The organism is Geovibrio thiophilus, from assembly GCF_004087915.1.
GTDB lineage: Bacteria > Chrysiogenota > Deferribacteres > Deferribacterales > Geovibrionaceae > Geovibrio > Geovibrio thiophilus.
On sequence record NZ_CP035108.1, the window covers coordinates 2760977 to 2991662 of the forward strand.

The window sequence follows — 230686 nt, forward strand, 5'->3', positions numbered from 1 at the left end:
CACCCTTTCAAGAAGCTCGGCAACATTGCCCGACTGTTCCCCTGTTGCCGCCGCGGCTTCAAAAAGCTCGGTGAATCCGCCCACTCTTTTAACAGCGTCCGAGAACCTGTCTCCGGAGCGAACTTTATCGGCGACTGCGTCAACCTTTGAGGTGAACGCTCTGTTCCATGAAACCTTTGCGGCATTATCCAGAGCCTCGGTAAGAGGCAGACCCTCGCTTACCTGAAACGCCACAACGTGGGCGAAACGTGCGATGAGAACATGGTTTATAAACTGTATTTCCAGAAGTCTGGAATCTATTTTCATTCTGAATTTAACATTGTTGCGGTAGTACCAGCGAACGCCGACCGCGGCGGCGAGTACGAGTATAAATATAAAAATACCATAGGACTGAAGCACGGACGAGATTGCGATAAGCGTCTTTGTGCTCGTCGGAATATCTGAACCGGCGGCTGAGAAGATCCCCTCAAGCTTAGGCACGACATAACTGAGCAGGAAGCCCACGACGCCCATACCCATGATCAGAACTGCCATAGGGTACATAAGCGCACTGGTGAGCTTGCCTTTGACCTTCTTTTTCTCCTCCTCAAAACGGGCTATATCCATGAGTACTTCGGGCAGTCTGCCTACCTCTTCCGCCGTTTTGATCAGGTTTACGTACATCTCCTCGAAGGTGTACGGGTATTTGCCCAGCGCCTCGGAGAATCTTTTACCCTCTGAGATTGTTCCCGCGACATCCATCATGATGTTGCGCATCCGTCCCCTTGCGGAAGAACCGGACATTACCTTAAGGGCATGGACAAGAGCTATGCCGCTTTTAAGCAGCAGAGAAAGCTGAAAAAATATATCCGGCACGGCGTTTTTTCCGCTGAAAAGCTGAAATGAAGTCAGAAAACTCTTTTTATCCCGCATGGAGCGTATGTCGGACACGAGTATCCCGTCCGCCATGAGTCTTGACACGGCGGAGTTCTTAGTGTCCCCGTCCAGAACGCCTTTGACTTTTTTTCCGCTTTTATTTACGCCGGTGTATGTGAAGGTTGGCATTAATCAATCCTTGTGACCGCAATAAGCTCCCACGGGGTGGTAGTTCCTTCCTTAACAAGATCGTAACCATAGTCAAACATGCGCTGGTAGCCGTGTTTTTTTGCTTCCTTCATCAGTTCTGTGGAGGAGGCGCGGTCGTTTATCATTTTGCGGAGCGGATCATTTATCGTCATAATCTCGAATATGCCTGTACGCCCTTTATAGCCTGTGTTGAAGCACTGGTCGCAGCCCTTGCCCATATAATGCTTCGGCAGCGTGAAGCCTTCGGCGGCGAAATAGTTCTTCACATAATCATCAGACTGCACTTCTGTTTTGCAGTGAGGACATATCTTACGCACAAGCCTCTGCCCCATAGTGCAGAGGAGCGATGATGAAATGAGGAAGGGCTCAACATTCATATCAACAAGCCTCGCAACCGCAGTGGGCGCATCGTTTGTATGGAGTGTGGAGAGCACAAGGTGACCTGTGAGCGACGCCTGAACTGCCGCCTGAGCGGTTTCCTCATCTCTGATCTCGCCCACGAGTATTATGTCCGGATCCTGACGGAGGAAGGAGCGGATGGCATTGGCAAAGGTGATATTCACCGCGGGGTTTACCTGAACCTGTGTTATCTTCTCCATCTGGTATTCCACAGGATCTTCTATGGTGACTATATTTGTATCGTCTGAAATGAGTTCAAGGAGCGATGCGTAAAGGGTTGTGGTCTTACCGGAGCCTGTGGGACCGGTTACGAGAATAATTCCGTTGGGACGCTTGAGCGCAGCCCTGTAAATATCAAGATTATGCCCGTTCATGCCTACTTTTTCGAGTGTAGCCATGTTTTTTGAGCGTTCAAGAATACGGAGAACTGCCTTCTCGCCTGTGACGGAAGGGACTGTGGAAACGCGCACGTCAATGGTGCGGTTGCCTATCTTCATATTTATCCTGCCGTCCTGCGGTTTTCTTGTTTCCGCCACATCAAGTGATGATATAACCTTGATACGCGCTATGACGGAATCCTGCATCTTCTTGGGAAACTGGCGGATGGTGCTGAGTTTGCCGTCCACCCTGAAACGCACCGCAAAGGCGTTGTCCTTGCCTTCAAAGTGAATATCGCTGGCTCCGTTTTTAACAGCCTGAATCATCAGCTGGTTCACCAGCTTGATGATCGGAGCGTCATCGTAGGAAGCTGAGAGAATATTCCCTTCGCCGTCCTCAAAGACCTCTTCACTGCTGCCGTATTCATCCCCGCTGACGTCTCCGCCGAGGGTTTCAAGGATTTCAAAGATCTTCTCCTTTTCGGAGGACACAAGGTGAGCATTCACACCTATGTGAAATGCAAGGAAGCGGGCTTTGGCAAGCCCAATGCTTCCGCTGTATAAAACAGACACTTCATCTTCGCCGCCCGCAACGGGCACGAAGTCGCTTCTGTCCGGAAATTTAAGGTAATGCTCAAGCACCTTCTCGTAGGCTGTCATTTAAAGCTCTTTTCAATTGTTTTATTCGTTTCGTTCTTAAAGTCTACCGATTCCTGCCTTTTCTTTTCCGAAAGCTCTTCCGCCTCATCCTGATTGCTTATGATCTGCACGTTAATAAACACCATCAGGTTTGTTTTTTCATAGGATTTGCTTGTGTTTTTAAACAGCCACCCGATAAGCGGAATCTTTGAGAGACCGGGTACAGCGGAACGATCCTCGGAGGAATCGTCCTTCATAAGTCCGCTGATAACAACCATTGAACCGTTTTTCAGCTTAACCTTGGTTTTGGTGTTGCGTGTAAGCGTGATCGGCTGAGAGGAATCGAATGTACTTGAACTGACCTTTTTGACTTCCTGTTCGATCGAAAGGGTCACATAATCGTTTGCGGATATATGGGGCTGAATTTTCAGCTTAACACCCACGTCACGGTAGTCATATGACTGAACGGGGTTGTTGTTTGAATCATATTTTGTGCTTGTGAGGAACGGTCTGTTCTCTCCGGCGAATACCTCAGCCTCTTCGTTGTCAAGAGTCAGTATCTGCGGATTCGAGAGTATGTTTACTCCGGAAGCGGATTTTATTGCGTTAACAAGAAGACTCAGTGATGGAAACTTAACACCGTCATACTCTATTATATCGCCGAGGATACCAAGGCTGAACCCGCTTGCCATTGACGGAATAGTACCGTCACTTAATACGGCACTCTGGAAGCTGCTCAGTCCGCCATTATCGTTTGTGAAGCCAATAGTGCCGACACCGCTGCTCCCGCCTGCCGCTGTCTGCCATTCAACACCAAACTGGTTGCCGCTGTCCAGAGTGGTTTCGATGATCAGCGCTTCCACGTAAACCTGTCTTCTGGGTATGTCGAGTTTTTCTATAAGTCCTTCAACATTTTGATAAAGCTCCTGATCACCCACGACGATGATTGAGTTTGTGGCTTTGTCCGCAGCAACCTGAGACTTGACCACAGCCTGAGTCTTGGGGTCTGTGACGGCTGAGAGGAGCTTGTTCATCACCTTCTCCACATCTTCAGCGTTGGAGTTGTTGAGATAAAAAACTCTCGGCTGGCTTTGGGCGGAGGAGGCTGAACTGTCCACTTGATCTATTATGTAGTTTATCCTTTCAAAGTCGCCTTCTTTGGCGGCTATTACAAGCACGTTTGAGTAATCATCGGCGACTATCACCGGATCAGCCGCTGTCATGAAGTTTTTCTGGAGTTCGGCATAAAGCTTGGATACTATTTTCTCCACGTTGGAGGCGAGTCCGTTTTTGATGATTATGCTTTTGACTGTATATCCCGCCGCCTCTTTCTCAAGGGTGTCGAGAATGCTCATTATCTTCTGCACACGGTCTGCCGAATCACGGATGACAATTGCGTTCATGCCAACCAGTATATCCGAGTTGCCGCTTCTGGAACTGAGGTTTTTAAGCACTGAAACAAGCATGCGCACGTTGAAGTTTTTCGGGGAAACAACGGTGGTGAGAAAACCGTTCTCTTTTCCTGTCATGCTGTCCACATAGTTATCGCCGTAGAACTTCACATCGCCGCTTTTTACGATCTGGATGTAGCGCTGTTTATCAACAGCGGTAAGTCCGTTCAGCTCAAGGGTGGCGTAAAAAATGTCCATAACGTCCTTGGAGTTCATCTTCATTCCGGTCTGAACCGTTACCTGACCCCTGAGGTCATTTTCGTCGTAAACGAAGTTTTTCCCGGTAAACTCTGCGGTGAATTTAACAAAATCCTTCATGGACATGTTGTTGAAGTTCACATCGTACTGAGCGTACGAATTAACGGAGATTAATAATAAAACTATAACTATAAAACGCTTCATCTCACACCTAATTTATTTCCACGAATATTGTTTTCTTCTGTCCGGCTCTTTCCAGATCCAGAGTGACGGCTGAAACATTTTCAACCGAACTCAGCATACTGAAAAGAACTTCGGGGCTTTTCAGCTCCTCCCCGTTTATACGCATAATAGCATCGCCGTTTTTCAGACCGAGATTGCGCAGAACGGAGTCTTTAGTCATACGGGAGAGACGGAAGCCGACTATCTGACCGTCTTTCTCGTAAGGGCGCATAAGCACCGATTTTATTATGTTGTTAATATCACCGAGGTTGCTGACGAAATCAGCGCGGGTCATGCTTACTTTCTCTGTGGGAGTCATATCGCCCGGCTCGGGCTCATCACCTGAGGATTCATCCCCCGAAGGAGCGGGAGCGGACTGGGCGGACTGAAGAACGGAGCCTGCGCTGTAGAGCTCAAGCTTGGTTCTTCCTGTCGCGGTGAGCACCGTGCCGCTCACCTTATCAAGGTGCTCAAGCTTCACACCGGAAAAGGTTTCACCCACTGCGAGCAGAACCTTCTCGCCGTCCAGATCAAAAAAAGCGTAGGACTTATGTCCGTGACCCAAAAGTATACCGATAAGTTTTATATTTCTTGGCGGGGGAGCGGTGACTGTCTCGCCGTTTTCCGTGACGAAAGTCTCGGAGGAGCCGGCAGAGGCGGTTTTAAGGGAGAAGATGTTCTTCTCCGTGATTACGGAGATGTCCGCAGTCTTAACTGCCGCGGATTTTTTGCCGCCGAGCTTGATTCCCTCCATTACGGTCGGAGTGTGACTGTATGAGATATACCCCGTAACGAGCCATGCAAAGGAAAAAGCCGCAAGAACCGGATAAATAAACCATGGAATCTTTATAGTATTCATGAGAATAGAAATAGCATGAATAAACGAAAAATCAAATTAAAATAAGGGACAAACCCTTTAATATTTACACAATCATCACATTGAGATTGTAAAAGGCGTGGCACAGCACGCAGGGCAGGACTGAGCGGTATTCCGAGTACAGACACCCGAATACGACGGACGGAAAAAACACCAGAAAAGCGTGCAGAGACTCACCGCCCCAAAGATGAAAAACGGCGAAAACGACGGAAACGGCAATATTTGCGGAGGAAACGGCATAAAGTGACGGCAGTTTAAGCCTCTCCAGCCACTCCTGCATCACGCCCCTGAAAAACAGCTCCTCCGCCACGGGAGCCAGCAGCAGGTACCGCAGAACCTTTGAGGAATCAAAAACAAAGCTGCCGCCGAGAAAGAGAATTCTCGCCCCGAAATAGGCGGCTCCGAGAGAAAAAGCGGTGAGCAGTATAATATTTTTCCTTTCCATTTTGATCAAATACCACGGAGGGAAGAAAAAAACAAACCTTTACCCTTCTGAAATGTCCTTTGTCTGTGGGACATAAATGCTGATTTCAGAATTGCGTACATTAACTGTTGTGTCATGAGGGCATGTTGTCCTATAATTCCCCAAAATTTATTTACGGAGCAGATAAGATGAACAGCAAAGGTTTCACTATTATCGAAGTGCTGGTGGTTATAGTTATCCTCGGACTTCTTGCGACTTTCATGGTGCCGAAGATTATGGGCAAGCCTGACGAAGCGAGAGTTGCCAAGGCGAAGAACGATATACTCGCCATTGAATCCGCTCTTAAGATGTACAAACTCGACAGCGGCTACTACCCCACCACAGAGCAGGGGCTTGAATCCCTGATCAAGGCGCCCGAAATTGAGCCTATCCCCAAAAACTACCGCAAGGGCGGCTATCTGGACACCTCCAAAAAGCCTCTTGATCCTTGGGATCATGACTTCATTTACAGAAGCCCCGGTGAGGACGACAGAGACTACGAAATAATCTCCCTCGGCGCGGACGGCGTGGAAGGCGGAGAAGAATTCAACACAGATATAAAGAGCTATGAAATAAGATAATGTCTGCCAGAGGGTTTACTCTTGTAGAGATCATTATTGTTCTTCTGATCATCGGCATAGGCTTTATGACCGTGGTTCCGGTCATGGTGGAGAAAACCACCGGAGAGCCGGAAGAGACAGCCTTTTTGAACGATCTGCTCAGGAAAACCGCAGATGAAGCGGCTGAACTGAGCAGAGCGCTCCCCATCAGAGGCGTCAAGGGCTCCGATACTCTGTTTCTGCATGACGGTGAAACGGTAAAAATTCCCGGAATCTCCGGAGTGTTATCCGCTGAGATCAATGATGAGGAACAGTCGGGACTTGATTACGTAATCATGGTTTATCCCAAAGGCATCTGCGATTATTTCCTTTTAAAAGTATCAGACACGGAAACCATCGAATCAATCCCCCTTCTGCTTCAGACGAGGCTGAAATGAGAAAAGGCTTTACGCTCCTTGAACTCCTTATCGCTATGGTGGTTCTCTCCATAGGCATGATGGGGATTTTCACCCTTGTGAGACAGTCTCTTGACATGAACGATTACGCCAAGCGGAAGCTTGATCTCCTCGGCAGAGGATACGAAAGAGTCATTCTCACTCTTGCGGAAGGCACAACACTGGAAGATATAATCACCGACAACGGTACAACATATACCTACAAGCTGGAAAAGCAGGATACGGGGCTTCAGGGCATTAAAGAATGCGAGCTGCGGATAACTGACGGCACAGCGGAGATGGCTTTATTTTATTATGAAAGATAACAAAGGCTTCACACTTGCGGAATTACTGATAGCCGTGGCACTGGCGGGAATCGTTCTTACCGGGGCATACTCGGTTTTCAACACTATAATCACCGCCCGGGATGTTTCAGTTAAGGCCGGAGACGCTGTAACGGTGAACGCAAAGCTGGCATCGCTTCTTTCCGCCGATTTCAGGCAGGCGGTAAGGAACACCGCAGAGATTGAATCACTGAGCGATCGTGTGGCGCTGAAGCTTGTCACTCATAACTCTCTTTACTTTCAGGGGGCAATGCCCGTTGAAGTGCTTTATTATATAGAAGATAAGTATCTGATAAGGGAGGAAAGCCTGCCCCTTATGGATTTTGAGCAGAAAATGCCGATCCTGCCGGATGCGGACAACCTCACTGTGCTTTTTTACGAAGCTGGCGAATACCACGACAGAACAATTCTCGGAACCAACATGATAAAGCTCAGGCTTGACACCTCCGGCATCAAGGTTGAGGCTGTAGCGGGAAGCTACCACCAGAACGGAATGTTCAACTCATTGGGGATAGGCGAATGAACAATAGGGGGAGCGTTCTTGTTTTTGTGCTTATCTTCGTTGCCTTCACCCTCGGCATAGTCACGTTCATGCACCGGCGCTCCGGCAATTCCCTAGCGGACAGCGCTGAGCTTCAGTTTGAGTACCAGTCTTCAATATACGCAATGTCCGCCATTGAAGCGATCAGGGAAGTCCTTGAGGATGACGACAACAACTACGACTATGACGGCGAATCATGGGCGCTGATTCCTCCTTTTCCCGTCCCTATGGGGTTCATCTCCATAACAGTAACCCCCACAAACGGACGCATACCGCTGAACATGATGGAGGGTGACAACAAATCCGAAGCCTATGTCACCGGATGCAGAAATACGCTGAAGGAGCTTGAGCTTGAGGAGTCGATCTGCTCCATTATGAAAGACTGGATAGACACTGACAGCGAAATTTCAGACCTTGGTGAGGAAAACATAGACTACTTCACCGACGGCAAAACCTACTCCACAAAAAACGGCAAGATGGAAACCCTCAAGGAGCTGAGCTTCATAAATGAAGCCAAAGATCATTTTGATGTCCTTGCCTCTCACTTCACCAATCAGGGTGACGGCAAGCTGAACCTCAACTTCATAACCAAGGAAGCTCTCATCGGGCTTGTGCCGGGCATTGCGCCCTACGCCGACAGCATTATAGAATACAGGGCGAACAACACTTATAAAGATGTGTCCAATATGATGAACGCCGCGAGCATTCCGCAGGATATTTACAACTCTTCACTGGACTATCTCTCGGTAAAAAGTTCTTTATTTTATGTAAAGACTGAAGTAAGTTTGAATGACAAGTCCCGTTTCTACCATGTTCTTCTGGAGAGAAACGGTTCACGCACCTCAGTAGTGAAATATATTGAAGGGAATGATGGCATCTTCTTCTGACAGAAATTTATTGATTAAAAACAGCAGGCTTTACAACATCGAAAACGGGCGGGCGGATTTTCCGGCAAGCACCGAACAGACAGGATCATTCAACCTGTTTCTGGATGATTCGATGTTTTTTTATCTGTCCATGGATCTCCCGTCCTCCAACAGAAAAAAAGCCAGAGGCTTCATAAGCAACTACCTGAGCACCCTGTTTCCCGAATACATGACGGAAAACTTCGGTTTCGTTCTCCACGGCGGTTCGGCGCTTATCTATCTGCCCGCGCAGGAGTTCGCTTCGTTTGTGAAAGAGAATCTGTCTCTCCTGAAAAAAGCTTCAAAGATAACCACACCGTTCATAGAAATGTTCGTGAGAGAAGCCTCGTTCGATTACACCGACGGCAGCAAATGCTACTCAGTCTCCGGCGGTGAGATACATCAGCTTTTTGACGAACCGGACGACGCCTGCACTGCGGAAAGGATTCTGAACAAGGTTATCCCCCCTAAAATGTCCATAAACATCAAAGGAGTTGAGAAGGAATCCTTTATACCTTCCTCATTTAAGCTTCCGGCAATAGTCCTTGCCGCCTGTTACCTTGTTTTTATCGGCGGGGAGTACCTCCGGCTGAAAGGATACGCTTCAGCCCTCAAGCTCAGGGAAAACAAGCTTCAGGAGCTTTACACCCTCGCAGGCGTAAACGGCACGGGCGACCCCTACGGAACCCTTCTTTTTAAGGCCAGAGGCGGCAAAGAAACAACACAGGGCGTAAGCATACTCACCGTTTTTGAAACCATGAGCAAAGCAGCAGACAAAAATAAAATAAAACTCGAAGACCTTACAGTCAGAGACACCACAATAAACTGTACAGGAACCGCCGCGGACTTTCAGGCTGTGGAGGAGTTCAAACAGAAGCTTCAGGAAGCCGGAGCCCAGAGGGCTAACATAGAGGACACAGACAAACAGGGCGAAATAATCAAATTCTCCGTGAGGTTCAGCTTATGAACATAAAACTGGATCAGGCGCAGAAAGAGAAGGCTCTTATTTGGTTCGTGGCGCTCTTTGCAGTATTTTTCCTTTTCTACTGGACACATATGTTTTTTGCTTCCAGAGAAAACTCATACCTCCAGAGGCAGAAGTCGTACACAGAGCAGATCGGCAAGACAGCCGAACTCATATCCGAAATATCCAGCGGAGCCAACTCCACCAAAAGAGTGGAATCGGGGCTTCTCTCCTTTATACAGAACACAGCCGCCAGAGCAGGCATAGCAGGTCGTATTCTGGATCTTAAGCCTGTTTCAAACGCATCCGGCGCGGAAGTAGTGTCACTGCGTATTCAGGCGCTTAACCTGAACGAGCTGAACTCATTCCTCGGTCTTGTAGAGGGCTACCAGAACCTGACAATTAAAAACTTCTCCCTAAAGAAAAGGTTTGACGATCCCACTCTGGCAGACATTAATCTGGAGCTTGTGAAAAACAGATGATCAGAAACATTTTAATAAACGCGGCAATTTTTATCGGGTGCACAGTTATTTTCCTTCTAATGTTCTTCCCTTACGGGAAGGTGCTTGAGTTCTACGCAGAAAAAGCCGCAGCAAAAGCTAACGTCACACTCTCCATCGGCACAACGGACGCCGGTCCATTCGGAGCGGAGCTTACATCCATAAAAATAAGCGAGTTCACCGCAGATAAGCTTGAACTCGGCTATACTCCGCTTTCCGCTGTAACACACGCAGTATCGGCTAAAATCAGCTCCGAGATAGTCACAGGCGAAGCCAGCCACAAGGGAGGGGAACTGAAGCTAAAGGCTCTCATAGAATTGGATAAGATCCCGCAAATCACTGAAATCGGGCTCGGCGGCGAGGTCGCCTTGGATGTTGAAGTGACAGATGGAAAGGGAAAAGGAAAAATATCCGCACCCAAACTCACGATCCCTTCCGAACTTGGACCGATAACATTCAATGACATCACCGGAGATCTTCTCATAGAAAAACAGATGATAGGCGTCAGCAACCTGACCTCTCAGGGAGCCGCAAAAATTAACCTAAACGGCAACATAAGAATAAATCAGGTTAACGCGGGTAAAAGTGTTATCGCGCTCACAGGAACTGCCGGAGTGGCAGGGATGAACAAAAGAATCACCATTACAGGAACTGTTCTCGAACCCAGAATATCCGTCAACTAATCAGAGTTTCCCGCCGGAACAGTCTGCGGCTCCGGCTCAGCGGTCTCATCCTCCGTTTTTGGCATAAAGAAATAATACACGCCGCCTTTGCGCTCTCTTTTCAGCATCACATGCGTATCCGACGAATTAACCTCCTCAGCGAAATCAAAGAGTACGCTGCCGTCATTGTCAAAGATTTTGCCGTGCCTGAGCTCTTTTGCGGCACAGCCGTCAGGAAAGTCGGTCATTTCAAGAGTGACACTGTTTTCCATGCAGTATTTTCTGCCGTCAAAATCCATATAGCACACTCTTTTGCCAAGGGAGCAGAACTGCGGTTCTGCACGGTTGATGAAAATCTCCTTGTTGAAGGAATCCTCAGAGGAGAGGGCTGTAAGGGCGCTGTCCGCAAGGTGCAGCGTGAAGCCGTCGGCGATTGCCGCTTTTTCGGAATGGAAACCGGAATATAAGCCCGCTCTCACAAATTTACCGCCGCAGTACGCGTCCGCCCTGCCGGACACCCTGACGCAGTCTGACATATTGTCCGCCGGAAAATCCAGTATCTCGGGCGCACCGCCCTTGTTAACTTCCTGATAGTTTATGCTGTAGAATCTGTCACGCCCGTAGCCGTTCAGCCTGCCGCCTTCAATATAAGGAGAGGTAAAATCCACCGGCAGAGGGCTCAAGCCCGTAAAGCGCCTCTGCGCGAAATCAAGGGTCACCAGCTTTTCATCAAGGATAAAAACAGCATAGCCGTCATCCAGAAAAACCTCCTGAATATCCTCCTTAAGCTGACCGGAGATTACCTCCTCTGTGGAATCTATACGATACACTCTGAAGGATTTTCCCTCCGCAAAGGCAAAATACGGCGGATAGAAGGCAGGCTTGCCCGGTTTATTGTTCGTGCCGGTCACCTCGGCGCATGAGGAGAGGCTGAATATACTTATGCCTTTGTCATTCTCAGCGAGCAGAAAGCCGCCCTTGAGCCTTATGGATGTGAAGTTATCCGACAGAAACGACGGACATTCGGAGGAGGATATATTGATTGAGTCATCGGTAAGAACGGCGAGAATTCCGTCCTCGTAGACAAAGTCTCTTACAGACTGGGAGATTACCCTAGATGTTTTTTTTTATCAAAGCCCACAAGCGCACCGAGAAGCAGTCCGCTTTCGGGCATTGCAGCCTCAAACTCCGAAGTGCTGTCGGATGCGTGAAGCTCAGCCTTAAGCTCCTGAAGGTAGCTGCTGCCTGTGAAAAGATTTTTCTGTGTAACAACCGCCTGCTGAACAGGTGCGGCGGTGGTGCAGGAGATAATAAAGACGAGAGAGGGGATAACAAGTTTTAGGAATCTGATTATCCAGCCCGAGCAGCTTAACTTTGAAAATACTTCTGTTTCCAGTGCCTTACGTTCATCAAAAGTGAGTTCGCAGTCTCTTCTTTCCACTTAAATTCCCCCGGACGCCCTTTAAAGCCGTCAGAAGCCGAGGTATTTCACCTCTTCCTCAAGCTGCACGCCCGTTTCTTTTAAAACAATTAACTTAACTTCTTCAATCAGGTTCTTAATATCAGAACCGGTAGCGCCGCCTGCATTAACAATAAAATTGGCGTGCTTTACGGAAACCATAGCCCCGCCGATGCGTTTTCCCTTTAAACCGCACCGTTCTATGAGCTCTCCGGCATAGTGACCTTCAGGTCGTTTGAAAACCGAACCGCAGGAGGGATATTCCAAAGGCTGCTTAAGCGCCCTTTTACGGAGAATCTCCTTTCTGATACGTTCGCTTTCAGCCCTGTCCCCTTCCTCAAAGAGGAATGTTCCACCGAGAACGATGTTTCCTTCCACCGCCAAAGTTTTGCGGTAGGAGAAACCGGCGTCAGCACCCTTCACCGTGAAAACCGAACCGTCCGCACTGAGGAGCTCAATCTCGTCAGTTAACATTCCGATCTCGGTTCCGAATGCACCTGCGTTCATTGCGAGCGCACCGCCCAAAGTGCCGGGGATGCCGCTCATGTTCTCGGCTCCGGTCATGTAAGATCTTATCGTATAAACGATCATTGAGTCAAGAAGAACTCCGGCACCTGCATAAATTTTCTTATGTTTTCTCAAAATGTGCCGATTAAGATTACTGAGAACTATTACCGTATGATCCAGAATTTGATCTGAGATCAACAGGTTACAGCCGCCGCCCATTATAAAATGTTCAATGGAGTTTTTTTCCGCCCAAGCAAGACATTCAACTAATTCTTCAGTTGTGGACGGTTCGGCGAAAAATCTTGCCGTTCCTCCGGTGCGGTAGCTTGTGTAATTTTTAAGTGATACGTTTTCACGGATTCTCATTTACTGATCTTCGTTCCTTCAAGAGCATCCTTGCAGAGACATTTTCTGTTCACTGTGTATGAATCGGGCAGAGCGCTGACGATCGCCTTGATCCGCTCTGTCGCAGCCTTCATGGTTTCCACCACTTCCACCGTGGTTAACTTGGTATCGCCTGTTCCCGCAGCATGGTTGGTTATCACGCTCACATTGGCGTAACAGATCTCTTTTTCCCTCGCAAGCGGAGCCTCGGGAAACAGTGTCATCCCTACGGTGTCCGCGCCTATGGAAGCGAAGTATCTGATCTCCGCCGATGTTTCAAGTCTAGGTCCGTTGGTGCAGATGTACACCCCGCTGTCCTTCACCTCAACCCCCGCTCTCTCGGCGCTCTCTAGGAGAAGCGCCCGAAGCTCAGGGCAGAAAGGTTCTGTGAAATCTATATGATGAATAAGCCCACCGTCATAAAAAGTGTGCGCACGTCCTGAGGTGTGGTCTATGGCGTTTGATGAAATAACTATATCCCCGGGCTTCACACCCCTTATGCCGCCGACTGCGGTAAAAGATATAATACGCTCAACGCCCAGCTTCTCAAAGCCTGCTATATTTGCCCTGTAGTTCACACTGTGCGGCGGAATGCCGTGGCTGCGCCCGTGTCTGTTGAGAAAATAGAAATCAACGCCTTTGCAGCTGAAATGCCTGTACGCATCGGAAGGAGCGCCCCATTCAGTGACCACGGACTCCTCGCCCATGAACTCAAATCCGTCTATGTCGTAAAGTCCGCTGCCGCCTATTATACCGAGTTTCATAATATACCTTTTTCATTATAGTTCCTGTCTGAGACAGGCTTCCTGAGCAGAGTTTTTTATGATTAAATTCTTCTCGGGGTACTTTTTTAACTGAAAAAAAGCTCCCCGAACCCTTCAAAAAACCGAGTCGGTATACCCTGTCGGATTCGGATACACGCTCGCGCCTTGCAGAGCAAGGCTTCGCTTCGCACGGCGCATCCCCGTCCTTGGGGGATGGTCAGCTCTTTCTGTTCTGATAATCCGAATCCGCACATCCTGTCGGATTCGGATACACGCTCGCGCCTTGCAGAGCAAGGCTTCGCTTCGCACGGCGCATCCCCGTCCTTGGGGGATGGTCAGCTCTTTTCTATTCTGATAATCCTGTCGCAGGAGTTTGCGATGGCGTCTTCGTGGGTGACGATGAGGATTGTCACACCTTCATCCCGCATGAGGCGGATCATATCCAGAACCTCATCGCTGTTTTTCTTATCAAGGCTGCCTGTGGGTTCATCAGCGAGAAGGATCTTCGGGCTGTTCATCATAGCCCTTGCGATTGCCGTTCTCTGCTGTTCGCCACCGGAGAGTTCAGCGGGAAAGTGTGTTGTTCTGCTTTCCAGCCCAACCTTGGTGAGCAGTTCCTTAGCCCTCTTCGCAGCAGCGTCTATGTTCACTCCGCCTATGAGAGCGGGCATCATAACGTTTTCCAAAGCGGTAAAATCTTCCAGCAGGTAATGAAACTGGAACACAAAACCCACATCCTTATTCCTGAACTGGTCAACGGCTTTCCCCTTGAGCTTAAGAATGTCCTCACCCTGAAACATTACAGAACCTGAGTCCGGCTTATCCAGACCGCCGATAATGTGCAGCAGGGTTGATTTGCCCGCACCGGAAGGACCGACTATGGCGAGCATTTCGCCTTTTTCCACATTCATGCTGAAGCCGCTGAGGACGTTCAGCCTGTAGTCGCCCTTGAGAAAGCTTTTGTTGAGATCTATTATTTCAAGCAGACTCATCAGTCACGCCTCAATGCTTCTATGGGGTCGAGCTTCGCCGACTGTCTGGCGGGGAACAGCCCCGCAGCATATGTGATAACCAGTGCGCAGACTGTCACGACTATGAACACTGACGGCTCTATCTTCACGGGGATTCTGTCCATGAAATACACATCCTCCGGCAGGCTTATAAGCTTGTAGTTTTTCAGCACGAAGCAGGCGGTGTATCCTATAACATTGCCAAGTGCGGTTCCCACGAAGCCCACCACGAGCCCCTGACGAATGAAGATCCGGTATATGCTTTTTTCCGGTGCGCCCATTGCCCTGAGTATGGCTATATCACGTTTTTTATCCTTGACCGACACGGTGATCATGCTCACCACATTGAACGAAGCGACTATGATTATCAGCGTCAGGATTATAAACATCGCAATTTTTTCCAGCTTGAGGGCGGAGAAGAGATTGGAGTTCATGCTTATCCAGTCCCGTGACCAGTAAGGAAAGCCCAGCTCATCCTCTATCTTTTTGGCAAGGGGGATAGCGTTTGCGAAGCTGTCCGCCTTCACGCTGAAACCGGAGACGACATCATCCATCCCGAAGAATTCCTGTGCGGCTTCAAGGGATATGTAGCCGAGGGACGAGTTGTATTCATACATTCCCATGTCGAACCAGCCGGCGACCTCAAAGTGCTTCATCTTCGGAACCATGCCGAAGGGACCCTTCCGCCCGAAGGGGGAGACCATAACCACGTCATCCCCTGCGCTGACCGCCAGCGAGTGAGCAAGCTCCTTGCCGAGAACGATCTTAGGTTTCTCGCCCTTGTCCGCTATGTCCATGAACTCGCCGTCTTTCATGAACTTCTCAATCGAAGTGACGCCGAGTTCTTTTTCAGGGATAACTCCTCTGATAATAACACCGCTGACGTTGTTCTGGCTTGTAACCAGAACCTGACTGAGGACAAACGGCGAGACTCCCGCCACCTTGTCCATAATGCGGATTTTAGCGTCCGCAAGCTGCCAGTCGCTTATGGGCGCAGCATCCAGACGGTTTACTATTATGTGGGCGTTTGCCCCGAGGATCTTGTTCTGCAAATTGTCGGAGAAGCCGATCATTACGTTGAGAACGATAATGAGTGTCGCCACCCCCACCATTATACCTATTACAGAAATGGTGGAGATAAACGAAAATATGCGGTTTTTCCTGCGGGAGCGCAGATAGCGTGTCGCTATCAGATTCTCCGTTTTCATATTATTCCCATTCTATTGTCGCAGGCGGCTTGGAGCTTATGTCATAGACAACACGGTTTATGCCCCTTACCTCGTTTATTATGCGGTTTGAGATTTTGCCGAGCACATCATAGGGTATGTGCGCCCAGTCTGCCGTCATGCCGTCGGAGCTGTAAACGGCTCTGATGGCGCAGGCGTTTTCATATGTCCTGCCGTCGCCCATTACGCCCACCGTATTTACGGGGAGCAGAACGGCGAACGCCTGCCAGATTGTATTGTAAAGGTTGGCGTTGTGAAGCTCCTCTATGAAGATAGCGTCCGCCTGACGGAGAACATCGCATCTCTTCTTGGTGATCTCGCCCAGAACCCTTACACCCAGCCCGGGACCGGGGAAAGGGTGACGCCCGACCATTACCTCGGGCAGACCGAGCTTACGTCCCACATCCCTGACCTCATCCTTGAAGAGCTCACGGAGAGGCTCAACAAGCTGAAACTTCATGTCCTCCGGCAGACCGCCCACATTGTGGTGTGATTTGATGGTGGCGGAGGGTCCTTTGAAGGAGACGGATTCTATAACATCCGGATAAAGCGTACCCTGAGCGAGAAAGTCGAAGTCGCCTATTTTTCTCGCCTCTTCCTCAAAAATACGGATGAAGAGGTTGCCGATTGTCTTTCTTTTCTTCTCAGGATCGGTAACGCCCGCAAGAGCGGTGAGAAAGCGTTCCTCAGCGTCAGCCACAACGAGATTTATTTTATAGTGTTCCCTGAATGTTTTTTCCACATACTCGCGTTCGTTCAGCCTGAGGAGCCCGTTGTCGACGAACACGCAGACGAGATTGTCGCCTATGGCTTCATGGAGAAGCACTGCGACGACTGAGGAATCCACACCGCCGGAAAGCCCGCAGAGAACCTTTCTGCCGCCGACCTTCTCACGGACACGCTCAATCTCTGCCTGTATGAAGTTTTCCGTAGTCCAGATCTGTCTGCACCCGCAGATTCCCACAACGAAGTTTTCAAGAATAGCCTTGCCCTGCTCAGTGTGGGTGACTTCGGGGTGAAACTGGATTGCGTATATCTCACGGCTGTGATGCTTCATCGCGGCGGCGGGAGCATTGTCCGTTTTTGCCACTATGTCAAAGTGTTCGGGCATTTTCTCAAGCCTGTCGCCGTGGCTCATCCATACGGTGAGCGTCCCGTTTCCTTCAAGCCCTTTGAAAAGTCCGCACGAGGATTCATAGCTGAGAACCGCCCTGCCGTATTCCCTGTGGTTTGAGGGAGCGACAACTCCGCCGAAATGCTGTCCGGCAAGCTGCATTCCGTAGCAGATGCCCAGAACGGGAAGCCCCATCTCAAAAACACGCTCGTCAACTCTGGGCGCGTCCTCTTCATAAACGCTGGAAGGGCCGCCGGAAAGGATTATGCCTTTCGCCTCGAAGGCCTTTATCTTCTCAAAATCAGCGTTGCAGGGGAAAATTTCGCAGTAAACATGAGCCTCACGCACCCTGCGTGCGATAAGCTGCGTATATTGTGAGCCGAAGTCTAGTATCAGTACCTTTTCCGAGTGAATGTCCATCGGTTACAAAACTCCTTTTATAATATTCAGTGAGTTTAAGTGCTTAGCTGCACAACGGAGCGTCATCCTGAACACAGTTAAGAATCTCCGCTGCTCCGGGATTCTTCGGCTTTGCCTCAGAATGACGTATCGCAGCTTATATCACGGATTCACCCAGTAGTTGGGCGCTTCCTTAGTTAGCTGACTGTCAATCACAAACCGGACATCCTGTCGGTTTGTGATACACGCTCGCGGGCGGATAAACCGCCCTTCGCTGCGCACAGCGAGCTCCTGTCATGGGAGCCTTACCTTACGGATTCACCCAGTAGTTGGGCGCTTCCTTAGTTAGCTGACTGTCAATCACAAACCGGACATCCTGTCGGTTTGTGATACACGCTCGCGGGCGGATAAACCGCCCTTCGCTGCGCACGGCGAGCTCCCGTCATGGGAGCCTTACCTTACGGATTCACCCAGTAGTTGGGCGCTTCCTTAGTTAGCTGACTGTCAATCACAAACCGGACATCCTGTCGGTTTGTGATACACGCTCGCGGGCGGATAAACCGCCCTTCGCTGCGCACGGCGAGCTCCCGTCATGGGAGCCTTACCTTACGGATTCACCCAGTAGTTGGGCGCTTCCTTAGTTAGCTGACTGTCAATCACAAACCGGACATCCTGTCGGTTTGTGATACACGCTCGCGGGCGGATAAACCGCCCTTCGCTGCGCACGGCGGGCTCCCGTCATGGGAGCCTTACCTTACGGATTCACCCAGTAGTTGGGCGCTTCCTTAGTTATCATGACGTCGTGAACGTGGCTTTCACGCAAGCCTGCGCCGGTGATCCTCACGAATCTGGCTTTATTGTGCATATCCTCGATGGTTTTGCAGCCTGCGTAGCCCATGCCGGAGCGTATGCCGCCGGTGAGCTGATAGACTGTTTCATTGAGTTCACCTTTATAGTGCACACGTCCTTCGATCCCTTCGGGAACGAATTTCTTCTCACTTTCCGTGCCTTCCTGAAAATAGCGATCCTTGCTGCCCGCCTTCATAGCGCCCACCGAGCCCATGCCTCTGTAGACCTTAAAGCTTCTGCCCTGATAGAGTTCTATGTCACCGGGCGATTCCTTGGTTCCTGCGAACAGGGAGCCTATCATAACCGTTGAGGCTCCGGCGGCGAGAGCTTTCACTATATCGCCCGAATATTTTATACCGCCATCGGCTATGATCGGAATACCGAGTTCTTTTGCCTTGGCGGCGCATGTCATTATCGCTGTTATCTGCGGAACGCCCACGCCCGCAACAACTCTTGTTGTGCAGATTGAACCGGGACCTATGCCAACCTTAACGCAGTCCGCGCCGCAGTTATAGAGAGCTTCCACCGCTTCGGGTGTCGCAACGTTTCCGGCTATAAGCTGAACATGGGTATAGGTCGATTTTACCCATTGCACCATATCCAGAACCATCTGGGAGTGTCCGTGCGCGGTATCCACCACTATCACATCCGCTTTTGCTTCCACAAGGGCGGATACTCTCTCCCTGCTGTCGCCTGCCACGCCCACCGCTGCGCCAACAAGCAGCCTGCCCATATCATCTTTGGCGGCGTTGGGGTATTTGAGCTTTTTGTTGATGTCCTTGATCGTTATCAGTCCTTTAAGCTGGTACTGATCGTTCACCACGAGAAGCTTCTCGATCCTGTGTTCCTGAAGAATATCCTTGGCAGATTCAAGGTTAGCGTCTTTCTCAAGCACAGTAACCAGATTCTTACCTGTCATATACTCTGTGACTTTAGCGCTGAGGTTTTTCACAAAACGCAGGTCTCTGTTGGTAAGAATACCCACCAGCCTGCCGCCCGCCGTTACGGGTACGCCGCTTATTTTGTACTTGGACATAATGGCAAGCGCGTCCTCAACCGTCTTATCCGGCGAAATTGTTATGGGGTCAACTATCATTCCGCTTTCGGAACGTTTAACCTTGTCTACCTCATCCGCCTGCATTTCGATTGTCATATTCTTATGGATGAAGCCTATTCCGCCTTCCTGAGCCATAGCTATAGCCAGCTTTGCCTCGGTAACAGTGTCCATCGCCGCACTTACCAGCGGGATGTTGAGGGAAATTTTGTTTGTAAGCTTTGAAGTTGTGTCTATGTCCTTGGGAAGAACCTCGCTGTGCGCGGGGATCACAAGCACATCATCAAACGTCAGAGCTTCCATCGCGATTTTATCGCCGTACATCTATTCACCGCCTGCTTTTATGTTTTGTTTGTCAATTACTGTACTCTTCCTGAAAACCAAATCGGCTCCGCTCCGCAGGATGCTGGTGCGTCAACACTGAGTCAGTAGCCCCAGTCACGGCTGTAGCGGAAGTCCCGCCCGATTGTTCTCTGGCTGACCTTCGCTATAACGGGAATTTTGCGCTTAAATTGGTATCTCATTATTCTTTCAGATATTTTCTGCACAAAATCCTCATCGAAGCCCATTTTAAGGAGCTCGGGTTTTCTGCGTCTGTTGTCTACCATTTCGTAAAGCAGTCTGTCCACATCTTTGTATGTGAAGCCCAGTTCCCCTTCGTCGGTCTGATCCGGCCAGAGGTCTGCGGTGGGCTGCTTTTTTATAACCTTATCGGGAATGCCGAGATATTCCGACAGCTCCCATACCTGAGTCTTGTAAAGATCCCCTATGGGGTTTATGGCGCTGGCAAGATCGCCGTACCACGTGCCGTAGCCGAGGAGAAGCTCCGTTTTATTGCTTGTGCCGAGAACTATTCCGCCGTGCTTTGCCGAGCGGTCAAAAATTGTGACCATGCGCATGCGGGCGAGAACATTTCCTATGCGGAGCTTGCTCATGTCCTTTTCACTTTCGATAAACGGCTCCGCAAACGGGGTTATGTCGGCTATTTCGAGATTGATCCCAAGAGCGTCAGCCACGAGTTCGGCATCCGCCATGCTTTCCCGGCTGGAAAGTTTGTAGGGCAGACCAACCCCGAACACCCTGCCCCTGCCCAGAGCCTCAACGGCTATAGCCGCTGAAAGCGCCGAATCTATACCGCCGGAGAGACCGAGAACAACGCTTTTCAGTCCTATTTTCTCTGTCTCCTCTTTTACGAATGTGGTTAATATCTGCTTTGTGAGTTTAAGATCAAGCTTCATTTTCAGTCTCCTTTGAGATAGTCAAGGAGTATGTGGGATTTTTCATCACGATAAAAGGGTGAGTGTATTCTGGCGAGGCGTATATCCTCCTGTTCCAGTTCAACTATTCCCATGGTTTCCTCAAACTGGGGGAGTCTCGCCTTTCTGGAGCCGAGTGCGGAGTAAGCCTCAGAGCCGCCCCAAAAGGCAACTCCGTCCTCAACTCCCACACGGTTCACATAAACGAGGTTCACGGTGAGCAGGCTGGCTGTATATTTGTTTGATGTCTGCCATATGGAGGCTGCCTCCAGTCCGTCACCCACAACACCTCTAGCGGGACTGTTGGATGGGATGAAGACTGTCTGCACGCCCATGCGGCTGAGTATATATATTGAGCTTGTGTGGAGAGCATCCTCACAGATAAGTATTCCGCACCTGCCTATGGCTGTTTCAAACACGGAGAACTCTTTGCCTGCTGCGAAGTATCTTGCCTCCTCAAACATGGTGTAATCGGGAAGATATACTTTTTTGTGGAGGTGAACCAGTCTGCCCTTTTCGGCATATGCGCTCACATTATAGAAGAGGTTGTCCTCACCTTCAAAAACGAAGCCGAAAACAATTGATATATCCTTGGAGAGAGCGACGATTTTTTTAATCATCCTGTCGTCTGTTTTCATTGCTACATCGCTGACATAGTCCAGAAGATAATACCCCGTGAGCGAAAGCTCAGGAAACACAATAACATCGCATTTTTCCGCAACGGCTTTTTCTATGTACTCCTCGTGGAGCTTAAGGTTTTTCGCCGTATCACCCAGAAAGGGCTTTATCTGCGCCAGACAGACCCGCATCTATTCACCGTCCCTCACGTATGTTCCGCTTTTCCCGCCTGATTTTCTCACAAGCCTGATGTCGCTGACCACCATGCCCTTGTCCACAGCCTTGCACATATCATAGATCGTAAGCGCCGCAACCGAAACCCCGGTGAGGGCTTCCATCTCGATGCCTGTCTTTCCGGTGAGCTTGGCGGTAACTTCTATTTGGATTTCACTTTTTTCGGTATCGGGGTAGAAATAAACATCGGCAGCCGTCACATTCAGCGGGTGGCACATAGGAATAAGATCTCCTGTTTTCTTGACCGCCATTATTCCCGCCACACGGGCAACCTCAAAAACATTGCCCTTTTCCATTCTGCTTTCCAGAATGAGCTTCAGGGTTTCGGGCTTCATGGTGATGCGCCCTTTCGCCGTGGCTTCCCTTACAGTGTCCGTCTTGGCGGTTACGTCCACCATACGGCTTCTTCCTTCCTCGTCAAAGTGGGTAAAAGACATTTTCTATACCTCTAATGGGGATATTTCTTAAAAAATTCGTCAACGGGTCTGCTTGAAACTATGTAATCCCATATTCTGCCGTTTCCGCTGCGGATGTCGTGGAGATCAGTCTCGGTTCTCTCGACTGTATACTCCGCACTGTCTTCATAGTCCACAACTTTGCCGTTTTCAAACACGGGAATGCGGAAAACAATCTTATATGAATCAGCGTCATACAGCAGCATCTTCATCATAACTATCTCGATGAATTTAACCATGGTTTCGCTTAAAGGGTTTTCCCTCATTGACGGAACCGGCTTGCCGCTGCCGTCCACCGCGCAGTAAAGAACATTCACAATCGCAGTGCCGTCCTTCTTCCGTCCCTCAAGAATCTTAAGGTTAGGAACTATGCTCTGCCTTCTGGAAAAAATGGATTCCTTGATCATCTGGTTGAACTGGGCTGCCATGTTCATGATGTCCACCATGAACTTCTTCTCTATATCGCTCTTTGTGATGTGTTCATCCTTGAGCTCATAGCGGAACTCCACCAGCTCCGCACGCACATATGCTTCCCTGCGGTTGTAGAGACGCACCTTGTACCAGTTTCCCTTTTTGGAAAGCACGATTATCTTGCTTCCTTTGGGAAGTTTGGTAATGGCAGGACTGTTGGTGTCGGGTCTCTCCCGTGCCATGACTCCTTCTCCGGCGATGTGTCCCAGCGCCTCAAGAATACCGTCGCGCTCGCTTATATGCACGGGCTCAGCCGCATAGGCATGGGCTGAGCAGAGCGCCAGAAAAAGAGCAAGGGCAAGAGCCCTAAACATTAAACCTGAAGTAGATAATATCGCCGTCCTGAACAATATACTCCTTTCCTTCCAGCCTCATTTTGCCGAGTTCCTTGGCTTTTGCCATGGAGCCTGCGGTTTCAAAATCGCTGTATGAGGTAACTTCCGCGCGAATAAACCCACGCTCTATATCAGAATGGATTTTCCCTGCTGCCTTCTGCGCAGTGGTTCCTCCGGTTACTGTCCACGCACGGACTTCCTTCTCGCCCGCGGTAAAAAAGGTCAAAAGGTCAAGGAGCTTGTAGCCCTGCGCTATCATGGACTGCAAGCCGGAACGGTCAAGCCCCATGCTGGCAAGAAACTCCTTCGCCTCTTCCTCGTCAAGCTCCGCTATCTCGGATTCTATGGAACCGCAAATTTTAACGACAACAGCGTTTTCCTTCGCCGCTATCTCGCGCACCTTTTTGACATGATCATTATCCTCCGCCAATACAGCTTCGTCAACATTAGCGACATACATTACTGGCTTGGAGGTAATGAGAGGGTATTCTTTCAGTGATTCGGTAAGCTCTTCAAATCCTTCCACACTTCTGATCATTCTGCCTTTCTGGACTTCGGCAAGGAGCGCTTCAAGGGCTTCCGCTTTCCTCTTTGTTTCCTTGTCCCCGCCCTTTGCCGCTTTTTTGTTTCTGTCAACGGCACGCTCTATGAGCTCCATATCGCTCAACAGCAGCTCGGTGTTGATAATTTCAATATCCCGCACCGGATCAACGCCGCCTTCGACATGAACAACGTTCGGATCGTCAAAACAGCGCACAACATGCGCCACTGCGTCCACCTGACGGATATGAGTAAGGAACTTGTTGCCGAGACCCTCGCCCTGACTTGCGCCTTTGACGAGACCTGCTATATCTATAAACTCGATGGTGGTTGCCACTGTGGACTGCGGCTTTATCTTTTCCACCAGAAAATCCATTCTCTCATCAGGAACGGGAACTATCCCTCTGTTGGGGTCAATGGTGCAGAAAGGATAGTTTGCGCTTTCCGCTCCTGCTTTAGTGAGTGCGTTGAATATAGTGGACTTGCCGACGTTGGGGAGCCCGACTATTCCGCAGTTGAAACCCATAATAACCTCATATAATCTGCTTGCTTAAAGAACAATTATATTGCTACAAGTTTGAAAAAAAAGCAAAGAAGAGTTTAGGAACAGGTACGTTCCTTATAAAAAAAGGGCAGACTCATGCGAGTCTGCCCTTCCTGATTCTGTTTCAGTCCGCTTATCAGCCCAGAAGAAGGGGTGCGATGATAAGAGAAACGATACTCATAAGTTTTACAAGGATGTTCATAGCGGGACCGCTTGTATCTTTGAAAGGGTCGCCCACTGTATCACCCACGACTGCGGCTTTGTGCTGGTCGGAACCTTTACCCGCACTGCCCCACTCGCCTTTTTCGATAGCTTTTTTAGCGTTGTCCCACGCGCCGCCAGCGTTAGACATAAGCAGAGCAAGAAGAACGCCTGTAACCGTAGCGCCCGCAAGCATACCGCCGAGAGCCTCTTTACCGAGAAGAAAACCCACAACAACGGGAGCGAGAACCGCAACCACGCCGGGGAGAATCATTTCTTTAAGAGCCGCAGCAGTTGATATGTCAACGCATGTTTTGGGGTCGGGTTTCACGCCTTCCCTGCCTTCAAGAAGACCGGGTATTTCTCTGAACTGACGGCGGATTTCATCAACCATCTGTCCGGCTGCCTTGCCCACGGAGGTCATTGTCATAGCCGCAACAAGGAAAGGCAGGAAGCCGCCGATGAAGAGACCGATAACAACTATGGGCTTGGTAATGTCTATGCTTGAGATCCCTGCACTGCTTGCATATGCGGCGAAAAGCGCGAGAGCAGTAAGAGCGGCGGAGCCGATGGCGAAGCCTTTGCCCACTGCCGCGGTGGTGTTGCCGATGGCGTCAAGACTGTCTGTGATTTTTCTCACTTCGGGTCCGAGCTCAGCCATTTCGGAAATACCGCCGGCATTATCGGCGATAGGTCCGTAAGCGTCAACTGTCATAGTAACACCCACTGTAGCAAGCATGCCCACAGCGGCGATACCTATTCCGTAAAGACCCGCTGTTGCGTTTGCGACGAAAATCGCAACGCAGATGAGGATTACGGGGATAACAACAGATTCAAGACCAATGGCAAAACCGTTGATGATGTTTGTTGCCGCGCCTGTTTCAGAAGCCTTGACTATCCTTTTAACAGGAGCTGCGGCTGTATAGTATTCAGTAACAAGACCAATCACGATGCCCGCAAGGGTACCTGCGAGAAGCGCCCAGAACACGCCTGCCTTGATTCCGTACATAGCGATTACAAAGTAAGCTGCTATGAGGAAGAGACCGGCGCCCACGAAGGTTGAATATCTCAGTGCTGACGCGGGAGGAGTGTTTTTGAGGAGCTTCATTGAGAAGACGCCCACAAGGGAAGCGAGAAGACCGATTATAGCAAGACCTATGGGAAGCGCCATCATGTTCATTTTAAACATGTCAAATGCCATTCCGGGCTGGCTTACCTGAAGTATGAGCTCGGGAGAAGCAGTTGCGGCGATGGCGATAGTCGCAATTATGGAACCAACATAAGACTCAAAAATATCCGCGCCCATACCAGCGATGTCGCCCACGTTGTCGCCCACGTTATCTGCGATAACGCCGGGGTTTCTGTGGTCGTCTTCGGGAATGTTGGCTTCAACTTTGCCCACAAGGTCGGCTCCCACGTCTGCCGCTTTTGTATAAATACCGCCGCCCACACGTGCGAAAAGAGCTATTGAGGAAGCGCCCATTGCGAAGCCGTTGATATATTTTGCTGTTTCGGGGTCACCGAAGAAAATGAACAGAACGCCCACGCCTATGAGACCAAGGCTCGCAACAGAGAGTCCCATGACCGCTCCGCCGTTATAGGAAACAGAGAGGGCTGCTGCCATTCCGCCGCTTCTTGCGGCTTCACTTGTTCTTACATTGGCACGTGTTGCTGATTTCATTCCGAAAAAGCCTGCGGCAACGGAGCAAACAGCGCCTCCCAAGAATGCAACAGCGGTGTAGATTCCAAGACTGGATGAGAACAGCATAAGTATAAAAACTATTGCGACAAAGAAAGAAAGAACTTTGTATTCTCTGCCAAGAAACGCCATGGCTCCGTCATGGATCATGTCTGAAATTTCTTTCATTTTCTCATTGCCGGCGGATTTGCTCTTAACAGAGTTGTAAATCACGTACGCGACAATAAGACCCACCACACCCAGAACAGGAGCGAGGTACATCATCATTGACATTTGGTCCTCCTTATTAATTAAATATGTTTAACGGGGGAACAAGTTAATATATTCTCCCTGTTCAAAACCTGCGTTGTCTTAATTAGTATATAAATCCGCACATCCTGTCGGATTTATACACACGCTCGCGGGCGGGTAACCCGCCCTTCGCTTCGCACGGCGCATTCCCATCCATGGAAATGTGTTGCATAACACACTGCCGTGTCAATTAAATATGTTTTCGGCGTGAGCCGATTAACGGCTGTCACCGCTTAAACTTCCGCTGAGTTTCAGTAGTATATAAATCCGCACATCCTGTCGGATTTATACACACGCTCGCGGGCGGGTAACCCGCCCTTCGCTTCGCACGGCGCATTCCCATCCATGGGAATGTGTTGCATAACACACTGCCGTGTCAATTAAATATGTTTTCGGCGTGAGCCGATTAACGGCTGTCTAATCATGATAGTTCGCTGAAACATACTTCCTGTAGTTGCCGCTCACTCGCAGCATGCGAAGCAAAGCTTCTTGCTGCTCTCGCTCGTTTGCGCTCCTCGCATTCGCTGTGGTGCGCACTCCGCGGGTACATCCATGTACCTTAGTCATGATAGTTCGCTGAAACCTACTTCCTGTGGTTTCAACTCCCTCCTTTCTTAAAGGAGGGCGGGGGAGGATTTGAAGCAGGCTAAATCTGCTAAGTCTTATCCTGCCCGTTTTCTCCGTCAAAGACCGACTTGTTGTTATATGTATTCATAGCTGATTTCAGCCCGTTTCTTATGAGTGCTTCCGCTGCGTCAGTGCCCAGTTCAATAAACTTTTCCAGATCAGCGTCGTTCTCGAACTTTCCGAGAACATGCCCCACAGTTCCGCCGCTTCTGCTCTTGCCTATGCCCATTTTCAGCCTGACAAACTTATCTGTGCCTATCAGCTCTGTTACCGACCTTATCCCGTTATGACCGCCGCTTGAGCCGTCCTTTCGGAATTTGATCCTTCCGAACTCCATATCAAGATCATCCTGAATAACTATAAGGTTTTCAGGCTCTATCTTATAAAAGCTCATGAACGGCGCAACGGACTGACCGCTGAGATTCATATAAGTCATGGGTTTGAGGATAAAATGCTTTTCGTCCGTGCGAAATTCGCCCCAGAGCCCCTTAAACCCGTCCTTAAAAGCAGTGCCGAAGCGTCCCGCAAGCCTGTCCGCCACCATAAAGCCCAGATTATGTCTGGTCTTTGCGTACTGCGTGCCCGGGTTGCCGAGACCGACTATGAGCAGATTATTCATGCCCCATTTCAAACAGTGAGCTTATGCTCTCTTTATGCTGGATTCTGTTGATAGCTTTAGCAAATATCCCCGCAACACTGAGAACGACTATTTTGGAATTCTGCTTTTCCTTAACCAGTTCAACAGTATCGGAGATGATCACTTTGTCAAGCACGCTGTTTGTAATCCTCTCCATAGCGGGACCGGAGAGGACTCCGTGAGCTGCGGAGGCTATAACAGATTTCGCTCCGTGCTTCATGACTGCGCCGGCGGCCTGAGTAAGCGTTCCCGCTGTATCTATCATATCATCAATTATTATTACATTTTTGCCTTCAACAGTGCCTATAACGTGCATAGCTTCGGCGGCGTTGGGGGCGCTTCTTCTTTTGTCGATGATCGCAAGAGACGTGCCGAGAAGCTTAGCGTATATTCTCGCTCTCGCCACGCCGCCCGCATCAGGCGAGACAACAACATAGTCCTCACCTTTCATTCCGTTGTCTATCATGTATTTCACTATAACGGGAGATGAGTAGAGGTTGTCCACCGGTATGTCGAAAAACCCCTGAATCTGTCCGGCATGGAGATTCATTGTCATAACTCTGTTTATGCCTGAAGTCTCAATGAGATTAGCGACGAGTTTAGCGGTAATCGGCACTCGGGGTTCTGAGGTTCTGTCCTGACGCGCGTAGCCGAAATAGGGGATAACCGCCGTTATGGTTCCGGCAGATGCCCTTTTGAGTGCATCTGTCATTATCATAAGTTCCATAAGGTGTTTATCTGTGGGTGAGCTGGTCGGCTGAATAACGAAAACGTCTCTTCCTCTGACGCTCTCATTGATTTTTACTCTTATCTCTCCGTCACTGAAAGTGCCTACCGTGGCATCCCCCAGCCTAACGCCGAGTTCCGTGGCTATGCCCTGTGCCAGTGTTCTGTTCGCATTGCCCGAAAACAGAAGAAAATTCATCAGCCTGCTCCTTTTATCCTTGATTTGAATACCGTGTAACCGGCAAATTTTTCTCTGATTATATCACAGGCGGACTCAAGCTGTTCATCTGTTCTGTAGATACCGAAAACAGTGGAGCCGCTGCCGCTCATGAGGGCGCCGTCAGCGCCGGAATCAAGCAGCGCTGTTTTAAGTGTCTGCAAAACAGGGTGCTTTGCGAAAACAGCAGCCTCAAGCCCGTTTTCAAGCATGGCTGTAAGCTCCGCATAGCCCGCGACGATGGGCATTCTAGACAGATCCGCTTTTGACGTCAACTTCAAATTTCCGCACCGGAATATTTCGCCGGTCGGAACATGGATACCCGGATTAACCAGCAAAATAGGCGCTGAAGGGAGCTCCGTCTCGCTGACTATAATCTCGCCCCGCCCTTCGGCGTAGCACGGTCTGTCATGGAGGAAATATACAGTATCCGAGCCGACAGAACCCAGAATATCCGCCATATCCTTATAAGACAGCCCCATATGGGACATACTGTTCACAGTCTTCAGGAAACAGGCTGCGTTGGAGCTTCCGCCCCCCAGTCCGCCCCCTGCGGGAATCTTTTTATTCAGTATTATTCTGTATTCGTTCCTGATGCCGTACCGTTCTGTGAGAATGTTTTTTACTCTGATTATCAGGTTTGAGGAATCAGCCGGAATATCAGGCATATTGCAGATAAGCTCTGTTCTGTCAGCTTCTTCAATCTCTATGGTATCATGCAGTTCTGTCTGAGCGAAAAGGGTCTGGAGATCATGATAACCGTCAGCTCTTTTACCGTTAATATGCAAAAAAATGTTTATCTTGGCGTAACTTCGGGCAATTATCACCGCTGGAGCCCTATCTCAAGCTTTTTTGTACCCTGTGTAAGCTTTATGGACGATACGCCTTCCGTGCTGTATCCGTACTCATAGATCACTTCGTCAAATTTTATCCGTTTTATCAGCATGTCGCTCCCTGCCTCAATCTCGGCGTAGGGTTTGCGGAAAAGGTATCCGTTTTCCGTGAGCGTCATATCATACGATTCATCAGGTAAAGCGTAGGGGAATCTGAGTCCCAGAATCAGTCCGTCCAGCCCCCTGTTTTTCATGAAGAGGCTGATCTTCTCGCTGCTGTCTATCCCTTTTTCGTAGGCTTTAACATCACCGTATCTATAGGTTATATCGTAGATAACCCTCGAAAAAGCGCCGAGAATTTTCATATCGAACTCGTCCGTGCATTTCTTATCCAGCAGCGCCCTGAAGCGGACATCCTCTTCCCTGTCCTGATAAATAACGGAAATACGCCCTTTGTACGCACATGTCTGTTTGTTTTTAAAGCTGATTTCACTGAGAACGGTATTTTTGTCTGTGAGCAGAAAAGGGCGCTTCGGAGCGCAGGACACCCCGAACGCAATTATAAGAACAACAGCGAAAAATAACCTGATTGCGGGACTTAAAAAGAGTCTTCTATTTACCTTTGAGAATATCATCAACCGATTTGTTAATCTCCAGCCTTTCAAGAATAGCCTTCATATGGTCACGGATCTCTTTTTCATCGGGAACTTTACGGAGAGCTCTGATCTGGTAGCCGTAAGCCTCCTCATATTTTTCAAATCTGTAGAGAACCCATGCCATGCTGTCCAGATAGGCGGGATTTTCGGGGTCTTTCGCCAGAGCGCTTTCAATAAGTGTGTAGGCTTCATCAAGCTTGATGCTCAGATCGGCGTAGGTGTAGCCGAGAAAATTCATCAGTGACGGATTCCCCGGATTAAGCTCCAGAGCGTCTTTCAGCACCTCGAAGCATTCATCGTACTTCTTCTGCTTCTCAAGCACCATTGCGAAATCGATCACGAGCTCAACGGAGGAAGGGTTTTCCTCATAGCCTTTTCTCAGAACTTCATAAGCCTTGGAGAGTGTGCCTTTTTCTTTATAGAGCGCGCCTGTGATGCGGTAGTAGTCCACATCCCTCAGGTCTGCGGGGATTTTTGTAATGACTTTTATGCCCTCATCATACTTTTTGTCTTTGAGGCTTATGAAGCCGATGCGCTTCCTCGCCTCCACATAGTCGGGACGTATTGTTATAGCCTTGCGGTAGTTTTTCTCCGCCTCGGCGAATTTGTTTTCCATTTCATGGATAACACCCATGGAGTAGAAAACCTGAACATCGTTCGGGGCAAGCTCCGCCACCTGCCGGAAGTAGGAAAGAGCGTTTTTATAATCGTCCGTGGCGTAGTATATTCCTGCTATCTGCCTGAGAACATAGATCTTTTCTCTCCCCTCAACCTTGGGCAGAATCCGCTTGAAGATCTCAAGCGCCTTTGTGCTGTTGTCGGCACGTTTATAGATTTCCGCAAGTTTAAGGTCGGAGAGCACAAAATCAGGGCGTTTCTCTGAAAGGATCGAAAGATACTTAACAGCTCTTTCGTAATCATCTCTCTCTATAAATATCTCGGCAAGCCTTGCAGCCGCTCCGAGATCTTCGTCAAGCTCATATGCCTTCATGTAGTCATGCTCGGCTTCTGTCAGCATGCCTTTATTTCTGAACAGGTTGCCCCTCTCAACAAGAACCCTTGCGGAAGGCTCGCTTAGTATAATTTCGTCAAGAACCGTCATCAGCTTTTCTTCGTCACCGAGAATTTTATAAATATCCGCCATGAGATACAGGTATTTTACGTCTCTGGCTGATTTCAGGGCATCGGCGGCGAATATCTCCGCCAGACCGGAGTCCCTGTAGTGAAAAAGATAAAGCTGAGCCATGGAGAAGTTGAGCTCCGGATCTTCAGGGAAAACTCCGAGTCCCTCACTAAGTCTGTGCTTGGCTGTTTCGTACATCTGGAGTTTGATGTAGAGTTCGGAAAGCTTCTGGTAGATGTAGGGATCGTTTGCGGATTTCTTTATTGTCTCAAGAAGCGATGTGGCAGTGTCAAGATCGCCGTCATCCGCCGCGTAGAGGGCTTCGATATAAGCAGAGTCCACCTCTGCCTGTTCAAGGGCGGAGGCGGACTGATTTACGAATGTTACTGTCAGTAAGAGAGCCAGCGGAATGAGAAAAAATCTCATCCGAAGTACTTCTCTATGAATGCGGTGGTTATGTCGCCCTTGATGAAAGCGTGATGCTCAAGTATGCGTTCATGCAGGGGGATTGTGCTCTTTATACCGTCTATGACGTACTCGTCCAGAGCCCTTCTCATCCTTGCTATTGCCATTTCCCTTGTTTTACCGAAGGTTATGAGCTTCGCTATCATGGAATCGTAATAAGGGAGGACTGTGTAGCCCTGATAGCAGTTTGAATCCACCCTCACACCGAAGCCGCCGGGGACAATGTAGCCTTCGATCTTGCCCGGGCATGGGCGGAAGGTTTCGGGGTCTTCGGCGTTTATTCTGCACTCTATGGCGTGTCCGATGATTTTTATGTCTTCCTGCTTGATAGTGAGAGGTTCACCCGCTGCGATCCTCAGCTGGAGAACAACAAGGTCATAGCCTGTTATCATCTCCGTTACGGGATGCTCAACCTGAATCCTCGTATTCATCTCCATGAAGTAGAAATTTTCCTTGTCATCCACGAGATACTCTATGGTTCCGGCGTTTTCATAGCCGAGAGACTCAATGGCGGCAACGGATATTTCACCCATCTTATTCCTTGTGGCTTCGCTGATCGCGGAGCTGGGCGCTTCTTCCAGAAGTTTCTGGTGGCGTCTCTGTATGGAGCATTCACGCTCAAAGAAGTGGAGACCTTTCCCTTTGCCGTCACCGAAGACCTGAATCTCGATGTGACGGGGGTTTTCTATGAATTTTTCTATGTAGATTTCGTCCGAGCCGAAAGCATTGAGGCTTTCGGAGCGTGCAAGCTGGAAGCTGTTGAGGAAGCTCATTTCATTGAGCGCAACCCTCATACCCTTTCCGCCGCCGCCCGCTGATGCCTTGATCATCACGGGGAAGCCTATCTCTTTTGCTATTTTAAGCGCCTCATCAGCGGATGCCACTGCACCGTCGCTGCCGGGAACTGTGGGCACGCCGAAGTTTTTCATGACGTCTTTGGCGCGTGACTTGTTGCCCATGAGGTCGATATGTTCCGCCTTGGGACCGATGAATTTGAATCCGCACTCTTCGCAGATTTTGGCGAAGCTGGCATTTTCCGCCATGAAGCCGTAGCCCGGGTGAATTGCGTCCACATTGGCTATTTCGGCGGCGGCGATGATGCTTTTTATGTCGAGATAGCTTTTTGCCGACTGATACGGTCCTATGCAGACTGCCTCATCAGCAAAAGCGACGTGCAGAGATTCCTTGTCCGCCTCGGAGTAAACGGCAACAGTCTTGATGCCCAGCTCCTTGCAGGCGCGCAGAACCCTCAGCGCGATTTCACCTCTGTTAGCTACTAAAACCTTTTCAAACATTCATATCCCCTAGAGAGGCTCTGCGATGAAAATTACTTCGCCGTATTCTACAGGTTTAGCGTTCTGACCGACTTTGCGCACTATTTTGCAGTCGAACTCCGCCTCAATTTCGTTCATGATCTTCATGGCTTCCACTATGCAGAGCGTCTGACCCTTTTTAACAGTGTCGCCTTCTTTGACAAAGGATTCCGCTCCGGGTGACGGAGCCTCGTAGAATGTGCCCACTATGGGTGTTTTTATTTCAACCTGATTGCCTTTAAGACCGGAGTCCTTCACTTCCGCAGTTGGTGCGGCAGCGGGCAGCGCCGCAGGTGCAGCGGGTGCCTGTGCGTATGCGGCGGCGGGAGCTGCGGCGAATACAGGTGCATCGTCCTTTTTAGAGATGTAGATTCTCTCCCCGTTTTCTGTTTCGTATTCAAATTCTTTAATTTCCGACTTGTCGATGAAGCGTATCAGTTCCCTGATGTCTTTAAGTTCCAAAGTCTTCCTCCTATCTGGCAGACCTTACCCTTTCCATGTAAGTGCCTGTCCTTGTATCGATTTTAAGAACATCCCCTTCGTTAATAAAAAGAGGAACCTGAACCACGCCGCCAGTGGATACGGTGGCGGGCTTGGAACCGCCGCTCACAGTATCGCCCTTGAGACCGGGGTCAGTCTGTGCGACGGGAAGTTCCACGAAGTTGGGGAGCTGCACTCCTGTGGGTTTCTGATTGAAAAGGAGCACGTAAACATTAAGGTTTTCGGGCATAAAATCCGCAAGCTCACCCACATCGGTTTCAGGGATGTAAACCTGCTCGTATGTTTCGTTATCCATAAAGACGTACGAGTCACCGTCTTTATAGAGGTACTGCATCTCTTTTTCCTCGAAGTCCGGCTGTTTGATTTTTTCGTCAGACTTGTAGGTTCTTTCTATAACGTTGCCCGAGAGAAGGCTTTTTATCTTGGTGCGGACGTTGGCTCCGCCTCTGCCCATCTTTATATGAAGATATTCGACGATGGAGTAAGGTTCACCGTCAACTTCTATTTTTGCGCCTTTTTTAAACTGGTTCGGGGTTATCATCGGACCTCACCTCTGATGGATTTTATAAACGTAGTCTTCTAGCACAGCGGTAAGATTTACACAACTGTTTTCACTTACAGCCACGGTGTCCTCAAGCCTTACACCGAAGCGTCCGGGCAGGTAAATACCCGGTTCCACGGTGAGCACCATCCCCTGAACAAGGACTGTCTCGTCACGGAAGTTAAACGAAGGAGCCTCGTGCACATCTATTCCGACCCCGTGCCCCAGACCGTGGTTGAAGAACACGCCGTAACCCTTTTTCTCGATGAAGTCCCGCGCCGCCTTGTCCACATCCGAGCAGACCGCGCCCGGGCGTATGACGGCTTTCGCCGCGTCCATGGCACCCCTGACTATATCCGCTATCTCAAGGACAAACGGATCGCTGCCGTCATAGACCACCCTTGTTATATCGCTGCAATAATGAAACTTGCATCCGTAATCCACAGTGACGGGATCACCTGCGCTTATCACACGCATATCGGCGTTTCCGTGCGGCAGAGCGCTTCTTTCTCCGGAGGCTATGATCGTCTCGAAGCTTCTGTCCTTGGCGCCTCTTTTGCGCATGTTATACTCAAGGACAGCCGCCCATTCCGTTTCGGTCATGCCGTAGCGCCACTGCCCGAGACTTTCCTTAAACGCTTCACCCGCAACCCTGAAAGAGTGACTGATTAGCTCGATCTCCTCCTTGTCCTTGACACTGCGCATGAGGCTCACAAGGTCTTTGGAATCGATCAGGAGTTCTTCTGCGCTGTCTTCCATCATGCAGTACAGGTTGAGCGGACACTTTGGACTCACGGTTAGCTGTCCCGCCTGCTTCGCAAGTTCGCACAGAGAGGTTCCGTAGGTTTTGACTATGACCGTTTTTATGTCACGGCTGATTTCTGTTTTTATCTGCTCGGCATATCTGCCGTCAGTGAAGAAAACTGTTTTTTCAGAGGATGCAAACAGATAGGCAGTGCTCCCCGTGAAGCCGGAGAGGTAAAAAATATCAGCAGGATCGGTAAGCAGAAGGTTGTTCACGCCAGACTGCTTCATCAGCCCGAGAAGGCGCTCTATGCGTTTCATTTGGGCTCCGACATGAAAAACTCAAGGGCAAGCGCATAGGACATCCAGCCGAACCCTGCGATAACTCCTCTTGCTATGTCGCTGAGATATGATTTATGCCTGAAATCCTCTCTGGCGTATACATTGGAGAGGTGCACCTCAACAAACGGAACTTTCACCGCAAGGAGTGCGTCCCTTATGGCTATGCTTGTATGGGTATAGGCTCCGGCGTTTATTATTATGCCGTCAAACCCGGAGGACAGCTGAATCCGGTCAGTTATGGCGCCCTCATGGTTGGACTGGAAAAACTCCAGTTCCGCCCGTCCGTCGGCTCTTTCAATGAGCTTGGTGTTTATATCCGTCAGAGTGAGGGTTCCGTAGTGGGCGCTCTCTCTTCTGCCCAGCATGTTAAGATTCGGTCCGTTAATTATGAGCAGCTTCATTTTTCCTCCTTCGAGGTTTGCTTTCTTTTCCTCGCTTTATTCAGTACACAGGCAAGAGTGTTTTCCAGTGTTTCCACCTGCGCCTCAATGAGCATTCTCTTTGCTTCCGCCAGCTTTTCCTGCGGGGAGAGCTGCTTTGGCTCAGGCTTAACAGGTTCAGGCTCCTGTGCGGGCAAAGATAGGGGTTCGTCCGGCGTAGTCTCCGGCTCGGGCTCCTGCGCGGGTTGGGGAATTTCCTCTGCCACAGTTTCAGGCACGGATTCGGGCTCAGGCTCTTCTTCCGCTTCCTCCGGTTCAGCCTCAATAACGGGCTCTTCAGCATACACAGACTCTTCAGCCTGCACAGGTTCAGCTTCAGCGGCGGGTTCTTCCTCCGGAAATGCTTCCGGTTCGTCATCGGTAAGAAAATACTCCTCTGACTCGCTGTCCTCTATTATATCCCTTTTATTGTCATAAATTATTTCATCGCCGTAAGATGATGAGCCGAATGATGAAAGAGCGTCCCCTATCATAGACATGATCGCATCGTCCTCGGCTTTTGTTATCTCCGCGGCAAAATCGTCAAGCTCTATGGGCGCGTCAATGTCGGCGGTCTTTTTGTCCGCCTGCTTTTCAGCGGTAAAATCAGAGAGAATATCCTCTTCGTCAAGACGCACTACATCGCCCTGAACCTCTTTGCCCCTTATCTCCTCATCCACGCTGGCGAGAAGATTTTCTCTGATTTCCTCTTCAAAATCCTCCTTGCCGAAGTCATCCATATCGAACCCGTCTTCATCCTCGGTATTCCTCTCGGAGATCTCCTGCAAGGTCTTTTCTATTTCATTCTCTTCCAGTTCCTTGTCTTCATAAGTATCATGTGAAAGCTCGTCCTTCACCTCATCTGCAAGCTCTTTCGCCATATGCTCCACAAGCTCGCTGTCCCTGTCGGGGAGATCTATATCATCTGCCGCCTCAAAACCTTTTTCAAGGAGGTTTTCAAGCTCAATTATATCATCGCCGAGTTTTCTGTCCTCCGGCGAAATCTTATAGGACTTGCGGTAATACTCCAGAGCACGGGCGATGTCTTCTTCCGCGCGGTAAATATCGCCCATGAGCTTATTGGCTTTGTAGTTGAAGCGGTTGACCAGTATCACCTGTTTCAGGAGTCCTTTGGCGTCCTCAACCTTTCCTTTGCCCATGTAAGCCTGAGCCATGACGGTTTTTGCCCCCAGAAGCTCCGGAAAATGCTCCAGCCCGTGGGCGCAGTAATAGATAACATCATCATATTTATTGAGTTTCAGGAGCGCAACCGAAAGAGGCATAAAAAGCTTTGAAGCCGGATCATCCTCCAGCTTGCGTGAGAAATACTCTATGTCATTAAGATATTTGGAACGGTTTATCTCGTCCATATCAGCCGAAGAAATCCTTTATAAGCCCGGGTTTTATTCCGCTTATCCATTCGCCCTTGCCGATTTCGGGCGCAAAAACGATTGTCAGCCCTTTTTTATCCGCCTTTTTGTCTGCGGACAGGGCAGAAAAAAATACATCCGTATCTTTTATTTTATATTCCTTTTCAAAACCGTACGCGTCAAGAACTTCTCCCAGACGGTTCACGGACTCCTCTGAGCAGTAGCCCTGCCTGAGTCCGAACAGATTTTCCAGATACATGCCCGCGGCCACGGCGAAACCGTGCTTAACGGCGAAGCCCGAATCCGTTTCAATGGCATGACCGAAGGTATGCCCGAAGTTCAGGAGCTTGCGCACTCCCTGCTCCTTCTCATCCTCCTTAACCACTTCCGCCTTCATGCGGCAGCACTCGGAGATTATCTCAAGAAGCACATCCGCCTTTCTCTCAAGCACGGCATCCCTTTTTTCCAGAAGCATATCGAAGAAAACCGCGCTGAAAAGTGCGCCATATTTTATCACCTCGGCAAGCCCGTTAAGGTATTCCTCGTCATCAAGGGTTCGGAGAAAGTCTGTATCAATATAAACCGCCTGCGGCTGATGGAAGGCGCCTACATTGTTCTTGGAGGAGAGGAAATTGATCCCTGTCTTCCCGCCGACGGATGAGTCAACCATGGAGAGAAGCGTGGTGGGAACCTGAACATAATCTATCCCGCGCATATAAGACGCTGCGGCGAATCCGCCCAGATCCCCTGTTATGCCGCCGCCGACGGCTATCAGCTTTCCGTCTCTCCGGCATCCGTTATCGTGGAGAAACTCAAGCACCTTTATGAATGATTCCATGCTTTTGCTTTTTTCAGAAGTTTCAAGGACGAAGGTCTTCCGTCCCTGAAAAAGTTCCTCATAAAATGCGTAAACCGCGGAGTCCGCCAGAAAGAACCCGTCATCACAGCGGGTGAGCATCTCTTCTATAAAATCCGCAGACAGATGAATGTCGTATGATTCATCAATCCGCTTCTCCAGCTCGACACGAATCCTACGCATTTTCCACAAACCTTATTATCTCTTCCGCCGCGTCCTCGGGGCTGAGTTCAGTGGTTTCCACTATACAGTCGGTATTTATGTAAAAAGGCGCTCTGTCGTAAATAAGCTGCTTTATCTCATCCAAAGGGTTTGCCACCTGAAGAAGAGGTCTGCCCTTATCGTCCTTTATTCTATCGAAAATCTGCTCCGGCGAAGCCATCAGAGTGATGAGGCTGCCCGCAGAGCGCATAAGCTCCATGTTTCCTCTGGTGACTACAATGCCGCCTCCGGTGGACACCACAAGGTTTTTTCTCTCCGTAATCTCTTTCAGGACATCAGTCTCCATACCGCGGAAGGCGTCCTCGTCCATCTCGTCAAATATCTGAGATATTGTCATCCCTGATTTTTCCTCCACCATGGCGTCCGTATCGCAGAACTCCATGCCGAGCTTCTGTGCAACAAGCCTGCCCACGGTGCTTTTCCCCGTTCCCATGAAACCGATTAAGTATATGTTTTTACGCATTTTAACCTCTTCAGCACAACTCCGTTATTGGAACTGTTCATCTTCATTACTTTATATCATTTTACAACTTTTAGCTATATTCGACTTATCTGACGCATTCCTCCGGCAGGTTATCATCCGCCAGAGCCTCGGTGTAGCCCCTTTTGTAGGAGCATTTATCCGTTATCAGCCTGCCGTCCGCAGAGGAGACCTTATAAAACCCCACGCCTTCAGGTACATGAAAATTAACATCATGCTCCGGTTCAAAAAGCTTTTTCTGAACAGCGGCAGCAAGAGGCGCAGCCTTTGTTCCCCCTGTTCCCTTCTCTCCCATGCTTCTGTTTGTATCATAACCGACCCAGACAACGGCGACATACGGCGGAAACACCGCCGCCACCCATGCGTCACGGTATTCATCCGTGGTTCCGGTCTTGGCGGCTGTCCCTTTCATCAGCCCCTTGCCTTTGGCGGTGCCAATTCGGGGCACATCCTGCATAATGTAAAGCGTCTGAAACGCCGCCTTCTCATCCAAAACCCTTGTCTGCTCCGCTCCGGGATTTATCACCCGACCGTCAGGGAACTTCACTTTTTCGATGAGCCCCCTTTCACGGTAGACTCCGTAATCCGCCAGTGTTCCGTAAACCTGCGCAAGATTAGCCGGAGTCACTGCGAATATGCCCAGCGGCATTGCGAGATACGGACGGACATCCGCCTTCATCCCCATGTTCACAGCGTTTTCAGCGACCCTGTTAAGTCCTGTTTTCACCGCAAGCTGAATCGTGGCGTTGTTCAGTGAATAGACAAGCCCTTTGCGCACGGGGATATTACCCATATAAAATTCTTCAAAGTTTCTCGGCGAGTAGCTGCCCCGCCCGAGTTTATATACATGCCTTCGGTCATTAACGAAATCCGTCGGTTTTGCCCCGCTGTCAAAGGCGGATGCGTATACTATAGGCTTGAAGGTTGAGCCTGTCTGCCTGCGGCTGTAGTAAGCCCTCTTTAGGCTTTTGCCTTCCCTCGCTCCCGTCATGGCGACTATGCCGCCTTTCTCCACGTCAAGCAGAACAAAGGCGGACTGCAGTCCGTTCTCCTGAGTTTTCATGTATTCGGCAACAGTACTGCGGAGCATTTCGGTTTTCTCCGCGTCAAAATACGTATGAACCTCGCAGGGTTCCCCCGCTTCCACACCGAGCGCCTTAAGCTCCTCCGCCACAGCTCTGAGATACTCTATCTCCTGCGGTTCCGGATCCTTCGCCATATTCAGGATGAGCCTGTAGTCTCTGGCGTGAAGGTATTCCTCCCGCTCAAGTATCCCCCGCTGATAAAGAAAATGCAGATATATATTCGCCCTTCTTTCCGTAGCGGCGAAATTTTCGATAGGGTCATACAGGCTGTAATCCTTAAGCATGGTGAAGAGAAAGGCTTTTTCCTTCTGGTTTGCCCTGTGAATGCTGCGGTTGAAGAATGTCTGAGAGGCTGCTTTGATTCCGTAAGTGTCGTCACCTATGACTATATTATCGGCATAGGCGGCGTAAAGGGCGGGAAATCCGGCGGATTTCAGCAGCCTGTCCGCAGTGAGGTAGCGCAGAAGCCTCAGCCTCACGCCTGTCACAGGTGTGCCCTCCAGAAGTCTGTCCGCATAGAGATTCACTATGCGGCTTTTCACCGCTTCCGTTTCAATTCCCATGAAATCCATGAAGAAGAGGTCTATCTCCTCCTTCGGAAGCGGGTATCCGTCCACCTCAAGGTCAAGCACACGGAACCAGTCTCTGAAAAGCTCCGTTTCCTCCGGAGTGAAGGGCTCGCTGCGCAGGAAGGTTCTCTGCTCAAGGAGATTTCCGGCGGAGTCATACACAGTGAACGATTTTCCATGCCTGCTCTGATTGGGAAAAGGGAAATCACGCGGAAGATAATGATCAAAAAACATCATCTCTCCCCTGTAAAAGTTAAGGACTCCGTACCAGAGTATGGCAACAAGGACAATCAGCCCGCCGAAAAACCTTAACAGTCTCACAAAAACTCACCTTTAATAAAGCGGCTATTTTTCCGCCAGATATTTTCTCAAAAGCTCCAGAGCACGGAACCTGTGGCTTATTCTGTTTTTTTCCTCCGGCGCGTACTCCGCCAGAGTCCGTCCGTCCGGCATTACAAGAAGAGGGTCATAGCCGAAGCCGTTCCCTCCCCTTTCCGTTCTGCCCAGCACGCCCTCGCATTCGCCCCTGAAAATCTTCTCCGTCACACCGTCCTTGGAAAGCGCAATGGCGCAGACGAATCTTGCCGCACGGTCGGCATCGGCTGTTTTTTCCGTATTTTTAAGCAGAAGAGCGTTGTTCTCCGCGTCCGCGGCACCGACACCGGCATAGCGCGCGGAGTATATGCCCGGCTCACCGCCAAGCGCATCCACGCACAGACCGGAATCATCGGCAATGACATAGCCTTCTATCAGAGCGGAAAGAGCGTCCGCCTTAATCGCCGCGTTTTCCTCGAATGTTGTTCCGGTCTCTTCCACGTCGAAATCATTTTCCGTAAATTCATAGGCTGAGTGCACATCAACATTCAGCCCGCTTAAAATCTCTTTTATTTCCTTAAGCTTGTGGGCATTCTTGGTGGCTACGCAGAGTCTCACAGCTCAATCACCTTCTTCTGCGCCGCAAACAGGGCATTAAGTCCGTGAAATCCGAGATCAAGAAGTTCATTCAGCTTATCCCGCCCGAAGGCAAGCTTCTCCGCAGCACCCTGAATCTCCACTATTTTGCCGTCAGCACCGGCAACAAGGTTCAGGTCAACCTCTGCGCCGGAATCCTCATCATAGTCAAGGTCAAGCATAGGCACGCCGTCTATTATCCCCACGCTCACCGCGGCCACAGCCTGAATAACGGGGTTATCAGCCAGAACGCCCTGCGCCAGCATCTTGTTAACCGCAAGCTGAAGCGCAACAAATCCGCCTGTTATGGAAGCCGTTCTCGTGCCGCCGTCCGCCTGAATAACATCGCAGTCTATTATTATCGTATTTTCGCCGAGCTTAGACATATCAACAGATGCCCTCAGCGCCCTGCCCAGAAGACGGGAAATCTCCTGAGAACGCCCGTCCACCTTGCCCTTCCTCGCCTCACGCTGGTTGCGTGTATGTGTGGAGGCGGGCAGCATGCCGTACTCACCTGTGACCCAGCCTGTGCCTGAACCCTTCAGAAAAGGCGGCACACCCTCACTGAAGGACGCTGTGCATATCACCTTGGTGTCGCCGAACTCTATCAGAACGGAACCCGCCGGATGCTTTATGTAATCTCCGGCTATCCTTATCTCTCTCATACTGTCGTTTGATCTGTTATGTCTGCGCATATGTCTCCTGCTGATTTTGCGGAGCAGTTTAAAATTTTTGAAGGGTTTCAGGGAAATCTTTTTATAAAAAGTTTCTCTGGTTTCTTGAGGAAACCCTTTTTTAATGGGAAAAAAGGGTTTCCTTAAACTCCTTCCCAAAAAACCAAACCTGCTAACACAAAAGAAAATTTTACTCCGTCACCACAAATGCCTTGGGGTATCGGGAGGTCATTTTTGATTTCTGGGCTTCCGCCGCTTCTCTGCTTTCAAATCCGCCGATTTTTACACGGAAGTAGGTTGTGCCTCTCACACTGGCACGTTCCACCTTTCCGTTGCCGAATGTGTTCGCCAGCGCGTCCGCCTGCTCCTTATCGGTGAAAGAGGCTATCTGCACGGCAAAGAGCGCTTTCACTGTTCCTGCGTATGCCATATTGGGCGCATCCGGCGCGAAGTCGTCAGCGCTTTTTTCTCCGGCAGGTGCAAGGAGCCTGATTTTGACTTTTCCTAGCCCTTTGTCTTTTATGCCTATTTCATTAGCCGCCTTTTTTGAAAGGTCGATTATTCTTCCTTCCACATGGGGACCTCTGTCGTTTACTCTTACCGTAACTTTGCGTCCGTCGGAGAGGTTTTCCACCTCAACCATGCTGCCCATGGGCAGGTTTTTGTGGGCTGCGGTCATGGCGTACATGTTGTATGTTTCACCGTTAGAGGTATCCCGTCCGTGGTCGGGACCGCCGTACCAGCTTGCGATGCCTTCCTGCTCGAAGGTTTCCACATATTTCAGCCTGTGGTAGGTCTCACCGCGAACAACATACGGCTTATCATAAACTGCGCCTGTCATTTTCGTATCAGGGGGTATCCGGTGATCCTTCTCAACAGACTCATCGGCAGAAGGAGTTCCGGGCTCTTCCGCGGGTGCCGCGAACACTGTGTCGGGAAACCTCAGTGCCGGGGGCTCCTCAACCGGTTCGGGCGTTTTCTTTTGCGCCTCTGGCAGAACCGGAGAATCCACAAACGGCTTTATGTCGTCATCAGGCATATTAAGCGAAGCCGAAGGCGGCTCCGGCTGCACTGTTGCGCAGGATACGCATGTGAGAATAAGGAAAACACCAAGACTCTTTCTAAGCCCCATACTAAATCCCCCGAGATACAAATTTCCGGATTTTATACTACCCTGCACGAACTCATTTTGTACAGGGAAGTTTGCACATTAATAATTATGACTGTTTAAGGAAAAGGAAGTTTAGAGAAGAAACGGAAAAGGGCAGCCGGTTTTGCTGCCCTCAGAACGGTGTTCACTCTTTCGCGTGTTTCAGCAGCGTATCGATGAAATGCTTCATAAGCTTCTTGTTAGTGCGTTTTTTGCTGTAAACCACATAGATCTCTTTTTCAACGACAAGATCCGTGATGGGTATGGCTTTTATTCCGCCGCCGCACTCATCCTCGGAGAGCGCCATCTGGCTCATGAAGGCTATACCGAGCTGACGTTTGACAGCGTGCTTGATGGAGTATGTGGAGCTGAGCATGGCGACAGCGTCAAGGGATTCAAAATCGTACCCCTTCTGCTTGAAGGCGTGCTCCACTGCGGCTCTGGTGCCGGAGCCCATCTCTCTTATTATGAAGCTCTCCTGAAGTATCTCCTCAAGGAAGACGCTGGCACGGTCAAAGAATTTATGGTTTTTGTGGACTACGAGAACAATCTTGTCTCTCAGGAGCACCTTGTACTCAAGATCTTTTTTGGGGATCTTCCTCGCCACGATAGCAAGGTCGAGTATGCCGTCGGACAGCCTCTGAACAACGTTCTGAGTGCCGTTTATGTCAAGAGTGAAGAAGGTTTTGGGATACTCCTCCTTAAATTTCCTGATGACTTCGGGAAGTATGAACTCCGCGGGGACGGTACTGTAGCCGATATGCAGATGCCCGCTGATTTCGTTGAGAAATTCTTTTATCGCTTCCTGAGAGCGCTCACGCAGATCGAGAATATCCACGGCATAGGGATAGAAAACCTGTCCTGCCTCGGTGAGGATAACCTCTTTGGAGAGCCTGTCAAAAAGCTTTACTCCAAGCTGTTCTTCAAGGGTGCTTATGTGCGTTGAGATTGTCGGCTGGCTGAGAAGAAGCTTTTCAGCCGCACGGGAAAAGGATTTGTATTTCGCTACATAGACGAATGCTTCTATCTGTTTAAAATCCATGGGGAACTCCTTGAAGCGGTAGTGCTGATAAGTATATTATCAGCACTATATAGATAAAATCAATAGTTCTTTTGAGTTTTATGTCATTTTAACAACAAATTCTTTACATTCAGCGTCCGTTAACCACAAAAGCCCGCATAAAAGGCACGGCGTTGAAAATTTCGGTAAAACGTGAGCTATCAACATTGCCGATAACAAACATCTGTACCAGATTTGATCTGAACGCTTTATCGTCAAGAATCATGAAATCCGTAAAACCTGATTCCCACCTACTCTCTACAAGATGCACGCCCTGAGAGTACGGAAATTTCCGCGAATTGAACACCTTTCCGTTGACTGTGACAGTGTGGCTCTTCAGGGGAAGAGCGTCGTTCACTAGCCCTGTGGTGAGGTTTATCCTGTCCTCACCGCAGATTATCACATCCCCTTCCTTCTGGGTGCAGCGCATATTGACCACGGCGAAGGGGGTATATTTGCCGGTTTCAAAATCCCATGTCCCCAGCTGGCTTATGGCGCCGATTTTATAGAGCATGTCCTTTGTGAAAAGCACGACATGCTTATCATCCTCAACAGGCAGGCTGTTGTTTGCCGCAGCGGCAGAAATATCCTGCGGGGTTTTGCCCTCGGAAAGCATCCTGTCTATGCCTGTTTTGCCTTCGGCAGCGAGAAAGGCAAGGGTGTTGTAGAGCTCTTCCTGATTATCGGAGGAAAGGGATTTCGCGATATAATACGTCTTGGGTGTTCTCTGCGTCATGCCGTCGTGGAAAGTGGTGAACCCCGCATACTCGTAAGCAAGCCCGTAATCCCACCATGAATAGATTACGGCGTCTGACGGAGCAGCCTTTTTAAGCTCTTTTATCTGTTTATAGATGCCCACCTCTATGGATGGTGAGGGATTGAAATCGAAGGATGATTTGTAGGTGAGGAGCATAAACGCCGCTGTGACACATACAAGCGCGGCGGTTTTTATCTGCTCCCTTACCCTGATCCTGTCCTCAACGGCTTTGCCCAGCAGAAATATCGCATAGCCTATGCCTATGCCCGCAAAAGGAGCCAGAAACATTCCGAATCTGTTTGAGCTTTTGAAAACCAAAAGACCTAAGACAAAAACAGGAGCCAGAGGAAGCATCTTCCTGAAATTGAATATTCCGCATATCACAAAAAAGGCAAGTCCGGCTATTGAAAGAAGCTTAACCGGAGTGAGAGTCACAAGAACCCTGCCGATCTCCGTTCTTTTCGCCTCGGTTATTGTGGCGTACACATCGGGAAAGCCGGCTACAATGCTCCCCGTAGGGGTTATATAAACCTTAATGAAGTCAAAAATATGGTGAATGCCGGAATATATGTGCAGAGGGTTGGCAAAGAGAACAAACAGCAGAACGGCAACGGCGGCATTCCTGATATTCACCCTTGAAACCAGCAGTGAAAGCACGAATACGCCCAGATACGCCAGTGTTATCCCCGGATGCTCATACCACCAGTGGAACAGCCACATCGAAAGCCCCGCAAGGGCGGAGTGAACAAAAAGCCTTCCGGAGCTCTTGCCTTCGACGGCAAGGAGAATGAACAGAGATGAAAGGAAAGGGAAAAACAGATTCATCGAATCCGTATCCACTCTGCCTATAGATGAGCGCACCAGATACGTAATACCCAGAGAACCGGCGATTCCGCCCGCAATCCCCGCCGGTATTATTCCAGTGAAATAAAAGTACATGCCCAGCGGAATTATGAAGAGAGACGCCAGAAACGGAAGAAGATAAACCGCCGTGCGGTAAGTATTTCCGTCTGAAAAAACGGAAAGCTTCGCGATAAGCCAGCTAAGCATGGGGATTTTCTCATGCTTGGGCTTAACGTCAGGATAAAACATCAAACGATCGTCATCCGACGGGTAGTAGCTTCCCTTCTTGTATTCATCCGCGTACCGCAGCCACTTGTACGAATCAAGGGTGGTCATCTGCGGCATTTTATCCACAAAGTAATATTCCCTGTGCTCACGCCATCTCTCAAGCTGGATATAGCGCAGCCCCGCCGAAACAACAAACACAAGGGCAAGAGCTATGGCAGTTATTCCCAGCCCTTTTGCCGCGCCGCCCTTAAAAAAATCAATATCAATTTTCATTTCTGCAATAATACCTTTCTATAAATTCAAGGAGAAGCCTTATCCCGAAGCCGGAGGCATGCTTTCCGAAGACCGGATGCTCCTCCTCAAGATAAGCGGGTCCCGCAATGTCGAGATGTATCCACGGCCAGTTGTCCACAAACTCCCGCAGGAAAAGCGCCGCGATAGTCGAGCCAGCTTCCGTTCTCTGTCTGGCTATGTTTCTTAAGTCCGCTATGTCGCTCTTTATCCTCTTTTCATAGGTTTTAAGCAGCGGAAGCTCCCATATGTCCTCACCCACATCGCCGGAGAGGTCGCTTATGTTTTTGGCGAGAAACTTCCTGTTGCTGAAAAGTCCGGCGCAGTGGCTTCCCAGAGCCACAACACACGCTCCGGTGAGAGTGGCTACATCCACAATTACTTCAGGATCGGTCTGCGTGGCGGTATAAAGCGCGTCCGCCAGAATAAGCCTGCCTTCGGCGTCTGTGTTGAGAACCTCAACTGTTTTGCCGGATGCAGAAGTGATCACGTCTCCGGGTCTGTAGGCGCCGCCGCCTATCATATTTTCCACAAGGGGTATATATGTTCTGATGTTTACGGGGAGTTTCAGTTCACGGACAAGTTTGGTAACCGCGAAAACTGTCGCCGCTCCCGCCATATCGCACTTCATGGTCTCCATGCTGCCCGTTGGCTTGAGGTTGCTTCCGCCGGAATCGAAGGTTACGCCTTTTCCCACAAGGGCTATGTGCTTTATGTTTCCGGGGTCGCCCTTATAGTCGATCATCACGAATCTGGGCTTGTTCACGCTGCCCATGCCCACAACGTCTATGAGGTTAAGCCCCTCTTCCTTAATTTTAACTTCATCGTAAACAGTGACGGCGAAGTCGTCCCCCGCCTCCTTCCGGACGGTTTCGGCGAAGATCGCGGGTGTCATGTCCATGGGAGGGGTGTTGATAAGATCCCTCGCAAGATAGACGTTCTGGAAGATAGTCGCCCATCTCTCGGCGCCAGCGTCTATGAACTTCTTCAGCTTGGTGAAGGTTGTGATTACCTCCACCTCTTCAAAATCGAAGCTCTCCTTCTTGCTTTTGTATCTTTCAAACGAGTAAAGCCCGAAAAACAGTCCCTCAAGGAAGCTTTTGGTGTAGCTCCCCTCTTTCTTCTCTGCGTATATATCCTCAAAGGAAACGAGAGAAAATGAGAAAAGCTTGTCTTTTCTGATAATTTTTGAAAACTGCGCACCCAGCTCAAGGTAATATCTGTAGTCTTCCGGATCTTTCGGGACATTCACCAGAAAAATCCTTTTCAGCTTCTTTTTCACGTCTATGTAGAAGCTTTTTATCTCCTTATCCTCGAAGTTGAAGTAGTCGGAATTGACTATATTCGCGATCTCATCGTCTATCCTTTTGCCGGTGAGCAGCTTAAGCGAACCCATATTCTTATAAACGGGAATAATTACCGCCTCTTTCCTAGAGTTGAAAGCAGTCTTTTTCCTGCATGATATTTTCATTTAACAAACCTCGTTATAGCGCAAAGGAGGGAACATAAGCCCGCAAAACGCATTTAAGCGGATTTCCCCGCCATTGAATTATATTAAAAATTCAAACGTTTTCAACATATTTGAAAAATTTCTGTGATTAAGTGCGCAAAAACACATGTTTTGCATGCTAAAGAATTGAAAACACCAGTATTTTCAAGCTTCGAGCTTATTTAACACATTCGGGTGATTGATCTTGATTTTTACACACGGATTATCTAATGTATGAGTTCTATGGGAAAAATAATCGCGATCGCCAACCAGAAGGGTGGCGTGGGAAAAACAACTACTGCCATAAACTTAGGCTCGTCACTCGCCTTCGCTGAAGCAAAGGTTCTGCTTGTTGACATGGACCCTCAGGGGAACGCCTCAAGCGGAATAGGTTTCGAGACCAAGGGCGAATACGCCAGCGTCTATGACGTCCTTATCGGCAACGCCGATATTGAAGAGGCAATCGTGCCCAGTAAGGTGGACAATCTTGATCTGCTCCCCAGCCATATAAACCTTACCGCCGCTGAGGTTGAGCTTGTCACCGCCCTTTCCAGAGAAACAAGGCTGAAAAAGCATCTGGAAAAAATTAAGGATAAATACAAGGTGATCCTCATAGACTGCCCTCCTTCGTTGGGGCTTCTGACTGTGAACGCCCTCACTGCGGCGGATTCCGTGCTTATCCCCCTTCAATGCGAATATTACGCTATGGAGGGTTTGGGGCAGCTTCTCAACACTATACGGCTCATAAGGGAGAGCCTCAATGAAGACCTCGCTCTGGAAGGCATTCTCCTTACTATGTACGATCCCCGCAACAACCTTTCAAAAGAGGTTATGACGCAGATTGAGGAATTTTTCAGCGAAAGCATGTTCCGCACCATAGTCCCCAGAAACGTCAGGCTCTCCGAAGCCCCCAGCTTCGGCATGTCCATCATAGAATACGATATAAAATCTAAAGGAGCGGCCAGCTACATTGATCTGGCTAAAGAGATACTTCCCAGATTATGAAAAAGAATGTTCTCGGACGGGGGCTTGAATCCCTTATACCCAAAAATGAAACAAAGGCTCCGGTCGGCGAAATAGACCTTGCCCTCATATACGCAAACGCAAATCAGCCCCGCACACGCTTCGATCAGGAGCCTCTGGATGAGCTGGTAGCCTCCGTAAAGGAAAAGGGGATCATCCAGCCCATAGTCCTTACCAGAACGGACGAAGGCTACATGATAATAGCAGGCGAACGCCGCTTCCGCGCGGCAGGGCTTGCCGGGCTCAAAAAAATCCCCGCAATTATCAGAAATGTTGAAAGCGAAGCGGAAAGGCTTGAACTTGCCCTCATTGAAAATGTCCAGAGACAGGATCTGGGTGCCTATGAGCTGGCGGCGGCATATAAAAATCTCATGGAGCAGCACGGCTACACTCAGGAGGAGGTGGCGAAAGTCATCGGCAAAAGCAGAAGCGCCGTGGCCAACACACTGCGTCTCCTGAATCTCCCCCCGAAAGTACTTGATGCAATGAGGGAAGACCTCATAACCGAAGGTCACGCCAGAGCGCTGCTCGGCATTGAGGATGAGAAGAAAACCATAACGGCGCTGAAAAAGGTCATCGAAGGCTGCCTCTCCGTCCGTGAGACGGAACGCCTCGTGGCGAAGCTCAAAAAGGAGCCCGCGCAGAAGTCCGATAAACCCGCTGCCGCGGACGTTTTCCTCATGGGGCTTAAGGATGAGCTTGAAGAGTTCTTCAAAACCAGAATCACACTCAAAACCGCAAAAAACGGCGGAACCATAGAGATCAAATACAGCTCGGACGATGAGCTTGACCGAATCATAAAAAGAATCAGAGGCGAAGAATGATCAAAGGAAAAGAGGACAACGGCGGCATCGACGCTTTTCTCGGCAAGAACACTACCTTCAAGGGGACACTCATCTTTGACGGGCTTGTGCGCATGGACGGTAATTTTGAAGGAAACATAAAAACCAGCGACACGCTTGTTATCGCCAACTCCGGCAATGTTAAAGCCGAAATAGAGGCGGGGCAGGTAAAAATATCCGGCAAGTTTGACGGAACCATCACAGCGAAAAGCAAAGTGGAACTTTACAAGCCCGCGAATGTCACAGGTACTATACGCTCCGCCGCAGTGCAGATGGAGGAAGGCGTTATCTTCAACGGCAGCCTTGAAATGGGTGAAACCCTTAAGACCGCCGTCCCGAAGAAAGGTGATGCGGAATGATCAAACCCTATATTGTAGGCAACTGGAAAATGAATCTTGACGCAGCCGAAGGAACCGAACTGGCTGGCAAAATTCTTCACGCAAGCATAGATTACGACAGTGTTGATGTGGGCGTTGCTCCGGCTTTCCCGATTCTTTATTCCGTTAAGCAGACTGTTGCCAGCAGTAAAGGCAGGCTCGCCGTGGTCGCTCAGAACGTATCTGCGGAAGAGAAGGGAGCCTTCACAGGGGAATCCTCCATATCCATGCTTAAATCTGTCGGCGTGACTGCGGTCATAATCGGTCACTCCGAACGCAGACAGATTTTCGGAGAAACGGATCAAACAATAAATAAAAAAGTGCGTCTGACACTCAGCTACGGGCTTAACGTCATTCTCTGTGTGGGCGAAACCTTATTTGAGAGAGAGGCGGACTCACACTTTGAGACAGTCACCGCACAGGTGGCAAAGGGACTCAAAGATGTGCCTGTTGACAAAATAGAGCAGGTTACTGTAGCCTATGAACCCGTTTGGGCTATAGGCACAGGGGTAAACGCAAGCCCCGCTGACGCGCAGGCTATGCACGCAAAAATCCGTGAGATGCTGAAAAGCCTCTACGGACCCGTTATGGCAAACAAACTGAGAATTATTTACGGCGGCAGCGTAAAGCCCGACAACGCCAAAGGTCTTATGAACCAGCCCGATATAAACGGCGCGCTGGTCGGCGGCGCAAGCCTCAAGTCCGAAGATTTTCTCGGTATTATAAATTTCAGCAAATAAAAGAGGTCTGTTTAAATGTACACTTATCTTCTCGTATTCCACATTTTTGTTTGTATGCTCCTTATCATTGCGGTTCTGCTTCAGTCCGGCAAGGGCTCCGAGCTTTCGGCTGCTCTCGGCGGCGGTTCGGGCAGCCTTTTCGGTCCCGGTGCGCCCGCAAACATTATGAACAAAATTACCTCAGTAATCGCAATAACTTTCATGATAACTTCACTCGGACTCGCTGTTATGTCTAAAGAAAGATCATCAGGCAGCATCACCGACAGGATCCCTCAGCCCCTCCAGCAGACTGCTCCGGCGGCTCCTTCCGATGCGGCTCCTCAGGTCCCCATGGAATCGAAGTAAAATGAAAAGACTGGTTTTTCTGCTGCTTGCAGTTTTATGCGTATCCTTAATTTCCGGATGCGGCGACAAGGACAAGGAAGGCGGCAAATCCGCGGAAAAACGCAAGGTCAGAGAGGGTGTCACAGGTGACGCCCTCGTTACCTCCAGCCTCGGGGATGCCTCGGGACTCATCTACAACATCACTTCCGACAGCGCCTCCCATGATGTTGCCCAGTATATCTACAACGGTCTGATCAAGCTGGATAAAAACCTCAGCATTGTTCCCGATCTCGCCGAGTCATGGGAAATTTCGGACGACAGCAGAAGCATCACCTTCAAGCTGAAAGACAATGTCAAATGGCATGACGGAGCGCCTTTCACCGCAGCAGACGTTGAATTTACCTACAAATTCATGATCGACAACAGTACCCCAACCTCATACGACGCGGACTTCCGCCTTGTGACAGACTTTGAGGTAATCGATCCCCTCACGGTAAAGGTGAGCTACGCTGAACCCTTCGCCCCTGCTCTCTTAAGCTGGAGCATGGCAGTTCTTCCCAAGCATCTGCTTGAGGGGAAGGAAGCCGCGAAGTCTTCTCTTATGCGTTCGCCAGTGGGAACAGGTCCTTTCAGGTTTGGCGAATGGAAATCCGGCGAATCCATAACCCTTGAGGCAAATGACGAATATTTCGCGGGAAGACCCAACCTCGACAGGATCATTTTCCGCATCATCCCCGATCTCAATACCACATTCATGGAGCTGCTCAACGGCAGTCTCGACATAATGGGGCTGACCCCCACACAGTGGGTTAAACAGACAGACACCGCACTGTTTTCAAACAGCTACGACAAATACACCTACCTTGCGCCCAGCTATGCCTACATAGGCTACAACATGAAAAACTCCCTGTTTGAGGACAAAAGAGTCCGTCAGGCTCTCACATACGCAACCCCAAAACAGGAAATTATAGACGGAATCCTCTTCGGTGAGGGTGTACCCGCCCACGGACCCTACAAGCCGGGCACCATGTGGTACAATGACAATGTCAGAAAATACGAATACAGCCCCGAAAAAGCAAAGGAACTCCTCGCCGAAGCAGGATGGACCGACAGCAACGGAGACGGCATACTGGACAAGGACGGCAAGCCGTTCTCCTTTACCATCATGACTAATCAGGGCAACAGCGTAAGAACGAAGATAGCCGAAACTGTTCAGCAGAGCTGGCAGAAAGTCGGAATCAAGATTGAGATAAGAGTCCTTGAGTGGGCATCCTTCATAAACGAATATATCGACAAGGGTAAGTTTGACGCTGTTGTCCTCGGCTGGAACATAGTTCAGGATCCGGATCCTTTTGACGTATGGCATTCATCCAAATGCGGTCCAAAGATGCTGAACTTCGTCTGCTTCTCCAACGCGGAAACCGACCAGCTTATAGAAGGCGGCAGGCACTCCATGGATCCCGTCAAACGCAAGGAATACTATGACAGGTTTCAGGAAATACTCGCGGAAGAGCAGCCCTACACCTTCCTTTACGTGCCTAACGCTCTCATAGGCTTAAGCAAAAGGTTCAGGGAAGTCAGCCCTGCGCCGGCGGGAATAACCTACAACATTGAAGACTGGTATGTTCCTGTTAAGGATCAGAAATACCGCCTTGAAAAATAAACCCTGAATCGGTGGATATGCTCCGATACATAGCAAAACGGCTCGCGGGGATGATTCCTCTTCTCCTCGGAATTACATTCATAAGTTTCGTTGTGATACATCTTGCGCCGGGAGATCCGGCGCAGTTTATTGCGTCCATGAACCCTAAGCTTTCTGAAACCGCATACGAAAAATTCGTCAAAATGTACGATCTGGACAAGCCTGTTCTGGAACGCTATATCAGCTGGCTGGGCAAGTTTGCCCGCCTCGACTTCGGCGATTCCTTCAGTCAGGACGGTAAAACCGTGATGGAAAAAATAAGCGAACGTCTGCCTGTAACCATATGGCTGAACGTGGCGGGGATGGTGCTTATTTTCCTGTTTGCGCTGCCATTGGGGGTACTCTCCGCTTATTACAAGGACAGCATTTTCGACAAGGGGATCACTGTCTTCGTTTTTGCGGGGTTCGCCATGCCCACCTTCTGGCTCGCGCTCCTCTGCATGTACTATTTCGGAGTAGTCAAGGGCTGGTTCCCTATCTCAGGGCTCCGCTCATTCAACTATGACTATCTTTCGACCTTCGGCAAAATAGCCGACATCTTCAAGCATACTTTCATGCCTGTTGTGATCTCCGTATTCGGCGGTCTGGCTGGCATAAGCAGATTTGCCAGAAACAGCATGCTGGATGTGCTCAAGGAGGAATATATAACCTCCGCGCGGGCAAGAGGCTTAAGCGAGGGGAAGGTGGTTTTCACCCATGCCCTGAAAAACGCCATGCTTCCGGTTGTTACTATAATCGGTCTTTCAGTGCCCGGTCTCATCGGCGGCAGCGTTATTTTTGAATCGATATTCAGCATCCCCGGCATGGGGCAGCTTTTTTATCAGTCAGTTATGATGCGGGACTACCCCGTTGTTATGGGTGTTCTTGTAATAGGCGCCATGCTGACACTGACGGGCAACCTTATAGCGGATATAGCATACGCCGCTGTGGATCCAAGGATTAGATATGGCTCGAAGAAGAGTAATTAATAAGGCAAAAGGGAACATTCTGTTCCTCACCGGCGCCTCTGTAGTTGCGTTCTTTGTTCTTGTGGCGGTATTCGCCCCGCTGATAGCCACGCATGATCCGGCGTTTATAGATTTCAGCTCAGTCCTTCTTCCGCCCTCCTCCGAATATTATTTCGGAACGGACGAACTAGGGAGGGACATTTTCAGCAGAGTAGTCTACGGAACACGGATTTCCCTGTTTGTCGGCTTTGTCGCAGTGGGCATATCGGTTTTTATCGGAACAGTTCTCGGGCTTGTATCGGGGTATTTCGGCGGGTTTACGGATATGATCCTCATGCGCTTTGTGGACATAATGCTATGCTTTCCGTCGTTCTTCCTGATACTGGCGGTTATAGCCTTCCTCAACCCCTCTGTTTTTAATGTAATGGCGGTAATAGGGCTCACAAGCTGGATGGGCGTTACAAGGCTTGTCCGCGCAGAAGTGATGAGCGTCCGCACCAGAGATTATATCACCGCCGCAAGGATTCAGGGCGTAAGCACAGCAAAAATTCTTTTCAAACATATATTCCCTAATGTTTTCACGCCCATTTTCATCACAGCAACCCTAGGCATAGCTGGCGCTATCCTCACAGAGTCGGCTCTGAGCTTTCTCGGGCTGGGAGTTCAGCCGCCCGTGCCGTCATGGGGGAACATTCTCACCGCAGGGAAGGACAACATCATGTTTGCTTGGTGGCTGTCTTTTTTTCCGGGCATGGCAATCTTCATCACCGTCCTCGGCTACAACCTCCTCGGCGAAGGCTTAAGAGACGTTCTTGACCCCAAGGAGTAAGAAGGCACATGGATGTGCCGACGCCGTGCGAAGCGAAGCCGAACGTGTTCGGCGCGAGCGTGTACGGAAAAAACACAGGATGTAGTTTTTTACGCGGTAATCAGATGTGCCGACGCCGTGCGAAGCGAAGCCGAACGTGTTCGGCGCGAGCGTGTGCGGAAAAAACACAGGATGCAGTTTTTTATGCGGTAATCAGATGTGCCGACGCCGTGCGAAGCGAAGCCGAACGTGTTCGGCGCGAGCGTGTGCGGAAAAAACACAGGATGTAGTTTTTTATGCGGTAATCAGATGTGCCGACGCCGTGCGAAGCGAAGTATTGCTCTGCAATCTGCGAACGCACACCTCAAACTGCCGATAATTCATTTATAAAATCTGTAGTTTAGCGCCGATTGGACAAATAAACAGTCAGTCGCGTTATGTTCATATGACGCTGAAGTAATTCTGAGGTATAATCTTTTAAGATCGGGTCAGACAGCCTGTTATCACAGCAAAAGCCTGATCTGTCTTTTTTTGAAGCTGAGCTTTAATTTTTCTTTTCATCTGATTCATCTGAAAATTAAAGGGGACTTTTCAGTCCCCCAAGTGGCATCTCTATGCCGTCAGATAATATCCAGTCAATTGTTAAACGCCTGTTCAATAAGCCTTTATCCGTTTAACTGAATTAAATTACCGTATATAAGAATATCATTCAGTTGTCCAGATAAAAATAACTTTTATTATGATAACTAGTAATCAGAGGCATGGATGATCAAGGAAATATTCGGCAACAATTTAAAAAAATACAGAAACAGCAAAGAGTTCACGCAGGAATACCTTGCGGAGCTTCTGGATGTCTCCACAACCCAGATATACAAGATGGAGTCAGGTAAAAGCTTTGCCTCCGCCGAAATGATTGAAAAAATAACCTCACTTTTCGGCATCCCTCCTTATAAGTTTTTTATGACGGAATCGGATCTTGAGACGGAGTCAGAAGATTTTCAGGAATGCGCGCGGTATATAAAATCAAGGATTGATCAGCTTTTTACTAAAGACATCATAAAATAAACTGATTATAATTCGCCTGATAAAACATTTAGAGAGGCTAAAACCATGCGTTTTTCACTCGCCGCGTTTTTCTTTTTTTTCCTATCATTCCCGTTTGCCTTTTCATTCGCATCTGAGGAAGCCGTGCTCACACTTCCGGCAGGCAGCCTTCACGGAACCCTTGAAATACCCTCAGACGCGGACAAGCCGCCTGTGGCGCTTATTATAGCCGGTTCCGGTCCGACAGACAGAGACGGAAACAGCAGATTCGCAGGCAGAAACGACAGCCTGAAGCAGCTTGCGAAAGCTCTGGAGAAAAACGGAATAGCTTCCCTGCGTTATGATAAGCGGGGTATCGGAAAAGGGATTTCAGCCGCTGAAAAAGACCTGCGGTTTGAGCATTATGTCGACGATGCAGTTTTCTGGGGAGAGTATCTGCGCCTCAGCGGGCGCTTCGGCAAGCTGATAATCATAGGTCACAGTGAGGGTGCGCTCATAGGCTCAATCGCCGCCGGCAAGCTGAAAGCCGATGCCTTCATATCTCTCGCCGGAGCGGGACGTCCGGCATATAAGGTGATTGAGGAGCAGTTCGCAAACATCCCCGCCTTCAGAGACGAGGTGCGGAAAATAAATGAACACCTCAGAAAGGGAGAAACTGTTGACAGCATATCCCCTGAACTTACCCCTGCGTTCAGACCGGAGATTCAGCCCTATGTAATTTCATGGTACCGTTATGATCCGGCGGAGATTGTCGCAGGACTTAAAATGCCTGTGCTGATTATTCAGGGAACCACAGATATTCAGGTCGGTGTGACGGACGCCGAAATTCTGGCAAAGGCAAACAAAAAAGCCCGCCTTGAGATCTTGCAGGGCGTTAACCACGTGCTGAAAGATTCATCTGCGGATATGAAGCAGCAGAAACAGTCATACACAGATCCGAGCTACCCTGTCTCACTGAAAATAACCGACGCTGTCACTTTATTTATAAAAGAGCTGCGCTGACACAGGCTATTTCGGCACTGCTTCCGCTGCCGTGCTGCGGCGCAGGCTGGCTATGTCGCTCACGGGCGGCGCACCGAACATGCGGGAATACTCCCTGCTGAACTGAGAGGCGCTTTCGTAACCCACACGGAAAGCAGTGCTTGATGCGTCTGCAGATTCGGTAAGCATGATCCTCCGTGCCTCGGTGAGCCGAAGACGCTTCTGGAACTGGAGCGGGCTCATTGCTGTAACCTCTTTGAAATGGTGGTGAAATGATGACTGGCTCATGTTCGCCATCTCCGCCATCTCCTCTATGCGCATATTCCTTGCGAAATCGGTCTTAAGGGTTTTTATAACCTTAGCTATTCTCTGCATGCTGCTTCCAGCGACCGCTATCTGCGCCAGATTCCAGCCGTGCGGGCTTTTCAGGAGCCTGTAATAGAGCTCTCTCAGTATCAAAGGCGACATGAAAGCGGCATCCTCCGGAGTATCAAGCAGCCTGACAAGGCGGAGAATACAGTCTGCAAGCCCTTCATCCGTTCTCCCCACGAAGAGACCTCTTGATGTGGTTCCTTCTTCAGGGGCATAAGGCAGCATCTCACTGATAACAACGGGATCAATCGCAATGCTCAGTCCCAGATAAGGCTTCTCCCTTGAAGCTTCCGTTACCTGCCCAACAATGGGCAACTCCACGGAAACGGCGAGATATTCCGAAGGAGAATAGCTGTAAAGCTCGTTCTCAAGCATTATCTCCTTCCTTCCCTGCACAATCAGACACAGAGACGGAACATAAACCGCTGACGACTTTATCCTGCGGGTTTCGGATTTCATTACACAGAGCTCCGGAAGTGATGTGCCTGAAACAATATCTGTTTCGGAGTATTTATCAATCAAAAAGCTGAGTTCCTGACGCTGAGATTCGTTCATAAGCCTTTGCATCCCCCTTTTTATAATATTAATTATAATTTCATTTTGGAAAACACAAAAGCAATATATGAGCAGTTCGCAGGAACAGGCAAGACTTGCGGAGTTATATGTATTTAAAAATACGGGGAAGGGCTTATCATTATGTATAATGATTCCCTAAGGAGATATAAATGAAAACAGCTATTATTACCGGCGGAAGCAGAGGACTCGGGAAAAATATGGCACTGGCTCTGGCGGATAAGGGCACGGATCTGATAATAACCTACCAGAGCAGGCAGGCTGAAGCGGAAGAAACGGTGAGACGGGCAACGGAGAAAGGACGCAAGGCGGCAGCGCTTCAACTGAACGTTTCCGACAACAAAACCTTCCCCGCTTTCGCTGAAGAGGTGAAAGAAGTACTGAAGGATTTCGGCAGGACAGGGTTTGATATACTGGTGAACAACGCAGGCATGGGAATAAACACTCCTTTTACAGAAACCACGGAAGAACAGTTTGACCTCTTGATGAACACGCACTTCAAGGGAACCTTCTTTCTCACACAGAAACTGCTGCCGCTCATGAACGATAACGGCAGGATAATGAACATATCCACGGGGCTCACCAGATTCAGCATGCCCGGGTACTCCGCTTACGCCTCAATGAAAGGAGCGGTGGAGGTTCTCACCCGTTATCTGGCAAAGGAACTCGGACACAGGGGAATAAGCGCTGTATCCTTCGCTCCCGGAGCCATTGAGACTGACTTCGGCGGCGGACACGTAAGAGATAATAATGAGATCAACGCACGCATTGCCTCCATAACCGCTCTTGGCAGAGTCGGTCTGCCTGATGACATAGGCGGAGCGGTCGCCGCGCTTCTCTCTGATGAATGCAGATGGATAAACGGGCAGAGGATCGAGGCTTCCGGCGGAATGCTGCTGTAATCTTCTCAGAGATAAAGGGGCTGAAAAGCCCCACATATCACTCTAACGGGGTTCGTCAGAATCTTCCCAGTAGTTCTCGTCAGTCAGAACAGTGAAAGAGTCGCCCACTTTGGTGACACTCCCCACAGCAAGATAAACTTCATCCAGATAATCCGTACATGAGTATGTTATTTCCGCCGTGTAATCACCGGTTACCGTAAACTGTACCTCCTCACATGAAACCCACTCTCCTGAATCGGCAGTGTCTATATAGTAATAGAGAGATTCATCGGAGTAAATTCCGCACTGAATTTTACCTATTGAGCGTTCAGGGGAATAGCTGAACTCAGCCTCAAAAGGATCACAGCTTTCGGAATCAATACTGCCGTTATCAGCAGTCACCAGAAGAGAGTCAAACACATACATGCCGGTATATGGAGCGGAAATCGGAGCCACATCATCACCGCTTCCGCCGGAGCTCCCTCCGCAGGCTGCCAAAACCACAGTAGTCAATAATAAAATAAAAGCTTTCAGATAATTCATAACACACCTCCGTTCAATATTTCAATGTCTGTCCAAACATGAAAATATTTCATATGAACATATAGCCAGCTAACATATTATATACCAGCATATTTAACATATGAATAAAAAAACGGAGTCTTTGACAATTTTATTAACAAAAAAGGCGGGGGAAATACCCCGCCTCTATTTCTATGAAACATGTTTTAATTTATCTTACCCTGAATGCTCCCATCATCTCCCTGAGTCTTGCGGAGATACTCTCAAGACCTGAAGCGTTTTCAGCCAGATGATCGGAGGTTGACTTGACCTCTATGGAAACAGAGGCAACGGAGTCTATATCCTGCTGAATCTGCCCGCTTGTGGCAGCCATCTCCTGAGTGGCTGTGGAGATATTTTCCACCATGGACTGAAGCTGGGAGACCCCCTCCTCTATGTCCTTAAGCACCACGGCAATCTGCTTGGATGACTCAAGCCCTGTGTTGACCTGTCCGGTAACCCCTTCCATCGACTTGATAACATTGTCCATCTCCGTCTGAGTTCCCATTACAAGGTCTGAAATTTCCGAAGTTGCCTTCTGAGTACGCTCCGCGAGTTTGCGCACCTCATCGGCGACAACGGCGAAGCCTCTCCCCGCCTCCCCTGCCCTTGCCGCTTCAATGGCGGCGTTAAGCGCAAGAAGGTTTGTCTGGTCGGCAATGTCGCTTATTACACCGACTATCTCTTTGATTTCCTGAGATTTTTCACCAAGTGAATGCACAAGCACCGAAGACTTGTCCACAGTGTCTTTGATTTTAACAACACCGCTGAGGGAAACATCAACAACCTTGCGCCCGTTAACCGCCTTATCCGCCGTAAGGTGCGCAAAGCTTGAAATATCCGTGAGATTGCGCGCTATCTCCCCTGTGGTGGCTGACATTTCATTCGCGGCGGCGGAAATAAGCTCGGAGCGCTCCGACTGCTCACTCATTCCCGCCGAAAGCTCCTGAGCCCCTGCGGAAAGATCCGAGCTTGATGTCTTGAGATCGTCAGCAACTACAGTGAGATTGTTGATCATATCGCTCAGTCTTTTGACCATATCATGAACCGAATGGGTGAGGCTTGTGGTATCCCCTGCGGAGATTTTAAGATCCGCGGTAAAATCACCGTCAGCGATTTTCTGCATTGTATCCACAACCTGCTGAGGCTCACCGCCGAGCTGACGCACAAGACTCTGAGCTATAAGGAAAATAACCCCCGCCACAAGCAGAACCGCAGCAAACGCCGCGACAATTATTGTAAATCTGATTTCCTTCTGAGCCTTGTAGATTTCTTCCAGAGGAACACTGAGACCGAAAACAAACCTATAGTCCGCTCCGTTTATGGGTATCGGTGTATAAATAGTGTACGCCATTTTACCAGTCGTGGCGTTCTTTTTCTCGACGAAGTGCTCCTTGCCTTCGCTGAGGTACGGTGCTATTTGCTGCACCACCTCTGAGGGTTTGCCCACACGATCCTTAACAGGGTGGGCTATCATTGTGAATTTATCAGAAAGCAGAAATGTATAGCCAGTATCGTAAACTTTAATATCCTTCAGCATATCTGTCATGCTCTCCAGAAGAATATCCCCGCCGGCAACACCCGCAATGCGTCCGTTGATCTCAAACGGAACACTTACCGTCACGGTGGTCATCTCTTTGCCTTCAAAGTCGTATGTTGCGGGCTCTGAAATGTGCAGTCTGCCGTCTTTGAGGGGCTTCCGGTACCAGTCGCTTACTGCGCCCTCGTCATACATTGAGGTGGTATGGGATCTGCTTACCCCGCCGCCCGTTCTGTAAGGCATGGGACAGAACTGACCCTGCTCGTTTGTACCTGCCGCACCGGATCCCGCAAGCTCCGAATCCCGCCCGTCGAATTCATTCGGTTCCCACACTATCCACACATCAAAAAGATGCGGATTGTCCTCAAGAATCTTTACAAGGTGCTCCATAACATGCTCACGGCTCGTACCCGCCGATGTAAAAGTTTCCGCCGAAGAAGCCAGAGAGCGTGAGACAGCCATTGTTTTTTCAATTTCACCTTTAAAAAGATTACCGTAGCTTTTTGAAAGATTGCGCACATCGTTTTTAGCGATGTACTCTGTTTCAGCGTAGACCACTCTGTAGATTATGATTCCCGTAACAAGAAACGAACCTATAATGGCCGCAATTACAGGGACAAGGATTTTCATTCTGAAAGAAACATTCATTTGTTTTCCCCTTAACTTATGCAAAATACAGTAAAATGCAGTCCTGAAATTTTTGTATTCATATGGACAATATCGATAAATTATGTCCGCTGCCGGAAAAAGCAATAGGATATTCGGATACTGGTTGACAAAAAAAGGGAGCCCTTTTAAGGCTCCCCGACGCTCTTATTGTTTTGATGCTCTCACAGCCTCGGCTGCCACTGTCTCCTCGTCAAGACCGAGAAGCTTCAGTATGCCGTCCGGATTGCCCGAGTATGCGTATGAGCGCACACCGAAGGTTTTTACTCTGAGTCCCAATCCTTCCTCAGCCGCCTTAGCGCCGATTATAGCACCTAAGCCTGTGTTGGCATTATGATCTTCATAAACGAATATTGTTTTTGAGGCATATTTTTTCAGAAGCTCCATATCCGGCTCAAGGGGGCAGCTCATGTTGATAAGTGCGAGCTTCACGCCTTTCTCGGCAGCGAGCTTCACGACCTTGAGCGCTCTGGGAAGCATTGCTCCGTAGGTTACGAACGCGGCGTCACCTTCGGTTATAACATCCGCCTTTCCGTATTCAAATTTATAATCACCGGCGAAGAAGGGAGTACCGTCCGCCTTTGCCACTGTGGGTATTTTTGAGCGCCCCATGGCTATGAGAAAGTTCCCCTGCGCCGCGGCTGCGTATCTCACCGCGCGGTCTGTCTGGTTCGGATCACCCGGAACGATTACCTTAAAGCCGTATATGTTGCGCATGGCGCCGACATAATCAAGACACTGATGGGTTTTGCCGTCCTCACCGACATCAAGCCCCACGTGAGTGGTGGCAACCTTGAGGTTGCTGCCGTTTATGTCGTTAAGCCTCTGCTGGTTGTATGCCTCATCAACGCCGAAAACGCCGAAATCCGCAAAGAAGCTCACAACACCGTTAACGCTTGCCGCACCCGCGCATGTTGCCGTGTGGTGCTCCTGAATACCCGCCTGAACAAAATTTTCAGGGCAGTGCTTCTCAACGCCGTCTGTCTTTACTGAGCCCGCAAGGTCGCAGTCGAAAACCGCAACGGGTGTCCCGCCGTTTGCCTTTGTATCCTTCACCACATCCAGAAGGGCATCGCCGAATGCGGAACGGTTGTCTGTTTTATCGGTAACTGCGTATGTCCGGGGAGCTCCGGTGAAAATCTTCGCAGGCTCCTGAACAAGCTCATGCGCTGCGTAGCTGAATTTGAAAGCCGCGCGCTTCGCCTTGAGCGCTTCAATATCGTTTTCAATGCCGAGCTCCTTAAGAGCGTCCGCAAGCTGAGCTTCCGTGAGCGGTTTGCCGTGGTAGCCCGCTATGTTCTCCATGAAGCTGACACCGAAGCTCATTATGGTATTGGCGAGAATCAGCACCGGCTTCTCTATCTTTTTGGAAGCGGCAACGGCGTTGAAAATCTGCGTGTAGTTGTGCCCGTCTATCTCTATAACATGCCAGCCGTCCGCCTCGAACTCGCCTCTGATGTTCTGGGGCATAACCGATGCGATGCTGCCGCTGATCTGAAGCTTGTTGTAATCTATAAAGGCTGTGATATTGTTGTATCCGTATTTGGCGGCAAATCTTCTCGCTTCGGGAATCTGCCCCTTCTGCTGTTCGCCGTCACCCATGAAAACGTAAATATCGAACTCTTCACCGCGCATCCTGCCCGCAACTGCGGCTCCGCATGCCGCGGAAAGACCCTGACCGAGGTTGCCTGTTGACCATTCGACCCCGGGCACCATGCGCTCAATGTGACCTTCGTAGATTGAACCCGCAAGGCGGAAGTAGGCTATGGCATCCTGAACAGGGAAAAAGCCGTTTCTGGCAAGGGTGCTGTAAACTCCGGGAGATGTGTGCCCGTGGGAAACGAAGATCCTGTCTCTTGTGAACGATTTGCAGTTGTCCTTATTGATATTGGCGTATTTATACACCGTGAGGTACATATCTATGGAGGACATGGAGCCGCCGGGATGACCGCTGGCGGCAAGCGTGGTCATTTTGAGTATGTCGCCCCTGCAATGAGTGGCAACGGTTTTGAGTTCATTGATTTCCGCTTCGCTCAGTGAGCCTGTGAAGCCTTTCTCGGACATTTATACACCCCTGAAATTTATAACTGTTATGTTCATTATATTTTGAGAAAAAGAATATACCAATGAGCGCGGTCAATGTCAACGAAAGCAGGCTCAGAGCAGTTCTAAAACATCATCAACGCTTATATCCCGCATGCAGCGGAAGTGCTCCTGCGGGCATTTGTCCTGCCCGTGCACATGACAGGGACGGCAGCCCAGCCCGCTTACTTCAACGACGGAGCAGCCCTTAAACTCCGGCGCGAAGCCGAAGTCGGATGTTGTGGATCCGAAAACGGCGATAACCTTTTTATTCAGCGCAACACCTGCGTGCATGGGTCCGCTGTCGGTGGTGATCAGCACGGAAGAGGCTGCGATTATATCAAGCATTTCCCTGAGCGTGGTCTTCCCCGTGAGGTTATTTACACCGTCAATCTGCGGAAAATCTCCCTGACCTATGACGGTAACCCTCTGCCCCATGTCTACAAGCCTTTCCGCCAGTTCAGGAAACTTATCCCACTGCTTGGTGAGTTTGCTGGCGAAGGGGTTCAGCACGATACAGCCCTCCTCCCGCCTGCCGGAATGCAGAACAGGACGGAGCTCCTCAACAGAATATTCCTTCATACCCAGAGGCTTAAGTGTCTCAGCGTATTTTTCCACTACATGTATGCCGAGCCGTTCTGTCCGCTTTCTGCTTTTCACAAACATACGGCGGGCAGCGGAATCCTTATGATATTTAAGAAATTTTGCGTCCGCCATGAACCTCAGCAGAAATGTGCGCAGGTTAGCGTGGAGATCTATAACATAGTCATAACCGTTAAGCTCCTCCTGAACAGCCTTGGCGAATCCCTTGAAGCCGTCCTTCTTATCGAAGGTGATTACACGGTTCACAAAATCCAGACCGTCAAACACGGGGGCAAACACCGCAGAGGTGAACACATCACACAGATAATCAGGAAACTGCTCACTGAAGCGCTTTATAACGCCGGTAATCAATATCACATCACCCAGTGAGCTGAGGCGCACGAAGAGGACTCTTGTCCTGCTGTTTTTTACCGGAGCTTTTCTTATATTTTTTTCTTTCATTTCAGCACCTTTCCAACAGCCTCAAACACATCACCGGCGCTGATTTCGCCCATACAGCGGAAATGCCCTTCCGGACATTCGTTGCCGCCGTGGAGCCCGCAGGGGCGGCAGTAGAGCTCCTTTTCCACCACGATGCTTTTATCATCATAAGGGAAAAAGCCAAGAGCCTTAACCGTGGGACCGAATATTGCGACGGCAGGCGTACCGACGGCTGAGGCTATATGCAGAGGTCCGCTGTCGTTTGTGATGAGAGCATCCATAGCCTTTATATATGACGGTAGCTGCCCCAAGGGAAGCTTTCCGCAGAGATTCATCAGCGGACGCTTAGCGTTTGCCATAACCTGACCACAGGCTTCGGAATCGGTCGGAGCACCGAACAGAACACAGAAAAAACCTTCCTCATACAGCATGTCGCTCACTTCGGCGAACTTTTCGGACTGCCACTTCTTGGTAGCCCAGACACTGCCTGCGTTTATACCTATGAGCCTGCGCCCGCCGGATGCGGATTTTATATATTTCGCCGCGTTGGCTCTCAAACGCTCATCAGTAAACACCTCAGCCCTGCCCGCATGCTTCTTGGCGTCCTCAAGGTCGAAATCAGCCACAAGCGGTTCAAGAAGCATCAGGTTACGCTCCGCCTCGTGCTTGCTCATATCCCTGTCCGCTGTCTCCGTATAAAGAAACGAAAGCGCCGACTGCCTGAACCCCATACGGCGCAGAACACCGGTCAGAGCCATTGTCAGCGTGCTTCGGAACGATTTGTGGCAGGATATTATTATATCGTAATCACGCTTTTTCAGCTCACGGGCAAAGCGGAAAATACCGCCTGCGCCGCCCGCCGATTTGCGCTTGTCGAAAACAATTACCTCGTTTATCAGCTCCATTCCCTGAAAAAGGGGCGCATTTTCCGGTCTTACGCAGAAATCCACGGAACTGTCCGGAAAATAATGCCTCACAGCCTTTATAAGAGGCGTTGTAAGCACCGAATCACCAAGAAACGACGGGTTGAATACAAGTATCTTCAAAAAAATTCCTTTGATCTTATTTCAGGAAAAAATATTCATTTTAATTTATCCCAAAACAGCCCATACCCGTCAAGATCATATTACTGTTAAAGCCCCGCTGAACAGTTCTTTAGCCTTGCTTAAACAGGAGGGTTCTGGTAGATTTGTCGGATGGATGAACTTGATAAACACCGACAGGAAATTGACAGACTGGACGCCGAAATCCTCAGGCTTCTGAACGCACGCGCAAAAGAAGCTATGAAGATAGGCGAAATCAAGAAGGAGATGGGCAAGCCCCTGTATGTTCCCTCCCGTGAGAAGCAGATTTACGAGCGTCTTTCCAAAATGAATGACGGTCCTCTGCCCTTTGAAGCTGTCCGCAGGGTGTACAGGGAAATTATCTCCGCCTCCCTCTCGCTGGAAAAGCTTCAGCGCATCGGCTATCTGGGACCGGAGGGCACTTTCACGAACCTCGCCGCCATAAAGCAGTTCGGTCTATCTGCCGAGCTTATCCCCATGCGCAGCATACCGGACGTTTTTGACGCTGTTGAGCGCGGAAGGCTGGACTACGGCATTATACCAGTGGAAAACTCCCTTGAGGGGGTTGTGAACCACACTCTTGACATGTTCGCCGGTTCATCCATAAAAGTTTGCGGCGAAGTTTATCTGGAGATAAATCAGAACCTGATGAACCAGTCCGGCAGACTTGAAGATGTCCAGAGGATTTACTCCCACCCCCACGCCATACCCCAATGCCGGAAATGGCTGGCGGAACATGCGGCGGATATTCCCCTTTACGATGTGGAATCCACGGCAAAAGCTGCCGAAATAGCCTCCAAGGACGCAGGAGCGGCGGCAATAGCCTCTGAAATGGCTGAAATATGCTATAACCTGAAAATAATAGAGCGCAGCATAGAGGATATGCCTAACAATTATACGAGATTCCTTATCATAGGCGGCTTTCAGTCTCTGCCCACAGGCAATGACAAGACCTCGATGGTGTTCAGCATCACTCATAAATCAGGCTCGCTTTACAAAGCCCTTGAAGTATTCGCTTCCAAGGGTATAAACATGACTAAGATCGAATCCCGCCCTTCCAAAAAGCAGGCGTGGGAATACGTTTTCTATGTGGACACTGACGGGCACAGGGACATTGAGCCCTTGAAATCCGTGATTGACGAATTTTCCGAAAGCGTAACCCACTTCAAGGTGCTGGGTTCTTATCCCAAGGGGGAAAAATGATAGACTACGCAAAACTCGCAGGTAAAGAGATTCAGGGTTTAAGCCCTTATGTGCCCGGAAAACCGGTTAAGGAACTGGAAAGAGAGCTGGGCATAGAAAAAGCGGTGAAGCTCGCCTCCAACGAAAACCCGCTGGGACCTTCACCCAAAGTCATTCAGGCTGTGGCGGATTTTCTGCCGGAAATGTCCCGCTATCCTTACGGTGATGTGTTCTATCTCCGCACCAAGCTAGCCTCAAAGCTCGGCATCAACGCTGACAGGCTCATATTCGGCACAGGCTCAAACGAGATAATAGAACTCGCCATGAGAACCTTCCTAGCCCGTGATGAGCACGTCATGAGCCCCTCGCCCTCCTTCTCCGTTTACGGAATAATAGCGCAGGCTATGAGAGCATCATGCAGATGGATCCCCGTTAAGAGTGACTTCTCCTTCGACTTTGAAGCGCTCACGGCCAACATAAATGAAAAAACAAGGCTTATCTTCCTCGGCAACCCCAACAACCCCACGGGAACATACTTTAATCAGGAAACCCTTGAGGCGTTCATGAAAAAAGTTCCCGCGGAGACCATAGTCGTCATGGACGAAGCATACTGCGAATACGTTGACGCGCCGGATTTCCCCGACACTATGAAAATGCAGAAGGACTACCCCAACATGATGATTATGCGCACATTCTCCAAGGCATACGGACTTGCCGCTCTCCGTGTGGGCTACTGCATAGCCGACCCCGCCGCGATAGACATGATGAACCGTGTCCGCCAGCCGTTCAACACCAACATGGCGGCGCAGGTTGCGGCGGAGGCAGCGCTTCAGGATACAGACCACCTGAAAAAAGTTATCCGTGAAAACCGTATGGGCAAGGCTTACCTGTACGGCGAGTTCGAGAAGCTCGGTTTTGAGTATCTCCCCACTCAGGCAAACTTTATCCTCGTGAAAACAGGCAGCGGCGAAAAGGTTTTCACGGATCTGCTTAAAAAAGGCGTGATAGTGCGCTACCTCGGCTCCGGACTGAAAGACTACATCAGGGTTTCCGTGGGTACGGAAGAAGAGAACAAAATATTCATCGAACAGCTTAAAGCTGTCCTTTAAGGGAGCATAAAAATGATAATAGTACTTAAAAAAGGCGCGACAGACGAACAGATAAATCATGTGGCATCCAAGCTTACCGAGTTCGGCTTCCAGACTCATATATCAAAAGGCACCGAGAGAACAATCATCGGCGCAATCGGCGATGAGAGAACACTTCGTGACAAACCTCTCTCGTCTATCCCGGGAGTGGAAAAGGTTCTGCCCATAGTAAAGCCCTTCAAGCTGGTGAGCAAGGATTTCAAGGCTGAGCCCACGGTAATAGACATTAAGGGAATAAAAATCGGCGGCGGCAATGTTGCGGTAATGGCTGGTCCCTGTTCCGTTGAGAACAGAGACATGCTCTTTGCCATCGGCAAAAGAGTCAGCGAGGCAGGAGCGAAAATCCTCAGAGGAGGAGCCTTCAAGCCCCGCTCCTCACCATACGCTTTTCAGGGTCTCGGCGTGGAAGGTCTTAAATATCTCCGTGAAGTGGCAGATGAATACGGTATGCTTGTAATCACCGAGATGATGGATCCCAGAGACATGGACGACATCCTCAAATACACCGACATAATCCAGATAGGGGCGCGCAACATGCAGAACTTCCGCCTCCTGCGTGAGCTCGGAACAATAAAAACCCCCGTCATGCTTAAACGCGGGCTCTGCGCCACAATCAAGGAGTTTCTCATGGCGGCGGAATACATAGCGGCAGGCGGCAACCATCAGGTTATCCTCTGCGAAAGGGGCATCAGGACATACGAGACTGAGACAAGAAATACTCTTGATCTCTCCGCGGTTCCCGTTGTCCAGTCGAATACCCACCTCCCTATCATAGTAGACCCCAGCCACGGAACAGGCAGAAGGGACTGCATACTCCCCATGGCTCAGGCGGCGGTAGCCGCAGGTGCGGACGGAGTTATGATTGAGGTTCACAACTGCCCCGAAGACGCAATGAGCGATGGTGACCAGTCCATAGTTCCGGATGATTTCGACATCCTTATGAAAAGGATGAGGGTCATCGCCGAAGCAATAGGCAAGAAAATAAGCTAGAGATGGCTTTTAACTCCATAGGGATCATAGGCCTCGGTCTGATAGGCGGCTCCTTCGCAAGAGCCTTCTGCGATCGGGGTCTTTGTGTATACGGACTCGATGAATGCGCCTCCACCCTCGCCGAAGCGGCAGGAGCAGACATATTCAGCGCCCTCACGGACGATATGGATCAGCTTCTGGCACTAAAGCCGGAGCTCATATACATCTGCGTTCCGGTGGAAGCGACAAAATCCGTGCTGAAAACCCTCGCTGAAAAAGGTGTGAAAACACCTGTGACAGACGGAGCAAGCACAAAGTCAACCGTCTGCGCTCTGGCTCACGGACTGGGGCTGAACTTCTGCGGCGGGCATCCCATCGCAGGGAGGGAGGTTTCCGGTTTTTCAAGCTCAACTGACGGGCTTTTCGATGGTGCGGTGCATGTGCTCACCCCTGTTGCGGACGGCTTTCCGACTGACGATCTGAAAGCCCTGCACGAAGTGATAGGGATGCGGGTCACGGTAATGACCGCTGACAGGCACGATCTCGTTTTCGGAGCCATAAGCCACCTGCCTCACGTTACTGCGTTTTCCCTTGTGGAGGCAGTGAACAAAGCCTGCCCTGAGGCTTTCTCATACACAGGCGGCGGGTTTAAGGACTTCACCAGAATAGCAGCCAGCAATCCGCGCATGTGGACGGATATATTTCTTGATAACGACAAAACAGTTATAGAGCTCATAGACACTTACATAGATTTTCTCAAAACATGGCGGGAAGACATAACGGCGAAGGATGAGAAAAAAATCTATAAACGAATAGAAGACGCCAGCAGCATCAGGAGAAGCATAAAATGATCACTTTCGGCAAAATCAAGTCAGTCAAAGGGGAAATCACAGTTCCGGCGGACAAGTCCATCACTCACCGTTCCTTCATGCTCGGCGCAATGGCGGAAGGGAGCACAAGGGTGACCAACCCTCTCATGTCCCGTGATACGATCGCTACGATGAACGCCATGAAGGCTCTCGGCGCTGAATTTATCCCCGCTGAAAACGGCTTCGTGGTTGTCTCCAAGGGCTACAGATTTTTTCAGGAACCAAGCGACGTGATCAACTGCGACAACTCCGGCACCACAGCAAGGCTCATTACAGGGCTCATCGCTCCCGCAGGGGTTTATGCAGTGCTCACCGGAGATGACAGCCTCCGCAAAAGACCTATGAAAAGGGTGATCAAACCCCTCTCTCTCATGGGCGCAAGAATGGAGGCGGCATCAAACGGGACTCTGCTCCCCCTTTCCATACTCCCCGCACATATGCACCCTGCGGACATTAAAGGCGAAACAAAAAGCGCACAAGTGAAAAGCTCCGTCCTCCTCGCCGCTGCACAGATAGAAGGACGCACCTCATACACAGAGCCTGCTCTCACGAGAAACCACTCTGAAATAATGCTGAAAAGCTTCGGCGCCGACATATCGGCTGAGGGGAACACGGTCATAATAAACGGCGGCAGACCGCTCACCGGAACAGACGCGGCAGTACCCGGAGATTTTTCTTCCGCCGCTTTCTTCATTGGCGCGGCGCTGATGTTTGAAGGCTCGGACATAACCATCAGAAATGTCGGTCTCAACAGTTCAAGAACCGGGCTCCTCACCGCACTTGCCTCCTTCGGCGTGAAGTTTGAGCTTAATTACTATGAAAATACAGTGGAGCCCATGGGCGATATTCATATAAAACACCAGACCTTCAGCGGCGGCAGAATCGACGGAGACTTGATCGCCAACCTCATTGACGAGCTTCCGCTTCTGGCGTTTCTCGGAATGTTCGCGGATTCGCCCGTTGAGATAAGAGACGCCCACGAGCTCAGAGTCAAGGAATCAGACCGCATCGCCTCCACGCTCTACAACCTTAGCCAGCTTGGTGCTGAAACAGAGGAATTTGAAGACGGTATGAAGATATACCCGCTGAAAAAGGAGCCCGCTCAGGCACGCCTTCGCTCCTTCTTCGATCACCGTATCGCAATGCTCTCTATCCTTATGTGCAAGCGCTTCGGGGAGAAGGTTTCTGTTGACGAAATACAGAGCGTTGATGTATCTTTTCCGAACTTTGCAGACATTCTGGAGCAAACCGAAATTAAGTGAGTTTTCGCTGAAACGGGATACAGGCGGCTTGCTGATAAAATACTTTTAAAAATAACAATGAATATATTTGCATAAATCCTCCCCCGCCCTCCTTTACAAAAGGAGGGAGTTTTACTCTTAGCGTCAACAGCTTCCCCCTTTATAAAAGGGGGGATTGGGGGGATTTGATAAAGATGAATAAGCAGGTTACTGTATTTGTAACTCCATGGACGGAGTTGCGCCGTGCGAAGCGAAGCCTTGCTTTGCAAGGCGCGAGCGTGTGAAGAAACGGACAGGATGTGCCGTTTCTGAACTATCACAGTAAGGGCAGAGGTTTAATGAGTTTTCAGGTCGCCGTGGACGGTCCCGCAGGCAGCGGGAAAAGCAGTGTTTCAAAACTTATAGCGAAAAAATACGGTTTCACCTACCTTGACACCGGCGCAATGTACAGAGCATGCGCCCACATCAAAACGGCATTCGCCGATGACGACGCTTCCTTCATAAAAATCCTTGAAAATACAGATATGCGTTTCGAGCCCGCTCCCATGGGTCAGCGTATGTTCATAAATATAGACGGAAACGAAACTGAAATAACCGATATTATCCGCACGCCGGAGATAACAGCGATGGTGGGTGAGGTTTCCGCAATGCGCGACGTCCGCCGCCTCATGACCGCCAAGCAGAAAGACCTTGCAAAACGGAGTGAGGTGATAATGGAAGGCAGGGATATAGGCACGGTTGTGCTGCCTGATGCGGATGTTAAGTTTTTCTTTACCGCCTCGCCCACAGAACGCGCAAGGCGCAGACAGGCGGAATGGCAGGCAAAAGGCTTGGAAGTGCCTCTGGAACAGCTTGAAAACGATATTCTCAAGAGAGACGAAATGGATTCGGGCAGAAAGGAAGCTCCGCTTAAAAAAGCTGAAGATGCGGTCGAATTGGACACAACTGGCTTGACAATAGATGAAGTTATATCAATAATGTCTGCTGAGATTGACAGGAAACGAAGGACCTGAGGTTTTAGTGAAAATTTTTCTTGCCGAACACGCAGGATTCTGCTTCGGCGTTGAACGTGCGGTGAGTCTCGTTGAGGAGACCTCCGGGATTAAATCAAACGTCTGCACTTTGGGACCGATTATACACAATCCGCAGGTTGTCAGGCGCTTCAGCGAAAAAGGTGTCAGCGTCTGCAAATCACCGGATGACATTAACAGGGAAAGCACAGTCATAATACGCTCCCACGGCGTAACCAGAGAAACCTACCGTAATCTTGACGAAAAAGGCATAGATACGGTGGACGCCACCTGCCCCTTTGTCAAGAAAGCCCAGAAATCAGCGGGCGAATTCAGCAGAGACGGTTTTTCTGTCGTCGTTTTCGGAGAGAGAGAACACCCCGAGGTTGAGGGCATAGTCAGCTTCATCGAAGGGGATTTTTATATAATATCAAGCGAAACGGAAGCGGAAACACTTCCTGATTTCGAGAAATGCGCTCTTGTGGCGCAGACCACGCAGAATAAAGATACTTTCTCAAAAATCACGGAAGTTCTTAAAGCAAAATGCCGCGTGCTGGAAACGGCGCATACCATTTGCAGCGCTACTGAAAAACGTCAGTCTGCGGCAATAGAGCTCGCCCGCAGGGTGGACGCGATGATTGTTATCGGCGGTAAAAACAGCGCCAATACAACACGCCTTTTCACCATCTGCGGCGAAATATGCCCCAGAACCTACCACATAGAAACAGCGGAGGAACTTGAGGGCGTTAAGTTTATGCCAGAGGATACCATAGGGATCACAGCGGGCGCCAGCACGCCGGGGGATCTCATAAAAGAGGTAATAGAATACTTTGGAAGGGGTCAGGAAATGAATGTGAATAACTCTAACAGCAATGATGAAATGAGAATGGAGGACTTTGAAACGCTTCTTGAAGAATCGTTCCAGCTCCCTGAGAAGGGCTCCATTGTTAAGGGTGTCGTTGCGCAAATTAACGAAAGCGAAATCCTCGTCAACATCGGCTACAAAACCGAGGGGATTATCTCCAAAACCGAATTTGGCGGCAAAGGAGATGTTGACGTAAAAGTGGGCGATGAAATTGAGGTTATGTATCAGGGCATGACCGGCGGCGGCGGATACATCAAGCTTTCCAGAAAAGCCATCGAAAAAGAAACCGACTGGCTCGCTGTTGAATCCGCACTGGAGACCGGCGAACCCGTTAAAGTTAAAGTTACGGGCAACGTGGATAAAGGTTTCCTCGGTAAATTCAATGACATTGACTGCTTCATCCCTGAAAACCACATAGATTTCAAAAACAGAATGCAGGATCCCAAGTCCTACATAGGAAAAGAGATCGAGTGCAAGGTTCTTAAAACAAATAAAAAACAGCGCTCATTCCTTGCTTCCAGAAGAATCAACATGTCTGAGTCCATGGACAAAAACAAAAAGGAATTCTTCGACGGCATAAAGGAAGGCGCGGTTCTGAAAGGAACAGTAAAAACCGTTAAAAACTACGGCGCTTTCATGAATTTCGGCGCTGTGGACGGTTTCCTCCATAAAAACAACATAGGCTGGGGCGTGGTGAAACACCCCTCACAGTACCTTAAAGAAGGTGAAGAGCTTGATGTTCTCGTTCTCACCATCGACAGGGAAAACGAAAAACTTGAAGTCGGTCTGAAACAGATGCACAACGATCCTTGGAGCGCTGTGGATGAAAAATACCCCGACAACCAGATAGTTAAAGGAACAGTTATAACCAGAAAAAGCAAAGGCTTTGTTCTTGAGCTTGAACCGGGTGTTGACGGCTTCGTTCCTCAGGAAGAGCTTTCATGGCTCAAAAACGCCAAGGTCAAGCTTGAGCCGAAAGACAATGTCGAAGGTGTGGTTGTGGGCGTGGACAACGCCAACAGAAAGGTTATCGTTTCTCTCAGGCTTCTTAATGAAAACCCTTGGGATACTCTCAAGGACAAACACCCTGAAGGCGCCACTGTAAAAGGAATTATCAAAAGTGTTACCGAGTTCGGTCTCTTTGTCGACTTCGGCGAATTCCTTGACGGTCTTATCCGCAAAAAAGATATTTCATGGACAGACGAGCCTGAAGACCTCTCAAACTTCAAAGAAGGCGATGCTATTGATGCGAAAGTCCTTAAGATCGACCCCGAGAGAGAGAGAATCAGCCTCGGTCTTAAACAGCTTGAGCCCAACCCATGGAGAGAGATAGGCAAGCTTCTTCCCTTGGGCAAAATGACTGAAGTTGAAATAACCGCTGTTACAAAAGACGGCGTTACGGTTGCTCTCCCCAGAGACCTCAGCGGCTTTATCCCCGTTTCCGAGCTTGATGTGGACAAAATAGAGCCCGAAAGCAAGTTCAAAGTCGGTCAGACAATCAAGGCTGTCGTAATCAAAAATGACCAGAGAGAAAGAAGCGTTATCCTCTCCGTAAGGAGACACCAGCAGGATTCCGAAAGAAAAGAAGTTAAGGAATTCCTCAAAAAGATGGATGACGGAAGCTCAAGCTTCAGCCTCGGCAGCATGCTGAAAGACAAGCTTGACGCTCTGGAAAACAACGAAGAATAATTTTAAGAGTATATAAAGACTGACCCCCAATAAACTAAGCCGCCTCACAAGGGCGGCTTTTTTGTTTGTTGACAAAGTCCTTTTTACACCTTCTTTGCGTCACTCCGAGTGACAGCGAAGAGTCGCATAACTCCAAGGACAGAGTTTCGCCGCGCGAAATGTTATCAAAACAGGGCTTCGCTTCGCACGGCGCAGTGTCTTGTCCTCATAATTCAAAATTTACCTTCCATGGAAATTTTGGATACACGCTCGCGCCCTGCATGGCAGGGCTTCGCTTCGCACGGCGCAGTGTCTTGTCCTCATAATCCAAAATTTACCTTCCATGGAAATTTTGGATACACGCTCGCGCCCTGCATGGCAGGGCTTCGCTTCGCACGGCGCAGTGTCTTGTCCTCATAATCCAAAATTTACCTTCCATGGAAATTTTGGATACACGCTCGCGCCCTGCATAGCAGGGCTTCGCTTCGCACGGCGCAGTGTCTTGTCCTCATAATCCAAAATTTACCTTCCATGGAAATTTTGGATACACGCTCGCGCCCTGCATGGCAGGGCTTCGCTTCGCACGGCGCAGTGTCTTGTCCTCATAATCCAAAATTTACCTTCCATGGAAATTTTGGATACACGCTCGCGCCCTGCATGGCAGGGCTTCGCTTCGCACGGCGCAGTTCCATCCATGGAACTGTTATACTTTTCAGAAGGTGATAACCCTGTCTGACCACTCGACCATGTCGATGCAGTCGTTCATGGTGGAGATGGGACAGGCTTCGTTTTCACCCATTTCCCTTGATTTTATGCAGGTTCCGCAGGCGAGAAGCACTCCGCCGCCATCGGCAAATTCGTCAAACATCGCTTTAACATTATACTTGCCGCTGTCTATTTTGATACTCTCAACACCTTTGCTCATGAGGAAGATTTTGACCTCATGCCCCTTTTTAAGAGAGGCAACACCAAAGCGCACTCCGTTCCATGCGGTTTCTGGATCGTTTGACTGAAGAAGGATTCCGAATTTCATATCAACCACCTTTGGTTAGTTAAAATATTCCATCATAAAACGGAGATTCGGCTTGCCGGCAAATTGCTTTTTCAAAAATTTGGTTTCTTTGGAAAGAGTTTGAGAGAACGTTTCTTTTTCATTAAAGAAAAGTTCTCTCAATATTAAATTTTTCATAAATTAAACTTTCAGCCGCCAGTTATTTCATCAATATATCCATGATGCCGTGATAGATCTCGGAGGTTTTCCGGGCAACGTCATCGGGGAGTTTGGGACCGGGGGCTGTTTTATTCCAGTCGAGAGTTTCAAGATAATCGCGGACATACTGCTTGTCCATGCTGTCCTGAGGCTTTCCAGCCTGATAGGATGCTTTTTTCCAGAATCTGGATGAATCAGGAGTAAGAACTTCATCTATGAGGATTATTTTCCCGCCGTACATTCCGAACTCAAGCTTGGTATCGGCGATGATGATCCCTTTGGCATCGGCTATATCCCTTGCTCTCTCATACACGGCAACGGTGAGGCGTTTAAGCTCTTCAGCGTCCTTTCTGCCAAGGTCTGACGCCATTCTTTCAAAGGAGACATTTTCATCATGATCGCCCACCTCCGCCTTTGTGGCAGGGGTGAACAGGGGTGTTTCAAATTTCTGTGATTCAAGGAGTCCTGCGGGAAGCTTTATTCCGCAGATTTCACCGGTGGATTTGTAATCTTTCCAGCCGGAACCAGTGATATAGCCTCTCACCACACACTCGAACGGAAAAGGTTTCGCCTTTTTAACCAGCATGGAGCGTCCCTCAAGCTGGCTTCTGTATTCACGGCAGATTTCAGGCATTTCGTCCACTTCTGTGGTAAGAAGATGGTTCTCAACTATATCCGCAGTGTTTTCAAACCAGAATTTGCTCAGCTTAGTAAGAACTTTCCCTTTTCCGGGTATTCCGTTGGGGAGAACGACATCGAAGGCGGATATTCTGTCCGTGGTGACAATAAGCATCTGATCGCCTAAGTCATAAATATCCCTTACCTTTCCGCTGCCGATAAAATTAAGTTGCGGCATATCCGTTCTGAGAATAGTATCCATCCTGAAATCTCCTTCCTGCATCTGTAAATTAAATGATTCCTGCTTCCTTAAAGGCGTTCAGACCGCCGTCTATATTGTAAACCTCAAATCCTAGGTCACGCAGCACCATAACTGCGATGGAGCCCTTGGAGCCGTTTGCGCAATATACATAAACAGGACGGCTTTTGTCTATCTTATCCGCCTCGTTCACTATATCATGAAGAAAAATATTTACCGCGCCCTTGAGACCGTCCTTGGCGAAATCGGTTTTTGTGCGTATATCTATCACCTGAATACTGTCAGGCTGAAGTTTCATAAAGTTTTCAGCAGAAACGCCCGAGGAGCTTCTGCCGCCTCCGCTTCCGTCGGCGTTAAGCACCTGTCCCGGTTCGCAAGCCATAGACCCCCCTGTACTTTTTGTCCGGTAAATTATAATATCTCACTGAGGCGCTAATAATGCAACCTCAGGAAGCGTTTTTTTATACAATTTTTTGAAGCCTCGCGATGGTCTCCATGCCGCCTGAGACGTTGTACGCCTCAAAGCCGGAATTGCGCAGCATCTTAACAGCGAGATAACCCCTGAAACCCACTGCGCAGTAGACATACACAGGAGTATTTTTATCAAGGCTGTCCATATTTTCCCGCAGAGCATTCACCGGTATATTCACAGATTCTTCCACGCAGACGTCATCGTGCTCTTTTACAGTGCGTACATCCAGAATCTGTATCTTCTGATTCCGGCGGACTTCGGCAAATTCCTCAGGGGTGACGGCATAACCCGTGCCTCTGATTTTATTGGAGGCGACAAAACCGGCTATGTTAAGGTTGTCCTTAGCCTTTGCGAACTGAGGTGCGTAGGCGAACTCCAGATGCTCAAGATCAAAGACGCTTAAGCCTGCGTAAAGAGCGGCGGAAGCCACATCAAGCCTCTTGTCCACGCCCTTTATTCCCGAAGCTGAGCAGCCCAGCAGTCTGCCCGTCTTCTTCTCAAATACAGTCATCATGAATATATACGTGGCGCCCGGGTAATATTCGGCAATGTCGGCATCTTCGGTGTACACATAGTCGGCGTCAAGCCCCGCCTGTTGTGCCTGTTCGTATGTAAGCCCTGTCTGTCCGGCGGAGTAACCGTCAAAACCGACTATGGAGGTGCCCACCACGCCGGGGAATCTCATATCGCCGTCCGTTACTGCGTTGAAGCCCGCCGTACGCCCTTCCCTGTTTGCAGGACCAGCGAGAGGCAGAAGAACCTTTTTTCCTGTGATGCGGTTGAGCTTTTCAACCACATCACCCGCTGCGAATATATCACTGTCACTCGTGCGCATGGTGTCGTCCACGGCTATGCCGCCCGTCTGCCCTATCTCAATGCCGCAGTCCGCGGCAAGCTTCGTATCCGGCGCAACACCGGCGCAGAGAAACAGCATATCGGCTTTAAGAAGCGTTCCGTCAGAAAGGCTTATATCTATCTTGTTTTTAACGGTTTTCTCAGTTCTCCGCGCAAATACCCCGAGCCTGAAGCTTATCCCCTTCTCCTCCATGTATTCACGGAGATTCATGGCGACAATCCTCGGCATGTTGGGCATTATCTCGGGCTTCGCTTCCACAATCGTTGTTTTTATGCCGCAGTGCATCATTGCCTCTGCGGTTTCCACGCCTATGAACCCGCCGCCTATGATAACCGCTGTCTTCGGCTTATTTTTCTCAATGAATTTCCGAACAGCATCCGCATCATCCACAGTGCGCATGGTGAAATACGGGGTTTTGTCTATGCCTGTAACGGGCGGAACGATAGTTTTTCCCCCAACTGCGATTATCAGCTTATCATACGGAATCTCACGCTCGCCGTTTTTGTCCTTTACGGTTACGGTGCGGCTTTTGCGATTGATGGAGGTTGCTTCGGTGCTTACGAGTACATCGGCGTTGAAGCGCTTTCCATAGGTATCAGGAGTGTGGAGGAGGATTTTCTTCCGGGGTTTGATAACACCGCCGGTGTAATACGGCAGACCGCAGTTTGCGTATGATATGTACTTGCCTTTTTCAAGGACTGTTATTTCGGCGCCTTCATCCGTTCTTCTGGCTTTGGCTGCCGCTGTTGCTCCGGCGGCGACACCGCCGATTACCACAATTCTTCTTCCCATTATTCATCTCCGTACAGAACGCAGTCCTCCCTTCGTCCTGTGATATTCATGGTATAAAAACGGTTAGGTTCGCATCCGTCGGGCATTCTTACATCAAAATAATTGTCCGTAATGCCCATACCGCCCTTCTGGGCAAGAACCCTGAGGGATTTCCCGACGCACCTGTCTGCGGCTTCGGACTTGAGCCTGTCGCCGAGGATGCGCAGTTTTTCCGCACGTTCCTTTTTGACAGCACCCTTTATTTTGTCCTTCATTGTGCTCGCAGCCGTTCCTTCTCTGTCAGAATATTGGAATACATGAAGAAAATCAACTCCTGATGAACATATGGTATTTATACATTCCTCAAAATGAGCGTCCGTTTCCCCCGGAAAGCCGGTTATAACATCAGCCCCCACAGTGAGACCGTTTATTTTATGTTTAAACGCGGAGACTTTTTCTATGTACTCCTCCGCTGTGTAGTGCCTGTTCATCTTTTTCAGAATCCCGCTTGAGCCGCTCTGGAGCGGTATGTGGAGATGCCTGCATATTTTATCATTACGGAAAAGCTCCTCAAGCCTGTCGTCGAGCTCGTTCAACTCCACTGAGGTGAGGCGTATGCGGAAATCGCCTTCTATTGCGACAAGCTTTTCCAGCAGCAAGGCGAGGCTGGAACCGTTGTCCTGTCCGTATTTGCCTATGTGAATCCCCACAGGCACTATCTCCTTATGCCCCTCCTCCACAAGGCGGGTCACTTCGTTCACCACATCCTCCTCCGGCTTGCTCACAGGCTTGCCGCGAAGCATGGGGATTATGCAGTATGAGCAGAAGGAGTCGCAGCCGTCCTGTATCTTCACAAAAGCCCGTGTGCGGCTCTTCATCGGCGTATAACCTATGTCCAGCACGGTTCTTGTCTCTATGGAGCTGTAGAAATCACGCTTTTCCAGCAGATATTCAACCGCATCCTTTTTACCCGCATTGGTGACGACAATATCTGTTCCGCTTTTTTTAAGTTTTTCGGTGAGCAGATCAGCGGCGCAGCCTGTTACAAGGGCAAAAACCTCCGGTCTGTCTTTTTTTATTTTTCTCAGGAGAGAGAGCATCTTATTGACCGCACGTTCAGTAACAGCGCAGGAGTTTATGATAACGGCATCGGCGGAAGAAGCTTCACTGACAACGACTAAGCCGTTCTCAGCAGCTCTGCCCAGAAGGTGTTCACTTTCCACTTGATTTACTTTGCAGCCGAAGGTATAAATATAAATATTCATAGATAATAGAGATCCGTCTGTTTTTTTAAAGGTTATATGACCCTGTAGGTTTCATACGATAAACCCTGAAGGCGTCCGCTCCGCAAGGTTCGGGCGCCTTTTGTCTTGTCTTTCAACAACAATCCGCGCCGTGGTAAACACGGCTTCGCTTCGCACGGTGCAGTCTTCAGAACCTTGGAACCGTAAAGATATAGCCTTTGCTTTCAAAAAGGAAGGCTTTTCTATTTTCTCATTTCTCTTAATCTGCTAAAATAAGGCATATGAAGAAATACATCCTTCGCATCTTATATATAATTCTTGCCGTTCTCCTGATGACATATATCTTTCAGTTCAGGCAGAGCTTCGTTCCCATGTTTGAAAACATGATTGACAACAATAAAAGCGTTTTCCGTTCCTACTCTTCAAAGGTAGTCAAAACAGGCAGTGAGTATCAGGTTCAGCTTAAAGACGTTGTAGGAACCACGTCCGAAGAAGGCAGAAGCGTCTATGTCCGCCTTGATGTGACAATCAGTACAGACAGTAAAAGCACCGCAGAGGAAATGAACAAAAAAGCGGACAATACAGCGGCGGCTGTCACGGAAGCCATAGGAATGACAGCTCCGTCCCTCCTCAATACCCCGCAGGGCAAGGAAATACTCAAGCAGAATATTGAACGCACCCTGACCGAAACATACGGACAGGAAGCGGCAAAAGGCATATATTTTGAAAATTTTGTTTACCAATAGGATGACATGATAGACGTTAACAACATAAAGACAAGCTACAAAGAACAGTGGAACCGCATAAAAGAAGACAGCAGAGCAAAAGGACGCACAGCTAAGGAAGTTCTTGAGAACATGACTTCGCTTGTGGATCAGCTTGTGATGACTCTTGTCCAGAAACATTCATGGTATGCTGGCGGTCTCTCCTTCCTTGCTCTCGGCGGCTATGCGCGCAAACAGATGGCGCCCCATTCCGACATTGACCTCCTTATCCTCCATGAAGGCGAACTAACCGAGAAGCAAAAGGAGTTTCTCAGTCTCTTCACCACCGATATGTGGGATATAGGCACAAATCCGGGAATCCAGATCAAAGAAATAGGCGAAGTAGCTGATGCAGCCCTTGAGGATGATGTGGTTCGTACATCTTTCATAGACAACCGTTTCCTCATCGGCGACACAAGAGTTTATGACCTCTTCCGCTCTGTAATGAACGACCGGCTGGCAGAAAAGGGTGTAAGTGCCTTCCTGCTCAGTAAAATTCAGTCCGTGAGAAAGCGCTCCAGCAAGTTCCGTGACTCAATCTTCCGCCTTGAACCGAATATAAAAGAGGGCAGCGGCGGGGTGAGAGATATAAACACAATCTGCTGGATATGCAAAATACAGTATAAAACCAGCTCTCTCAACGCGCTTATAGACAATAATATGCTCATGACGGAGGAGCTTACCTCACTGAACAGGGCATCCGAATTTCTTTTCAGAATCCGCAATGAGCTGCACTACTACCATAACCGAAAATACGACATAATGAGCCTTGACGCCCAGAAGGATCTTGCGGAGATCCTCGGCTACCGCTCAACCTCTACAATAATGAGCGTTGAAAATTTTATGCGGGATTACTACCGCACAGCCAAAACCATAGCGGAAATAACAGAGAGGGTGATAAACCGCACCATGGCGGAGCTCACGCTGAAGATGCTTCACCGCAAATCGGTCAAAATGTCCGATCTCGGTGAGGGCTTCATTAAATACGGCAACCAGCTCACTCTGAAAAGCAAAAACGTATTCGTGGAAAAGCCGAAAAGACTCCTGACCGTGTTCATGTTCGCATCCGTTCAGGGTCTGAAAATCTCCGACAGCACCTACGACACAATCCGTGCCGGACTGTATATGATTGACGGCAGATACATTCGCCTGCACGGGGAATTTTTTCTCAAAATTATCTCACGCTTTTCGGACTCGTCCGAGATATGCTCCCGCATGGCAAAAGCAGGTGTACTTCAGGCTATGATTCCTGAATTTGAGGAGATAGACTGTAAACCTCAGTTTGACTACTACCACCACTACACGGTGGATGAACATACCTTCCTCGCCCTCGGATATATAGACAGGCTGCTGCTGGATAACCCTCCGCACCTGTCAATCTATCTTGAAGTGCTTAACAGGCTAAAACGCAAGGATCTCCTTGCCCTTTCCATAATCCTCCATGATATAGGCAAAGGACAGGGGAAAAATCACTCAGAAGTCGGCGCGCGCATGAGCAAGATAATCTGCCGCCGCCTTGGCATGAGCATGGACGATACAGACATGGTTTCCAACCTTGTGCTTCACCATCTCCTCATGAGCAAAATCGCTCAGCGAAGAGATATACACGATGTTGAGGTAATCAAACATTTCCTCAACTATATCAGTTCAAAAGAAGAGCTGATGGTTCTCTTCCTGTTGACATACGCTGATATGAACGCCGTGGGCGGCAAGGTATTCAACGAATGGCGGCATACGCTGCTGAGTGAGCTTTATCAGAAGGCACTGGGCAGCCTTGACACAGAGAATCTTGAGCATGAGCAGGAGAAGGTTATCTCCCGCAAGCGTGAGAAACTCCTTGAGCGCACAGCGGAGAATGAAGAGCTCCGCGAACTTGCGAAAAGCATTGACGAAGAACTCCTGTACACCAGCTCAGTTGGACACATAATAAGGCTTCTGCATCTTGCTTTAAGGGTGAGAAACAGCCACGATGTTATCATCGAAACAGAGCTGCGTGAAGACCTTGGCGGTATAGAGATAAGCGTCTGCACACAGGATTATGCCGGTGTTCTCAGACGCATGGCAGGCGCACTCTCTTCTCTGGGGCTTAACATAATGTGGGCGCAGATCAACACTCTTGCCAATAATATCACAATCGACAAGCTTATTGTCCAAAACCCGTGGGATCAGAAAGACAGTATCGAAGAAAAGTGTGATAATATGGTTAAGAGGGTTAGAGAAGCGGTTCTCGGGAACTTCGACATTGACCGAGCTCTGGAAAATAAGCAGGCAGTATTCGGCAAAAAACAGCCTTCCGCCGTTTACAGAAAAGACAAGGTAGTCTTTGACAATGCCATCTCCGGTCAATACACCATACTGGATATTTTCACGGAGGACAGACTCGGGCTTCTGTACAACATACTGGGAATATTTAAAAAACTCGGACTCAACCTTTTAAAGGCAAAAATCTCCACTGATGTGGACAAGGTTGTGGATTCGTTCTACCTTACGGATCTGAACGGAGATAAAATAACCGATGAGCAAACACTCGAATCAATCAGACAGGAACTCATACTCGAGCTTGGACGCCCGAATATTTAAGAGCCTCAGAGCCTACCCTGAGCTTGACTCCGGTCTGAACAGACAGTTTTCGTTTACTCCAAGCTCCGATCTGGCGGACATTCTCATTGTTGACAGCTATGAGAATACCGCGCGTGATAAGGTGAATATCCTTATCAGCAATGAGAAATTTAATGACGTGCTCTGTATCTCCCCTTCCGAATCTGCTGAGTCAATCATTAAATCCCTGAATCTTATAATCAAAGGCTATTCCAACTCCCCAAGAATTAACAAACTTAAGGCGCTTGAGGAGCAGAACGCACTTCTTTCAGAGGCGAATAAAGGACTTGTTGAGCTTTATAATCTGATAGAAAGCAAGAATAACCAGATCCAGTTCCTTAAAAACAAGCTTGAAAATATAATAAACTCAGCAGGCGAAAGCATAGTAGAGATCAACGAAAGCGGTGAAATAATATTTGCCAACAACAAGTTCACTACCATTACCGGTTATGCCAAAGAACAGACGGAGAGAATGAATTTCCTGCTTCTTCTGGAATCTGATAAACGGACTGAATTTATGGAAGGGCTGAAAGCGTTAGTAGGCGACACAATAGGCGACATCAGCGCCCGCCTGAGAAAGCGTGACGGAGAGTACATAGATATTCAGGGCTACATGACCCTGATAAAAGGGAAAGACATACACTATGAGCTGATCTTCCAAGACATCAGCCGTAAGCTTCAGCTTGAAAAGCAGATGAAATATCTTGAGGAAAAGGCGATTGTTTCCGGTCTTTCAAGACATCTGTCTCACAATATTCTCAACGCACTGACAGTCGCCGGCGGTTTCCTCAAAAAAATTAAGGAATCCGGCGAACAGACAGATATAATGAAACACCGCTGGCAAATAGTAGACGACAAATTTAAGCTGATAGAAGAGATAATCACCGGCTACAACGACTACACGAACGTTATCAACCTCAAATATACAGATAATCTTGATATTGCAGACTTTTTTCACGGCTTAATCCGTGCCGTCGCCCTTAAAAAGTTCGATAAAACCTTCTCGGCTTTCCTGTATAACTTCCCGGATCACTACGAAATAGACTACACCTTCCGCTTCACCCGCTCATGCCGTATGGAGGCTAATAAGAACTTCCTGAAGCTGGGCTTCTGCTACATTATTAAGGATACCATACGCTATTTCGGTGATGAACCGCCGATGAAATTCAAGATAACTACAGAAGTTCTCAACGGCAGGTTCGCTATCAGTATTTACGTTGATGATCTGGATGTTCCGCAGCCAGTGCTGGAGACAATGTGCCAGCCATGGAACCACAATATGCTCTCACAGAGCTTTGATTACTGGGGAATAGTAATCGCCAGCGTCATAATGGAAAAGCACGGCGGCAATCTTTCCATCGAAAAAAGCAACGGCGGCATGAAGATAATCATGCTGTTCTGACTTGATAACACCAAACTGCACATCCTGTCCGGTTTACTCACACGCTTAAGGCACAGTGAATGTGCCTACGCTTCTAAAGCACACACTTCCTGTGTGCGGGGGAGAGCAGGTCACTGTATTTGTCCCTTAAACGCAGGAAAGCCCGACATCTTTCGACATCGGGCTTTCATATTTTTAATCTCTGGCAGTGACCTACGTCTGACTTAACGGAGTAAACCGCTACGTCCTGTCCGGTTTACTCACACGCTTAAGGCACAGTGAATGTGCCTACGCTTCTAAAGCACACACTTCCTGTGTGCGGGAGAGCAGGTCACTGTATTTGTCCCTTAAACGCAGGAAAGCCCGACATCTTTCGACATCGGGCTTTCATATTTTTAATCTCTGGCAGTGACCTACTCTCCCAAGCTCTCTCTTAGCTAAGTATCATCGGCGCTGGAGGACTTAACTTCTGTGTTCGGAATGGGTACAGGTGTAACCCCTCCGCTAAGACCACCAGAGAAACCTTAAACATATTCTCTCATGTAAAACATCTTCATAAATAGGCTGTAAGATATAAGGGAAACTCTTTCGACATGCTGCGCTAAGCCCATCGCGCGATTAGTACTGGTTAGCTCAACACCTCACAGTGCTTACACACCCAGCCTATCAATCTTGTAGTCTTCAAGTGCGCTCAGGGGAGATCTTATCTTTAGGTTAGTTTCCCGCTTAGATGCTTTCAGCGGTTATCTAGTCCAGACTTGGCTACTGGACCATGCTCCTGGCGGAACAATCCACGCACCAGAGGTCTGTCCAACCCGGTCCTCTCGTACTAGGGTCAGATCCCATCAAATCTCCTGCGCCCGCAGCGGATAAGGACCGAACTGTCTCACGACGTTCTGAACCCAGCTCGCGTACCACTTTAAACGGCGAACAGCCGTACCCTTGGGACCTACTTCAGCCCCAGGATGTGATGAGCCGACATCGAGGTGCCAAACCTCCCCGTCGATGTGAACTCTTGGGGGAGATCAGCCTGTTATCCCCGGCGTACCTTTTATCCGTTGAGCGATGGCCCTTCCATGCGGAACCACCGGATCACTAAAGCCTGCTTTCGCACCTGCTCGACTTGTAGGTCTCGCAGTCAAGCACCCTTATACTTTTACGCTCGACAGTTGGTTTCCGACCAACCTGAGGGTACCTTCGCGCGCCTCTGTTACTCTTTCGGAGGCGACCGCCCCAGTCAAACTACCCGCCAGACAATGTCCCTACGGCTACACACCGTCCAGGTTAGATATTCAGCACCAAAAGGGTGGTATTTCAAGGGCGACTCCACGCAAACTAGCGTCCACGTCTCATAGTCTCCCACCTATCCTACACATTTAATACCAAATATCATTGCCAAGCTGTAGTAAAGGTGCACGGGGTCTTTCCGTCCTGCTGCGGGTAAACGGCATTTTCACCGCTAATGCAACTTCGCCGAGATTCCAGTTGAGACAGCGCCCAGATCGTTACGCCATTCGTGCAGGTCGGAACTTACCCGACAAGGAATTTCGCTACCTTAGGACCGTTATAGTTACGGCCGCCGTTTACTGGGGCTTCAATTCAATGCTTCGCTTGCGCTGACATCTCCTATTAACCTTCCAGCACCGGGCAGGCGTCACACCCTATACATCCTGTTGCCAGTTAGCAGAGTGCTGTGTTTTTGATAAACAGTCGCCTGGGCCTCTCATCTGCAACTCCTTTCACCTACAGGAGCTAGTCCTTTCAATTACTCGGAGCCCACCTTATCCCTAAGTTACGGTGGCATTTTGCCGAGTTCCTTAACTGGAGTTATCTCGAACGCCTTGGGATTCTCTCCCTACCTACCTGTGTCGGTTTGCGGTACGGTCTGTTATGTACTCCTTAGAGGTTTTTCTCGGAAGCATGGTATCAACAGCTTCATCTTCATTACGAAGACTCGTCATCAGTTCTCAGAATTATTCCAGCGGATTTGCCTACCGGAACTCCCTACTACCTTAAACCGGGACGTCCAACACCCGGACTGCCTAACCTTCTCCGTCACCACATCGTCAAACGCACATATACAGGTACAGGAATGTTGACCTGTTTCCCATCGACTACGGATTTCTCCCTCGCCTTAGGGGCCGACTGACCCACCGCGGATTACCCTGCCGGTGGAAACCTTAGGTTTTCGGCGAAAGGGTTTCTCACCCTTTTTATCGCTACTAATGCCTGCATTATCTCTTCAACACGCTCCAGCAATGCTTGCCGCATTACCTTCAAAGCTGTGCAGAATGCTCCTCTACCACTCGTATAAAATACGAGTCCGCGGCTTCGGTGGTATGCTTAGCCCCGCTATATCTTCGGCGCAAAAACACTAGACCAGTGAGCTGTTACGCTTTCTTTAAAGGATGGCTGCTTCTAAGCCAACCTCCTGGCTGTTTCAGTATCTTCACATCCTTTACCACTTAGCATACACTCCGGGACCTTAGCCGGCGGTCTGGGCTCTTACCCTCTCGACAATGGACCTTCTCACCCACTGTCTCACTCCCATGCTCTGGGTTGCTGGTATTCGGAGTTTGTCAAGGTTCGGTAAGCGGTATGCCCCCTAGCCAAAACAGTGCTCTACCCCCAACAACTAACGCATGAGGCTGCACCTAAATGCATTTCGAGGAGAACCAGCTATCACCAAACTTGATTGGCCTTTCACCCCTATCCACAGGTCATCCGAAAACTTTTCAACGTTTACCGGTTCGGGCCTCCATAACCTATTACGGTTACTTCACCCTGCCCATGGATAGATCGTCTGGCTTCGGGTCTACCGCACGCAACTTGCGCCCTATTAAGACTCGGTTTCCCTACGGCTGCGCATAACTGCTTAACCTTGCTGCATACGGTAACTCGCAGGCTCATTATGCAAAAGGCACGACATTACATCATTAGATGCTTTGACGGCTTGTAGGCAAATGGTTTCAGGTTCTATTTCACTCCCTTAACAAGGGTTCTTTTCACCTTTCCCTCACGGTACTGGTTCACTATCGGTCGATGACTCGTATTTAGCCTTAGGAGATGGTCCTCCCAGATTCCCACAAAGCTTCTCATTCTCCGTGGTACTCGGGGACACCGCTAGCCGCAATTCACTTTCGCATACCGGACTCTCACCTTCTCTGGTCAGCCTTTCCAGACTGTTCTGCTAGATTCATGCGTACATATTGCAGGCCCCACAACCCCAAGCCCGAAAGCTTGGTTTAGGCTCTTCCGGTTTCGCTCACCGCTACTTACGGAATCGTTATTACTTTCTCTTCCTTCAGGTACTGAGATGTTTCACTTCCCTGAGTTCGCTCCCTCATAAAGGGTATATAGGGTTTCCCCATTCGGAAATCTGCGCCTCAAAGCCTGTTAGCGGCTCCGCGCAGCTTATCGCAGCTTGCCACGTCCTTCTTCGCCGGTCATCGCCTAGGCATCCACCATTTGCCCTTAGTAGCTTAACTTTTTTAATTATGCATCGTCTACTCGAGCTTCCCTTATCTCTTACAGCCTATTCAATTTTCAAACACTATAGTTCCTAAAAAATTCGTCCTGAACTTTTTACTCACTCGCAGCATGCGGAGCAAAGCTCCTTTCTGCTCTCACTTCGCCTGCGCTCCTCGCATTCGCTACCGTGCGCGCTCCGTGGGGTACATCGTGTACCCTATAACCCGTTTCCAAGTTACTCAATGAGACTATGAATTAACTTCATAACCTTACTAAACAACTTTCAAACAACATCACCTACCCATCGCCATCTAACTTAACAGACTCGGCTTAACTAAAGTTTCCAAAAAAGGAAACTCACCGTGTGTAGCGAAGGATTGCTTCGCAATCCGCGAGCATGTATCCAAAATTTCCATGGATGGTAAATTTTGGATTGTTAAATGGAGGTGAGGAGGATCGAACTCCTGACCCCCGCCTTGCAAGGGCGGTGCTCTCCCAGCTGAGCTACACCCCCGGGTAAGACTTACAACTAATACCAACTCTCTAAGCCAGCATTAGCTTTAAACCTTAATAACATGGGCCTAGGTGGACTCGAACCACCGACCTCACGCTTATCAGGCGTGCGCTCTAACCGTCTGAGCTATAGGCCCCTACTAACTAAAAGATGCTCGAAAAAAGGTTCTTCATGAACTTTTTTCTCACTCGCAGCCTGCGGAGCAAAGCTCCTTGCTGCTCTCGTTTCGCTTGCGCTCCTCGCATTCGCTGCGGTGCGCGCTCCACGGGACACATCCTGTGTCCTGAAGTACTTCGGCAAAGTCTCTTCAAGCACCTTTCAGTTAGCAGGCCTACTTACGCCTTATATAAATAATTAAGGCCGGTCCGAGATAGTTATCTTAGAAACCTAATACCCAATGGAGAGGGTTTTAGGATTTTTTTGATTCTTTCCTTAAAAAGGAGGTGATCCAGCCACACCTTCCGGTACGGCTACCTTGTTACGACTTCACCCCAGTTACCAACTATACCATAGACGGCTCCCTCCTAAAAGGTTAGGCCACCGGCTTCAGGTACGGTCGACTCCCGTGGTGTGACGGGCGGTGTGTACAAGGCCCGGGAACGTATTCACCGCAGTTTTGCTGACCTGCGATTACTAGCGATTCCGACTTCATGTAGTCGAGTTGCAGACTACAATCTGAACTGAGGCGTACTTTCTGGGATTCGCTTAACATCACTGTCTCGCTGCCCTCTGTATACGCCATTGTAGCACGTGTGTAGCCCCGGACATAAGGGCCATGATGACTTGACGTCGTCCCCACCTTCCTCCGCCTTGTCGACGGCTGTTCCTCTAGAGTGCCCGGCTTGACCCGATGGCAACTAAAAGCAGGGGTTGCGCTCGTTGCGGGACTTAACCCAACACCTCACGGCACGAGCTGACGACAGCCATGCAGCACCTGTCATTCAATTCTTACTGAAAGTAAGCACTACAATATCTCTATCGTATTTTGAAGATGTCAAACCCGGGTAAGGTTCTGCGGTTAGCATCGAATTAAACCACGTGCTCCACCGCTTGTGCGGGCCCCCGTCAATTCCTTTGAGTTTCAGTCTTGCGACCGTACTCCCCAGGCGGGATGCTTAATGCGTTAGCTTCGGCACTGAATGTGGTTACATCCAACACCTAGCATCCATCGTTTACAGCGTGGACTACCAGGGTATCTAATCCTGTTTGCTACCCACGCTTTCGCTCCTCAGCGTCAGTTACCAGCCAGTATGCCGCCTTCGCAACCGGTGTTCCTCCCTATATCTACGCATTTCACCGCTACACAGGGAATTCCGCATACCTCTCTGGTACTCTAGCAATGTAGTTTCAGAAGCCCTACAACAGTTGAGCTGTTGCCTTTAACTCCCGACTTACATCGCCGCCTACGAGCTCTTTACGCCCAGTGACTCCGAACAACGCTTGCCCCCTCCGTATTACCGCGGCTGCTGGCACGGAGTTAGCCGGGGCTGCTTCTGTGGGTACCGTCAATCACAAGGCAGTTACTCCTCATGCCATTCTTCCCCACTGAAAGTACTTTACGACCCGAAAGCCTTCATCATACACGCGGCGTTGCTGCGTCAACCTTTCGGTCATTGCGCAAAATTCCCCACTGCTGCCTCCCGTAGGAGTCTGGACCGTGTCTCAGTTCCAGTGTGGGCGGCCACCCTCTCAGGCCGCCTAGCCATCGTAGCCTTGGTAGGCCATTACCCTACCAACTAGCTAATGGCACGCGAGGCCATCCCAAAGCGACAGGTTACCCCGTCTTTTCCCACACACAACTAAGTACGTGGGCTTATCCGGTATTAGCACAAATTTCTCTGTGTTGTCCCAATCTTCAGGGTAGGTTCCTCACGCGTTACTCACCCGTTCGCCAGTGTACTATCGCCCGAAAGCGAATTCCCCTAGACTTGCATGTGTTAAGCACGCCGCCAGCGTTCGTTCTGAGCCAGGATCAAACTCTCCATCCAAACTCATGTTATTCTCTTTATCCTTTTCTCGGACCGGCCTATTCTAATGTCAAACAACTGCTTTTTCTCCCCGCCCTCTCAGGCGGCGGAAGAACTTTATAAAGAATCCCGCTCAGATTGTCAACCACTTTTTTCTAAAAGTTTTTAACCGAAACCCTAAACGAAATATCCTGCTTTCTAACACTCTCCCCTCTCACCTCGAAACATCCAAGCTCAACGCTCAGGGGAAGGTAGTTATAAGAAATTCCGCTTAGGAAGTCAACAACTTTTTTTAAAAAATTTGTTAACAGCCTTAACAAGTTATTCTTCTGTCAAACACTCTCGTAATCTCTCACCCGCTCTCGCCCGCAGCAATCAAGCCCGGCTCTCAGCGGAAGATTGTTATAAAGAAAGCCGGGGTGGAAGTCAACAGGTTTCTAAGAAAACTTTTGACTTTTTTTCGTCTTTCTCATCAGGGTTTTAAGCCCTTCCGCAACACGGTCTTCTGTGCGGCGGAAGGTAGTTATACGAAAACGGCGGACAGAAGTCAACCGTTTATTTCAGAAACTTTGACTTATTTTATTTATACCTGTCTACCAATCATTTAACTATTCGGCAAGAATGAACTTCCCGTTTTTGATCTCAACAATTACAAAGGCGTCCTTAGTGAGTCCCGTGTGATCCGTCGGCGACATATTAAACTCACCTGCTATACCGATGAACCCTTTCACCTTTTCAATCTCGGCGGGAAGCCTGCTCAGGTCGCCCTTTGACTTCTCATAGGCTGTCTTAAATATATGGAACGCATCATAAGCGTGTCCGCCGAATGCGCTTACAGGAGCGTTGAACCTTGACTCAAAGTTCTTTTTGTAATCCATGAGCACCTTCTTATATCTGTCGCCTTCGGGAAGTTGTTCGGCGACGATAATTCTTCCAGCGGTGAGCTTGATGCCGTCCGCCGCGTCGCCTGCAAGTTCAATGAACTTAGCGGAAGCGGCTCCCTGCGTCATATATATATTGCCCATACCGAGAGCCTTGGCGTTGCGGGCTATGATCGCGGGCGCGGGTCCCACGCCCCAGCATATGACAGCATCCACACCGGCAGCCTTGATTTTGGCAAGCTGGCTTGTCATATCCTTGTCAGTATCACGGAATTTTTCCTCAACAGCAATATTAACGCCGTATTTGGGCGCAACCTCAAGCAGAGCGTCTCTGCCTGTCGTGCCGTAGCCGCTCTGCTCAGTTATGATTGCTATCTTCTTTTTGCCGATTTTCACAAGATGCTCAAACAGCTTTTCCACAACGAGGGTATCTGACTGAGCTGTCTTGAAAACATACTTATTTACAGGAGTGACTATCTGCTGGCTTGTGGCGCAGGAGATAAGCGGGAGCCTGAATTTCTCAGCAAGATCCTTAATAACCAGAGTAGAGCCTGTTCTTGTGGGCCCGAGGACAGCCACGACCTTATCCTTTGCGGCAAGACGTTTAAAGTAACTGAGGGTTCTGTTTTCATCCCCCTGTGTGTCATAAAAAACAAGCTCTATCTTATCGCCGTTGATGCCTCCGGCAGCGTTAATCTGATCCGCCAGCATTTCGACTGTCTGCTTTTCCGGCAGTCCGAGATAACCTGCGGGACCTGTGACGGAGAACAAAGCGCCAAGCTTGATTGTTCCGGCAAAAGCGGAAGCTGATGCCAGAAGCAGTAAGAAAACCAATACCTTCTTCATATTAACCTCAATAAATTAGATTTTTTCTATAAGAACGGTCGCGGAGGCGGCGATCCCTTCGCCCCTGCCGGTAAAACCCATCTTTTCCGTTGTTGTTGCCTTCACGCTGACCTCATCAATATCTATACCGAGATCTTCAGCGATGTTCTTACGCATATCATATATATATGGAGCCATCTTCGGCGCCTGAGCTATTATAACGGAATCGGAGTTAACCACTCTCCATCCTTTCTCAGCGGCGAGACGCACCGCCTCCCTGAGAAGAATGCGGGAATCAATCCCTTTATATTTATTGTCCGTATCCGGAAACAGCCCGCCTATATCAGTATGCAGCGCCGCTCCGGCTATGGCGTCCGTGACAGCGTGAAGAAGAACGTCCGCATCGCTGTGCCCCGCCAGCCCTTTATCATAGGGTATATCAACTCCGCCGACTATCAGTCTTCTCTCTTCCGCAAACCTGTGAGCGTCGAGCCCGTTCCCCACTCTTATCTTCAACTGCGCAAACTCCTTATCCGGAATGATACATGATTTTAATAGGAACCGCAAAAACTGTACAATGTTTTTTTAAAAACCTTTTTTATTCATGCGTTCATTTCCTCTTTATTTTTTAAAATCATTTGTGCATAATTAGTTAAGAACGTGCGTTCACGGGGTTTTTTATGCTTCAAAGTTTATTAATCGGGCTGGGCGGCGCTTTGCTGCTTGTTATCTTTTCCCTCATCTATTCCTCTATGACCCGCAGAGAGGATATTGAAACCGGCGCAATAGATTTTGATGATTTGATGCACATGCTCAAAACCAAGCAGAATCTCCGGCTGATAGATTTATCAGACTCTGCTCATTTCAGAATGCACCATCTGAAGGGAGCAGAAAATATACCTCCCCGTGCCTTCCGCAATCTGGCGGGTGAACTGCTGGACGAACGCAGGACAGTCCTTTACTGCAAGTCCGGCAGGGAGTGCCGATTAGCCTATCAGTTCCTCAAGGAAAAAGGTTACAAAACAGATAATTTATACTATCTTGACGCTCAGATGATTTATACTTCCGTGTATAAACCCAAGGAGGCTATATGATAGTACGCGTAAGCGATATTGAGGCAAAGCACATCGAAAAACCAAGAGGGGGAACAGGAACCGCCGTGCAGATCCCCTATGAGGCGGCAAAGCAGTACGGAGGACAGATCATGGCTTTCGCCTTCATGGATCTTCCGCCCGAGGCATCCGTTGGTTATCACTTCCACGAAAATGATATGGAGATATACGTTCTTCTGGACGGGTTTGCCGAAGTGAACGATAACGGACGTGAAGACGTGCTCACACCCGGTGATATGATGATCACCAACAAAGGCGAGGCGCACTCCATAGCCAACAAGACTGACAAAAATCTGTCATTTCTCGCTCTCATACTGGAATAAAAGAAGATTTTTATATAAAACGGCGGCTTTTAAAACGCCGCCCTTCCCTTTTCCCTCAAATCCCGCCTGAAACGGTTGATTTTTCCCCTCACATCTGTTTATATAGCTTGCTTTAGTATATGGAGGTCTGAAATGGAAAGAACTTTCGCAATCGTAAAACCTGACGCAACAGCCGCCGGCTTCACAGGTAGAATCCTTGCCCGCATAGAGCAGGAAGGCTTCAAAATAGTTGCCATCAAAAAAATATTCATGTCAAAGAAACAGGCAGAGGGCTTCTATGCCGTTCACAGCGCAAGACCCTTCTTCAATGATCTCACCAGCTTCATGAGCAGCGGACCCTGTGTGGTTATGGTTCTTGAAAAAGACGGAGCCATCAAAGAATGGAGAAACCTTATGGGCGCCACCAACCCCGCCGAAGCAGCGGAAGGCACGCTCAGAAAGGAATTCGGCAAAAACATCGACAACAACGCCACTCACGGTTCAGACGCTCCCGAAACCGCTGCAACCGAAATTGCATACTTCTTCTCAGCACTTGAGCTTGTAGGTTAATAATTATGAGATACGTAAGCACACGGGGGAAGGTTCCCGCTGTTTCTTTTAAAGACGCGGTTATGATGGGACTCGCCGATGACGGCGGTCTGCTTGTGCCTGAAAGTGTTCCCGCATTCACTGCGGATGAGCTGACAAAGCTTTCGGCGCTGGACTATCCCTCGCTTGCTTACGGGATCATAAGCCGCTTCGCCACGGACATTGAGCCCGCGAAGCTGAAAGATATTATTGAGAAAAGCTATGCCGCCTTCGACACGGAGGAGGTTATCCCCGTTGTCAGAAAAGGCGGGCTGTATATAGCGGAAATTTTCCACGGCCCGACCTTTGCCTTCAAGGACATTGCTCTCCAGTTCCTCGGGAACCTGTTTGAACACATACTTGAGGAAAGAGGCGAAAAGCTCAATATAGTCGGCGCCACCAGCGGCGACACAGGCAGCGCGGCAATTTACGGTGTGCGCGGACGCAAAAACATCCGAATCTTCATTCTGCACCCCAAGGGCAGGGTAAGCCCCGTTCAGGAGATGCAGATGACCTCGGTCACTGATGAAAATGTTTTCAATCTTGCGCTTGATGGAACATTTGACGACTGTCAGGACATAGTCAAAGAGATCTTCGGCGACCTGAAATTCAAGCATGACTTCTCACTCGGCGCTGTAAACTCCATAAACTGGGCACGGGTTCTGGCGCAGATAGTATATTACTTCTGGTGTTCGTTCCGTGCGGCGGAAAACGGCAGAAAGCCGATCTTCATTGTCCCCACAGGCAACTTCGGAAACATATTCGCCGGATATTACGCAAAACTCATGGGGCTGCCCGTCGAAAAATTTATACTCGCAACAAATGAAAACAATATCCTCAGCCGCTTCATAAACGACGGGGATTATACAGCCAAAGAGGTTGTGGCGACTTACAGCCCCTCAATGGATATACAGATAGCAAGCAACTTTGAGCGTTACCTCTATTTCTTCTATGATAAAGACGCCTCCAAGGTTGAAGAGCTTATGAAAACCCTGAAAACTGAAAAGGGGATAAAATTCCCCGCAGCGGACATAGCCAAGGTTCAGCAGGAGTTCGGCACATACTCCGCCGCAAATGAAGAGACAGAGGCGGTCATAGCCTCCTTCTATAAAAGCACAGGCTACATAATCGACCCGCACACCGCATGCGGAGTGGCGGCAGGACTTAAACTCAAAACCGAATCGCCTGTTATATGTCTTTCCACCGCTCATCCGGCGAAGTTCCCTGATGTGGTTATGAAGGCAGCTGGCAAGGCACCCGAAAAGCCCGCAGGGATAATCAGACTTGAGGGTCTGCCCAGAAAGGTTGCCGACATACCGAAAGATACTGAAACTGTTAAGGAATTCATAAGACGGAACGTTTGATGAAGACTCCGGCGGAACTGTTCGATTTTCCGCTCCCCGAAGAACTTATAGCCCAGCATCCTCCTGAGACAAGGGGCGCTTCACGCCTGCTTCTCGCCGACAGGAAGGGTTCTGTTCAGGATCTGCTTTTCCGGGATATTACCGAACTTATCACCGATGAATATTTCATTGTTATCAATAACACCCGTGTGATGAACGCACGTCTTGAGGGCTTTAAGCCCACAGGCGGCAGGGTGGAAGTCTTTCTGCTGAATAAAACCTCGTCAGATTCCTTCACAGCCCTCACAGGAGGCAAGGTGAAAGAAGGGACAGAGGTAACTGTCGGCGAAGCTGTAATCAGAATCGAAAAATTTCTTGATGACGGGCTCCGCATGATCCGATTCCTCACCCACTCACCGGAAGAGGTTATGGAAAGATGGGGGCATGTTCCCCTTCCCCCGTATATCCGCAGAAATGACAGCGAAGAGGATAAGATCCGCTATCAGACGGTATACGCCAAGGAAGCAAAATCAGTGGCAGCGCCCACCGCAGGACTGCACTTCACTGAAGACACACTGAACGGACTGCGGAATAAGGGTGTTGAAATCCTTGAGGTTTCCCTTGATGTGGGCATAGGTACGTTCCGCCCTATGAAGGCGGATCATCTGGAAGACCACCGCATGCACACCGAGCGCTATCACGTGAGCAGTGAAACGGCGGATAGAATAAACAGTCTCAGGAAAAGCGGAAAGAAACTTATCTGCGTGGGAACAACGGCGATGCGCACCATGGAATCGGTCACTGACGGAAACGGCACAGTGCATGCGGGAAGCGGAGAAACAGACATTTTTATAAAACCGGGCTACTCCTTCAAGGCTGCGGACGCTCTCATAACAAACTTCCACCTGCCCAAATCGACGCTGTTCGTTCTCGTCTGCGCCTTCGCAGGACGGGAGTCTATGCTGAACGCTTACGCACACGCAGTGGCAGAAAGATACAGATTCTTCAGCTACGGCGACGCTATGTTCATAAGGTAAGACTGATCCAAATTTTAAAAACTACGAACAGGAAATATAATGTTTGAATTCACACTTGAAAAAACAAGCGAAAAATCGAAAGCCAGAGCGGGGCGGATAGTCACTCCGCACGGTGAGATAGAGACGCCTATATTCATGCCCGTGGGCACTGTGGGCTCGGTGAAGGGGGTTGCCCCCCGTGAGCTGGACGAAATAGGCGCACAGATTATTCTCGGCAATACCTACCACCTCCACCTCCGCCCGGGAGAAGACACAGTGGCGCATTTCGGCGGACTTGCGAAGTTTAATTCGTGGAATAAGCCCACATTGACAGACAGCGGCGGGTTTCAGGTTTTCAGCCTCGCCAAGCTTAACAAAATAGGCGAAGAGGGCGTGGAGTTCCGTTCACATCTTGATGGAAGCAAACTTTTTCTTTCACCGGAGAAGTCGATAGAGATACAGCAGAAGATCGGCGCTGATATAATGATGGCGTTCGACGAGTGCGTGCCTTACCCCAGCGAGAAGATATATGTGGAGAAGTCACTTGAGCTTACCACCCGCTGGGCGGAGAGATGTCTCAAGGCTAAAACAAGAGACGATCAGGCGCTGTTCGGCATAATTCAGGGCGGCGTATTCCCCGATCTGCGCAGACGCAGCGCCGAACAGATATGCGCCCTTCCCTTTGAAGGGTTCGCGATCGGCGGACTCAGCGTCGGGGAAGATATTCCGACCATGTATGAGATTGCGGACTTCATCACGGATCATATGCCAGCGGACAAGCCCCGTTATCTGATGGGGGTAGGCACGCCTGAGGATCTGCTGAACGGAATAGAGCGCGGCATAGACATGTTTGACTGTGTGATGCCCACGAGAAACGCCCGAAACGCCCTGCTTTTCACAAACAGCGGCAAGCTTCATATAAAAGCGGCTAGGTACAGGCTTTCGGATGAACCGGTGGACGCTGAATGCGGCTGTTACACATGCCGGAACTTCTCCCGCGGGTACTTAAGACACCTGTATAAAACAGGTGAGCTTCTGGCTCTGAAGCTCAATTCCATCCACAATCTGCATTTCTATCTTTCTCTTGTAAAACGGGCAAGAAATGCTATAAATAATGGGTTCTTTGAGGATTTCAAAAAGGAAATTCTGGATAAAATTACTTTCGGAGGAGACAATGTTTAACGGTACTATGTTGGCTGCAAACGCACAGCCCGGACAGGGCGGAGCATTAATACAGCTTCTGCCACTTATTCTCATTTTTGCGATATTCTACTTCCTGCTTATCAGACCTCAGCAGAAAAGACAGAAAAAACACGCTCAAATGCTCGATGCGCTTAAAGCAGGCGACGAAGTTATCCTTGCCGGAGGTATCTACGGTAAAATAGACAGGGTCGCCGATCAGAACACCTTCATAGTTGAAATTGCTGACGGCGTTAAAGTCAAATCCGCTAAAAGCGGTGTGGCAAGTGTTGCCTCCGCTGCCGCCGGGGAGAAATAAACCTAATGAAACTAAGGACCAGATGGATCATCATTTTGATTGTAGCGGTCTGGGCTGTTATTTCAGTTCTGCCTTACGGCAAGAATATGAAACTCGGGCTGGATCTTCAGGGCGGTATGCACGTCGTTCTCGGCGTGGACACCGACAAAGCGGTTGAAGGAAGACTTGAAGGCTTTACTGTAAAGATCAGAAAGGAACTCGCCGCTGAATCGGTCAACTTCGGCTATGTGCAGATGGATAATAAAGGCAGAATCAACATCGCCCTCAACAACACGGATGATGCTGACAAGGTCAAAAAAATCATATCTGACAGATACGACACCCTCGAAGCTGTGGCATCATCCGGCAACAATATCCTCAGCTACCGCTTCAACAATGCCGCTGTCAAACAGATCAAGGAATACGCCGTTGAGCAGTCCCTTGAGGTTGTAAGAAACAGGATCGACCAGTTCGGTGTTACCGAGCCCGTTATCCAGCGTCAGGGACAGAATCAGGTTGTTGTTCAGCTTCCGGGCATAACTGATCCGGAGAGAGCAATCAGCCTCATCGGCAGAACAGCCCAGCTCAAGTTTCACATCGTAAACGAAACAGTGAACCCCGAAGATGCGGTCAGCGGCAATATACCCTTTGACTCTATCCTTCTTTATCAGAAAGTTACAGATAAAAACACCGGTAAGGTGCTGAGCAGCGTTCCCTTTGTAGTAAAAAGAGAGGCTGTTCTCACCGGTGACTACCTTGTTGACGCCTCCGTATCGTTCACGCAGAACAACCTTCCCGCTGTCCAGTTCACTCTGGATTCCGCAGGAAGCAAGCTGTTTGAAGAGGTCACAGGGCAGAACGTAAACAGAAGAATGGCAATAGTGCTTGACGACAACGTTTACTCCGCCCCCGTGATCAAATCCAAAATCGCTGGCGGCAGCGCAATCATTGACGGAATCGGCACACTTGAGGAAGCAAAGGAGATAGCCATTGTTCTGAGAGCAGGCAGCCTCCCCGCTCCGGTGAGCATTGAAGAGAACAGGACAGTGGGACCCTCCCTCGGTCAGGACTCCATCAACTCCGGTCTCAAGGCTGCTCTGGCAGGCATAGCGGCAGTTATAATATTCATGGGCGTTTACTACAGAAAGTCCGGACTCATCGCCAATGCGGCTCTACTTTTCAACTTCCTGCTGATATTCGCTGTAATGAGCCAGTTTCAGGCAACGCTCACCCTTCCGGGGATAGCGGGCATGATACTTACTCTCGCCATGTCGGTTGACGCTAACGTTCTTATATACGAACGAATCAGGGAGGAACTCCGAATAGGCAGAACATCCCTCAACGCCGTTGAATACGGTTATGAAAAAGCCCTTTCAACAATCCTTGACTCGAATATAACAACAATCATCGCTGCCGTGGTTCTCTTCCAGTTCGGGACAGGACCCATAAAAGGCTTCGCGGTGACGCTCTCCATCGGTATTCTCGCGTCCCTCTTCACGGCGCTGTTCTTCACCAGAACCGTCTTCGCCACCGTACTCGGCGGAAACGAAACAAAATCCGTGAGCATATAGGAGGGGGATGAAATGTTTGAGATAATTAAACCCGGAACAAAAATAGACTTTCTCTCCTACACCAAGTACTACTTTACCGTGAGCATAATACTCACTGTTTTATGCTTCGGAATCCTGCTTTCCAAAGGCTTCAATTACGGAATCGACTTCGCCGGCGGCACTGTTATACAGGCTCACTTTGAAAAAGATCCGAACCTTGATGAAATCAGGAAAGCCATAAACAGCGCTGGAATCGGCGATGCGGTAATCCAGAACTTCGGAGACGGAGATGATGTTCTTATACGTCTGGAAAAGCTGGATAAAAACCTTGATGTTATCTCCAAAGATATACAGAATGCTCTTGTTCAGGCTTTCGACAGCGAAAAAGTTGAAATAGTCCGTATTGAGCAGGTGGGTCCGCAGGTAGGCGAACAGCTTAAAACCAAGGCTTTATACGCTGTTTTCTACGCTCTCATAGGCATGCTCATCTACATTGCGCTGCGCTTCAGGCTCATCTACGCAGTCGGCGCTGTGGCAGCACTTGCCCATGACGTTATCATAACCCTCGGCGTACTTAGCATTACAGGCAAAGAGATAGACCTTACGATAGTTGCGGCTATCCTCACCATCGTGGGTTATTCAATCAACGATACTGTTATAGTTTTCGACAGGGTACGTGAGAACCTCAAGGCGGAAGGCGGCTCGTCCCTTTCCGTTAAGGATGTTCTGAACAGAAGCCTCAATGAGACGCTGACCAGAACAGTAATCACATCAGGCACAACACTCTTTGCTGTAATCGCCCTTTACTTCTTCGGCGGTGAGGTAATTAACGGATTCGCCTTTACTCTTCTCATAGGTATAGGTTTCGGAACCTACTCATCTGTTTGTGTTGCAGCGGCAATAGTTTATCTGCTCATGGCAAAAAAAGAGACTAAAGCCATAGCTTAACTGCCTCTGTATTTTTAGAATTCCAAAGCCGCTTCTTTGAAAAAAGGAGCGGCTTTTTTTATGTAATTACATTATGACAGTAGTATAATTGGTGCGGAGGATAATATGTCATACGATACGAAATACTGCGCCGAGTGCGGGGAAACCATACGGCGAAACGCTGAAATATGCCCCAAATGCGGAGTGAGGCAATACCCGCAGAAAGGGAGAAACCGACTTGCCGCTGCACTGCTTGCGTTCTTTTTGGGCGGATTCGGCATACATAAGTTTTATCTGGGGAGAACCGGATGGGGGATCGTTTATCTGCTCTTCTGCTGGACATTCATTCCGGGGCTGATAGCAATAGCGGAATCAGTATTCCTGCTCCTCATGAGCGATCAGGAATTCGATACGAAATACAACAACTGACATTAAAAAGCCCCCGATGAAACGGGGCTCAGACTGATGATAAATTCGGAATCTGATATTACGGATAGATGAGATTGCTTCACGTTGTTCGCAATGACAGGAAATTGCGTCACTGCGAGGAGCAAAGCGACGCGGCAGTCTCAGGTTTTTATTCCTTTGTAAACACATTCAAGCCCCGCCGAAGCGGGGCTCAGATATTTTCTATTCGTGGTAACCTAAGCGCTTGCTTATCTCACGGGCATATTTTCTGGCAACAGGAAGAATCTGGTTCATCAGCCTTTCATCCGTCATGCGGCATGCAGGACCGGTAACGCTGAGAGCCGCGACCGGTATTCCCAGATAATCCTTAACAGGAACAGCTACGCAGCGCACTCTCTCCTCAAACTCCTGATTATCCAGAGCGTAGTCGTCTTCTGCGACCCCTTTAAGCTCTTTTTTAAGGATAGGCAGAGACGTGATTGTGCTGTCGGTGTATCTTTTAAGTCTTGCGCCCATGTATATTTTATTAATCTCTTCTTCAGATGAGTACGCGAGCTGAACCTTTCCTATCGCAGTGCAGTAGGCGGGAACATCCTTGCCCACACGGGAAACCACCCTGACGGGAAGATTCGTCTCAACTATATCCAGATAGATTACATTCCCTTCACGGAGTATTCCTATGTAAACCGATTCGTTCACCTCTGCCACTATCTTTTCCATAAATGGTCTGGAAAGCTTGAGTATGCCGAGTTTGCTCACAAACTTCTGCCCGAGGTTGAATATCCCGATGCCGAGACGGTAGTTCTCAGTGTTGAAGTTCTGCTCTATGTAGCCTCTGGAGGCGAGAGTGGCAAGCAGTCTGAACACATTGTTTTTGTGCAGTCCAAGCGACTTGCTGAGTTCGGTAACGCCGAACTCGTCTTTATTTTCCGCAGTCCTGAACACTTCAAAAAGCTGAAGCGCATGATAAACTGACTGGACAGGTTTTACATCCGGTTTATAAACCATAAAATACTCCTTTAAGAACCCATAATCGGGCTAATGAAACATATAGTGTGCGAAACCGCACAGATACAACGTTTATTCTTATAATAACAGGCTAACGTTTGAAAGAATATAAAATATCGTTATAAACAAAACAAGTTTTTTCTTTGTTATTGAAAAAAATAATTACTGCTCGCCTTAATCAGCCGTTAACCTGTTTAATACTTAGTTTATCTGCTAAATCAGAGATGTCGTAGCTGCCGGGATTCTGAAATATCCGTAAATCAAATTCATGAACAGCAGCAAGCAGATGATCGAAAATGTCCGACTGGATCCCCTCGTAGTTAACCCAGTTTATATCATTGGAAAATACATAAACCTCAAGGGGCAGCCCTTCGGGAGTCGGCGCCAATTGTCTTACCAGAAAGGTCATGCTCTTGTCTATCTCTTTTTTTTGTCTGAGATATTCAAGCATGTAAGCTCTTAATGTGCCTATATTTGTGAGGTGCCTGCCGTTCACAATGCTTTTCCCTACAATGCCCTCATTCGCTTTGTCAATTTCCTTCAGCTTACGGCTGAGGTATTCATTGAGAACTTCGACCTCGCCGAGTCTTTTAATATCCTCATCTGTTAAAAAACGGATGCTTTTTTGATCTATCAGGATAGAACGCCTTATCCTTCTTCCGCCGGACTGCTGCATCCCTCTCCAGTTTCTGAAGGAGCCGTCAATCAGCTTGTGAGTGGGTATGGTGACTATGGTATTGTCGAAATTCTGTACCTTGACCGTATGCAGAGCCATCTCCGTGACGGTGCCGTCCGCTCCTGTTCCGGGCACTTCTATCCAGTCGCCGACGTGGACAAGATCATTGAAGATAATCAGCAGACTCGCAACAAAGTTCATGATCGTGTCCTTGAACACCAGCATGAGTATGGCGGTCATGGCGCCTATACCGCTCAGTATTGCCCAAGGAGACTTGCCGAGGAAGAAGCAGACTACGAGAATCGCTCCCATGATAAACAAAAATATCTCAACAAGCTGCACATAGCCTTTTATGGGTCTGGTAACGGCGACGGGGAACTGCTCATAAACCTCTGCGGCGGAGCGCAGAAGCCTTCTGCCGAATACCACGACCATCACTGTTATATAAACATTCAGCAGACGGAGGAGAGGAACCTCCACAGCCGGAAAAAACTGCATGCCGTAATGGACCACAAACACGGGAGGCAGTGTGAAAATTATATTAAACACTTTATGTTTAAGGAGAACATCATCCCAGCCCACTGAGCTGCGCTTGACAGCGGCATAAATAAGCCTCAGTATGAAAAATCTCGGTACAGCGTAAGCAAGGAAAACAAAGAGCAGAATCACACCCGCCTTAATCAGACCTTCCAGCGGAATATTCATATAAGAAAGCGTTTCAATCATTTTTTCTTTCATGCAGTGGCGTCAAAACCTCCTAAATGCTGTGCTGTGTCTTTTTTAACTTCAAAAACCGCCTCATCCTTTGGTTCATATTTTTTCCAGCGGATCAGCGCGTTCTCAACATCTATACTTTTAAGCAGCTCGGAAATATCGGCTTCGCTTTTCACCAGTATATCAAAAACATCCCTTATTTGTCTCGCGATTATGAATGTTTTCCCTATTTTGCTGAATTCAAGGGAGATATACATTATTCCGTCCCCCTTGTCATCTTTTTTATACCTGACAAGGGCATCGCTCACATCTTCGTCCTTGGTTTTCAGATAACTGACGAGTCCGTCCGCCATGAGAACGTTGACGAGCTGGAGCCTTGTCACTGTCTCTCTTGCGGGTACATCTCCCTCCGTATACGCACGGAACTTCTCATCCCCCGACACCTGCTCCCCGTTCGCCAGCTTATTCTCAAAGAATATGCCGCTATTCCTGATCGCCGCCTTTATATCATCCGGAGTGAGGTCAAGCAGGCTCAGGCTTGAGAATTTGCCAGTGTTTTTCAGCAGTGCCGCAAAGTCGAACTTCCCCACTTCAGTCTTAACCGCAAGAGGATCAAGGTTTTCTATGGGAGTCTTCATCACCATTAGCTCCAGAAAAGGATCTGTCTTGATTATCTGCGCCTTAAGAGTGTTGAGAACAGTCTGCCCTATGTCCGCTTTGAAGAGATAGCCGCCCGCGTCCAGAAGCTTCAGACCGTCCGCCATTGTGCGGACAATATTGAGATTCAGCGTATCCCCTTCCTTCGCGCCGGAGATTGTGCCCTTCAGCAGGCGGAAGATCACCGCGTCGGCACCATCCTCAGTCTGCACACCGGACTGCGCCGGAGCAGGCTTGACAAGCGCCGAGTTGAAGCCGTCCTCAAAATTTCTGATTATTTTAAGCTCAACCTGTGACCCGCTGCGGACAACCTGAGCACGGAAGCGTGTGCTGTCTCCCAGCTCCGTATCCAGCGTTGCTGTTACCTGACGCCCTTTGAGATTTATGAGATACATACCGTTGTTCATTCTGCGCACAACGGAACCGCCTAGTTTTTCGCCCTCCATCAGTTCAAGGAGTTTTCCGCTCTGGTCAGTGAAGCCGAGCTGTCCGGAACCTATCTTCATGCGCCCATGCTGCGCACTATCTTAACCTCCGTTGTGGAGATGCCCAGCTTTCTTGCTATGTCAGAATCAGGCATTCCGTCTTCGGCGAGCTCCCTTATTTTTTCCTTAAGGGTTTTCTCCTGTTTTGCCTTTTCCGTCGCCCTGCCGTAGTCGGCAAGCTTAGAATCTGCAAGCACTGTGAGGTCTTCCAGCACGCTTTCCCTTTCTTTTATGGAGTTTTCCAGTCTTGATGCTATATGCTCGCTTTCTATTACAAGCTCCCTGAGCTCCTCAATGAACGGATACAGATCAGAGGGGGTAACCTCTATAAGCCTTTTTTCCAGCTTGCGCACCTTGGCGGCAAGGGCGGCGATGACCAGTACCAAGACAAGCAGAACAATGTATGTTATGATCATCAGGGTTGAGTTTGTCATTTATCCCTCGCCTCTTTCAGCAGCTCCCTGTCCTTCTCGAAAACGTATCTTATAATGTTTTCCTTCACAGCCTCTTCCATATCACTGAACTCCAGATCCGCAAGGATCCCCAGCTTGGTTTTGCGTCCGCCTGCGACCTTGCCCACAGCGGAAAAGCGGAGTCTTCCGCCCGTATCAAAGGATCTGGCTTCCAGAAAAAACAGTTCGCCTATCTTCAAACTTTCGTCGGTGAAAAATCCACAGCCCTCACTGCTGATGTACAGGGCTTTTACCGTCTGAAAATCTTTCTCTATGCCGTCAGTCTCAGCAAGATAAACAAGCCGCTCCAGCTTGGAGTCCATTTCCATGAGCAGCCGGAAAAGGTGCTGATTACTTACCGTTTCGTTCGGAATGACCGACTGGATTTTGTTTACTATGCTGTTTTTATTTGCCGCATTATTCCTCTCCGCGTTGCGGGCGCAGGAAGCGTACTCGTCTGCGGTTATCCTTTTTATATCGAAAAAGCCCTTATACTCAACCCTGTGGGCGCACTCGGCTCTTCCGCGCAGGTCTTTCACGACTTTGAGGAAAAGCTGGGCGCCCTCGGCTTTCAGAAACTCAACCTGAACACATTTTGACGAACCGGCCTCATGCCACTGAAGCGTCATCTCAAGGCAGTCCGCCACCAGTGCGGGAGAATATGAGGCAAGCTGCAAAACAAGGGGAGCCTTGGACGCGATCTGACCGTAAACTGTTCTTATATCATCAGGATATATAATGCTGAGTCTTGCGCGGACTATCACGTATTATGCCTCTATGTCTATTAAGTGCCCCGAATTACTTTCAGGAGGAGTTTTACGCCGCTTTTTATCTTTTTCACGCTTTTTACGGTTTCTTTCGTCAATATTGGGGTTTTCGGAGCGGGGCACATTTGTGACCGAACGGGCATTCTGTTCATTCTGCTTTGTCATTTCCGCAGCGAGATGAGCATGCCGCTGTTCGGCATTTCTTTCCATAACCTCCTGCACCTTTTCGGTGATGGGGGTTTTATTCATTATGACCTGAACATCTATCGGACCGGGAGCCATACAATTACCTCCGACTTAATGACGAAAAGCATCACACTGTGAGGGATTTCCGTACAAGCCACAGGCGGACAAATATAATATCCGCTGAAGTGTGCCTTAATCTGCTTATCGGCACAAACTCATATTATATAAGTTAGGCTGATAAGCGGCGAAGTGCCAGCGGAATACTTATTTGTGTTGTCATAACAACAACAGCAAACCGCACATCCTGTCGGTTTGCTGTACACGCTCGCGCCGAACCTCGTTCGGCTTCGCTGCGCACGGCGCAGTTCCTTCCATGGAACTGTATAACAACAACAGCAAACAGCATATCCTGTCGGTTTGCAGTACACGCTCGCGCCGAACCTCGTTCGGCTTCGCTGCGCACGGCGCAGTTCCTTCCATGGAACTGTATAACAACAACAGCAAGCAGCACATCCTGTCGGTTTGCTGTACACGCTCGCGCCGAACCTCGTTCGGCTTCGCTGCGCACGGCGCAGTTCCTTCCATGGAACTGTATAACAACAACAGCAAACAGCATATCCTGTCGGTTTGCTGTACACGCTCGCGCCGAACCTCGTTCGGCTTCGCTGCGCACGGCGCAGTTCCTTCCATGGAACTGTATAACAACAACAGCAAACAGCATATCCTGTCGGTTTGCAGTACACGCTCGCGCCGAACCTCGTTCGGCTTCGCTGCGCACGGCGCAGTTCCTTCCATGGAACTGTATAACAACAACAGCAAACCGCACATCCTGTCGGTTTGCTGTACACGCTTGGGCACGCCCCATCTTAGAACTTGCCTATTTCAGGTAGACTATGCCGCCGCCGAAGTTCTTCATTTGGAATTTATCGCTTATCTTGTTCAGGGTTTCAGAGTGTCCGAGGAACAGATAGCCCGGGTCGTTCAACGTTTTATGGAAAGTTTCGATCACCTTGATCTTAGCCTCCATATCAAAATATATCAGCACGTTCCGACAGAAAATAATATCCGCCTTGCCGAACTTGGAGGCGACCAGCGGACTCAGCAGATTCCCCTGAAAAAACTTAACCTGAGAAGCTATAAGCGGATCAAGCTTAAAGGAGAAACCGTCCTTGGTGAAATATTTATCCACTATCTGCGGCGGCACGCCTCTGAAAGACACACTGCGGTATATGCCCTGCTTTGCCGTTTCCAGCACTTCGGTATTTATGTCCGAGGCGTATATCTCAATACTCATCCTATTCAGCAGTCCCGCCTCATTAAGCAGGATTGCCATCGAATAAGCTTCCTCACCGGAAGAACTGGCGGAAGACCATATCCTGATACTTCTTTTGCCTTTCGCCTGAAGCTCCGGGATTACGGTTTTTATCATGTAATCCATCTGAGCCCTTTCACGGAGGAAATAGGTTTCGTTTATTGTCACCAGATTAAGGAGGATTTCCATCTCCTCCTTCTTCTTAACGTTATACTTAAGGTAATAGATGTAGTCTTTGAAGCTGTTGAAATTCAGTTCCTGAAGCCTTTTCGTGAGCCTGTTCTCCAGAAGATACTTTTTGCTGTCCGAAAAAGATATTGCGGAACTGTTGTAGATGATGTCCTTCAGCTCAACAAACTCGTCATCTTTTATTTTGATCGTTCCGATTTGAATCATAGCACTTCCAGTATATTCTGAATCTTTTCACGGACATATTTATTCTCTTCCGCTGTCAGCCTGCTGCGAAGAACATCTTTATAGCCTGTGGGTCTGATCGTGTCCAGAATCTCAACCGCCTTAAAGCGCACAAGCCAGCTTTCATCAGAAACAACAAGCTTGGCGGCGGTTTGCGCAGCCGCATCGGGTTTGATTTTCATCAGTGAACCGAGAACCTCCTTACGGACATCCTCATTATCATCCTTAATGAGCCCCTGAAGAAAAACTGAGGAGTCATACTTTATTTTGCCCAGAGCCTCAATTATGGCAAGGCGGACATTCTCCTCAACTTCAGCATAAGCCTCTATAAGTTTTTCCGCGCTGATTTCACTGTGCATTTCGCCCAGCGCCTTCACGGCGAAATAACCCACCCAACTATCCTTATCTGTAATCCTTTTCAGAATCTCTTCAATTTTATCCTTCGCCTTGATGCGCACAAGACCGCCGGCGGAAGCTTCCCTGACCTTCAGAGACTCATCATCAAAACCGGCGAGAAGAATATCCGCAACCCCGGGCTTGTTGAAGCCGGCGAGGCTTTTTACCGTAAACGCGCGTACATCCTCATTCTTCTCCGCTTTAAGGTGCTCCAGAAGGATCGTATAGCTCTGAGAATCGTTTATAAGAGAAAGAGCCTGAGACGCGACAATACGCAGACGCGGACTGTCGGACTTAAGAAGCATGCCTATCTTCTCTGCGTCCGTATCGTCCGCAAGCAGGGCGATGGAACCTGCTGCCGCTTCCGCCACATCGCTGACGGTGCTTTTCAGGAACTCGTACAGCCTTTCCTTAACCGAGAGTTCTCCGAACCAGCCTATAACAAGGATTGCCGCGCGGACTACCGATCCGGAATCGCTGTCGAGGCATTCCTTGATCTTTGCCGCCGCGTCATAGTCATGCGCCTTGCCGATTGTAAGCACAGCATATTCCTTGAGCAGCGGGTCGCTGCCTTCAAGCACATCGTAAAGCCTTGCCTTTATTTCATCAGTATAGTTTTCCGCTATGTAGTCGGACACCCTGTCCGCCTCTTCGGGATCCAAAAACTTCGCCAGAAGCTCATCAGCAGAAAACGAGGTGTAATCCTGAGAGATATTGAACAGCGGCAGAAGATTTGTCATTTCAAAAAGCTGGTGAACCTCTTCGCTCACATTGACAAGGAGAAGTTCCGCTTTATTTTTCTGAACCTCTTTCTTAAATGCGAGTATGGTCGCCAGAGACTTGCTCTGTAAAAAAAAGCAGTTTTTCAGATCAAGAATCACTTTATAGATTCCAGCTTCATTCCTTACAGCCGCCAGACCCTCATTAAGTCCTTCCACGTGGCTTTCTGCGCCGATGACAACACGGAGAGTGTCTTTATTTCTGGTGAGTTCAACGCTCATTTCCTACCCCAGCGCCTGCGCCTCTGTTTCGTAAATTTTAAAGACTTTATCAAGACCGGTGAAAGCGAACATTTCCCTTATGTCGGAGGACATTTCGCAGAGTCCTAGTTCCTTTTTCATTTTATTGGCGTTTTTAAGCAGGTCGATTATCTCCCTCAGTCCGGAGCTGTTCATATACACAACGCCCTTGAATGAGAGCACCGCTGCATTGTGTGATGCGAACATATCAAGTACTTTCTTCTTCAGTTCCCCGCCTGTCTGAGCGTTTACTTCGCCTTTGATGTAGACTACCTGCTTGCCGTTTTTACCCTGAACGTCGAACATTGCTGCCTCCTAAATCTTTTTGAATGCCAGTATGGTTATATCGTCCTCGAACGGCATTCCGTCGGCGAAGAGTTTAACATCATCCATAATGTTTATAATCATCTCGCTCACGGGCAGTTCGCTGAACATCATTATTTTTGAAATCAGCCTGTCATAGCCGTACTGTTCCCTTTGCGCATTCATGGCTTCGTTCAGTCCGTCTGTGTACATGAACACAATATCGCCTGAGTCTATCTCAAATCCGCCCTGATCGTACTCCACACTGTCAAAAGCGCCTAGGAAAAGCCCCTGCGCCGTAACTTTGCGGACAAGCATCTCAGATTTGTCATAAAACAGCATGGGGTTGTGTCCCGCACTGGCGAAATTGCATTTGCCGGACTTTGAGTCCAGCACCACATAAAACATAGTAACGAAGTCATTTGTGTGTATATTGTCGCAGAGGATTTCGTTCACCATCGCAAGCGCTTCGGAAGAAGCCACTATGTCGTAGGTGTACGACCTCATTATAGCTCTTGTTATAGCCATTATAACAGATGCGGGGATTCCGTGCCCGGAAACATCCGCAACACCCAGACCCCAGTAACCGTTGCTCATCTCTATACAGTCGTAATAATCGCCGCCGGCATGCTCGGCAGGGGTGTAAAAAGCACCGAAATCATAACCTTTTATGGCTGGCAGAACCTCGGGAAGAAGGCTCGCCTGTATCTCGCCCACCTGCCTGAGTTCCTCATCGATTATTCTCTGTGCTTCCTTGAGCCTTTCGTTCATACGAAGAAGATCCTTGTTCAGAAGCGACATCTGCCTCTGCTTCTCCTCAAGGATTGCCTGCTGGCTCTTTATCTCATCAATGAGCTTAAGCTCTTTTGTTGTGTCTCTTATGCTCTCTACAATGTACTGATCAAAACGGTTGAAGTTCACAGTGAGCTTTTTTCCGAAGGCTTCCCTGAATGAGCGGGTGATTTTTTTGTCCAGCATGGGGCAGTCCCTGCACTGCTCTGTGTAGCCGTACATCTCGTAGCATTTTTCGGGTCTGCTGTCCGTGTCCCTCTGTCTGGACATTTCGATCAGATTCTGGTTGGCAATGTTAACTGAGAGATCGGGGTTTACCACCATAACGCCTTCATTAAGGGAGTTGACAGTGTTCATTATGAATTTGTGTTCCTTCTCCGTCTCCTTGCGGCGAAGATTCAGGATCACGTTGGACGCCTTAAGCTCCTTTGTATGGTGTGTAAGCTTGTCTATAAGCTTTTTTGTGCTTGTGATGTCATCCATGATCTCGGCGTACATACCGTCCGAGAGCTTCTGGAATTTGGAGGAAAGCAGCTTGCGGAAGCCCCTGTGCGTTATGGTGTCATGCTCTATGTCCACAGCCATTTTGCCGTTTTTCAGAATCTCAAGCTGACAGTTGGGGCAGGGCTCCAGCCTGTTGAATATGACAAGGTGGCATTTCTTGCCTATCAGCCTGTCAGCAGGCTTCCCCGTTAAATTCTTCATGGGGGTGCTGCAGAACATGATTTCATACCTGTCATTAACTACCATGACTATTTCGTTCATGTAGTTGAGAATTTCCTGATTAAACTCCATCTATTCCAGCCGTGTTTTTTTATTTTCCGCAAAGCCGCCGCAGTCAGTTAGCCTGATTATAGTATAATGAGCAGTCAAAGTTAACAAAGAATACCACTCTTATCAGGAATTTTCAGGCTTTTCCTTTCAGACCGCAAGCCGCAGTTCAATATTCTTATAACAAAATTCACTATCATTATAAACATCTAAGATAAATTTTTACTTCTCGTTCATCATAAGAAGGAAGAAGGAGCCGAAAAAGACTATTACCGCTATGGACATATAAAGAAGCTTCCACGCGATTTTCTGAGCCCTCTCCATCAGAGTTACCTTGTACTCGTCCACTGAGGTTTCCAGACCCTCAAGATACTGAAGTTCAAGTTCCACCTGCTCACGGCTGCGCTTCATTTCGTCTTCGGATTCGTATTCGATCACAGCGCCGATATAAATCAGCAGATACTGCAAAAGGGAAAAAAGTCTGGTCTTAACATCGGTAAATTTATCTGTGAAGTTGAAAACGGAAACCTTCAGAACCTCAGGCAGAATATCATGCTGAATCTTCTTGAACTTGTCTCTTATATCCGGAGTGATGTTGTTGATGTCTTCCATGCGGTCGACTTCATCAAGAATACTCCTTGCCATTTTGGTATATTTTTCGGCAATCATTGTCACTTTGCTTGTGGGAACAGTTACCAGCCCGCGTTCTGTCTGCCTGTTTTTAAGATAATTTTTCAGAACGGTATACCCGCTGGGAACCCCTTTAGGCTTTCTTTTTTTCTGGTGTTTGTATTTCTTCTTTTTATCAAGGGCGTTTATGGTTTCCATTATATCTGTCGGAGTGAAAATATAATGTTCCCTGCCGTCCAGAACTTCCTTCTCCTTCTTTTCCAGAGAACCGTTGGTGAAGAAGAACAGCTTAATCACGTTTTCTTCGTTCATAGTGCGCAGAACATCCGTGCTGATATATGGGTCTATATCTTTTTCCCCGTCAATAACCTCAAGCCAGACAAGGGCATTGTCGTTTTCGTCTTTTGATGAACGCCATATTTCTATGCGCCGCTTGCCCTGACCGTCGAAAACCGACCTGTGCACCGCAAAATGAAAGTCGTGGAGGATTTCCGTTACCATCTCATAAAAATTTTTGAGACTGATGTTATAAAAATCCTCGTACTTTATGTTGTCATCTTCGCTCATAAAGATCCGCTCTCCTGTTCATGGGCTGACCGTCTCTCATATTTTCCGCAGCGGGCATGAGCGTGCCCATCCCGTTAGCGGCTATGTTAACGGAAGAGATTCCGTCTGAGACCAGAACAGATTTAAGGTATTCCGCCCTTTTGCGGGCAAGGTCGAAGTTGCTGTCAAAACGGTTGTTATCCATGACCCGCAGGGTGTCTGTGTGCCCCAGAATAAGGTATTCACCGGAATTGCTGAGAGATGAAATTTTTGCGCCGAGCTCAGCCGGAACCTCCGCCTGAAACTCGCCTATGCTGAAATACAATGTGCCTATATAAGTGTAGTTATCATCAATGAGAAGCGCAGGCGAACCTGCGGGCAGAGAAGAACCGAGAGAATCAGCCTGCTGTACCGGCAGGGTTTGTGCTGTTAATGTTTTATCACGCACGGTTCCTGCCGGGAATTTACTGTTGTCTCCCGTGTAGCGGAATTTATGATCTGCGGAGGGCTCGGGGAGCTCTTTTTCCTCTATCCTGATCAGCTTCCAGCCGTTGAGAACGATCTGGCTGCGAGCCTCTTCTATATCCTCCGCACGGACGTGCATTGTGGTAACAGCCGAACTCCCTTCCCGGGTTATGTGAATGAGGAAAAGCTTGCGCCCGTCGGCGGCGGCTTTCTCAGCGCCACCAGATAAAACGGATATAATTAGAATCGGCAGGAGGATTTTCATAAAGAAGCGGACGGTAGTTTGCATTCCCAAGTCTGTTTTCCTCCAGCGCTTTATTGAAATCATTTCCGGGATATTTCTGAACAACTTTTAGATTCTTGATTATATCGCTTCCGCCGTTATGAAACAGAAAAGCTTTCGGACCGAGCATGGAGGCGGTCTGAAAGCGGCGGCTCACGGTTGTAACCTCGTAGATATATACAGCGGAGTGCGCTTCCCCCGCGAACAGGAGAAGCGCCGTAATACTAATGAGCAGCTTTCTGGGCAAGGAGCTCATCTATCTTATCAAGCATTGTTTGCAGGTTCAATGGCTTAAGAAGGAAAGCGTTTATGCCTGCGGCGCTCACTTTCTTCCTGTCCGTAACTTCGGATCTGCCCGAAACCGCAATAATAGGTTTCTCATAGCCTCTTTCCCTTATCGCTCTGGACAGGTCATATCCGTCCAGATCCGGCATCATTATGTCAGTAACGATGATGTCGGGGTCGTTGCTTTCAAGGTATTTGAGGGCATCCCTTCCTGCTGAGACCTCATCGACATTTATCCATCCGGTGGAAGTGAGGAGGCGGTTCATTATCTTCCTGTCAGTGGCGGAATCATCCACAACGAGAACATTCACGCTGTTCGTGTTTTTCTTAACCGCTCCGGTTTTTTTCTTTTTCCGTGAGCGTCTGGGCATTTTACCTGCTATATCAATAACACCCGCCACGTCAATGATAAGCCTGACACGTCCGTCGCCCATGATTGTGGCTCCGGCTATGCCTGCATTGCCGCCGAGATATTCACCCAAGGACTTGATAACTATCTCTTCCTGCCCGACAAGCTTGTCGACTATGAAGCCGAGCTTCTTCTCCGCGAGACCGACAACGACAACGTATATGTCGTCCTTGTATGAGCCTTCAAGCTCATATATTTCGTCAAGGCGGAGAAGGCTGAGAACTGAATCCCTGAGTTTAAGAACCTCTCTGCCCTCAAAGTTGTGAACTTCCTTGAGGTTAATGCGCACAGTCTCAACAACCGAAACAAGGGGAATAGCGAATGTCTCTCCTGAAACATCCACAAGCAAAGCCTGAATAATGGCAAGCGTAAGAGGAAGTTTAAGGCGGAAGCGTGTCCCGTGTCCGAGTTCTGATTCTATATTTATGATACCGTTAAGTTTTTCAATGTTTGTTTTGACAACGTCCATCCCCACGCCGCGTCCGGAAATGCTGGTGATTTTTTCCGCAGTGGAGAAGCCGGGTTTGAAAATAAGGTTGAAAGCGCCCTCGTTATCAAGGTTTTTCGCTTCCTCAGCGGTAATTACTCCCTTTTCCACGGCTTTCTTCTTGAGCTTGGCAGGATCCATACCTTTACCGTCGTCCCTGATTTCAACCACTATGTGGTTGCCCTCATGGTAAGCGGAGAGGTGGACTGTGCCCTTAATCGGCTTACCCGCCTTTCTTCTCTCGTCAGGACCCTCAACACCGTGGTCAACGGCGTTTCTGATCATGTGGATAAGCGGATCGCCTATCTCTTCCACGACGGACTTGTCAAGCTCTGTTTCCTCACCGGTGATGACAAGCTCAATCTCCTTGTTTTTCTCTCTGGAGAGGTCACGCACCATGCGGGGAAACTTGTTGAAGACTTTGCCGATGGGTACCATTCTTGTCTTCATCACCGCAAGCTGAAGCTCGGTTGTGATGAGTCCTATCTGGGAGGTGGTTTCCATGAGCTGTTCAATAAGGAATTCGCCTTCAAATTTCTTTTCAAGCTCGCCGGAGATCTGACCTATTCTGTTTCTGCTGAGAACAAGCTCACCCACAAGGTTCATGAGTGAGTCAAGTCTTGAGACATCCACACGGATAGTCTGCTCTATGGACATAGCGGCTTTTTTGACCTGATTTACGTCATTGTCGGCACGTTTGCCGGAAGGGGCGGGAGCGGATGTCTTCCCTTCGGCGGTACCGTCTATTTCGTCAAAGTTGCCCTCATTGGCAAGTTTGAGTTTTTTAACTGTCTCATCTATTTTTGCAGTGTTTTTTCCCGCTTTTATATCGGCGAGAATATGCTTGGTCACATCCACAAATTCAAGGAGAATATCCATGATAACAGCGTTGACCCGCATTTCGTTTTTACGGAGTTTGTTGAGAATCTCTTCAGCGTGGTGGGTAAGATTCGCCATTTTGTCAAACCCGAGGAAGGACGAGGCTCCCTTCATGGTGTGGGCAGCGCGGAAAATCTTGTTAAGGAGGTCGAGATCATTTTTGCTGTTCTCAAGCTCAACAAGGTCATGGTCGAGACTTTCTATAATTTCATCTGTTTCAAGAATAAAATCCTGTACAAGATCCTGCATGTCGCCGATGCCGTCCATATAGGAACCTCCTTAATGTTTACCCGTTATAACCGCCGCCGAAAGGGGAGGCATTTTGTGTCTGAAAGTAAGATAACTGCCGGGAAAATTACTTCAAGACAATTTACAGTCGAAAGTTACGCAAGCACATTTAGCCTGTCTCGCAAAACAGCCGAATATTTATATACCGAACTCCGTCTGATGATAGTTCTAAAAAAACTGCGTCCTGCATTTTTTTCTCACTCGCAGCCGACGAAGCCAAGCTTCTTGCTGCTCTCGCTCCGTTATGCGTTCCTCACATACGTTCCGGTACGCACTCCGCAGGCACATCCATGTGCCCTGTCTCGCAAAACAGCCGAATATTTATATACCGAACTCCTTGAGCAGCTCGTCGACGAGATTCTGGTTCTCCATTATACCGTCTTTTGCCTTAAGTTTCTCAAGGGTTTCAACATCAATTTTTCTATCTTTAACCCCGAGCATGAGCACGAGGTGGGTAAGCCTTTCCTGAAGATCGTATATGATCTTAATAAGTTTATCGATTTTCTGCTTGGTTATGTCCTGAAATTCGAGGGAAGATATTATATCGAAACTGACATCCTGTCCGGCGGTGCCTTTATCTCTCAGACGGTCAAGGATACCGTTTATTTTGCTGAAATCGCCGTCTTCGACGTATTTTTTCAGGCTGCCGAGATTTTCTTTAATATCGTCTATGTTGAAGTTGATTTTGTCCACACATTCAAGAACGTTTTCGGAAGCTTCCTTTGAATCATGTATCACACTGTGAAGAATGCTCTCGAAACCGGGCAGATCTTCATAGGCATCTTCAACAGCGCTGCTGACGGTCTGCAACTTTTTGACCGCCCTGCTGAAATATTCCGCGATATGAAAGAGTTCGCTCTCGGGATTGACGTCTATTCCTACAACGTCGTAGTTTCCGTTACTGATGTTTCTTGCAATATCAAGAAGCTCATTAACGTCCTTAAAATTGTTCATAATCACAGACCCAGAAGTTTGTCTATCTTCTCTTTAAGCGTATCAGGGGTAAAGGGTTTTACCACATAGTTGTTTACACCGCTTCTGAGTGCGGTGAGAATGTCTTCCTTGGCAGCCTCGGTTGTTACCATAAGAATCGGCATTGTTTTGTACTCTTCTTTGGATCTCAGAGTTTTAACAAAAGTAAGACCGTCCATTTCCGGCATATTCCAGTCGGTAATAACAACATCAACTTTGTTTTTCGCCATGACATCAAGAGCCTCCACACCGTTCCCGGCTTCCAGTATGTTTGAGAAGCCAAGCTTGAGAAGAGTATTTTTAATTATCCTTCTCATAGTGGAAGAGTCGTCCACTGTTATTACAACGTGATGATGAGCCATTCAATCCTCCGCCTTGAGATGTCATAATAGCATATTATTTATATTATAACACCAATGTCAATCCTTTAATTTCTTCAATCTCTCTGCCCTGCTTACGATTTCCTTGATGCGGAAACCGAAGTAGCCGTCAACAATTACGACTTCGCCGCGGGCTATTACCTTATTGTTAACAACAAGTTCAACCGACTCATCCGCCGATTCGTCGAGCTCCACTATGTTTCCGGATCCCATAGTAAGTATATCCTTAAGAAACATCCTTGTAGAGCCCATTTTAACACTTACCGGAACATCGATGTCCAGCAGCATGTCCATGTTCTGTCCGCCGGAGATTCCGCCGCCTATGGAGCCCATGGAGTCGCCCGTTCTGTCGTCCGGGTCATCGGGAAAAGTAAAGGCCGTGGCAAAGTCAGGCTCTTCATCCGATGCGCCGCTGCCGGAGCTTCCGCTCTTCCCTGAGAAAAGGGAAAGCAGATCCTCATCCATGAAAAAACGCATTGCGGTCTTACGCTCGCCGATAGTGAACTTCATATCGGCTATAAAATAGCTCTCAGACTGGAAGAGAGCGGAATTCTCGTTCTTAAGTACATCGTCAACCTTAAAGCTGACTTTTTTTCCAAGCCTTTCCTCAATGGGAACGGTTACAGACGCAAGAAGCTGCTGGCAGAGCTCTTTTACGGCATCAGGGTCGTCCTCTCCGAGTTCGTCTGTGCCTTCGGAATCCATCATCAGCATCAGTGCGGCGAGCATGGTTATATCCTTGGTGTAGAAAAACAGCCCCGCGTCAAAGCCCGACTTTTCCTCAGTCACCGGAACAGCCGTCTGCGCCTCGTAGCCGTACATGAGTTCCTCAGCGCTGCCTGCATAGGCATCCGAGAGAGATATGCTTATCTCTTTATCAAACATGCTGCCGAAGGTTGAGGCAAACATGTCTGTTATAACTCCAGTAAAAGCGGCGTACTTGCCTTTATCCAGTTCTTTCCTCATTACCTTCATCCGTTATTATTTCATTTATTCTGACAGCCTTGCGCACGCCCAGCGTACCTATATGACCGTAAAATTTCTTCTTGTTGTTCACGTGGATATTTGCGGGGGTTCCCGACTTGGCGTCCATCATGACCAGATCTCCCTCCTGAAGATTCATTATCTCTTCAATGGTAAGGGTAGTATGACCTATGGCAGCACGAAGCGGAATCTTTATTTCACCAAGCATCTCAAGGATGTGCTTTTCATTATCGCCGAAACGTCCCTTCTTGGCGCCGATAAGCCAGTCCTGACTGCTGATTTTGCCGAGAACGGGCTCAAGAACTATGGCAGGAATACAGAGGTTCATCATCCCCGTCGCCTCGCCGAACTTTATCTCAAACACCACAAGGATAACAACCTCGTTCTGCGCCACAATCTGTATTATGTGCGGGCTGTTCTCGCTCAGTTCCTTCTTGAAGCGGATGTTCTGGACAATCTGCCGCCAAACTTCCTCCAGATCCTTCAGAATCAGCGTTATGATCCCTTCTATGATATGCTGCTCCAGACTAGTGAGCTCACGGGTCTGAAACAAAGGCTGCCCGGGGCCGCCCAGAAGCTTGTCGACTATGGGGAAAACCAGCGAAGGATTTATCTCAAGAACAGCATTCCCCTCCATCGGTATCATGCTTATAATGTTGAAACTGGTGGGATCGGGAAGAGACATAAGAAACTCGCCGTATGTCATCTGATCCACACTCACCAGAGTTATATCAGTGATAGTTCTGAGAAAGTTTGACAGAGAGGACGAAAAGTTGCGCGCAAACTTATCATGCAGGTTGCGGATAGAACGAAGCTGCTCCTTTGAAACCCTGTCCGGTCTGCGGAAATCATAGACCGAAATCTTCTTGGGCACAAAGTCAAGCTGCTGTATCGAATTATCCGATAGATCATCCTCCGTGGATACGGTGGACAACAGCGCATCAATCTCTTCCTGACTTAAAATATCTGCCATATATTAATCCGTTACCTCGTTTATATCTGTCTGTTGTCCACAGGTGTTCCCATGGAAGGGAACACGCCGTGCGAAGCGAAGCCGCATACATGCGGCGCGAGCGTGTGCGGAAAAAAGACAGGAAGTGCTTTTTTCCAGATTAAGTCAGACAACAGCGCATCAATCTCTTCCTGACTTAAAATATCTGCCATATATTAATCCGTTACCTCGTTTATATCTGTCTGTTGTCCACAGGTGTTCCCATGGAAGGGAACACGCCGTGCGAAGCGAAGCCGCATACATGCGGCGCGAGCGTGTGCGGAAAAAAGACAGGAAGTGCTTTTTTCCGGATTAAGTCAGACAACAGCGCATCAATCTCTTCCTGACTTAAAATATCTGCCATTTGTTACCTTTTTCTTATTTTTATAAATGAGAAACCCTTTTTTAACGAAAAAAAAGCGTTTCTCAAACTCTTCCCAAAAAACTGCTCTTTTAACTATTTTAAAGAATAGTCTATTTTCTGTTTACTTACAGTGGAATATTATCCTGTTAAATATATCGTCAAGGGGAACGATTTCATCAGCTATTCCTGCTTCGACGACTGCACGGGGCATTCCGTAAACTATACTTGAGTCCTCATCCTGCGCTATGACATTGCCGCCTTTGAGTTTGAGAAGCTGGAGTCCTTTTTTCCCGTCAGCGCCCATGCCGGTCATGATAACTCCCAGAGCGTCTTTCCCTGCTGCTTCCGCGACTGATGCCGCAGTCACGTCGACACTGGGAACATGAAGATGTCCGCCCGCGTCAGAGTTAAGCTCCGTTACATAGTTTGCGCCTATTTTCTTTATTCTCAGGTGCTGCCCGCCTTTTGCGATATAAACGGTGTTCGGCTCCAGCTTTTCGTTCCCCTGAGATTCTATGACATTCAGCTTGCTCAGAGAGTTAAGTCTCTGGGCGAGGGATTGTGTGAAGTTGGGGGGCATATGCTGAACCACCACTATCGGCACGCCTATATCCGCAGGGAGCCGGGGTATAACCTTCTGGAGAGACTGGGGTCCCCCTGTGGATGTGCCGATGATTACTATGCGCTTATGCCCGGGCTTGGAGATGGTTCTGCTTGCGGGGGCAACCGGAGCCTGCACTCCGCCGAACGGAGCGGAAGAAGCCGCCGGTCTGGTGAATGACGCCGGGCGGAGCCTGCGCATGAGGTTTGTTCTTCTGGCGAACTGCTTTATCTTGTTGCGCAGATCGTCTTCTATGTTCATAACGCCGAAGCTGGCGAATGATTTTTCTTTGGGAATGAAGTCCACAGCACCGAGATCGAGTGCTTTCATTGTGGCTTCGGCGCCTTCCGTGGTGAGCGAGCTGACCATAATAACGGGCAGCGGGTTTTCACTCATTATTTTTTCAAGGGCGCTCAGTCCGTCCATTCTGGGCATTTCGATGTCCAGAGTCATTACATCGGGCTTAAGATTTCTCGCCATTTCAACGGCGTCAATACCGTTGCGCCCCTGACCGACTATTTCGATCTCCGGATCCTTGGCAAGCATGGACTCAATGGCCTTTCTCATAAAAGCGGAATCATCAACAATAACAACCTTGATTTTATTCATAGAACTCTTTCAGCCTCCTCTTGAGTTTTGTCACGGCCGCAGAGTGGATTTGTGAAACCCTCGATTCCGTAATGTTCAGAACCTCTGCAATCTCCTTCATCGTAAGCTCTTCGTAATAATAAAGAGTAATGGCGTACTTCTCTTTTTCGGGGAGGCTGTCTATCTCCTCGCCGAGCCTTTCTATGAGCTTGTTCTTCACCGTTTCGTCTTCGGGGGTGAGTCCCTTGCTTTTTATAAAATCTATGAGGTTGCTTTCCCCTTCGCCGCCGACGGATTCGTCAAGGCTGAGGAGCTTGTCATTGTCCTGAAGCTCAAGAAGGCGGTAAACCTCCTTCGCCTCAAAGTCGCTTCCGGCGACTATCTCATCCACAGAGGGGCGCGCGCCCAGCTCCCTGTAGGTTCTTTCTATGAACGCCTCAAGCTGTTTAAGCCTTGTGCGCACATTTCGGGGAAGAAAATCCAGACTCCTCAGCGTGTCAAGGATTGAACCTTTTATTCTTCTCTCGGCAAAGGTATAGAAATTTACATTTCTGTCCTTGTCGAACCTGTCCATACTTTCTATTAAGCCAACGCAGGCTGAGGAATAAAGATCGTCAAGATCCACGCTGTCCGGGAGGGACGAGCTCATACGGATAACCCACGACTTTATTCTGGGCATAAACTCTGCAATGATTTTCTCCCGCTCTTCAGGGGAAAATCTGTTTATAGCGCCGCCTGTCTCATATTGCATCAAAGTATCTTCCTGTAGTTTATGACTATCTTGTCTATGTAGAGGAAAAGTTTTTCACTTACGTAATAAATAATGAAAAACATTATAATATCCCTCGTTACATAAGTCAATTTTACCTCAAGCAGAAAGAACTTGTAAACAAATGAAGAAACAAAGGCGACTGTGGCAAGCATCAATGCTATTTCCCTGTGGAGGAAGTTCATTTGAACACCCCCTTAAGAAGACTGTACAGCCCCTCTTTACGTGTGTTTTCGGCCGGAAGACCGAGTATATTTCTCGCTATGTTATAAATATCACGGGAGTACGCGCCGTTCTGATTTATCTCGCAGACTGGCTTCTGGAATTTCACAGAGCTTATAACCTGTTTGTCTTCTCTCAGGTGTCCGAGAAGGTCAAGCTCCACATCGAGAAACTTCTTCGCCACGTTTTTCATGCTCATGTAAATGTTTTTTACGCCGTTGACATCATCCACTCTGTTCAGCACAAAGCGGATCCTGTTTATGCCGTGGTCAAAGTGAACCACCTTCATGAAGGCGTAAGCATCTGTTATGGCGGTAGGTTCCGGCTGAGTGATCACAATCACAGTGTCGGCGATAGCGGCGAACTTTGTCACAGTCCCGGAGATCCCCGCACCTGTGTCAAACAGTATATAATCGTAAACACCGTCAAGGTTTACGAAGATTTCCACAATCCTCTCAAAATCGCTTTCGCTGAGGCTGGCAAGATCTGAAAAACCGCTGGATGACGGGATAACATCAAATCCGTAAACATCCTTCTTTATTACATTATCCAGCTCCGCCTCGCCCAGAAGATATTTTCTGATGGAAGCGGTTACGGTTAGGTTAAGCAGTATATCAACATTGGCGAGCCCTAAATCCGCATCGAAAACAAGAACTTTTTTCCCCATTTTCGCAAGCCAGTAGGCAAGGTTTACCACAAAGTTGGTTTTACCCACCCCGCCCTTGCCGCTGGAGACGGAAATATACTTTGCCCGCCGTTTTTTATCCCATGCTTTTCGTCTTAAATTGTGCGCCTGATCTGTCATCTTTCACTCCAGAACCCCGGAATATCCTTGAGGATCTGACTAGCAATCTTCCTGCCATCGGGAATCTCCATATCATCAGGGACATTCTGCCCTGTGGAAAGGAGGAGAACGGGAGTCTTTTTGCGGATCGGCAGGTTCACCATGGGACCAAAGTATTTTGTTTCGTCAAGCTTGGTAAAAACGACATATTCCGGCATGAGCGCACCATAATTTTCAAAGGTTTCCGCCATCTCGGCGTGGTTGCTGCTCATGGACATAACAAGGGCGACGGTCATTTTGTCCCCTGCGTTTATAAACTTTCTCAGATCGCCTATCTGCTCAGTATCGAACTGGCTTCTGCCCATGGAGTCAACGAATACATAATCATAGCCCTCGGTGCGGGCGAGAATTGTCCGGAGCTCCTCGGGGCTAGAGGCAACCTGAAGGGGTATATCCACAATCTCCGCATAGGTTTTAAGCTGCTCTACGGCGCCGATCCTGAAGTTGTCTATAGTAATAAGACTGACTCTCTTTTTCAATTTAAGGGAAAGGTTTGCAGCTATTTTGGCAACCGTTGTCGTTTTACCCACGCCCGTGGGACCCACGAAGGCGACTATTTTTCTGTTAAGGGAAGAGAAGTAGTCCTTCTCAATGGGGATCAAATCCCCGAGAAGCTGCACAATAAGGTTGCGTATCTGGCTTCTGGTGAGTCCTGCTGTGGCACGCTTTTCTATTCGTTTCAGGAATTTATATGAGATAACGTCGTCCACGCCGTTCTTCACCATAAGGGAGTAAAACTCCTTAAGCTGCTCGGGTAGGTCGACTACTATATTCTCGGTAAGGGCGCTTTTCATCTCAAGCATCTGTTTTTTGATTTCGGCGACGTCAGCCATGAGACTTTCAAAGCGGTTGAGTCCGAGAGTGTTTATCAGCTCGGCAAGCTTGTCCACTCCTCCCTGCTGATAGCTTTCGGGATTAAGCTTTTTTGCCTGACGGGATGTTTCGGACCTGTAAACAGTCTCCTGTGAGGGGCGGCGTATATCCGCGGCGAAGGTGTCCGGTCTGAACTCGTCCTCATCTTTCGGTTCGGCGACCTTGCCGAAGCCGTTATATGTGGAGCCTGTGCTCTGCGGCTTCGGTCTTGCCGCTTTCGCCTGAGCGGTTTTTTCCATGAGAATGCGCTCATCCATATCTACGGCGGCTGTGACCTCTATGAGAGGTTTGGAGAAAAGACCGAAGCTGTTGTTTTTGACGACTTTTCTGGTGGAAAGAATGACAGCCTCGGAGCCGAGCTCCTGCTTGATCATCCTCATCGCCTCAGCCATGTCGTACGCTTCGTACTTTTTTATCTTCATACCTTAATCTCCAGCATGCCGAGGCTCTCTATCCTGACATTCTCGCTTATTTCGTTGTGAGATATAACATTAATGTTCTTAACAAATTTCTCCGCAAAACGGCGCATTGCAGAGCGCAGGGGAGGGGAAATAACAAGAACCGGACTGAATCCTTTATGTGTCACCTCATCAACCTTACCTATCATTTTAGACAGAATTTTCTGCGCGGCAAGGGGGTCTATAAGTATATCCTTTCCTTCGTCACCCTGCTGAAGATTTTTTGCCAGAAGCTGTTCAATCTCAGACGGGAGTGTGAAAACATAAAGCGCGCCGTCCGGAGCGAGAAGGCTCTCGGTTATCTGTCTTCTTAGGGACAGACGCACTCTTTCCGTGAGGTTTTCCACATCCTTGGTCTGCACTCCGTAAGAGGCGAGAACCTCCAGAATGCTGCGGAGGTTGCGGATGGAGATCCTCTCTCTCAGCAGGTTCTGCAATACCCTGTTTACAGTGCCCAGATCCAGTATGCCGGGGATGAGGTCTTCCACCAGCTTCGGAAATTTTTCCTTGACTCCGTTGACAAGCTCAAGGGTCTCCTGCCTGCCTATAAGCTCATTAGCATAGGACTTTATCACTTCCGTAAGGTGTGTGGCGATCACCGTAGCCGGATCGACTATGGTGAAGCCGTTAAGCTCCGCCTTCTCCTTCTGACGCTCGTCCACCCATTTGGCGGCGAGTCCGAAAGCAGGTTCCTTAGTGGGAATGCCGTCTATCTTGTCCACGCTCCCCTCGGGGTTCATAACCAGAAATTTATCCGGAAAAATAGTTCCGCTGGCGACTCTGACACCTTTAAGGAGTATGTTGTACCCGTTGCCGTCAAGCTGGAGATTATCCCTTATCCTGACGGGGGGAACGATTATCCCCATCTCAAGGGCGACCTGCTTGCGTATGGATTTTATGCGGTTAAGAAGCGTTCCGCCCTGAGCAGAATCCACAAGAGGGATGAGGCTGAAGCCGATACCAAGCTCCATGGTATCCATCTCCAGCAGTTCTCTTACCTCTTCCTCCTCCGTTGCGGGCTTGCGCTCCTCCTCCTGCTCTTCCTCATCCTCTTCCGGCTTTTCCGCCGCCTTTTTAGCGGAATGCGCTATGGCGAAAAATATCCCCGAAAGAAAAAGAAAAGGGAAAAACGGCATACCGGGCACAACCGCAAAGAAAAGGAGTATGCCGCCAGTTATGTATAGCACCCTTGTACTGCGGAAAAGCTGTCTGGCGAGCTGACCGCTGAGATCCTTGTCTCCTCCGCCCGCACGGGAAACTATGAGACCCGCCGCAGTGGAAACTATCAGTGAGGGGATCTGGCTCACCAGACCGTCGCCCACGGTCAGGATAGTGAAAACGCCTGCCGCCTCCGCCACTTCCATACCGTTTTGCAGAACGCCTATGGCGAGACCGCCTATTATATTTATGCCTGTGATGATAAGCCCCGCGACGGCGTCACCGCGAACAAACTTGCTCGCACCGTCCATGGCTCCGTAATAGTCTGCTTCCTGCTGGATTTTTGCCCTTTTTGCCTTTGCGCCCGCCTCGTCTATGAGCCCTGCGTTGAGATCGGCATCAATGCTCATCTGCTTGCCGGGCATGGCGTCCAGCGTGAACCTTGCCGCAACCTCCGCAATACGTCCGGAACCCTTAGTGATAACCATAAAGTTGATCAGCACAAGGATAAGGAAGATGATAACACCAACGGCATAGTTGCCGCCCACCACATACTGACCGAACGCCTGAATAACATGTCCCGCCGCGCCCTCGCCCTCCGAGCCGTTGAGAAGGATACGCCTTGTGGAGGCGACGTTAAGCGAAAGTCTGAACAGGGTAATGATCAGCAGTACCGAAGGAAAGGTTGAAAACTTAAGCGGTTCATCCGCATAGATCGCCACCATCAGAATCAGAACCGACAGAGCGATGCTGCAAACCAGAAGCAGGTCCAGAAATACGGCGGGCATAGGCAGAATCATCACTATGATTATGCCTATGAAAAACAGACCGAAGCCTATTTCGCCCTGTTTTATCAATTTTGTCATCATGCTGGACTGAGCCACTGAACTACCTTCTCATATGCTTAAATTTCCCTACAAGGGCAAGTATTTCTGCTACTGCTTTATACAAATTCTCAGGTATTTCATCACCTATGTCAACAGTTTTGAAAAGTGTTCTCGCAAGGGGCGGATCCTCATGAACAAGCACTCCGCTCTTCTTCGCAAGCTCTTTTATCCTCAGCGCCAGAAGTCTCTGCCCTTTTGCCACCACGGTAGGCGCTTTATCCTCCCCGGGGCGGTATCTCAGAGCAATGGCAAAGTGAGTGGGGTTGGTCACCACAACGTCAGACTTCGGAACGTCAGACATCATCCTCTTGCGTGCCATTTCCCTCTGCATGCTTCTGATCTTCTGCTTTATGATGGGATCCCCCTCCATCTGCCTGAACTCCTCCTTGACCTCCTGTTTTGTCATCTTAAGGTCTTCGGTGTTCTGCCACTTCTGGTACATGAAGTCTATAATGGCGAGTATCAGAATCAGAACCCCGATCTTGAGGAAAAGCTCAAAAATAAGCATAAGAAAAAACATTATGCTGTCTATGGGTTCGGAATCACCCAAGCGGAGAATTGTCGGTATCTTCCCTTTTATGATGTAAAAGGCGGATAATCCCACAACGAATATCTTAAACAGTGACTTGAAAAGCTCCACAAGGCTGCGCTTGGAAAATATCCTGCCGAAACCCTTTATGGGATCAAGCCTGTCAAGCTTTACGGCAAGCGCCTTCGGGCTGAAAAGAAAACCGAACTGCATGATGTTTGAGGCAATGTTCACCACAAACAGCATCAGCAGCACAGGCGCGAGGAGCTTCGTCATGAAAATTATCACAAAAAACATCAGGCTGACGGCGCTTTTCTCGTCCAGCACGTAATCAAGGGACATGAATGATTCCCGCATGAACCGCATCAGCTCGTCCGCCATTGTGGAAATATAGAAATACATGAATATGGCGGTGGCGACAAAGGTCACGGCGGCGCTGAGCTCCCTTGTCTTGGCGACATTGCCTTCCTCTCTGGCTTTCTGAATCCGCCGCCCCGTGGGCTGTTCGGTCTTCTCCGAATCGTTGTCAGCCATCAGTTACCGCCGAAAATATGAAATAATGTCGCGACCCGCATGAAGTACTCATGGAGAAGCTTTTCAAAAACAATAAAGAAATAGCGCAGGCTTATGCTGAGTACGGAAAGCCCAACGGCTATCTGGAGGGGAAAGCCCACTATCATGAGGTTGAGCTGCGGCACAAGCCTGCCCATTATCCCCATTATAACGTGTGTGCAGAGCATAACAACGAATATCGGGGCGACTATCTTAAGCGCTGTGAGGAATGAAGCGCTGAGCATTTTTGCGATGTAGAGAAACCCCTCCGCCTTGAAGGTGAATATTCCCAAAGGAACCGCCCTGAAGGATTCGCTCATGGCGCCGATAACCATCAGGTGACCGCCGAGGGCTATAAAAAAAAGGATCATCGCTATGTTTTTGAGCTGGGCGATGATGGAAAGCTGCATATTCATCGAAGGGTCGAATGAGTTAACCATACTGAAGCCCATCTGAAAGCCCGCAAGCTCACCGCCTATCTGCACACCCACAAAGAGGAGCTGAGCCATCATCCCTGTGGCGATGCCGAGCAGAACCTCCTTGGCAATAAGCAGGACAAGCAGCAGCGGGTGAACATCAGACAGCCCTATGGACTGCACATTGGGGAAAACCACAACGGCAAGCACAAGGGAGGTAACGACTTTTACATTGTCCGGAATAAGCTGGCTGCTGAACATCGGGGCGCTGAAAATTATGCCCGAAATGCGGAAGAAGACCATAATAAAAGTCAGCAGCAGATCCGTCTGATAAAGGAACTCAAACATACGGCAGTGTAATACTTCCGTCCTGTTTATACAAGGCTAAAGCTTTTGTGCCGCTCTACTCTCCGGAAGCCATGGGAACCCTTTGAATGCTTTCCTGATTTTTTCCGTATTCATAGCACGATACGGAAATGTATCTCTTCTTCATCCAGTACACGCCGAAAAGATCCGCTATGCCCGCCCAAAGACGGCTGTTTATGCCCGCGCCGTATTTACTGACACCCTTGTTCCTGTGCCTGTGTCTCACCGGCATCTCCGCCACCGTGAAGCCGGCTATCTGAACTAAAGCAGGAAAGAACCTGTGCGCATTGCGAAAGAAACGGAAGCTGTCCAGACATTCTCTTCTGAAGCCTCTGCTTGAGCAGCCCACATCGCTTATGCTGTCGCCGAGTATGCGTGAACGAAGCCTGTTCGCAAGCCTGCTTGAGAATCTGCGGATGATGTTGTCGTTCCTTTTGGCGCGCACGCCGCACATCATATCCACACCGAGCTCCAGCATTTTTTCCAGAAGAAGAGGTATATCCGCGGGATCGTTCTGTCCGTCACCGTCGAGAGTGAAAATATATTCTCCCTCAGCCGCACTGAATCCCGCAAATAGCGCCGCGGACTGACCCATGTTTCTGTGCAGGTGAACAGCCCTGAAACGTGGATCCGCCGTCCATTTGTTTATCTCATCGTCTGTGCCGTCAGTTGAGCCGTCATTCACAAGCACAGTCTCCCACCTGCGTTTTACCGATGATTCAAGCACAGAGCGTAGCTCCGCACAAACCGTGTTAATATTTTCCGCCTCATTGTAAAACGGAATCACCACTGAGATTTCCGGATTCATCATTTTTTCCTGCTTATTTTGTAAAAGTTCCATTGCCTTCTTTCCTCCGGTGAATAAGTTTTCAGATGCTCCGCGGAAAGAGCCATACTGCTGAGAGTCTCTTCATTCAATTCTCCCCGGGTTATGAAATACGCCGTATCCTTTGTTTTGTTATCAATAAATTCATCCAGCGGGCGCACCTTGTTCCCCACAGCCCAAATCTCTTTTATGCTGAGATCACCGTAAAAATCACCTTTGTATCCGGACGCGGCGTCTGCCCTGACCTGTTCCAAAACTCTGAAATCTTTATCCGGCACAAATGATTCCGCCGCAGGAACTGCAACAATCACAGCAAGGCAGAATACCGTCACGGACAGGGGGATATATTTGTCCGTCTCCCGTCTGAGAAAGCTTGCCGACAGGCAAAAAACCGCATAAAGCACTGCCGATTCGCCGATTATGAAAAACATGCTGTTATAAAGCCCGAACCAGAGCTGTGCGGCGGCAGCCGAAATGAAAACAAAAACAGCTAATGAGAATGAGATCCCGCTCCATATTCCGAGAACAATGCTGTCTGCCGCTGTTTTCTTCAGCTTTCCGGTGAGAAGACTCATGTACTCACCTATCATGAGCGCGGCAGGTATGATCACAGGCAGAAGATAGCGATCCTTCTTCTCCGGTATGACGGAAAGAAGAATAAGGGAAACAACGAGCCAGATAAGGTAAAAAGCTGCCCTCCGCCTGCCGAGACGTGTGGAAGAAAACCCCGGAACAAGCAGAGGGAGCAAGAACACAGCCCAAAGACCGGACATGAGCGGAAACTGGAAATAATACCAGAAGGGCTTAACATGCCGATCAGCCCACGCTGATGCCTCTGAGGCGGCAGTGCTGAGCGCTGAGTGTGTTTCATGAAAATATATATACATAGGCCACAGGAGGGAAAGTGTGGCCGCAACAGCCGAAAATACCGCAAGACCGGAAAAGCTCACGGGTTTAAGCCGGAAAAGATAAAATCCGGATGCGAGAAAGGGCAGAAGCAGTCCGTAGAACGCCACGGGTCCCTTACTCATAAAAGAAAGCGCGGCAAAAAGCCCTGCAAGAGCGTACATAAGTATTCGTTCTCCTGCCTCTTTAGCAGGCAGGGCACGGCAGTACGCGGCTATGGCGGCAGTCATAAACGCCTGCGCGTAGATGTCCCATGTGTTTCTGCGTGTCATATAGAAAAACAGATAACTGGTGCTCAGAACTATTACGGAATAGAAAGCGGCCTTTTTCGATCTTGTTACGTGCAGGGATATGAAATACACGCCAGCAAGCATGATAAGTCCTGCAAGCGCCGAGGGAATGCGGCTTGCCGCAAGATTATTATCGGCTCCCGCAAGCCGGAATACAAAAGCGGTTATCCATGTCGGGACAGGCGGCTTGGCTATCCTCAGCTCACCGTTAAGTGTCGGAAAAAGCCAGTTCCCGTCAAGAACCATCTCCCTTGCGGTTATGTAGTTGCGCGCCTCCATTATATCCACTGAGAGAACATCACGGTGCGCAAAGGCTCCGGTGTAAACAGAAAGGAGGAGAACAAAAATCATGCTTTTGGTCAGAAGAAACTCTGTGTCTTTCATGCGCCCGTTATACAGGGTGAACATGAAGATTTAATGAACAGACAAATTTTATGATGACGGCAGAATAACCGTAACTGTAGCTGATTCCCCCTGAACGCTTTCTATATTTATTTCACCCTTGTGGAGTTCAATTATTCTTTTAACTATCGCAAGCCCGAGCCCTGAACCGCCATAGCGGGACGCACGGGACTCCTCAACTCTGTAGAACTGCTCAAATACCCTGCCGATGGACGCAGCGGGAATCCCTGCCCCCGTGTTGAAGATTTTTATCTTTACTGTTTCATCTGTGCGGAATCCGGTTATTCTGATAATGCCCCCATCAGACGTATATTTTACCGCATTGTCCAGAATATTGGAAAAAGCTCGGAACAGCTTATCAAAATCCCCGCCCACAGTCAGAACCCCTGTGAACTCCGAGACAATACTTATTCCCCGCTCTGAAGCAAGAAGTGAATAGTCCTCCTTCAGTGCTTCAAGCATGCTCCTGAGCTCCACGGCTTCGGCGCTTATTCCGCTGTCCAGTTCGAGAGTGGAAAGATTCAATATGTTTTTCACCAGTCTTTCCATACGCAAAACCTGCTCAGAAAGCCTTCGGGCGTCATCTGCCGAGATGCTGCCCGACATATTCACCTCATCGGTTATCAGGCGCATGATGCTCAGCGGAGTCTTAAGTTCGTGGGAGGCATCGGCTATAAGTCTCTTTTGTTTATTAAAAGCATTTTCCAAGCGGTCAAAAACCCCGTTGAGCGTCATGGCAAGAGTGTTGAATTCATCCGATGCTCCTGCCTTTTCCTTGAGGGGTATTCTAAGATTCAGATGACGCTCTGTTATACTTCTTGTCCGCGCATTCATAAGCCTCACAGGGCGGAGGATGTAACCTGCTATCATGTAGCTCACCGCTGTGAGCACTACCACCGAAAGCAGAAGCCCTGCCGCCACACTGAGCATGAGATCCGCTATCTCATCACTGACCCTCTCTGCGGACAGTGCCGCGTAAACAATGTACTTCAGTTCGTCGTCATCGTAGTTTCCGTCGTCATCATCTTCCTCAAAAACGCCGGTGTGCTCCTTCTCTATTACAAAGCGGCGGATTCTGAAAGCAGTCTTCCCGTGGGAATCATGCTCCACATATGAAAGCTCATCAGGCACATAGGCATGCGCAAGGCTTTTCCTGCCGTTGCTTTCCGGCAGATCTATTTTCTGTGCTATATGGGAAACGTACAGCGGTTCAGGTTCACCGCGCTTATAGATCTTGATCCAGTAGCGCCTGTTGTCCCTCACTCCCGCCACTCCTGCCTGATCCAGAGCCGCAACCGACTCAAAGGCAACTGTGCGCAGCTCCGTATCCATAACCCTGAAAGGCTGTTCCAGCATTTCAAAGAGAACCGACGCAGAGAACACCAGTGCGGATAGAAGCCCTGCGGAGGCGATCAGTATGGAAATCTTAAGCCTTATGCTCATTCCTGACCGTCCCTGATTATATAGCCCACGCCTCGTATGGTTTTCACAACGGATTCACCATCAGCGGCGTTTATTTTTTTGCGGAGATTTTTTATGTGTACATCCATGAAATTGGACATGCTGAAAGGCTCAAAGTCGTCTCCCCATACATGCTCTGCCAAGCTGAAGCGGGAAACGGCACGATTTTTATTATACATCAGAAATTCAAGAATGGAGAACTCCCTTTGGGTGAGCTCCACTGCCTTTCCGTCCACTGCGACCTCCCGCTTCACCGTGTCCAGACTGAGGCTGCCTGCGCGAAGCACTGAGGCGGTTTGCCCGCCTGCACGTCTGAGCAGCGCGCGCACTCTCGCCAGCAGTTCGTCAGTGGAAAAAGGTTTTGTGAGGTAATCATCAGCACCCGAATCAAGCCCTTTGATTTTATCGCCCGTTCCGGTTCTGGCAGTGAGCATAAGAACTGGTGAGTCAATACCCATGTTTCTGGCTTCACGCAGTAATGCGAATCCGTCGAGCTTCGGGAGCATCACATCCAGAAGAACAAGATCGTAAGGAACCTCAGCTAATCTGTCCAGCGCCTGTTCTCCGTCATAGGCGCAGTCGGCGGAGTATTTCTGAGCCTCAAGCGTACGCCTGAGCTGTTCATTAAGTTCCGGTTCATCTTCAACAATCAGTATTCTCATTTTCCACCGCTGAATGAATATAAACGTTTTTGATCACTTTTGAAACATTAAGAAGAAACAGGAACCAGCGCGGCAAGTTAAAAAACTCTTTTAATTGCCCTTCTGATATGCGATATTCAAGATTAAACAGCTTTATAAAATGAAAAAACGGCAGATATAAATAATGACAAAAAAGCGGTTAACAAAACAGGACGTCGTAAGGATGCTGGAAACGGCAGACCTGTACGAACTCGCCCGTGAAGCGGACGGAATACGGAAAAGGCTTCATCCCGAAGGGGTTGTAACTTTCGTTGTAGACAGAAACATAAACTACACAAACATATGCACATGTAAATGCTCGTTTTGTGCCTTTTACCGCGCGGCAGACGAAGAAGGCGCATATGTTCTCGATAAGGAACAGCTAAAGCAGAAAATAGAGGAAACCAAGGCACTCGGAGGAACACAGATACTCCTTCAGGGCGGGCTGCACCCCACATTGGGCATTGAGTTTTATGAAGAGATGCTCTCCTACATGAAATCACTCGGTGTTTGGCTGCACGCCTTCAGCCCGCCGGAGGTACACCACATTGCGAAGATAAGCGGTCTCACCATTGCCGAAACCATCGCAAGGCTTGTCAAGGCGGGGATGGACTCCATTCCCGGCGGCGGAGCGGAGCTTCTGGTGGATGAGGAAAGGCTGCGCATAAGCCCGAATAAGATACTCTCGGACAAATGGCTCGGGGTGATGGAAGAGGCGCACAAGCAGGGACTGAAAACAAGCGCCACCATGATGTTCAAAGCGGATGACGAATACGGAAAGATAGCTGAGCATTTTGATAGAATACGCTCATTGCAGGATAAAACAGGCGGCTTCACGGCGTTTATCCCGTGGGCTTTTCAACCGGACAACACAGAACTGGGCGGAAAAAAGGTAAGCCCCGTTGAGTATTTAAGGATATTCGCCGCCGCGCGCATTTATCTGGACAACATAAAGAATCTTCAGGTTTCATGGGTCACTCAGGGACCGAAGATCGGGCAGACGGCGCTGCGCTTCGGCGGAAACGACTTCGGCAGCCTGATGATAGAGGAAAATGTCGTAGCCTCCTGCGGGGCATCCTTCCGCATGAGTGTGGAGGAGATCGTCCACAACATAGAACGCGCCGGCTTCAAAGCAGCGCAGAGAGATATGCAGTATAATATAGTCAAACACTTTTAGTACACATACAGTTCCATGGATGGAACTGCGCCGTGCGAAGCGAAGGCGGGTTTATCCCGCCGCGAGCGTGTGAGAAAACGGACAGGATGTGCCGTTTACGAACTATCGGCAGACAAGATATGCAGTATAATATAGTCAAACACTTTTAGCACACATACAGTTCCATGGATGGAACTGCGCCGTGCGAAGCGAAGGCGGGTTTATCCCGCCGCGAGCGTGTGAGGAAACGGACAGGATGTGCCGTTTACGAACTATCGGCAGACAAGATATGCAGTATAATATAGTCAAACACTTTTAGCACACATACAGTTCCATGGATGGAACTGCGCCGTGCGAAGCGAAGGCGGGTTTATCCCGCCGCGAGCGTGTGAGAAAACGGACAGGATGTGCCGTTTACGAACTATCGGCAGACAAGATATGCAGTATAATATAGTCAAACACTTTTAGTACACATACAGTTCCATGAATGGAACTGCGCCGTGCGAAGCGAAGGCGGGTTTATCCCGCCGCGAGCGTGTATTCAAAATTTCCAAGGACGGCAAATTTTGAATCATCAAGACAAGACACAGCAAGCGGTTTTTTTAATAAGTTTAATATACTAATAAATACAACAGAATATCCGATAACATAATTATAAATAATTACCAAGGATTGGCATTTGAAGAACGATTTGCTGGAAGTTCTTGTAGAAATTTCCGAGAAAATGAACAGCATTTTCGACGTGAATGATCTTCTTCCCTCTATTATTTCCATTGCAAGGGAATATCTCGGAGTGAAGCGGTCATCCCTTATGCTTATCCACGGAAACAGGCTGAGCATTTCCGCCCATTCCGGTTTTGAGATTGATCCGCACAACATAGAAATAGCTCTCGGTGAAGGCATAGCTGGAAAAGTTGCTGAAACAGGCATGGAAACAGTAGTTAACCTCTCGGAGGAATCCCGTGAGGAGATGGGCTACAGAGCTTCCTCATTCATGTCGGTTCCGGTGAAAACCAACAATAAAGTCATCGGCGTTCTGAACCTGACGGACAAGGAACACGATTACTTCACGGAGGACGATGTGCGCATAGCTCGCTACATAGCCTCACAGTGCGCTCTGGGCATAGAGCGCTTCAACCTCGTGCGGGACATGCGCAAGAGCGAGAACCTGCGGATTATCGGCATGCTGAACAGCTCCATAGCTCATGATATAAAAAATCTGCTTAATATAGTGCAGAGTTACCTTGAGCTCATAGATATAACAGAGCTGGACGGCGAGGTGGCTGATTATATAGAGTCCATCCACTCTGAGGTTAAGAGGATACACGGACTCACACTTGATCTGCTCGATTTTTCCAGACAGAAGGTATCCATAAATCTTGTCCGGTTCCGTGTTTCAGAACTGTTTAACGATCTCAGAAAGCAGTTCCGTGTCCTCACCAGAGATACGGCGGTGGAGGTTGAGTTCATAAATAACGGCGATCCCGAACTGTGGCTTGACAGAGAAAAGATATTCAGGATGCTGTTTAATCTCATAGCGAACGCGGTGGATGTTCTGGGAGATAAAGGAACTGTGCGGATAAGCGCCTGCGCTGCGGGCGGCTGCTGCGAATTTGATATATATGATAACGGAAGAGGCATTCCGCAGGATACAATAAACAAGATATTCGACCCGTTTTTTACATCGGGGAAAATAAAAGGAACAGGACTGGGACTGGCAATCGTTAAAATGATTGTGGAAGCCCACTCCGGCTTTATATGCGTTGATTCTAAACCGGATGAATACACGGTTTTCAAGGTCAGGGTGCCGTTGCGATATGAACCTACTTAAAAATCACACACAAAAGAATGAGACTGAGTTCAAATACCTCCTCTCGCAGAAGTATGATCTGACTCCCGCCGATTATGTGCTTACACGGGAGGAGGGAGTAATCACCGCAAAAATAACCACGATGGATTCAGCGGATTCAATTGTGGAAATAAGCGTCACTCCGGACGGGCTGCGCGCTTACATATCCCTTTATCCTGCGGTAAATGAAGGTGAAACCTATACTCTTGACCGCATAATGAACCTTATTGCCGAAAACGGCATAAGCGTCAACCTCAAAACAGAGGTAATAAAGCAGGCTTTTGAGATCTATTCCGAAGGCGGAATTATCGAAAACATGCTTTTTGCGGAGGGAATCAAACCAATAAACGGTTCAGACGCTCAGGTAATGCTCAATTTCGATCCGGTGAACAGCCAGCCGCGCCTGCTGAAAAACGGGCGTGTGGACTACAAAAATATTGATAATATACGCCTTACCCGCAAAGGGGATCTGCTGCTCACCAAGCGCCCCTTCACCAACGGGGTAAAAGGGCTCACGGTGAAAAACGAAGAGATACCCGCGGAAAAAGGAAATGACATTAAGCTCATCCTTGACGAAGGCATCACCACGGACGAAAATGAAAAGGAATACTACGCAACTGTCGACGGCTGCGTCACTTTCCACAGTAACAAGCTCGGAGTAAGCCCGATATTCAGCGTACCCGGCAATGTGGACTACTCCACTGGAAACATTGTGTTCAACGGTGTTGTGCATATCAGGGGCGATGTTCTGAGCGGCTTCTCAGTAAAGGCCGAAAAGGACATAATGGTGGACGGCATAGTGCAGGACGCCACAATGGCGGCGGGCGGCAGTATAGTGATCAAAACAGGTATCAAAGGCGAAGTCAGCAACAACATTGCCGCTGCCGGAGACGTGACAGTGGGCTATGCGGAGAAAGGGAACATTGCCGCCAGAGGCAATGTGGAGATACTGAAATACGTTTACAACACCAATATAAAAGCAGGCGGATACATTCAGGCGACCGGAGCCCCGGGTATTATAGCAGGCGGAAAGATCATGGCTTTTTCCGAAATCAACCTCAACCAGTCTGGCACAAAGGGGAACAGCAGCTTCCTCATGTGTGTCGGAACAAAGTATTACTTTGAGGATGAGCTGAAAATTCTTCAGGATAACAAAGATAAATACATTCAGAATCTGGAAAAGGTTGACGAATTCCTCAGTAAGCTCGATACTTCCAACAAGGAAATTTTGAAAAACCCCAAGGTGAAGCAGCTTCTCGTCCTGCGCAAGCAGGTCATGGACAATATGACGAAAACCGAGGAACAGATCCAGAAACTTATAAAATCAGCCCACCACCGCAAGCCTAGGATAAAGGTTAACGGAATAATGTTTGAAGGGCTGGATGTTCAGATTTTCAGAGAAAAAATAACCATGAGAGAAAAAAAAGAGAAGGTTGTCTTCATCTATGATGAAAAATATGAAAGGATAATCTCGGTATCGCTGGATGACAAAGCACAGTACGAATGACAACATAATCATCAAAGGTGCAAGGCAGCACAACCTCAAAAACATTGATCTTGAAATCCCGAAAAACAAATTGGTGGTCATAACCGGAGTCAGCGGCTCCGGCAAGTCCACCCTTGCCTTTGACACCCTCTACGCAGAGGGACAGAGGAGATACGTGGAATCACTCTCAGCGTACGCTAGGCAGTTCCTTGAGCTCATGGAAAAGCCGGATGTGGATTCCATAGACTTTCTCTCCCCCGCCATAAGCATCGAACAGAAATCCATAAGCAAGAACCCCCGCTCCACTGTGGGAACAATTACGGAAATATACGACTACATGCGTCTGCTTTATGCCAGAGTGGGTGACGTACACTGCCCCTCCTGCGGCAAAAGGGTTGAAAGCTACTCCGTTCAGCAGATAGTGGACTACATCACATCACATGAGGATGAGGCTAGGGTGGAGATTTACTCCCCGATAGTCAGGGGCAAGAAGGGCGAATATAAAAAGGTCTTTGAAAAACTTCTCAAGGACGGCTTCGTCCGTGTCCTAGTGGACGGCGAACAGAGGCGCCTTGAGGAAGAGATAGAGCTCGATAAAAAGATAAAGCACTCAATCAGCGTCTCCATAGACAGGCTTAAGCTGAAGGACGGTCTCCAGCGGAGGCTGGCGGATTCGGTGGAAACCGCTCTGAAGCTCTCCGAAGGACTGGCGGAAATAGACGTTGACGGCGAAACCCGCCTCTTTTCCGAGAAGTTCGCCTGTCCTGAATGCAATATAAGCATAGAAGAGATTGAACCCCGCAGCTTTTCCTTCAACAACCCCTTCGGCGCCTGCCCCGAGTGCGAAGGACTGGGTGAAAAATCCGTATTCGATATGGACGCTGTAGTCCCTGACCCTTCGTTAAGCATAAGGGAAGGAGCACTCAAGCCGTGGGAGCAGTTTGACAATTTCCACCATTACAATACCCTTGTAGCCATCTCACAGCAGTTCGGCATAGACATGAACATGCCCTTTGCCAAGCTCACGGACGCAGAGAAAGAGATCATGCTCAACGGAACCGACACTCCCCTTAAGCTTGAGACCTTCAGAGGCGAAAAGAAAGTTCAGTACGAGAAAAAGTTCGACGGCGTGGTGGGCTGGCTCCGAGAAAAGCTTTACTCGGACAACATGACGGACAGGGAAACGGCCAGACGGTTCATGTCCTCCATGGACTGCCCCGAATGCAAAGGAGCCAGACTCAAGCCCACAAGCCTCGCCGTAACAGTGGGCGGCAAAAACATCTACGACACTTCCGAACTCAATATAGCCGAAGCGCTGGACTTCTTTGACAACCTTTACTTTGAAGGCTTCAAGAAGGAAGTTGCTGACAAGATAAATACGGAGATCAGGCGCCGCCTCAGCTTTCTGAAGGATGTGGGGCTTGAATACATCACACTTTCCAGAAAATCATCCACGCTTTCCGGCGGAGAAGCCCAGAGGATAAGACTCGCCACACAGATAGGCTCGGGGCTGACAGGGGTGCTCTATGTGCTGGATGAGCCCTCCATCGGTCTGCATCAGCGGGACAACGATATGCTGATCGCGACCTTGAAAAACCTGCGGGACATAGGCAACTCTGTCCTCGTAGTGGAGCATGATGAGGACACAATCGCCGCCTGCGACCATGTTATAGACATGGGACCCGGAGCCGGACGCAAGGGCGGATACATAGTCTTCAGCGGCAGACCGGAAGAAATACGCCACTGCGAAGCATCCCTCACCGGAGCTTATCTCAGCGGCGTTAAAGAAATAGAAATCCCCAAGCGTAAAAAGCCTGACAAGAAGCGCACTCTCGCCCTGAAAGGCGCGGCGGAACACAACCTCAAGGGGATAGATATTGAAATACCCCTCGGGCTGATGGTCTGTGTGACAGGGGTTAGCGGTTCGGGCAAATCCACACTTATAATGGACACCCTGTACCCTGCCCTCATGAAGCGTCTCCACGGAACGGGGATGAGAGGCGGAGTTTTTACCGAACTCAGCGGCGCCGAACATATCGATAAGGTAATAGATATAGACCAGAGCCCCATAGGACGCACGCCGCGCTCGAACCCTTCAACCTATACAGGGATTTTCACGGATATGCGCGATCTCTTCGCCCAGACTCCGGACGCGAAAAAGCGCGGCTACAAGGCGGGCAGGTTCAGCTTCAACGTTCGCTACGGACGCTGCGAAACCTGTCAGGGTGAAGGATATATCAAGATTGAGATGCACTTTCTGCCGGATATGTACGTGAAGTGCGATGCCTGCGGCGGAAAAAGATACAACCGTGACACGCTGGACATACGCTACAAAGACAAGAATATATCAGATGTACTTGACATGACGGTGAATCAGGCATTTGAGTTTTTTGAAAACGTGCCGAAATTAAAGAATAAACTCGAAGTGCTCGTAAATGTCGGTCTGGGCTATATCAAACTCGGTCAGCCCGCCACTACTCTTTCCGGCGGTGAAGCTCAGAGGGTGAAGCTCGCGAAGGAGCTTATGAAGCGCCCAACGGGTAAAACAGTTTATATTTTTGATGAACCTACAACAGGGCTTCATTTCGATGACATAAATAAGCTTGTGAAAATTTTCAGGGCTTTGACCGAAAGCGGAAATACTGTTATTATCATTGAGCACAACCTTGACGTTATCAAATGTGCCGACCATATAATCGACCTCGGACCCGAAGGCGGCGACGGGGGGGGAACAATAATTTTTAAAGGTACGCCCGAAAAGTGCGCCGAATGCGCCGAATCCTACACGGGAAGATACCTGAAAAGGAAACTGTAGCGTGAAGAAAAAAACTCTCTTACTGATTTTAATCCTGATTGCGTCTTTTGCCTCTGCCTTTGCGGAGGAGCTTATCGACAAATATAACTCAGCAAAGAACGACCTCGCTTACATAGAGAAATCATCCAAAGTCACACGCAAATCATACGAAAATGTGGCGGATAGTTTTTTTCAGATATATTCCCAGCAGCCCTCGGGCGCTCTGGCTGACGATGCTCTGCACTATACTGCGCAGACCTACTACAGAAGCTACAAACGCTTCAATGTAAAAGACGACATGCTGAAAACCATCAGAAACCTCAATCTCCTTGCGATAAACTACAACACAAGGTTGGCATCCCTTGCGTATATTCAGCTTGCGGACATCTACATAGCAAGCAGAGACTACTCTTCGGCAAGGTTCACTCTGAACAAAATGCTCATCAAATTCCCGAAATCCGAAGATACTCCGGCGGCGAAAAAGAAGCTGGAGCAGATAAACGACCTCATAGCTGCGGCGGAAAGAAAAGAACGCTCACTGACCCCGCCCCCTGCTCCCCGCGCCTTGGCTTCCCTGCCGGAGGAGAATCTGCCTCCCGCAGTGCCTGAGCTTAAGCCTGATCCCGCTTCAGCGGCGAATGCTGCTGAGCCTGCGGTTAAAAGCACGGACAGCTTCTACGCAGATCAGGTTGCGTCCGATATTAAAACCGGCGAAAACTACTACGGTGTGAAAGCCGGCGGAACCAGCGACAAGGTGGTTAAAAGCATACGCCATTTCGCCGCCAGCGATTATACAAGGGTGGTAATCGACCTCAACAAGCCCACCGAATTCATGAAGCACTGGCTCAGGGAAAACCCTGAATTCAATAAACCGCCGAGGCTGTTTATCGACCTCCAGACAGATTCCATCGACTCCTCAATACCCAAGGAAATTGATATTAAGGACGGTCTGCTCCGCTCGGTGCGCTGGGCTCCGAACCGCCCGGGTGTAACACGCATAGTTCTGGACAGTGACAATGTTAAGGACTTCACCGTATTTGCCATGAGCAACCCCGACAGAATAGTAATAGACGTAAGCAATCAGGGTATAGATAATAAACAGCCGGAAACACTGAAAACGGCGGAGAGAAACATAACCAACGACAGGGATCTCTCAAAAGCGACTTTGGCAAGCGTTTTCGGTCTTAAGGTGCGCCGCATAGTAATAGATGCCGGACACGGCGGAAAAGACCCCGGCGCCTCATACTACGGGCTTAAGGAAAAGGATATTGTTCTTGATATAGCCCTTGAGCTTGAGAAGCTGTTCAAGCAGAACACCGATCTTGACGTTCACCTTACAAGAAGAACGGATGTGTTCATCCCCCTTGAGGAGAGAACCGCAATAGCAAACAGACTCAAGGCGGATATTTTCGTATCTGTTCACGTCAACGCCAGCAGAAACAAAAACAGCAGCGGGCTTGAAACCTTCGTGCTTAACGTAACCAAGGATCAGTCGGCTCTGGAAGTAGCGGCGGCGGAAAACATGGCAACGGAAAAATCCATGAGTGATCTTCAGGGAATCCTCAAAGATATAATGCTGAACTCCAAGCTTGAGGAATCGCTCCTTCTCGCAGCCAAGGCTCAGGAATCCCTTACCCAGTCGGTATACGGAACAGCGAACCACAGGAATAACAGAGGAGTCAAGCAGGCTCCGTTCTACGTGCTCGTGGGCGCTAAAATGCCTTCCATACTGGTGGAGGCGGGATTTGTTTCAAACAGAGTTGAGGCGGACATGCTGAAAAGCAACGCACACAGAAAGAAAATCGCCTACGGTATTTTTCAGGGTCTGCAAAATTATATAGAACTGCATAAATAATGACAGACAGCGCAGCCGTGCCCGCAGCGGCTGTGCTTTCCTTTTTATCTGCCTTTACATACGCATAACTCTATTCATTTTTTCCTTTATTTTTCTCTTGATTTTTTTGCTCCCGATCTATAAAAATATCTTTGTTGGCACTCAACAAGCCAGAGTGCTAATAGTCTTAAATCAGGCAATTAAAACAAAAATATAAGGAGGAAGAAGATGGCACAGATTAAGCCGCTTCAGGACAGAGTTCTCGTTAAACGCTTCAAAGGCGAAGAGAAAACTGCCTCAGGAATCATCATTCCCGACAGTGCAAAGGAAAAACCCATGGAAGGCGAAGTTATCGCTACGGGCCCCGGCAAGTACCTTGACAACGGAAACAAGGTTGAGCTCACGGTTAAAGCGGGCGACAAGGTTCTGTTCAGCAAATATGCGGGAACAGAAGTTAAACTCGGCGATGAAGAGTACCTTATCATGCGTGAGGATGACATCCTCGGCATCCTTAACTAATTACGGAGGGGATTAATACTATGGCTAAGAAAATAGTTTTCGGCGAAGAGGCAAGACGCGCCATCGGACGCGGCGTAGACAAACTCGCAGACGCAGTTAAAGTTACACTCGGACCCAAAGGAAGAAACGTTGTAATAGAAAAAAAATTCGGCTCACCCCTTGTTACCAAGGATGGTGTTTCCGTCGCTAAAGAAATCGAGCTTGAAGACCCGCTTGAAAACCTCGGCGCGCAGATGGTTAAGGAAGTAGCTTCCAAAACTTCCGACATCGCAGGCGACGGTACAACAACAGCCACTGTTCTTGCTCAGGCTATCTACAGAGAAGGCATGAAAAACGTTGTGGCAGGCGCTAACCCCATGGAACTCAAAAGAGGTCTTGATAAAGCGGTTACGGCTGTTATCGGCGAGCTTAAAAAAATCTCCAAGCCCATAGCGGATAAAAAAGAGATAGAACAGGTCGGCACTATTTCCGCCAACAACGACAAAGAAATCGGCGGAATCATAGCTGAGGCTATGGAAAGAGTCGGCAAAGACGGCGTTATCACAATCGAAGAAAACAAATCAACAGACACGGTTCTTGATGTGGTTGAAGGCATGCAGTTCGACAGAGGCTACCTCTCTCCCTACTTCGTGACTAACCCTGAGAACATGGAAGCTTCTCTTGATAACCCCTACATACTTATATACGAGAAGAAAATCTCCAACATGAAAGAGATCCTTCCCGTTCTTGAGCAGCTTGCGAAACAGAACGCACCTTTCCTTATCATCGCTGAAGATGTTGAAGGCGAAGCCCTCGCGACACTTGTTGTAAACAAGCTCCGCGGCACACTTAACTGCTGCGCAGTTAAGGCTCCCGGCTTCGGCGACAGAAGAAAGGAAATGCTGAAAGACATCGCTGTTCTTACTGGCGGTCAGGTTATCAGCGAAGACCTCGGTATTAAAATCGACACTGTTACACTCGCTGACCTCGGACGCGCTAAAAAAATCGTTATCGACAAAGAGAACACCACAATCGTTGAAGGCGCCGGCAAAACTGAAGACATTCATGCGCGTGTCAACCAGATCAAAAAACAGTCCGAAGACACCACAAGCGACTACGACAGAGAAAAACTTCAGGAAAGACTTGCTAAGCTCATCGGCGGCGTGGCGGTTATCAAAGTGGGCGCTGCTACCGAAACTGAGATGAAAGAGAAAAAAGCCAGAGTGGAGGATGCCCTCAACGCTACAAAAGCGGCAGTTGAGGAAGGCATAGTCCCCGGAGGCGGCGTTGCTCTCATTAAGGCTCTTAAAGCTGTTGAGTCAATGGCTCTTGACGGCGACGAGCAGATCGGCGTTGAACTCGTTAGAAAAGCTCTTGAGTTCCCCCTGAGGCAAATCGTTGCGAACGCAGGCTTCGAGCCCTCAATCATCGTTAACGAAATTAAAAACAACCCCAGCAACAACTACGGCTTCAACGCATACACCGAGCAGTACACTGATATGCTCGCTGACGGCGTTATCGACCCCACAAAGGTCACAAGAAGCGCACTCCAGAACGCCGCATCTGTTGCCAGCCTTATGCTTACTACCGAGGCTCTCATCACTGAGATCCCCGAGAAAAAAGAAGCCATGGGCGGCGGCATGCCTGATATGGGCGGAATGGGCGGAATGGGCGGCATGATGTAATCATCACGCAACCTGTTCAGCAAATTTAAATAAGTCTCACAAAGCCCGCAGGCCTCACCGGTTTGCGGGCTTTTTTTATTTGATATTTTTTTTCGGCTTGTTTCATTATGTTCAACAAATTGTATAGCTTTATGGGTATAATAATGCAGTGTCAAACCTTCAGTCAGGTTTTGTACAGGGAGAAAACAAAATACATGAAAAATAAAGTTGAGATTTATAAATCCGGTGATTCATCTGAAATCAGAGTGCAGTTTGATGATAATACCGTATGGCTCAACCAAGAACAGTTGTCAGAACTGTTTGGACGAGACAGAACCGTTATTTCCCGCCACATCAAAAATATTTTCAATGAAGGTGAGTTAGATAAAAATGTGGTAAGTGCAGATTTTGCATACACCCATTAGTAATAGGTCACATCCTTCGTCATGTGATGCTATCCTTTTAGCTTATTATTGATATTAACAAGGGCGAACTATACTTTATATATAGCATATACGTAACTGCATAGAAGTTTGATTACTGTAATCAATAAAACGTAAGGAGTCACCTTGAAGTTAACAAAATATCAAGTGTTTTTAAGCTCGACTTACTCTGATTTGATAGAAGAACGAGAAGGCATTATTAAGGCAATTTTAGAGATGTACCATATACCTATTGGTATGGAAATGTTTAGTGCCGAAGACGAAGACCAATGGGAAATTATAAGAAGAACCATCGAAGTCAGCGATTATTATATTTTAGTTTTAGGCTTAAGATATGGATCAAAAACTTCAGAGGGTATAAGCTTTACTCAAAAAGAGTATGAGTATGCTTTAGAGAAAAAGATTCCAGTTCTTGCATTTGTGATGAGAGATACTGTGTCTTTATCAAAAGACAAGAGAGATGATGATCTTTCAGAAATTAATACGTTTCGCAAATTGGTGTTAACAAATTCTAAAATGGCTCAGCATTGGGAGACAAAAGATGAACTTATAAAAAATGTCTCAATTTCATTAATGAAACAAATTATGCAAAAGCCTGGTATTGGATGGATTAGAGGAGATAAAGCTGGTGCAGAGGAAGCTCTTTCAAAGGAATTGACGATACTTAGTAAAGAAAATAGAAAATTAAGAGAAAAAATAATAGATCTTGAATCGAAGATTTCCAAAAAAAAACCAGTCATAGAGTTGGAAATAGAGCCTCCAATTGTTGATGATAATTTTTTTTCTTATAAAAAGGTTGAAATGCCTGCTATATTAAAATTAAGTGATATAAAAGGTCATCTGTTAGAGTATGTTTCTGAGGAAGATATAGATAAATATAATAACTCCATTCCAAATCAAGATGAGCTAAAAAAATTTAATGATGAAAGTGAATATTTTTATAAAATACACAATTATTCTGTTCCTTTGGTTATCAAAGTTGCCAATACGGGTTCTGTTAAGGCAAACAACTTGTACATAGATATAAAATTTCCAGAGCATTTTGTTATTTATGAAAATAGCGATAAACATAATGAACCTAAAAGCCCTATTCCATTTAACCCTATAAATCGTGCTCAAGCTGAATATAATAAAAAAATAACGAAACGTGAATTACCCTCACACTTAAAGACTTTATTAGGACTCGAAAATCAATTTAATAAATTTACGTCATTAGCAGCTATGCCCGAACTGAATTTGCCACACCTTTCCTCAATTAATCAGAAATGGTGGACAAAACTAAATGGAAATAAAATTACAGTTAAAATTGATAGTTTGCTCCATACAAGGGAGATGTTATTTGATGATGAATATATGATTGCCCCTTTAACGACCGGGAAGCATACTATTGAAATTCACGTTATATGTGAAGAATATGAAGATATTGATACCAAATTCATTGAGTTTAATATCTGAAGTTAGTGCTTTTACAATAAGCTACCGTCAATCAAATGATCCATTATACTCCAAATTTAACTCAAACACACAAAGCCCCCTTGCCCCTCAAAAGGCGGGGCTTTTTTTCTTTTGCTGATTCGGCTATTATTAATCCATGAAAAAGCTTGAAGCATCGTTCTTTGACCGCATCCCATGCGAGGTTGCCCGTGATCTTCTGGGCAAGGTGATATTCCGCCTTTATGAAGGGATATGGCTTAAGGCGCAGATAATAGAGACAGAAAGCTACTACCTGCATGAAAAAGGAAGCCACGCCTCCCTCGGCTACACAGAAAAACGCAAGGCGCTGTTTATGCCCGCCGGAACAATCTATATGTATTACGCCCGCGGCGGGGACTCGCTGAACATGAGCTGTCACGGGGAAGGAAACGCAGTGCTGATAAAATCCGGCTATCCACACGGGGATGATGCGGCGATGATACGCATGATGAAAAAGCTCAACCCCTTCAAAAGCGACGGGCGGGAGCGGGAAACGGAGAAGCTGTGCAGCGGACAGACTCTTTTATGCCGTTCCCTCGCCTTGAAGGTTCCGCAGTATGACGCAAAAACATTTGATGAAAGCTTCTTCATGGCGGACACAGGCTACACTCCCGCCGAAACAGCCCAAGCCGCACGTCTTGGTATCCCCGAAGGACGTGATGAACACCTTCTTTACAGATATATTGATGTAAAATATATGAATTTCTGCACAAAACCGCTAAAAACTCCTTAAAATCTGGTATACTGAAACAAAAATATCTGCGGTGAAAGTATGAAAAAAATTCTGGCTGTAATCATCCTGTCGCTGCTTCTCACGGCAGCCGCCGGAGCGGAAGAAAGCCATTTCGATTCTATTTCAGGACTAAGCACGGTTAAAGCGGTAATAGATCTCAATCAGGGCAAGGCAAACCTGCTTGATCTCAGGCTGGTATCCATAAAAAAAACCATTGAACATCTTAAAAGCGCAGGGGTTAAGCCTGTGTTTATTGTAGTGGTACGGGGTGACGCCTCGGCGTTCATGGCAGAATCAGACAAATACATCAGTACCATGGATTCGGGGCTGAAAAAAATAATGCACAGACGGATAAGCGAACTGAAAGACATGGGCATCCGCTTTCAGCAGTGCGGACTCTCGCTGTCACTCATGAAGATTGAACCATCGGAAATAATGGACGGGGTGGAGATAGTCAAAAACGGATATATCAGCCTCGCGGGGTATCAGAATAAGGGCTATGCTCTGCTGCCTATGGACTAATCTTTGATACAAAAAGCCTCCCCGAAGGGAGGCCTGAATCTTACTAAGCCGCTGTATTTGCCGGAGGAGTAAAGACCCTTGTGGCAAGCTCAGCATCCAGAAGGAATATGCCGTTGCCGTTCCCCTGAACAAGTCTCAGCTTATCTATAATCTGGTTAACGGATGACTCCTCCTCAACCTGCTCTGTAACGAACCACTGAAGAAATGCGTTTGTTCCGTGGTCCCTTTCGTCAAGGGCAAGGTCGACAAGCTTATATATTCTTTTCGTAACTTCTCTTTCGTGCAGAAGAGTCTCTTCAAAGATAGAGAGAAGGGTATCGTAATCCTTTTTAGGTTTTTTGACAGTCTCAAGCTCAACTTCGGCGCTCTGGTCAAGGATGAAGTTGTAGAACTTCATGGCGTGCATCATCTCTTCCTGATACTGCACATTAAACCAATTGGCGAATCCCTTGAGCCCTTTGCTTTCACAGTGTGCGCTCATGGCAAGATAAACATAAGCGGAATACATTTCAAAATTAAGCTGGTCGTTAAGCGCTTTTTCCATTTTCTTGGAAATCATTGTTTCCTCCGTTTTGTCAGGCATATACCCTGAAATCTATTTCGGGAAATATACTGTTTTTTGTTTCAAGCTTCATCAGGAAATCATAGTCGAAATCCCTGTTGTCCACAAGCTCTCTGAGCCTGAGAAAATTATGTATATGTTCCTTTGTTCTTCTTACAGAATACTCCGTGGCTGTTTCAGTGGTCATGAGAAAAGCCCAGTCGCTGCTTTGGGCGAGGAAGAGCTCACGCGCCATCTGATTCAGCGTGCGTATGAGGAAATCCTCCTTTGTGCCGCTGTATTTTCTGGAGAGGCTCACCATCGCGTCCGCCATGAAATGCAGGTGGCGGTAGATCCACTCGTTGCCGCTGTTAAGCCACACGTCATAATAACCCTTATCGCCCCATGAGGAAGGATTCACCTCAACCATCTGGTTGGTGGGGAACTCAGCGAGATACTCCATGGGGGTCACCGCTGTTATCTCGGGGTTTTTGTCTATCTCACGGAAAACATTGGCGAGAAAGTCAGGTCCTTCAAACCACCAGTGACCGAAAAGCTCTGCGTCATAAGGGGAAACCACAAGAGGCTTCCTGTCCATAACCTCATTAAGTTCTTTTATCTGCTTTTCCCTCTCGGCAACGAAATGGGCTGCGTGTTCGGCTGTTTTTGCTTTTGCCGCTTCGGGATCATAAATATCTTTATGATCACTGTTTCCGGTAATTTTATGATACTTCATGCCCGTAAAAACCCTTGTTCCGTCGGGGCTTATGTATGGAGCGATATATTCCGTGTCAAGGTCGTAGCCTATGTCACGGTAGAAATCCCTGTAGCATGTGTCGCCCGGGTAGCCTTCCTTGCTGCTCCAGACCTGCTTTGAGGAGTAGTAATCACGTCCGAAGGCGGCAACCCCGTTTGATGTGTACACCGGAGCGTACACGCCGTAACGGGGTCTGGGTTTGGAGTAGAGAATACCGTGGGTATCCACGAAGAAATATCTTATGCCGTAATCGGCGAGTATTTTCTCAAGCCCTGCGTAATAGGCGCATTCCGGCAGCCAGATGCCCTTCGGCGGTGTGCCGAACTTCTTCTCGTGGCTTTTCACCGCAAGCTCAATCTGAGCCCGCACTGCGCTGTCGCCGTTCATCAGGGGCAGAAAGCCGTGGGTAAATCCGCAGGTGATTATCTCAAGGCTGCCCTTATTCATGAAATATTTATAGCCGTTCAGCACGCTTCTTCCGAGAAAGCCGTGATAAAACTCCCGCAGCCGCTCGAAGCGCTCAAGGTACATCCACGCCACACGGTTCTGCGCGCGGTCATGGGCGGTTCTATCCTTCTCTTTATTTGCCAGCTCAATCAGCCTGTCCAGATATTTCTCGAACCTCTGCATAAGCATATTGTCCGAAAGCATATCGGCAAGGGGAGGAGTCACGGACACGGTAACACGGAACGGAACCCCTTCCTCCTCAAGCTTCTTCATGTTCATCAGAAGAGGCAGATAAGTTTCGCTTATCGCCTCATAAAGCCAGTGTTCTTCCAGAAAGTAATCAAATTCGGGATGCTTCACAAAGGGAAGGTGCGAGTGAAGAACCAACATCCAGCAGCCGGACATTATCTGCCCTCTCTTTTAGCTGTTTCACCGGAGGATACGGATTTTTCGATAAAACGCATTACCTCCTGAAATATTCGTACGCTCCCCGGAACGGCTGAGTCAAGCTCGTTCACGCCGGAAAGGCGGTAAATATCCTCAATTTTTTCCCCTACAGTCATCCAAGTTTCCTCATCAATCATTGCGCTTATTTTATCAGACGGCATGCGTACCTTCCGTGAGTGAGCCACGGCAAAGTAGTTGCCCTTGTTGTCCATCAGTCCTATTTCAGCCCATATGAGCCTCTCCGGCACATAAAGGTCGAAGAACCAGTTGCCGTATCTGCCCACACGGACGCTTGCCAGCTCGTCCGCAGCGCCAGATTCATCCCCGCCGAAGATCTTCAGTACGAATGATACATCAGGGCATGAGTGCTCCGTTCTGAAGCGGTTTACAGTATTATCCGCCACTTCCCAGTAAACATATTCCTTTCTGGGGTTTATGGGGAGCAAAACCGCAGTGTCTATCTGATACCTGTCGGGTATGGGATATTCCGGAGGGCTTATTTTTTCCGGCGCCGCGGGAGCCTGCTGCGCTTTATGCTGCTCCGTGCTGGAATAGGCTTCCTTATCTGACATAGCTTTACCGAGAGCCTTTTCAAGCTCCTCTCTGGTCATTTTCGACCTGTTCTCCACATTGTGCTCCACAGCAAGCCTGTAAAGCTCCTTCTTAGTCATTTCAGAGAGATTCATGTTCCTCCTCCATCCGGTGACCGGTAAATTTCGAGGTACTGTGCCGCTGCTCTCTCCCATGAAAAATCAGCGCAACATGAGGATTCCATAACCTTCTGCGTTAAATCGCCCGTGCTGTACAGTTTTATAGCTTCATCAACCTTGTTCAACAGTTCCGCCACAGTATATTCCTTCATAATCAGCGCGCAGCCGTTTTCGGCAAAGCATTTCACAGTGTCTTCCACCCCGCCCGAAGGGTTCACCAGAGGAACGGCGCCGTAGCGTGTCCCTATGAGGTGGGAAGAACCGAAAGGTTCATAGAGCGACGGAGCCAGTATGAAGTCCGCCGCGGCAAAAAGCCTGTGCGCCAGCGCGTGGTCATATCTGGTGTGAATGAAGAAGTTGCCGAAGCTTTCCGCCAGCTTCTTTATTATGCGCACATACGCCTTGTCTCCGTGACCGAGTATGAAAAAATCCGCTTCTTTCTGCGCCAGATCAGCCGCCGCGTCCAGAATAAGCTCCAGACCCTTTCTGTTGCTCATTCTGCCTATCATAACAAAAAGCGGTCTCTCCGGGTTTATACCGAAATCCCCTGACAGATCCTTTTTGCACTCTTTTTTCCAGTTTCTCCCGCTGCCGACCGAGCATGAAACATAGCAGTCGTTTCCGGGGTTCCATACATTATAATCTATTCCGTTGAGGATTCCTTTCAACTTATATGAATATTTTGTTATAACCCCTTCCATCCCTCCGGCGAAACCTTCGGTTTGAATATCCCGTGCGTAGGCAGGGCTGACGGTGGTTATAAAGTCGGAGTAAACTATCCCCGCCTTGAGGAAGCTTATTTGTCCGTAAAATTCTATTCCTTCAATATCATACACTTCCCAAGGGAGGTTAAGCTCCTCCAGATCCATTCTCTGGAAAAGCCCCTGACACTGAACATCGTGTATGGTGAAGACCGTTTTCCATTTCATATCCCTGAACAGCAGTGAGCTGTACAAAGGCGCAAGCCCCGCCTGCCAGTCGTGGCAGTGGATCACATCGGGCACAGCGCAGCCGCCGGCAAAGTAAAAGAGGCATGCCTGCGAAAACGCAGCGTATCTGAGGTCGTTGTCCGAATAGTCGAAATCGCCAGAACCGTATATGCCGCCTCTGCTGAAAAGCTCGGGGTTTGCGAAAAACAGGTATTCAACCCCTGAGACAAGGGCGGAATGCACCGCAAACTCATACTCCTTCTCTCCGGCACTGACGTTAATCCTGATCCCCGTCTCCGCTATCTCTCCCGCTTCCCTGTCTGTGAGCAGATAAAGAGGAACGCAGATCCGCACCATGTGTCCGTCTGCCGCCTGAGCTGCCGCGAGTTTTTCAAGAAATGTTCCGAGACCTCCGGTCTGTATGAACGGAGCGGCTTCGCCTGTGATGTGGGCTATGTTCATATGCCGCCTGCCTGTCTGAGGTATTCCGCCGCCTCTTCGGGGCGCACGGGGTTGATGTGAAAGCCTGTTCCCCACTCGAACCCTGCGTAGCCGGTGAGTCTGGGCGCTATCTCTATGTGCCAGTGGTAATCAAACTTTATGCTGTGCCAGAAATCCGGCTTGCCCGGACGGTAGTTCAGCGGGGGTGAAGTATGTATAACCATGTTCAGAGGCGGGTCTTCCAAAACCCTGTCCAGCCTGTGAAAAATCTCCGTTATCATGTCCGCCAGACTGGTGAGCCCGCTTTCGGTAATCACAGCGAAGCTGTGGGCATGCTGCTTGGGGTATATGGACAGCTCAAACGGGAAGCTTGAGGCATAGGGGCAGAAGGCTATAAAGTCCTGATTCTCATATACTATGCGGCTGTTGTCCTTATGCTCCTGCTCAAGAATATCGCAGAAGATGCAGCGTTCCTTGCGCCTGTAGTGCTCCTTGGCGCTTTTCAGCTTCGTTTTCAGTATATTAGGCACAACGGGAAGGGCTATCACCTGCGAATGCGGATGGATTATATTTGTGCCGAAGCCCAGTCCGTAGTTCTTAAAAGGCATAATGTAGCGGAACCTTGTATCGTTCGAGAGATCCCGCACCCTCTCCCTGAAAGTGTAAAAAAGGTTGTAAACAGTCATTCTGTCATACGTTTTCAGGCGCATGGAATGAACAGGAGTATCGATTATCACCTCATGGGCGCCGATTCCCGTCACTGTGTCGTATATGCCGCTGCCGCTCCTTTTCAGCTCCCCTTCTATGCCGAAGGCGGGGTACTTGTTTGGAACAACACGGGTAAGCCAGTTAGCGTCATTCTTTTTGCCGAATGAACGCATGGCGTATATCTCGTGGGGAGTGTGAACTTCATTCCCGTAGCAGAAGGGGCAGTTTATCTGCGCTTTTTCACCGTGGGCATGCTCATGCCGCTCCACGAGAAAATCGTGGGGTCTGCGGCTCCGTTCGGTGGCGATTACACTCCATTTCTGTTTTACAGGGTCAAACCTCAGTTCTGACATTCCGCTCCCTTCTTATCTTTAACCGTATGAATATAATAATATACCTGTAGTTTCCGCCGATCAACCGATCATTGAACCTTCAGTCTTCCCGTGAGCTCTGCTTTTCCCCTGAATTTAACGGGAATAAACAGTGAAACACCCTGAGCGGTCAGATCCACCCCTTTCTCCGACTGAGAAACGGTGTAAAAGACATTGGATGAAGCGCCTTCGGCGTTGGTCTCAACGGTCACTGTTCCGGTGATGCCGTCTGTTATGTCAAAAGTACCGCCCTTGTGGAAGCTTCCGCTTTCCCCGCCGTTAACCGTGACGCCTGCCATGTTCCATAGATGAAAATTCATTTCGCAGACGTATGTCAGCTCCGCCGGGCAGTCGGTCGTAAGCTCAGTCTCAAACTCCATCCCCTCGCCTGAGAAGGTGAATTTCTTTATGATTTCCGCATTATACCCTTTACCGTTGTGGTATATGCCCCCGCTGCGGCTGAAAGTAAGCGTGTCCTCCCCTGCGGTCATCTCAGCGGGCTGATTGGTGAAGTCCGATAGTTCGGAGAATGAGCACGAGGCAAACTTCTCCCCGTCAAACTCCGGCGTAACGTGATCTATAAACGAGTTTTTATTGTACCAGTCATAAACGAGCATGGCTTTCATTTCGTCGGTTATTTCCACATTGAGGTCGTGTATGGTGGAGATGCCGCTTTTCAGCTCGTCCTCCGCCCTGTCCTTAAGGAGCATGGCGTGGTAAGCCTCCTTCCTTCTGGATATAGTATTGATAAGGTTTACGTTATTGCGCTTTAGCTCCAGAGTGGTCATCTGCCCGCAGTCCCTTGAGGTGAAGCTGGCGTTGAACGTCTCCGTGCGGACATAGGCATCGTCGTAGCCGTCATAGTCAAGGTCTGCGGTCTCTATCATCGGAAGGTTTTCCGCAAGGCGCTCATATTCCTTCTCCGCCTCTATGATAAAGCTCCATGAGTTGTTCCGCAGGTTCGGCAGATAAAGCCCGCCGAATATTCCGTGCCAGAGGGCGTCATTGCACTGAGCCTTGTAAAGCGCCTCCGTCAGCGCTTCATCCTTCATCTCAGCGGCGTATCCGCTGAGCCTCAGTGCCCGTTTATGTATGCGGTTGCTTTCGGGATATTTGGCGAAGAAGTTTTTCCATATGCCGCCCTTGACGAAAACCTCCGCCTCTTCCTCCCGTCCCTCTTCCCTGAGGTGCTCCTGAAGCTTCTCCATCTCTTCTATTCTGCCGGCGAAAAGCGACCATTCACCCATTTCGTGATAAGAAGTTATGGGCAGATAAGCAAGCCCCGCGGGCTTAACCCTGTCCGCAGTCTCACCGAAAAAGGCGAACTCGCATTTACCGGATGAGATCACCGTATCCAGAAATCTTTCCAGCCAGCCCTCCTCATACACCCATTCATAGGTGTGAGGCCATACGCCGAATTTCTCTCCGTCATCGAATATTACGGAGCATTTCCCGCCGCTGTCCGCAGTGTTTTCCAGATACTCCACAATCGCCTCCTCCTCCTTAAAAGGAATGAGGTAGCGCAGGTTCTTATCAATGGGAAACAGGTTCACCCTCTTCCCGTCCTGCTCCGAGACGTAATAACCGTTCAGCATCTCCTTGTAGTAGCCTGCGGATATGAAATGGTAGTCGTCCACGATCATGTTCCGCACACCGACTTCGGCAACATCCGTTATGATCGCCGGATCCCACACACGCTCGGTGAGCCATAATCCGTCCGGCATCTGACCGAAGTGATTGTTGATGTACCCGCTGAGCTTCTCTATCTGCCCCCGCCTGTCACCGGAAGGGATAGCTGAAAGCACGGGTTCGTAATACCCGCCTGTGAAAAATTCTATCTGGTTGTTGTCCGAGAGCTTTTTCATATCTGTGAAAACAGCTTTATGATTCTGCCTGATGTAATCCAGCAGCCAGCCGCTGTAATGAACGGCGAAGCGGAACTTCGGATAAAGAAGAGCCGCCTCCATGAAAGGCGCATAGCATAGCCGGACAGCCTCGTCCACGACATGGCTGAAGTTCCCCACCGGCTGGTGGCAGTGTATTCCGAAAAGAAAAGGCATTTTCATATATTCTTCCTGTTTGTTTATGTTACACCTGCGGAGCAGGTTAAGTTTTTTAAAAAAAGGGTTCTCATATCTTGGGAAAACTTTTAACCTGCTTCGCAAAAATATTTATACTATCCAGTCGTCACCGAAATTATCGGAGAGATCGACCTCAACCATGTTGTACTGTGGCGCGCGCTCCATCGCTTCTCCATCCCTAAACAGGCGGAAGACGAGATATACGCGTCCTGTGTTGTCGGGCATGTTCCTGTGCGGCAGCGCTATTTCCGCTATGCGGTTTATGCCCCATTTGATGCCGCCTCCGTTCTCCCCTCTGCCTTTGTTCAGGGGTATGCGGAATTTTGCGGGGCTGCTGCCTGTTATTTCGGTTTCCAGCTCGTAACCCTTATCGAGTGAACCGTTAAAATCGCCTTCGATACGCAGGTACAGGTTCTCAGAATCGTAACCGAAGAACAGCTTTCTCAGCATGTTTGATGAGGCGTGCATAGCTCCGGAGTCAAACTTGAGGTCAAATTCCCCGGCGCTGAGCCATTCAAAGAAGCTTGTCACCTCACCGTCCGGCATGGCGGTGAGGTAATATTTCGGTTTCCTGATAAGTCCCGACTTGTAGGAGCGTTTTATGGGGATATACAGTTCCTGAGGAATCTCCGCGTCTAGGATTCTGTACGAGTTAATCAGATAACCCCTGAACAGTTTGTCGAACACATCCGCCTGAAGGCTGAAGTGGTCATCACCGAACCACCAGAACCAGTCGCTCCCTTCTGCTATATGTATCTCATTCATGGCTTTTTCTTTTTTTGCAGCATCCTGCGCCTTGTCCGCCGCCTGCCTTGCGGCATTGAGCAGCCGCCATGCCTCATTCTTTTCCCTGTGCCCCAGCCATGTGGTAAAGTTGCCGTATATCCATGAACCCGCACGTATTTTTTCAAGCCTGCGTTCTGGAACATCCGCAATCTCAATAGCTTCGGACATGGTTACGGTTCTGATCCATTTTTCCCTGAGAAGCCTTTCATACAGCGCACGGAAAAATTTCTCCCCGTTTTCCGGATAGTATTCCCAAGCATTCTCGCCGTCCAGAATGACAGGCACGACACAGGATTCATCCACTGAATCGTATATAATTTTCAGCTTCGCCACAAAATCGTCCGCCGCCTTCGCCGCTTCCTGACCGCTGTAGGCGAAGCCTATCAGATCGCTTAATATTTTGTCACGGAAGAATATATTTATCCGTCCGCTTGCCGTTTCATAATGATGCCTGCAATAGAGTTTCTTTCTTTCGGCGGAGACTGAGAAATTGAGCACGGCAGAGCCCGCGAGAACGTCCTCGTCACTGGCTATCCATTTGACGCCGTTAGCGGAAAAAACCTCCGCCGCGCGCCCGCTTATGCTCCCCTCCGCCGGCCACATGCCCGAAGGTCTGCGTCCGAAGACTCTTTCATAATATTTCACAGCCTCTTCCACATGCCAGTACGGATCACGCCCGAAATCGCCGAAGGCTGCGGGCATGGATATTTCCGGCAGGGCTTCCTTAGCGGAATCCAGATCCAGAAGCAGGGGCAGAATCGGATGATAAAACGGGGTGGCGGAAACCTCTATACTGCCTGTTTCCTGCAATTCCCTGTAAAGTGGGATGATCCGCTTCACCGATTCGCACAGAGTCTCCATCAGGCTGATTTTGTCCTCCTGAGTGAAGCCTCTGCCTTTCTTGATGAGGCTTTCTGTCAGCGGGTACTCTCTGCGGAAGAAATTACCGGTCCAACTGAGCAGATAAAGCACCTGAAGATCCAGTATTTCGGAATCGCTGAAAAGCCTTTCCGTGTTCTCAAACATTCCGCTGCGGCTGTTTTTGCTGTACAGCTCGGCGTATCTGCGGAAAGGAGCTATCATGTTTGCGAAGTTCGCCATGAAAAGCTGGGGCACAAGCCCGCATCTCTCCTCTGAAGTAAGCTCCGAAGGCGTTTTCCGCATGGTTTTAAAGAAAATGTCGTCAACGTTTATGTCTTCATAGTCCTTAAGCTGGACAAGAAGCGATGGGACAAGGTTGAATGTCTGCCTTATCCCCTTGTATTCTTTCAGGTAGGCGGGAATCTCGTAGTAGTCCTTCACGGCGTGCAGGAACACCCACGGCATGTGGTATGTTCCGTCCTGCCCGTCCCTGTAGAAAGGCTGGTGCATATGCCATAAAAACGCGAGATTCAGTTTCTTCATACTCAGGACTGTTCCTCCAGCCATGACTGAATTTTATCTATGTATTCATCCTGAAGCGCTTTTCCGTCCGCCTCTGACATGGATTCCACATAAACATGAACATTAGCCGAATACTGATCGGGAACCATATGCACCCATCCCATGGCGCCGAGCATTATCTTGATTCCGTCAAGGAACGATGCTTCCTTATCCATAGCCTCTTCGCTCATTTTACGCATCAGGAAGCCCTTGAGCTCCAGCGGGCAGTTGATAACGTTATGGACAAAGTAGTATGAGGGGATAAGCTTCATTATGTCCGAAACGCTTATATTCACCTTAGCCAGAAGTTCGAGGATCTTCACAGAGGCAAACATTGAGTCCGTGTTGGTGCCGTTGTCTGTAAACATGTAGCTGTTGCCGAGGCTGCCGACGAAATCGAAATTGCGGAGGTATTCGCTCTTCAGTCCGGAAATCTTGCCGCGGACTATGTCAATCGATTTAAGCTCGGAATCCATTACAGTGGGCGCGTAAGCGGGCAGATAAACCTTCATTTTCTTTTTGGCGGAGAGATCCATAATCTTGAGGATAAACATCAGCGCCCTGTCCGAGCGGAGGCTTTTCCCCTCATTAGTGATAATGTTCAGCCTTTCGCCGTGGGGATATACTACAAAGCCCAGATCCGCCTCCATGACCTTAACTATCTCGGACACCTCTTTGATGGAGGTGGCAAGCTGGTGGATAGTTTTGGAGAGCTTCTTCTCGTCCTGATATGCGTTCAGGATTACCGAGTCCGTACCTGTTTTATTGAGTATCTCAGGGTAAACATTGTCCGTAGTGCCGTTCATCAGATCCACCACAAGCTTAAACCTGCGGGTTTTCACTAATGATATGTCTATGTTGCGCATGAAGCTTTCCCTGTAGAACTCCTTCACCATCGGCTGTTCGTAGATTTCGCCTATCTCCTCGTGGGAGGCGCGGCGGAAGTTCTCGCGGAAGAAAACACGCTCTATGTTTTTTTCAAAATTTGAATCGATTGGTGTTCCGTGCTCATCGAAGAAAAGAATCTCCGTGTGTGTGGAATCGGTCTGTGACTGACGGAAATAAACGCCCGCAACCTCTCCGAAAGTGGAGAGCTTGTGAGTCATCACAGGCAGGGGCGACATGCGCACATCAGTTGCGTTTACCCCCGTTGAGAGCAGACCGCCGAGAAAGCAGCGCTTAAGCATGCGGGAGCCTCTGTGGTAATCACGGCTGAGAAGCACACGGGAGCCCGCCGGAAGCTGGCTGCCGAAGGCGGAACCGAGCTTCGCGGCAAGTTCGGGACTCATCTCCACATTTGTGCGGGCGGAAACCTTACCCCCCTCAAATATGGATTTTTTCCATTTATCGCCCCAGATCAGGTTGCTGCTGACTATTGAGCTTTCCTCTATCTGTTTGTTCGGCCAGACCATAACGTCTTTCTCGAATATGACGTAGTTGCCCACTTCCGTATCCTGAGCGATAATGAATCCGCTTTCGCCAAGAACCTTTTTACCGAGCTTTACCCCATTGCAGAGAACGGCGTTTTTTATGTTGCAGGCGTAACCGGTTTCAACGTTTTCCCAGAGGATAGACGATTCCACAGAGGTATCATCCCCTATGGTGCAGCCGCTGCCGATTACAGTGTCCTTGATTTTGGCGTTTTTGCCTATGACGCAGCCGTCACCGAGAAGGACAAGCCCCTCGAAAACCGCGCCCTCGCCCACTTCCACATCCTTTCCCATGTAGCAGATTCCGTTATCCTGCTCATTTGGCGTTCCGGAGAGAGGGAGTTCCACTTCGCCAGCCAGAATATCCTGCAATGCCGCACGGTATGAATCGGGATTGCCCACATCACGCCAGTAGCCTTTGGCGTTGTAGCCGTAAATCTTAGTTCCGCCGCCCATCAGCTTGGGGAACAGATCCTTGGAGAAGTCAAAGTTGCTGTTATCAGGTATATATTTCAGAACCTCCGGCTCAAAAACATATATGCCGGTGTTTATAGTATCGCTGAAAACCTCGCCCCAGCCCGGCTTTTCCAGAAAGCGGACTATCTGCCCTTCCTTATCTGTTATTACCACACCGAACTGAAGCGGATCTGGCACAGAGGTTAAGGTTATGGTGGCTTTGGACTGTTTGAAGTCGTGGTAGCCTATAATCTCCTGAATGCTGAAATCGGTGATGAGGTCGCCGCTCACCACTATGAAGCGCTCGTCCAGATATGCTTCCGCCTTTTTCACGGCTCCCGCCGTTCCGTAATCATCGTCCGGCTGCACATAGCGGATATTTACCCCTTTGCTGCTGCCGTCGCCGAAGTAGTTTTTTATCACTTCAGGCTTGAAATAAAGCAGGATTACAATATCAACTATCCCCGCGTTTTTCAGGGAGTCGATAATGTACTCCATCATAGGTTTGTTCATAACCGGAATCATGGGCTTCGGAACGCTGGATGTCAGAGGCTGAATCCTTGTTCCGAATCCGCCGGCCATAACCACTGCTTTCATTATATTCCCTCGTCGCTTATGCTGTTTTTATTTCAGGGCGCAATCCAAGCGCCGCTTTTTTCAGTCTTCATATACTGCGTTCTTCACTGCGGTCAGGCTTTGTTTTTCTTTATAACGGTCGTAATCTCGCTCAGGAGAGATTCCAGATCCGAAGGCGATTTAACCCAGTAGCCGTCAGCAAGCCATGTGGAAAAATCATCCTGATATGCGCTGTAGGCAGTGGCAAGGATCGTTTTCACCGTCTTGTATTTTCGGGTTATCTCCTGAAGTATGTCTATCCCGCTTTCGCCCTTAAGTTTTATGTCAAGAAGTATCACGTCTATCTTCTCTTTCTCAAGTATTTTAAAGCATTCGGCACTGTTTGAAGCTTCAAATACTTTATAGCCGCTGTCTTCAAGCTCTGTGCGGTAAAGCAGCCTGATCTCCGATTCATCATCGACAACCAATACCGAATATGCCATGTAAAACCTCCTGATTTAATTACAAAAATCCAAAATTAATCTTGCGGCAGGTACTTTTTAAGACTGAAAGTGCCCGAATACCGAAAAAGATTCGGGCACAGCCGCATGCCGTTTATTTCCATAACCCGTGTCAGCATGTATAGTTCCGCGGAGCTCCACGGTTAAAAAAAGCGCAGCAGATCTATTTGTAAGAATTATACCACGGTGCGGGAATGATGGGCAATACGATAAAGAATTGTCTCGGTTTGAAAAATGTTAAAAAGTGTTACAGACAGGATTATTTGAGGGATTTTATGGCGTCGGCGTATGAGGATGCGCCGAAAACGTAGCTTCCGGCAACAACAGCGCCGCAGCCGGCATCTTTAAGAATTTTTACATTTTTATCAGTCACGCCGCCGTCAACCTCAATAATGAGTTCAGGATTGAGCGTTTTTTTCATCTCGGCGAGTTTTGCGACCTTGCCTACAGAGCTTTCTATAAACTTCTGACCGCCGAAGCCGGGATTCACGGACATTATAAGCACCATATCCAGAAACGGCAGAATCTCCTCCAATACCGACACAGGCGTATGGGGATTGAGAGACACTCCCGCCCGGCATCCGTGAACTTTGATCTCGCTCACTGTTCTGTGAAGGTGTGTGCACGCTTCATAATGCACAGTGATCAGACTGGAGCCCGCCTCGGCGAAATCCCTGATGTATCTGTCCGGATCGGTGATCATCAGATGCACATCGAAGGGTTTGTCTGTGGTTTTGCGCAAATGCTTGATAACAGGCGCGCCGAAGGTGATATTGGGGACAAACACCCCGTCCATGACGTCAAGGTGGATCCAGTCCGCCCCGCCTTCGTCAATGGCTTTTATCTCTTCCGCCAGTCTTGAAAAATCCGCGCTTAATATTGAAGGTGCAACTATCATCGGGCTATGATATTCATCGGCGGATGAATGTCAACTAATTAAAGGCGCAAGCCTGCTTTTTGCAGATTAACATAGCGAATGTACTGAATGGAGCCGATAGATCATTTATGAAAAAACTTTTAACTACACTCATTCTTGTTGCCTTAACCGGAACACCCTCCCTTGCCGTGCCGCTCACAGACGACGCCCTCGCATTTGCCGACAGGCTGCACACAAAATACGGCATAGACCCGCTGAAAACTGTTCTGCTTATCCAGAACGCAGAATACTCTGACAAGGCTCTCTCCCTCATGGACAGGCAGTTCGAGAAAAGCGGCTGGGGTATCTACAAAAAAGGAATAGTAACTGATAACCGCAGCAATAAAGGCGGCAGATTCTATCTTGAGCACAGACCCAGCTTAGAGCTTGCCTATATGCAGTACGGAGTTACCCCTGAGATAATAGCCGCCATACTCGCCGTGGAAACCAACTACGGCGACTATAAGCTGCCTCACAGAGCTGTGGATGTGCTCTCCACACTCGGCTTTCACTATCCCAGACGGGCGGATTACTTCCGCTCGGAGCTTGAAGCGCTCATTGTGCACACCGAAAAAAGCGGCATAGACCCCTTATCCGTCAAAAGCTCATACGCGGGCGCTGTGGGCATACCTCAGTTTATGCCAAGCAATATAAACAAATTCGGAGTGGATTTCGGCGGTGATAACCTCATTGATCTGGTAAACAGCAGAACGGACGCAATAGGAAGCGTTGGGAACTATCTGGCTAAGTTCGGCTGGCAGAAGGACAAGCCCACAGCCATAAAACTCAGCGGTGCAGGATTTGACAGCTTCCTAGGTCAGGGGTACGATCCGAAATTCACTGTCAAGGAACTTGAAGACGGAGGAATAATCTTTGCCCTGCCAGCAGATCCGGAGGAGAAAGTGAACGTAATCCGTCTCCGGACTGACAAAGGATTTGAGCATTGGGCGATATTCAGTAATTTCAGAACAATCATGCGCTACAATAACAGCGCCAACTACGCTCTGGCTGTTCTTCTCATAAGCAAAAACATTGAAGAGGAAAGAAAGAGGCTGGAAGCGGAAAACCGGTAAATAATTCCTTATCTGACATGATGCCGAGACTGCTTCACTAAAGTCCGCGATGACAGCAGGTTATGTCACTGCGAGGAGCAAGGCGACGTGGCAGTCTCAGGTTTGTGCCTTTGGCTGCAACTTAGGAGGCTTCGGGAAGCCTCCATGCCGTATCTTACAGTATCTGGCTGAGGAACTTCTTCAGCCTGTCGTTTTGAGGATTGTTATAGATCTCCTCAGGAGTGTTCTCTTCGATTTTAAGCCCTTCATCCATGAAGATGACACGATCGGACACCTCACGGGCGAAGCCCATTTCGTGTGTAACCACAACCATTGTCATCCCCTCTCTGGCAAGGGTTTTTATAACATCAAGCACCTCTCCTATCATCTCGGGATCAAGGGCGCTGGTGGGCTCGTCAAAAAGCATAACCTTGGGGTGCATGGCAAGGGCTCTGGCTATCGCCACCCTCTGCTGCTGACCGCCTGAAAGCTGCGACGGGTAGCTGTCACGCTTATCTGCCAGACCAACTTTTACCAGCAGGTTTTCGGCTATTTTTACCGCTTCGCTCTGCTTTATCCCCTTGACCTTCAAGGGCGCGAGGGTGATATTGCCCAACACAGTCTTGTGGGGAAAGAGGTTGAAGCTCTGGAAAACCATTCCCACATCCTCACGGAGCTTGTTTATATTCGTTTTGGGATGTGTGAGTGAGTTCCCGTCTATCTCTATCTCTCCGGAGGTTACCCCCTCAAGGAGATTAAGTGTTCTCAGCATTGTGGATTTGCCCGAGCCTGAAGGACCGATGATAACCACCACCTCACCCTGAGCTACATCCAGATCGACACCCTTGAGCGCCTGAACGCCGTTGGGATAAGTTTTTACAACATCTCTTGCTTTAATCATTATACCCGCCTCCCCTTAATCACTGCTTGCCATTCTCTTTTCAAGCTTCTGCACCAGAACGGAAAGCCCTGATGTGAGCACCAGATAAAGAAGCGCAACCGTGAACCAAGTCTCAAACGGGCTGAAAGTGGTGGCGCTTATCTCCCTTCCTGCCTTGGTGAGGTCGGTGATTGAAATAACCGAAACAAGGGAAGAGTCTTTGATAAGGGATATGAACTGACCTGCCATGGGCGGCAGCGTTCTTTTGACAGCCTGCGGCAGAACGACATGTATCATCGCCTTGGTATAGCTCATACCCAGACTTCTTGCCGCCTCCATCTGCCCTTTGTGAATCGACTGTATCCCCGCGCGGACGATCTCCGCCACATATGCGCCGGTGAACACAGCCAGAGCCGCCACGCCCGCCGTAAAGCGGTCAAGGGAGAGAACGGTTCCGATGAAAAAATAGAATATGAATATCTGCACCAGAAGCGGAGTGCCCCTGATCAGCTCCACATAAAGGATCGAGAGCTTTTTAAACAGCGGATTGCGCGAAATTCTCGCCAGCCCCGCGAAAACGCCGATGATGATGGCGAATATTATTGAGAAAAAAGATATTTGAAGTGTGGTGGCAAGCCCGATTAAAAGCGGACCTGCCTTCCACGATTTATTAACGGCAACAGTGTTCCCTTTCAGTACAGTGGCTCCGTCGCCCAGTTTGCTTTCCTGCGGCTTCTCCACAACGAAGGGTTCTCCTCCGTCATGGGGGACAATGCTTATTCTCCCTTTTTCAACAACGGCTCTGCCGTCAAAAGGGGCTTTGACTGTCTCCTCCGCAGAATAGATGATAAACTGCGGTATCCTGTTCCAGCGCCATTTGTAGTCGATCTTAAGGGTCGCCACATACAGAGCGCCGAGCATAGCGGCAATCAGCGCATAAAACGCTATATTCCAAGCGAGGTCTTTTCCTGAACGGGTCACTACAGCCTACTCCGTCTTATTCCTGAACGTCTTTCAGCCAGTCGCTGGTAAGGAACCATTTGTTGTATGTTTCCTCATAGAAGCCGTCACCCTTGACCTGTGCAAGGAAGTTGTTCAGCCAGTTCATGAAATCATAATCGCCTTTTCTGACCGCCCATGCGAGGGGCTCATAGGTGAAGGGATCATCAAGGAAAACAAGGTTTTCGCTGTTCTGTGAGAAGAAAGACGCGTTGTAGGGAAGGTCATAAACGAAAGCGTCAGCTTTTCCGTTGATAACTTCCATAACAGCTTCCTGCTCGGTTTCAAACAGTCTGATTGTTGCGTTGGGCATAAATCTCTTAGTTGCGTAGTCAGCGGTTACGCCGAGTTTTGTGGAGATTATGTATTTGGGATCGTTAAGATCAGCATAGCTTTTAACAACGCCTTCGTGTTTTTTATGAATAAGTATAGTCTGACCTATTGTTATATAAGGGCTGGCGAAGTTAACCTGAACATTTCTTTCGGGGGTTACCGTCATGCCGGACATGATAATGTCAAACTTTTTAGTGAGAAGTGAAGGGATGATTCCGTCCCACGCTGTGTTTACGAGAACAAGCTTAACACCAAGGTCTTTAGCCATTCTTTCAGCCATGTCAACATCGAAGCCGACTATGTCGCCCTGTTTGTTTTTAAGCTCGAAGGGCATATAACCGGCTTCAAGACCCACGTGAAGCTCGCCTCTTTTCACGATTTCGTCAAGGACGGAACCTGTCGCGGCGGGTGCGGGAGCGGCTTCTGTTGTTGATGCCTCTTTTTTTTCGGATGAGCATGCAAAGCTCATCAGCATTACGGCAAGAATTACCAGTATTTTTTTCATATTACTTCCTCCTAATAGGATTTTCCTTCATCAAGAATTTCTGAGATAATCATGTTGGAGCCGCATTCCGGACATTTGCCGATCTGCTCTTTGGGGATGTATTTGATTTGGGTGAACTCGCACTTCGGACACTTAACTTCGACAGCCTGAACCTTGTCTGAATCGGAATCTTTCCTGCTCATCCCCGAAACTCCCTGAAATAAATTGGTCATACCCGTGTAAAAACTGCATACTATAATAAAACTGTTAAAAAATAAAGCTAATTGTGGCATAACACCTGTTATCTGTAGCATCACACTGTTAAAGGAGCCTTAAAATAAAACTGCTTAGGAAAATTCTGAGCGCTGTGGGGAAACCCACTATGGTGAAAGGGGCAAACGCTCTTGAGGAGAAGAATTTCTCAAAGGCTTACAGGATTTTTTCTGTCCTTGCGGATGAAAATGTGCCTGAGGCTGTGTTTGCTCTGGGAACAATGTATGAAAACGGATTCGGGCTCCCTCAGGATCTCAGGCGCGCGCTGAAACTGTACATAGCCTCCGCCAGAAGAGGCGTAAACGAGGGTTCATACCGTGCGGCGATGATACTGATCAAAGGGGACACAGGTCACAAGGATCCTTTGCTCGCGGTGAAGCTGCTTGAGGAAGCGGCGGAGCGGGGGCATGACAAGTCGCAGTATAAGCTTGGATTCTACCATCAGTCGGCAAAATATGTGCTGCGGGACTATGATAAAAGCTTCGCCTATTACCGGAAAGCGGCGGAGCAAGGGAACTCGGACGCACAGAACAAGCTGGGACTCATGCACGCAGCGGGAAAGGGCACTCTGAAAGACTATGAGGAGGCTGTAAAATGGCTCACCATGGCTGCCGGACAGAGGCACCCTGAGGCGCTGTACAATCTCGCCTGCATGTATCACGAAGGGAAAGGGGTAAAGGCAGACCTGAAGAAGGCTGTGCGGCTGTTCAGGCTTTCCATGAAGGCGTACGGGTAAAAAGGGCTATCCCTTCACCGCGTCCATTATCCTTTTCAGTTTTTTCAGTACATTTTCAAAGTCTTTCAGGGGGATCATGTTTGGACCGTCCGATTTGGCTTCCGACGGGTTTTCATGCGCTTCAAAGAAGAAGCCTTTTGTGCCAACTGCCGCAGCGGCGTAAGCCATCTGGGGCGCCAGTCTGCCGTCACCGCCGCTTTTTCCCGCCAGTCCGCCCGGTCTCTGTACGGAGTGTGTGGCGTCCATGACCACAGGGTAGCCGAGTGCCGCCATGTCTATAATATTTCTGTAATCCACCACTAGGTTATTATACCCGAACATGCTTCCCCTTTCGGTAAGCATGATTTTTCTGTTGCCGGAATCCTCAACCTTTTTTACAGGATACTCCATATCAACGCCGGAGAGGAACTGCGCTTTTTTGATGTTGACTATTTTACCCGTATCCGCAGCGCTGATGAGGAGATCTGTCTGCCTGCACAGAAAAGCGGGAATCTGCACTATGTCAACGACGGAGCCAGTACGTTTTGCCTGCGAAGGTTCGTGGATGTCGGTTGTTACCGGAACATCGAATCTGGCTTTTGCTTCGGCGAGTATGTCGAGCCCTTCCTCAAGCCCCGGTCCTCTGAAAGATGTTATGGATGTGCGGTTCGCCTTGTCGAAGGATGCCTTGAAGACGAATGTGAATTTCTGTCTTTCGGTGATCTCTTTCAGCTTTTCGCAGAGTCTCATTATCATGTCTCTGCTTTCGATCACACAGGGACCCGCAATTATGAAGGGTTCTGCCTTAAGCTTTTCGTATAAATCTGTCATATGAGTATCTTCTTTGAGTGTATTTACTGTTTTTCTACCGTGCCTTCAAAGACTTCACCGCTGATTACGATGCGGTATTTCAGCTTGTCGGGCTCCGTTTCCTTAATGGGCGCTATGTGGAGGTCAAACTTTTCGGATGTCTGCTCCAGAAGAAGCTTCACGCCGCCCCTTATGTCGTTCATGGGTATTCCGTTCTTAATAAATCCTATGACCGGATAAATGTCAAGGGGGTCGGTATTGCGTTTTCTGGTGACTGTGCCCTCGCCGTATATCTCCATGGAGGTTATAGTTTTGCCGGGCAGACGGAACACCGCCTCGAAAACAGTGTCCGGTTCACCGTCAGATTTTACCACGTTTTTATCCCCAACCACGTCTCTGCCGCGCAGGTTCTTTATCCTGACAGCGACCGGAGCTATCCTGTCCGCCTCATCGGAGGGAACATAGCGTATGGTTTTCAGCTTCGGCGCATATGCGGCGGGCTTAACATTATGCCCCGCGAAGGTGTGGCTTCCGGCAGAGGCTCCGCCCTGAAGTATCGGCGCCACAAGCACACCGCTTCTGGCGCTTGAGAACAGGTAGTCTGTCACATCCGCCTCTATTTCATAGCTTTCCGGCTTCATGACGGCATCGCCCGAGTAGCTCATTGTCGCGGGCACGGGTATTACTGTGCCGTCCGCGGTTTCCGTGATGTATCTGAAAAGGCGCATTGAGCCTGACTGCTGCTGGGGAACATGGGTGAGTACAAGGCTTGCGCTTTTGATGAACACTTCATTAAACTCAGGTCTGTCCTTCTTCAGGGAGAATAGGATTCCTGTTGTTTTTTCGTCATTGACGGAGATTGTCAGTGCGCCTTTTTCCGTGCGTGCTCTGCCCCCCTGTTTTACGAAACGGGAGAGTTCGGAATTATCCTCATTGAGGTAGATATAGTCTGTTATCTCGGAGTATGAGTTCAGCGCCAGCTTCCATGATCCGCCGCCGCCGGTGCCTGTCCATGTGCCGCTGACGGAATCGGAAGCGAGAGTGCCTTCAAAGTTTCTTGTGCATTTGAAGGATGAGCCTCCCGCACGGCAGTCCAGATTGAGCGTGAGCCTGCCGTTTTCGTAAGTGCCTTTCAGGGGATAGAGGCGCTGTTTGCCTTCCTCGCCCATCAGTGCCTTGCCGTGCACCGTATTCCCGTAGAATGCAAGCTTCCAGACTGAGCCCGGTTCCTGCGAACCGTCCGTCTTAAAGGTGTTCACGGTGAAGACTCCATCCTCGACAGAGGGAGCGGCGGCTTTATCCTGCTTTATCTCTTTCAGGTAGAAGTTTTTTGCGATGCTTACATTCTTCCTGCCGCCCATCTTGACTGAGTACTTGTAACTGCCGTCTGCGGCGGTTTTTATGGATTTTCCCGTTTCAAGAAATGCTACTTCCGCGTTTGCGAGCGGTTTGGAGTCTTCAGAGAAGACCCTGCCCGTCACAGTGACCTCTTTCGGCTCCTCCTCAGTGAAGCCGAGAATATCCGAGCTGCGCTCAAACCCCTTGGCAGTTACGGAGAGGCTTATGTTCCGCACAAGGAAAAACTCAATGTTGGAGAGGATAAAACGCTGAATATTTGCGTTTATGTGCGCCGCCGCGTCCATGAGCGCAAAACCGTCGTCCGCCTGAATCTCCGCCACGAATATTTTGTTTAGGAACACAATTGTGAAATCCGCGTCATTGATATAGGCGGATTTGGGGATGTAGTAAAATACGCCCTTGTCGCCGAAGCCTATCTCCTGCACCTTTCCCTTGGGGGCTTTTTTCGCGAGATCCTCGTATTTGTCGAAGGCTGTAACATAGTTGCTGTATGCGTGGATCGATGCTTTCACATCGAATGTTTTTTTACGCTTGATATTCATTATCTGCTGAACATCCGGCGAGTAATAGGAGTAGGAGGAGGTGTACACAAACCCGTTTCCGGTTTTTGTTTCCGTGATTCCCGTTCCCAGCCAGCGTTCCTCACCGCCGGTGAGCTTTGCCGGCTTCGGGAAGAACGCCTTCACTGTTTCATCAAGCTTAAGCTTCGCCTCTGCCGCTCCCGTCATGGCGAACAGCACGGCAAAGAGAAGTAAAAAAAATTTCATGACCATTTAGTTAAGATTGAACATAACTGTTTTTAGTTCAGTCATTTCTTCCACGGCGAATCGGGGACCTTCCCTGCCTGTTCCGCTGAGCTTCACGCCGCCGTATGGCATCTGATCCACCCTGAATGTCGGCATGTCGTTCACCATCACTCCGCCCACCTCCATATGCTCTATGGCGTAGAAGGCGTTTTTGATGTCGTTGGTGAATATCCCCGCCTGAAGACCGAACTGGGAGTTATTCACCCTCTCCACAGCTTCCTCAAGGGTTCTGTATTTCATAAGGCATACGAGAGGGGCGAACGCCTCCTCGCTGACCACTGTCATTGTTTCGTCCACATCTTCAAGAACCGTCGGCTCAAGCATTGTTCCCCTGCGTCCGCCGCCGGTGAGAACTTTTGCGCCCTTTGCCGCCGCGTCTTTTATCCAGCTCTCAACCCTCGCCGCTTCGGATTCCTCTATCATGGGACCCACAAGGATTTTTTCATCCGCCGGATCGCCGAAGCCGCTTGCCTTAACGCTTTTTACGAACATATCACGGAACTCATCGTATCTCTTCTCGTGGATGTATATTCTCTGAATGCTGATGCACACCTGACCGGAATTGGCGAAGCCGCCCACAACACATTTCGGCACGGCGTAGGCAATATCCGCGTCCTCATGGATTACCGCCGCCGAGTTGGAGCCCAGTTCAAGGGTAACCTTCTTGATCCCCGCCTTCGCCTTGATGCCCAGCCCAACTGACGGGGAGCCTGTGAAGGTGAGCATATTTATAAGCTCTGATTCCACCATGGCATTGCCTACAACCGAGCCTGAGCCCACCACAAGGTTTATGCCGCATTCAGGAAGCCCTGCCTCAAGGAGAACCTCAGTGAGGAGCACGGCAGTGAGCGGAGTTGAGGAAGCGGGTTTCAGCACGATGGGGCAGCCTGCGGCGATTGCGGGACCGACCTTATGCGCCACAAGGTTTAAGGGGAAATTGAAAGGGGTTATTGCGCCTACAACGCCTATGGGGAAACGTTTATAATAGCCGAAGCGGTTTGCGCCGGAAGCGGAAGCGTCATAGGGTATGAGCTCCCCGCCGAGACGCCTTGCCTCATCAGCGGCGAACCTGAAGTTCTCTGCTGTTCTGCCGGCTTCGCCTCTGGAAAAGACTATGCCTTTGCCCGCTTCGGCGGTTATTATTCTTGCGAAATCTTCTGAATATTTTGCGATGAGGGAACCTGTTTTATCCAGTATGTCCCCTTTCTGCTTTGCGGTGAGGGATGCCATTACCTTGCGGGCATTGAAAGCCGCTGCGATAGCTTTTTCCGTCAGGGCTCTGTCTGCGGTGCAAACCGTGCCCGCCGCTGAGCCGTCATAAGGGTTCTTTACCTCAAGGTATTTGCCGGTGTCGGTCCATTTGCCGTCTATGAACAGCTTCTTGAAACCCATTTCGCCCTCCTGATTCGTGGGATGCGGAAACCTCAGCACTTAGGGCAGTGTTTCCTGATTAATCAGGTTACCAAAAAGGGCTTAATTTTGCAATGGGTGTCAATGTCAGTGAGTTGTTTCCGCCAGAGCCTCACTTATTGAGGCTACGGCTATTTTTTCCTCCGATGACTTGGCTTTCTTTTTCAGATCCGCCAGAATGTTCGCTATCTCATCCGGTGTATGTTCCCTCCTCCCTGAAGGAAGTTCTATAATTGCGGCGCTTATGCTTAAAAGAGGAAATACCGAGTCGTTCCCCTGCCTGTCCTTGCCTGTGTAGTAGCCCTGCTTGACCTCGGACGGTGAGTAGAAGGAGATTACAGAATCGGTGAATTTTTTGATTGTCTTCCTGATTTTGTCCACAGCCATGGCGCATACCATGCCGTTGCAGCTTATTCCGCCGAAGAAATCATCCCCGCCGATATGACCGATGAATTCGTTTTTGCCGCTGAAATCCTTTTTAAGAATGTCAGAGAAAAGGACAATAGCCCTGTCCCCCTGACGGAAGCCGAAGCGGTCGTTGAACGGCTTGAAGTTGTCAAAATCGAAATATACAAGAAAATACTGGCTGTGCTCGTCCCTGAACGCGTCGTTGAGGTAGCCGTTTATCAGGCTGTTGCCGGAGAGCTTGGTCAGCGGGTTCATGTCACGGGCGAAGGCGAGATTCTTCTCGTTCAGCGTGTTGAGGAGTGACTGAGCGGTGAGAAAACCGAAATATTTCAGTCCCTTGGTGATGATAACCCCGTCAGTTTCCTTATTTGCCACGAACAGCTCAAGGATCTTCTCAATGGGAACGTTAATCTCAACAATCGGGCAGGAGGTTATGAACTTGCGAATATTCACAGTGAGCGATTTGTTATGCAGAAGCTCCTTGCCGAAGGGGTGATACAGATATTCCTTGAGGTTGCGCTCACTGATTATTCCAAGCGGCATGTCCGTATCATCCACGATGGGGACGATGGGCACGTTCATATGATTGCGGATATTTTCAAGCACCCGTTCGGCGGATTCGCTGACGTTCACCGGGCTGAGCTTTACTATTTCGTTTGATATGAGGTAGGCATCCTCACTGAGGTTGCGTTTGTCCGTCTGATCGATGTACTGCACCGAGCTGTAAACGGGCATAATATCTTTAACATCAACGGAAGGCTTCTGTATGAAGTAACCCTGAATAAGGTCAAAGCCCATCTCCTTGCAGGTGAGGAACTCCTTCTTCGTCTCCACTCCTTCGGCGACTATTGTTATGCCGAAGAAATGAGCAAGACCTGTCAGATTGCTGCAATACTTTTTCTTTTTGATGTCCTCGTCTATTCCCTGAATGAGAAACTTGTCTATCTTAAGGAAGTTTGGCTCCGAATAGTAGAAAAGCTCGAAGTTGGCAAACCCCGCGCCGAAATCGTCTATGGCTATGCGGCAGCCGTACTGCTTCACATTTTCAAAAATATTCTTGGTGTTTTTTATGAAACTGTGCTTGTGGCGTTCGGATATTTCAAAGCAGAAGGCATCCGGCTCAAGATCGTTGGCTGTGAGGAGAGCCTTGGTGCGCCCCTTCGTGAAATCAGGCATGTTTACTATGCGTATGTCGTAGTTGTAAAAAAGCTTCATCTTGCGGAAGCCCTCTATGGTGCGGAACTTCATCATCGCCTTTCGCCTCAGTTCCAGATCCACCTCAAAAAGCAGGTTCTCCCTGAACGCAGTATCGAAAAACTCCGCAATGGAGTCAAAGCCGCATCTCTCCCAGCCGCGCAGGAGCGCCTCCACGGCAAAGGTTACGCCGGAAAAGGGATTTACGATCGGCTGGAATGCGTGTTCAACCTTTGATAAATGTTCTTTCCAATGCTGAGGAAGCATCCGCACACCTTCATAATAAAGATTCACGGAAATAATATCCGTATAAATCATTATTATATTTAAGTGTGTGAAGAGGGTGACAAATGTTTGTTAATGATTTGTCAGAAGAGACTGCTCAGCATTAAATACCTTGCTCTCGTTTTATGTCATTAATAAAATTTGACATAGGTCGCACATAATCTTTCATTCCGATATGTTCTAAGGCATGTTTGAGCTTGCGGCTATCATCTCGAAGATAAAAGATATGTCGTAACCCTCCTAATAGAGTGAGCTTATCGTCACTTAAATCTTCATCATAAGTTATCAAGTGCCATATTTCTTTTATTTTGTGTTTGCTCAAGATCTCAGCACTTGCGCTCGACACTTGCTTCCATCGTTCTCTTAGAGTTCTTTTGCATGAGATGCCGATTAACCATTTATCACTGCATTTAACCCATTTATCTATTTCTATGTCTGCTTGAAAATGTTCAGGTTTACTCTCCGCTTTTATGTTAAAGTAGCGAAGAAGATACTCAGTGACATCTTCTAAGCTTCCTCCTGCACGTCCTTTTCTTTTTTGTCCTAATCTTCTCTCAAACTCTTGTATAAAAGCGGTAAGCACAATATCTGCATCAAAAGTCGGTAAGAAATCTATTTGATTCTTTAAGGATCTGTATTCTCTTACAACTGCGGTTCTTTCTGCGTTTAAGCATCCCTCAACCCCTGCATCATCCCAAATATTAATAACTGTTGCTAAAGCTTTTTCTCCAAGTTTATCTAAATATACCTTCGCAACAGACTCAGTAAATTCACGATCGTTATTTGGTATATCTTTTAGAGCGTTATTTATTGGGACAACAAAGTATTCAGAAGTAATAATGAATACTTTTATATCATCAACAGTCTCTATCTTCCCTAGAAGATCTTCGTAGAAAAGGTTTATTCTTTCCGTTCTTGAGCTTTGTCTTGAGAATCTGTGCTGTAAAATATCTTTTATTCCTGATTTACAAATGATCATTTTATCGTCATCTGATATTATCTTATCATCTAAGATAACTTTTAGTGTTTCACAAATGTTTAAAAGCAGCCGATTCTCTTTTCCTATCGCACCATATTTATCGTTATTGATTAGCATCCTTGAGAACCAGTAAGCATTTCTCCAAGGGTTCTCCAATACAATAGATGGATCGATATTTTTTATTGTCATTGATTAGACCTCGCTCAGCCTTTTTTGAGCCATTTTGCAATACTCTTCAGATATGTCTATTCCTATGAAATTACGTCCCTGATTTCTTGCTGCGATGGCTGTTGTGCCACTTCCCATGAAAGGATCTAAAATAAGCTTTGCATGTGTACTCGAGACAATTCTTTCAATTAAATCAACAGGAAAGGGGGCTGGGTGAGGGTTATTCATTTCCTGCATAAATTCCCACACATCGCCATAACTGTTGGCTTTAGAAACTAGAGTAAATTTGGGCTTCGCAATTAAATAAATAACCTCATAAGTTGGCAGAAAATAGCCTTTATTAAAATTGATTCCGCCTTTTCGTCTCCAAATAATTATTTGCCTTACCGGAAAACCCGATACAATATCATGCCTGTCTTGGAGCAACCCACCTTGTACACGCCATTTGTGATTATAGAAAATTGCGCCATCATTTTTAAGCAAGCGCATCATCTCGCTTAGGCATTCGCGCTGCCATTTAACATACTCATCATATGGCATACTGTCGGCATGTTTATCATACCCATTGATAAGCTGGGCATTACTCCATTTCCCTCCTCTTCCATCCTTCATACCGTTTCCTGTTGAGTTTTTTAGGTTATAGGGAGGGGATGTGATAATTACATCAATACTTTCATCTGGAAGATGCTTCATTATTCCAATGGCATCACCACATATAAATTTATTGATATATTCATTAATTATACCAAGCCTTTCGGACTGTTGATTTTTGACTAGCTGAAACTGATTCGACATATGTACCCTCGAAATATTTTGCTTTATGTCGGTTCATTTATCAACAGTTATTTCTCAATCCCTTCCCTTGCCTCCACTCCGCAGGAGAAATAATGCTTTATCTCCTTCATTTCGGTGATGAGGTCGGCAAGGTCCATGATTGAGGCGGGGGCGTTTCTGCCGGTGAGCACGAGTTCGGCAGTTTTCGGGCGCATTCTGATCATCTCCGCCACATCCTCCTCTCTTATGAGACCGAGGGCGAGTGCGACATTGATTTCATCAAGAATAACTATGTCATATTCACCGGACAGCAGAGCGGCTCCGGCTTTTTTAAGCCCCTCCTCAGCGAGGCGTATCTCCTCTGTGCACGGTTCACCGCAGATGAAGCGGTCATTTCCGTAGGCTTCCATGACAATGTTTTTTGCAAGGGAGTGAATCGATATGTTTTCGGAGTATCTGCCGCTTTTGAGAAACTGACCTATGTATACCTTGAGTCCGGCTCCGGCTCCCCTGAGGGCGAGACCGAGAGCGGCGGTTGTTTTGCCTTTACCTTTTCCCGTGTAAATCTGGACGAATCCCCTGTTCAGCGTCATAAATAAAATCTCCGCCCGTGCTTTTTGTTTAAGATAGCTCAGACAAACTTATGTTCAAGGTTTAAAATGCTTTTTGATTCTCGCCGCGTAATCTGCGCATATTCCGTTAACCGGACATTCGCCGCACTTTGGCGCGCGGGCTGTGCAGATCTCCCGCCCGAAGAGTATCACCTGATGCGACCATTCGGCGCTGCGCTCAGGGGGAATGATTTTAATGAGATCCTGCTCGATCTTCTCCGGGTCTGTGTTTCCGGTGAGTCCTATGCGGAAGGCGATACGCTTCACATGGGTGTCCACCACCACGGCAGGTCTTCCGAAACAGTTGCCGAGAATAACGTTTGCCGTTTTTCTGCCCACTCCGGGAATTTTGATCAGCTCCTCCATGGTGCCCGGCACTTCGCCGCCGTGGTTACTGACAAGCTTTTTGCCCATTCCGATTAGGCTTTTCGCTTTGTTGCGGAAGAAGCCCGTGGGCTTTATATCCCCGCACAACTCTTCCATATCCGCATCCGCAAGATCCTTGGGTGTGGGATATTTCCTGAACAGTTCCTCCGTCACTATATTCACACGCGCGTCAGTGCACTGGGCGCTGAGAATAGTCGCGGTGAGTAGCTGAAACGGGTTTTCATGCCTCAGTGAGCATTCGGCGTTTGCGTAGCGGCTGTCCAGAAACTCCATGAGTCTTAAAACTTTTGTCTTTTTATCCATTCCCCGAATCCGTATGCGTTTTTATCTGCCTTCTTTATTATTTCGTTATCAGTTGAAATATGCAGTGTATCTTTTAATGTACAGTCGAAAATCATGCTTTTCTCACAGCCAATCAGCCGCCCGTTAGCGAAAAGACGAAGGCATTCAGCGGTGTTCTCCGTGTCCGTATTTTCATCGAAAAGGCAGATACTTGCATATTTACTGAAAAAGGAATTGTCCGCAATCTTTTTTATATCAGCACCGCTTTTCAGGACAATGAAGATCATCCTCCCGAATATACCGAAGTCCGGAAAGCCGAACGAAACAAGCTCCGGCAGCTCTCTTTTCAGCGAGTTTGTGAGAAGCCTGAATGCCGAGTCCGCCAGAATGCCGTTCTCCGCAGGGGGCATCCCCGCCGCAGTGTTAGGGCAGAAAGCGTTTTGTGCATGATATGCCTTTTCAAGTGTAAACACCGGATAAGGCGCAGGTTCGCAGTAGCCGCCCGTGTAGTTTCCGAAGGGACCTTCCAGCGCTGTTTCTGTCAGCGATATTCTGCCGTGGAGCACTATTTCCGAATCCGCGGGAACAGAGAGCCCGCCGAACCTTGCGGTTTTGAGCGGTCTTCCGGTGAGTGCGGCGGATATTTCAAATTCATCCGCTTTTGCGGGCATCACGGAAGCGAGCATCACTGACGGAGGCGCACCGAGACACACCGCAGCCTCTATGCTCTCCTCGCCTCGCTCTCCCGCCAGCCGCATATGCTCCGCCGCTCCGCTTGCGGGATAGCAGTGAACTATTGCCCTCTTCTCATCCAGAATCTGCATGCGGTACATGCCGCAGTTCTGTTGTTCCCCCTTGGTTATCACACACGGAAGAGTGAGGGCGAATCCGCCGTCATGCTGCCATGTGCGTATGGCGGGCAGTGAGGTGAGGTCAGAAAATTCTTTATATCGGAAAGAGGGGTCGCTGACTGTTTCGGGCTTGAGTTCTTCGGGGAGTGTTTTATCAAGCAGACAATCCGGCGCATCACTGACGGACTTCAGCCCGACGGATTCCAGAACTGCCGCTTTTGAGCAGAAGGCGTTCATGACAAGGGGAAAATCCGAGCCTATGGGATTCTCAAAGACTAATGCGCATTCACCCGCCGCACGCCGGGCTATTTCCGCCGCTTCAAGGTCGCAGGAAACATGAACGGAGGTGTTTTCAAGCCTTCCGGTCTTTGCGAGATGACAGAGAAAAGCCCTGAAAGAATCCTTCTCCATGATGTGCCTGCCTATTTGCGGCAGATTGTGGCGTCGCAGATTCCGAAGGTGAAGGGGTTGAACTCCGCCTCTCTGAAACCCGCCTCAAGGATCATTTTGCGGTAGGCATCTCTTGGGGGGAATTTGTACACGGATTCCGGCAGATACTCATAAGCCTTTCTGTTGCCGGAGATAAGTCCGCCGATGAAGGGGAGAATCTTTGTGAAGTACAGCCTGTAAACCCATGCGAAAAACGGGTTCTGCGGCTGGCTGAATTCCAGAATACAGGCTCGCCCGCCGTCCCTGAGAACACGGTGCATCTCCCTCAGTCCCTGCGCCTTGTCGGTAACATTACGGAAGCCGAAGGCTATCATTATGCGGTCAAAGGATTTATCCTTGAAGGGAAGACAATGGGCATCGCTGACGCTGAATATTCCTTCGGGCATCTTCTGCTTGCCGATTTTCATCATATTGTGGCTGAAATCGCCGCCTATGAGGATCGCGGCCTTTCCTGTTTTCGTGAGTTCTATCATCATGTCCGCAGTGCCGCAGGCGAGGTCAAGCACAGTCTGTCCGTCCTGCACGTCCATGAGCTTTATTGCCTTCTTGCGCCACGCGACATCCGTGCGGAAGCTCAGAGCACGGTTGAGAAAATCGTATTTGGGGGCTATGTCATCGAACATCTGCTGGATGTCTTTAGATTTTTTTTCCAAGTTCAAGTCCTTATCCGTTGTTATTATATGAAACGGACGAACATGCAGGTGAAGTCGTCCTTCTGGGAATCCTTGTCCGTTACAAGTTCGTTATATAGGTTATTAACTATGTCTTTGCAATCATCTTTTATCAGCTTTTCCACCTCAGGCACAAGATTCTCGTGGGGGATGTACTCTATAACTCCGTCCGTATAAATGAAAAGAGACGAGCCTGCGGGAATCCTTACCGCAGTCTGTTTGTACTCGTCTTCAATTATCCCCAAAGGCAGAAAGCCTGATGAAAGCTCCAGATTTTCATCAGCGAATAGCACGGCGGGCTCATGCCCGCAGGATATATAATCCAGCGTTTTCGCTTTCGGATCATACAATGCGAAAAACGCAGTGATGAAGCGGTCGCCGAAGCTTTTGCCTATGAGAAATCTGTTGAGTGATTCCACAAGCTTCTCAAGTATCTTCTCATACCCTTCAAACGCGGAACAGAGAGATACATAAACGCTGAGAACGACAGTGAAGACCGCAGCCGAATAACCCTTTCCGCAGACATCAGCCACACAGAAGAATGTCTTGCCGTCCACATCGGATATATAAAAAAAGTCTCCCCCCGCGGTTCTGGCGGGGCAGCTTATTCCCTGAATCTCCACATCCCCGTACACCCGCACGTCTCGCTGGACAAACTTGTTCAGAATGTCTCCGGTGGTGCGCATTTCCATCTCTTCCATCTTGAGGCGGGTCATGGTTTCGTGGTTCAGGGCGTTTTCCACTGCGATTGATACGATGGATGAGACTATATCGGAAAATTCCTTGTCCGGCACTATGTCAAACTGAATGTTAAAAAGCAGTATTACAATGTCCTGAGCGGGCTCAAACACCACGAAGAGGTTTTTTATGTTGTATTCTCCCGCGTCTATGCCGTATTCGATAAATTCCGTCCTGCGGTTTTCCATCACATAGTCGTAAAGGGGCATGTCATTTATTCTGATAAACTCTCGGACTGATACTTCCTCCAGCCCGATAGCATTGAAATTCTCCTTGTGAATGGCGCACGCCGCCTCAGCGGAGAAAACCTCCATGAAGAAGTTTAAAGAAACAGCCAAGACCTCCTCAAGCTCTATCGCCTTGAAGATCATGCTTCCTTTTTTTACAAAGTCTATCTTCTTCTGATAGTTGACATAAGTGTTCATGCTGCTGTCACGGGCCTTGAGCTCGTCCAGCCTGCTGCCCAGATACTGGGAGTAGGGCTCAAGCATGGTCAGGGCATCTCTCCCTGAGTCTTCGTGAAAGGTGATGCACGCCATCACGTTTCCTCTGCTTTCAAGGAAGAAAGATGAATTGATATTGATGATTTCGTCGAAAAATTCCACGGTTTTGCTGTTTTCGGAAACAGAACCGCCTTCGTAGCCCAAATCGAAAATATCGAACGTGGCGGATGAGCGGGAGTGCCTGCCGGAGACGGCTTCGCAGAGGTTGCCGTCACACTTCCATATGGTGAACGCTCCGGATTCCTCCGCTTCGAGAAAGTTGTACAGCCTTGTGAAAAACTCGTTTGAGCTCTGGGAAAAAAAAGTGTCAAAAAGCTGCTTATTGAGTATCAGCATTCATTTCATCCGATTTTGTATTCAATATTTCGGCAACAGCATTATTCACGTCATCATAACTTTTGCCGAAGTTCTGCGCTATCTCGCCGATGATCTCCTGCCTTTCGTCTCTGTGCCGCTCTATTTTATTTGCGTAAAAGACTATTTTTGAGTAGGTATCTTCCGCCTTGGCGTGGTGGTTCATCACCGCTGTTGCAATGCTGTCCGCCACCGCCCATTTTTTAAGGACTGTTCCGCCCACTGTGGAATGGTCAATTCCGAGCTGTGCAAGCTCATCCTCAGTTGTGTCCACCTCCTGTACGAGGAAATCCACAAGGATTGACTTGCCAATGTCGTGCATAAGCCCCGCGAGATACAGGGAATCCGCGTCCTCCCCGAGCATCTCCGCCAGTGATTCTGACAGCATGGCTACAGCCACAGAGTGCTCCCATATGCGCTGTCCGGTGGATTTGTAGAGGTTAAAGTGCTTGTTGTAGTAGCCTTCGGTGGACACGGCGAGGGCAAGGTTTTTCACGGTATTTATGCCGAGCAGAACTGTCGCGCGGTCGATGCTGCTTATCTCCTGCCTGAGTCCGTAAAAGGGAGAATTGACCAGCTTGATTATTTTGGAAGATATGCCCTGATCTTTTTTTATCTTAACTATGAAGTCCTTAATCTGCGAATTGTCGCTTCTGGAAAGCCGCAGAAGTTCCTTTGCCAGTGCCGGCAGTGCGGGAATGCTCTCCGCCTTGGCGAGAACCTTAGCCTTCAGCGTATCGAGTTCCCCGCTGCTTTTGCCTTTATTTGTAGAGGCAAGAGCGACTGAGAGCTTCTTAAGAACGTCTTCTTTTTTCAGCGGCGGTGTGAAAATGCCCGAGATGTAATACTGGCGGATCGATTCCACTACCCGCCTGTCCTTGGTGGTGATGAAGAAGAAGGCGGACACGCTGAACTTCTTCGGCAGACGGAAGAGGGTTTCCAGACTGTCTATCTCTATAATCAGAAGGTCTTCGTCCCCCTCCTGAACGAACTGGCAGTCGTCCTTAAGCATAAGGAGAAACTGTTTCAGGTTGTCTTTTGAGCCTCTGTAAGCGATTTTTTTCAAGACCTGCCGCTCCTCTCTCAGCTTTTGAAGTTGCTGTTAATTTTATCTATAAGTTCCCTCGGACTGAACGGCTTGGTAAGGTAATACTCAGCTCCCGCGGCGTTGCCTTTTTCAATATCTCCCGCCTCAGCCATAGCGGTAAGGAGGATTATGGGAGTGCCCGAGAGCTCCGCATCGGCTTTAATAGCCGCGCAGGCTTCCAGCCCGTCCATCTCCGGCATCATAATGTCCAGAACAATTACATCAGGCTTCTGCTCCTTCGCAATTTCCAGAGCCTGCCTGCCGTTTCCCGCCTCCAGAACGGCAAAGCCCGCTTTTTTCAGATGAAGAGCAACTACCTTCCGCAGCCTCAGCTCATCGTCTGCAATCAAGATTTTCATAGTCAAACCTCATGGATATGGAATTCGAGTCATATTCTAATAATATACCGACTTTTTCAAACATTTCGGAGAAAATTTGTATAATTTCCGGAAAGCCGGTAAATCCGTTGCTGCATTTTATGGAGAGTACAGGGAGTTCCCCCTTGATCTCCAGTTTGCCCGAGGAGGTTTTGACTGCTTCGTAAAGTGTTATAAGAAAAATGCTTTTCAGCAGATAAGCGTTATTTCTGACTTTGAAATTCTCGTCTATATCAAGCTCAAGGTCTGTTTCCGGAGTTTCGCTGAGAACGCATGTTTTTTCCAGAAGGTGTTCAGTGAGCTTGCCGATTTCGATTTCATCGTCACGTTTTTCGATTTCGTTTGCTATTATATATCTGAAAGTGGCACTCATTCCGCGATCGAAAAGGTCAAGCAGAAAGCCCGACTGCGCAACAAGCTCCATCATCTCTCCCGTGTCATCGTCAAACCCGTCCTTCACCGCCTCCATCATGGCGACGATGGTCGAGGTGGAAGTTCGTATGTTATGTGAGAAATATTTATAAACCTTAAGCAGGTCGGTGTTGCATTCTCTGGGTCTTTCGCTCATTCTCGGGCTCCTTGCTGTAAAGAGAGATACTTAGATTATAGTTTATTCGTCCGCATTTTCAATGAATTTACAGGGTTGCGGGCGGGTGATGTTTGCTTTAAGATGATTCGCTGAAGAAGTTTAACATCCGGAGGACCTAATGGAAACGATTTTTACAAAGATTATAAACGGCGAAATCCCCGCCGCGAAGGTTTATGAGGATGATGATTTCCTTGCGATACTGGACATCCGCCCAGTGAATTTCGGTCATACGCTTCTTATTCCCAAGAAATATTTCGTGAATGTGTTTGACGCTCCCCTTGATGTTGCGGCGAAAATTTACCCTGTGCTCACGAAGATAGCCAACGGAATGAAAAATGCTCTTAATTGTGACGGCGTGAATATTTACCAGAATAACGGAGCCGCCGCGGGGCAGGAGGTTTTCCACGCTCATCTGCATATTGTGCCCCGATACGAGGGAGATGAAATGCGCTTCGCCGTCAAGCATGTAAGCTACGAAAATCCCGCCGCCATGCAGGAATTCGCCGCAAAGATCGCGAAAGAGATTAAATAACGTTTTTGCCTGTTTTTGTCAGTTAACACGAGTTTTTCTGTTGCAAGCAGCGTGCTTGTTGCTTGCGTGATTTGAAATTATTGTGAGGGAATGATGTCAAAACTGCCGAATTGTCCGCAATGCGGATCGGAATACACTTACGAGGACGGGGCGCTTCTTATCTGCCCCGAATGCGCCCATGAATGGAGCGCAGAAACGGAAGCCGCACCTGCGGAAACTGCCGTGCGTGATGCTTACGGAAACGAGCTTAACGACGGCGACAGCATCACTGTTATAAAAGACCTGAAAATCAAGGGCTCATCTCAGGTGGTAAAGGTCGGCACGAAGGTAAAGAACATCCGCCTTGTGGACGGCGACCACAATATCGACTGCAAAATTGACGGCATAGGCGCCATGAAGCTGAAATCCGAGTTTGTGAAGAAGGGTTAATACATCATTCCGAACAGCCACAGCGGGATTCTGTTTCCGTAGCCTATTTCAATGTCGTCAGACACAATGAATGCGTTTTCAATATTTTTAATCTGGCGGGAGCTTTTGCTTTTCCCGCCGATTTCAAATACTCTTCCATCCGCTGAATAGTCACCGTTTCTGGCGTATTCCACTGAAACAGGTAAAAAATTATCCTGCATGCGGTAATAGTTTCCGATTTGGTTAACGAAGAAAACCTCTCTCACTGTTCCTATCTCAGGTCTTGTACTGATGGCATAGAGAATATTCGGGTTAGCAATCAGCAGCTTCTCTGTTTTACGCACAACACCATCCCCTCTTCCCTCCGGTTTGATAAGATTTACCAACCCTGCCTCACGAAGATAAATCAGATATTCGTTCATTGTGACTCTGTCAATGCCTGTAGCTCCCGAGAGCCCGGTTTTCTTCATATCATACGGAGGGGTTACTGCGAGCATGTACAAAAGTTTCTTTATTTGGTGGATCTTGGCGTATTTTATATCGCATACAAACCCCATATCAGTTTCGAGCACTTCTCTGACTGTATTTGCGAGCCGCATATGGAAGGTTGATTTATCCGCCAGAAAAAACGGATAACAGCCGTGTGAGAGATATTCAGCAAAATATTTGAGAATTTTAGGTATTTTGCCGAGTATTTCCCCTGCCGTGCCGATATGATCTGAAATTATGTCGGCTAATTGATATGGCGAAAGAAAATAACCGTAAGCAAGGTTCAGATATTCTCTGAACGACAGTCCGTCCAGATGATAAAATACGGCTCTGCGGCTTAGGTCTGCATCCTGCATATTCATCTGAAGAAGGCTGGAACCTGAGAAAACAACCTTAAGATCCGGTCTTGTGTCATGTATTGCTTTAATGTGTTTTGACCAGTCCGGATATTTGTGCACTTCATCCAGACAGAGAAGCTCGCCTCCGCTTTTAGCAAATTCAGCAGCAAACTCATTCAGCGGCATCCCCTGAAAACGCGGGTTGTCAACGGATACATAAAGCGCATTTCCGTTTCCTTTATCAGCGGATTTGAGGAACTGCATCATAAGAGTCGTCTTGCCTGTTCCCCGCGCGCCTAATATGCCGATGCACGGGTTGTTCCAGTTGATCTTTCCGTAAAGATAACGGGCATTTTTCTCAGGTATTTTTTTAAGCAGAAGAGCCTGTTCCGCAAACCATATCTCAAAATCGAACATTACATCACCTATGTAAAATATAACTTACATATTTTATCGTATCTTGTAAAGTACTATTTACATAGGTGCGTTTCCTCGCCCTCCCCCTTGACACCTTTATTACCGAGACCAATTATTATTAATATAGACTGCTGGCAAAGGCATTGTCGGCAGTCATGATTCTGAGGAAAGCTTGAGGCGCGTTTCAACACAATTACGGAGGAACAGCATGAAAGCTCTTATTTACAAAGGTCCCGGACAAAAAGCTCTGGAAGACCGCCCCATGCCGGACATTCAGTCCGCAGGGGACGCGGTAGTCAAAATTACCAAAACAACCATATGCGGAACGGATCTGCACATTCTCAAAGGCGATGTACCCTCATGCACACCCGGGCGGGTACTCGGTCATGAAGGCGTGGGAATTGTGGAGAAGGTCGGCAGCGGAGTAGCCTCTTTCAAGAAAGGCGATCATGTGCTTATATCCTGCATATCCGCTTGCGGAAGATGCGAATTCTGCCGTAAGGGCATGTTCTCCCACTGCACAACGGGCGGGTGGATTCTCGGCAACACCATAGACGGAACTCAGGCGGAGTATGTACGCATACCCCATGCGGAAACAAGCCTTTACCACATTCCCAAGGGTGTTGATGAAGAAGCTCTCGTCATGCTCAGCGACATTCTCCCCACAGGTTTTGAGTGCGGTGTGCTCAACGGGCGTGTTGCCCCGGGAAGCTCTGTCGCCATAGTCGGCGCCGGTCCCATAGGGCTTGCCGCTCTGCTCACTGCGAAGTTCTACTCACCTGCGGAAATCATCGTTATAGACCTTGACGATAACCGCCTCTCCGTGGCAAAGCACTTCGGCGCCACTCACACGGTAAACAGCGGCGACGGCAAAGCCATTGAAAAAGTTATGGAAATAACAGGCGGCAAAGGGGTGGACACCTCCATTGAGGCGGTGGGGATTCCTGCTACATTCGTTCTCTGCCAGAGGATAGTAGCAGCAGGCGGAACAATCGCAAATATCGGTGTGCACGGAGTGAAGGCTGATCTGCACCTTGAGGATCTCTGGTCGCACAATATCACAATCACCACCAGACTGGTGGATACCGTGAGCACACCCATGCTGCTCAAAACGGTTCAGGCTCAGAAGATAGACCCCAAGCTTCTGATCACTCACAGATTTAAACTGGCAGACATGATGAAGGCTTATGAGGTGTTCGGACACGCCGCAGACACCAAGGCGCTTAAAGTGATCATCGAAGCCGAGTAGAAAAAATGTACCGGCGGGGATAGACTCCCCGCCTTCGGGTCTGTTATTTATCCAGTGTTTTCATTCCTTCCGCTCCGTATCGGTCCCCTGCGATATGCTTCCAGTCAATTATTTTTTCAAGCCGAACGACCTGTTCCGGAGTAAGCCGGAAATTGGCTGCGTTTATGTTGTCTTCCAGATACTTAAGACGTTTTGTGCCGGGGATGGGAACAATGTCCTCACCTTTGGCGAGAATCCATGCTATTGCGAGCTGCGCAGGAGTACATCCGATACTCTCAGCCATCTTTTTGTATTCGGCAAGCATCATAGCGTTTTTACGCATATTCTCCCCCATGAAACGGGGATTATTTCTGCGAAAATCATCGGGCGCTAAGGATTCGGCAGATTCGATACTGCCGGAAAGAAAGCCTCTGCCCAAAGGACTGTAAGCCACGATTCCTATCCCAAGCTCTCTGCATGTGTCAAGCAGCCCGTTTTCCTCTATATCTCTTGTCCAGAGGGAATATTCCGCCTGCACAGCCGTGATAGGATAAACAGCGTGGGCTCTCTTCAGATTATGCGCGCTCACTTCCGAGAGACCGATGTGGCGAACCTTGCCCGCCTTTATCAGTTCAGCCATAGCGCTGACTGTCTCCTCTATTTCGGTTGATGGATCTTTTCTGTGCATGTAGTAGAGGTCTATAATATCAACACCGAGGCGCTTCAGACTGGCGTCGCATGCCTGTTTAACATATTCGGGGCTGCCGTTTACTCCTCTTTTTTCGGGATCATCGGAACGGACAATACCAAACTTAGTCGCGAGAACAATGCGGTCACGTATACCCTGAACGGCTTTTCCAACGAGGACTTCGTTATGTCCCCTTCCGTACATATCCGCCGTATCCAGCATTGTTACGCCTTTTTCCACTGCCGTACGGATGACTTTCACGGACTCAGCCTCATCCGCCTGACCGTAAAACTCGCTCATGCCCATGCAGCCCAGACCTATTTCAGCAGACTTAAGCCCTGTTTTACCCAATATCCGTTCTTTCATGAAAAGCCTCCTTATCATGTTAAAGCTCAATACTTTATTGCTTTTTGAGTTCCTTCACCCTAAGGGTTCAGGATGACGTATCGGAGAAAGCTAAGCAATCTCTTTTGTCATACACGGCGCAGTTCTGTCCATGGAACTGTCCTACGTCCTGAATCTGTTCACAGAATCGTTCATTTCCTCAGCAAGCCTGCTGAGCCCGTGGAGGCTTTCGGAAACGGAAACAGTGTCCGAGCTGTTTTTCTCCACATCGCTTGAGATCCTGTGGATGCTTTCGGTAACCGACTGAACAGCACTGTTCTGCTCGTTCACGGTAGTCTCTATGTTTGAGTTTGCCCTGTGGATGTCCTCCACTGATGAGACTATCTGAACAAAGAGTCCGTTTGCTCTTTCGATTACCTTTTCTCCGTCCCCGACGGTCTTTTCTGCGCTGTGCATCTGCGACGTTGCTTTACCGGATTCCTTCTGAAGAAGTGAGATTATTCCGCCGATTTCAGTTGTGGCGGACTGCGTACGTTCAGCAAGCTTGCGCACCTCATCCGCAACCACGGCGAAACCCCTTCCCGCCTCGCCCGCTCTTGCCGCCTCTATCGCGGCATTAAGCGCCAGCAGATTGGTCTGGTCTGCTATATCGCTTATCACGCTTAATATTTCACCTATGCGGGAGGATGATTCACCGAGACCGCTTATTATCTCCGCAAGGTCGTTAACCCCTTTTCTTATCTGCCCGATGCTGGTAACCACTTCATTCAGCGCCCCCATCCCTGTGCGGGTAACATCCGCAGCGGAATCCGCCTTTGTGAGGGCCTCCTGAACGTTGTCAAGCACCGTGCCGGATGTCACGGACATTTCCTCCATGGCGGAGGCTATTTCGCTTATTCTGCCGGACTGTCTGGCTAGGGATGCGGAAAGCCCGGCGGCAAGATCCGTTATCTCTGTGGAACCGGAGTTAAGACCTTCTGATTTATCTTTAACATCAGTAACTATGGTCTGTACCATCCCGACGAATGTATTTATATAGTCTGTGAGAATTATGATTTCGTTCGACGATTTGCCGCCCGTCCCTGTGCCTATGTCAATACGCTTGGTAAGGTCCGCATCGCCGGAGACAAGCTCCTGTATGCGCCCCGTAACAAGCCTGAGCGGTTTAAGCACTATGCTGCTTATGAAGAAAAGCATTATGAAAACCACTCCGGCGGTTATCACGCAGCCGGTAAGTATAAGGGTCATTCTCAGACTGCGTGCGTCACGCAGGGCTTCCTTGTCGTCCATTTCAACCAGTATGCCCCAGTTCAGCCCGGGAATATCCAGCTTCGCGTATGAGCTGAGAACTTTTTTGCCTGAATAGTCTTCCGTTATATGCGAACCGGTTTCCCCTTTAAGCGCACGCCTTGCGGATTCGCTCTCGGCGCTGAAAAATCCTATGACCGTGCCGAGCTTCTTCACCAGCGGATCTTCATTCTCCTTCACAAAACGGTTGTCGCTGCGCATGGTGAAGTCTTCTCCTATGATGTAGCCGTCGCCTGTGTCACCGAGACCCGCCTCTTTGTATTTGCCTCCGAAATTCATCACATCATCTATTTTTGTGATCGGCATCTGAAAAATCAGGACACCGAGGAGCACGCCGTTTTTATACACAGGAGAGGAGATGAAGGACGCGGGAAGATTGTAGCTTGGCTCATATGGTTTAAAATCGTTTATGTATGTCTCACCCTCCTTCAGCTTCATGCCCTTCTGAAATGCGTCACCCAGACCGGTATCCGCATAGGGACCGTTAAAAAGGTTGGTTGCGTAGTCTTTCTCCTTGAAAACAGTGTAGACAAGGTCGCCGCTTGTGTTGATAAGAAAAATATCGTAAAGGGAAAACTCTTTAAGCATCAGGTTGAATTCGGGGTGAAACCTGTCGTGCATTTCCGTGTAGGATGAATAAAAGCCTAAAGGACGGATCAGGTTGTTCTTCTCGCCTATTTCCTCAGGATTGCTTACTATGTACAGATACTGCGCTGCACGCCCGTTAGGGTTTTCGGGGATATACTCCGCAGCGGCTCTTCTGCGGGCGCTCTTCGGAACATCATAGTTCACCCTGTCCAGATACAGATGCTCGTAATGCTCCTCCATGTCCTCACGTATGAGATCATAGATTATTCCGGTTTCCGCCTCAATAGAGTAGAAAGTTGTGCTGAAGCCTTCCAGCGCTTCCTTGACCTGCGTTCCCGCCGCAGAGGAGATTATCAATGAGGAAAGCTGTGAAAAATAGTCCTCAATGTGATTTTTCTTAGCTTCCCTGACGGAATCCATCTGGGCAAGCTTCATTTCGGCAGCCGAGCGAAAGCTTTTGTTAACAGTGATAAAGGTTATGACTGAACTCAAGAGAACCAGACAAAAAAATACAGCGCCAATAAGCCGCAGCTTAACGGAAGTATTTGCGAACATAAAAACCTCGCAGTCAAATTGACCTGAGGGTTACGATAAAAATAACAGGATTAAATAATGAGTCTTAAGAATAATATCACAACATGCGATAAAGGAAAGGGTTTGTTATGAAATACAGCGATCCGGAGTACCGCGGACCGCTGTACTGCTGAAACGGTTACTCCGTCTTGAATCCGGAGGTCATCTGCATGAGGTCGTTTGCCTGCTTCTGGAGGTGAGCCACAGTTTCGCTCACCGTCTGCACGGCGTAAACGCTCTGCTCAACGCCGGTGGTGACACTGTCCAGCCTGTGGCTTATGTTTACCAGAGCATTGGTCTGCGCGGTTACGGACTGTGCCATTGTATCGTTCACTGATTTTATCTGATCCATGGATTGTACTATGCCGTCAAAGCTTTCCTTAGCTTCTCCTATGATGCTGACCCCTTTTTCCACGGTTACGGATGCCTTGCCCATTGTGTCGGTCACTGTTCTGGTTTCACTCTGGAGGGAGTTGATTATGCCCCCTATTTCCTGAGTGGCTCTCTGGGTTTTTTCGGCGAGTTTGCGCACTTCGTCGGCAACCACGGCGAAGCCCCGCCCCGCTTCACCTGCTCTTGCCGCCTCAATTGCCGCATTGAGGGCCAGAAGGTTTGTCTGGTCGGCTATGTCGTCGATCACGCCGATGATATTTCCTATCTCCTGTGATGATTCGGAAAGGTTCTGCACGGTTCCGCCGAGTTCGGAAACCTTCTGTTTGATGTCTGTTATTATTTTCATGGATTCATCAAGCTTGCGGGCTCCGTCTCTGGTTTTTTCCACGGTGCTGTCGGTCTGCTCCGCCACTTTTTCAAGGTTGTGTTCAACCTGATCGGTGTTTTCCCGCACGGTTATTATCTCGCCGTTGATCTCCTTCAGCTCTGTGGTCTGCTGGGTGAAAGTGCTTGAGAATTCCTCCGTGGTGGAGGCAAGTTCGTTGTTTATGCTTGAAAGCTCTATGGTGCTTGATTTTACCTGATAGATTATGCCGCGGAGGTTTTCAATGAATATGTTCATGAATCTGGCGAGCATGCCTAGTTCATCCTCTCTGCTGAGAGAGATTTTTTTAGTGAGGTCCTTTTCGTCTGTCATTTTCTCTTTAAGGAAGATTATATCCTTGGACAATACGCCGGTTATCACCACAACCACAATACAGAGCAGGACAAGAGCGGAAACGTGTATCCACGCCAGATCGCTCATAACCGCTCTCTGATGGGCGAGAAATTCATGCTCCTTGGAGCCTGCGGCTATGACCCAGCCTGTCGCGTCAAAGGTGCGGTAGCTGAACATCATGTTCTCACCGTCTTTGGAGTAGATGATCTCGCCGTTTTCGGCTTCAATCATTCTCTTGATGTATTCGCTGCCCTCATCGTCCTTTTCTCCCAGTCCGTTCTGCCCTTCCTGCGTTTTGTGAAGGATATATGTTCCGTCGGAGTTGAGGATGAACGGAGAGCCTGTTTCACCTATTACCACACTGTTAAAGGCTTTTCGGAGATCATTCAGAAGAACCTGTTCCGAAATCCCCACATAGAGAACGCCGATGAGCTGATTATTCTCCATTATCGGCTCATAAACAGTCCAGTACCATGCGTTTACAACGAAGGCTCTGCCCTTGTAGGTTTTACCGGATGATACGGTGTGGTAAACCTCCGAATCTTTTGGGATGTAGGTATCCACCGCTCTTTCGCCGTCCGCCTTGTGGACATTTGTGGTTATGCGGAGCAGACCCTTGTCGAACGCCTGAAAAATCGTGGCGGTGAGCCCTTCGATATTTGCTTCCTCAACTATGCCGTCAACCATTTCAAAATCGGCATAAACCCTTTTGCCGTTATAACGCATTAAGGGTATATGGATATTTTCTCTGCCGCCTGTGGTCTGGTTCACCGCTTCCACTGAGAGCTCTGAGTCAGTGTCCATAGTGAATGAGCCCCCGCTGTAGAGGACTGTTTTAAACTCGCTGAAGTTGGACTGAACAACTTTAAGCGACTGATCATAAAAAAGTGAGATAGTTTCCTTAAGCAGTGCTGCTGTTGACGAAAGCTGGCTTTTTGTTTCTGCGAGCATCTCCTTCTTCACGCCGCCGGAAGTCATGGTCGCGAGTATAAAGAAGATAATTAGCAGAGGACCGCCGAAGAACAGAGAATATTTGACACGGATGCTTCTGATTTTCATTTTTACCACCGGATATTAAAATTCATAAAAAGCTATTTTCCGGGTTAACGGAAGACACAATCAGCGAAAAGGGAGGAGGACATAATTTGCGTGGCATATATCCTTCGGAATAACTTTTTATATACTTTGTATAAGGCTATAAAGTGTGCATCATATGTAACAAGTCAAGAACTTTCTGTCAGGTTTATGAAAAATTAATGTCTGATGATATGGATTTAAAGCAAAGCCCCTGTAACGGCGGGGCTTTATTGCCTAAAGGTTAACTATACCCGAACTTAATTATTTTTATCTGCTGTTTCGCTCAAGTCCGGCTCCCAGTTCAGCCATGATGATTTAGGATCTGCATACAGATTGAAAACCTCTCCGTTTTCTGCCTGTGCTCCGGTTTCATCGGGTGTCGCAAAGGAGATTCCACCTGCAAGCAGTGTTTTGAGTGACTCGGTTTTAACCTTTACGCCGAAAAGGTTAATCTTTGTCCCCACACCGCCGGAATTCCAGAAAACTGAATTATTTTTCACCAGACGCCGATATTTTTCATCAATAAACACAGATACTTCAACGTTCCGCCCGTCAGCGCTGAGTCTTATATTCTCCACACCGCCTGTTTCCATCTGTCTGTAGTAAACCGGAGAGCCTCTTTCAAGGGAATGGCGCGCGGGAGTGAGCAGCCTTATTCTCAGTCCTTCTTTACCCTCAAAGGGTGAAGGAGCTTCCGCGAGAGCTGTAAACTCTGTCTTTGCTTCGCCGCTGCCGCCTTTCATGGCAATTTTTGTTCCTAAAACAGCCGAATCCAGATTTTCTATGCCGTCAGCGGAGATTTTCATGCCTTCCGTCCAGAAGAGCGCTCCTTCGGTGAGTCCGTCAGTAAATTCATCATGCACCAGAAGCGCCGTACGGGTTTTGCCGTCCTTTATCACAGAGCCTGCCGCATAACCTGCTTCTGCCTTGCCGCTCATCAGGGGGGCGCCTCTCTTTATCTCAACCTGATAGGGGAAGGATACATAAATCTTTGCCATATCAGCTTCCCGCGCCGATTTGGGATCAGGATACAGAACTCCCGTGCCGGAGTTTTTTTTGAAGTTGTCGAAGTATACAGCGTCCTCGATATAGGTCTTGACCGGCTTTGATTTAAAAGAGAATCCGGAGGTATCCGCACGGAATTCCATGCCCCCTTCCAGCCAAAAGCGGGTTTTATCGCTCAAGAAACGGGCGAACTCAGGCTTAATGAACAGAGTAAGCTCAGGAATTCCGTTCCTGCCCGGCTTTACTCCGGTCACAGTGCCGGCATTCATATTGCGGTAGTACACGTCAGCCCCTTCGGCGGGAGGAACGGCGTTTGCCGCAGTGAGCGTTACGCTCCGTCCGCTGCCTGAGAGTGCGATAGCTTTTTCCCCATCGCTTCTGCTTTCAAAAAGTGTGTATGTATTATTGTCGCAGCGCAGCAGCCGTTCCTGAGGATTAAAGAAGGCGATGCCGCCGCCTATGGCTGTTTTCAATGCCGGAGCCTGAATCCTTAAGCCCGCGGCGTCCGCCTCGAAGCTTATTCCGCCAGACTTATAAAATATCGAATAAGGGGTGACCAGCTCCGTATACTCAGGGTAGATAAACGCCTCCGCCAAGATTCCGCTGCCTGATTTATTCAGGGAGAAACCGCCGATCTCGCCGACTTTTATCCCCCTGAAATAGAGAGCGTCCCCTGCCGCAAGCTCTTCCGCAGTGCCTGCGGCAAGCCTGACGGTTTTGATGCCTGTATCTTTATAATATGCCTTTTTTGCCTCTGCGGAGCTTTCATACAGATTCAGGGAGGATGTTCCCCGTCCGAAATGTTCCGCTTCTATTCCGCCCCTGATAAGCGCCGTCAGCGACGGTGTATCTATGGTAAGCCCTGTGGAGTCAAGGCGCAGATCCAGACCTTCCTTTCTGCTGAAGTACAGACCCTCCCCAGCCAGATTCGCGTAACCGGAATATATCACAGCGTCAAACTCCACGGAGCGGTTTTTAATCAGTCTCACATCCGTTATATGCCCTATTTGTATGTTCCTGAAATAAATACCGCTCATCACGTCCAGAGAGCCTTTGTCTGAGGCGGAAAGGGTTATTCTGCGTCCGTCCGTTTCTCCTTTCGCAGGGGCGTATTCAGAGAGAGCAAACTCTGAGGCGGGTTCACCGCCGCCCGGATAAACTTCGATGTAAACTCCTGTGAGCACAGTGGAAAGCCCGCTTATTCCCGTTACGGAGAAGGAGGGTTTCACGAGGACAAAGCGGGAGTCTTTTCCCGCAAAGCTCTCATACTCTCTGTTCAGCCGGATATGGGCGTTAACCTCACTGTAATCCGCAGACGGACTGACATCTGTCACCAGTCCGGCGGGGAGCCCCATAAACATAACCGGAGTGCGTCCTGCTTTTATGCCGCCTGAGTTCTTCATGCGCAGTGTGATCACATTTTCCGAAAGCCTGCTCTGCTCCTCCGAGCCGTACAGGCTGAAGAGATGCCCGTTTTCAACCGGCGCTCCCGGCTCACCGGACGGATTGTCAAATGATACGCCGCCGCTGATGAGGCTTGCCAGCGGAGCCGATTCCAGACTGAGCCCCGCGGCGTCAAACTTCAGTTCCAGCCCGCCCACATCCCAGAATGCTGTGGACGTAGTTACGTACTGCTTGTAATCTCTGTTTACGGATATATTTACGTCATAAATCCCGCTTTTCGGATCGAACTTTACGCCTGTAACCTGTCCGGCGTTCATCCCCTTGAAGAAAACCGGAACTCCCTTTATCAGATACTGGTTTGACTTGGTCTGAAGGCGGAGTGTGAGAGCATCCTCGCTCAGGTCTGTATCCGGCGGCTCGCTTAAACCTATGAAATAGGTCTGCTCCGCCAGCTCACTCATTTTTTCCATGTCAAATGTCGGGGGCTGCACTTCGATATACGAGCCTGAGATAAGGGTTTCAAGTCCGGTAATTTTATTAAAGCCCAGACGGGGCTTCACTATCCAGAACATCATCCCTTCCCGCGCGAGTATTTCCGCCTCCTTGGAGAGCATCACAACCGCTTCAACCTTATCGGGGCTTTCCGCTATGCGCACGTCTTTGACCTTGCCCACATTGATGCCCCTGTACTTCACGGGTGTTTTCTCCGGCACAAGCTCTGAGCCGGAATCAAACTGAATGATTATCTCCTTCCCCAAGTTTACGTAGCCGCTGTAGAGAAGCCACAGAGTGATGCACAAAGCAAGCAGCGGCGTGAGCCACACAGGCGAGAGAATCCCCCGTCTAATTTTCAGACCTTCGGGCAGATTTGTGCTCATTGTTCCCCCTTTTTGTCCCATATCAGGCGTGTATCGAAAGATTTTGAAGCAAGCATCGTGGTTATGACCGTTGCGGCGAAGAAGGTTGCTCCCGCTCCGCCTTTTATCTGTATGAGAAAGCCCATGTTAACAAGCCCCGCCATTATTGTGATCACGTATATATCAAGCATGGACCATTTCCCTATAACCTCTATCAGGTGGAAGAGGCGTGTCTTGGCGGAGTTCGTCAGCCTGTCCTTCACTCTGAGAGCTGTAAGCAGATAAAAAATGCTGCCTAACTTAAACAGCGGCACAATAAAGCTTGCCACGAAGACAACCGCCGCTATGAAGTACATCTTATTCTCAAAAAGCTCTATAACCCCGCCGAGAATAGTATTTGCGGATGAATCGGCGAAGGTTTCTATAGACATTACGGGCAGCATGTTCGCAGGTATGTACAGCAGCAGGGCTGTTATTGTCAGCGCCCATGTTTTCTGGAGGCTGTTTTTCCTGCGGGGATGAACAGTGCTCCCGCATACGGGACATCTGAGTCCTTCCGTTCCTGCGCCGGATGCGTCAATAAGCTGTCTGCACGAGAGGCACAATGCCGTGTTCATTTCAATATCAGTCATTTACTGCTGCCTTAAGACGAAACAGGAGAGTATCGTAATATACCTCGGTGATTGCAGTAAAGGCGCATACGAACATGAGCAGATATATTCCGTAGTCGAACGTCAGCTCGGACATGTCTATGAGCTTAACTATTGAGACCAGTATACCCACAAGAAAGACATCCGCCATGTGCCACTCCTGAAAAAAATTCGTAAGCCTCAGCACTGCGGTGAAGAAGGGAAATTTACGCCCCGCAAGAACCGCCAGCGATATATAAAAACAGGAAAGCAGAAAGCTCATGGGGATGATAACCGAAGTCAGCAGAACAAGGAATCCCACTGCGCCCAACCCTTCCTCATACAGAGTCCGTATACTCCCGAGCACAGTCGCCGAGCTGCTGAGGCTGCTCACTGAAATATCCAGCACAGGATAAAGCAGAGCGGGAACGAACAGCATAAAAGCGGATATGCTGAACGCCGCCACATAAGCCACGGCGTTTTTCCCCTGCTTCTTAACCGTGCTGCCGCAGCGGGCGCAGGTTATCTTGTCATCAGTGTTTTTCGCGAAGGAGACAGCCCACCCGCAGTAAGCGCAGGCGGTGCACACCTCATCATGTCCGGTTAAAGGGTTCATAAGCATATTATAAGGTTTTAAACGGCGTGTGACAAGCCGCACGAATTTAAGAAGTGTTAAAAAACGGCAAAGGCACAGTTAACCATACGACACTTGATTACTTGCGGCTAATAAAGTTCAATTAGCTTAATAAATAGATTGACAGCAAAAGAGCATCAGTCTAGTATTTTCGTGTTCCGTGTCTTGATTTCCGCTGTTTAACAGACAAAGTCGGAAATCTCTTCCAGCTTGCGAACCGGTGCGGAGGCTTGGAAAATACAATGCACGGAAATCTTTCAAATACTATCCTTGAGAATCTTCTGAATTCCGAAATTAAAGGGGAGAACATGAAAAAAAACAGATACGGTTTTGGGCATATTCTTGCGCTCGGGCTCGCACTTTCGGTAACTTTCGGCGTTACGGGCGCATTCGCGGCCGATGAGGAGATCACTCTTGAAACAGTCGAAGTAGTCGGCACAGCGGCGGAGCAGGTTAAGCAGTCGCTCGGCTCTTCCATCATCACAAAAGAGGATATTGAAAAAAATCCTCCCGTTAATGACCTTTCGGAAATAATACGCCGCCAACCCGGCGTTAACCTTACAGGGAACTCCGCCTCCGGTTCCAGAGGTAACAACCGCCAGATAGACCTGCGCGGCATGGGTCCCGAAAACACGCTCATACTCATCGACGGACGCCCTGTTAAATCACGCAACTCCGTCCGCTACGGGTGGACAGAGGAAAGAGACACCAGAGGCGATTCCAACTGGGTTCCCGCCGAAATGGTTGAACGCATTGAAGTCCTCAGGGGACCAGCGGCAGCCCGTTACGGCTCCGGCGCCATGGGCGGCGTGGTGAACATAATTACCAAAAAACCCGAGGACAAATTTACAGGTTCAATGACATTCATGGGCAACATTCAGGAGGATGCGCAGGAAGGGGATTCATACCGCTTTAACGCTTCCGTTGGTGGCCCTGTGAACGATTCGGTTTTCTTCCGCATATACGGAGGCATAAACTACCGTGACGCGGACGCCAAAAGCATAAACGAAGGCGAAGCCGCTTACGGCGGCGCTGAAACTGTCGCCGGACGTGAAGGCTACCGCAACAGAGACATTAACGCACTTCTCACATGGGAAGTAAACAAGCAGCAGACTGTGGAACTCACCGGCGGCTACAGCCGTCAGGGCAACATTTACGCAGGCGACTCAATGCAGAACTTCGGCAATGATTATACAGAATCGCTCTACGGTGAGGAAACAAACGTAATGCGCCGCAAGAACATAGCCGCCACCCACACAGGCGACTGGAACTGGGGACACACCCGTTTTGACATCAGCTACGACAGCACAGTGAATACCCGTCTTAATGAAGGTCTGGCGGGCGGTCTTGAAGGCGAGATAACGGATACTCCCACCTATGAACCCGGCATGGCGGAATCAGAGTTTAATACGCTGCTCACATCCGTACAGGCGGATATACCCCTGAACCTGTTCGGGTTCGCGCAGACTCTCACTGTGGGTGCGGAATATCTCGGAGAATCGCTGGACGACAAAGGCTCACTGAGAAACTCGCCGGCTATGACATGGCTTAATATCGACCTTGAAGGCTATAACCCCGGCAAAACCGACGAGGATGTATACAGCTATGCCTTTTATATTGAGGACAATATCTATCTCGGCAGCGGCGTAACGCTCACTCCGGGCGTGCGTGTTGACGAACATGAAACCTTCGGCAGCAATGTAAGCCCCAGCCTTAACGCGTCTTATGAGATCAACTCCAACTGGACAGTCAAAGGCGGCGTGGCAAGAGCATACAAAGCGCCTAATCTTTATCAGGGCAACCCCAACTACCTGCTTTACAGCAGAGGAACAGGCTGCTACGGCGGAGCAAGCTCACTGGGCGGCGGATGCTATCTTCAGGGTAACGAGGATCTTGATCCTGAAACAAGCATAAACAAGGAGATAGGTATTGCTTACGACTCCGATTCATTCAGAGCAAGCGCCACCTATTTCCACAATGATTATGACAACAAAGTTTACGCAGGTAAAAAATCCGTGGCGACTGTTAACGGCAACAGAGACGTTTACCAGTGGGAAAACGCAGGCGATGCCATTATACAAGGTGTAGAGGGGAACGTCTTTGTCGCTCTCGGCAAAGACATTGATTTCAACACTAACGTCACTTACATGATCGAATCCGAGCTTAAAAGAACCGGTCAGCCCCTGAGCATTGTCCCTGAATACACAGTGAACACGTTCATCGACTGGAGAGCCGCAGACAGGCTTTCTCTCGGGGTGAACGCCACTCTCTACGGCGAACAGGAGACCCCTTCCATAGAGATCAGAACGGAAAGAGAGATAGAGAAAGATACCATAGATCCTTACGCCCTTGTGGGAATAAGCGCAAAATATCAGGTATTTGAAAACGTGTCTCTCAGCGCGGGAGTTAACAATATTTTCGATAAACAGCTTAACCGCAAAGGCAACTCCGCTTCCGCCTCAGCCTCAGCCTCAGCCGACGGAGCCGAAAAAGCCAACGCATATACTTACAACGAAGTGGGCAGATCATACTGGCTGTCTATGACGACTGAGTTCTGATTAATAAAGGCAGCCCGTACATCCTGTCGGGCTGCCTTACACGCTCGCGCCGTGATAAACACGGCTTCGCTTCGCACGGCGCAGTATTTGTCTTGCCGCTCCAAAAACTACATCCTGTGTTTTTGCCGCACACGCTCGCGCCGAACTTCGTTTGGCTTCGCTTCGCACGGCGCAGTTCCGTCCATGGAACTGTTTGTGTCATTGCGAACCCTGCAAGGGTGAAGCAATCTCTCATTTAATAACATAAAGCCGTACATACTGTCGGGCTCGCTTCTGTTTTAGGGAACATTTTTTTGTTTCTTTTTATAAGCTTTTAAAATTAGTATCAGCAATAGATTAGTCTAGTTTTATTTAACTAACATTTTTATAGCTAATAAACAATTTTATTGACATAAATACGCGGAAACCTGTATTAAGAGCAGGTAACAAATCATAGTTACTCACTAAATTATCCAGAGAATCTTTAGCATTCCAATAAGGGGAAATCATGAAAAAAAGTAGCATCAGCTTCGGGCATATTTTTATGCCTTTGGCAGCATTTGCCGTCATCCTGCTTTCGGCGGGCGTTTACGCAGCAGAGCAGGACACAATTACTCTCGATGCAGTTGAGGTAGTAGGTACGGCTGAAGAACAGGCGAAACAGTCTCTCGGTGCATCAATTATAACAAAAGAGGATATTGAAAAACGCCCTCCTGCCAACGATCTTTCCGACATAATCCGCCGTCAGCCCGGTGTCAACCTTACGGGAAACACCGCGACAGGAATGAGAGGCAACAACCGCCAGATCGATCTTAGAGGCATGGGACCTGAAAACACTCTTATACTCATTGACGGACGCCCTGTTATGTCAAGAAGTTCAGTCCGCTACGGTTGGGATGGCGAAAGAGATACCAGAGGTGACACTAACTGGGTTCCCGCCGAGATGGTTGAACGTATAGAAATTCTCCGAGGTCCGGCGGCTGCCCGTTACGGTTCCGGCGCCATGGGCGGTGTGGTAAACATAATAACAAAAAAACCGGAAGACAAACTCACCGGCTCAATGTCCTTCTACACGAATATGCCTGAAGACAGCAAAGAAGGCGGTAACAAGAGAGTAAATGTTTCCGTAAGCGGTCCCGTCAGCAATTCTCTCTCATTCAGAGTATACGGAAGCAGATCTGAATCCGAAGGAGACGCCCCGGATATTAACTCTGATGCGATAGATACTGACAGCGATACTTCGATAATAGCCGGACGCGAGGGTGTAAATAACAAAGACATCAACGCAATTCTTTCATGGGTTGTAAATAAGCAGCAGATAATAGATTTCGGCGCAAGCTACAGCCGTCAGGGCAATGAATACGCAGGTGACGCCCTTCTGGGCGCTGTGGGGGCGGGTGATGCGGCGGCAAGAAGCATGCTTGGCGAAGAAACAAACATAATGCGCCGCAGAAGCTATTTTGTTACTCACAGCGGCAACTGGGACTGGGGTTCAAGCCGAGTGGATCTCAGCTATGAAGGCACTGACAATGTTCGTCTTGATGAAGGTCTCGCAGGCGGTTCAGAAGGCAAGATTAATACCGCAGAAAACTGGAATCTCACTGAACTTGAAAATTACCGTGCAAAAGCAGAGGTAAACATCCCCGTTGTTCTTTTCGGTTTTCACCAGACAGCCACTTTGGGCGCAGAATACCTTAAAGAAAAAATGAAAGACCCCGGCAACACAGGCAGAAACGCCACTACCACTGCTCCTGACTACGAAGCAGGCAACAGCGAGCTTGAACAGTACAGCTACGCAGCTTACGTTGAAGACAATATCTACCTCGGTCACGGCGTAACTCTGACACCCGGTGTAAGGATGGACTACCACGAAATCTTCGGCTCCAACGCCAGCCCCAGCCTCAATGCTATGTGGGAACTTAACAAAAACTGGACTGTAAAAGGCGGCATAGCAAGGGCATACAAGGCGCCGAACCTTTATCAAGGCAATCCCAACTACCTCCTTTCCAGCAATGGTAACGGCTGCGCATACAGAAATCCCTCCGGCTCATCTTCCTGCTATCTGTTGGGGAATGATGACCTTGAACCTGAAATAAGCATAAATAAAGAGATAGGTCTTGCTTTTGAATCTGATATTTTCAATGCCAGCGCCACCTATTTCCGCAATGATTACGACAGCAAAATATACGCAGGCACTGAGCCAGTGGATTACACCGACAGATACGTCTATCAGTGGCAGAACGCTGAGGATGCTATAGTAGAGGGTGTGGAAGGCAACGTATTTGTTGCTGTAGGCAAAGACATTGATTTCAATACGAATATCACTTACATGATAAAAAATGAGACAAAAAAAGACGGTCAGCCTCTCAGCATCGTCCCCGAATATACCATCAACTCTTTCGTGGACTGGAGAGCAACTGATTCCCTGCTCCTTGGGGTAAACGCCACTTACTACGGCAAGCAGGAGCCCAGAACTCTCAACTACAAAAGACCCGATGTTCCTCTTTCAGAAGAAGCTATGGAAAACCGCGACCCTTACTACATTTTCGGCATATACGGCACATACAAAATAATTGATACCATTACTTTTAAAGCTGGTATAAATAACCTTTTCGATAAACAGCTTTACCGCGAAGGCAACGCATACAGCGTAACCAGCGGGGCAGGCGCAGGCGGGGACACTTACAACGAACCCGGCAGATCATACTACGTTTCTATGACAATGGACTTCTGATTAATAAAGGCAGCCCGTACATCCTGTCGGGCTGCCTTACACGCTCGCGCCGTGATAAACGCGGCTTCGCTTCGCACGGCGCAGTTCCGTCCATGGAACTGTTTGTGTCAGTATATTTAAAGACTGCTTCGTCGCTCCAATCCCTCGCAGTGAGGACAAGGGGAAGTTATTGCCGCTGAAAGAAAAACACCCTCCTTTATGAAAGGAGGGCGGGGGAGGATTTATGCAGTTGTTTACTTTTCAGCTTATTCTGTTCTTATAATCTTCGTAACCGAATTTTCTGATTACTTCAAAGGTTCCTTTCTCAAGGCTGAATGTGACGATCGAGGGGAGCTCCACTCCGTTGAAGTTTGTGTTCTTCACGAAAGAATACAGCGCCATATCGGTAAAAACCAGTCTGTCACCCCTTTTCAGCGGCGCGTCAAAATGATAATCCCCTATGACATCCCCTGAGAGGCAGGAGATTCCGCCAAGACGATAGGTATATTTTCCGTTCTCGGGCTCGCCTGTGAGCTTCGGTCTGTACGGCATTGCCAGAACATCCGGCATGTGCGTTTCCGCCGAGCAGTCGCACACGGCTATGTCCATTCCGTTGTATATAGTGTCCAACACAGAGGTTATAAACACTCCCGCATTCAGCACCACTGCCTCACCGGGTTCGAGGTAAACCTGTATATTATTGTATCTTTTCCGGAAATCTGTAATCAGGCGGCAGAGAAGCTCAATATCGTAATCGTCTCTTGTTATGTGATGTCCGCCGCCGAAGTTTATCCATTTCATCTGCGGTATGAGGTGAGAGAAATGCTTTTCAAAAGATGCCAGCACCCTTTCCAGAACATCCGAATTCTGTTCGCACATGGCGTGAAAGTGCAGTCCGTCTATCCCTGTGAGGTCGACTCCTTCCAAGTCCTGCGGAGCCACGCCGAAGCGTGAGCCGGGGAGGCACGGGTTATACAGTTCCACCTCAACCTCGGCATGCCCGGGGTTAACCCGCAGACCTATTTCAATATGCCTGCCGCCTGCCTTTATCTTATCCCTGTGCAGATGCCACTGGTTCACGGAGTTGAAGACTATATGGTCGGAGTATTTTATTACCCGCTCCATCTGAGCGTATGTGAATGCGGGAGAATAGGTATGTGTCTCCCTTTTGAACTCCTCAAAGCCCAGTTGCGCCTCTATGGGACCGCTGGCGCAGACTCCGTGCAGATATGATGAAATAAGCGGAAACATCTTCGGCAGGGCAAACGCCTTGAGAGCAAGCATTATCTTCGCCCCTGTGCGCTTTTGCACTGAGTCAAGAATTTCGCAGTTGCGACGGATCACATCCTCACTGATCAGGTAACAGGGCGTTTCCGCCCTGCCCGTTATTTCCTTCGGAAAATCTTTCAGCGTCTGTGCATATGAATCTGTCATTCGGGAAGCTGACCTTCAAAATCCACAACCTGCCAAGGCAGACCGCATTTGTTAAGCTCATCCATGAACATATCGGGATCAAGCTGCTCCACGTTGAAAACGCCCGTGTCCTTCCATACATCTTTCAGCATCATCATTGCGCCGATCATGGCGGGAACGCCCGTGGTATATGAAACCGCCTGCGCCTGAACCTCTCTGTAGGCTTCTGCGTGATCGCAGACGTTGTAGATGTATTTCTTAATCTTTTTGCCGTCCTTCTCGCCGTCAAAAACACAGCCGATTACTGCAAGCCCCTTGTAGTTAGTGCCGAGACTGCCCGGATCGGGGAGCAAAGCCTTGAGGAACTGAAGCGGGATTATTTTGCAGCCGCCAAAATCCACTTCGTCAATACGGGTCATGCCCACATTCTCAAGCACTTTAAGGTGTGTTATGTAGTTCTGTGAGAATGTCATCCAGAAGCGGATTCTCTCCAGACCTTTGATGTTCTTCACAAGCGATTCCATCTCCTCATGAAAGAGAAGATAGCTCTCTTTTTTGCCCGCCTCGGGATAGTCAAATGAGAAGTGAACGCAGCTGTCGTCAAGTATCGCGGGGGTTTCGATCCATTCTCCGTCCTTCCAGTGGCGCACCACCTGAGTCACCTCACGGATGTTTATCTCAGGGTTGAAGTTCGTGGCAAACGGATGCCCGTGGTCACCTGCGTTGCAGTCGAGAATGTCGATTGTGCGGATGCTGTCGTACAGGTGCTTCTGTGCGTATGCGCAGAAGATATTCGTCACACCCGGGTCAAACCCGCAGCCGAGAACTGCCATAAGCCCTTTCTCTTTGAATTTATCCTGATAAGCCCACTGCCATGAGTATTCAAACTTCGCTTCGTCCTTAGGCTCGTAATTTGCCGTGTCAAGGTAGTTCACCCCTGTCTCAAGGCATGCGTCCATGATCGCAAGATCCTGATACGGCAGGGCGACATTAAGCACAAGCTCAGGCTTGCAGTCGTTAATGACACGTACTATGTCGCTGACAACATCCGCATCCACAGCGTAGGTCTTCACATCGACGCCGTACATTTTCTTAACCTCTGCGGCTATAGCGTCGCACTTCCCCTTCGTCCTGCTGGCAAGAAAGATTTCCTTAAAAACGTCAGGATGCTGTGCGCACTTCTTCACAACAACATTACCTACGCCGCCCGCACCGATTATGAGCACTTTTGACATTCGCAAACTCCTTTATTCATTAAAATGTTTTATATTTAATTTTTTTAGGAAAACTTTTTAGAAACAAAGCTTCCCTGTAACCCTTCAAAAAACTCACTTTGTTTATTCCCTTTCAAAGTACGTATACCCTCTTAAGCCTTCTTCAAAGCCTTCGAGAATCTGTTTGCGCTCCTTGGGGGTGATGAAGCCTTTGTTTATGGAGTCCTCCGCAAGCTGCTTCAGGCTTTTTCTGAGGGCTTTTACGTCATATTCCACATATGAGAGGACATCCGCAACGGAATCTCCCTCCAGTTCTTTAATGACCTGATAGCCGCCATCATCGTTCACGTGGATTGTCGCCACGTTGGTATCCCCGAAGAGGTTGTGCAGATCTCCGAGGGTTTCCTGATAAGCGCCCACGAGGAACACGCCAAGGTAATACTCCTCACCGTCCTTCAGCTCATGGAGCATCAGTGCGTTTTTATCGTGCGCATAATCGGGGAAGTTGTCTATCTTTCCGTCGCAGTCGCATGTTATATCGGAGATGATGGCAGGATGCGTCGGTGCCTCATTAAGCCTGTGTATGGGCATAACAGGGAAGATCTGGTTTATAGCCCACACATCCGGCAGCGACTGAAACAGGCTGAAGTTGCCGTAATACACGTCATACAAAAGACGGTCTATGTCCTGCACGTCCTTGGGAACATGTTTAAGCTCTGAGCCGACTTTGGATATTTGTATCAGTATATGGCGCACAAGGTTCTCCGCCAGCGCACGGTCACGGAGATTTATCTGACCGTGCTTGAAGAGCTGACGAGCCTGATTTCTGTAGTACAGCGCATCGTTGCAGCACTCCTGTATCGCCTTGGGCGAAATCATGTCATGTGTGCTGAGAAGGTTCTGTATAAGCTCACTTGGGTTGTCCTTAACATCTTTGGGCAGCGGACTCGGGTGGAATGAGGAAACATCCAGCACATTAAACAGCAGAACTGAATAATAGGCGACAGTTACCCTGCCCGATTCTGTGATGATTACGGGATGAGGAATGTCATGCTTGTCCAGCACGGCGATTATGGATTCCACTATGTCGTAGCAGTATTCCTCTACTGAGTAGTTACGGCTTGAGTGGTAGTTTGTGTTGGAGCCGTCATAATCCACGGCGAGACCGCCGCCGAAGTCGAGATAGCCCATCTTGGCACCTTCGTTAACCAGCTCCTGATATATGCGGCAGGCCTCAAAAGCTCCGGCGCGAATATCACGGATGTTGGGGATCTGCGAGCCTATATGATAATGAAGAAGCTGAAGACAGTCCAGCATGTCGGACTGCTTGAGCCTGTCTATAACGTCTATAACCTGACTGATGTTCAGCCCGAAAACGCTTGCGTCTCCGCTGGATTCGCTCCACTGACCTTCCGCATGGGTGGAAAGCTTTATGCGCACTCCGAGATAGGGGCGAACCTTAAGTTTTTTCGCTCTTTCCAGTATAAGCTCAAGCTCTCCCGGAACTTCGATAACGAAAAAGCATTTAAAGCCCATTTTTACCGCATAAAGACCGAGATCGATGAACTCCTCGTCCTTGTAGCCGTTGCAGATAAGGCAGGCGTCCCTGTTCTGGAGCATGGATATGGCGGCAATGAGTTCAGGCTTGCTGCCCGCCTCCAGTCCGTGGTTGAAGTCCTTGCCGAACTGGGCTATGGCCTCAATTACCTGCTCCTGCTGGTTAACTTTTATGGGGAAGACCCCTTTGTATTCGTTTTTGTAGCCAGTGGCTTTTATCACGTCTCTGAAGGTGTTGTGCAGAAGCTTGATCTGCGAACCGAGAATGTTTTCAATCCTGAGGATAACAGGCATAGCAAGCCCTCTGTCCTCAACCTCTTTTACTATTTCATGAAGGCTTATCTGCGGTCCGTTCTCCTTGCCGAACGGGGTAACCACCACATGCCCCTTCTTGTTGATGGAGAAGTAGTCCGCACCCCACTTGTTTATTCCGTAGAGTTCTTCCGCGTTTGAGATAGTCCAGTTTTTGATAAGCTCAGGATTTCGCCACATCTAGTTTAAGGCCTCCTTAAAATGGTAAAAACAGGTTTATTTACGAAAAAACTGGGTATGTGTCAATAAAATTATATGTCCGGTCTTTGAAAACGCTTATTCCGCATGGGCTTGAAAAATTTCAGAAAAAAGTCATATTTTGCAAAAGTATGACTTTTGATGCTTCGCTCTCATTGAAGATGAATGCTCATTCAGTGCTTTTTATGTTTTTTCCTGTAAAACTGACAATATACGCAGAGATTTTTTTAATATTTTTTTATTTTTCGCCAAGGCAGGAAGCTCTAAAGCCTGCGGACAGTAATGTTTTGGCTTAGTTACTGATAATATATGCAAAAGATACGGCAGACACCATAAAAACCGCATGACGGTAAAACGCGGGGACAGAGACACAGTGTTCCGGACTGGCGGCAAACTCGGAATGTGATATTGAATACAGAGGGGATTGCTTCACAAAAGCTCGCAATGACAAAAATTTATGTCACTGTAAGGAGCAAGGCGGCGTGGCAGTCTCGGCTTTTTGTACCCTTGATAACAGCCTCAAACGCTGGGACAGAAACCCCGCAGGAGGAAAACTGGTCATAAACCCCCTGCGGGTTTTTATCGAAGAGAGCTTTTCAGCCCGTCTTTCCTGATTAAGACGCTTAAAAGATTAAAAAAGTTTACTCATAATGGTTTTTTTTCTATGAAACCCTCGGTATAAATTTTTTCAAGCCCTCTGACAGCTTTTTCGATGTCAGGCTCTTCCGCGCCGTCAAAGATCCATGTATCCATTATCGATGCCAGAGCTCCCCCTGTCACCGCTTTGAATATGAGGGGATCAACATTATTAAAATCGCCGTCCAGAGTTCCCTGCGCCCATATTGAGCTGAAATGCTCCTCTCCAATGCGCCTTGAAATTTCCGCATTGTGCTTATAAGTAGTAATCTCCTTCTGGTATCTTACGTAGTCTTTACGTGTCCTGTATATTTCAAAAACGAACCTTGAAGTATCCCTCAGCTTTTCCGGCGCGCTTTTGCTGCTGCCGCGTATTTCCCGCAGACCGTCGATGATCGGCTCTATTGTCTGCTGCTCTACGAAGTCCATGAGGTCTTCTTTGTTTTTGAAATAGTTATAAAGTGTTCCCTTGGAGACCCCTGCCTTTGCGGCAACCTCCTCCATCGTCAGCTTTTCGCTGCCGGACTCATGGAGTATTTCCATAACGCTGTCGTACACTGTGTCTTTAATAAGCTTGTTTACTATCTGCCGCCTGTCTATCCTGTGCATGGCAAACTCCGTCCTCTGACTCAAGGGTCATTAAGATGACTATATGGTCATTATTATAATGCGCAGTCAGGATTAGGCAATGGGAATGTTGGGAAGGTTACAAATATTTACAGAAAAAGCCGGAGGAAGCCCGTTTTGGCGGGTTTATCTGTCGAAGTCATAGTCGGCGGGATTAAGCCCCATTTTGCGGATTCGGTTGCTCCACTGCTGCCTTGCGAGATTCTGAAGGTCTTTCACCTTGTCGTGTTCGTCAACAATCTCTATGCCGATCAGCGTTTCGATAACGTCCTCAAGGGTCACTATACCCGCTGTGCCGCCGTATTCGTCAATCACGAGGGATATGTGCGCCCTGTCCTTTATCAGCCCCGTGAAGTGCCTGCTGATTGATATTGATTCGGGCACGGCGTTTATGGGGCGTCTGAATTCTGAAAGAGGAGTGTCTTTCATATCACGCACGGCGTAAAGCAGTATATCGCTTCTGAGCACGAAGCCGGTTATGTCGTCCAGAGCTGTTTTATACACAGGAATACGGGAAAAAACCATTTCCGGATGCCTTGCCAGAACCTCACCGACAGTAGTGTCCTCTCGGAGGGCGAACATAACTGTTCTCGGAGTCATTATGTGCTTCACTGTGAGCTTTTTCAGCATGAAAAGATTGGTAAGAATCAGCGATTCCTGCTCACTGAACACGCCGCCTTTTATCCCCTGCTGTGTAAGAATAAGGAATTCATCATGATTTATCACGCCTGATTCTTTGCTTTTAGGGAGTATTTTTGTCATCAGATTGGTGAGGAACACCAGAGGCTTCATGGTAAACATGGTAAACCTGAGCACAGGAAGCATCGGGACGGCTATCTGTTTCCAGAAGACAGCGCCCAGCGTCTTGGGCAGAATCTCTGACAGAATGAGAATAAGCAGCGTGAGTATCACGGAGATTACACCGAGATAGGCATCCCCGAAAATTTTGGTTGCCTGAGCGCCCGCACCGGCGGCGCCTATGGTGTGGGCTATGGTGTTAAGGCTTAAAATAGCGGACAGAGGCGCCTCTATGTCTTTTTTAAGCTCGGTGTATGTCTTGCCTGCCTTGGGGTTTTTCTGTTCAAGCTGAATGGCGTATACGGGAGTCATGCTGAGGAGAACCGCTTCCATTACGGAGCAGAGGAAGGAGAGCCCGAGGGCTACAATAATGTAGGTAAAGAGGGTTAGCATACAGGTGCTTAAGTAACTCCTGAAAAGATTTTTATAAATAATACAGAAAGGCACGGGCAGTGTCCATATAAATCGGGAAAATTTTAAGATTCGCATAAAAAGTGTTCGGATGGATTATGAAAAAAGCACAAAATTATTAAAACTCTTTCAGTCCGCGATTCTTCCTGTTTGACTTGCAATAATACAGCGCAAAGAGTATTAATGGCATTACTTCATATATTAAATATCTACGGTCAGGAATAAGATGCAGCAGAGCCAGCTTAAGGGTTCCAGATATGTGGTTCCTAAAAAAAATTTTATTTTAAGATTTGCCTACAATCAGTTTCTCATTATTCTCGGCAGCATTCTTGCCGCCTTCGGATACGTGGTTTTTCAGGTTCCTTTTCAGATCGCTGCGGGCGGTATCAGCGGTCTTGCCATAATAATAAATGAATATTCAGGGCTCACGGTGGGCATGCTGTACTTTCTTTTCAATATTCCTCTGCTTGTTGTGGGATATTACCAGCTCGGCGGGCTGAAGTTCATCTTTTCCACAATCAACTCCGTCATCACCTTCTCCGCGGCTTCGGATCTGTTTGTGCGTCTGCTCCCTGTTTATATGGATGTTTTCCCCTTATCACAGGATCTGCTCCTTAACTGCATATACGCCGGTGTTTCTGTCGGGCTGGGCGCGGGGATAATATACCGTGCGGGCGGAAGCATGGGCGGGACAAGCATTCCCGCCAGAATCCTCCAGAAACGCATGGGGTTTCCCCTCAGCCAGTCTTATCTCTACACGGATATGATCGTGATTGTTCTTGCCGGATTTGTTTTCAGCTGGGAAAAGGCTATGCTTGCGCTGCTTACCCTTCTTCTCGGAGGTATGGCGTCCGATTTTGTGCTTGAGGGTGTGAGTCAGGTGCGGATCGCTTGGATAATCACAGACAACCCAAAGGTAATGAGCCGCACTCTCATGGCGGAGCTTCAGCGCGGAGTGAGCATGTGGCAGATGACCGGAGCTTATTCGGACACTGAGCGCACAATGATTTACTGCACAGTGAGACGCTCGCAGGTTTCCGACCTCAAATTCCTCGTCGCAGCCATTGATCCCAAGGCTTTCCTTGTCATAGGAACGGCTCAGCAGGCATGGGGCGGAACCGGATTCACCCACCTTAAATCACCTTCCGGCAGATAACAATAATCATTTATTTCTAAAAAACCGGCAGGGAGCGGTTCCTTCTCTCTATGTCCACAGTCATTATATATAATGATTTTAACTTTACGTGACCCTCCCGTATTGCGTTTTTGTGAAAAATCAATATGATTAATGCCGAAGGCGGACTATGAAAAGCTTTAAGCTGATTGCGGAAATATCTGATAGACCGCTTTTTCTGCTTGACGGTGAGGGAACTGTCCTCGGTTTTAACAAAAGAGCTTCCGAGCTTTACTCACTGTGCGCGGAAAATGCGGGAAATGTGAAGATTTGTTCTCTCTGCCGTAACACTGACAGACAGTGCTCTTTTTCAAATCTTTTCTCCGGCGGCTACAGACAGAAAATAACTCACGGAGCAGTACACAGGCTTGCGGCGGACAAATCCGTCAGAGTTACGCTGGAGCTTTACCCTTTTTCCGAAGACGGAGAAGAGCCGGACGGGAAGATAATCTGCGCCGTAAGGCAGACAGAGAACGAAGTGTTCCCCTCTGAGAGCGGGGAGAAGGTTCCGTTTGTGCTCAACAGTCTTTCCGCCATGGTTTATGTGATAAACCCCTCAAACAGCACCATGCTTTACATAAACAGCCACGCGCTGGAAGCTCTGGGGTGCGGAGAAAGCTGGCAGGGCGAAAAATGCTGGAAGGTGATACACGGTCGTGATGAAAAATGCTCCCACTGCGGCATGGACAGTGAAAGCTTTTCGGAATCATCCGCTGAGGAAGTGTTCAACAACCGCACCGGAAGATGGTATTTTGAAACAGGACGGCTCATCGGGTGGGACGGCGGCAGATCTGCCCGACTTGTCATAGCTCACGACATAGACGAAAGGAAGAAGCTTGAGCTTCTCCGTGAGGATGTGGAGCGGATAATGCGCCATGATCTCAAAACGCCGCTCAACGCCATTTATCTCCTCGGGCAGACTCTTGAAGCCTCATCCGAATCTGAGGACACACGGTTTCTTGCCTCAAAAATAATTGAATCATGCTTTCAGCTTAATGCGATGATAAATCTCTCTCAGGTGCTTTACCGTCTGGAGAGGGGAGACTATACTGTTAAGAAAAGGGACGTTCTTCTCGATGAACTTCTCGGAAGGGTCTGCTCACACCTTGAAGGTCTTGCCGCATCCTACAGAGTGAAGATCAGAAAGGTTTTTCAGGCAGACACACCCGGCGGTTTCATTGTCAGGGCGGATGATCTTCTTCTGTACTCATGCCTTTCCAACCTTGTCACAAATGCGATCGAAGCCTCGCCGGAAGGGGAAACAGTTCAGGTTGAATGTGAAAAAACCAACGGACGGGACGTAATCGCGGTGAGCAACAAAGGGGAGATCCCCCGGGAAATTGTAGACAGGTTTTTTGAAAAATACATAACAAAAGGCAAGACAGCGGGAACAGGACTGGGCACATACTCAGCAAAGCTTCTGGCAGAGGCGCACGGCGGAACCATCTCTTTTATGACCGGAGAGGGCTTCACCCGAGTAACCGTCAGCCTGCCTGCGGACTAGCCCGCTTCTATTTCATCAGGCAAACGCCGCTTCAAGACTCTTCATAAGCTCCTTTGTATCGATCGGCTTGTAGAGGATCGTCACTCCCGCATCATCAAGCTGCTTGGCTTCATCACGGTAAGCGGTGGTGACGATGATCGGGGTCACGGTATTCTGCTCCCTTATTTTTCTAATCAGCTCGAATCCGCTCATAACCGGCATCGAAAGATCAGTCACTACGGCGTCCACCTTATTCGCCTCAAAGAGCGAGAGAGCATCCCTACCGTTGCTGGCAATGAGAGTATCCGGGTATTTCTTGCTTATGAATTTTCCCAGTATTTTCTGTATAATTATGTCGTCTTCAGCGTAAAGGATCGTCTTATTATTCATCTGCAATATCCTGACTAAGTGTAATTTCCACTCCTGCACCGCCTTCGGGGTTGTTGTAGATGCGGATTTTACCTCCCATATGTTTTTCGATGAGAAGCTTGGTGACATACAGCCCTATGCCTGTTCCCCTTCCCTGAGGCTTGGTAGTATAATACGGATCGAAAACTTTTGACAATGTTTCGTTTGCAATTCCCGTCCCGTTATCTTTTACATTTAGTTTAATGATCCCATTATAGCAGGATAATTCTATATTTATCATTCCTTTTAATTTTTTTTCCGTCAGAGATTTTTCTTCCACCGCATATATTGCGTTGCTGACAATATTCATCAGCGCCTGCCGGAACTCGCCCACATAGCCGAAGGCGGATACATACGCCGCACCGCACACAGGCATACTGTAGTCATCCATGCAGCTCCGCTTTTCGCCGTCGCAGTCACACGTATATGTCAGATTGATGTTCTTTGAGGACATCTGAGCGCTGAGCATCCGCAGGAGATACGCAGTCTCCTCCGCAACATTAAATTTCTCCTGCTCCTTGGACGGGAGAAAGAACGAGCGGAAGTTGTCGATGGTGTCGGACATCTGAGAGATGAGCATCATAGAAACAGATTCAAACTCACTCAAATCCTTCTCCGTAAGCACTTTCTCCTTTATTCTCTCGGCTGTGTCCTGAATATATATGCCCAGAGCGTTCAGCGGCTGACGCCACTGGTGGGCTATGGCGTTTATCATCTGCCCCATGTCGGAGAATTTTTTCTGCTGCTCCAGATGCTTCTCCGTCTTCTGCCTTTTTTCTATCTCCTCCTCAACCTTGACTGTGAGGTGGCGGTTCATGTCCTCCAGTTCGGCATAAGCTCTTTCCAAGTCGATTTTGAGACTATTTTCCTCCGTCACGTCACGACAGAAGATTATGTTCAGTCTGTGTGATGGAAGCGAGGCGGCGTCAGCCTGAACCTGAATCCGTTTTCCGTTTGCGGTTCTGAAGGTATACATCCCGCTGAGCCTTCCTGTTTCCGTGAGAGATTTTCTGATTGCTTCTTTGGTCTCCGGAGACTCGTAGTGAAAAAGGGAGATAAAGTTCATCAGCATCATTTCCGGATCGCTGTAACCTGTCAGTTCTTCCGCCGCAGGGTTGGTTTCAAGCAGATTGAGGTTTGAATCGGTCACGAACACGGCGAGAGGAGCGTTCACAATATAACCCCTGCACTGCGCCTCTTTGCGTTCAAGCTCCTTTATGGTTCTCGCGTATTTCCTTTCCAGACCGCCTATCATTTCCCTGAAGCCCTTTCTTATTATGAAAAGGATAAGGATAACAATGAAAGCGGTCGCGGCGGCGCTTTTATACAGGTAAGCACGCACCCATTTTATCTCTTCGGTAACATCAAGAGCGAAAAGAAATATTCCGGTATTTTCGCCGCTGAACTCGGTTATCTGCATGTCGCTTATTAAAAAGAATATCCTGCCGTCAACCTTGAGCAGTTCAGGGAATCCGCTGCCGTTGAGCTTTCCGTATATCTTTTCAAAAAGCTCCGGAGAGGTGTTGAAGATTTCAAATTTGTCTGAAGACACCTTGTTGTTGATCTTCATTTTGTAGTGATCAGAGCTCTGCATGTTTAAAAGGATGCTCGCAGCGTAAGAGGTAAGGCTTGAAATCCTTGCTGCGATGAAGCCTGCGTCTATGGCTGTGTCAAGAGCGCCGATGAGCTCGCCGTCTCTGTAAACAGGGCTTATCACCCTCAGCGACAGCCCGTATCTGCCTGTTTCAAAGCCGGATTGCTCCTCGCCCGTTTCAAGAGTTTTCTTAATCATGGGTCGGGAAGCGAGAAGGTTATCGCCGAACTGGTCCGGCTGATGCGCGCGGTAGAAGGATGTGCCGTCCGCCAGCAGAAGGTGTATCACCGTGCGGGTATTGCCGAAGTCGCCTCTGAGATGACTAAAATACTGCTCAAGAAGCTGAGCGGTTTTTGCCTTGTCCTGCTCATAGAAAGCCTCTGAGATCTCTTTGTCGGAAAGTATGCCTGAGTTGGCGTTGCGAAGTATGTCTATGAAACGCTTGGGAATATCTGTCACCAGACCCTGAAGCCTTGTCTTGTCCCGCTCCGTCATAAGCTCAAAGGCACGCTGATTCCTCAGCAGGGATGAGCCTATGAAATAAGCGCAGAGAACAAGGATCAAAAAAGTAACGAATAATGATACTTTTCTTGAAACGGGAAACATACAGGCTCCGTTAAGTCAAAGATAGCAATAAAGTATTATAGCCCATATTTCGATGATTTACACACTAATGTATTCGGATCTATTTTCCGCGCGTATCCCCTCCCTGCACAGCATCCTTCAGCTGTTTCCATTTTTTTACGGAAAGTTTTTTATAGCGCTGATCATCATCTGTGATACGCTTGTATTCCGCATCGTTAATAAAGCGTCCGTTTGTGACCTTAAATTCCTTTCCGCTGTGGAAGCTCTCAATCTCCAGTCCGTCCTTTTTCAGGTCGAAGATCCGCTCCTCCTCCGTTTCACGCATCAGACGCTTATTGTTTTTATGGCAGCTTTCACACATCACAACCTCCCGTCTGACTGTATGCGGAAAAAGAGCCTTATAATGGTCTGCCAGCATTTCGTTCTCTTTCCCTTTGGCGCCTTCACCCACTACATATGTAAAAAACGCTATATACTGAGGACGTACGGGTGAGTATTTCCCCCGTGAGTTCACCCCGAGAGGCGGCGGAGAATAGTCCTTGGTGTGGCTGCTTTTGGCGTATTCGTTGTTCGGCGTTTTCACCCAGCGGAAGTAATCGTCATATTCTGTATTGCGGAAGCGTATCCAGAAGGTGCCGTATTCCTGTGAAGCCCATGCCGAGTGGCAGGTGTAGCACTCCATTTTCTCCATATGCTCGGGGATCGAATGCTCTATTGATGAGGTTCTGCTGACCTTGTGGCAGTCTGTGCAGGTTTTTGAGAAAGGCTTGCCTTCGGCGAGACTCTGCATGGAGTGGCATTCTGAACACTGCATCCCCTTTTCATGGTGGACATCGGGGAGCATTTTCGCGTAAAGCCCGTCATTATGCTCAATCCCTCTGTCGTAACGCTCATGGTCGTCCCGCACACCGAGACCCGTGTATTCAATACCAGTGTAATAGCCGCTGTGACATGTAGTGCATGCTTCAGTTTTCGGTTTAACTGTATCATGCACGCTTTTCCCCTTATGGCAGTCTGTGCAGGAGGAGACATGGCAGGATGAGCAGTTCTTAGCGTAAAACGCAGGATCTTTTTTACCGTATGATTCGTGGACGAACTTCTGCTCCGCATCCCGCTTGTGCATGGGGCTGTTCAGCATGCCCCTGTAGTCTGCGTGGCAGGTGAGACATCCCTGCGCTCCGGTGCGGAACTCTGCCGCCTTTGCGTAGTGGGTGTCGTTTTTTATATGGCACGATGTGCATGAGGCATTTTTATGAGCATCAGTAAGCTTTACCTTGTGACAGTCAGTACAGGTTTTGCCCTTGGTATCGATCTGTCCGCCGTATGCCGCGCTAGTCAGCAAGAAGAGGCTTATGCACAGAATCGGAAAGAATCTTTTCATAGTCTATCTTTTTCCCGTAGATTTTATTGTCGCCCTTGTCATGGCAGATTATGCAGCGGTTGGCATCGAATATCCGGCTTATCTCAGCAGGGGTAAACACCCTTGAGTGTTCCCTGACAATGTCTGAGGTTACGGACATCTTACCGTTTTTCAGCGTGTACAGCGAATCCAGAGGCTTGTCGCACTGGTCGCACATGTATGAACTGTCGATATTTTTCTTCGTGACCGATACCAGCCCCTGCCCGAATCCCGCAAACATGAGATCAGAATGGCACTTGCGGCAGGTGATTGCCTTTTTGCCTGTGTTATGTCCGTAAAACGGGGCGAACTTAAACTTCCTGCCCCCCTTATAGTTGAAAACATGCTCTTTGATTACCGCATTCCCTTTTTCATCCAGCACAGTGAGGAAGGTCTGGCAGCCCGGAGTGACGGGAGCTATTTTCCCTCTCTGATTCAGTCCCATGGGGAACGGGAAGAACGAGCGGAAGTCCTCTTTCTCGCTGAAAAGACCCTTGGTCTCTTCCATTTTCACCCAGTCCATCATCGTCTGCGATTTGTCATAGGTGGTGTGGCAGCCGTAGCACTGGATTACCGTCTTTGAGTGGCAGGTGTAGCACTCCATGCGCTCATGCCCGTACACTGCGTGGTCTGCCGTGTTCGTCACAGTCTTTATCTCAAGGCGCTTGCCCTCTCTTTTGGTGTAGAGAATGAACCTGCCGCCTTCCTTTTTTACGTTTGAATACATCCGCCCCTTGGAGGTAAGCACCATATCGTCGCCGTAGTTCGCTTTTACCTTGTAATACTGCGATTCCCTCAGCGGAGAGTCGCTTTCTTTGGTAATTTTTGCTGTTTTCGGCAGATCTTCCGGTGTTCCGTGGCAGTCCTCGCATGCTGTCTCAAGCTGCCGGTACATATTTTCATACAGATAGCCGTCCCCCATCATATCCCGTGAGGTATGGCAGTCTATGCACTCCATGCCGTATTCCCTGTGAATGTCCGCCTGCATATGGCGTATATTGCGTATGCCGTCCATCAGTTCAGGTCCCGGTATGCCGCCGTCGGTAGGAACGAGTGAGTTGTTGCCGTCGTATTCTCCCCTGTACGAGAGAGCTATGCGCCCGCTTCGGTTATGGCAGGTGAGGCAGACATCGTCATTCGGAAGAGGATTGATTACGTGCTTTTCAGGGTACGGTTTCTTACCCAGAATCGTTTTATCACCGCCTGCGTAAGCTCCGTCCACGCTGTGGCTGAAATGACAGGCAGCGCAGCCGGAGGAATGGTGGGCACGGTAGCCTATGAGTTTGTCAAACCCCACATGGCAGCTTGAACAGAACTTCCTGTACAGTTCGCCGGACAGCTCCTCAAGCTCTGTAACCTTCGGCAGAACAACCTTGTTTCCTTCAGCGTCGAACCCTTCGGAACCGCCGGTGCTGTAATGTTTTCCTTTGTAGTCATCCCATGCCTGCTGGGCGTTTTTAATTATTCCCGTGTTGGTGTACATCAGCGTGGTGTTCACTCTGTCATGCTGATACTGGTGGCATTTGCCGCAGCCCTTGTCCCAAACCTCCGGAGCGGAGGGATTGCGTCCGCCGAGCATGTCCTTGTGTGCGGCGTCCTTGTCTCTTGTGCCGGAATTTCCGGCGTGGCACTCCGTACAGGCGAATTTATGGTTTTCGGAAGCGTCCTCTATACCAGCATGACACTCAGCCGCAGTGCAGGACTGCACAGCGTTCTTCGACGCTGCAAGAGCATTTCCGGAAAGCATAATTAATATAATCGGAATTAGAAGAAACAATTTTCTGCGCATGAACCTATCTTAAGCTTTTATTATTTTTTTGGGAAGTGAAAGCGGTTTGGATGAGGCAGGGCGGACAAAGCCGCCCCGCCAAAGTATAACCTTATAGAACAGTCGGTTAGCAGCCCTGAAGCTGGAAACCGCCTTTGGGGGAACCGAGTGCTTCAACTTTTACATCATCGCCTTTTTTAACGTCGATGTCTTTGTCGAGTTTGATGGTGATAGTCGTACCCTGTTTCTCAACAACTTTTCCTTTGGACTGTTTAACAGCCGCAAAAGCCGCTCCTGCTACAACAAGAGTAAGAGCAAGCGCAATTACAGTGATTTTCTTTTTCATATCAATTTCCTCCTAGGATTAGAATCTTACCTGCAGGAACATTTCAAAGGTGTCGTAATCCTGCTTATTGGTATCTGCTCCGACCTCTTCGTCGAAATCGGTAATTGAGTACTGACCTACTATTTTAATATCGTTGCCGGCGAGGTAGTAGTTCGCGCCGAAAGCGTAGAAGTCAACCGTGTTGTCAGTGTAGCCGTTGAGCATGGCGTATTCAAAGCTGTCGTATCTGCCGAAGAGCTGGAGCTTGCCGGGACCAACGTTCATGGGGAGCATGTAGCCCGCTTTCACATAGTAGCCTTCTCTCTGACCGTTCGCACCGTTGAATGTACCCGCCGCAACGTTGTCAGTGAGTGCGGAGTCAGGGTCAGCGCCTTTGTGAAGGTCATCAAGGTCTATGTCAAGGTAAGCGCCGGACAGAGTAAAGGTACCTGCGGCTGTGGGCATTTCAGCGAAGAAATCCAGAGAGTATGCGCTGTAGTCAACTTCATCGGTTCTGTTTGTGGTATCGCCGTAAGCAACGTCAGCTTCGTACTGGTATGAACCGCCGACGGTGAGGACTTTTTTCTCGCCGAGGTATGAACCCTGATAGCCGTAGCCTGTTTCCTTATCAAACATAGTGAAGTGCAGACGTCCTGTGTAGCGGAAGCCGGAGTTGGGAACATAGCTGCCCTCATCGCCTTCGCCGCCGGATTCACGCCCTTCCATTACATCAAGCCTGTACTGAAGGTAGTCGTCAGCAAGGTTGCCCCATACCGCAACACCGTAGTCTCTGCTTGTTTTGAAGGGAGCAGCGACAAAGAGCGAGCGGTCGAAGTTAAGGGGCGTGAAGCAGCCTTCAAGGTTCTCCCTTGTGAGGTTGTGCTTAAATTTACCGAGCGTTACGTTGAAAGCGTTGTTCTGAGCGTATCTTATCTGCGCATCGAGAACATAGAAATTCTCATCGTCAGTGAGCGAGTCTTTCACGCCGAGAGGGTTAACAGCCTTGTCATCAAGGTACTCTGTCTGAAGATAGAAGCTGAGCTTGTCGTTGTAAGTGCCGATGAAGCCGAATCTGTTTCTTCTGAAATTGAAATCGGCGGTGTCGTCTTCACCCTGATCGCCTGAGCCTGTGTTTCTCATCGTAACGCCGAACTGACCTTCATAGAAGAACTTAAGGTATTTGCCGTCACCGAGTTCGATCGGTTTGAAGGCAAATGCCGAGCCTGCCATGAGCATCACAACCAGAAAAAATGTAAAAAACTTTATATTTCTCATGTTTTATCTCCCTCTTGAATTAATTAGCAGCCGCTGCCTATGCTGTCGCCGATACCGTCACTGCCTTCACCGGCGGGTACGGTATTGTGATATTCATAGTCTTCTTCGTAAATTTCGTTGCCTGTGCCTGTGTAGTTCCAGTCAACGAATACACCGGCTGCGCCTATGAGTGCTGCCTGACCGCCTGTTGCGCTGAAGCTGTAAAGAGATGTGTCATAGGCGGGTATAAGCCCCTGAAGAGGACCGTCAGCCTTGAACGCGTTCCACTGGTTGTTTGAACCGTCATACAGAACAACAGGTACGCCGAGAACATCTGTGAAGGCAGTGTACAGTGCAGAAGCGGAAAAACCGGCGCCGCAGTGTACATATATTGTTTTGCCTTCAAAAAGGGCAAGAACGTCATCCCATGTGGTAACTGTGGCAGGATTGCTGTCTGCTGCGTAGGAAGCGTTGATGTTTGCGATTATCGTTGCTTTGATGGTGTCGGCGTCATTGAACTTTCCGTTCACGTGAACAGAACCTGCGCCAAGAAAGAATGAATGCTCTGTTTCTATATTTCTGCCGGCTGCTGTTGTAGTCTGAGCGAAAATGACGGGTGAGCCGTTTTCAACTGCGTCTATAACCTCTTTTTATGGAGGCTCTGAGCTCGCCTTTCAGGACAGGAAGTTTCCTCACACTGAAAGTACTGTCAGCGGGGTCGTAAAGAGAAGCGACAGTTGTCGGCGCAAGAGCGGGATATGCCGCAGCGAAGGCTGCTGTGCCGCCGTCAAGAACCTTGACTTTAGCTTTTGAAAAGCCCCAGTATGAAAATATCCAGTAGCTTCTCCAGACATCATACTGGCTGCCGGTGCCTGTACCTGTGAGGACTATGACAGTTTTCTCGTCTACACCGAGATCCTGAATCATGGAGTCAATTCTTTCTCCGGTAATCATCATGGAGCTTGACGCGCCGTGTCCGGCTCCGCTGTTGTATGCTGTGGTATCAAGCGGACCTTCGGCTCTGTTATCGTTATAGCCGAAAGAAGAAATTGCCGCTTTGGATACTGAACCGGTTATTTTAGGTGCGGTCAGGGATGTATAGTCTGTCATTACATCAAAAACAACAACGGGCGAACCGTCAGCGGTTTTGAAACCGTTGTCGATCCATGCCGCAACCGTTTCAGGCTGCACAAGGGATGATTCGTTGGAGTAGTAGCCTTCCCACCAAGAATACGCAGGCGGGTTGCTTTCGTAAGATGTGTCGACCGAGCCGCCGCTTCCGCAGGCAGCGACCATGCTCATAAGAGCCGCGATTGTTGCGAGTAAAATGAAAGAATAAAATTTCCTTAAACTGCAGAACTTCATAAGTTTCCTCCGTTTTTTTGCTGTTTTACAGGAATTTTTGCCGGATAGAAGTTTGGATTGACCTCCTATTGATATTATCTATAGCGGCAATTAAAAATTAAATACGTCAATGCAGGCTCCGTTCTGTCCGTTTGTTAAATAAAAGATGACAAAACGTTCCGTTTTCTTGACTGATTATCTGCATCTTGCGGCTAAATGTCAATAAATACTCACAGGTTATTTTGACAGTTAATATGGATAATTCTAATATCATGATTTCACTATATTTATTTAAATTTCTAATATTATTGCATTTATTCCAAAAAGATCATACGCGCTAATGTAAAGATTAGGTAAAAAAAATATGTTTTTTATGCGGAATTAAATCAGCAAACAGTGGTATTGGTGAAACAATACTCAGTAATATCTCGTATCATATTGTGAAACAGTGGTATTTATACATAAGATCAATATCTGCATACGTGTTGATCCGACGCACCGATTTACCAGAAATTTTTGAATACAAAGGTTTTTTTATGAGCACCCGTAAAGGTGATAAAAATATAACCTATTGAAGCGCTGGTGTTTATTCATATCCTATCAGTTTAGCAGGAATTAACACGGAGAGCTTTCGGGCGTGACGCAGCCTGATTCAGGCGTCTGAGTATAAATAATTATAAAACAACAAGTAATTCATATTCAGCTACTAGGGATTATGCTATTATATTTGTCGATATGTCGTAGGGTTTACAGTTTGTCATCTGCGTTTTTATATGTTTTTCCGGAGTGATGTGTATATTTATAAGATAAGCTGTGGCGGCACGGCACTTCATCATGCTATGTATTATTAACCGCACGGAGGCTCTATGGATAATTACGTACTCGTAAGACCCGAACATCTCAACCACTACGGTTATCTTTTCGGCGGAATGATGCTGAAATGGATAGATGAAATAGCTTGGCTTGCCGCCTCTCTGGACTTTCCGGGCTACTCCCTCGTTACCGTTACGATGGATAAGGTGATATTTAAGCATAGGGTGGAGAACGGCTCCATATTGAAGTTTATCACCCTGCCGGAAAAAATCGGACGCACCTCCGTGAGCTATAATGTCACCGTGGAAGCGGACGCGCCGGGTTCAAGCGAAGTTGTGGAGGTTTTCTCCACCAATGTGAAGTTTGTCGCCATAGACAAGGGCGGCAAGCCTGTGCTTCTGCCGCAGCACAGTGAGCTCCGAAGCGGGAAGCTGCCGTAAAATGAACAGGATGCGCCGATGAAAGAAACCCCCAACGGATTAAGGGAAAAATTTACGCTGATTTTCGGTCTCGGCTATTTCGAGATAGAGCTTGTCCGCTTCCTCAGAGAGCGGAAAAAGCTTAAGGTCGTGGACATCCGAAAAGAATATCAGGAGTCCATGAAGGACACCCTCGCAGGCGTTGAGCTGATAAACGGTGACGCGAGCAGTATTGTTACGTGGAAAAAAATCAACATAAATGAAGTTATGAACATCATCATAACCATCAAGGATCCGGATGTGGTGTCCGAGTGCTGCCGAATCGCCAGAGAGGTTTACGGGCTTGATGTGCAGATTATCGTTCTTTCCTACGGCAATTACCCCGATTCCCTGCTTGATAAATACAACGTAAATATAGTGCATCCGCTTAATGTGGGAATAGAGATTATCGCCTCCATGATTGAGAAAAATGTAGCGTGGCCTGTTAACATCGGCAAGGGCGCGGGCGAGATCGTGGAGGTTCAGGTTCTGCGTTATTCGCATCTGGTCGGAGTGCGGCTGAAGCACCTCCGGGCAAGCAACTGGAGCGTCGCGCTGATATATTCCGGCGGCAGAATCATTCTCCCCAATAAGGAGAGCCGCATAAACATAGGCGACAGGCTGATTGTAGTCGGTGAACCTCAGGTCGTGAAAAGTGTCGTGGACACTCTCTCAAGGGGCGTGCCGAACTTCCCGCTCCGCTTCGGGCAGACCCTTTCGGTGTATATATCCGCAAACTATCCGGAAATAGTGAAGGAAGCAATCCTGATTCATTCCAACACCCTCTCCAAAAAACTCACGCTGATCCCACACCTTGGAAAGGGAATCAAGGGGTTGGCGGAGAAGATAAAAGAGCGCAAGCTTGAGTTTGAGATAGGCGACACAATCGCAAGCCTCAAGGATCTCAGAGGATATGAGAAGGGCGTGCTGGTTGTGCCTAAACGGAAAATTTTCTGCTGCGATTTATACTACAAAGGTTTTTTCAGAACCGGCACTTCTCCGGTGCTTTTTGCCAAGGGATATGAATCCTACGAGAGAGTTCTGATAAGCCTCAACTCCGAAACACCTTCATTCGCCCTTGAAACAGGCATAGAGCTGGCGGGACTCCTCAAAAAACCCTATGAGATAATTTATGTCAGTGCGGCGGAAGCTCTGCGCGGTCAGAAAGAGACAGAATATCTTAATTTCAGGAAAAATATAGTCTCGGACTACGAAATATCGGAGGGTGTGAAGCTGGACTTCACCGTAAAAGAAGGAAATCCCGTCTTTGAGACTCTGGGGAGGATCAATGAGTATGAAGGCGGGGGCACTCTCCTTGTGCTGACCTTTGATCCCAAAGAACAAATCGGTGTCTTTACCCCGAATGTGCCTTATCTCCTTGCCCGCAGCGCAGGTTGCAGCGTCCTTGCCGTGCCTGTAGAGGAAAAAAATGCATAGCGGCGAGGCGTTTCTTCTTCTCGCTTTCTGTCTCGGGGCGTACTTTGCCCCTTTTATCTCAAAACGTCTGATGATACCTGTCGCCGTGGGAGAAATCCTTCTGGGGATAGGTCTCGGCTGGTTCTTTGCCGATGTGCACTACAGCAAGGAGATAATAGGCTTTCTCGCCGAACTCGGATTCCTTGTGCTTATGTATCTCGCCGGAATGGAAATAGATTTTGAAAATATCCGCACACTTCCCAAGAAGGATCTCGCCAGTTACGGGGCGGTTGCCCTGCTGATTGTGGTTTTTTCCCTGATTACCGCAACTCTCATGGGGGATGAGCCAATAATGGCGGTGGCGTATATGACAGTCGCCATAGGTCTGCTTTTCCCCGTGTTGCAGGACACAGGACTGATCAACACCAAAGAGGGGCAAGCGCTCCTTGTCATAGGGGGAATAGGCGAGGTTTTCAGCCTTCTGGGGCTCACATTAGCCGTTCTTTACTACAGATACGGCGTAACCCCTGAGGCGGGAATACATGTGCTGAAAATCGGAGCGTTTATTTTCTTTGTATACGCTGTGACCAAGTTTCTGCGGCTTATGATATGGTGGTTCCCAAAAATCGCCGTCATATTTACCACAACCGGCAACCTTTCGGAGATGGGCATAAGGGCAAACTTTGTTAACATGTTTGTGTTTGTCGCCGCGGCGGCATTTATGAATATAGAGCCCATTGTGGGCGCCTTTATCGGCGGGATGCTGTTTTCCATGCTGTTCTTTGCCAAAGAGGATATTGTGGATATTTTCAGCGGAGTGGGAAACGGGTTTCTCATTCCCGTGTTCTTCATCCATGTCGGGCTGGGGTTTGATCTGGGCAATCTGAAAAACTTCGCCGTGGTTTCCCATGGCTTGGCAATCGCCGCTATACTTCTCAGCATCCGGGTCGTTTCGGTTATCCCTATGTTTTTCTCCGCTCTGCCGAGAAAGATTATTATAGTCACTCCGTTCGCTCTGTCATTCCCTCTCACTCTGATGGTTACCGTTGCCACTCTGGGCAGGCAGTATGAGATGATGAATGCGGAAACCTCCGCCTCGCTGATCATCTGCGCTGTGGTTACGGCGGTGGTTTACCCTGTTTTCAGCAAGGCGATAGTCAGGGCACTTTACAGCAAGGAAAACTTTGCGGATTAATGAAATAAGGGGCTTCTGCAAGCCCCTCCGATTGTTGACAAAGTCATTTAAAAAGTAAAAAAGTATATATTATATAAATCCTCCCCCACCCCTCCTTTTTAAAAGGAGGGATTTCTGCTTTAGCGGTAATAACTTCCCCCTTTATTAAAGGGGGATTGAGGGGGATTTTATAGATATGAATAAGCCGATTTACGGGATCACGTAGTCCGGATCATCAGACATCTTTCTGGCTTCTATATAAAGGTCATACTTTGCGGCGGAACCTGATTTTTCCATTCCTTCAATTTCGATTATGAGATAATAGCTCCCGCTGACGGCAAGGTCATAAACCTCATCGGGTACAGGGGAAATTTTGCTTCCGTCAATCTGAAGCTTACCGGAGGAATCCGTTAGCAGGGTGAAATTTTCGGATGCCGAACCGTTTCTGCCGTCAAGAATATATGACACGGCATATTCCATGGTTTTCGTGGTTGTCTGGGTTTCTATCTCCATTTCACCGAGAAAACTGGTGGTATTGTCGGAATCTATAGTTCCGTTGTCATAGGTTTCGACATATTCGGTTATTTCGTATTTGCCCCTGAGGGTTTTGGTCTGTGCCAGTTTGATGGCGGTAAGAGTGTTCCCGCCGGATGTTTCGTTGTCATCATCTTCGTCTGTTCCCCAGCAAGCGCTGAGTGCGAATACAAGAAGAATAACGAGAGCAAGCCGCTGAATTGTTTTCATACATTTTCCTCCGTGAAATAAAAGTAACTTAGCACAAATGATTATGCGTGTCATCAGAGATAATTGTCAACAAGCCGCACAAAATCCCTCTGTTATTTGTTTTTGAGTATGTCCCGTATCTCGGCGAGAAGCTGCTCTTCCTTGGAAGGCGCAGGCGGTGCGGCGGGGGCTTCCTCTTCCTTCTTTTTCAGGCTGTTCATCCCTTTGATAAGCATGAACACGGCGAAAGCCATTATTATGAAGTCAAGTACGGTCTGAATAAATTTGCCGTAATTAAGCGTAACTGCCGCTACATCGCCGGAGGCAGCCTTAAGAGTGACGGCAAGATCGCTGAAATTAACATTGCCCAGCAGCAGACCGAGGGGCGGCATGAGCACATCCGCAACAAGGCTCGAAACTATTTTGCCGAACGCTCCGCCGATTATGATACCAATCGCCATGTCCGCAACGTTTCCGCGCATGGCAAATTTTTTGAACTCCTGAATTACAGCCATAAATATCTCCTTACAATGACAAATATCTTCTATTATATCACAGAAACGGAACATGGGTGTACGGGCGTATAAAAGATGTTTATGGGGGATTAAAGTTTTTATTCTGGGAATAAGCTGAGATTGTGGAGGAGTCTGACTTTAGATAAAAAAATGGTGCCTGTCAGCGATCTGTCACAATTGTTTAGATTTTAACAGTCTAATTTGATATAAAGTGAATTAATATGTTTCGTATGGGGAGATTACCTGGATGAAAAATAAAGCGAAATCAATAGAGCCTAAGATTGCTGATTTAGCTAACGGCTGGCTTAAATCATACAAGCTCGATTATAAATTGGAACAAGAACCTTTAAATACTGAGATTGATAAAGCACTTTCTGATTACTTCACCAAAAATGGCGGGGCGGGAGCAAATCGTCCTGATGTAAAACTATTATTGCAAGACAATAGTTTAAACTTTTTCCCTGTTCTTATCGAATACAAAGGCTACAAAGACGCACTTGTAAAGCTAGATAGTAATGGTCAGATCGAGAATAGAACGGGCAAAAACGAACCAAATTTTAAAATATCAATTCGTATGCCGTAAACGGAGCTGTGCATTATGCGAATGCCTTGCTTCATCATACCAGTTACACCGATATAATCGCTATAGGAATAACGGGGTATAAGGATGAAAGCGAAACAATACAGCATGAAATAGGCGTGTATTATGTTTCTAAAACCAATCTTGGAACGGGGCAGAAAGTAGGCGAATATTCAGACTTTTCATTTTTGGCACCTAAAAATTTCAATGAATTTATTGAAAAAGTTAAAACTTTGCAGTTGCCACAAGAAGAAATCGATAAATTAAAAGAGCAGCGGGAAAAAGAGATTGATGCCAGCCTCGTAAAGCTTAACAATGATATTTATCAAAATGAAAAAGGTTTGGGAGAGAATGACCGTGTTTATCTTGTCGCTGCTTCAATTATCGCAACACTTGGCATACCCGGTAAAGTTGCACCACTAGAGAAATCCGATTTAAAATCTTCTACTGAAAAAGGTAATACAGATGGTGAAATAATAGTAAGGAAGATAAAAGCCTTTCTAAGTGAAAAAGAACTACCGGATGAAAAGAAAGAATTGATTGTAAGAACCTTACAAAATACCCTTACAACAGAAAATATAAATAAAGTTAGAAATGGCGAAAGTCAGTTAAAAAGGGTTTTTACAAAGATTGTAGATGATCTAGGGATATACTATAAAATTGGATTAACAACTGATTTTACAGGAAAGCTTTTTAATGAAATGTATGGGTGGCTTGGTTTTTCACAGGATAAACTCAACGATGTTGTTCTTACCCCTTCTTATGTAGCATCTCTTTTAGTAAAGCTGGCAAGAGTTAACAAAGATTCTTATATATGGGATTTTGCTACTGGTTCGGCGGGGCTATTGGTTGCTGCTATGAACGAGATGCTCAATGACGCCAGAGAGACGATTAAATCGCCGGATGAACTTGCTCAAAAAGAAATAAAAATAAAGGCAGAACAGTTGCTGGGCTTAGAATTACTTTCCAGTGTATATATGTTGGCAATTCTTAATATGATTTTGATGGGTGATGGAAGCTCTAATATTTTAAATAAGGATTCAATAAAGGACTTCGACGGAAATTACGGCTTTGGCAAAACAAAGAACAAATTCCCTGCGGATGCATTCATATTAAATCCTCCGTATTCTGCATCTGGAAATGGGATGAATTTTGTGGAAAAAGCTCTTGGAATGATGAACAAGGGCTATGCGGCAATTATCATACAGAGCTCGGCTGGCTCAGGAAAGGCCAAAGAGTACAACAAAAAAATACTGCAAAAACATACGTTGCTTGCCAGTATTAAAATGCCGATTGACCTTTTTATAGGTAAATCCAGTGTGCAAACCTATATATATGTTTTTAAGGTGAATGAGAAACATCATAAAGATGAGATGGTTAAGTTCATAGACTTTACTAATGACGGATATACCAGAACAAACCGTAAAAAGGCCAGCAATAATTTAAAAGATACTAACCAGGCAAAAGAACGATATGAGGAGTTAGTAAATCTGGTACGTTTTGGTAAAAGCAAACTGAATATTTTTACCGAAAAAGAATACCACGAAAACACCATAGACCCGGAACACGGTGCAGACTGGAACCAGTCTGCACCGATAGACACAAAGCCTACTTTGCAGGATTTCAAAAAAACTGTAAGTGATTACCTAGCGTGGGAAGTATCTAATATATTAAAATCACAAGATTTTAAGGATGAAAAACCGGGAAAGTAGATACCCTGCTTAACAAGGAACTGGAGAAAGTTAAGTGGGGTGAGTTTAGATTGGGTGATTTGTTTGAGATTAATTCTTATAAGAAAAGATTTGATGCAAACAAAGTTGATGTATTAACAGAAGGACAATTTCCCTATATTGTTAGAATGGGAACGAATAATGGGCAAAAAGGCTATATTAATGAAGATGAAGCCTATTTGAACGAAGGTAATACCATTTCGTTTGGGCAAGATACTGCAACAATGTTTTATCAAGAGAAGCCTTATTTTACCGGAGATAAAATAAAAATAATAAAAGCAAGAGACAGCAGATTTAATAAAAAAAATGCACAGTTTTTTATATCAACAATGATGAAATCTTTTAGCTCTTTTTCTTGGGGTAGTTCGAGCTTTAATATAGAAATTATTAAAAATCAGAAAATGTCATTACCTGTATCAGAAAATGGAGAAATTGATTTTGAATTTATGGAAAACTTTATAGCGGAACTGGAAGCTGAACGTATAGCGGAACTGGAAGCATACTTATCTGCTACCGGTCTAAACGATTATACTTTAACACCTGAAGAGCTGCAGGCTTTGGATGATTTTGAAAGCTTAGATTGGCAATGTTTTAATATTGAAAAATTATTTGGAAAGTCTACTCGTGGGAAACGCTTGAAAAGTGCAGATAGGATTAGCGGAACTTTACCTTTTGTAACAGCAGGGGAAGCAAATGAGGGGGTTTCAGCATTTATAGGAAATGATGTCACTGTTTTTTCAAAAAATACAATAACAATTGATATGTTTGGTTCTGCGAAATATAGAAATTATAAATATGGAGGCGATGATCATATTGCAGTTGTGCATACTGAGACCTTGCCAAAATATGCATCTATTTTTGTAACAACTGCAATTCACAAATCATCCTACACAGGCGAGTTTCATTACGGAAGAAATTTTTATGCAAAAGATGCTGATGTGTTGAATATTTATCTTCCAACTCTAAACAATCAGCCGGATTATGCAATAATGGAAACCTTTATTTCTGCCATTCATAAGCTGGTTATAAAGGATGTTGTTTTGTATGCAGACAGGAAAATAGAGGCTACGAAAACAGCCGTAAATAAACAAACATAGAATTATTTACGGCTTATTTTTTTCAGATATGGAATTTCTTAGTATCATTGTAAAATATCATTACAGAAAACACAGTATTAAAGGGGTTTGTAAAGGTTTTAGGAAGTTATTGGAACATGCTGGAAATAAAAATGGTGCCCAGGGACGGAATCGAACCATCGACACGTGGATTTTCAGTCCACTGCTCTACCGACTGAGCTACCTGGGCATCTGCGGGAACGCTAAATTACTAAAGTGAGTATTCTTTGTCAACAAAAAAATAACGAAAATCTGATTAAGCCGAAAATAACCTCCCGAGCCTCCGTGCGGGGCAATATATGTTTGATCTGCCTTGCTGTTTTGAGCTATAAATGCTTATCGGAATTAAGGGGGGTTGTTTTTATGCCTTGTAAGCCTGTCAATGCACCTGAGAGTGTTGTTAAAAACGCAGACAAGCTTTTTAAGCCTGCTTCGTATGATATAAGAGCCTATGTGGGCGAGCCGGGGAACTTCTTCGGAGAGAAGGCGGTTTTCACGCCGGACGCTGCCGTAATTGCAGGCGTGCTCATGGGCGGGCTGACCTTCACCCTCCGCAGCGGCGCAAAAATCGCTCTTAAAGACGGCGATACATGCGTAATCGGCTATGACAACGGTCCCACGTCAAAAACTCTGGCGGCGTCCTTCGCCGAAGGTCTGGCGGAAACAGGGGTAAATGTCTATATCATAGGCGTTTCCGGCTCCGGTCAGGTTTATCAGAACCAGAACCAGCTCGGCGCGCAGGCGCATGTGCAGATAACACGCTCTCACGTTGAGGTAACCACGAACGGGGCGAAATTCGGCATCGGCATGCAGGGAATACATACCTATCTCCTGAAACAGATGAACGAAGCGCTGAAAACAAACGCTCCCGTGCGGTTCGGCTGCGCAAAGGGTAAAATCAGCGATAAAACAGATGAAGGATACTCCGTTTACTTTGATAAAATGGTGAAAACATACAAGGCATATTTTGCCGGCAAGAACACATCAAAAATTGCCGTGAACCTCTTCGGCGGAACAGGCTGCAAATACGGAGAGCTTTTCCGTGCCGTTCTGGGTGATGATGTCCTGCTCCTCGGCGGAGATCTGGACGTTAACTCCGGAGCAGCGCTCGCCGACCCCACCAGAAAAGAGATGATAGAAAGGGTGGCGGGCTTCACTGAGGCTCTGGAAAACGGCTACCGCATACATTCCTTCGATCTGGATGCGGACAGAGGCTCGGTAACCTCCGGCGCCGATGCCCTGAAAACAGGAGTCAGCGGACATTATCTCGGCGATGCTCTGGCTTATATACTCGCCGACTACAAGCTGAAAAAATGTGTGCCCGAACTGCTTAAAAAACTCTCCCTGAAAGGCGTGTCTGCTGAGAATACTGCCAAAATCAAAGATATTGCCGAAACTATACTCATCGACGCCCGCTACACCAGCGGCGTAAAAAGCTATGTGGAATCCCTCGGCGGGAAGACGCTTTTCCACACCAAGGGGCACTCGCTCTGGAAGGAAACCATAACGGCAAACATGGCGGAAATGGCGAGCCTCGCCGGATATGACGATATTCCGTCATTTGTCGCCTCCACTGGCTACCGTGATTATCAGATAGAGGCATCGCTCCATTTCTTCACAACAGATGTTGAGGACGGAATGCCCCGTGATGATGCTGTGGAAAATATATTTGTTCTGGAACAGATATTTGCCGAATCAGGAATAAGAGACCTGAATGCGTATTTCGCCTCCGTCCCCTCCCGCTTCATTACCAAAGAGATAAGGACGACCTCCGTGAGCAATGAGGCGAAGGAGCATATAACAAATGAGATAGTCAGGGTGATCCGCAATACCTTCGGCGGGCGCAGCGACTTTGAGACAGTGGAGTTTGACGGACAGATCCGCGCGGACTGGGCGGACGGCTTCATAATGTACGGTATGTCAAACACTTCGCCGAAGCTTACCTTCATGGCGGAAGGCACGACGGAGGAGATAAGGAACAACGCCCTGCGCTTCCTGCTCGCTCTCCATAATCATTTCAAGGTGAAGTACGGCGACAGCGAGCCTATGGATCTTGCGGAAAACGACTTTTTTGTGAAAGAGGCAGGCTATAATCTGCCGGAACCTGATAAGGTAACGATGAATGACCCCGAGGTCAGTGCTTTTCTGGCGGATTTCGGGATAATATAGAGTTATACAAAACACTGCTACACAGAAAAAACACTTAAGGAAAATATATGCTGGCGAAGAGAATTATCCCCTGTCTGGATGTGAAGGACGGCAGGGTTGTTAAGGGAACAAACTTTGTGAATCTGCGTGATGCGGGCGACCCCGTGGAAGTGGCGCAGATTTATGACGAACAGGGAGCTGATGAGCTCACTTTTCTTGATATAACAGCCAGCTCCGACAACAGAAGCATCATTCTTGATGTAGTCGCAAAAACTGCGGAGCGTGTGTTCATGCCCGTTACCGTGGGCGGCGGCGTACGCACGCTGGATGATATACGCAGTCTGCTGAACTCCGGTGCGGACAAGGTTTCCATCAACTCCGCAGCTGTCGCCAGACCTGAGTTTGTCAGTGAGGCTGCGCTCCGGTTCGGTTCCCAGTGCACTGTAGTTGCCATAGACGCCAAGATGAAGGCGGACGGCAGTGGTTGGGAGGTTTACACACACGGCGGGCGCAAGCCCACGGGCATTGATGTTGTGGAGTGGGCGGCACTCATGGAAAAATACGGCAGCGGGGAGATCCTTCTGACCAGCATGGATAAGGACGGCGTGAAGGACGGCTTTGACCTCAGGCTTACCCGAGCCGTGGCGGACGCGGTTTCCATACCCGTCATAGCCTCCGGCGGTGCGGGCAGCCCTCAGCATATGTATGAAGGAGTAACGGAAGGCGGCGCGGACGCTGTGCTTGCGGCAAGTATATTTCACTATAAGGAATACTCCATAGCAGAGGTGAAGCAGTACCTCGCCGACAGGGGCGTTCCGGTAAGGATGGTATAGATGAACACCGAAATTATAGGCAAACTGGTAGAAACAGTAAGAGAAAGGAAACGCAACCCGCAGGACGACTCCTACACCTGCAAGCTTCTGGAAGCGGGCGAGAACAAGCTTGTGAAGAAACTCGGCGAAGAGAACGCCGAATTTATAAGAGCATTTCTGAAAGAAAGCGATGATTCCGTGGCTGGCGAAGCTGCGGATATAATTTACCATATGGTGGTTGCTCTGGAATACAGAGGAGTGTCGTTTGAATCCGTTCTGGAGGTTCTTGAGAACCGTTTCGGAAAATCAGGGATAAGAAAGTGAGCTTCTGCGGTATTTTGACCTGACAATTAATTGACGTCTGGTTCAAAATTAATTATTGACAACCGCAAATCACGGGAGCATTATAGCCCCCATGAACAATGTAAAGGGATATTTTAACTACTTTTTTAGCGGCTTTTATTTTTACTTCTTCTTTGAAGGAGCTGCTTAGGGTGTAGTTAAAATACAGAAAATGTATAAATAACAAGGCCGCGGGCAGCAAAAAGCCCCTGCGGCCTTTTTTTATGTCCGCATAAGGGGTCTTTTCTCTCACCGCCGCCGGAAATTTTCGGAGGAAAATTATGATAGTTGTAATGAGAATGGACGCGGAAGAAAAACATCTGAACGACGTGGTGGCAAGAGCCGAAGAGCTCGGTTTCAGCCCTCACGTCATCTTCGGCAAGGAACGGAATGTCATCGGGCTTGTGGGGGCGAATGTCAAGAAAGACAGCGTCTGCGTAATATCCGAGATGCCCGGAGTCGACAACATAGTTCCCATCAGCAAGCCTTACAAACTCGCCAGCAAAGAAGTCAAACCTGAAACATCAATCGTAGACGTATGCGGAGTAAAATTCGGCGGCGGAGAGATTCCGATCATCGCCGGTCCCTGCTCCGTTGAGTCGGAGGAACAGATAGTCCGTTCTGCTCAGATGGTAAAAGCGGCTGGAGCCAAAATCCTCCGCGGAGGCGCCTTCAAGCCGAGAACAAGCCCTTACGCCTTCCAAGGGCACGGTGAGGAAGGGCTTAAATATCTCGCGGCAGCAAGACAGGAAACAGGGCTTCCCATCTGCACGGAAGTGGTAAACCCCAGAAATGTAGAGCTTGTTTACAAATACACGGATATGTTTCAGGTCGGCGCACGCAACATACAGAACTTCGCTCTGCTTACAATGCTCGGTCAGACGGATAAGCCTGTTCTTCTTAAGCGGGGCATGTCAACCACTATAGAAGAGTTTCTTATGGCAGCGGAGTACATCCTCAGTGAGGGCAACCAGAGGGTTATCCTCTGCGAGAGAGGGATCAGGACATTCGAGACAGCGACAAGAAACACACTTGATATAAGCTGCGTTCCCGTTGTTAAGGATAAATCACACCTTCCGATAATAATAGACCCCAGCCACTCCGGCGGACACAGGCAGTATGTTTCGGCTCTGTCGAAATCCGCCATCGCAGTCGGTGCGGACGGCGTAATAATAGAGGTTCATCCCGAACCGGATAAAGCATGGAGCGATGCCGCGCAGACCATCAGCCCTGAGCACTTCATCCAACTGATGGGGGAAATGCGGGCAGTAGCGCTTGCCGTCGGCAGATACATGTAAACCCTGATATAAGATTATCTCTACGCCCCCAAGGATGGGGGCGCGCCATGCGAGCGAAGGCAGGTTCATCCTGCCGCGAGAGTGTATAAAAAATTCCCATGGAAGGAGAATTTTTCTATTGTGAAATCAGATGGGGGCGTAGGCGTGCGAAGGAGAATTTTTTTATTGTGAAGTCAGTGCGTCACTGCGAACCCTGAAAGGGTGAAGCAGTCTCTCAATATGTATACAGACTGCTGTGTCAGGTCACGCCTTCCCCGCAGTGACACAGCAGCGCATCTGAATCCTATACAGAAAAACTCCTTGCCTCCTGCTTTGAGTTGTTGACATATACCGCTCATCCCCCCGTCCGGCAAACCCGGCGGGGGATGCTGTTTATTTCGTCTTAAATGACTGCACTTTAGCTGCAAGTTCCTTGGCTCTGGAGTTCAGCATATCCGTTTCCCCGCTTATTTCCTGAAGTCTCTCATCATTATTATCGGCGACAAGATTGATCTTGCCCGTGTTCTCGGTGATAAGTGAAATTGCGCTCGTCTGCTCGGAAGTCGAAGACTGGATCTGCCGTACCATCTCCGTGGATTCACGGGAATCACTTATGATCTCCTTCAGGGCTTCTCCTGCGATGGAGGCGACTTTACTCCCCTGCTCCACCTTTGTTACGGAGTTGCCTATGTTCGAGGCTGCCTTCTGCGATTCCTTCTGGAGGGAGATAATCATCTCGGATATTTCTTTTGTCGCTGTCTGTGTTCTTTCGGCAAGCTTGCGCACCTCCTCAGCCACGACAGCGAAGCCCCGCCCCTGCTCTCCTGCTCTGGCTGCTTCTATTGAGGCGTTGAGCGCCAGAAGGTTTGTCTGGTCGGCTATATCGTTTATCACCTCTATGATGTCGCCGATTTTGTCAGTGGAGGTTTTGAGATCCTCCACCATGCGGGACGATTCGTTTATTGTGCGGGTAAGCTCCTCCATTTTGGCGATCATTTCGGTGACCGCCTTATCCCCTTTCCCCGCTGCGTTCTGCGTCTGGATTGCTTTCTGGTATGTAAGACGGGAGTTCTCCGCGATGCTGTCTATATTCGCATACATTTCCGTAACAGCGGCTGAGAGCTGGGCGGTATCTTCCTTCTGCGCGGATATTCCGTCAGTGATCTCATCAATGTTGCTGTCCAGTTTTTCCGTAGCACGGGTTATGTATTCCGCCTGCTCCTGAATATCCATTACGATCGATTTGATGTAGTTGATAAACAGATTGAAGTTTGTCGCTATGGCTCCCAGCTCGTCATTGCCCTTGTGCTCCATGTAGCGGGTAAGGTCGCCTTTGCCTGTGGCTATATTTTCAGCCTTGTTTCCAGAACCTTCAGCTTGATGAACAGCACTCTGCGGCTCATATAAACCGTGCTTACACTGA

Annotated in this window: 205 protein-coding genes, 3 tRNA genes, 3 rRNA genes and 1 pseudogene (2 of these 212 cut by a window edge); 70 read left to right on the plus strand and 142 right to left on the minus strand. The window is 48.6% G+C overall.

Going from position 1 to position 230686, the window contains the following annotated elements; all coding sequences use genetic code 11:
- From EP073_RS12745 to mrtJ, 5 genes are all read right to left on the minus strand, one after another.
- Positions 1-1044: the 5' portion of a type II secretion system F family protein gene (locus EP073_RS12745; protein ID WP_128467545.1), read on the minus strand. The gene continues 153 nt to the left of window position 1, outside the view; the window shows 1044 of its 1197 coding nt (coding positions 1-1044); the start codon lies at positions 1042-1044; its stop codon lies beyond the left edge, outside the window.
- On the minus strand, positions 1044-2501 hold the full coding sequence (locus EP073_RS12750; protein WP_128467546.1) for a GspE/PulE family protein: 1458 nt from the start codon (positions 2499-2501) through the stop codon (positions 1044-1046). Before EP073_RS12750 ends, EP073_RS12745 begins: the two co-directional genes overlap by 1 nt.
- A complete protein-coding gene (gene gspD / locus EP073_RS12755) occupies positions 2498-4333 on the minus strand; it encodes a type II secretion system secretin GspD (RefSeq protein ID WP_128467547.1) in 1836 nt (611 codons plus the stop codon). Before gspD ends, EP073_RS12750 begins: the two co-directional genes overlap by 4 nt.
- A gap of 7 nt (positions 4334-4340) precedes the next feature.
- Entirely contained in the window at positions 4341-5210 is an 870-nt protein-coding gene (locus EP073_RS12760) for a hypothetical protein (protein WP_128467548.1), read from the minus strand.
- A 64-nt stretch (positions 5211-5274) separates the two neighbouring features.
- Entirely contained in the window at positions 5275-5673 is a 399-nt protein-coding gene (gene mrtJ / locus EP073_RS12765) for a JDVT-CTERM system glutamic-type intramembrane protease MrtJ (RefSeq protein WP_128467549.1), read from the minus strand.
- A gap of 167 nt (positions 5674-5840) precedes the next feature.
- On the opposite strand from mrtJ, the gene gspG reads away from it, so the two are divergent.
- The 8 genes from gspG to EP073_RS12805 are packed head-to-tail and all read left to right on the plus strand — an operon-like array spanning position 5841 to position 10622.
- Complete coding sequence (gspG, locus tag EP073_RS12770) at positions 5841-6272, plus strand: type II secretion system major pseudopilin GspG (protein ID WP_128467550.1); 432 nt, start codon at positions 5841-5843, stop codon at positions 6270-6272.
- Positions 6272-6688, plus strand: coding sequence for a prepilin-type N-terminal cleavage/methylation domain-containing protein (locus tag EP073_RS12775; protein ID WP_128467551.1), 417 nt, complete (start codon positions 6272-6274; stop codon positions 6686-6688). The genes gspG and EP073_RS12775 overlap by 1 nt, the downstream gene beginning before the upstream one ends.
- The gene (locus tag EP073_RS12780) at positions 6685-7011 is read left to right on the plus strand and encodes a prepilin-type N-terminal cleavage/methylation domain-containing protein (RefSeq protein WP_128467552.1); all 327 of its coding nucleotides are present in this window, start codon (positions 6685-6687) and stop codon (positions 7009-7011) included. Before EP073_RS12775 ends, EP073_RS12780 begins: the two co-directional genes overlap by 4 nt.
- The gene (locus EP073_RS12785) at positions 7001-7552 is read left to right on the plus strand and encodes a PulJ/GspJ family protein (RefSeq protein ID WP_128467553.1); all 552 of its coding nucleotides are present in this window, start codon (positions 7001-7003) and stop codon (positions 7550-7552) included. The genes EP073_RS12780 and EP073_RS12785 overlap by 11 nt, the downstream gene beginning before the upstream one ends.
- On the plus strand, positions 7549-8457 hold the full coding sequence (locus EP073_RS12790; protein ID WP_128467554.1) for a type II secretion system minor pseudopilin: 909 nt from the start codon (positions 7549-7551) through the stop codon (positions 8455-8457). Before EP073_RS12785 ends, EP073_RS12790 begins: the two co-directional genes overlap by 4 nt.
- Positions 8458-8467: 10 nt before the next feature.
- Positions 8468-9442 carry a hypothetical protein gene (locus EP073_RS12795; protein WP_128467555.1) on the plus strand — a complete coding sequence of 325 codons (975 nt, stop codon included), beginning with the start codon at positions 8468-8470 and terminating at the stop codon, positions 9440-9442.
- Positions 9439-9921, plus strand: coding sequence for a type II secretion system protein GspM (locus tag EP073_RS12800; protein ID WP_128467556.1), 483 nt, complete (start codon positions 9439-9441; stop codon positions 9919-9921). The genes EP073_RS12795 and EP073_RS12800 overlap by 4 nt, the downstream gene beginning before the upstream one ends.
- A complete protein-coding gene (locus EP073_RS12805; protein WP_128467557.1) occupies positions 9918-10622 on the plus strand; it encodes a hypothetical protein in 705 nt (234 codons plus the stop codon). The genes EP073_RS12800 and EP073_RS12805 overlap by 4 nt, the downstream gene beginning before the upstream one ends.
- Here the strand turns inward: EP073_RS12805 and EP073_RS12810 are convergent.
- The gene (locus tag EP073_RS12810; protein ID WP_128467558.1) at positions 10619-11431 is read right to left on the minus strand and encodes a hypothetical protein; all 813 of its coding nucleotides are present in this window, start codon (positions 11429-11431) and stop codon (positions 10619-10621) included. The two genes, EP073_RS12805 and EP073_RS12810, sit on opposite strands and share 4 nt — an antisense overlap.
- Positions 11432-11483: 52 nt before the next feature.
- Between EP073_RS12810 and EP073_RS12815 the strand changes: the two genes are divergently transcribed.
- Positions 11484-11684, plus strand: a complete 201-nt coding sequence (locus EP073_RS12815) for a hypothetical protein (protein WP_128467559.1) — start codon at positions 11484-11486, stop codon at positions 11682-11684.
- Positions 11685-11709: 25 nt separating this feature from the next.
- On the opposite strand, the gene EP073_RS12820 is transcribed toward EP073_RS12815, so the two are convergent.
- From EP073_RS12820 to EP073_RS12980, 33 genes are all read right to left on the minus strand, one after another.
- A complete protein-coding gene (locus tag EP073_RS12820) occupies positions 11710-12042 on the minus strand; it encodes a hypothetical protein (RefSeq protein WP_128467560.1) in 333 nt (110 codons plus the stop codon).
- Between the two features lie 30 nt (positions 12043-12072).
- On the minus strand, positions 12073-12933 hold the full coding sequence (gene murB, locus EP073_RS12825) for a UDP-N-acetylmuramate dehydrogenase (protein WP_128467561.1): 861 nt from the start codon (positions 12931-12933) through the stop codon (positions 12073-12075).
- A complete protein-coding gene (locus EP073_RS12830; RefSeq protein WP_128467562.1) occupies positions 12930-13715 on the minus strand; it encodes an S-methyl-5'-thioinosine phosphorylase in 786 nt (261 codons plus the stop codon). Before EP073_RS12830 ends, murB begins: the two co-directional genes overlap by 4 nt.
- A gap of 335 nt (positions 13716-14050) precedes the next feature.
- On the minus strand, positions 14051-14710 hold the full coding sequence (locus EP073_RS12835; RefSeq protein WP_164885411.1) for an ATP-binding cassette domain-containing protein: 660 nt from the start codon (positions 14708-14710) through the stop codon (positions 14051-14053).
- The gene (locus tag EP073_RS12840; RefSeq protein WP_128467564.1) at positions 14707-15933 is read right to left on the minus strand and encodes a lipoprotein-releasing ABC transporter permease subunit; all 1227 of its coding nucleotides are present in this window, start codon (positions 15931-15933) and stop codon (positions 14707-14709) included. The genes EP073_RS12835 and EP073_RS12840 overlap by 4 nt, the downstream gene beginning before the upstream one ends.
- 1 nt (position 15934) lies before the next feature.
- Positions 15935-17485, minus strand: a complete 1551-nt coding sequence (gene guaA, locus EP073_RS12845) for a glutamine-hydrolyzing GMP synthase (RefSeq protein ID WP_128467565.1) — start codon at positions 17483-17485, stop codon at positions 15935-15937.
- Between the two features lie 733 nt (positions 17486-18218).
- Positions 18219-19691, minus strand: a complete 1473-nt coding sequence (gene guaB / locus EP073_RS12850; RefSeq protein WP_128467566.1) for an IMP dehydrogenase — start codon at positions 19689-19691, stop codon at positions 18219-18221.
- 101 nt (positions 19692-19792) lie between these two features.
- Positions 19793-20605, minus strand: a complete 813-nt coding sequence (locus EP073_RS12855; RefSeq protein ID WP_128467567.1) for an NAD+ synthase — start codon at positions 20603-20605, stop codon at positions 19793-19795.
- A gap of 2 nt (positions 20606-20607) precedes the next feature.
- Positions 20608-21432 (minus strand): nitrilase-related carbon-nitrogen hydrolase, encoded by an 825-nt coding sequence (locus EP073_RS12860; protein WP_128467568.1) that lies wholly within the window; start codon positions 21430-21432, stop codon positions 20608-20610.
- Complete coding sequence (gene moaC / locus EP073_RS12865; RefSeq protein ID WP_128467569.1) at positions 21433-21912, minus strand: cyclic pyranopterin monophosphate synthase MoaC; 480 nt, start codon at positions 21910-21912, stop codon at positions 21433-21435.
- Between the two features lie 11 nt (positions 21913-21923).
- Positions 21924-22715 (minus strand): SH3 domain-containing protein, encoded by a 792-nt coding sequence (locus tag EP073_RS12870; protein ID WP_128467570.1) that lies wholly within the window; start codon positions 22713-22715, stop codon positions 21924-21926.
- Positions 22708-23802 carry a redox-regulated ATPase YchF gene (gene ychF, locus EP073_RS12875; protein ID WP_128467571.1) on the minus strand — a complete coding sequence of 365 codons (1095 nt, stop codon included), beginning with the start codon at positions 23800-23802 and terminating at the stop codon, positions 22708-22710. The genes EP073_RS12870 and ychF overlap by 8 nt, the downstream gene beginning before the upstream one ends.
- A gap of 154 nt (positions 23803-23956) precedes the next feature.
- Positions 23957-25993: a sodium-translocating pyrophosphatase gene (locus EP073_RS12880; RefSeq protein ID WP_128467572.1), complete on the minus strand. Its 2037-nt coding sequence runs from the start codon at positions 25991-25993 to the stop codon at positions 23957-23959.
- A 673-nt stretch (positions 25994-26666) separates the two neighbouring features.
- The gene (pth, locus tag EP073_RS12885) at positions 26667-27257 is read right to left on the minus strand and encodes an aminoacyl-tRNA hydrolase (protein ID WP_128467573.1); all 591 of its coding nucleotides are present in this window, start codon (positions 27255-27257) and stop codon (positions 26667-26669) included.
- The gene (locus EP073_RS12890; RefSeq protein ID WP_128467574.1) at positions 27250-28200 is read right to left on the minus strand and encodes a ribose-phosphate pyrophosphokinase; all 951 of its coding nucleotides are present in this window, start codon (positions 28198-28200) and stop codon (positions 27250-27252) included. Before EP073_RS12890 ends, pth begins: the two co-directional genes overlap by 8 nt.
- Positions 28200-29045, minus strand: coding sequence for a 4-(cytidine 5'-diphospho)-2-C-methyl-D-erythritol kinase (gene ispE / locus EP073_RS12895; RefSeq protein WP_128467575.1), 846 nt, complete (start codon positions 29043-29045; stop codon positions 28200-28202). The genes EP073_RS12890 and ispE overlap by 1 nt, the downstream gene beginning before the upstream one ends.
- Positions 29042-29689 carry a hypothetical protein gene (locus tag EP073_RS12900; RefSeq protein ID WP_128467576.1) on the minus strand — a complete coding sequence of 216 codons (648 nt, stop codon included), beginning with the start codon at positions 29687-29689 and terminating at the stop codon, positions 29042-29044. Before EP073_RS12900 ends, ispE begins: the two co-directional genes overlap by 4 nt.
- Positions 29664-31256, minus strand: a complete 1593-nt coding sequence (locus tag EP073_RS12905) for a tetratricopeptide repeat protein (RefSeq protein ID WP_128467577.1) — start codon at positions 31254-31256, stop codon at positions 29664-29666. The genes EP073_RS12900 and EP073_RS12905 overlap by 26 nt, the downstream gene beginning before the upstream one ends.
- Complete coding sequence (gene accC, locus EP073_RS12910; RefSeq protein ID WP_128467578.1) at positions 31253-32590, minus strand: acetyl-CoA carboxylase biotin carboxylase subunit; 1338 nt, start codon at positions 32588-32590, stop codon at positions 31253-31255. Before accC ends, EP073_RS12905 begins: the two co-directional genes overlap by 4 nt.
- A 9-nt stretch (positions 32591-32599) precedes the next feature.
- On the minus strand, positions 32600-33070 hold the full coding sequence (gene accB, locus EP073_RS12915) for an acetyl-CoA carboxylase biotin carboxyl carrier protein (RefSeq protein WP_128467579.1): 471 nt from the start codon (positions 33068-33070) through the stop codon (positions 32600-32602).
- A 10-nt stretch (positions 33071-33080) separates the two neighbouring features.
- A complete protein-coding gene (gene efp / locus EP073_RS12920; RefSeq protein ID WP_128467580.1) occupies positions 33081-33650 on the minus strand; it encodes an elongation factor P in 570 nt (189 codons plus the stop codon).
- A gap of 6 nt (positions 33651-33656) precedes the next feature.
- Positions 33657-34715, minus strand: coding sequence for a M24 family metallopeptidase (locus tag EP073_RS12925; RefSeq protein ID WP_128467581.1), 1059 nt, complete (start codon positions 34713-34715; stop codon positions 33657-33659).
- Positions 34712-35137, minus strand: a complete 426-nt coding sequence (gene aroQ / locus EP073_RS12930) for a type II 3-dehydroquinate dehydratase (RefSeq protein ID WP_128467582.1) — start codon at positions 35135-35137, stop codon at positions 34712-34714. The genes EP073_RS12925 and aroQ overlap by 4 nt, the downstream gene beginning before the upstream one ends.
- Positions 35134-36525 (minus strand): tetratricopeptide repeat protein, encoded by a 1392-nt coding sequence (locus EP073_RS12935; RefSeq protein ID WP_128467583.1) that lies wholly within the window; start codon positions 36523-36525, stop codon positions 35134-35136. The genes aroQ and EP073_RS12935 overlap by 4 nt, the downstream gene beginning before the upstream one ends.
- Before the next feature lies 1 nt (position 36526).
- Complete coding sequence (aroB, locus tag EP073_RS12940; RefSeq protein WP_128467584.1) at positions 36527-37564, minus strand: 3-dehydroquinate synthase; 1038 nt, start codon at positions 37562-37564, stop codon at positions 36527-36529.
- A complete protein-coding gene (locus EP073_RS12945) occupies positions 37557-38066 on the minus strand; it encodes a shikimate kinase (RefSeq protein ID WP_128467585.1) in 510 nt (169 codons plus the stop codon). The genes aroB and EP073_RS12945 overlap by 8 nt, the downstream gene beginning before the upstream one ends.
- An 85-nt stretch (positions 38067-38151) precedes the next feature.
- Positions 38152-40059: a transglycosylase domain-containing protein gene (locus EP073_RS12950; RefSeq protein ID WP_128467586.1), complete on the minus strand. Its 1908-nt coding sequence runs from the start codon at positions 40057-40059 to the stop codon at positions 38152-38154.
- A gap of 24 nt (positions 40060-40083) precedes the next feature.
- On the minus strand, positions 40084-40671 hold the full coding sequence (gene rdgB / locus EP073_RS12955) for an RdgB/HAM1 family non-canonical purine NTP pyrophosphatase (protein ID WP_128467587.1): 588 nt from the start codon (positions 40669-40671) through the stop codon (positions 40084-40086).
- The gene (gene rph / locus EP073_RS12960; RefSeq protein ID WP_128467588.1) at positions 40668-41384 is read right to left on the minus strand and encodes a ribonuclease PH; all 717 of its coding nucleotides are present in this window, start codon (positions 41382-41384) and stop codon (positions 40668-40670) included. The genes rdgB and rph overlap by 4 nt, the downstream gene beginning before the upstream one ends.
- 169 nt (positions 41385-41553) lie before the next feature.
- Entirely contained in the window at positions 41554-42495 is a 942-nt protein-coding gene (locus tag EP073_RS12965; RefSeq protein ID WP_128467589.1) for a septal ring lytic transglycosylase RlpA family protein, read from the minus strand.
- 163 nt (positions 42496-42658) lie between these two features.
- Complete coding sequence (locus EP073_RS12970; protein WP_128467590.1) at positions 42659-43555, minus strand: selenium metabolism-associated LysR family transcriptional regulator; 897 nt, start codon at positions 43553-43555, stop codon at positions 42659-42661.
- A 109-nt stretch (positions 43556-43664) separates the two neighbouring features.
- A complete protein-coding gene (locus EP073_RS12975) occupies positions 43665-45674 on the minus strand; it encodes an STT3 domain-containing protein (RefSeq protein WP_128467591.1) in 2010 nt (669 codons plus the stop codon).
- Positions 45664-47163 carry a leucyl aminopeptidase gene (locus EP073_RS12980; RefSeq protein ID WP_128467592.1) on the minus strand — a complete coding sequence of 500 codons (1500 nt, stop codon included), beginning with the start codon at positions 47161-47163 and terminating at the stop codon, positions 45664-45666. Before EP073_RS12980 ends, EP073_RS12975 begins: the two co-directional genes overlap by 11 nt.
- A 261-nt stretch (positions 47164-47424) precedes the next feature.
- On the opposite strand from EP073_RS12980, the gene EP073_RS12985 reads away from it, so the two are divergent.
- The 10 genes from EP073_RS12985 (at position 47425) to EP073_RS13030 (ending at position 55990) form a co-directional block, all read left to right on the plus strand.
- A complete protein-coding gene (locus tag EP073_RS12985) occupies positions 47425-48186 on the plus strand; it encodes a ParA family protein (RefSeq protein WP_128467593.1) in 762 nt (253 codons plus the stop codon).
- On the plus strand, positions 48183-49028 hold the full coding sequence (locus tag EP073_RS12990; RefSeq protein WP_128467594.1) for a ParB/RepB/Spo0J family partition protein: 846 nt from the start codon (positions 48183-48185) through the stop codon (positions 49026-49028). Before EP073_RS12985 ends, EP073_RS12990 begins: the two co-directional genes overlap by 4 nt.
- Entirely contained in the window at positions 49025-49405 is a 381-nt protein-coding gene (locus EP073_RS12995; protein WP_128467595.1) for a bactofilin family protein, read from the plus strand. The genes EP073_RS12990 and EP073_RS12995 overlap by 4 nt, the downstream gene beginning before the upstream one ends.
- A complete protein-coding gene (gene tpiA, locus EP073_RS13000; protein ID WP_128467596.1) occupies positions 49402-50163 on the plus strand; it encodes a triose-phosphate isomerase in 762 nt (253 codons plus the stop codon). The genes EP073_RS12995 and tpiA overlap by 4 nt, the downstream gene beginning before the upstream one ends.
- A gap of 15 nt (positions 50164-50178) precedes the next feature.
- Positions 50179-50508 (plus strand): preprotein translocase subunit SecG, encoded by a 330-nt coding sequence (secG, locus tag EP073_RS13005; RefSeq protein WP_128467597.1) that lies wholly within the window; start codon positions 50179-50181, stop codon positions 50506-50508.
- A 1-nt stretch (position 50509) separates the two neighbouring features.
- On the plus strand, positions 50510-52150 hold the full coding sequence (locus tag EP073_RS13010; protein WP_128467598.1) for a peptide-binding protein: 1641 nt from the start codon (positions 50510-50512) through the stop codon (positions 52148-52150).
- A 17-nt stretch (positions 52151-52167) separates the two neighbouring features.
- Entirely contained in the window at positions 52168-53157 is a 990-nt protein-coding gene (locus EP073_RS13015; protein ID WP_128467599.1) for an ABC transporter permease, read from the plus strand.
- Entirely contained in the window at positions 53135-53965 is an 831-nt protein-coding gene (locus tag EP073_RS13020) for an ABC transporter permease (protein ID WP_128467600.1), read from the plus strand. Before EP073_RS13015 ends, EP073_RS13020 begins: the two co-directional genes overlap by 23 nt.
- 744 nt (positions 53966-54709) lie before the next feature.
- Positions 54710-55009 (plus strand): helix-turn-helix domain-containing protein, encoded by a 300-nt coding sequence (locus tag EP073_RS13025; RefSeq protein ID WP_128467601.1) that lies wholly within the window; start codon positions 54710-54712, stop codon positions 55007-55009.
- A 123-nt stretch (positions 55010-55132) separates the two neighbouring features.
- Positions 55133-55990: an alpha/beta hydrolase gene (locus EP073_RS13030; RefSeq protein ID WP_164885378.1), complete on the plus strand. Its 858-nt coding sequence runs from the start codon at positions 55133-55135 to the stop codon at positions 55988-55990.
- 6 nt (positions 55991-55996) lie between these two features.
- Here the strand turns inward: EP073_RS13030 and EP073_RS13035 are convergent, their stop codons facing one another.
- Entirely contained in the window at positions 55997-56896 is a 900-nt protein-coding gene (locus EP073_RS13035) for an AraC family transcriptional regulator (protein ID WP_128467603.1), read from the minus strand.
- A 170-nt stretch (positions 56897-57066) separates the two neighbouring features.
- On the opposite strand from EP073_RS13035, the gene EP073_RS13040 reads away from it, so the two are divergent.
- Entirely contained in the window at positions 57067-57816 is a 750-nt protein-coding gene (locus EP073_RS13040) for an SDR family NAD(P)-dependent oxidoreductase (protein WP_128467604.1), read from the plus strand.
- Between the two features lie 42 nt (positions 57817-57858).
- On the opposite strand, the gene EP073_RS13045 is transcribed toward EP073_RS13040, so the two are convergent.
- The 5 genes from EP073_RS13045 to waaF all read right to left on the minus strand — a co-directional run bounded on the left by EP073_RS13045 (position 57859) and on the right by waaF (position 64713).
- Complete coding sequence (locus tag EP073_RS13045; RefSeq protein WP_128467605.1) at positions 57859-58338, minus strand: hypothetical protein; 480 nt, start codon at positions 58336-58338, stop codon at positions 57859-57861.
- 190 nt (positions 58339-58528) lie between these two features.
- A complete protein-coding gene (locus EP073_RS13050) occupies positions 58529-60544 on the minus strand; it encodes a methyl-accepting chemotaxis protein (protein WP_128467606.1) in 2016 nt (671 codons plus the stop codon).
- Positions 60545-60709: 165 nt separating this feature from the next.
- Positions 60710-62626 carry a transketolase gene (locus tag EP073_RS13055; protein ID WP_128467607.1) on the minus strand — a complete coding sequence of 639 codons (1917 nt, stop codon included), beginning with the start codon at positions 62624-62626 and terminating at the stop codon, positions 60710-60712.
- Positions 62627-62719: 93 nt separating this feature from the next.
- On the minus strand, positions 62720-63688 hold the full coding sequence (locus tag EP073_RS13060; RefSeq protein WP_128467608.1) for a glycosyltransferase family 9 protein: 969 nt from the start codon (positions 63686-63688) through the stop codon (positions 62720-62722).
- Complete coding sequence (gene waaF, locus EP073_RS13065; RefSeq protein ID WP_164885379.1) at positions 63685-64713, minus strand: lipopolysaccharide heptosyltransferase II; 1029 nt, start codon at positions 64711-64713, stop codon at positions 63685-63687. The genes EP073_RS13060 and waaF overlap by 4 nt, the downstream gene beginning before the upstream one ends.
- A 150-nt stretch (positions 64714-64863) precedes the next feature.
- Here waaF and pheA point away from each other — a divergent pair, with 150 nt between their 5' ends.
- From pheA to EP073_RS13100, 7 genes are all read left to right on the plus strand, one after another.
- Positions 64864-65934, plus strand: a complete 1071-nt coding sequence (gene pheA / locus EP073_RS13070) for a prephenate dehydratase (protein WP_128467610.1) — start codon at positions 64864-64866, stop codon at positions 65932-65934.
- A complete protein-coding gene (gene hisC, locus EP073_RS13075) occupies positions 65931-67022 on the plus strand; it encodes a histidinol-phosphate transaminase (RefSeq protein WP_128467611.1) in 1092 nt (363 codons plus the stop codon). Before pheA ends, hisC begins: the two co-directional genes overlap by 4 nt.
- Before the next feature lie 12 nt (positions 67023-67034).
- Complete coding sequence (gene aroF / locus EP073_RS13080) at positions 67035-68051, plus strand: 3-deoxy-7-phosphoheptulonate synthase (RefSeq protein WP_128467612.1); 1017 nt, start codon at positions 67035-67037, stop codon at positions 68049-68051.
- A 2-nt stretch (positions 68052-68053) separates the two neighbouring features.
- On the plus strand, positions 68054-68881 hold the full coding sequence (locus EP073_RS13085) for a prephenate dehydrogenase (RefSeq protein WP_128467613.1): 828 nt from the start codon (positions 68054-68056) through the stop codon (positions 68879-68881).
- Positions 68878-70161 carry a 3-phosphoshikimate 1-carboxyvinyltransferase gene (aroA, locus tag EP073_RS13090; protein WP_128467614.1) on the plus strand — a complete coding sequence of 428 codons (1284 nt, stop codon included), beginning with the start codon at positions 68878-68880 and terminating at the stop codon, positions 70159-70161. The genes EP073_RS13085 and aroA overlap by 4 nt, the downstream gene beginning before the upstream one ends.
- A 317-nt stretch (positions 70162-70478) precedes the next feature.
- The gene (gene cmk, locus EP073_RS13095) at positions 70479-71153 is read left to right on the plus strand and encodes a (d)CMP kinase (protein ID WP_128467615.1); all 675 of its coding nucleotides are present in this window, start codon (positions 70479-70481) and stop codon (positions 71151-71153) included.
- Positions 71154-71160: 7 nt separating this feature from the next.
- A complete protein-coding gene (locus EP073_RS13100) occupies positions 71161-73704 on the plus strand; it encodes a bifunctional 4-hydroxy-3-methylbut-2-enyl diphosphate reductase/30S ribosomal protein S1 (RefSeq protein ID WP_164885380.1) in 2544 nt (847 codons plus the stop codon).
- A gap of 691 nt (positions 73705-74395) precedes the next feature.
- On the opposite strand, the gene EP073_RS13105 is transcribed toward EP073_RS13100, so the two are convergent.
- From EP073_RS13105 to mtaB, 5 genes are all read right to left on the minus strand, one after another.
- Positions 74396-74716 carry a DsrE/DsrF/TusD sulfur relay family protein gene (locus EP073_RS13105; protein ID WP_128467617.1) on the minus strand — a complete coding sequence of 107 codons (321 nt, stop codon included), beginning with the start codon at positions 74714-74716 and terminating at the stop codon, positions 74396-74398.
- Between the two features lie 178 nt (positions 74717-74894).
- Entirely contained in the window at positions 74895-75773 is an 879-nt protein-coding gene (locus EP073_RS13110) for a phosphoribosylaminoimidazolesuccinocarboxamide synthase (RefSeq protein WP_128467618.1), read from the minus strand.
- A 28-nt stretch (positions 75774-75801) separates the two neighbouring features.
- Positions 75802-76152, minus strand: coding sequence for a rhodanese-like domain-containing protein (locus tag EP073_RS13115; protein WP_128467619.1), 351 nt, complete (start codon positions 76150-76152; stop codon positions 75802-75804).
- Positions 76153-76231: 79 nt separating this feature from the next.
- The gene (locus tag EP073_RS13120; protein WP_128467620.1) at positions 76232-77890 is read right to left on the minus strand and encodes an FAD-dependent oxidoreductase; all 1659 of its coding nucleotides are present in this window, start codon (positions 77888-77890) and stop codon (positions 76232-76234) included.
- Positions 77890-79134: a tRNA (N(6)-L-threonylcarbamoyladenosine(37)-C(2))-methylthiotransferase MtaB gene (gene mtaB / locus EP073_RS13125; protein WP_128467621.1), complete on the minus strand. Its 1245-nt coding sequence runs from the start codon at positions 79132-79134 to the stop codon at positions 77890-77892. The genes EP073_RS13120 and mtaB overlap by 1 nt, the downstream gene beginning before the upstream one ends.
- 260 nt (positions 79135-79394) lie before the next feature.
- Between mtaB and EP073_RS13130 the strand changes: the two genes are divergently transcribed.
- Genes EP073_RS13130 through EP073_RS13140 form a run of 3 tightly spaced genes read left to right on the plus strand, consistent with a single transcriptional unit; the run spans position 79395 to position 83877 of the window.
- Complete coding sequence (locus tag EP073_RS13130; protein ID WP_128467622.1) at positions 79395-79859, plus strand: flagellar basal body-associated FliL family protein; 465 nt, start codon at positions 79395-79397, stop codon at positions 79857-79859.
- A 6-nt stretch (positions 79860-79865) separates the two neighbouring features.
- The gene (glnD, locus tag EP073_RS13135) at positions 79866-82457 is read left to right on the plus strand and encodes a [protein-PII] uridylyltransferase (protein ID WP_128467623.1); all 2592 of its coding nucleotides are present in this window, start codon (positions 79866-79868) and stop codon (positions 82455-82457) included.
- A complete protein-coding gene (locus EP073_RS13140) occupies positions 82438-83877 on the plus strand; it encodes a PAS domain S-box protein (RefSeq protein ID WP_164885381.1) in 1440 nt (479 codons plus the stop codon). Before glnD ends, EP073_RS13140 begins: the two co-directional genes overlap by 20 nt.
- A 379-nt stretch (positions 83878-84256) precedes the next feature.
- Here the strand turns inward: EP073_RS13140 and rrf are convergent.
- The 7 genes from rrf to ispF all read right to left on the minus strand — a co-directional run bounded on the left by rrf (position 84257) and on the right by ispF (position 92024).
- Positions 84257-84374: ribosomal RNA gene (gene rrf / locus EP073_RS13145) — 5S ribosomal RNA — on the minus strand.
- Between the two features lie 79 nt (positions 84375-84453).
- Positions 84454-87344 (minus strand): 23S ribosomal RNA (locus tag EP073_RS13150).
- 424 nt (positions 87345-87768) lie between these two features.
- Positions 87769-87841, minus strand: a tRNA-Ala gene (locus EP073_RS13155).
- A gap of 62 nt (positions 87842-87903) precedes the next feature.
- Positions 87904-87977, minus strand: a tRNA-Ile gene (locus EP073_RS13160).
- A 300-nt stretch (positions 87978-88277) separates the two neighbouring features.
- Positions 88278-89829: ribosomal RNA gene (locus EP073_RS13165) — 16S ribosomal RNA — on the minus strand.
- Together the 16S, 23S and 5S rRNA genes with 2 tRNA genes alongside form the textbook arrangement of a ribosomal RNA operon.
- A 587-nt stretch (positions 89830-90416) precedes the next feature.
- Positions 90417-91535 carry an ABC transporter substrate-binding protein gene (locus EP073_RS13170; RefSeq protein WP_128467625.1) on the minus strand — a complete coding sequence of 373 codons (1119 nt, stop codon included), beginning with the start codon at positions 91533-91535 and terminating at the stop codon, positions 90417-90419.
- 15 nt (positions 91536-91550) lie between these two features.
- On the minus strand, positions 91551-92024 hold the full coding sequence (ispF, locus tag EP073_RS13175; RefSeq protein WP_128467825.1) for a 2-C-methyl-D-erythritol 2,4-cyclodiphosphate synthase: 474 nt from the start codon (positions 92022-92024) through the stop codon (positions 91551-91553).
- 170 nt (positions 92025-92194) lie between these two features.
- Here ispF and EP073_RS13180 point away from each other — a divergent pair, with 170 nt between their 5' ends.
- From EP073_RS13180 to EP073_RS13225, 10 genes are all read left to right on the plus strand, one after another.
- Positions 92195-92608 (plus strand): rhodanese-like domain-containing protein, encoded by a 414-nt coding sequence (locus EP073_RS13180; RefSeq protein ID WP_128467626.1) that lies wholly within the window; start codon positions 92195-92197, stop codon positions 92606-92608.
- Positions 92605-92949 (plus strand): cupin domain-containing protein, encoded by a 345-nt coding sequence (locus EP073_RS13185; protein WP_128467627.1) that lies wholly within the window; start codon positions 92605-92607, stop codon positions 92947-92949. The genes EP073_RS13180 and EP073_RS13185 overlap by 4 nt, the downstream gene beginning before the upstream one ends.
- A 132-nt stretch (positions 92950-93081) precedes the next feature.
- On the plus strand, positions 93082-93498 hold the full coding sequence (gene ndk / locus EP073_RS13190) for a nucleoside-diphosphate kinase (RefSeq protein WP_128467628.1): 417 nt from the start codon (positions 93082-93084) through the stop codon (positions 93496-93498).
- Positions 93499-93503: 5 nt separating this feature from the next.
- Positions 93504-94880, plus strand: a complete 1377-nt coding sequence (gene thrC / locus EP073_RS13195; RefSeq protein ID WP_128467629.1) for a threonine synthase — start codon at positions 93504-93506, stop codon at positions 94878-94880.
- Positions 94880-95896, plus strand: a complete 1017-nt coding sequence (queA, locus tag EP073_RS13200; protein WP_128467630.1) for a tRNA preQ1(34) S-adenosylmethionine ribosyltransferase-isomerase QueA — start codon at positions 94880-94882, stop codon at positions 95894-95896. The genes thrC and queA overlap by 1 nt, the downstream gene beginning before the upstream one ends.
- A 39-nt stretch (positions 95897-95935) precedes the next feature.
- On the plus strand, positions 95936-97057 hold the full coding sequence (gene tgt / locus EP073_RS13205) for a tRNA guanosine(34) transglycosylase Tgt (RefSeq protein ID WP_128467631.1): 1122 nt from the start codon (positions 95936-95938) through the stop codon (positions 97055-97057).
- Positions 97050-97373, plus strand: a complete 324-nt coding sequence (gene yajC, locus EP073_RS13210; RefSeq protein WP_128467632.1) for a preprotein translocase subunit YajC — start codon at positions 97050-97052, stop codon at positions 97371-97373. Before tgt ends, yajC begins: the two co-directional genes overlap by 8 nt.
- Before the next feature lie 5 nt (positions 97374-97378).
- A complete protein-coding gene (gene secD / locus EP073_RS13215) occupies positions 97379-98923 on the plus strand; it encodes a protein translocase subunit SecD (protein WP_128467633.1) in 1545 nt (514 codons plus the stop codon).
- A 12-nt stretch (positions 98924-98935) separates the two neighbouring features.
- Entirely contained in the window at positions 98936-99850 is a 915-nt protein-coding gene (secF, locus tag EP073_RS13220; protein ID WP_128467634.1) for a protein translocase subunit SecF, read from the plus strand.
- A gap of 105 nt (positions 99851-99955) precedes the next feature.
- Positions 99956-100258: a TM2 domain-containing protein gene (locus EP073_RS13225; protein ID WP_128467635.1), complete on the plus strand. Its 303-nt coding sequence runs from the start codon at positions 99956-99958 to the stop codon at positions 100256-100258.
- Positions 100259-100459: 201 nt separating this feature from the next.
- Here EP073_RS13225 and EP073_RS13230 read toward each other — a convergent pair whose 3' ends face one another.
- From EP073_RS13230 to EP073_RS13375, 32 genes are all read right to left on the minus strand, one after another.
- Positions 100460-101245, minus strand: a complete 786-nt coding sequence (locus EP073_RS13230; RefSeq protein ID WP_128467636.1) for an IclR family transcriptional regulator — start codon at positions 101243-101245, stop codon at positions 100460-100462.
- Positions 101246-101423: 178 nt separating this feature from the next.
- Positions 101424-102647: a mechanosensitive ion channel family protein gene (locus EP073_RS13235; protein ID WP_164885382.1), complete on the minus strand. Its 1224-nt coding sequence runs from the start codon at positions 102645-102647 to the stop codon at positions 101424-101426.
- An 8-nt stretch (positions 102648-102655) separates the two neighbouring features.
- Positions 102656-103798 carry a hypothetical protein gene (locus EP073_RS13240; RefSeq protein WP_128467638.1) on the minus strand — a complete coding sequence of 381 codons (1143 nt, stop codon included), beginning with the start codon at positions 103796-103798 and terminating at the stop codon, positions 102656-102658.
- A complete protein-coding gene (locus EP073_RS13245) occupies positions 103795-104211 on the minus strand; it encodes a DUF6115 domain-containing protein (protein ID WP_128467639.1) in 417 nt (138 codons plus the stop codon). Before EP073_RS13245 ends, EP073_RS13240 begins: the two co-directional genes overlap by 4 nt.
- Entirely contained in the window at positions 104208-104993 is a 786-nt protein-coding gene (locus tag EP073_RS13250) for a PilZ domain-containing protein (protein ID WP_128467640.1), read from the minus strand. The genes EP073_RS13245 and EP073_RS13250 overlap by 4 nt, the downstream gene beginning before the upstream one ends.
- A 3-nt stretch (positions 104994-104996) precedes the next feature.
- Complete coding sequence (locus EP073_RS13255) at positions 104997-105278, minus strand: hypothetical protein (RefSeq protein ID WP_128467641.1); 282 nt, start codon at positions 105276-105278, stop codon at positions 104997-104999.
- Between the two features lie 133 nt (positions 105279-105411).
- Positions 105412-106047, minus strand: a complete 636-nt coding sequence (locus tag EP073_RS13260) for a hypothetical protein (RefSeq protein ID WP_128467642.1) — start codon at positions 106045-106047, stop codon at positions 105412-105414.
- A 12-nt stretch (positions 106048-106059) separates the two neighbouring features.
- A complete protein-coding gene (locus tag EP073_RS13265; RefSeq protein WP_128467643.1) occupies positions 106060-106890 on the minus strand; it encodes a CheR family methyltransferase in 831 nt (276 codons plus the stop codon).
- Positions 106887-108305 (minus strand): HEAT repeat domain-containing protein, encoded by a 1419-nt coding sequence (locus EP073_RS13270; RefSeq protein ID WP_128467644.1) that lies wholly within the window; start codon positions 108303-108305, stop codon positions 106887-106889. The genes EP073_RS13265 and EP073_RS13270 overlap by 4 nt, the downstream gene beginning before the upstream one ends.
- Before the next feature lie 3 nt (positions 108306-108308).
- The gene (locus EP073_RS13275; RefSeq protein WP_128467645.1) at positions 108309-108629 is read right to left on the minus strand and encodes an STAS domain-containing protein; all 321 of its coding nucleotides are present in this window, start codon (positions 108627-108629) and stop codon (positions 108309-108311) included.
- Positions 108630-108638: 9 nt separating this feature from the next.
- A complete protein-coding gene (locus EP073_RS13280; RefSeq protein WP_128467646.1) occupies positions 108639-110213 on the minus strand; it encodes a SpoIIE family protein phosphatase in 1575 nt (524 codons plus the stop codon).
- 198 nt (positions 110214-110411) lie between these two features.
- Entirely contained in the window at positions 110412-111386 is a 975-nt protein-coding gene (locus EP073_RS13285) for a hypothetical protein (RefSeq protein WP_128467647.1), read from the minus strand.
- A complete protein-coding gene (locus EP073_RS13290; protein WP_164885383.1) occupies positions 111373-112125 on the minus strand; it encodes an OmpA family protein in 753 nt (250 codons plus the stop codon). The genes EP073_RS13285 and EP073_RS13290 overlap by 14 nt, the downstream gene beginning before the upstream one ends.
- 212 nt (positions 112126-112337) lie before the next feature.
- On the minus strand, positions 112338-114431 hold the full coding sequence (locus tag EP073_RS13295) for a hybrid sensor histidine kinase/response regulator (RefSeq protein WP_128467826.1): 2094 nt from the start codon (positions 114429-114431) through the stop codon (positions 112338-112340).
- A gap of 351 nt (positions 114432-114782) precedes the next feature.
- Positions 114783-115415 carry a protein phosphatase CheZ gene (locus EP073_RS13300; protein WP_241654008.1) on the minus strand — a complete coding sequence of 211 codons (633 nt, stop codon included), beginning with the start codon at positions 115413-115415 and terminating at the stop codon, positions 114783-114785.
- A 2-nt stretch (positions 115416-115417) separates the two neighbouring features.
- The gene (locus tag EP073_RS13305; RefSeq protein ID WP_128467649.1) at positions 115418-115795 is read right to left on the minus strand and encodes a response regulator; all 378 of its coding nucleotides are present in this window, start codon (positions 115793-115795) and stop codon (positions 115418-115420) included.
- Positions 115796-115852: 57 nt separating this feature from the next.
- Positions 115853-116779, minus strand: coding sequence for a flagellar motor switch protein FliN (fliN, locus tag EP073_RS13310; protein WP_164885384.1), 927 nt, complete (start codon positions 116777-116779; stop codon positions 115853-115855).
- Positions 116760-117770 (minus strand): flagellar motor switch protein FliM, encoded by a 1011-nt coding sequence (gene fliM / locus EP073_RS13315; protein ID WP_128467651.1) that lies wholly within the window; start codon positions 117768-117770, stop codon positions 116760-116762. Before fliM ends, fliN begins: the two co-directional genes overlap by 20 nt.
- Positions 117771-117790: 20 nt before the next feature.
- The gene (locus tag EP073_RS13850) at positions 117791-117961 is read right to left on the minus strand and encodes a hypothetical protein (RefSeq protein ID WP_164885385.1); all 171 of its coding nucleotides are present in this window, start codon (positions 117959-117961) and stop codon (positions 117791-117793) included.
- 20 nt (positions 117962-117981) lie between these two features.
- Positions 117982-118152, minus strand: coding sequence for a hypothetical protein (locus EP073_RS13855; protein ID WP_164885386.1), 171 nt, complete (start codon positions 118150-118152; stop codon positions 117982-117984).
- Between the two features lie 121 nt (positions 118153-118273).
- Positions 118274-119362, minus strand: a complete 1089-nt coding sequence (locus EP073_RS13320) for a protein-glutamate methylesterase/protein-glutamine glutaminase (protein ID WP_128467652.1) — start codon at positions 119360-119362, stop codon at positions 118274-118276.
- Entirely contained in the window at positions 119355-120092 is a 738-nt protein-coding gene (locus tag EP073_RS13325) for a sigma-70 family RNA polymerase sigma factor (RefSeq protein WP_128467653.1), read from the minus strand. Before EP073_RS13325 ends, EP073_RS13320 begins: the two co-directional genes overlap by 8 nt.
- The gene (locus tag EP073_RS13330; protein ID WP_128467654.1) at positions 120092-120295 is read right to left on the minus strand and encodes a hypothetical protein; all 204 of its coding nucleotides are present in this window, start codon (positions 120293-120295) and stop codon (positions 120092-120094) included. The genes EP073_RS13325 and EP073_RS13330 overlap by 1 nt, the downstream gene beginning before the upstream one ends.
- Positions 120292-121137, minus strand: coding sequence for a MinD/ParA family protein (locus EP073_RS13335; RefSeq protein WP_128467655.1), 846 nt, complete (start codon positions 121135-121137; stop codon positions 120292-120294). Before EP073_RS13335 ends, EP073_RS13330 begins: the two co-directional genes overlap by 4 nt.
- The gene (flhF, locus tag EP073_RS13340; RefSeq protein WP_128467656.1) at positions 121134-122471 is read right to left on the minus strand and encodes a flagellar biosynthesis GTPase FlhF; all 1338 of its coding nucleotides are present in this window, start codon (positions 122469-122471) and stop codon (positions 121134-121136) included. The genes EP073_RS13335 and flhF overlap by 4 nt, the downstream gene beginning before the upstream one ends.
- Complete coding sequence (gene flhA / locus EP073_RS13345) at positions 122468-124534, minus strand: flagellar biosynthesis protein FlhA (RefSeq protein WP_128467657.1); 2067 nt, start codon at positions 124532-124534, stop codon at positions 122468-122470. Before flhA ends, flhF begins: the two co-directional genes overlap by 4 nt.
- Positions 124535-124553: 19 nt before the next feature.
- On the minus strand, positions 124554-125615 hold the full coding sequence (gene flhB / locus EP073_RS13350; RefSeq protein ID WP_128467658.1) for a flagellar biosynthesis protein FlhB: 1062 nt from the start codon (positions 125613-125615) through the stop codon (positions 124554-124556).
- Positions 125615-126397: a flagellar biosynthetic protein FliR gene (fliR, locus tag EP073_RS13355; RefSeq protein ID WP_128467659.1), complete on the minus strand. Its 783-nt coding sequence runs from the start codon at positions 126395-126397 to the stop codon at positions 125615-125617. Before fliR ends, flhB begins: the two co-directional genes overlap by 1 nt.
- Before the next feature lie 55 nt (positions 126398-126452).
- A complete protein-coding gene (locus tag EP073_RS13360) occupies positions 126453-127226 on the minus strand; it encodes a glycosyltransferase family 2 protein (RefSeq protein ID WP_206617473.1) in 774 nt (257 codons plus the stop codon).
- On the minus strand, positions 127223-128821 hold the full coding sequence (locus EP073_RS13365; protein WP_164885387.1) for an ArnT family glycosyltransferase: 1599 nt from the start codon (positions 128819-128821) through the stop codon (positions 127223-127225). The genes EP073_RS13360 and EP073_RS13365 overlap by 4 nt, the downstream gene beginning before the upstream one ends.
- 48 nt (positions 128822-128869) lie before the next feature.
- Positions 128870-130282 (minus strand): sensor histidine kinase, encoded by a 1413-nt coding sequence (locus EP073_RS13370; RefSeq protein WP_128467661.1) that lies wholly within the window; start codon positions 130280-130282, stop codon positions 128870-128872.
- Positions 130279-130962 (minus strand): response regulator transcription factor, encoded by a 684-nt coding sequence (locus EP073_RS13375; protein WP_128467662.1) that lies wholly within the window; start codon positions 130960-130962, stop codon positions 130279-130281. Before EP073_RS13375 ends, EP073_RS13370 begins: the two co-directional genes overlap by 4 nt.
- Positions 130963-131125: 163 nt before the next feature.
- Here EP073_RS13375 and mqnC point away from each other — a divergent pair, with 163 nt between their 5' ends.
- The 11 genes from mqnC to EP073_RS13430 all read left to right on the plus strand — a co-directional run bounded on the left by mqnC (position 131126) and on the right by EP073_RS13430 (position 145432).
- Positions 131126-132157 carry a cyclic dehypoxanthinyl futalosine synthase gene (gene mqnC / locus EP073_RS13380; RefSeq protein WP_128467663.1) on the plus strand — a complete coding sequence of 344 codons (1032 nt, stop codon included), beginning with the start codon at positions 131126-131128 and terminating at the stop codon, positions 132155-132157.
- A gap of 658 nt (positions 132158-132815) precedes the next feature.
- Positions 132816-133967, plus strand: a complete 1152-nt coding sequence (locus tag EP073_RS13385) for a GAF domain-containing sensor histidine kinase (RefSeq protein ID WP_128467664.1) — start codon at positions 132816-132818, stop codon at positions 133965-133967.
- Complete coding sequence (locus EP073_RS13390; protein ID WP_164885388.1) at positions 133954-135492, plus strand: flagellar assembly protein A; 1539 nt, start codon at positions 133954-133956, stop codon at positions 135490-135492. The genes EP073_RS13385 and EP073_RS13390 overlap by 14 nt, the downstream gene beginning before the upstream one ends.
- Positions 135470-138286 (plus strand): excinuclease ABC subunit UvrA, encoded by a 2817-nt coding sequence (gene uvrA, locus EP073_RS13395; RefSeq protein WP_128467666.1) that lies wholly within the window; start codon positions 135470-135472, stop codon positions 138284-138286. Before EP073_RS13390 ends, uvrA begins: the two co-directional genes overlap by 23 nt.
- A gap of 1 nt (position 138287) precedes the next feature.
- On the plus strand, positions 138288-140120 hold the full coding sequence (locus tag EP073_RS13400) for an N-acetylmuramoyl-L-alanine amidase (RefSeq protein WP_164885389.1): 1833 nt from the start codon (positions 138288-138290) through the stop codon (positions 140118-140120).
- A 207-nt stretch (positions 140121-140327) separates the two neighbouring features.
- Positions 140328-140618: a co-chaperone GroES gene (gene groES, locus EP073_RS13405; RefSeq protein ID WP_128467667.1), complete on the plus strand. Its 291-nt coding sequence runs from the start codon at positions 140328-140330 to the stop codon at positions 140616-140618.
- Positions 140619-140638: 20 nt separating this feature from the next.
- Positions 140639-142282, plus strand: coding sequence for a chaperonin GroEL (groL, locus tag EP073_RS13410; RefSeq protein WP_128467668.1), 1644 nt, complete (start codon positions 140639-140641; stop codon positions 142280-142282).
- A 194-nt stretch (positions 142283-142476) separates the two neighbouring features.
- Positions 142477-142686 carry a virulence RhuM family protein gene (locus EP073_RS13415; protein WP_128467669.1) on the plus strand — a complete coding sequence of 70 codons (210 nt, stop codon included), beginning with the start codon at positions 142477-142479 and terminating at the stop codon, positions 142684-142686.
- A 144-nt stretch (positions 142687-142830) separates the two neighbouring features.
- Positions 142831-144159 carry a DUF4062 domain-containing protein gene (locus EP073_RS13420; RefSeq protein WP_128467670.1) on the plus strand — a complete coding sequence of 443 codons (1329 nt, stop codon included), beginning with the start codon at positions 142831-142833 and terminating at the stop codon, positions 144157-144159.
- A 136-nt stretch (positions 144160-144295) separates the two neighbouring features.
- Positions 144296-144910 carry a DNA-3-methyladenine glycosylase gene (locus tag EP073_RS13425; RefSeq protein WP_128467671.1) on the plus strand — a complete coding sequence of 205 codons (615 nt, stop codon included), beginning with the start codon at positions 144296-144298 and terminating at the stop codon, positions 144908-144910.
- A gap of 39 nt (positions 144911-144949) precedes the next feature.
- Positions 144950-145432 (plus strand): DsrE family protein, encoded by a 483-nt coding sequence (locus tag EP073_RS13430; RefSeq protein WP_128467672.1) that lies wholly within the window; start codon positions 144950-144952, stop codon positions 145430-145432.
- A gap of 43 nt (positions 145433-145475) precedes the next feature.
- Here the strand turns inward: EP073_RS13430 and EP073_RS13435 are convergent, their stop codons facing one another.
- The 10 genes from EP073_RS13435 to rpe form a co-directional block, all read right to left on the minus strand.
- Positions 145476-145991, minus strand: a complete 516-nt coding sequence (locus EP073_RS13435; RefSeq protein WP_128467673.1) for a ferritin — start codon at positions 145989-145991, stop codon at positions 145476-145478.
- A gap of 16 nt (positions 145992-146007) precedes the next feature.
- On the minus strand, positions 146008-147582 hold the full coding sequence (locus EP073_RS13440) for a glycoside hydrolase family 57 protein (RefSeq protein ID WP_128467674.1): 1575 nt from the start codon (positions 147580-147582) through the stop codon (positions 146008-146010).
- Positions 147582-148310, minus strand: a complete 729-nt coding sequence (locus EP073_RS13445; protein ID WP_164885390.1) for a DUF4912 domain-containing protein — start codon at positions 148308-148310, stop codon at positions 147582-147584. Before EP073_RS13445 ends, EP073_RS13440 begins: the two co-directional genes overlap by 1 nt.
- A complete protein-coding gene (locus EP073_RS13450; protein WP_128467676.1) occupies positions 148307-149725 on the minus strand; it encodes a glycogen synthase in 1419 nt (472 codons plus the stop codon). The genes EP073_RS13445 and EP073_RS13450 overlap by 4 nt, the downstream gene beginning before the upstream one ends.
- The gene (galT, locus tag EP073_RS13455; RefSeq protein WP_128467677.1) at positions 149722-150765 is read right to left on the minus strand and encodes a galactose-1-phosphate uridylyltransferase; all 1044 of its coding nucleotides are present in this window, start codon (positions 150763-150765) and stop codon (positions 149722-149724) included. The genes EP073_RS13450 and galT overlap by 4 nt, the downstream gene beginning before the upstream one ends.
- A gap of 68 nt (positions 150766-150833) precedes the next feature.
- Entirely contained in the window at positions 150834-152849 is a 2016-nt protein-coding gene (locus tag EP073_RS13460; RefSeq protein ID WP_206617474.1) for an alpha-amylase/4-alpha-glucanotransferase domain-containing protein, read from the minus strand.
- Between the two features lie 105 nt (positions 152850-152954).
- Positions 152955-155054, minus strand: a complete 2100-nt coding sequence (locus EP073_RS13465) for a glycoside hydrolase family 57 protein (protein WP_164885391.1) — start codon at positions 155052-155054, stop codon at positions 152955-152957.
- A 2-nt stretch (positions 155055-155056) separates the two neighbouring features.
- Complete coding sequence (locus EP073_RS13470; RefSeq protein WP_128467679.1) at positions 155057-157555, minus strand: sugar phosphate nucleotidyltransferase; 2499 nt, start codon at positions 157553-157555, stop codon at positions 155057-155059.
- A gap of 92 nt (positions 157556-157647) precedes the next feature.
- Positions 157648-158016: a response regulator gene (locus EP073_RS13475; protein WP_128467680.1), complete on the minus strand. Its 369-nt coding sequence runs from the start codon at positions 158014-158016 to the stop codon at positions 157648-157650.
- Positions 158017-158293: 277 nt separating this feature from the next.
- Positions 158294-158932: a ribulose-phosphate 3-epimerase gene (rpe, locus tag EP073_RS13480; RefSeq protein WP_128467681.1), complete on the minus strand. Its 639-nt coding sequence runs from the start codon at positions 158930-158932 to the stop codon at positions 158294-158296.
- A gap of 107 nt (positions 158933-159039) precedes the next feature.
- Here rpe and EP073_RS13485 point away from each other — a divergent pair, with 107 nt between their 5' ends.
- Positions 159040-160023, plus strand: coding sequence for a lytic murein transglycosylase (locus tag EP073_RS13485; RefSeq protein WP_128467682.1), 984 nt, complete (start codon positions 159040-159042; stop codon positions 160021-160023).
- 154 nt (positions 160024-160177) lie between these two features.
- On the opposite strand, the gene EP073_RS13490 is transcribed toward EP073_RS13485, so the two are convergent.
- The 4 genes from EP073_RS13490 to EP073_RS13860 are packed head-to-tail and all read right to left on the minus strand — an operon-like array spanning position 160178 to position 162901.
- Positions 160178-160903 (minus strand): amino acid ABC transporter ATP-binding protein, encoded by a 726-nt coding sequence (locus EP073_RS13490; RefSeq protein ID WP_128467683.1) that lies wholly within the window; start codon positions 160901-160903, stop codon positions 160178-160180.
- Positions 160904-160918: 15 nt separating this feature from the next.
- Positions 160919-161863 (minus strand): amino acid ABC transporter permease, encoded by a 945-nt coding sequence (locus EP073_RS13495; protein ID WP_241654010.1) that lies wholly within the window; start codon positions 161861-161863, stop codon positions 160919-160921.
- A gap of 16 nt (positions 161864-161879) precedes the next feature.
- Complete coding sequence (locus tag EP073_RS13500; protein WP_128467684.1) at positions 161880-162719, minus strand: transporter substrate-binding domain-containing protein; 840 nt, start codon at positions 162717-162719, stop codon at positions 161880-161882.
- Positions 162720-162730: 11 nt separating this feature from the next.
- Entirely contained in the window at positions 162731-162901 is a 171-nt protein-coding gene (locus EP073_RS13860; RefSeq protein WP_164885392.1) for a hypothetical protein, read from the minus strand.
- Between the two features lie 164 nt (positions 162902-163065).
- Here EP073_RS13860 and EP073_RS13505 point away from each other — a divergent pair, with 164 nt between their 5' ends.
- Positions 163066-163707, plus strand: coding sequence for a tetratricopeptide repeat protein (locus EP073_RS13505; protein WP_128467685.1), 642 nt, complete (start codon positions 163066-163068; stop codon positions 163705-163707).
- 6 nt (positions 163708-163713) lie between these two features.
- On the opposite strand, the gene kdsA is transcribed toward EP073_RS13505, so the two are convergent.
- The 14 genes from kdsA to EP073_RS13575 all read right to left on the minus strand — a co-directional run bounded on the left by kdsA (position 163714) and on the right by EP073_RS13575 (position 178758).
- Positions 163714-164517: a 3-deoxy-8-phosphooctulonate synthase gene (gene kdsA / locus EP073_RS13510; RefSeq protein ID WP_128467686.1), complete on the minus strand. Its 804-nt coding sequence runs from the start codon at positions 164515-164517 to the stop codon at positions 163714-163716.
- Between the two features lie 23 nt (positions 164518-164540).
- Positions 164541-166622, minus strand: coding sequence for a hypothetical protein (locus EP073_RS13515; protein ID WP_128467687.1), 2082 nt, complete (start codon positions 166620-166622; stop codon positions 164541-164543).
- Between the two features lie 6 nt (positions 166623-166628).
- Positions 166629-168053, minus strand: coding sequence for an aldehyde dehydrogenase family protein (locus EP073_RS13520; protein ID WP_128467688.1), 1425 nt, complete (start codon positions 168051-168053; stop codon positions 166629-166631).
- 105 nt (positions 168054-168158) lie between these two features.
- A complete protein-coding gene (locus EP073_RS13525) occupies positions 168159-169967 on the minus strand; it encodes a GGDEF domain-containing protein (RefSeq protein ID WP_164885393.1) in 1809 nt (602 codons plus the stop codon).
- Positions 169968-170061: 94 nt separating this feature from the next.
- The gene (locus tag EP073_RS13530; protein WP_128467690.1) at positions 170062-171126 is read right to left on the minus strand and encodes a PDDEXK family nuclease; all 1065 of its coding nucleotides are present in this window, start codon (positions 171124-171126) and stop codon (positions 170062-170064) included.
- Positions 171127-171129: 3 nt separating this feature from the next.
- A complete protein-coding gene (locus EP073_RS13535) occupies positions 171130-171798 on the minus strand; it encodes a DNA-methyltransferase (protein ID WP_430654685.1) in 669 nt (222 codons plus the stop codon).
- A gap of 149 nt (positions 171799-171947) precedes the next feature.
- Positions 171948-172472 carry a cob(I)yrinic acid a,c-diamide adenosyltransferase gene (locus EP073_RS13540; RefSeq protein ID WP_128467691.1) on the minus strand — a complete coding sequence of 175 codons (525 nt, stop codon included), beginning with the start codon at positions 172470-172472 and terminating at the stop codon, positions 171948-171950.
- A gap of 54 nt (positions 172473-172526) precedes the next feature.
- On the minus strand, positions 172527-173180 hold the full coding sequence (nth, locus tag EP073_RS13545; protein ID WP_128467692.1) for an endonuclease III: 654 nt from the start codon (positions 173178-173180) through the stop codon (positions 172527-172529).
- Positions 173156-174421 carry a UbiD family decarboxylase gene (locus EP073_RS13550; RefSeq protein WP_128467693.1) on the minus strand — a complete coding sequence of 422 codons (1266 nt, stop codon included), beginning with the start codon at positions 174419-174421 and terminating at the stop codon, positions 173156-173158. Before EP073_RS13550 ends, nth begins: the two co-directional genes overlap by 25 nt.
- An 11-nt stretch (positions 174422-174432) precedes the next feature.
- Positions 174433-175119: a bifunctional demethylmenaquinone methyltransferase/2-methoxy-6-polyprenyl-1,4-benzoquinol methylase UbiE gene (gene ubiE, locus EP073_RS13555; RefSeq protein WP_241654011.1), complete on the minus strand. Its 687-nt coding sequence runs from the start codon at positions 175117-175119 to the stop codon at positions 174433-174435.
- 17 nt (positions 175120-175136) lie between these two features.
- Positions 175137-176708 carry a PP2C family serine/threonine-protein phosphatase gene (locus EP073_RS13560; RefSeq protein WP_128467694.1) on the minus strand — a complete coding sequence of 524 codons (1572 nt, stop codon included), beginning with the start codon at positions 176706-176708 and terminating at the stop codon, positions 175137-175139.
- Positions 176692-177792: an HDOD domain-containing protein gene (locus tag EP073_RS13565; RefSeq protein ID WP_128467695.1), complete on the minus strand. Its 1101-nt coding sequence runs from the start codon at positions 177790-177792 to the stop codon at positions 176692-176694. Before EP073_RS13565 ends, EP073_RS13560 begins: the two co-directional genes overlap by 17 nt.
- Before the next feature lie 17 nt (positions 177793-177809).
- Entirely contained in the window at positions 177810-178172 is a 363-nt protein-coding gene (locus tag EP073_RS13570) for a response regulator transcription factor (protein ID WP_128467696.1), read from the minus strand.
- Positions 178147-178758, minus strand: coding sequence for an ATP-binding protein (locus EP073_RS13575; protein ID WP_128467697.1), 612 nt, complete (start codon positions 178756-178758; stop codon positions 178147-178149). Before EP073_RS13575 ends, EP073_RS13570 begins: the two co-directional genes overlap by 26 nt.
- Before the next feature lie 139 nt (positions 178759-178897).
- Here EP073_RS13575 and EP073_RS13580 point away from each other — a divergent pair, with 139 nt between their 5' ends.
- Both EP073_RS13580 and EP073_RS13585 read left to right on the plus strand, forming a co-directional pair.
- Positions 178898-179311, plus strand: a complete 414-nt coding sequence (locus EP073_RS13580) for an HIT family protein (protein ID WP_128467698.1) — start codon at positions 178898-178900, stop codon at positions 179309-179311.
- 93 nt (positions 179312-179404) lie between these two features.
- On the plus strand, positions 179405-179740 hold the full coding sequence (locus EP073_RS13585; protein ID WP_128467834.1) for a zinc ribbon domain-containing protein YjdM: 336 nt from the start codon (positions 179405-179407) through the stop codon (positions 179738-179740).
- On the opposite strand, the gene EP073_RS13590 is transcribed toward EP073_RS13585, so the two are convergent.
- Entirely contained in the window at positions 179737-180963 is a 1227-nt protein-coding gene (locus tag EP073_RS13590) for an ATP-binding protein (RefSeq protein WP_128467699.1), read from the minus strand. The genes EP073_RS13585 and EP073_RS13590 overlap by 4 nt on opposite strands.
- A 208-nt stretch (positions 180964-181171) precedes the next feature.
- Here EP073_RS13590 and EP073_RS13595 point away from each other — a divergent pair, with 208 nt between their 5' ends.
- Complete coding sequence (locus EP073_RS13595) at positions 181172-182212, plus strand: zinc-dependent alcohol dehydrogenase family protein (protein ID WP_128467700.1); 1041 nt, start codon at positions 181172-181174, stop codon at positions 182210-182212.
- Between the two features lie 43 nt (positions 182213-182255).
- Here the strand turns inward: EP073_RS13595 and EP073_RS13600 are convergent, their stop codons facing one another.
- From EP073_RS13600 to EP073_RS13625, 6 genes are all read right to left on the minus strand, one after another.
- Positions 182256-183245, minus strand: coding sequence for an aldo/keto reductase (locus tag EP073_RS13600; protein ID WP_128467701.1), 990 nt, complete (start codon positions 183243-183245; stop codon positions 182256-182258).
- A gap of 141 nt (positions 183246-183386) precedes the next feature.
- Positions 183387-185555 (minus strand): methyl-accepting chemotaxis protein, encoded by a 2169-nt coding sequence (locus EP073_RS13605; protein ID WP_164885394.1) that lies wholly within the window; start codon positions 185553-185555, stop codon positions 183387-183389.
- 277 nt (positions 185556-185832) lie between these two features.
- Positions 185833-187863: a methyl-accepting chemotaxis protein gene (locus EP073_RS13610; RefSeq protein ID WP_128467703.1), complete on the minus strand. Its 2031-nt coding sequence runs from the start codon at positions 187861-187863 to the stop codon at positions 185833-185835.
- Between the two features lie 275 nt (positions 187864-188138).
- Positions 188139-191168: a PqiB family protein gene (locus EP073_RS13615; RefSeq protein WP_164885395.1), complete on the minus strand. Its 3030-nt coding sequence runs from the start codon at positions 191166-191168 to the stop codon at positions 188139-188141.
- Positions 191165-191779, minus strand: coding sequence for a paraquat-inducible protein A (locus tag EP073_RS13620; RefSeq protein WP_128467705.1), 615 nt, complete (start codon positions 191777-191779; stop codon positions 191165-191167). The genes EP073_RS13615 and EP073_RS13620 overlap by 4 nt, the downstream gene beginning before the upstream one ends.
- On the minus strand, positions 191772-192392 hold the full coding sequence (locus EP073_RS13625) for a paraquat-inducible protein A (protein ID WP_164885396.1): 621 nt from the start codon (positions 192390-192392) through the stop codon (positions 191772-191774). The genes EP073_RS13620 and EP073_RS13625 overlap by 8 nt, the downstream gene beginning before the upstream one ends.
- 326 nt (positions 192393-192718) lie before the next feature.
- On the opposite strand from EP073_RS13625, the gene EP073_RS13630 reads away from it, so the two are divergent.
- Both EP073_RS13630 and EP073_RS13635 read left to right on the plus strand, forming a co-directional pair.
- Positions 192719-194968, plus strand: a complete 2250-nt coding sequence (locus EP073_RS13630; RefSeq protein WP_128467835.1) for a FepA family TonB-dependent siderophore receptor — start codon at positions 192719-192721, stop codon at positions 194966-194968.
- Between the two features lie 487 nt (positions 194969-195455).
- Entirely contained in the window at positions 195456-197681 is a 2226-nt protein-coding gene (locus EP073_RS13635) for a FepA family TonB-dependent siderophore receptor (RefSeq protein ID WP_164885398.1), read from the plus strand.
- 240 nt (positions 197682-197921) lie between these two features.
- On the opposite strand, the gene nspC is transcribed toward EP073_RS13635, so the two are convergent.
- From nspC to speA, 3 genes are all read right to left on the minus strand, one after another.
- On the minus strand, positions 197922-199094 hold the full coding sequence (nspC, locus tag EP073_RS13640) for a carboxynorspermidine decarboxylase (RefSeq protein ID WP_128467707.1): 1173 nt from the start codon (positions 199092-199094) through the stop codon (positions 197922-197924).
- Entirely contained in the window at positions 199091-200308 is a 1218-nt protein-coding gene (locus EP073_RS13645; RefSeq protein WP_128467708.1) for a saccharopine dehydrogenase family protein, read from the minus strand. Before EP073_RS13645 ends, nspC begins: the two co-directional genes overlap by 4 nt.
- Positions 200309-200410: 102 nt before the next feature.
- A complete protein-coding gene (speA, locus tag EP073_RS13650; RefSeq protein ID WP_128467709.1) occupies positions 200411-202336 on the minus strand; it encodes a biosynthetic arginine decarboxylase in 1926 nt (641 codons plus the stop codon).
- A 500-nt stretch (positions 202337-202836) separates the two neighbouring features.
- On the opposite strand from speA, the gene EP073_RS14125 reads away from it, so the two are divergent.
- On the plus strand, positions 202837-202968 hold the full coding sequence (locus EP073_RS14125; protein ID WP_283808370.1) for a hypothetical protein: 132 nt from the start codon (positions 202837-202839) through the stop codon (positions 202966-202968).
- 31 nt (positions 202969-202999) lie between these two features.
- On the opposite strand, the gene EP073_RS13655 is transcribed toward EP073_RS14125, so the two are convergent.
- Both EP073_RS13655 and EP073_RS13660 read right to left on the minus strand, forming a co-directional pair.
- The gene (locus EP073_RS13655; RefSeq protein WP_128467710.1) at positions 203000-203599 is read right to left on the minus strand and encodes a TetR/AcrR family transcriptional regulator; all 600 of its coding nucleotides are present in this window, start codon (positions 203597-203599) and stop codon (positions 203000-203002) included.
- A gap of 144 nt (positions 203600-203743) precedes the next feature.
- Complete coding sequence (locus tag EP073_RS13660) at positions 203744-204808, minus strand: CNNM domain-containing protein (protein ID WP_128467711.1); 1065 nt, start codon at positions 204806-204808, stop codon at positions 203744-203746.
- 244 nt (positions 204809-205052) lie between these two features.
- On the opposite strand from EP073_RS13660, the gene EP073_RS13665 reads away from it, so the two are divergent.
- On the plus strand, positions 205053-205982 hold the full coding sequence (locus EP073_RS13665; protein WP_128467712.1) for a YitT family protein: 930 nt from the start codon (positions 205053-205055) through the stop codon (positions 205980-205982).
- Between the two features lie 148 nt (positions 205983-206130).
- Positions 206131-207504, plus strand: a complete 1374-nt coding sequence (locus tag EP073_RS13670; protein WP_128467713.1) for a PAS domain-containing sensor histidine kinase — start codon at positions 206131-206133, stop codon at positions 207502-207504.
- Between the two features lie 15 nt (positions 207505-207519).
- Here EP073_RS13670 and EP073_RS13675 read toward each other — a convergent pair whose 3' ends face one another.
- The 8 genes from EP073_RS13675 to EP073_RS13710 all read right to left on the minus strand — a co-directional run bounded on the left by EP073_RS13675 (position 207520) and on the right by EP073_RS13710 (position 216181).
- Entirely contained in the window at positions 207520-207873 is a 354-nt protein-coding gene (locus EP073_RS13675) for a response regulator (RefSeq protein WP_164885399.1), read from the minus strand.
- On the minus strand, positions 207866-210091 hold the full coding sequence (locus tag EP073_RS13680; protein ID WP_128467715.1) for an ATP-binding protein: 2226 nt from the start codon (positions 210089-210091) through the stop codon (positions 207866-207868). Before EP073_RS13680 ends, EP073_RS13675 begins: the two co-directional genes overlap by 8 nt.
- Positions 210092-210170: 79 nt before the next feature.
- Complete coding sequence (gene extO / locus EP073_RS13685; protein WP_128467716.1) at positions 210171-211451, minus strand: selenite/tellurite reduction operon b-type cytochrome iron-sulfur cluster-binding subunit ExtO; 1281 nt, start codon at positions 211449-211451, stop codon at positions 210171-210173.
- A complete protein-coding gene (gene extM / locus EP073_RS13690) occupies positions 211402-213177 on the minus strand; it encodes a selenite/tellurite reduction operon c-type cytochrome ExtM (RefSeq protein WP_241654012.1) in 1776 nt (591 codons plus the stop codon). The genes extO and extM overlap by 50 nt, the downstream gene beginning before the upstream one ends.
- A gap of 187 nt (positions 213178-213364) precedes the next feature.
- Positions 213365-213583, minus strand: coding sequence for a selenite/tellurite reduction operon protein ExtJ (gene extJ / locus EP073_RS13695; RefSeq protein ID WP_128467718.1), 219 nt, complete (start codon positions 213581-213583; stop codon positions 213365-213367).
- An 18-nt stretch (positions 213584-213601) separates the two neighbouring features.
- On the minus strand, positions 213602-214837 hold the full coding sequence (extI, locus tag EP073_RS13700; RefSeq protein WP_128467719.1) for a selenite/tellurite reduction operon porin ExtI: 1236 nt from the start codon (positions 214835-214837) through the stop codon (positions 213602-213604).
- Positions 214838-214860: 23 nt separating this feature from the next.
- Positions 214861-215346 carry a rhodanese-like domain-containing protein gene (locus EP073_RS13705; RefSeq protein WP_164885400.1) on the minus strand — a complete coding sequence of 162 codons (486 nt, stop codon included), beginning with the start codon at positions 215344-215346 and terminating at the stop codon, positions 214861-214863.
- Between the two features lie 97 nt (positions 215347-215443).
- Entirely contained in the window at positions 215444-216181 is a 738-nt protein-coding gene (locus EP073_RS13710; RefSeq protein WP_128467721.1) for a hypothetical protein, read from the minus strand.
- Positions 216182-217026: 845 nt separating this feature from the next.
- On the opposite strand from EP073_RS13710, the gene EP073_RS13715 reads away from it, so the two are divergent.
- Genes EP073_RS13715 through EP073_RS13725 form a run of 3 tightly spaced genes read left to right on the plus strand, consistent with a single transcriptional unit; the run spans position 217027 to position 220042 of the window.
- Positions 217027-217413, plus strand: coding sequence for an acyl-CoA thioesterase (locus EP073_RS13715; RefSeq protein ID WP_128467722.1), 387 nt, complete (start codon positions 217027-217029; stop codon positions 217411-217413).
- An 18-nt stretch (positions 217414-217431) separates the two neighbouring features.
- Positions 217432-218868 (plus strand): NAD-binding protein, encoded by a 1437-nt coding sequence (locus EP073_RS13720; RefSeq protein ID WP_128467723.1) that lies wholly within the window; start codon positions 217432-217434, stop codon positions 218866-218868.
- The gene (locus EP073_RS13725) at positions 218861-220042 is read left to right on the plus strand and encodes a cation:proton antiporter (protein WP_128467724.1); all 1182 of its coding nucleotides are present in this window, start codon (positions 218861-218863) and stop codon (positions 220040-220042) included. Before EP073_RS13720 ends, EP073_RS13725 begins: the two co-directional genes overlap by 8 nt.
- A 189-nt stretch (positions 220043-220231) precedes the next feature.
- Here the strand turns inward: EP073_RS13725 and EP073_RS13730 are convergent, their stop codons facing one another.
- On the minus strand, positions 220232-220765 hold the full coding sequence (locus EP073_RS13730; protein WP_128467725.1) for a hypothetical protein: 534 nt from the start codon (positions 220763-220765) through the stop codon (positions 220232-220234).
- A gap of 92 nt (positions 220766-220857) precedes the next feature.
- Positions 220858-221259, minus strand: coding sequence for a large-conductance mechanosensitive channel protein MscL (gene mscL, locus EP073_RS13735; RefSeq protein ID WP_128467726.1), 402 nt, complete (start codon positions 221257-221259; stop codon positions 220858-220860).
- A 247-nt stretch (positions 221260-221506) separates the two neighbouring features.
- On the opposite strand from mscL, the pseudogene EP073_RS13740 reads away from it, so the two are divergent.
- A pseudogene (locus EP073_RS13740) lies at positions 221507-223551 on the plus strand (HsdM family class I SAM-dependent methyltransferase).
- Between the two features lie 20 nt (positions 223552-223571).
- Positions 223572-224666 carry a restriction endonuclease subunit S gene (locus tag EP073_RS13745; RefSeq protein ID WP_128467727.1) on the plus strand — a complete coding sequence of 365 codons (1095 nt, stop codon included), beginning with the start codon at positions 223572-223574 and terminating at the stop codon, positions 224664-224666.
- Between the two features lie 132 nt (positions 224667-224798).
- On the opposite strand, the gene EP073_RS13750 is transcribed toward EP073_RS13745, so the two are convergent.
- A tRNA-Phe gene (locus EP073_RS13750) sits at positions 224799-224874 on the minus strand.
- Between the two features lie 173 nt (positions 224875-225047).
- Between EP073_RS13750 and EP073_RS13755 the strand changes: the two genes are divergently transcribed.
- From EP073_RS13755 to aroF (EP073_RS13770), 4 genes are all read left to right on the plus strand, one after another.
- Positions 225048-226853, plus strand: coding sequence for a phosphohexomutase domain-containing protein (locus EP073_RS13755; RefSeq protein ID WP_128467728.1), 1806 nt, complete (start codon positions 225048-225050; stop codon positions 226851-226853).
- Between the two features lie 47 nt (positions 226854-226900).
- Positions 226901-227665 carry an imidazole glycerol phosphate synthase subunit HisF gene (gene hisF, locus EP073_RS13760; protein WP_128467729.1) on the plus strand — a complete coding sequence of 255 codons (765 nt, stop codon included), beginning with the start codon at positions 226901-226903 and terminating at the stop codon, positions 227663-227665.
- Positions 227666-227968: a phosphoribosyl-ATP diphosphatase gene (hisE, locus tag EP073_RS13765; protein ID WP_128467730.1), complete on the plus strand. Its 303-nt coding sequence runs from the start codon at positions 227666-227668 to the stop codon at positions 227966-227968.
- Positions 227969-228267: 299 nt separating this feature from the next.
- Positions 228268-229284, plus strand: a complete 1017-nt coding sequence (gene aroF / locus EP073_RS13770) for a 3-deoxy-7-phosphoheptulonate synthase (RefSeq protein WP_128467731.1) — start codon at positions 228268-228270, stop codon at positions 229282-229284.
- Positions 229285-229656: 372 nt separating this feature from the next.
- Here the strand turns inward: aroF (EP073_RS13770) and EP073_RS13775 are convergent, their stop codons facing one another.
- Both EP073_RS13775 and EP073_RS13780 read right to left on the minus strand, forming a co-directional pair.
- Complete coding sequence (locus EP073_RS13775) at positions 229657-230577, minus strand: methyl-accepting chemotaxis protein (RefSeq protein WP_128467732.1); 921 nt, start codon at positions 230575-230577, stop codon at positions 229657-229659.
- A 29-nt stretch (positions 230578-230606) separates the two neighbouring features.
- Positions 230607-230686 carry the final stretch of a Tll0287-like domain-containing protein gene (locus EP073_RS13780; RefSeq protein ID WP_128467733.1) on the minus strand. 691 nt of this gene lie beyond the right edge of the window, so 80 of the gene's 771 nt are visible here — the last part of the coding sequence; the start codon falls outside the window, past its right edge — the gene reads right to left on this strand; its stop codon occupies positions 230607-230609.

What these genes read in the sequence shown, in the direction of transcription:
- EP073_RS12750 (WP_128467546.1), bottom strand. Translation starts at nt 2,501, where the DNA reads ATGACAGCCTACGAGAAGGTGCTTGAGCATTACCTTAAATTTCCGGAC.
- gspD (WP_128467547.1), bottom strand. Translation starts at nt 4,333, where the DNA reads ATGAAGCGTTTTATAGTTATAGTTTTATTATTAATCTCCGTTAATTCG.
- EP073_RS12760 (WP_128467548.1), bottom strand. Translation starts at nt 5,210, where the DNA reads ATGAATACTATAAAGATTCCATGGTTTATTTATCCGGTTCTTGCGGCT.
- mrtJ (WP_128467549.1), bottom strand. Translation starts at nt 5,673, where the DNA reads ATGGAAAGGAAAAATATTATACTGCTCACCGCTTTTTCTCTCGGAGCC.
- gspG (WP_128467550.1), top strand. Translation starts at nt 5,841, where the DNA reads ATGAACAGCAAAGGTTTCACTATTATCGAAGTGCTGGTGGTTATAGTT.
- EP073_RS12775 (WP_128467551.1), top strand. Translation starts at nt 6,272, where the DNA reads ATGTCTGCCAGAGGGTTTACTCTTGTAGAGATCATTATTGTTCTTCTG.
- EP073_RS12780 (WP_128467552.1), top strand. Translation starts at nt 6,685, where the DNA reads ATGAGAAAAGGCTTTACGCTCCTTGAACTCCTTATCGCTATGGTGGTT.
- EP073_RS12785 (WP_128467553.1), top strand. Translation starts at nt 7,001, where the DNA reads ATGAAAGATAACAAAGGCTTCACACTTGCGGAATTACTGATAGCCGTG.
- EP073_RS12790 (WP_128467554.1), top strand. Translation starts at nt 7,549, where the DNA reads ATGAACAATAGGGGGAGCGTTCTTGTTTTTGTGCTTATCTTCGTTGCC.
- EP073_RS12800 (WP_128467556.1), top strand. Translation starts at nt 9,439, where the DNA reads ATGAACATAAAACTGGATCAGGCGCAGAAAGAGAAGGCTCTTATTTGG.
- EP073_RS12805 (WP_128467557.1), top strand. Translation starts at nt 9,918, where the DNA reads ATGATCAGAAACATTTTAATAAACGCGGCAATTTTTATCGGGTGCACA.
- murB (WP_128467561.1), bottom strand. Translation starts at nt 12,933, where the DNA reads ATGAGAATCCGTGAAAACGTATCACTTAAAAATTACACAAGCTACCGC.
- EP073_RS12830 (WP_128467562.1), bottom strand. Translation starts at nt 13,715, where the DNA reads ATGAAACTCGGTATAATAGGCGGCAGCGGACTTTACGACATAGACGGA.
- EP073_RS12840 (WP_128467564.1), bottom strand. Translation starts at nt 15,933, where the DNA reads ATGAAAACGGAGAATCTGATAGCGACACGCTATCTGCGCTCCCGCAGG.
- guaA (WP_128467565.1), bottom strand. Translation starts at nt 17,485, where the DNA reads ATGGACATTCACTCGGAAAAGGTACTGATACTAGACTTCGGCTCACAA.
- guaB (WP_128467566.1), bottom strand. Translation starts at nt 19,691, where the DNA reads ATGTACGGCGATAAAATCGCGATGGAAGCTCTGACGTTTGATGATGTG.
- EP073_RS12855 (WP_128467567.1), bottom strand. Translation starts at nt 20,605, where the DNA reads ATGAAGCTTGATCTTAAACTCACAAAGCAGATATTAACCACATTCGTA.
- EP073_RS12860 (WP_128467568.1), bottom strand. Translation starts at nt 21,432, where the DNA reads ATGCGGGTCTGTCTGGCGCAGATAAAGCCCTTTCTGGGTGATACGGCG.
- moaC (WP_128467569.1), bottom strand. Translation starts at nt 21,912, where the DNA reads ATGTCTTTTACCCACTTTGACGAGGAAGGAAGAAGCCGTATGGTGGAC.
- EP073_RS12870 (WP_128467570.1), bottom strand. Translation starts at nt 22,715, where the DNA reads ATGTTTAGGGCTCTTGCCCTTGCTCTTTTTCTGGCGCTCTGCTCAGCC.
- ychF (WP_128467571.1), bottom strand. Translation starts at nt 23,802, where the DNA reads ATGGGTTTCAACTGCGGAATAGTCGGGCTCCCCAACGTCGGCAAGTCC.
- EP073_RS12880 (WP_128467572.1), bottom strand. Translation starts at nt 25,993, where the DNA reads ATGTCAATGATGATGTACCTCGCTCCTGTTCTGGGTGTGGTGGGTCTT.
- pth (WP_128467573.1), bottom strand. Translation starts at nt 27,257, where the DNA reads ATGAATAATCTGCTCATAGTCGGTCTCGGCAACCCGGGCACGCAGTAC.
- EP073_RS12890 (WP_128467574.1), bottom strand. Translation starts at nt 28,200, where the DNA reads ATGAATTTTCTTCTGTTTTCGGGCAATGCGAACAGAACACTGGCACAG.
- EP073_RS12905 (WP_128467577.1), bottom strand. Translation starts at nt 31,256, where the DNA reads ATGAGATTTTTTCTCATTCCGCTGGCTCTCTTACTGACAGTAACATTC.
- accC (WP_128467578.1), bottom strand. Translation starts at nt 32,590, where the DNA reads ATGTTTGAAAAGGTTTTAGTAGCTAACAGAGGTGAAATCGCGCTGAGG.
- efp (WP_128467580.1), bottom strand. Translation starts at nt 33,650, where the DNA reads ATGATAACCCCGAACCAGTTTAAAAAAGGCGCAAAAATAGAAGTTGAC.
- EP073_RS12925 (WP_128467581.1), bottom strand. Translation starts at nt 34,715, where the DNA reads ATGAAACGCATAGAGCGCCTTCTCGGGCTGATGAAGCAGTCTGGCGTG.
- aroQ (WP_128467582.1), bottom strand. Translation starts at nt 35,137, where the DNA reads ATGAAGCTGCTCATAATTAACGGACCGAATCTTAACATGCTGGGCAGA.
- EP073_RS12935 (WP_128467583.1), bottom strand. Translation starts at nt 36,525, where the DNA reads ATGGACGAGATAAACCGTTCCAAATATCTTAATGACATAGAGTATTTC.
- aroB (WP_128467584.1), bottom strand. Translation starts at nt 37,564, where the DNA reads ATGCGTAGGATTCGTGTCGAGCTGGAGAAGCGGATTGATGAATCATAC.
- EP073_RS12945 (WP_128467585.1), bottom strand. Translation starts at nt 38,066, where the DNA reads ATGCGTAAAAACATATACTTAATCGGTTTCATGGGAACGGGGAAAAGC.
- rph (WP_128467588.1), bottom strand. Translation starts at nt 41,384, where the DNA reads ATGCGCAGACATAACAGATCAAACGACAGTATGAGAGAGATAAGGATA.
- EP073_RS12965 (WP_128467589.1), bottom strand. Translation starts at nt 42,495, where the DNA reads ATGGGGCTTAGAAAGAGTCTTGGTGTTTTCCTTATTCTCACATGCGTA.
- EP073_RS12970 (WP_128467590.1), bottom strand. Translation starts at nt 43,555, where the DNA reads ATGGATTTTAAACAGATAGAAGCATTCGTCTATGTAGCGAAATACAAA.
- EP073_RS12975 (WP_128467591.1), bottom strand. Translation starts at nt 45,674, where the DNA reads ATGAAAATTGATATTGATTTTTTTAAGGGCGGCGCGGCAAAAGGGCTG.
- EP073_RS12980 (WP_128467592.1), bottom strand. Translation starts at nt 47,163, where the DNA reads ATGAAAATATCATGCAGGAAAAAGACTGCTTTCAACTCTAGGAAAGAG.
- EP073_RS12985 (WP_128467593.1), top strand. Translation starts at nt 47,425, where the DNA reads ATGGGAAAAATAATCGCGATCGCCAACCAGAAGGGTGGCGTGGGAAAA.
- EP073_RS12990 (WP_128467594.1), top strand. Translation starts at nt 48,183, where the DNA reads ATGAAAAAGAATGTTCTCGGACGGGGGCTTGAATCCCTTATACCCAAA.
- EP073_RS12995 (WP_128467595.1), top strand. Translation starts at nt 49,025, where the DNA reads ATGATCAAAGGAAAAGAGGACAACGGCGGCATCGACGCTTTTCTCGGC.
- tpiA (WP_128467596.1), top strand. Translation starts at nt 49,402, where the DNA reads ATGATCAAACCCTATATTGTAGGCAACTGGAAAATGAATCTTGACGCA.
- secG (WP_128467597.1), top strand. Translation starts at nt 50,179, where the DNA reads ATGTACACTTATCTTCTCGTATTCCACATTTTTGTTTGTATGCTCCTT.
- EP073_RS13010 (WP_128467598.1), top strand. Translation starts at nt 50,510, where the DNA reads ATGAAAAGACTGGTTTTTCTGCTGCTTGCAGTTTTATGCGTATCCTTA.
- EP073_RS13015 (WP_128467599.1), top strand. Translation starts at nt 52,168, where the DNA reads ATGCTCCGATACATAGCAAAACGGCTCGCGGGGATGATTCCTCTTCTC.
- EP073_RS13020 (WP_128467600.1), top strand. Translation starts at nt 53,135, where the DNA reads ATGGCTCGAAGAAGAGTAATTAATAAGGCAAAAGGGAACATTCTGTTC.
- EP073_RS13025 (WP_128467601.1), top strand. Translation starts at nt 54,710, where the DNA reads ATGATCAAGGAAATATTCGGCAACAATTTAAAAAAATACAGAAACAGC.
- EP073_RS13035 (WP_128467603.1), bottom strand. Translation starts at nt 56,896, where the DNA reads ATGAACGAATCTCAGCGTCAGGAACTCAGCTTTTTGATTGATAAATAC.
- EP073_RS13040 (WP_128467604.1), top strand. Translation starts at nt 57,067, where the DNA reads ATGAAAACAGCTATTATTACCGGCGGAAGCAGAGGACTCGGGAAAAAT.
- EP073_RS13045 (WP_128467605.1), bottom strand. Translation starts at nt 58,338, where the DNA reads ATGAATTATCTGAAAGCTTTTATTTTATTATTGACTACTGTGGTTTTG.
- EP073_RS13050 (WP_128467606.1), bottom strand. Translation starts at nt 60,544, where the DNA reads ATGAATGTTTCTTTCAGAATGAAAATCCTTGTCCCTGTAATTGCGGCC.
- EP073_RS13055 (WP_128467607.1), bottom strand. Translation starts at nt 62,626, where the DNA reads ATGTCCGAGAAAGGCTTCACAGGCTCACTGAGCGAAGCGGAAATCAAT.
- EP073_RS13060 (WP_128467608.1), bottom strand. Translation starts at nt 63,688, where the DNA reads ATGAAAGAAAAAAATATAAGAAAAGCTCCGGTAAAAAACAGCAGGACA.
- pheA (WP_128467610.1), top strand. Translation starts at nt 64,864, where the DNA reads ATGGATGAACTTGATAAACACCGACAGGAAATTGACAGACTGGACGCC.
- hisC (WP_128467611.1), top strand. Translation starts at nt 65,931, where the DNA reads ATGATAGACTACGCAAAACTCGCAGGTAAAGAGATTCAGGGTTTAAGC.
- aroF (WP_128467612.1), top strand. Translation starts at nt 67,035, where the DNA reads ATGATAATAGTACTTAAAAAAGGCGCGACAGACGAACAGATAAATCAT.
- EP073_RS13085 (WP_128467613.1), top strand. Translation starts at nt 68,054, where the DNA reads ATGGCTTTTAACTCCATAGGGATCATAGGCCTCGGTCTGATAGGCGGC.
- aroA (WP_128467614.1), top strand. Translation starts at nt 68,878, where the DNA reads ATGATCACTTTCGGCAAAATCAAGTCAGTCAAAGGGGAAATCACAGTT.
- cmk (WP_128467615.1), top strand. Translation starts at nt 70,479, where the DNA reads ATGAGTTTTCAGGTCGCCGTGGACGGTCCCGCAGGCAGCGGGAAAAGC.
- EP073_RS13105 (WP_128467617.1), bottom strand. Translation starts at nt 74,716, where the DNA reads ATGAAATTCGGAATCCTTCTTCAGTCAAACGATCCAGAAACCGCATGG.
- EP073_RS13110 (WP_128467618.1), bottom strand. Translation starts at nt 75,773, where the DNA reads ATGGATACTATTCTCAGAACGGATATGCCGCAACTTAATTTTATCGGC.
- EP073_RS13115 (WP_128467619.1), bottom strand. Translation starts at nt 76,152, where the DNA reads ATGGCTTGCGAACCGGGACAGGTGCTTAACGCCGACGGAAGCGGAGGC.
- EP073_RS13120 (WP_128467620.1), bottom strand. Translation starts at nt 77,890, where the DNA reads ATGGGAAGAAGAATTGTGGTAATCGGCGGTGTCGCCGCCGGAGCAACA.
- mtaB (WP_128467621.1), bottom strand. Translation starts at nt 79,134, where the DNA reads ATGAATATTTATATTTATACCTTCGGCTGCAAAGTAAATCAAGTGGAA.
- EP073_RS13130 (WP_128467622.1), top strand. Translation starts at nt 79,395, where the DNA reads ATGAAGAAATACATCCTTCGCATCTTATATATAATTCTTGCCGTTCTC.
- glnD (WP_128467623.1), top strand. Translation starts at nt 79,866, where the DNA reads ATGATAGACGTTAACAACATAAAGACAAGCTACAAAGAACAGTGGAAC.
- EP073_RS13170 (WP_128467625.1), bottom strand. Translation starts at nt 91,535, where the DNA reads ATGAAGAAGGTATTGGTTTTCTTACTGCTTCTGGCATCAGCTTCCGCT.
- EP073_RS13180 (WP_128467626.1), top strand. Translation starts at nt 92,195, where the DNA reads ATGCTTCAAAGTTTATTAATCGGGCTGGGCGGCGCTTTGCTGCTTGTT.
- EP073_RS13185 (WP_128467627.1), top strand. Translation starts at nt 92,605, where the DNA reads ATGATAGTACGCGTAAGCGATATTGAGGCAAAGCACATCGAAAAACCA.
- ndk (WP_128467628.1), top strand. Translation starts at nt 93,082, where the DNA reads ATGGAAAGAACTTTCGCAATCGTAAAACCTGACGCAACAGCCGCCGGC.
- thrC (WP_128467629.1), top strand. Translation starts at nt 93,504, where the DNA reads ATGAGATACGTAAGCACACGGGGGAAGGTTCCCGCTGTTTCTTTTAAA.
- queA (WP_128467630.1), top strand. Translation starts at nt 94,880, where the DNA reads ATGAAGACTCCGGCGGAACTGTTCGATTTTCCGCTCCCCGAAGAACTT.
- tgt (WP_128467631.1), top strand. Translation starts at nt 95,936, where the DNA reads ATGTTTGAATTCACACTTGAAAAAACAAGCGAAAAATCGAAAGCCAGA.
- yajC (WP_128467632.1), top strand. Translation starts at nt 97,050, where the DNA reads ATGTTTAACGGTACTATGTTGGCTGCAAACGCACAGCCCGGACAGGGC.
- secD (WP_128467633.1), top strand. Translation starts at nt 97,379, where the DNA reads ATGAAACTAAGGACCAGATGGATCATCATTTTGATTGTAGCGGTCTGG.
- secF (WP_128467634.1), top strand. Translation starts at nt 98,936, where the DNA reads ATGTTTGAGATAATTAAACCCGGAACAAAAATAGACTTTCTCTCCTAC.
- EP073_RS13225 (WP_128467635.1), top strand. Translation starts at nt 99,956, where the DNA reads ATGTCATACGATACGAAATACTGCGCCGAGTGCGGGGAAACCATACGG.
- EP073_RS13230 (WP_128467636.1), bottom strand. Translation starts at nt 101,245, where the DNA reads ATGGTTTATAAACCGGATGTAAAACCTGTCCAGTCAGTTTATCATGCG.
- EP073_RS13235 (WP_164885382.1), bottom strand. Translation starts at nt 102,647, where the DNA reads ATGATTGAAACGCTTTCTTATATGAATATTCCGCTGGAAGGTCTGATT.
- EP073_RS13240 (WP_128467638.1), bottom strand. Translation starts at nt 103,798, where the DNA reads ATGAAGATAGGTTCCGGACAGCTCGGCTTCACTGACCAGAGCGGAAAA.
- EP073_RS13245 (WP_128467639.1), bottom strand. Translation starts at nt 104,211, where the DNA reads ATGACAAACTCAACCCTGATGATCATAACATACATTGTTCTGCTTGTC.
- EP073_RS13255 (WP_128467641.1), bottom strand. Translation starts at nt 105,278, where the DNA reads ATGGCTCCCGGTCCGATAGATGTTCAGGTCATAATGAATAAAACCCCC.
- EP073_RS13260 (WP_128467642.1), bottom strand. Translation starts at nt 106,047, where the DNA reads ATGGGGCGTGCCCAAGCGTGTACAGCAAACCGACAGGATGTGCGGTTT.
- EP073_RS13265 (WP_128467643.1), bottom strand. Translation starts at nt 106,890, where the DNA reads ATGATTCAAATCGGAACGATCAAAATAAAAGATGACGAGTTTGTTGAG.
- EP073_RS13270 (WP_128467644.1), bottom strand. Translation starts at nt 108,305, where the DNA reads ATGAGCGTTGAACTCACCAGAAATAAAGACACTCTCCGTGTTGTCATC.
- EP073_RS13275 (WP_128467645.1), bottom strand. Translation starts at nt 108,629, where the DNA reads ATGTTCGACGTTCAGGGTAAAAACGGCAAGCAGGTAGTCTACATCAAA.
- EP073_RS13280 (WP_128467646.1), bottom strand. Translation starts at nt 110,213, where the DNA reads ATGGAGTTTAATCAGGAAATTCTCAACTACATGAACGAAATAGTCATG.
- EP073_RS13285 (WP_128467647.1), bottom strand. Translation starts at nt 111,386, where the DNA reads ATGAGCGAAGATGACAACATAAAGTACGAGGATTTTTATAACATCAGT.
- EP073_RS13300 (WP_241654008.1), bottom strand. Translation starts at nt 115,415, where the DNA reads ATGAACAATTTTAAGGACGTTAATGAGCTTCTTGATATTGCAAGAAAC.
- EP073_RS13305 (WP_128467649.1), bottom strand. Translation starts at nt 115,795, where the DNA reads ATGGCTCATCATCACGTTGTAATAACAGTGGACGACTCTTCCACTATG.
- fliN (WP_164885384.1), bottom strand. Translation starts at nt 116,779, where the DNA reads ATGAGGAAAGAACTGGATAAAGGCAAGTACGCCGCTTTTACTGGAGTT.
- fliM (WP_128467651.1), bottom strand. Translation starts at nt 117,770, where the DNA reads ATGGCAGATATTTTAAGTCAGGAAGAGATTGATGCGCTGTTGTCCACC.
- EP073_RS13850 (WP_164885385.1), bottom strand. Translation starts at nt 117,961, where the DNA reads ATGGCAGATATTTTAAGTCAGGAAGAGATTGATGCGCTGTTGTCTGAC.
- EP073_RS13855 (WP_164885386.1), bottom strand. Translation starts at nt 118,152, where the DNA reads ATGGCAGATATTTTAAGTCAGGAAGAGATTGATGCGCTGTTGTCTGAC.
- EP073_RS13320 (WP_128467652.1), bottom strand. Translation starts at nt 119,362, where the DNA reads ATGAATAAAATCAAGGTTGTTATTGTTGATGATTCCGCTTTTATGAGA.
- EP073_RS13325 (WP_128467653.1), bottom strand. Translation starts at nt 120,092, where the DNA reads ATGCAATATGAGACAGGCGGCGCTATAAACAGATTTTCCCCTGAAGAG.
- EP073_RS13330 (WP_128467654.1), bottom strand. Translation starts at nt 120,295, where the DNA reads ATGAACTTCCTCCACAGGGAAATAGCATTGATGCTTGCCACAGTCGCC.
- EP073_RS13335 (WP_128467655.1), bottom strand. Translation starts at nt 121,137, where the DNA reads ATGACAGATCAGGCGCACAATTTAAGACGAAAAGCATGGGATAAAAAA.
- flhF (WP_128467656.1), bottom strand. Translation starts at nt 122,471, where the DNA reads ATGAAGATAAAAAAGTACGAAGCGTACGACATGGCTGAGGCGATGAGG.
- flhA (WP_128467657.1), bottom strand. Translation starts at nt 124,534, where the DNA reads ATGATGACAAAATTGATAAAACAGGGCGAAATAGGCTTCGGTCTGTTT.
- flhB (WP_128467658.1), bottom strand. Translation starts at nt 125,615, where the DNA reads ATGGCTGACAACGATTCGGAGAAGACCGAACAGCCCACGGGGCGGCGG.
- fliR (WP_128467659.1), bottom strand. Translation starts at nt 126,397, where the DNA reads ATGTTTGAGTTCCTTTATCAGACGGATCTGCTGCTGACTTTTATTATG.
- EP073_RS13360 (WP_206617473.1), bottom strand. Translation starts at nt 127,226, where the DNA reads ATGATGAATCCGGAAATCTCAGTGGTGATTCCGTTTTACAATGAGGCG.
- EP073_RS13365 (WP_164885387.1), bottom strand. Translation starts at nt 128,821, where the DNA reads ATGAAAGACACAGAGTTTCTTCTGACCAAAAGCATGATTTTTGTTCTC.
- EP073_RS13370 (WP_128467661.1), bottom strand. Translation starts at nt 130,282, where the DNA reads ATGAGCATAAGGCTTAAGATTTCCATACTGATCGCCTCCGCAGGGCTT.
- EP073_RS13375 (WP_128467662.1), bottom strand. Translation starts at nt 130,962, where the DNA reads ATGAGAATACTGATTGTTGAAGATGAACCGGAACTTAATGAACAGCTC.
- mqnC (WP_128467663.1), top strand. Translation starts at nt 131,126, where the DNA reads ATGACAAAAAAGCGGTTAACAAAACAGGACGTCGTAAGGATGCTGGAA.
- EP073_RS13390 (WP_164885388.1), top strand. Translation starts at nt 133,954, where the DNA reads ATGAACCTACTTAAAAATCACACACAAAAGAATGAGACTGAGTTCAAA.
- uvrA (WP_128467666.1), top strand. Translation starts at nt 135,470, where the DNA reads ATGACAAAGCACAGTACGAATGACAACATAATCATCAAAGGTGCAAGG.
- groES (WP_128467667.1), top strand. Translation starts at nt 140,328, where the DNA reads ATGGCACAGATTAAGCCGCTTCAGGACAGAGTTCTCGTTAAACGCTTC.
- groL (WP_128467668.1), top strand. Translation starts at nt 140,639, where the DNA reads ATGGCTAAGAAAATAGTTTTCGGCGAAGAGGCAAGACGCGCCATCGGA.
- EP073_RS13415 (WP_128467669.1), top strand. Translation starts at nt 142,477, where the DNA reads ATGAAAAATAAAGTTGAGATTTATAAATCCGGTGATTCATCTGAAATC.
- EP073_RS13425 (WP_128467671.1), top strand. Translation starts at nt 144,296, where the DNA reads ATGAAAAAGCTTGAAGCATCGTTCTTTGACCGCATCCCATGCGAGGTT.
- EP073_RS13430 (WP_128467672.1), top strand. Translation starts at nt 144,950, where the DNA reads ATGAAAAAAATTCTGGCTGTAATCATCCTGTCGCTGCTTCTCACGGCA.
- EP073_RS13435 (WP_128467673.1), bottom strand. Translation starts at nt 145,991, where the DNA reads ATGATTTCCAAGAAAATGGAAAAAGCGCTTAACGACCAGCTTAATTTT.
- EP073_RS13440 (WP_128467674.1), bottom strand. Translation starts at nt 147,582, where the DNA reads ATGTCCGGCTGCTGGATGTTGGTTCTTCACTCGCACCTTCCCTTTGTG.
- EP073_RS13445 (WP_164885390.1), bottom strand. Translation starts at nt 148,310, where the DNA reads ATGAATCTCTCTGAAATGACTAAGAAGGAGCTTTACAGGCTTGCTGTG.
- EP073_RS13450 (WP_128467676.1), bottom strand. Translation starts at nt 149,725, where the DNA reads ATGAACATAGCCCACATCACAGGCGAAGCCGCTCCGTTCATACAGACC.
- galT (WP_128467677.1), bottom strand. Translation starts at nt 150,765, where the DNA reads ATGTCAGAACTGAGGTTTGACCCTGTAAAACAGAAATGGAGTGTAATC.
- EP073_RS13460 (WP_206617474.1), bottom strand. Translation starts at nt 152,849, where the DNA reads ATGAAAATGCCTTTTCTTTTCGGAATACACTGCCACCAGCCGGTGGGG.
- EP073_RS13465 (WP_164885391.1), bottom strand. Translation starts at nt 155,054, where the DNA reads ATGAAGAAACTGAATCTCGCGTTTTTATGGCATATGCACCAGCCTTTC.
- EP073_RS13470 (WP_128467679.1), bottom strand. Translation starts at nt 157,555, where the DNA reads ATGAAAGCAGTGGTTATGGCCGGCGGATTCGGAACAAGGATTCAGCCT.
- EP073_RS13475 (WP_128467680.1), bottom strand. Translation starts at nt 158,016, where the DNA reads ATGGCATATTCGGTATTGGTTGTCGATGATGAATCGGAGATCAGGCTG.
- rpe (WP_128467681.1), bottom strand. Translation starts at nt 158,932, where the DNA reads ATGATAGTTGCACCTTCAATATTAAGCGCGGATTTTTCAAGACTGGCG.
- EP073_RS13485 (WP_128467682.1), top strand. Translation starts at nt 159,040, where the DNA reads ATGAAAAAACTTTTAACTACACTCATTCTTGTTGCCTTAACCGGAACA.
- EP073_RS13490 (WP_128467683.1), bottom strand. Translation starts at nt 160,903, where the DNA reads ATGATTAAAGCAAGAGATGTTGTAAAAACTTATCCCAACGGCGTTCAG.
- EP073_RS13500 (WP_128467684.1), bottom strand. Translation starts at nt 162,719, where the DNA reads ATGAAAAAAATACTGGTAATTCTTGCCGTAATGCTGATGAGCTTTGCA.
- EP073_RS13860 (WP_164885392.1), bottom strand. Translation starts at nt 162,901, where the DNA reads ATGAGCAGGAAAGATTCCGATTCAGACAAGGTTCAGGCTGTCGAAGTT.
- kdsA (WP_128467686.1), bottom strand. Translation starts at nt 164,517, where the DNA reads ATGACAGATTTATACGAAAAGCTTAAGGCAGAACCCTTCATAATTGCG.
- EP073_RS13515 (WP_128467687.1), bottom strand. Translation starts at nt 166,622, where the DNA reads ATGAAATTTTTTTTACTTCTCTTTGCCGTGCTGTTCGCCATGACGGGA.
- EP073_RS13520 (WP_128467688.1), bottom strand. Translation starts at nt 168,053, where the DNA reads ATGGGTTTCAAGAAGCTGTTCATAGACGGCAAATGGACCGACACCGGC.
- EP073_RS13530 (WP_128467690.1), bottom strand. Translation starts at nt 171,126, where the DNA reads ATGACAATAAAAAATATCGATCCATCTATTGTATTGGAGAACCCTTGG.
- EP073_RS13535 (WP_430654685.1), bottom strand. Translation starts at nt 171,798, where the DNA reads ATGAAGCATCTTCCAGATGAAAGTATTGATGTAATTATCACATCCCCT.
- EP073_RS13540 (WP_128467691.1), bottom strand. Translation starts at nt 172,472, where the DNA reads ATGACGCTGAACAGGGGATTCGTCCAGATTTACACGGGAAAAGGTAAA.
- nth (WP_128467692.1), bottom strand. Translation starts at nt 173,180, where the DNA reads ATGGATAAAAAGACAAAAGTTTTAAGACTCATGGAGTTTCTGGACAGC.
- EP073_RS13550 (WP_128467693.1), bottom strand. Translation starts at nt 174,421, where the DNA reads ATGGAGAAGGATTCTTTCAGGGCTTTTCTCTGTCATCTCGCAAAGACC.
- EP073_RS13560 (WP_128467694.1), bottom strand. Translation starts at nt 176,708, where the DNA reads ATGCTGATACTCAATAAGCAGCTTTTTGACACTTTTTTTTCCCAGAGC.
- EP073_RS13570 (WP_128467696.1), bottom strand. Translation starts at nt 178,172, where the DNA reads ATGAAAATCTTGATTGCAGACGATGAGCTGAGGCTGCGGAAGGTAGTT.
- EP073_RS13575 (WP_128467697.1), bottom strand. Translation starts at nt 178,758, where the DNA reads ATGAGCGAAAGACCCAGAGAATGCAACACCGACCTGCTTAAGGTTTAT.
- EP073_RS13580 (WP_128467698.1), top strand. Translation starts at nt 178,898, where the DNA reads ATGGAAACGATTTTTACAAAGATTATAAACGGCGAAATCCCCGCCGCG.
- EP073_RS13585 (WP_128467834.1), top strand. Translation starts at nt 179,405, where the DNA reads ATGTCAAAACTGCCGAATTGTCCGCAATGCGGATCGGAATACACTTAC.
- EP073_RS13590 (WP_128467699.1), bottom strand. Translation starts at nt 180,963, where the DNA reads ATGTTCGATTTTGAGATATGGTTTGCGGAACAGGCTCTTCTGCTTAAA.
- EP073_RS13595 (WP_128467700.1), top strand. Translation starts at nt 181,172, where the DNA reads ATGAAAGCTCTTATTTACAAAGGTCCCGGACAAAAAGCTCTGGAAGAC.
- EP073_RS13600 (WP_128467701.1), bottom strand. Translation starts at nt 183,245, where the DNA reads ATGAAAGAACGGATATTGGGTAAAACAGGGCTTAAGTCTGCTGAAATA.
- EP073_RS13605 (WP_164885394.1), bottom strand. Translation starts at nt 185,555, where the DNA reads ATGAAGCTTGCCCAGATGGATTCCGTCAGGGAAGCTAAGAAAAATCAC.
- EP073_RS13610 (WP_128467703.1), bottom strand. Translation starts at nt 187,863, where the DNA reads ATGAAAATCAGAAGCATCCGTGTCAAATATTCTCTGTTCTTCGGCGGT.
- EP073_RS13615 (WP_164885395.1), bottom strand. Translation starts at nt 191,168, where the DNA reads ATGAGCACAAATCTGCCCGAAGGTCTGAAAATTAGACGGGGGATTCTC.
- EP073_RS13620 (WP_128467705.1), bottom strand. Translation starts at nt 191,779, where the DNA reads ATGACTGATATTGAAATGAACACGGCATTGTGCCTCTCGTGCAGACAG.
- EP073_RS13625 (WP_164885396.1), bottom strand. Translation starts at nt 192,392, where the DNA reads ATGAACCCTTTAACCGGACATGATGAGGTGTGCACCGCCTGCGCTTAC.
- EP073_RS13630 (WP_128467835.1), top strand. Translation starts at nt 192,719, where the DNA reads ATGAAAAAAAACAGATACGGTTTTGGGCATATTCTTGCGCTCGGGCTC.
- EP073_RS13635 (WP_164885398.1), top strand. Translation starts at nt 195,456, where the DNA reads ATGAAAAAAAGTAGCATCAGCTTCGGGCATATTTTTATGCCTTTGGCA.
- nspC (WP_128467707.1), bottom strand. Translation starts at nt 199,094, where the DNA reads ATGACAGATTCATATGCACAGACGCTGAAAGATTTTCCGAAGGAAATA.
- EP073_RS13645 (WP_128467708.1), bottom strand. Translation starts at nt 200,308, where the DNA reads ATGTCAAAAGTGCTCATAATCGGTGCGGGCGGCGTAGGTAATGTTGTT.
- speA (WP_128467709.1), bottom strand. Translation starts at nt 202,336, where the DNA reads ATGTGGCGAAATCCTGAGCTTATCAAAAACTGGACTATCTCAAACGCG.
- EP073_RS13655 (WP_128467710.1), bottom strand. Translation starts at nt 203,599, where the DNA reads ATGCACAGGATAGACAGGCGGCAGATAGTAAACAAGCTTATTAAAGAC.
- EP073_RS13660 (WP_128467711.1), bottom strand. Translation starts at nt 204,808, where the DNA reads ATGCTAACCCTCTTTACCTACATTATTGTAGCCCTCGGGCTCTCCTTC.
- EP073_RS13665 (WP_128467712.1), top strand. Translation starts at nt 205,053, where the DNA reads ATGCAGCAGAGCCAGCTTAAGGGTTCCAGATATGTGGTTCCTAAAAAA.
- EP073_RS13670 (WP_128467713.1), top strand. Translation starts at nt 206,131, where the DNA reads ATGAAAAGCTTTAAGCTGATTGCGGAAATATCTGATAGACCGCTTTTT.
- EP073_RS13675 (WP_164885399.1), bottom strand. Translation starts at nt 207,873, where the DNA reads ATGAATAATAAGACGATCCTTTACGCTGAAGACGACATAATTATACAG.
- EP073_RS13680 (WP_128467715.1), bottom strand. Translation starts at nt 210,091, where the DNA reads ATGTTTCCCGTTTCAAGAAAAGTATCATTATTCGTTACTTTTTTGATC.
- extO (WP_128467716.1), bottom strand. Translation starts at nt 211,451, where the DNA reads ATGAAAAGATTCTTTCCGATTCTGTGCATAAGCCTCTTCTTGCTGACT.
- extJ (WP_128467718.1), bottom strand. Translation starts at nt 213,583, where the DNA reads ATGAAAAAGAAAATCACTGTAATTGCGCTTGCTCTTACTCTTGTTGTA.
- extI (WP_128467719.1), bottom strand. Translation starts at nt 214,837, where the DNA reads ATGAGAAATATAAAGTTTTTTACATTTTTTCTGGTTGTGATGCTCATG.
- EP073_RS13710 (WP_128467721.1), bottom strand. Translation starts at nt 216,181, where the DNA reads ATGAAGTTCTGCAGTTTAAGGAAATTTTATTCTTTCATTTTACTCGCA.
- EP073_RS13715 (WP_128467722.1), top strand. Translation starts at nt 217,027, where the DNA reads ATGGATAATTACGTACTCGTAAGACCCGAACATCTCAACCACTACGGT.
- EP073_RS13720 (WP_128467723.1), top strand. Translation starts at nt 217,432, where the DNA reads ATGAAAGAAACCCCCAACGGATTAAGGGAAAAATTTACGCTGATTTTC.
- EP073_RS13725 (WP_128467724.1), top strand. Translation starts at nt 218,861, where the DNA reads ATGCATAGCGGCGAGGCGTTTCTTCTTCTCGCTTTCTGTCTCGGGGCG.
- EP073_RS13730 (WP_128467725.1), bottom strand. Translation starts at nt 220,765, where the DNA reads ATGAAAACAATTCAGCGGCTTGCTCTCGTTATTCTTCTTGTATTCGCA.
- mscL (WP_128467726.1), bottom strand. Translation starts at nt 221,259, where the DNA reads ATGGCTGTAATTCAGGAGTTCAAAAAATTTGCCATGCGCGGAAACGTT.
- EP073_RS13755 (WP_128467728.1), top strand. Translation starts at nt 225,048, where the DNA reads ATGCCTTGTAAGCCTGTCAATGCACCTGAGAGTGTTGTTAAAAACGCA.
- hisF (WP_128467729.1), top strand. Translation starts at nt 226,901, where the DNA reads ATGCTGGCGAAGAGAATTATCCCCTGTCTGGATGTGAAGGACGGCAGG.
- hisE (WP_128467730.1), top strand. Translation starts at nt 227,666, where the DNA reads ATGAACACCGAAATTATAGGCAAACTGGTAGAAACAGTAAGAGAAAGG.
- aroF (WP_128467731.1), top strand. Translation starts at nt 228,268, where the DNA reads ATGATAGTTGTAATGAGAATGGACGCGGAAGAAAAACATCTGAACGAC.
- EP073_RS13775 (WP_128467732.1), bottom strand. Translation starts at nt 230,577, where the DNA reads ATGGAGCACAAGGGCAATGACGAGCTGGGAGCCATAGCGACAAACTTC.